The 230,686-nt window shown below is 34.2% G+C and carries 171 protein-coding genes (2 of these 171 running past the window's edge); 78 read left to right on the forward strand and 93 right to left on the reverse strand.

The window, feature by feature from the left end; translation table 11 throughout:
- The 32 genes from FGM02_RS03845 to FGM02_RS04000 all read right to left on the reverse strand — a co-directional run.
- A protein-coding gene (locus FGM02_RS03845) for a beta-galactosidase (RefSeq protein WP_166461129.1) crosses the window boundary here: on the reverse strand, positions 1-174 show its start. It extends 2,793 nt beyond the left edge of the window; 174 of the gene's 2,967 nt are visible here — the first part of the coding sequence; its start codon is at positions 172-174; its stop codon lies beyond the left edge, outside the window.
- A gap of 13 nt (positions 175-187) precedes the next feature.
- The gene (locus tag FGM02_RS03850) at positions 188-1,633 is read right to left on the reverse strand and encodes an arylsulfatase (RefSeq protein WP_139956995.1); all 1,446 of its coding nucleotides are present in this window, start codon (positions 1,631-1,633) and stop codon (positions 188-190) included.
- Positions 1,634-1,782: 149 nt separating this feature from the next.
- Positions 1,783-2,238, reverse strand: coding sequence for a hypothetical protein (locus tag FGM02_RS03855; protein ID WP_139956996.1), 456 nt, complete (start codon positions 2,236-2,238; stop codon positions 1,783-1,785).
- A 73-nt stretch (positions 2,239-2,311) separates the two neighbouring features.
- Positions 2,312-4,057, reverse strand: a complete 1,746-nt coding sequence (locus FGM02_RS03860) for a SwmB domain-containing protein (protein ID WP_139956997.1) — start codon at positions 4,055-4,057, stop codon at positions 2,312-2,314.
- A 7-nt stretch (positions 4,058-4,064) separates the two neighbouring features.
- A complete protein-coding gene (locus FGM02_RS03865; RefSeq protein ID WP_139956998.1) occupies positions 4,065-5,855 on the reverse strand; it encodes a RagB/SusD family nutrient uptake outer membrane protein in 1,791 nt (596 codons plus the stop codon).
- Between the two features lie 10 nt (positions 5,856-5,865).
- A complete protein-coding gene (locus FGM02_RS03870; protein WP_243739347.1) occupies positions 5,866-8,952 on the reverse strand; it encodes a SusC/RagA family TonB-linked outer membrane protein in 3,087 nt (1,028 codons plus the stop codon).
- Between the two features lie 144 nt (positions 8,953-9,096).
- Positions 9,097-10,995 (reverse strand): right-handed parallel beta-helix repeat-containing protein, encoded by a 1,899-nt coding sequence (locus tag FGM02_RS03875; RefSeq protein WP_243739348.1) that lies wholly within the window; start codon positions 10,993-10,995, stop codon positions 9,097-9,099.
- A 210-nt stretch (positions 10,996-11,205) separates the two neighbouring features.
- Complete coding sequence (locus tag FGM02_RS03880; protein ID WP_243739349.1) at positions 11,206-13,695, reverse strand: glycoside hydrolase family 2 TIM barrel-domain containing protein; 2,490 nt, start codon at positions 13,693-13,695, stop codon at positions 11,206-11,208.
- Between the two features lie 190 nt (positions 13,696-13,885).
- On the reverse strand, positions 13,886-15,121 hold the full coding sequence (locus FGM02_RS03885) for a hypothetical protein (RefSeq protein WP_166461130.1): 1,236 nt from the start codon (positions 15,119-15,121) through the stop codon (positions 13,886-13,888).
- A gap of 71 nt (positions 15,122-15,192) precedes the next feature.
- Positions 15,193-17,547 carry a glycoside hydrolase family 2 protein gene (locus FGM02_RS03890; protein WP_139957000.1) on the reverse strand — a complete coding sequence of 785 codons (2,355 nt, stop codon included), beginning with the start codon at positions 17,545-17,547 and terminating at the stop codon, positions 15,193-15,195.
- Positions 17,548-17,555: 8 nt separating this feature from the next.
- Positions 17,556-19,073 (reverse strand): sulfatase family protein, encoded by a 1,518-nt coding sequence (locus FGM02_RS03895; protein WP_139957001.1) that lies wholly within the window; start codon positions 19,071-19,073, stop codon positions 17,556-17,558.
- A 14-nt stretch (positions 19,074-19,087) separates the two neighbouring features.
- Positions 19,088-20,482 carry a sulfatase-like hydrolase/transferase gene (locus FGM02_RS03900; protein WP_139957002.1) on the reverse strand — a complete coding sequence of 465 codons (1,395 nt, stop codon included), beginning with the start codon at positions 20,480-20,482 and terminating at the stop codon, positions 19,088-19,090.
- A 23-nt stretch (positions 20,483-20,505) separates the two neighbouring features.
- A complete protein-coding gene (locus tag FGM02_RS03905) occupies positions 20,506-21,858 on the reverse strand; it encodes a sulfatase (protein WP_139957003.1) in 1,353 nt (450 codons plus the stop codon).
- Between the two features lie 195 nt (positions 21,859-22,053).
- Complete coding sequence (locus FGM02_RS03910; protein ID WP_139957004.1) at positions 22,054-23,967, reverse strand: outer membrane protein assembly factor BamB family protein; 1,914 nt, start codon at positions 23,965-23,967, stop codon at positions 22,054-22,056.
- Between the two features lie 7 nt (positions 23,968-23,974).
- Positions 23,975-24,985, reverse strand: coding sequence for a cytochrome-c peroxidase (locus FGM02_RS03915; RefSeq protein ID WP_139957005.1), 1,011 nt, complete (start codon positions 24,983-24,985; stop codon positions 23,975-23,977).
- Positions 24,986-24,993: 8 nt separating this feature from the next.
- Positions 24,994-26,319, reverse strand: coding sequence for an L-fucose:H+ symporter permease (fucP, locus tag FGM02_RS03920; RefSeq protein ID WP_139957006.1), 1,326 nt, complete (start codon positions 26,317-26,319; stop codon positions 24,994-24,996).
- An 82-nt stretch (positions 26,320-26,401) separates the two neighbouring features.
- The gene (locus FGM02_RS03925) at positions 26,402-27,754 is read right to left on the reverse strand and encodes a DUF1552 domain-containing protein (RefSeq protein ID WP_139957007.1); all 1,353 of its coding nucleotides are present in this window, start codon (positions 27,752-27,754) and stop codon (positions 26,402-26,404) included.
- A 23-nt stretch (positions 27,755-27,777) separates the two neighbouring features.
- On the reverse strand, positions 27,778-31,728 hold the full coding sequence (locus tag FGM02_RS03930) for a DUF1592 domain-containing protein (protein WP_139957008.1): 3,951 nt from the start codon (positions 31,726-31,728) through the stop codon (positions 27,778-27,780).
- Between the two features lie 163 nt (positions 31,729-31,891).
- On the reverse strand, positions 31,892-35,695 hold the full coding sequence (locus FGM02_RS03935) for a hybrid sensor histidine kinase/response regulator transcription factor (protein ID WP_139957009.1): 3,804 nt from the start codon (positions 35,693-35,695) through the stop codon (positions 31,892-31,894).
- A 300-nt stretch (positions 35,696-35,995) separates the two neighbouring features.
- Positions 35,996-36,394: a hypothetical protein gene (locus FGM02_RS03940; RefSeq protein ID WP_139957010.1), complete on the reverse strand. Its 399-nt coding sequence runs from the start codon at positions 36,392-36,394 to the stop codon at positions 35,996-35,998.
- Between the two features lie 14 nt (positions 36,395-36,408).
- Positions 36,409-36,837, reverse strand: a complete 429-nt coding sequence (locus tag FGM02_RS03945) for a hypothetical protein (RefSeq protein ID WP_139957011.1) — start codon at positions 36,835-36,837, stop codon at positions 36,409-36,411.
- A 211-nt stretch (positions 36,838-37,048) separates the two neighbouring features.
- A complete protein-coding gene (locus FGM02_RS03950; RefSeq protein ID WP_139957012.1) occupies positions 37,049-38,176 on the reverse strand; it encodes a glycoside hydrolase family protein in 1,128 nt (375 codons plus the stop codon).
- Position 38,177: 1 nt separating this feature from the next.
- Positions 38,178-39,725, reverse strand: coding sequence for a sulfatase-like hydrolase/transferase (locus FGM02_RS03955; protein ID WP_139957013.1), 1,548 nt, complete (start codon positions 39,723-39,725; stop codon positions 38,178-38,180).
- Positions 39,726-39,918: 193 nt separating this feature from the next.
- On the reverse strand, positions 39,919-42,258 hold the full coding sequence (locus FGM02_RS03960) for a glycoside hydrolase family 42 (RefSeq protein WP_139957014.1): 2,340 nt from the start codon (positions 42,256-42,258) through the stop codon (positions 39,919-39,921).
- Positions 42,259-42,400: 142 nt separating this feature from the next.
- Entirely contained in the window at positions 42,401-43,747 is a 1,347-nt protein-coding gene (locus tag FGM02_RS03965) for a glycoside hydrolase family protein (protein ID WP_139957015.1), read from the reverse strand.
- 12 nt (positions 43,748-43,759) lie between these two features.
- Positions 43,760-46,801, reverse strand: coding sequence for a glycoside hydrolase family 2 TIM barrel-domain containing protein (locus FGM02_RS03970; RefSeq protein ID WP_139957016.1), 3,042 nt, complete (start codon positions 46,799-46,801; stop codon positions 43,760-43,762).
- A gap of 15 nt (positions 46,802-46,816) precedes the next feature.
- Entirely contained in the window at positions 46,817-48,274 is a 1,458-nt protein-coding gene (locus FGM02_RS03975) for an arylsulfatase (RefSeq protein ID WP_139957017.1), read from the reverse strand.
- Between the two features lie 155 nt (positions 48,275-48,429).
- Complete coding sequence (locus FGM02_RS03980) at positions 48,430-49,851, reverse strand: sulfatase (protein ID WP_139957018.1); 1,422 nt, start codon at positions 49,849-49,851, stop codon at positions 48,430-48,432.
- Between the two features lie 12 nt (positions 49,852-49,863).
- Complete coding sequence (locus FGM02_RS03985) at positions 49,864-51,462, reverse strand: putative Ig domain-containing protein (RefSeq protein ID WP_139957019.1); 1,599 nt, start codon at positions 51,460-51,462, stop codon at positions 49,864-49,866.
- A gap of 168 nt (positions 51,463-51,630) precedes the next feature.
- Positions 51,631-51,975: a hypothetical protein gene (locus FGM02_RS03990; protein WP_139957020.1), complete on the reverse strand. Its 345-nt coding sequence runs from the start codon at positions 51,973-51,975 to the stop codon at positions 51,631-51,633.
- Positions 51,976-52,251: 276 nt separating this feature from the next.
- Positions 52,252-54,285: a DUF5689 domain-containing protein gene (locus tag FGM02_RS03995; RefSeq protein ID WP_139957021.1), complete on the reverse strand. Its 2,034-nt coding sequence runs from the start codon at positions 54,283-54,285 to the stop codon at positions 52,252-52,254.
- An 18-nt stretch (positions 54,286-54,303) separates the two neighbouring features.
- Positions 54,304-57,081, reverse strand: coding sequence for a carboxypeptidase-like regulatory domain-containing protein (locus FGM02_RS04000; protein ID WP_139957022.1), 2,778 nt, complete (start codon positions 57,079-57,081; stop codon positions 54,304-54,306).
- 86 nt (positions 57,082-57,167) lie between these two features.
- Here FGM02_RS04000 and FGM02_RS04005 point away from each other — a divergent pair, with 86 nt between their 5' ends.
- The 3 genes from FGM02_RS04005 (at position 57,168) to FGM02_RS04015 (ending at position 60,743) form a co-directional block, all read left to right on the forward strand.
- On the forward strand, positions 57,168-58,217 hold the full coding sequence (locus FGM02_RS04005) for an endonuclease/exonuclease/phosphatase family protein (RefSeq protein ID WP_139957023.1): 1,050 nt from the start codon (positions 57,168-57,170) through the stop codon (positions 58,215-58,217).
- Positions 58,218-58,354: 137 nt separating this feature from the next.
- Positions 58,355-59,428 carry a glutamate 5-kinase gene (gene proB / locus FGM02_RS04010; protein WP_139957024.1) on the forward strand — a complete coding sequence of 358 codons (1,074 nt, stop codon included), beginning with the start codon at positions 58,355-58,357 and terminating at the stop codon, positions 59,426-59,428.
- Positions 59,429-59,495: 67 nt separating this feature from the next.
- Positions 59,496-60,743, forward strand: a complete 1,248-nt coding sequence (locus tag FGM02_RS04015; protein ID WP_139957025.1) for a glutamate-5-semialdehyde dehydrogenase — start codon at positions 59,496-59,498, stop codon at positions 60,741-60,743.
- A 110-nt stretch (positions 60,744-60,853) separates the two neighbouring features.
- On the opposite strand, the gene ald is transcribed toward FGM02_RS04015, so the two are convergent.
- Positions 60,854-61,939, reverse strand: a complete 1,086-nt coding sequence (gene ald / locus FGM02_RS04020; RefSeq protein ID WP_139957026.1) for an alanine dehydrogenase — start codon at positions 61,937-61,939, stop codon at positions 60,854-60,856.
- Between the two features lie 316 nt (positions 61,940-62,255).
- Between ald and rocD the strand changes: the two genes are divergently transcribed.
- Together rocD and FGM02_RS04030 are read left to right on the forward strand one after the other, a co-directional pair.
- On the forward strand, positions 62,256-63,539 hold the full coding sequence (gene rocD, locus FGM02_RS04025) for an ornithine--oxo-acid transaminase (protein WP_139957027.1): 1,284 nt from the start codon (positions 62,256-62,258) through the stop codon (positions 63,537-63,539).
- Positions 63,536-64,483 carry an arginase gene (locus tag FGM02_RS04030; protein WP_139957028.1) on the forward strand — a complete coding sequence of 316 codons (948 nt, stop codon included), beginning with the start codon at positions 63,536-63,538 and terminating at the stop codon, positions 64,481-64,483. Before rocD ends, FGM02_RS04030 begins: the two co-directional genes overlap by 4 nt.
- Before the next feature lie 2 nt (positions 64,484-64,485).
- Here the strand turns inward: FGM02_RS04030 and recJ are convergent, their stop codons facing one another.
- The 10 genes from recJ to FGM02_RS04080 form a co-directional block, all read right to left on the reverse strand.
- A complete protein-coding gene (gene recJ / locus FGM02_RS04035; protein ID WP_139957029.1) occupies positions 64,486-66,183 on the reverse strand; it encodes a single-stranded-DNA-specific exonuclease RecJ in 1,698 nt (565 codons plus the stop codon).
- 102 nt (positions 66,184-66,285) lie between these two features.
- Positions 66,286-66,705, reverse strand: coding sequence for an OsmC family protein (locus FGM02_RS04040; protein WP_139957030.1), 420 nt, complete (start codon positions 66,703-66,705; stop codon positions 66,286-66,288).
- An 18-nt stretch (positions 66,706-66,723) separates the two neighbouring features.
- A complete protein-coding gene (locus FGM02_RS04045; protein ID WP_139957031.1) occupies positions 66,724-67,272 on the reverse strand; it encodes an MOSC domain-containing protein in 549 nt (182 codons plus the stop codon).
- 51 nt (positions 67,273-67,323) lie between these two features.
- Positions 67,324-68,817, reverse strand: coding sequence for a GH3 auxin-responsive promoter family protein (locus FGM02_RS04050; RefSeq protein ID WP_139957032.1), 1,494 nt, complete (start codon positions 68,815-68,817; stop codon positions 67,324-67,326).
- Positions 68,817-70,466, reverse strand: a complete 1,650-nt coding sequence (locus tag FGM02_RS18360) for a murein hydrolase activator EnvC family protein (RefSeq protein ID WP_317133619.1) — start codon at positions 70,464-70,466, stop codon at positions 68,817-68,819. Before FGM02_RS18360 ends, FGM02_RS04050 begins: the two co-directional genes overlap by 1 nt.
- Positions 70,467-70,500: 34 nt before the next feature.
- Positions 70,501-71,079 carry a nicotinate (nicotinamide) nucleotide adenylyltransferase gene (gene nadD / locus FGM02_RS04060; RefSeq protein WP_139957033.1) on the reverse strand — a complete coding sequence of 193 codons (579 nt, stop codon included), beginning with the start codon at positions 71,077-71,079 and terminating at the stop codon, positions 70,501-70,503.
- Positions 71,080-71,126: 47 nt separating this feature from the next.
- The gene (gmk, locus tag FGM02_RS04065) at positions 71,127-71,693 is read right to left on the reverse strand and encodes a guanylate kinase (RefSeq protein WP_139957034.1); all 567 of its coding nucleotides are present in this window, start codon (positions 71,691-71,693) and stop codon (positions 71,127-71,129) included.
- Positions 71,694-71,701: 8 nt separating this feature from the next.
- Positions 71,702-72,559 (reverse strand): YicC family protein, encoded by an 858-nt coding sequence (locus FGM02_RS04070; RefSeq protein ID WP_243739350.1) that lies wholly within the window; start codon positions 72,557-72,559, stop codon positions 71,702-71,704.
- A 74-nt stretch (positions 72,560-72,633) separates the two neighbouring features.
- The gene (locus FGM02_RS04075; RefSeq protein WP_139957035.1) at positions 72,634-73,521 is read right to left on the reverse strand and encodes a DMT family transporter; all 888 of its coding nucleotides are present in this window, start codon (positions 73,519-73,521) and stop codon (positions 72,634-72,636) included.
- 74 nt (positions 73,522-73,595) lie between these two features.
- Positions 73,596-74,513, reverse strand: a complete 918-nt coding sequence (locus FGM02_RS04080) for a DUF6427 family protein (protein WP_139957036.1) — start codon at positions 74,511-74,513, stop codon at positions 73,596-73,598.
- 42 nt (positions 74,514-74,555) lie between these two features.
- Between FGM02_RS04080 and FGM02_RS04085 the strand changes: the two genes are divergently transcribed.
- The 3 genes from FGM02_RS04085 to FGM02_RS04095 all read left to right on the forward strand — a co-directional run bounded on the left by FGM02_RS04085 (position 74,556) and on the right by FGM02_RS04095 (position 76,764).
- The gene (locus FGM02_RS04085; protein ID WP_139957037.1) at positions 74,556-74,765 is read left to right on the forward strand and encodes a DUF6341 family protein; all 210 of its coding nucleotides are present in this window, start codon (positions 74,556-74,558) and stop codon (positions 74,763-74,765) included.
- A 9-nt stretch (positions 74,766-74,774) separates the two neighbouring features.
- Positions 74,775-75,446: a tRNA (guanosine(46)-N7)-methyltransferase TrmB gene (gene trmB / locus FGM02_RS04090; protein WP_139957038.1), complete on the forward strand. Its 672-nt coding sequence runs from the start codon at positions 74,775-74,777 to the stop codon at positions 75,444-75,446.
- Between the two features lie 367 nt (positions 75,447-75,813).
- The gene (locus tag FGM02_RS04095; RefSeq protein WP_139957039.1) at positions 75,814-76,764 is read left to right on the forward strand and encodes a succinylglutamate desuccinylase/aspartoacylase family protein; all 951 of its coding nucleotides are present in this window, start codon (positions 75,814-75,816) and stop codon (positions 76,762-76,764) included.
- Here the strand turns inward: FGM02_RS04095 and FGM02_RS04100 are convergent.
- The 8 genes from FGM02_RS04100 to FGM02_RS04135 form a co-directional block, all read right to left on the reverse strand.
- On the reverse strand, positions 76,761-77,711 hold the full coding sequence (locus FGM02_RS04100; protein WP_139957040.1) for an ABC transporter ATP-binding protein: 951 nt from the start codon (positions 77,709-77,711) through the stop codon (positions 76,761-76,763). The two genes, FGM02_RS04095 and FGM02_RS04100, sit on opposite strands and share 4 nt — an antisense overlap.
- The gene (gene rimK, locus FGM02_RS04105) at positions 77,711-79,081 is read right to left on the reverse strand and encodes a 30S ribosomal protein S6--L-glutamate ligase (protein ID WP_139957760.1); all 1,371 of its coding nucleotides are present in this window, start codon (positions 79,079-79,081) and stop codon (positions 77,711-77,713) included. Before rimK ends, FGM02_RS04100 begins: the two co-directional genes overlap by 1 nt.
- Before the next feature lie 146 nt (positions 79,082-79,227).
- Positions 79,228-80,238 (reverse strand): recombinase RecA, encoded by a 1,011-nt coding sequence (gene recA / locus FGM02_RS04110; protein ID WP_139957041.1) that lies wholly within the window; start codon positions 80,236-80,238, stop codon positions 79,228-79,230.
- 119 nt (positions 80,239-80,357) lie between these two features.
- Positions 80,358-81,272: a T9SS type A sorting domain-containing protein gene (locus tag FGM02_RS04115; RefSeq protein ID WP_139957042.1), complete on the reverse strand. Its 915-nt coding sequence runs from the start codon at positions 81,270-81,272 to the stop codon at positions 80,358-80,360.
- 203 nt (positions 81,273-81,475) lie between these two features.
- Positions 81,476-82,732 carry an adenosylmethionine--8-amino-7-oxononanoate transaminase gene (gene bioA / locus FGM02_RS04120; protein ID WP_139957043.1) on the reverse strand — a complete coding sequence of 419 codons (1,257 nt, stop codon included), beginning with the start codon at positions 82,730-82,732 and terminating at the stop codon, positions 81,476-81,478.
- Complete coding sequence (locus tag FGM02_RS04125) at positions 82,729-83,865, reverse strand: hypothetical protein (protein ID WP_139957044.1); 1,137 nt, start codon at positions 83,863-83,865, stop codon at positions 82,729-82,731. Before FGM02_RS04125 ends, bioA begins: the two co-directional genes overlap by 4 nt.
- Before the next feature lie 3 nt (positions 83,866-83,868).
- Positions 83,869-84,486, reverse strand: a complete 618-nt coding sequence (bioD, locus tag FGM02_RS04130) for a dethiobiotin synthase (RefSeq protein ID WP_139957045.1) — start codon at positions 84,484-84,486, stop codon at positions 83,869-83,871.
- Positions 84,479-85,615 (reverse strand): aminotransferase class I/II-fold pyridoxal phosphate-dependent enzyme, encoded by a 1,137-nt coding sequence (locus FGM02_RS04135; protein WP_139957046.1) that lies wholly within the window; start codon positions 85,613-85,615, stop codon positions 84,479-84,481. Before FGM02_RS04135 ends, bioD begins: the two co-directional genes overlap by 8 nt.
- 241 nt (positions 85,616-85,856) lie before the next feature.
- Here FGM02_RS04135 and FGM02_RS04140 point away from each other — a divergent pair, with 241 nt between their 5' ends.
- Both FGM02_RS04140 and FGM02_RS04145 read left to right on the forward strand, forming a co-directional pair.
- Positions 85,857-87,536: a DUF1800 family protein gene (locus tag FGM02_RS04140; protein WP_139957047.1), complete on the forward strand. Its 1,680-nt coding sequence runs from the start codon at positions 85,857-85,859 to the stop codon at positions 87,534-87,536.
- Positions 87,537-87,540: 4 nt separating this feature from the next.
- A complete protein-coding gene (locus FGM02_RS04145) occupies positions 87,541-89,166 on the forward strand; it encodes a DUF1501 domain-containing protein (RefSeq protein ID WP_139957048.1) in 1,626 nt (541 codons plus the stop codon).
- Positions 89,167-89,224: 58 nt separating this feature from the next.
- Here the strand turns inward: FGM02_RS04145 and FGM02_RS04150 are convergent, their stop codons facing one another.
- The 4 genes from FGM02_RS04150 to FGM02_RS04165 all read right to left on the reverse strand — a co-directional run bounded on the left by FGM02_RS04150 (position 89,225) and on the right by FGM02_RS04165 (position 98,268).
- Positions 89,225-89,518: a F0F1 ATP synthase subunit epsilon gene (locus FGM02_RS04150; RefSeq protein ID WP_139957049.1), complete on the reverse strand. Its 294-nt coding sequence runs from the start codon at positions 89,516-89,518 to the stop codon at positions 89,225-89,227.
- Positions 89,519-89,607: 89 nt separating this feature from the next.
- Positions 89,608-91,116: a F0F1 ATP synthase subunit beta gene (gene atpD / locus FGM02_RS04155; RefSeq protein ID WP_139957050.1), complete on the reverse strand. Its 1,509-nt coding sequence runs from the start codon at positions 91,114-91,116 to the stop codon at positions 89,608-89,610.
- Between the two features lie 182 nt (positions 91,117-91,298).
- Positions 91,299-94,106: a TonB-dependent receptor gene (locus FGM02_RS04160; RefSeq protein WP_139957051.1), complete on the reverse strand. Its 2,808-nt coding sequence runs from the start codon at positions 94,104-94,106 to the stop codon at positions 91,299-91,301.
- Between the two features lie 112 nt (positions 94,107-94,218).
- Positions 94,219-98,268, reverse strand: coding sequence for a thrombospondin type 3 repeat-containing protein (locus FGM02_RS04165; protein WP_139957052.1), 4,050 nt, complete (start codon positions 98,266-98,268; stop codon positions 94,219-94,221).
- A gap of 180 nt (positions 98,269-98,448) precedes the next feature.
- Between FGM02_RS04165 and FGM02_RS04170 the strand changes: the two genes are divergently transcribed.
- Complete coding sequence (locus tag FGM02_RS04170) at positions 98,449-99,381, forward strand: bifunctional riboflavin kinase/FAD synthetase (protein ID WP_139957761.1); 933 nt, start codon at positions 98,449-98,451, stop codon at positions 99,379-99,381.
- 136 nt (positions 99,382-99,517) lie between these two features.
- On the forward strand, positions 99,518-100,792 hold the full coding sequence (gene serS / locus FGM02_RS04175) for a serine--tRNA ligase (RefSeq protein ID WP_139957053.1): 1,275 nt from the start codon (positions 99,518-99,520) through the stop codon (positions 100,790-100,792).
- A 76-nt stretch (positions 100,793-100,868) separates the two neighbouring features.
- On the opposite strand, the gene FGM02_RS04180 is transcribed toward serS, so the two are convergent.
- Positions 100,869-101,624, reverse strand: coding sequence for a hypothetical protein (locus FGM02_RS04180; RefSeq protein WP_139957054.1), 756 nt, complete (start codon positions 101,622-101,624; stop codon positions 100,869-100,871).
- A 134-nt stretch (positions 101,625-101,758) separates the two neighbouring features.
- On the opposite strand from FGM02_RS04180, the gene FGM02_RS04185 reads away from it, so the two are divergent.
- From FGM02_RS04185 to mgtE, 3 genes are all read left to right on the forward strand, one after another.
- Complete coding sequence (locus tag FGM02_RS04185; RefSeq protein ID WP_139957055.1) at positions 101,759-102,085, forward strand: DUF4286 family protein; 327 nt, start codon at positions 101,759-101,761, stop codon at positions 102,083-102,085.
- Positions 102,086-102,147: 62 nt separating this feature from the next.
- Positions 102,148-102,924: a 16S rRNA (adenine(1518)-N(6)/adenine(1519)-N(6))-dimethyltransferase RsmA gene (gene rsmA, locus FGM02_RS04190; protein ID WP_139957056.1), complete on the forward strand. Its 777-nt coding sequence runs from the start codon at positions 102,148-102,150 to the stop codon at positions 102,922-102,924.
- Entirely contained in the window at positions 102,914-104,269 is a 1,356-nt protein-coding gene (mgtE, locus tag FGM02_RS04195) for a magnesium transporter (protein ID WP_139957057.1), read from the forward strand. Before rsmA ends, mgtE begins: the two co-directional genes overlap by 11 nt.
- A 42-nt stretch (positions 104,270-104,311) precedes the next feature.
- Here the strand turns inward: mgtE and FGM02_RS04200 are convergent, their stop codons facing one another.
- Entirely contained in the window at positions 104,312-104,845 is a 534-nt protein-coding gene (locus FGM02_RS04200) for an RNA methyltransferase (protein WP_139957058.1), read from the reverse strand.
- A gap of 133 nt (positions 104,846-104,978) precedes the next feature.
- Between FGM02_RS04200 and FGM02_RS04205 the strand changes: the two genes are divergently transcribed.
- From FGM02_RS04205 to FGM02_RS04225, 5 genes are all read left to right on the forward strand, one after another.
- Positions 104,979-106,661, forward strand: coding sequence for an MBL fold metallo-hydrolase (locus tag FGM02_RS04205; protein ID WP_139957059.1), 1,683 nt, complete (start codon positions 104,979-104,981; stop codon positions 106,659-106,661).
- A gap of 144 nt (positions 106,662-106,805) precedes the next feature.
- Positions 106,806-110,213, forward strand: a complete 3,408-nt coding sequence (gene ileS, locus FGM02_RS04210) for an isoleucine--tRNA ligase (protein ID WP_139957060.1) — start codon at positions 106,806-106,808, stop codon at positions 110,211-110,213.
- Between the two features lie 4 nt (positions 110,214-110,217).
- Complete coding sequence (locus FGM02_RS04215; RefSeq protein ID WP_139957061.1) at positions 110,218-110,598, forward strand: TraR/DksA family transcriptional regulator; 381 nt, start codon at positions 110,218-110,220, stop codon at positions 110,596-110,598.
- Positions 110,599-110,670: 72 nt separating this feature from the next.
- Positions 110,671-111,258 (forward strand): lipoprotein signal peptidase, encoded by a 588-nt coding sequence (locus FGM02_RS04220; protein WP_139957062.1) that lies wholly within the window; start codon positions 110,671-110,673, stop codon positions 111,256-111,258.
- A 117-nt stretch (positions 111,259-111,375) separates the two neighbouring features.
- A complete protein-coding gene (locus FGM02_RS04225) occupies positions 111,376-113,997 on the forward strand; it encodes an amino acid adenylation domain-containing protein (protein ID WP_139957063.1) in 2,622 nt (873 codons plus the stop codon).
- Positions 113,998-114,043: 46 nt separating this feature from the next.
- Here the strand turns inward: FGM02_RS04225 and FGM02_RS04230 are convergent, their stop codons facing one another.
- The 5 genes from FGM02_RS04230 to FGM02_RS04250 all read right to left on the reverse strand — a co-directional run bounded on the left by FGM02_RS04230 (position 114,044) and on the right by FGM02_RS04250 (position 122,576).
- Complete coding sequence (locus FGM02_RS04230; protein WP_166461131.1) at positions 114,044-116,524, reverse strand: sulfatase-like hydrolase/transferase; 2,481 nt, start codon at positions 116,522-116,524, stop codon at positions 114,044-114,046.
- Between the two features lie 191 nt (positions 116,525-116,715).
- On the reverse strand, positions 116,716-119,217 hold the full coding sequence (locus tag FGM02_RS04235) for a sulfatase-like hydrolase/transferase (RefSeq protein WP_139957065.1): 2,502 nt from the start codon (positions 119,215-119,217) through the stop codon (positions 116,716-116,718).
- A 195-nt stretch (positions 119,218-119,412) separates the two neighbouring features.
- Positions 119,413-119,916 (reverse strand): hypothetical protein, encoded by a 504-nt coding sequence (locus tag FGM02_RS04240; RefSeq protein ID WP_139957066.1) that lies wholly within the window; start codon positions 119,914-119,916, stop codon positions 119,413-119,415.
- Between the two features lie 110 nt (positions 119,917-120,026).
- Positions 120,027-121,565: a glycine--tRNA ligase gene (locus FGM02_RS04245; protein WP_139957067.1), complete on the reverse strand. Its 1,539-nt coding sequence runs from the start codon at positions 121,563-121,565 to the stop codon at positions 120,027-120,029.
- Between the two features lie 114 nt (positions 121,566-121,679).
- Positions 121,680-122,576, reverse strand: a complete 897-nt coding sequence (locus FGM02_RS04250; RefSeq protein WP_139957068.1) for a hypothetical protein — start codon at positions 122,574-122,576, stop codon at positions 121,680-121,682.
- A gap of 205 nt (positions 122,577-122,781) precedes the next feature.
- Here FGM02_RS04250 and FGM02_RS04255 point away from each other — a divergent pair, with 205 nt between their 5' ends.
- Together FGM02_RS04255 and FGM02_RS04260 are read left to right on the forward strand one after the other, a co-directional pair.
- Complete coding sequence (locus FGM02_RS04255) at positions 122,782-123,402, forward strand: ComF family protein (RefSeq protein ID WP_243739351.1); 621 nt, start codon at positions 122,782-122,784, stop codon at positions 123,400-123,402.
- Positions 123,403-123,526: 124 nt separating this feature from the next.
- On the forward strand, positions 123,527-125,179 hold the full coding sequence (locus FGM02_RS04260; RefSeq protein WP_139957070.1) for an Ig-like domain-containing protein: 1,653 nt from the start codon (positions 123,527-123,529) through the stop codon (positions 125,177-125,179).
- On the opposite strand, the gene FGM02_RS04265 is transcribed toward FGM02_RS04260, so the two are convergent.
- Together FGM02_RS04265 and FGM02_RS04270 are read right to left on the reverse strand one after the other, a co-directional pair.
- Positions 125,130-125,561, reverse strand: coding sequence for a hypothetical protein (locus FGM02_RS04265; protein WP_139957071.1), 432 nt, complete (start codon positions 125,559-125,561; stop codon positions 125,130-125,132). The genes FGM02_RS04260 and FGM02_RS04265 overlap by 50 nt on opposite strands.
- A 10-nt stretch (positions 125,562-125,571) precedes the next feature.
- Positions 125,572-126,027 (reverse strand): DinB family protein, encoded by a 456-nt coding sequence (locus FGM02_RS04270; RefSeq protein ID WP_139957072.1) that lies wholly within the window; start codon positions 126,025-126,027, stop codon positions 125,572-125,574.
- Positions 126,028-126,123: 96 nt separating this feature from the next.
- Here FGM02_RS04270 and FGM02_RS04275 point away from each other — a divergent pair, with 96 nt between their 5' ends.
- Positions 126,124-126,480 (forward strand): arsenate reductase family protein, encoded by a 357-nt coding sequence (locus FGM02_RS04275; protein ID WP_139957073.1) that lies wholly within the window; start codon positions 126,124-126,126, stop codon positions 126,478-126,480.
- Here FGM02_RS04275 and FGM02_RS04280 read toward each other — a convergent pair.
- Positions 126,464-127,456 carry a glycosyltransferase family 4 protein gene (locus tag FGM02_RS04280; RefSeq protein ID WP_139957074.1) on the reverse strand — a complete coding sequence of 331 codons (993 nt, stop codon included), beginning with the start codon at positions 127,454-127,456 and terminating at the stop codon, positions 126,464-126,466. The genes FGM02_RS04275 and FGM02_RS04280 overlap by 17 nt on opposite strands.
- 3 nt (positions 127,457-127,459) lie before the next feature.
- Complete coding sequence (locus FGM02_RS04285) at positions 127,460-128,323, reverse strand: hypothetical protein (protein WP_139957075.1); 864 nt, start codon at positions 128,321-128,323, stop codon at positions 127,460-127,462.
- Positions 128,324-128,422: 99 nt separating this feature from the next.
- On the opposite strand from FGM02_RS04285, the gene FGM02_RS04290 reads away from it, so the two are divergent.
- The 4 genes from FGM02_RS04290 to mscL all read left to right on the forward strand — a co-directional run bounded on the left by FGM02_RS04290 (position 128,423) and on the right by mscL (position 130,975).
- Positions 128,423-129,007 carry a thymidine kinase gene (locus FGM02_RS04290; RefSeq protein ID WP_139957076.1) on the forward strand — a complete coding sequence of 195 codons (585 nt, stop codon included), beginning with the start codon at positions 128,423-128,425 and terminating at the stop codon, positions 129,005-129,007.
- Between the two features lie 29 nt (positions 129,008-129,036).
- On the forward strand, positions 129,037-130,140 hold the full coding sequence (gene alr, locus FGM02_RS04295) for an alanine racemase (protein ID WP_139957077.1): 1,104 nt from the start codon (positions 129,037-129,039) through the stop codon (positions 130,138-130,140).
- 118 nt (positions 130,141-130,258) lie between these two features.
- Positions 130,259-130,471 carry a hypothetical protein gene (locus FGM02_RS18175; RefSeq protein ID WP_139957078.1) on the forward strand — a complete coding sequence of 71 codons (213 nt, stop codon included), beginning with the start codon at positions 130,259-130,261 and terminating at the stop codon, positions 130,469-130,471.
- An 84-nt stretch (positions 130,472-130,555) separates the two neighbouring features.
- The gene (gene mscL, locus FGM02_RS04305; RefSeq protein WP_139957079.1) at positions 130,556-130,975 is read left to right on the forward strand and encodes a large-conductance mechanosensitive channel protein MscL; all 420 of its coding nucleotides are present in this window, start codon (positions 130,556-130,558) and stop codon (positions 130,973-130,975) included.
- Between the two features lie 44 nt (positions 130,976-131,019).
- Here mscL and rsmI read toward each other — a convergent pair whose 3' ends face one another.
- On the reverse strand, positions 131,020-131,691 hold the full coding sequence (gene rsmI / locus FGM02_RS04310) for a 16S rRNA (cytidine(1402)-2'-O)-methyltransferase (RefSeq protein WP_139957080.1): 672 nt from the start codon (positions 131,689-131,691) through the stop codon (positions 131,020-131,022).
- 93 nt (positions 131,692-131,784) lie between these two features.
- Here rsmI and FGM02_RS04315 point away from each other — a divergent pair, with 93 nt between their 5' ends.
- Positions 131,785-132,621, forward strand: coding sequence for a hypothetical protein (locus FGM02_RS04315; RefSeq protein WP_139957081.1), 837 nt, complete (start codon positions 131,785-131,787; stop codon positions 132,619-132,621).
- 151 nt (positions 132,622-132,772) lie between these two features.
- On the opposite strand, the gene FGM02_RS04320 is transcribed toward FGM02_RS04315, so the two are convergent.
- A complete protein-coding gene (locus FGM02_RS04320; RefSeq protein WP_139957082.1) occupies positions 132,773-133,783 on the reverse strand; it encodes a Gfo/Idh/MocA family oxidoreductase in 1,011 nt (336 codons plus the stop codon).
- Positions 133,784-133,933: 150 nt separating this feature from the next.
- Between FGM02_RS04320 and aspS the strand changes: the two genes are divergently transcribed.
- From aspS to FGM02_RS04335, 3 genes are read left to right on the forward strand one after another with little or no spacing between them, the layout of a single operon-like run.
- Positions 133,934-135,691 carry an aspartate--tRNA ligase gene (aspS, locus tag FGM02_RS04325; protein WP_139957083.1) on the forward strand — a complete coding sequence of 586 codons (1,758 nt, stop codon included), beginning with the start codon at positions 133,934-133,936 and terminating at the stop codon, positions 135,689-135,691.
- 45 nt (positions 135,692-135,736) lie between these two features.
- Complete coding sequence (locus tag FGM02_RS04330; RefSeq protein WP_139957084.1) at positions 135,737-137,524, forward strand: chloride channel protein; 1,788 nt, start codon at positions 135,737-135,739, stop codon at positions 137,522-137,524.
- A 30-nt stretch (positions 137,525-137,554) separates the two neighbouring features.
- A complete protein-coding gene (locus FGM02_RS04335; protein ID WP_139957085.1) occupies positions 137,555-137,812 on the forward strand; it encodes a hypothetical protein in 258 nt (85 codons plus the stop codon).
- 56 nt (positions 137,813-137,868) lie between these two features.
- Here FGM02_RS04335 and FGM02_RS04340 read toward each other — a convergent pair whose 3' ends face one another.
- Positions 137,869-138,318: a nucleoside deaminase gene (locus FGM02_RS04340; RefSeq protein WP_139957086.1), complete on the reverse strand. Its 450-nt coding sequence runs from the start codon at positions 138,316-138,318 to the stop codon at positions 137,869-137,871.
- 130 nt (positions 138,319-138,448) lie between these two features.
- Between FGM02_RS04340 and dxs the strand changes: the two genes are divergently transcribed.
- Both dxs and FGM02_RS04350 read left to right on the forward strand, forming a co-directional pair.
- Positions 138,449-140,233: a 1-deoxy-D-xylulose-5-phosphate synthase gene (gene dxs / locus FGM02_RS04345; RefSeq protein ID WP_139957087.1), complete on the forward strand. Its 1,785-nt coding sequence runs from the start codon at positions 138,449-138,451 to the stop codon at positions 140,231-140,233.
- A gap of 43 nt (positions 140,234-140,276) precedes the next feature.
- A complete protein-coding gene (locus tag FGM02_RS04350) occupies positions 140,277-141,218 on the forward strand; it encodes a DUF3078 domain-containing protein (RefSeq protein WP_139957088.1) in 942 nt (313 codons plus the stop codon).
- Here the strand turns inward: FGM02_RS04350 and FGM02_RS04355 are convergent.
- The 3 genes from FGM02_RS04355 to FGM02_RS04365 all read right to left on the reverse strand — a co-directional run bounded on the left by FGM02_RS04355 (position 141,215) and on the right by FGM02_RS04365 (position 146,571).
- On the reverse strand, positions 141,215-142,102 hold the full coding sequence (locus FGM02_RS04355; protein ID WP_139957089.1) for a PorP/SprF family type IX secretion system membrane protein: 888 nt from the start codon (positions 142,100-142,102) through the stop codon (positions 141,215-141,217). The two genes, FGM02_RS04350 and FGM02_RS04355, sit on opposite strands and share 4 nt — an antisense overlap.
- 9 nt (positions 142,103-142,111) lie before the next feature.
- Positions 142,112-145,141, reverse strand: a complete 3,030-nt coding sequence (locus tag FGM02_RS04360; protein ID WP_139957090.1) for a thrombospondin type 3 repeat-containing protein — start codon at positions 145,139-145,141, stop codon at positions 142,112-142,114.
- A gap of 89 nt (positions 145,142-145,230) precedes the next feature.
- On the reverse strand, positions 145,231-146,571 hold the full coding sequence (locus tag FGM02_RS04365) for a deoxyguanosinetriphosphate triphosphohydrolase (RefSeq protein ID WP_139957091.1): 1,341 nt from the start codon (positions 146,569-146,571) through the stop codon (positions 145,231-145,233).
- Positions 146,572-146,784: 213 nt separating this feature from the next.
- Between FGM02_RS04365 and FGM02_RS04370 the strand changes: the two genes are divergently transcribed.
- Positions 146,785-148,005: an OprO/OprP family phosphate-selective porin gene (locus tag FGM02_RS04370; RefSeq protein WP_139957092.1), complete on the forward strand. Its 1,221-nt coding sequence runs from the start codon at positions 146,785-146,787 to the stop codon at positions 148,003-148,005.
- A gap of 134 nt (positions 148,006-148,139) precedes the next feature.
- On the opposite strand, the gene FGM02_RS04375 is transcribed toward FGM02_RS04370, so the two are convergent.
- From FGM02_RS04375 to FGM02_RS04395, 5 genes are all read right to left on the reverse strand, one after another.
- The gene (locus tag FGM02_RS04375) at positions 148,140-148,397 is read right to left on the reverse strand and encodes a Txe/YoeB family addiction module toxin (RefSeq protein ID WP_139957093.1); all 258 of its coding nucleotides are present in this window, start codon (positions 148,395-148,397) and stop codon (positions 148,140-148,142) included.
- Positions 148,394-148,648, reverse strand: coding sequence for a type II toxin-antitoxin system Phd/YefM family antitoxin (locus FGM02_RS04380; RefSeq protein ID WP_139957094.1), 255 nt, complete (start codon positions 148,646-148,648; stop codon positions 148,394-148,396). Before FGM02_RS04380 ends, FGM02_RS04375 begins: the two co-directional genes overlap by 4 nt.
- Before the next feature lie 272 nt (positions 148,649-148,920).
- Positions 148,921-151,335 (reverse strand): ribonucleoside-diphosphate reductase subunit alpha, encoded by a 2,415-nt coding sequence (locus tag FGM02_RS04385; protein ID WP_139957095.1) that lies wholly within the window; start codon positions 151,333-151,335, stop codon positions 148,921-148,923.
- Positions 151,336-151,467: 132 nt separating this feature from the next.
- Entirely contained in the window at positions 151,468-152,439 is a 972-nt protein-coding gene (locus FGM02_RS04390; protein ID WP_139957096.1) for a ribonucleotide-diphosphate reductase subunit beta, read from the reverse strand.
- 375 nt (positions 152,440-152,814) lie between these two features.
- Positions 152,815-153,387: a DUF3109 family protein gene (locus FGM02_RS04395; RefSeq protein ID WP_139957097.1), complete on the reverse strand. Its 573-nt coding sequence runs from the start codon at positions 153,385-153,387 to the stop codon at positions 152,815-152,817.
- A 98-nt stretch (positions 153,388-153,485) separates the two neighbouring features.
- Here FGM02_RS04395 and FGM02_RS04400 point away from each other — a divergent pair, with 98 nt between their 5' ends.
- On the forward strand, positions 153,486-154,067 hold the full coding sequence (locus FGM02_RS04400) for a MarC family protein (protein ID WP_139957098.1): 582 nt from the start codon (positions 153,486-153,488) through the stop codon (positions 154,065-154,067).
- A 91-nt stretch (positions 154,068-154,158) separates the two neighbouring features.
- Here the strand turns inward: FGM02_RS04400 and glmS are convergent, their stop codons facing one another.
- The 3 genes from glmS to FGM02_RS04415 are packed head-to-tail and all read right to left on the reverse strand — an operon-like array spanning position 154,159 to position 158,496.
- A complete protein-coding gene (gene glmS / locus FGM02_RS04405; RefSeq protein WP_139957099.1) occupies positions 154,159-156,009 on the reverse strand; it encodes a glutamine--fructose-6-phosphate transaminase (isomerizing) in 1,851 nt (616 codons plus the stop codon).
- Positions 156,010-156,025: 16 nt separating this feature from the next.
- Positions 156,026-157,666, reverse strand: a complete 1,641-nt coding sequence (locus FGM02_RS04410; protein ID WP_139957100.1) for a DUF4270 family protein — start codon at positions 157,664-157,666, stop codon at positions 156,026-156,028.
- Positions 157,667-157,686: 20 nt separating this feature from the next.
- The gene (locus tag FGM02_RS04415; RefSeq protein ID WP_139957101.1) at positions 157,687-158,496 is read right to left on the reverse strand and encodes a glycogen/starch synthase; all 810 of its coding nucleotides are present in this window, start codon (positions 158,494-158,496) and stop codon (positions 157,687-157,689) included.
- A gap of 103 nt (positions 158,497-158,599) precedes the next feature.
- Between FGM02_RS04415 and panC the strand changes: the two genes are divergently transcribed.
- From panC to radA, 4 genes are all read left to right on the forward strand, one after another.
- Positions 158,600-159,442, forward strand: a complete 843-nt coding sequence (gene panC / locus FGM02_RS04420) for a pantoate--beta-alanine ligase (RefSeq protein WP_139957102.1) — start codon at positions 158,600-158,602, stop codon at positions 159,440-159,442.
- 61 nt (positions 159,443-159,503) lie between these two features.
- Complete coding sequence (panD, locus tag FGM02_RS04425) at positions 159,504-159,854, forward strand: aspartate 1-decarboxylase (protein ID WP_139957103.1); 351 nt, start codon at positions 159,504-159,506, stop codon at positions 159,852-159,854.
- Between the two features lie 26 nt (positions 159,855-159,880).
- Positions 159,881-160,834 carry a lysylphosphatidylglycerol synthase transmembrane domain-containing protein gene (locus FGM02_RS04430; protein ID WP_139957104.1) on the forward strand — a complete coding sequence of 318 codons (954 nt, stop codon included), beginning with the start codon at positions 159,881-159,883 and terminating at the stop codon, positions 160,832-160,834.
- Positions 160,835-160,911: 77 nt separating this feature from the next.
- Positions 160,912-162,267, forward strand: coding sequence for a DNA repair protein RadA (gene radA, locus FGM02_RS04435; RefSeq protein WP_139957105.1), 1,356 nt, complete (start codon positions 160,912-160,914; stop codon positions 162,265-162,267).
- Between the two features lie 79 nt (positions 162,268-162,346).
- On the opposite strand, the gene FGM02_RS04440 is transcribed toward radA, so the two are convergent.
- Both FGM02_RS04440 and FGM02_RS18405 read right to left on the reverse strand, forming a co-directional pair.
- The gene (locus FGM02_RS04440; RefSeq protein ID WP_139957106.1) at positions 162,347-163,090 is read right to left on the reverse strand and encodes a uroporphyrinogen-III synthase; all 744 of its coding nucleotides are present in this window, start codon (positions 163,088-163,090) and stop codon (positions 162,347-162,349) included.
- Between the two features lie 5 nt (positions 163,091-163,095).
- The gene (locus FGM02_RS18405; RefSeq protein ID WP_139957107.1) at positions 163,096-163,770 is read right to left on the reverse strand and encodes a DUF4271 domain-containing protein; all 675 of its coding nucleotides are present in this window, start codon (positions 163,768-163,770) and stop codon (positions 163,096-163,098) included.
- A 91-nt stretch (positions 163,771-163,861) separates the two neighbouring features.
- Here FGM02_RS18405 and FGM02_RS04450 point away from each other — a divergent pair, with 91 nt between their 5' ends.
- Genes FGM02_RS04450 through FGM02_RS04460 form a run of 3 tightly spaced genes read left to right on the forward strand, consistent with a single transcriptional unit; the run spans position 163,862 to position 166,556 of the window.
- Entirely contained in the window at positions 163,862-164,581 is a 720-nt protein-coding gene (locus FGM02_RS04450; RefSeq protein ID WP_139957108.1) for a polyprenol monophosphomannose synthase, read from the forward strand.
- 14 nt (positions 164,582-164,595) lie between these two features.
- The gene (locus tag FGM02_RS04455) at positions 164,596-165,933 is read left to right on the forward strand and encodes a dihydroorotase (protein WP_139957109.1); all 1,338 of its coding nucleotides are present in this window, start codon (positions 164,596-164,598) and stop codon (positions 165,931-165,933) included.
- A gap of 2 nt (positions 165,934-165,935) precedes the next feature.
- Positions 165,936-166,556, forward strand: a complete 621-nt coding sequence (locus tag FGM02_RS04460) for a DUF4296 domain-containing protein (RefSeq protein WP_139957110.1) — start codon at positions 165,936-165,938, stop codon at positions 166,554-166,556.
- Here the strand turns inward: FGM02_RS04460 and FGM02_RS04465 are convergent.
- Complete coding sequence (locus tag FGM02_RS04465; protein ID WP_139957111.1) at positions 166,553-167,563, reverse strand: NAD-dependent epimerase/dehydratase family protein; 1,011 nt, start codon at positions 167,561-167,563, stop codon at positions 166,553-166,555. The two genes, FGM02_RS04460 and FGM02_RS04465, sit on opposite strands and share 4 nt — an antisense overlap.
- A gap of 129 nt (positions 167,564-167,692) precedes the next feature.
- On the opposite strand from FGM02_RS04465, the gene tyrS reads away from it, so the two are divergent.
- A complete protein-coding gene (gene tyrS, locus FGM02_RS04470; protein WP_139957112.1) occupies positions 167,693-168,982 on the forward strand; it encodes a tyrosine--tRNA ligase in 1,290 nt (429 codons plus the stop codon).
- Positions 168,983-169,076: 94 nt separating this feature from the next.
- Here tyrS and FGM02_RS04475 read toward each other — a convergent pair whose 3' ends face one another.
- Complete coding sequence (locus FGM02_RS04475; protein ID WP_139957113.1) at positions 169,077-169,820, reverse strand: helix-turn-helix domain-containing protein; 744 nt, start codon at positions 169,818-169,820, stop codon at positions 169,077-169,079.
- A gap of 201 nt (positions 169,821-170,021) precedes the next feature.
- Here FGM02_RS04475 and FGM02_RS04480 point away from each other — a divergent pair, with 201 nt between their 5' ends.
- From FGM02_RS04480 to FGM02_RS04535, 12 genes are all read left to right on the forward strand, one after another.
- A complete protein-coding gene (locus FGM02_RS04480; protein ID WP_139957114.1) occupies positions 170,022-170,417 on the forward strand; it encodes a YbjN domain-containing protein in 396 nt (131 codons plus the stop codon).
- 72 nt (positions 170,418-170,489) lie between these two features.
- Positions 170,490-171,188 (forward strand): PspA/IM30 family protein, encoded by a 699-nt coding sequence (locus tag FGM02_RS04485; RefSeq protein ID WP_139957115.1) that lies wholly within the window; start codon positions 170,490-170,492, stop codon positions 171,186-171,188.
- A gap of 60 nt (positions 171,189-171,248) precedes the next feature.
- Entirely contained in the window at positions 171,249-171,959 is a 711-nt protein-coding gene (locus FGM02_RS04490) for an OB-fold-containig protein (protein WP_139957116.1), read from the forward strand.
- Positions 171,960-172,018: 59 nt separating this feature from the next.
- Positions 172,019-174,067: a flotillin family protein gene (locus FGM02_RS04495; protein WP_139957762.1), complete on the forward strand. Its 2,049-nt coding sequence runs from the start codon at positions 172,019-172,021 to the stop codon at positions 174,065-174,067.
- A gap of 256 nt (positions 174,068-174,323) precedes the next feature.
- Positions 174,324-179,138 carry a DNA repair ATPase gene (locus FGM02_RS04500; protein WP_139957117.1) on the forward strand — a complete coding sequence of 1,605 codons (4,815 nt, stop codon included), beginning with the start codon at positions 174,324-174,326 and terminating at the stop codon, positions 179,136-179,138.
- A 412-nt stretch (positions 179,139-179,550) separates the two neighbouring features.
- The gene (locus tag FGM02_RS04505) at positions 179,551-180,102 is read left to right on the forward strand and encodes a DUF4178 domain-containing protein (RefSeq protein ID WP_139957118.1); all 552 of its coding nucleotides are present in this window, start codon (positions 179,551-179,553) and stop codon (positions 180,100-180,102) included.
- Positions 180,103-180,139: 37 nt separating this feature from the next.
- Positions 180,140-180,937 (forward strand): hypothetical protein, encoded by a 798-nt coding sequence (locus FGM02_RS04510; RefSeq protein ID WP_139957119.1) that lies wholly within the window; start codon positions 180,140-180,142, stop codon positions 180,935-180,937.
- Positions 180,938-180,955: 18 nt separating this feature from the next.
- Positions 180,956-181,825 carry a DUF350 domain-containing protein gene (locus FGM02_RS04515; RefSeq protein ID WP_139957120.1) on the forward strand — a complete coding sequence of 290 codons (870 nt, stop codon included), beginning with the start codon at positions 180,956-180,958 and terminating at the stop codon, positions 181,823-181,825.
- The gene (locus tag FGM02_RS04520; RefSeq protein ID WP_139957121.1) at positions 181,813-183,369 is read left to right on the forward strand and encodes a polyamine aminopropyltransferase; all 1,557 of its coding nucleotides are present in this window, start codon (positions 181,813-181,815) and stop codon (positions 183,367-183,369) included. The genes FGM02_RS04515 and FGM02_RS04520 overlap by 13 nt, the downstream gene beginning before the upstream one ends.
- Positions 183,370-183,371: 2 nt before the next feature.
- Positions 183,372-183,680 carry an S-adenosylmethionine decarboxylase gene (locus FGM02_RS04525; protein WP_208021471.1) on the forward strand — a complete coding sequence of 103 codons (309 nt, stop codon included), beginning with the start codon at positions 183,372-183,374 and terminating at the stop codon, positions 183,678-183,680.
- Position 183,681: 1 nt separating this feature from the next.
- Positions 183,682-184,458 (forward strand): ion transporter, encoded by a 777-nt coding sequence (locus tag FGM02_RS04530; protein WP_139957123.1) that lies wholly within the window; start codon positions 183,682-183,684, stop codon positions 184,456-184,458.
- Positions 184,455-184,994, forward strand: coding sequence for a rhomboid family intramembrane serine protease (locus tag FGM02_RS04535; RefSeq protein ID WP_139957124.1), 540 nt, complete (start codon positions 184,455-184,457; stop codon positions 184,992-184,994). The genes FGM02_RS04530 and FGM02_RS04535 overlap by 4 nt, the downstream gene beginning before the upstream one ends.
- A gap of 75 nt (positions 184,995-185,069) precedes the next feature.
- Here FGM02_RS04535 and FGM02_RS04540 read toward each other — a convergent pair whose 3' ends face one another.
- The 3 genes from FGM02_RS04540 to FGM02_RS04550 all read right to left on the reverse strand — a co-directional run bounded on the left by FGM02_RS04540 (position 185,070) and on the right by FGM02_RS04550 (position 187,104).
- Positions 185,070-185,543: a hypothetical protein gene (locus FGM02_RS04540; protein ID WP_139957125.1), complete on the reverse strand. Its 474-nt coding sequence runs from the start codon at positions 185,541-185,543 to the stop codon at positions 185,070-185,072.
- A 56-nt stretch (positions 185,544-185,599) separates the two neighbouring features.
- Entirely contained in the window at positions 185,600-186,043 is a 444-nt protein-coding gene (locus tag FGM02_RS04545) for a YHS domain-containing (seleno)protein (protein ID WP_139957126.1), read from the reverse strand.
- A gap of 86 nt (positions 186,044-186,129) precedes the next feature.
- Entirely contained in the window at positions 186,130-187,104 is a 975-nt protein-coding gene (locus FGM02_RS04550) for a LuxE/PaaK family acyltransferase (RefSeq protein ID WP_139957127.1), read from the reverse strand.
- A 137-nt stretch (positions 187,105-187,241) separates the two neighbouring features.
- Here FGM02_RS04550 and FGM02_RS04555 point away from each other — a divergent pair, with 137 nt between their 5' ends.
- Genes FGM02_RS04555 through FGM02_RS04580 form a run of 6 tightly spaced genes read left to right on the forward strand, consistent with a single transcriptional unit; the run spans position 187,242 to position 191,618 of the window.
- On the forward strand, positions 187,242-187,667 hold the full coding sequence (locus tag FGM02_RS04555) for a hypothetical protein (RefSeq protein ID WP_139957128.1): 426 nt from the start codon (positions 187,242-187,244) through the stop codon (positions 187,665-187,667).
- A complete protein-coding gene (locus tag FGM02_RS04560; protein WP_139957129.1) occupies positions 187,667-188,071 on the forward strand; it encodes a hypothetical protein in 405 nt (134 codons plus the stop codon). Before FGM02_RS04555 ends, FGM02_RS04560 begins: the two co-directional genes overlap by 1 nt.
- Positions 188,068-188,472 (forward strand): hypothetical protein, encoded by a 405-nt coding sequence (locus FGM02_RS04565; RefSeq protein ID WP_139957130.1) that lies wholly within the window; start codon positions 188,068-188,070, stop codon positions 188,470-188,472. Before FGM02_RS04560 ends, FGM02_RS04565 begins: the two co-directional genes overlap by 4 nt.
- 2 nt (positions 188,473-188,474) lie before the next feature.
- Positions 188,475-189,689, forward strand: coding sequence for a serpin family protein (locus FGM02_RS04570; RefSeq protein ID WP_139957131.1), 1,215 nt, complete (start codon positions 188,475-188,477; stop codon positions 189,687-189,689).
- Positions 189,690-189,726: 37 nt separating this feature from the next.
- A complete protein-coding gene (locus tag FGM02_RS04575; protein WP_139957132.1) occupies positions 189,727-190,266 on the forward strand; it encodes an RNA polymerase sigma factor in 540 nt (179 codons plus the stop codon).
- A gap of 2 nt (positions 190,267-190,268) precedes the next feature.
- Positions 190,269-191,618: a porin family protein gene (locus FGM02_RS04580; protein WP_139957133.1), complete on the forward strand. Its 1,350-nt coding sequence runs from the start codon at positions 190,269-190,271 to the stop codon at positions 191,616-191,618.
- A gap of 73 nt (positions 191,619-191,691) precedes the next feature.
- Here FGM02_RS04580 and FGM02_RS04585 read toward each other — a convergent pair whose 3' ends face one another.
- The gene (locus tag FGM02_RS04585; protein WP_139957134.1) at positions 191,692-194,559 is read right to left on the reverse strand and encodes a DUF5060 domain-containing protein; all 2,868 of its coding nucleotides are present in this window, start codon (positions 194,557-194,559) and stop codon (positions 191,692-191,694) included.
- Positions 194,560-194,684: 125 nt separating this feature from the next.
- On the reverse strand, positions 194,685-195,044 hold the full coding sequence (gene trxA, locus FGM02_RS04590; RefSeq protein WP_139957135.1) for a thioredoxin: 360 nt from the start codon (positions 195,042-195,044) through the stop codon (positions 194,685-194,687).
- 127 nt (positions 195,045-195,171) lie between these two features.
- On the opposite strand from trxA, the gene mqo reads away from it, so the two are divergent.
- A complete protein-coding gene (gene mqo, locus FGM02_RS04595; RefSeq protein ID WP_139957136.1) occupies positions 195,172-196,527 on the forward strand; it encodes a malate dehydrogenase (quinone) in 1,356 nt (451 codons plus the stop codon).
- A gap of 61 nt (positions 196,528-196,588) precedes the next feature.
- Here mqo and FGM02_RS04600 read toward each other — a convergent pair whose 3' ends face one another.
- The 3 genes from FGM02_RS04600 to pckA form a co-directional block, all read right to left on the reverse strand.
- Positions 196,589-197,047 (reverse strand): 3-oxoacyl-ACP synthase, encoded by a 459-nt coding sequence (locus FGM02_RS04600; RefSeq protein ID WP_139957137.1) that lies wholly within the window; start codon positions 197,045-197,047, stop codon positions 196,589-196,591.
- Positions 197,048-197,082: 35 nt separating this feature from the next.
- Positions 197,083-198,183 carry a DNA polymerase IV gene (gene dinB / locus FGM02_RS04605; protein ID WP_139957138.1) on the reverse strand — a complete coding sequence of 367 codons (1,101 nt, stop codon included), beginning with the start codon at positions 198,181-198,183 and terminating at the stop codon, positions 197,083-197,085.
- Between the two features lie 80 nt (positions 198,184-198,263).
- The gene (gene pckA / locus FGM02_RS04610; protein ID WP_139957139.1) at positions 198,264-199,886 is read right to left on the reverse strand and encodes a phosphoenolpyruvate carboxykinase (ATP); all 1,623 of its coding nucleotides are present in this window, start codon (positions 199,884-199,886) and stop codon (positions 198,264-198,266) included.
- A 449-nt stretch (positions 199,887-200,335) separates the two neighbouring features.
- Between pckA and FGM02_RS04615 the strand changes: the two genes are divergently transcribed.
- The 9 genes from FGM02_RS04615 to FGM02_RS04655 all read left to right on the forward strand — a co-directional run bounded on the left by FGM02_RS04615 (position 200,336) and on the right by FGM02_RS04655 (position 218,595).
- Positions 200,336-203,134, forward strand: a complete 2,799-nt coding sequence (locus FGM02_RS04615; protein WP_243739352.1) for a helix-turn-helix and ligand-binding sensor domain-containing protein — start codon at positions 200,336-200,338, stop codon at positions 203,132-203,134.
- 345 nt (positions 203,135-203,479) lie between these two features.
- Positions 203,480-206,608 carry a glycoside hydrolase family 2 TIM barrel-domain containing protein gene (locus FGM02_RS04620; protein ID WP_139957140.1) on the forward strand — a complete coding sequence of 1,043 codons (3,129 nt, stop codon included), beginning with the start codon at positions 203,480-203,482 and terminating at the stop codon, positions 206,606-206,608.
- A 14-nt stretch (positions 206,609-206,622) separates the two neighbouring features.
- Positions 206,623-208,023 carry an Ig-like domain-containing protein gene (locus tag FGM02_RS04625; protein ID WP_139957141.1) on the forward strand — a complete coding sequence of 467 codons (1,401 nt, stop codon included), beginning with the start codon at positions 206,623-206,625 and terminating at the stop codon, positions 208,021-208,023.
- Between the two features lie 32 nt (positions 208,024-208,055).
- Positions 208,056-208,892 carry a glycoside hydrolase family 16 protein gene (locus FGM02_RS04630; RefSeq protein WP_139957142.1) on the forward strand — a complete coding sequence of 279 codons (837 nt, stop codon included), beginning with the start codon at positions 208,056-208,058 and terminating at the stop codon, positions 208,890-208,892.
- 15 nt (positions 208,893-208,907) lie between these two features.
- Positions 208,908-210,716 carry an immunoglobulin-like domain-containing protein gene (locus FGM02_RS04635; RefSeq protein ID WP_139957143.1) on the forward strand — a complete coding sequence of 603 codons (1,809 nt, stop codon included), beginning with the start codon at positions 208,908-208,910 and terminating at the stop codon, positions 210,714-210,716.
- A gap of 188 nt (positions 210,717-210,904) precedes the next feature.
- Positions 210,905-214,363 carry a hypothetical protein gene (locus FGM02_RS04640; protein WP_394344433.1) on the forward strand — a complete coding sequence of 1,153 codons (3,459 nt, stop codon included), beginning with the start codon at positions 210,905-210,907 and terminating at the stop codon, positions 214,361-214,363.
- 46 nt (positions 214,364-214,409) lie between these two features.
- Positions 214,410-215,627, forward strand: a complete 1,218-nt coding sequence (locus tag FGM02_RS04645) for a glycoside hydrolase family 17 protein (RefSeq protein WP_139957144.1) — start codon at positions 214,410-214,412, stop codon at positions 215,625-215,627.
- 26 nt (positions 215,628-215,653) lie between these two features.
- Positions 215,654-217,138 (forward strand): glycoside hydrolase family 30 protein, encoded by a 1,485-nt coding sequence (locus tag FGM02_RS04650; protein WP_139957145.1) that lies wholly within the window; start codon positions 215,654-215,656, stop codon positions 217,136-217,138.
- A 26-nt stretch (positions 217,139-217,164) separates the two neighbouring features.
- Positions 217,165-218,595, forward strand: a complete 1,431-nt coding sequence (locus tag FGM02_RS04655) for an MFS transporter (RefSeq protein ID WP_139957146.1) — start codon at positions 217,165-217,167, stop codon at positions 218,593-218,595.
- A gap of 175 nt (positions 218,596-218,770) precedes the next feature.
- Here FGM02_RS04655 and FGM02_RS04660 read toward each other — a convergent pair whose 3' ends face one another.
- Positions 218,771-219,655, reverse strand: coding sequence for a glycoside hydrolase family 17 protein (locus FGM02_RS04660; RefSeq protein WP_139957147.1), 885 nt, complete (start codon positions 219,653-219,655; stop codon positions 218,771-218,773).
- A gap of 869 nt (positions 219,656-220,524) precedes the next feature.
- Between FGM02_RS04660 and FGM02_RS04665 the strand changes: the two genes are divergently transcribed.
- The 7 genes from FGM02_RS04665 to bglX all read left to right on the forward strand — a co-directional run.
- Entirely contained in the window at positions 220,525-223,578 is a 3,054-nt protein-coding gene (locus FGM02_RS04665; protein WP_139957148.1) for a SusC/RagA family TonB-linked outer membrane protein, read from the forward strand.
- 12 nt (positions 223,579-223,590) lie between these two features.
- A complete protein-coding gene (locus FGM02_RS04670) occupies positions 223,591-225,066 on the forward strand; it encodes a RagB/SusD family nutrient uptake outer membrane protein (protein WP_139957149.1) in 1,476 nt (491 codons plus the stop codon).
- A gap of 27 nt (positions 225,067-225,093) precedes the next feature.
- Entirely contained in the window at positions 225,094-227,118 is a 2,025-nt protein-coding gene (locus FGM02_RS04675) for a hypothetical protein (protein WP_139957150.1), read from the forward strand.
- A 10-nt stretch (positions 227,119-227,128) separates the two neighbouring features.
- Positions 227,129-228,022, forward strand: a complete 894-nt coding sequence (locus FGM02_RS04680; protein WP_139957151.1) for a glucan endo-1,3-beta-D-glucosidase — start codon at positions 227,129-227,131, stop codon at positions 228,020-228,022.
- A gap of 51 nt (positions 228,023-228,073) precedes the next feature.
- Entirely contained in the window at positions 228,074-229,180 is a 1,107-nt protein-coding gene (locus tag FGM02_RS04685; RefSeq protein WP_139957152.1) for a glycoside hydrolase family 16 protein, read from the forward strand.
- Positions 229,181-229,338: 158 nt separating this feature from the next.
- A complete protein-coding gene (locus FGM02_RS18410; protein ID WP_139957153.1) occupies positions 229,339-230,478 on the forward strand; it encodes a glycoside hydrolase family 16 protein in 1,140 nt (379 codons plus the stop codon).
- A 5-nt stretch (positions 230,479-230,483) separates the two neighbouring features.
- A protein-coding gene (gene bglX / locus FGM02_RS04695; protein ID WP_139957154.1) for a beta-glucosidase BglX crosses the window boundary here: on the forward strand, positions 230,484-230,686 show its 5' portion. The gene runs 2,086 nt beyond the window's last position; the window shows 203 of its 2,289 coding nt (coding positions 1-203); the start codon lies at positions 230,484-230,486; its stop codon lies beyond the right edge, outside the window.

Genomic DNA, 230,686 nt, shown 5'->3' on the forward strand with positions numbered 1-230,686 from the left:
AACCCGAATGCTCATTTTTTCTTTGACAAGATCAAAACCTAAAGCTTCTGTTTCTTCAATCAGTTCCTCTAGCTCAGTAATTTTTGCCAAAGCTGTCGTTTCTAACTGAGCAGAAACAGGATATAACACTACAAGGAATAAAAAAAACGTAGTGCTGAAATGCTTTTTAAGCAAACTGAATGTTGTTTTATATTTCAAATGGGAAAATCTCAGATTCGACATGTGCTTCATTTATAATTTTTTTCATTTCTAAAACTACCTCCAGATTTTCTTTGGCAATATTTGTTGTTTCAAATGGGTCTTCATCTAAGTTGAACAATTCAAAACTTGCCTTTTTTTCATTTTCAATATTGTACGCCACAGCTTTCCATTTTCCTTTTCTTGCTGCTTGTCTGCCACCTCTACCATGAAATTCCCAATACAAATATTCATGTTGCACTTGCGTTTCTTTTCCTAACAAAGTTGGTAATAATGAAATTCCATCGCTTTCTTTAGAATTAGGAACACCTGCTAAATCGGCTAGAGTTGGCATGATATCCCAAAATGCAGAAATATGATTAGAAGTTGCTCCTGCTTTAATTTTACCCGGCCAAACAGCCACAAAGGGAGAACGAATTCCTCCTTCATACAAATCTCTTTTTATTCCTTTTAAGCCTCCTGTTGAATTAAAAAACTCAGGATCTGCACCACCTTCAGCATGAGGGCCGTTATCACTTGCGAACATAATAATCGTATTATCTGCGATTCCTAACTCATTTACTTTGGCTACAATTTGTCCTACATAAGTGTCTAATCGATCTACCATAGCAGCAAAAGCAGCATGTGGTGTTGGTTGCGGACAATAATGTTTAGGTACCAAATTTGGTCCGTAATCAGACGTATAATTATCTGAATCAACCGTATGTGGCGTTTCAGGAAACTTGCCTTTGTATTTTTCGAAAATAGGATCTTCGGGAGCTAACATTTCTGCATGTGGCAAAATAATAGGTACGTAGGCAAAAAATTGTTTGTCCTTATTCATTTCTAAAAATTCTAAGGTTTTTTTCTGAATCAAATCGGGAGCATAAACTACTTTATGTGCCCAATCATTTCCTTCTAATATGATTTTTTCTTTGTTATGCCAAACATGGGTAGGATAATATCTATGTGACATACGTTGGCAATTGTACCCAAAAAACTCATCAAAGCCTTGATTGGTAGGATCTCCTTCTGTATCAATAAAACCTAGTCCCCATTTTCCAAAAGCTCCGGTTACATAGCCTGCTTTTTTCAAAACTTTAGGAATTGTAATTGCAGACCCCTTTATTGGTTGTTGCCCTTCAACGTCTAATTCTTTATTTCCTCTAATTGGGGTATGACCTGTATGTTGCCCCGTCATTAAAGAAGAACGTGAAGGAGCGCAAACAGAAGTCCCACTATAATGCTGGGAAAACTTCATTCCATTGGCCACCATTTTATCAATATTTGGTGTCGAAAATTTTTGTTGTCCGTAGCTACTTAAATCGCCATAACCTAAATCATCTGCCAAGATGTAGATAATGTTTGGTTTTTTATTTTCTTCTTTGTGTTCCTTTTTAGGAGCACATGAACTGGCTATTAAGCCACACAATACTAATATTTGTAAACCTTTCATAATTCATTTATTTTTTGTCGAAATAACAACCCTACAAAAATTGGATTTTATTAGAAGAATACGGTTCCTATAAGTCCATAAATTGTACATCTGGGTAAAAAAAAAGCTGTTTAAATGAATAAACAGCTTTTATATTAAATAAGGTTGATTTAGTTATAGCGCTGCTCTTTGGCAATTGCTATGGTATAAACCTGAACGGTATTTGTACCATCACCATTGTCTTTAGTCGTTGTTAAGGTACCTGTACCTAAAACCACATCTGCAGCTATCTCATAACGAATCGTTTCTATTAGATCTGGACCCGATTCTTGCTCTACCACAATATTCTTATCAAATGACAGATCATAATTGGTAGCATCGCTAAGATCTGAAAAGTTTGTAGTTTCAAAACTCAAAAGACGTGGCAATGCATCAATATACTCTACCATCAACGCCTCATCTCTATAAACAGAAATTGAAATAGGCATATCGCCAGCTCCGTCAATATTTGTTAGTGCATAAATTGGTACTAATTCAAGTTCTGGAAATGATTTCTCATTACTCTCACAACTAGCCAATGAAATGATCACAGCTAAAATGCTTATATATTTTATAAATTTTTTCATTTTTAAAATTGTTTTAGACATATAAACACTTCTTTTATTGTCAAAAAAAAGTGTTTATATATACCTGTTATATTTACATTCTTTCATTCAACTTAACCCATTGTAGATCGTCAAAATAAATAGTTTGCTCTCCTGTTACACCTGGATTCGAGGCAGGATCAACTTTCAAATGAAATTTAGTACCACCAGCTATATTGGTAACAGTAACTATTCTCGACAGCTCAACCCATTCGCCTCGCTCAATCGTTGAAACATCCCATTCCATCACTGTAAAAGGACTCGTCAACACATTTGTAAAAGCTTTCATTGTATTTCCATTCTCTAAAAATACTTTATACGAAATCTTATATGTTCCTGCTTCAATTGGAGTAGATTTACCTCCTGGTTTGGCAAAATTAGAACCTTGTAATTGAATTGATTTCTTCAAATCATACGTGTATCTCATACTAGCCTCTCCAGAAAAAGCAAGCTCTGTTGTTCTACTAAAAATCGGTTCGATTGTAGAACCATTGTCGTCATTAGTATTACCTACCCAATGTCCTAATGCAAAAGCCGATTTCCAGTTTCCTGCATTCTCATCTTCAAAACTAGCCCAACCCTCTGCTAATATGCTAGCTCCTGCTGCTTGTTTTACAGGTTCTGGTCCAAAATCTCCCAAATTTCTAGCATCCACTGATTCAATGGTTCCTCCCGCATATGAAATAGTAATTTCATCTGTATTAAACACAGGTTCAGATAAAGTCAACTCAATAATTGTAGCATCTTCACTATTTATTTCAACCGTTGCCACAGCAATATCCTGATCAAAAGAAGCTGCTTCATTTTTCACATTTACCGTGAATTTATCTGTTTGACCTACAATTGCTTCCATTTCACCTGTAACTGCGAAAGAAATAACTTGATTTTCGTCCATTTTAACACCTCCGTTGATTACAAAAGGTTTGCTTGAAGCAATTACCTTTATTTTCAAAGGAATCAACTTCGATGTCTCCTTAGAAGGTCCTACATCATTCGTTCTTTTAGATTCAAACCAAGCCGTATAATTTCCTAATTTATTGTAAGTAATTTCAGCTTCAAGGTTTCCACTTGTTTCAGGTTTTCCTCCTTCTACATACCATCTTACCGCATCAACTCTTCCTATTGTTGATAAATCCTCGAATTTCAACTTTTCACCAGCTTCAATAATCACTTCATCCCAAGATCCCATTTCTTCTACTTTAGGATTATTTCCTTCAGCAATAAAAAGAATTTCAGAATATGGATTGCTTTCATCCCAAATTGTAGGTCCTGTAGGATCTGCTGGATTTGGAATATAATTTTGACGATATACCTTTCCAGTAGGAACTGGGTTTGCGAAAACATCAACCGTAAAAGTTCTATCTACAACCCACTCATCATCAACTTTTACTGACTGAGGTACCGAATCTTGAAAAGAATTCACCAGTTTCACCTCTTTAATCCCAGACTCTGTAAACAGCACATTGATCAATTCCTCATTTGAGACTTTTGCATTTGTTGGAAGGATAAATTTTGTATAAATACTATCATCTTCTGTAAAATTATTATTTAAAAATTTCGCTGATTCTGGAATTCTCCATTCATGACCAATTGCATTGAATGACAAATCATAAAACCCAATATAAGAGTCCACATTTATTTGTTTCGTCCCTATTGATGTATTATCTAGAGTAACATAGGATTTAAAACTAGAGAAATCATTATTCCCATCCGTCGAATATGCCTCTGGACCTTCTGTACAGCTTGTTATAAACGCAAAGTTTAATAACAATAGAGCTGCTATTACTATTTTGTTTTTCATAATAATATTATTTATTAATTTCTGAATTATACAATACTTCACTTAAAGGAAGCGGCAAATAGGCATGTAAAGTAACATCAAAGTTATCAGCCGCTGCATTGTACTCATTGTTCAAATATTCGCTATTATTTCCTATTCCTGGTTTTATCAAACTTGCATTACGACTTGCATTACCACCTTCAGCGGTTGTATATGCATAATTTTCCAATTGAAAGTCTAAAGATGCCAAATGCTCAAAACGAGATTTCGTAACTCCCCATCTTCTTAAATCGATAGCTCTTTCTGCGTAGCCCTCTAAAGATAATTCTAATGGTTTTTCTACATACATTAAATGATTCATTAATGTTTCTTTTGTATGAGCAACTTCGTCGTAATCGAAACCAGCAGGAGAACTCGCAGACTCACCTAACAATTGCAATCCCCATCTTTTACGAATCTCATTGATATATTCCATTCCTCCGGCTAGGTCTCCAGTTTGTATCAAACATTCTGCATACATTAAATAAGCATCTGCCAAACGATAAACAACAACATTTTTCCCCGATTTCCATGCAGTTTCTAACACATCGCTTTCACTAGCCGCTATATCATGATTCGTTAATTTTTTAAAGTTTGAAAACGTTGTATTACCAAAACTTATTCCTTTATTGGCAGTTTCATACTGATAATATTCAGATTCTTCATCATTTACCACCGCACACATTTGCGCACATCTTAAAGACACACTATTTAAAGTACTCCCTGTATCACCTTTGTAATTACGAGTATCATTCGCATCCATAACTTCACTTGAATAAGCATATGTAATCCAAGAAGATGGTACTACGTATGCATTACCTTGTACACTTCCTGTAGGACCAAAATATCTTGACCATCTATGGAAAAAGCTCTCTTCATCCCAAGCGGTTTCTTCTACTTGATGCAATGAAGAATAATTCAATTCATAGATAGATTCAGAATTATAATCTCCTGCAGATGTGAACAACTGTTTTACATCAGCACCTTGCAACAAACTATAGCCATAAGTACCTTGATTATTTACAACATCACCTAAATACAACATTGCTTTTGCATAATCATCTGCTCCTTTTGTATCGGGTGCCGGATTAACATCACTAGCCGTGTACAAATAACTCTTACCTAAAACCAATGCTGCCAAACCAGCACTTACCCTTGTCTTTTTTTCTTGAATCGCAGGAAGGTTTTCATACGCGTATTTCAAATCTTCTCTAAAAAAATCTAATACTTCTTTTGAAGTTGAAAAACCTTTTGAATACTCCTCTTTTCCGATAGGGACAGCATCTCTTAAAATAATTTTACCATTATTATAGTTAGAATGTAACCAAAAATGCATCAAACCTCTAAAGAATCGAGCTTCAGCCATTTGTGTTGTCCATCTTTCTTCAGATTTATGTTCCGCATCCAAAGCATTTAAACCTTCAATCAACTGATTGGCTCTCCAGATAACCTGATACATTCCTTCCCAGCTTCTTGAAAAGAAAGTTCCACTATTTGAAAATCTTTGTTCGTGCCAGGTTAAACCAGCTCCATAAGGAGTTCTCCTACTTTTCGGGTATCCAATATCACTTCTCCATGCTTCATAATCAATACCTAAAATGTATTGGTTTAATGTCGCTCCGTATACGGCTGTTAATGCCGTTTCCGTTTCCTCTAAATTCGACCAAAATATATCAGCAGATACATTGTTTGGGTTTACTTCATCTAAATAACTTTCACAAGATTGAAAAGATCCCATCAAAATAGTTAGTCCAAGTATGTATTTTATATAGTTTTTCATTTTATTCTTTTTAAAATTTAAGATTTAAACCTAAAGTATACAATGCCGTTACGGGATATCTTGAAACATCAAGTCCTCTTCTGGTTACATTTCCTCCAACTTCAGGATCATAACCTGAATAATTTGTAAACGTCAATGGATTTTGAGCCGTTAAAAATAATCTTAAACTAGTAGCTCCCATTTTTTCACATACATTCTTCGGAATTGAATACCCCATCGTTACTAATTTCAACCTAAGATAATCTCCATTTTCTAACCAATAATCTGTACTTCCTATATAATTAAAAGAACCTTCTTTTAGTCCTCCCCTATTTAATGGAATATTCGATGTAGGGTTGTCTACCGACCACTGATTTACTAAATCTTTATGTCTTCCATAAGTATAGGCAGCAGCTTTGTTTCCATTCATCAACTCAGCCCCAACGGTACCATACCAATTTGTTGAAACATCAAAGTTTTTATAACTCCATCGTAAATTGATACCGTATTCAAAATCTGGTAATGCGCTCCCTAGATAATGCCTATCCGCATCATCAATATCACCTGATTCGTCATGATCCACGAAGATCAAATCTCCTAGTTTTGCATTTACTCTCGAAGGAAATTTTTGATACTCCGCTAACTGCTCTTCCGTTTTAATAACTCCATTTGTCTCATACAAGAAAAACGACCCTATTTCATAGCCCTCTGCCAATACTGTTGTAATCGAACCTGGATCTCCAGAAATTAGAGTTGAATTTGCATTATTGATAACCGTAGAACCTGCTGTTTTTGTTATTTCATTTACATTCTTTGAAAAAGTACCTCTAAGATCTAACCTACTTTTTCCAATTTTCGCTCTATATCTTCCTGCTATCTCTAATCCTTTATTTGTCATATTTCCAATGTTTAAAACAACATTTGGACTGTAATATGCTCCTGCTGAACCTGGCAATCTATCTGGGAATAACATATCTTTATTACGTGCATCGTAGTAATCTACACTTACAGAAAATTTATTTTTCAAGAAAGCCAAATCAACCCCTATATTTGTTTCTGTTTTTGTTTCCCAAATTAAATCTGCTGTAGCGTAACTTTTGACTGCATTACCATAACTCACATTTGCATCATTTTCATCAAAAATATAATCCATAGAAGAATCTACTCCTGAAGAAAAACTATATGGCGTTATTCTGTTGTTTCCAACTGTACCTCTACTAATTCTAAATTTAAAGTTATTTACAACCGACTTGTGGTTGCTCCAAAAATCTTCATCTGAAATATTCCACGCAAAAGATACCGACGGGAAAGTCCCCCATTTATATCCTGTTCCAAATTTTGAAGAACCATCTCTACGAACCAATCCAGAGAATAGATATTTACCTTTATAATCGTAAGTAATTCTCCCCAAAACACCAATTAAAGTGTTATCAAAGTTTGCTCCATTAGAGACACTTGGATTGATGGTAGCCCCGTTAAGAACCGAAATATTATTATTAGCAACTCCTTCTTGGCGTGCTTGAATAGATTCTTGGCCTTCTTCTTTTATAGCAAATGTTGTTTGCGCACCTATGTTATGATCTCCAAATTTTTTTTTGTATCTCAAACTAAAATCAGAAGACAAAGTTGTTATTCTTCCGGTGTTTACTTGTACAAAACTTTTCGTTGGATCTACCTCACTTGTATTATCTGTCAAGTCAATTACCGTATATTTTGGTGTAAACTGATTTCTAACATCCGCTGTTATTGCTGTACCAACAGTAGCTACTGCAGTTAAATTCTCACCAAAATTTCTAGTCACACTTAAACTTGCATTAATTCGATCTCGAGTACTATTGTCTTTTTTCTTTAGTGCTCTGGCTAAAATATCCAAAGGTGTTGTAACACCTCCATTACCATTTGTATAAACTACGTCCGAATCAGGGTCTACAATTGGGTAATAAGGCGTATATCTTAACGCATTCACAATTAGCCCGTTACTTGATCTTTCTCTTTTCTCGGTAGTAAAGGCCAAACTTGTATTAATTTTCCAATTATCAGTAGTATAACTTGTTGTAGTTCTACCATTAATTCTTCTAAAACCAGAATTAATTAAAGTACCCTGTTGTTCGAAATAACCTACAACTGCATTGTATGAGAAGTTTTTTGTTCCACCAGTTACATTTAATGTGTGTTGTTTTGTATCGGCATTATTTATTAAAACATAGCCGTCAAAAGTATTGTTATTATTAATCCAATTTGCGTTTCTCACTGGCCCAGGAACAAATGGTGTTGCTCCATTTTCATACCTTGTTGTTGCATAAAACAATGATTCTTTGGTGTCCATTAATTGGATTCCATCCCTCAAAGTCTGTACTCCATAAGTAGTATTTAATGTTACACTCATTTTCCCTTCTTTACCTCTTTTGGTTGTAATTAATATTACACCTCCGGCTCCTTCTGATCCATATATTGCTGCCGATGCTGCATCTTTTAACACATCAATACTTTGAATTTCATTTGGACTCAATCCTGGATTTCCTTGTTGTGCAATACCATCAACTACAAACAATGGTTCGTTTGAACCTACTAAAGAAGTTACACCACGAATTTGAATACTCGCTTGTTCTCCTGGTTCTCCACTTGCTGCAGTAATATTTACTCCAGAAACTTGACCTTGTAAAGCTGATGCTAAATCTGGTGTTACAAAAGCTTCAATTTGCTCAGCCTTTACTTGTGCAACAGCACCTGTTAATTCTTTCTTTTTTACAGTTCCATATCCTACTACGACTACTTCTTCCAATTCATCTACAGATGATTTAAGCAAAATAGCCATGGTTGCACTTGTTACTTTTACCTCTTGTGGCTCCATACCTACATAGTTAAATGTAAGGGTAGCTCCCATTTCTGTTTTGATAGAAAATAGACCATCAAAATCTGAACTTGTTCCTTTTTGTGTACCTTTTATTAAAATAGTAACTCCTGGAATAGGTAAGGCATCACTATCACCAATTACCGTTCCGGTAACTGTAATTTGATTTTGTTGTGCATTTGCATTGAAACACAACAGACTTAAAATAGCTACAAGTAGAAACCTACTCATAGTTATTTTACATCTAAATAAATTTTGTTTTTTCATTTTAGTGGTTTTGGTTGTTTATTGGATTGTTCATGTAATTCTTCCATTGAATTACATCAAATACTATTATTCACTTTTTGTTAGTTTAAGTTTTTAATTCCATATCGCGTTCATTTTTAGTTTGCATTAGTTTAGTTATTTCGTTTATTTGAATTTTATTTTCTCCATATCAGAAGCTGTTTCTATGATGGTATTGGCTTTACCTTTGTACTTGTTTTTCTTAAAAACCACATTTTTAGAGGATTTTATTTTTATGGCAGGATTGTTAGAAAACAACATTGGAAAAGTACCTGAATTGGTAATTTTATTTCCTTTGATCACTAGGCCGTCTGTATTTGCTATTTCCAAAATTAAATTGTCAAACTGATGGAAGGTATTGTTGCTTATTTCCACGTTTTTGAACGCAATATTTTCATTATCATCATCGGTTACAAAACGAATAACACCTCTGTCAAATCCACTATGCTGACAATCTTGAAAGGTATTATTGCTAATCGTTAAGTTTGCTGCATTTCCAGATTCAAACCAATGCCCGCTTTCTACAGGAATAAGAATTGCTTCCATTTCTGTATGAAAATAATTATTTCTGATGATGGTACTTTTGGGGTTAGATATTAAAAGTCCGCGAGCACGATTATTACTAATCACACAATTTTCTACCAATAAATCAGGATAAGCATCTAAGTTTTCAATCAAATCGCCAGCTTTTACTTTACTTGGCAATTTTTCATTGAAAGTAATTATATGATAGCGTCCGTTTATTTTTTGAACACTTTTAATGGTTAATTTTCTATAAGAGAAAAAAGAATCACTCAATCGAACCAATCCTATAGTATCCTCTGTATCACCAATTTGAAAACCTTGTTGTTGCGAATGCCCCATTCGCACACCCAAAGTATATTCATCTAAAACATCAACTACTTCTTGGTACGTTCCGTGTACATTGGTTGCATCATCTAACTGGTTATTAAAAGTACAATTTTTCAATTCTACTTTCCCTCTACAGCCCACAAAATGTGTAGCATCTGCACTGGTAGAAACCATTCTTCCTTTTGAAGGTTTTACATGAAATCCATCCAAAATAAGGTCTGCTGAATTTTCGGCGATTAGCCCCATTCCACCTGCATGGTGTACGGTAACATTATTGGCATTAAAACCACTGGTATGTGTAACTCTGAAAGCAGGTGCCAATCTGTTTATACTTTGATCTCCTTTAGAGGTTAGCACCATTCCTAAAGGCGGCATTTTTTTTCTATGTCCATAAAAACGAACAAGACCCGGTTTTAGTTGCTCAACTTTTAAGGTATTTTGAACTCCTAATACTTTTTGAGATTTAGAACGATGGTCAATTTTATATTTATAGTATATCGATTTTATATTATTCTGAACAGCATTTTTCTTTCCGTTGGAAATATTTGTATACGATTCAGTATCAAAAGCTATAGCTTTTCTTATTGGATCATATAATATTGTTTGTCCTAAAGTATGCTCATAATATTCCTTTACAAAAACAATTTGTCCATTTCTAATTTCATAGGGATAGTCGTCAGAGATTTGCAAATCGAAAGTTTTCTTTTTTTCATCTCTTGCAACCACCAATCCTTCACTGTGAAAAGCCATGGCCCAATCTACAGTAACATTTTTTATAGAAATATTAGTAGAATGATCTATTAAAAAAGGAATCATTCTACCATGAAAAACAAAGGTTGACCCTTGCCCATCGATGGTTAAATTCTTAAAATTAAAAATCGGAAATGCCGTACGCACCATCACATCATCATGGTTAGAGATGTAACAGAACTTCTCTAATCCTTTGTCTGGATAAAAATGATAAATTCCTTTTTCAAAAGAAATTTTTGAAAGCGGTTCTTTATCTGCCAACAATATTCTTTTCAAAACAGCCGGAGTTGCATCATCTACAATACTCTTTGTAAATATAGCAGTGCTTGAAACATTAGATTGACCGAAAGAAATGGCAACACTACACAAAACAGCCAAAAAGGTAAGTCTTATTGCTTTGATAGACATTTGATTTTTAGACATAAAAATTATCATATTAAGTATTGATTGGAATACAAAATTGATTTTTTTTAAGTCTATTGCTATACAGAAGCGTACATCAAATGTGTTTAACAGTAAAAAAAACGTTGAATTATAACTAATTCTTAACATTTTTATCCCTTATTTTATCCTAACTAAAAATCCTTGTCACATTAATGTAACAAGGATTTTTTTATACCAATACGAAGCTTTCTAAAGTCTAAATTTTGTTTCTCTCAGTTCTTTAGAACGAATTTTTAATATCACTGAGTTGGCCATCTTTCTTAGCACCACCAAACATTTTCCTTTGTTGGTCTTTGAAGTTTTTAGGTTTTGAAAATTACCATGGTAATTTGTATCACCATTGTCAATCGCAATAATTTTGCCCTCTCCTTCCAATTCAAAATCAAGTAGCGAAGCGTCTTCATAAATTAAATTCCCTTTCTTATCTACAAGTCGAACTTCTAATTGCACTAGCTTACTTTCTTTATTTTCGTCGACTTTAGTAATTTCTAAATGATGTGGTTTTCCTGGGGAATTCAATTCAAATTCACAAACTTCTTTTCCATTGATAATCCCAACTGCTTTTAAATTTCCTTTTTGGTAAGTCAGGTTTTTCCATTTCACAATCCAGTTAGAGAAATCGGCTAATTTTTTGTTTCCAATTTTCTTCCCGTTCAAATACAAATCGACAGATTCACAATTGGTATAGGTCACTAAATCAACTTTTTCACCTTCTTTTCTATTCCACGTTTCTTTCACTGCTGGAAACCACCACTTCCCTGTTTTGGAAAAATCATCAGCATCTCCATCGTAGACTGCAATTCTTACCATGGGTTTTTCCGACCAAAAGGCTTCGTACAAATAGGAAATTTCTTTTCTAAAACCACCTCTATCTAACAAACCACAATTGGTTCCTAAATTTGGCCACGTTTTAGATTCACCCAAATAATCTACTCCCACCCATAAAAACAAGCCCATATTATGCTCATTGTCCAAAACATCCAACCAAGGAGAACGTTCTATATTGGCAAATCTTTTTTCTGGAGTGCTATTAAAATACACATAACTCTCGGTACTTACATAAGGCATTCCCGGATTTCGCTCGCCAATTTCTTTACACCATTGTTCGCCATAATTCAAGGCGATTAAATCCATTTCTTTGCAGGTTTCAATAATCGCGTCTACTTTTTCAGAAGGCACTCCATCTTTTCCTCTTTCCATTCCTGAAATTACAGGACGAGTAGGATCTAAAGAACGGACAAAACGGGTATATTTTTTCAAACCTTCAATTTGCTCAACCGTTCCTGGTGAGTGATTTTCATTCCCCACACTCCAAATAATTACACTTGGGTGATTTCTATCTCTTTGAATTGTAGCTTTGTAATTTTTCTCCCATTCGTATTCAAAATAAGGATCGAAAAAACTGGTAGGATTGAAAAAACTGTTCTGAAATTTTTTCATATCAATGGTACTTAAATCGATATTCCATTTGTCTACAAACTCATTCATGACCAAAAACCCCATTTCATCGCATAAATCTAAAAACTCGGGTGCCATCGGATTGTGAGCCGTACGAATGGCATTACAACCTATTTCTTTTAATTTCTGCAATCTTCTTTGCCATATTTCAATAGGAACGGCAGCGCCAAAAACACCGGCTTCATGATGCAAACACACACCTTTCAATTTTAAATTTTCTCCATTTAAAAAGAAACCTTTTTTTGCATGAAATTGCGTCGTTCTAATTCCGAATTTGGTTTCATAACTGTCAATTATTTCCCCTTTTATTGTAAGAATACTTTTAGCCGTGTATTGCGTTGGCTTTTGAACAGACCATAATTCTGGATCTTTTAGCTCAATTGTTTGCTGTACTTTGTTTGAAGTTCGGTTTCCTATTTTTCTTGAAGAATTTGCAACCGCTACTTTTTTATTATTGCAATCATAAATGGTGGTTTCCAAATGGAATTGAATTGCCTTGTCTGAATTTTTTATCGAAGTCTCAATTGATATTTTCGCTAGCTCTTTTGTTATTTTTGGTATCGTAACAAAGGTTCCCCATTGGTCGATTGCTATTTTATTTGTACTTGTCAGCCAAACATTTCGATACACCCCAGAACCCGAATACCAACGACAATTTGGAATGGTGGAATTATCTACCTTAAGAGCAAATGTATTTTCTTTTCCAAAATTCAGAAAAGGTGTCACATCAAAATAAAAGCTTGTATAACCGTCGTGTTGACTGCCTACATAATGGCCATTTACCCATAAAGAAGAATTTTTATATACACCATCGAATTCAATTTTAAATTCTTTTGCAGCTGCATTCTTGTCTATAAAAATTGATTTTCGATACCAAGCAATTCCTCCTGGCATCCAAGCATTTCTACCGGAATTTGTTTTTTCTATTTTCCCTTCAATACTCCAATCATGTGGTAAATTTAACACACGCCAATTGGCATCATCAAATTCAACTTTGCTATAATTTACATTGTCTGATAATTCAAACTTCCAATTGGTATTGAAGTTTTTTCTTTCTCTTGGAGCGTTTTGTTGTGCAACCAAAGTAAAGCTCCACATTAAAAAAAGGGATACTGCGTATAGCGTCGTTTTTAGCATGAATTCAATTTTTTGTTCCTTGCAAACATCTCGTAATTTAAACGAAAGCGTGTCTCTACCAGTTAATTTAAGGTACCAATGCATACAATTGAACCAATTTTATTCTAAAATGTTGCTTGTTCTTTTTAATTCAACAATAAGTGCTAACATTCATAAATTTAGACACAACTGACATTAAGACAACTAATCCATTTTTTTTGAATTAATTTTTTCTATCAAAATCATTCACCGCCCACTTACTATTTACTGTATAAATGAATTTCGTCAATAAAAATTACTCAGAGATCAAATCCTGAAACCATTTTCTTAATTTCAACGTAGATGGTCGATCGTCTAAAAACATATCACAAGCATGTGCTTGCAAACCAGAATTTACAAAGGTGGTTTTTACATTTGTATTTTTTAGCATCTTTTTAGGCTCTTCATTTTTTGTATTGTCGGTTTGAAAGAAGGATTTCCCTTGGAAGTTTTTCAATCTTTTTATGGCATCTTCCATTTTTGCTCCACCCCATCCATCACCATCGTAATGTTGACAAGCATGAATTCCTTTCCATAAGGAAGCTATTTCTTTAGTTCGCAATCCTATAAATCCGCAAGCAATAGCTCCTCTAGAAAAACCTGTGATGACCAAATTATTTGCATCAGCACCAAAATTCTGAATCACATCCTTTACCATTTTTACGGTGTAATCTGCAGTATCCTCCGGATTTCCCCAACCGCTTTCCGCAATTTTTTGTGTCTTATAATTTACAAAAGGCATGCTCAACCAAATAGCGTCTTCACCTTTGGTCATTCCATACCCTATAACACATTGCTCGGGTCTTCCTGTAGAATAACATTTTTCGGTATAAAAGATATTCCCTGGAAACTCTACTATAACCGGATATTTTTTATTGGGATTCCAATTTTTCGGTAAATACAAAACTGCATATAAATCGGAAGGTTCCGTGTTTTTTAATTTGTACAAAACTCGCTTGCCTGCTTTCGGAGTTTCCAAAGTCATGTCTGGTACTAAAAGACGCTCTTTTGGCACTTTCCATTTGGATGTTTTCCCTAAGCCTACAATACTTTCTAAAGTAAAAGAAACTTCTTTCTGAGCTTTTACGGTAAGTATTCGAAGTTCTTGAATATTCTCCGGATCTAATTTGTGGGTACCGTCAGGAAAGGTAGCTCTTAAATCACATACGCTTGTTTTTCTTTCTCCTGGTTTTAGTTGAATTGTTTTACCTACAGCATTCCAACCCTTAGTTCCCACCACCCAAAACATAATTTCTACCGGACTATTTCCTGTGTTTTTAAATGTCGCTTCAATTTCTTTGGTAGTCGATAAGTCCCAACCTTTGGAAGGTTTTAAAATAGAAATAGCCTTATATTTCGTTCCTTTATCTTCTGGTATAATTTTTAATTGATACCCTATTCCTTTCTTAAATTGCACCGCTAATTCTGTTGAATTAGAAAAAATGGGCTTTTTTAAAAAATCAATTTCTTGAGCATAGCTTAGAGTGCTCAAAAGAATAAAAAAAAGGAATAGACTTCGCATCATTGCCATTTAATTGAAAGAAACCAAAGCTATTTAATTATTTATTCTTGAACAATGAATGAATACCTTGTTGAAAAAGCTTTAGATTTTACTTGAATCGTAGCTTTTTTGGCTGAATCTCCAATTCGAACTAAGGCTGTCGCAATTCCTGCTTCTGCTTTCACTCCATCTACATTCATAAGTTCAAGGTCGCCATCAATTGCTAGTTCCAAAGCTTCTGAAAAATCAGGAACAACGGTTCCATTCTCATCAATAGCAGCAATGTATACGAATACGACATCATTGACACCCGCTTGAGGTTTTTTTCCACTTTCATCTACCCACACTTTAAGTCCGGTTACTTTTTTTGGTGTATGTACTGTAGATTCCGCAACCGCTTTTCCTTTTATATACCCCACCGCTTTTAAAGTCCCTGCTTGAAAACTCTTCATTTTAAATGTAAATGGTGGATGGACTAAATTTGTAGAATTTTTATCTCGATCTGGAATTTGAGTACTTACTAATTTATCGTTTAGAAATAATTTTACTTCCTCACAATTGCTAAAAACTTTGAGTTCTAATGGTGATTTTTCATTCCAATAACTCGCAATTGACAAAACAATTTCATCCTCCACATCTTTTTGACTTTTGTAAAAATAGTATCCAAACTTTGGCAGTCTAAAAATATCCATCAAGCCAGATTCTTCTAGCTCGTCATGGTAACCTCTGTTGTAATCATACATTACCCAATAGCTATCAGAATAGGCTTTTGTATTAAAGTTATCGTTGTGTGATTCTTGAACATTGTAGGCCTGTCTTAGCAACCTTTCCTCTCCATAAGCACGTGCTTGTCGACTACTATATTCATCACGTAAATTATTAGGAAGTTGGTCTTGGTTCAGTCCTGCATTTTTTGAATAATATTCCCAATCACCATATTCTGAAACCGAGTAAGGTTGGTTTTCTTTTAAAGCATGAGGGTGCATAATTCTATGCTGACGTGCTTGTAAATAAATATCATAAACATCGTCCATCCAACCACAGGAGTATACATTATCTCCCGGATATTCAGCATGCACAATTTTATCCAACTCTTCCATAAAGAAAACGGGCATTTGTGTTTCATTTAAAGAAACTTCCCAAGCCAAAACAGAAGGTCTATTCCTATCTCTACGAATTAATTCTGTAGCAGAAGTATAACAGTACTCTCTAAACAAATCATTGTCTAGATAATATTGCCAGCCCATAATGGCGTCAATAACGACAATTCCCAATTCATCACAAGCATCCATAAAAGCAGGAGATTGTGGGTAATGTGACAAACGGATATAATCAAATCCACCGTCTTTTATTTTTTTAGCATCTCTATATTGTGCATTATCAGAAAGTGCATAGCCTACAAAAGGATATTCTTGATGACGATTGACACCTCGTAAAAATGTTTTTTCTCCATTGATGAATAAATCGTTTCCTTGGAAGGTAAATTCTCGAATTCCAATTTTATTTACCAGCTTGTCTACTTCTTTTTCATCGACAAAAACAGTCGTCACCAATTCGTACAAATTCGGATTTTTTGGTGACCATAAATTTGTTTTATTTACAGAAATTTCAGCAATAAGTTCTAAATCCTTTCCTTCTTCTAAATTAACTTTTGCAGATTTTTCTTTGGCTACCAATTTTCCTTTAAAAAACAAGGCATTTTCTAACACAATATTTCCTTGTGTTTTCCCATCATTGGCAATTTGTGTTTTTATTTTGACAAGAGATTTTTCTTTTGAAACTTTTGGATAAGTAACAAAAACGCCCCCACCTGCAACTTTATTTGCTAAAATAGGATGCGTAATATGTACGGCATCTTTAATAGTTAAGGAAGCATTTCTATACAAACCTCCATACATGTTAAAGTCCAATCTCTTTAAAGGTTTTGGCCCCGTAATTGGATTATCTCTGTTATCCAAACGAATAGCAATTACGTTTTCTTTTCCCTTTCTTAGATACTTTGTCAAATCCACTACCACTGGCAAATACCCTCCTTGATGAACTTTGACCAAAGTTTCATTCACCCAAATTTTAGAATGATTCATCGCTGCCTCCAATTCAAAGATAATTTTTTTGGTTTCTTTGAATTCTGGAACGCTAAAGGTTTTTCGATACCAACAGATTCCTTGCCACTGATTGTTAACAACCAGAGGCTCTATATTGGCTGTATGAGGAAGACTCACATCTTTCCAAGAAGTATCTTGAAAATCATTTTTTATAAAAGATTCATCCACAACTTCGGAGTCAAGTAATTTTTTAAACTTCCATCCTGAATTGATTTTAATTTTCCCTGTTTCATTGTTGTTACATGCTTGTAAACCCAACAAAAAAACTAAAATTAAAAAGCTTCTAAACCCAATAAATATCTTCCTATACATCGTCATTTTTATTTTTTCTTTTTAGAATTCTTTGTTGCTTTTTTCCACAAACCTGTAATTCGTTTATAACCAATTTCTTCTCCTTCTTGCATTTTTTTATAGTCTTTAGGCATTGTTTCTTGCAACCATTTTACCACAGCTGGACCTGTCATAATAGTAGGCTCAAAAACATCGCTTACAGGAACTATTTCTTTATCAAACACAGCTATTTCTTTACGCATTTTTTCTAACACATCTGTATATTCTGGATTTGTTGCTAGATTATGTAATTGCTGTGGATCATTTTTCATATGGTACAATTCCTCCTTCGGTTTTGTCGGTTCAAAGAAAGGTTTTTGGTTTTCGTTTAATTTCCCTTCTTTGTACAATTGACGCATGACATGAACCGCTGGTCTGTAAAACTCCAAATAAGCTTGATGCGCATCGTACGCTAATTCTGGCTTGTCATTTCGGATATATGACCATTCTCCTGAAGTAATGGATCTAGAATCCTCCATAATTTCATCCCACAAATCACGAGCACCATACACATATTTACGATCAAAACCTTTATCAAAAATGGCTTTTCCTGTCATGTACGAAGGCACTTCTATTCCTGCCGCATCAATTATCGTAGCGGTAATATCTGTTGAAGCAACCACTTTATCACTTACTTGTCCGGCTTTTATTCCTTTTGGATAATGCATGATAAATGGAATTCTTAGTCCTGGATCTTGTAAATATCCTTTTCCTCTAATATTACAACGACCGTTATCTCCAATAAAAATGACAATGGTATTATCCGCCATTCCTTTTTCTTCCAATTCTTTGAAAATCATTCCTACTTCGTCATCCATATATTCAACCTGATCTAAATACTTCGCCCAATCCAAACGGATAGCGGGATGATCTGCCATATACTCAGGCAAGGTTAACGTTTTTGGGTTTACAGGGTGCTTTGATTTCTCTCTAATTTCTGTCCACCAAGGACCTCTATGCGTTACTTTTAACTGAATTTGTGCAAAGAAAGGTTCGTCGGCTTTGGTAAAGGTATTTGTCTTGTCAAAAAGCCCAAAATTCTCTTTCCCATCCCAAGGACCTAGAGGTGTATGTCTAAAATTGACATCAATTTTTTGACCATAGGTATATACTTTTTCATGTCCTAAAATTGTTGTGTACCCTGCGTCTCTTAACAATTTTGTAAAAGGTTTGAATTGCGCATCTAAAGGTACATTTCTATTACTTCTATGATGATGCGAATTGGTTTTTACTTGGTGCGTACCCACCATCATAGAAGATCGGCTTGGAGAACAAATAGGATTGGTCACAAATGCATTGTTAAATCTTATTCCTTCCGCTGCCATTTTATTTAAATGTGGTGTTTTCACATTTGGCATACCGTAGCACTCTAAATCGGTACTCATATCTTCTGCCATTAACCAAATAATATTCGGTTTTTTAGGAGCTTCTTTTTTACTTTCTTGCGACTTGCTTCCACAGCTAATCAGCGTTAAGACTACGGTAACTATACTTATATAATTTTTCATACTTACTTTTTATTTCATTTGAAAACACCTCCTGAAAATGGGAAATGAGGATTTTTCACACTTTCTCTTTTTAAAATTTCATTTGCTTTTTTCACCAACTCAGGATGCGTATCTGCAACATCATTTGTTTCAAACAAATCTTTTTCCAAATCGTACAGTTCAGTTCTGTATGTATCTCCATAACGCACCGCTTTCCATTTCCCCATTCTTGCTGCCTGTCGGAAACCTTTAACTGAGGGTCCTTCTTGAATTTCCCAATACAAAAAATCATGTTTCTTTTGAGGCTTTCCTAGCAGTTCTGGCAAAATTGAAATTCCATCTGTGCTATCAGGTGCTTTTGTTTCAGCTAGCTCTGCCAAAGTTGGCATGATATCGTAAAAAGCGGCTTGCAAATTTGTAGTTGTTCCTTCTTTTATTTTCCCTTGCCAGTAAGCAATCAATGGAACTCTAACACCACCTTCATACACATCACGCTTATATCCTTTTAAGCCTCCAGAACTTTTGAAAAACTGATAACTATGGTGATTCTCATTGGTAGGACCATTATCGCTAGAAATTAAAATTAAGGTATTTTCTAACTCCCCGTTTTCTTCTAATTTGGTAAACATTCTTTTAATCTGATCATCCAACATCGTAATTCGTGCGGCATGACGTCTTTCAATTTCGGGCCATTCTTCTAGCTTATCAGCATACAAATCATTTTTACTTAAAAAGAATTCATGTGCATGTGGAGTTCTATAAGACATGTATAAAAAGAAAGGTTTTTTATCATCCTTTTTATCAAGATAATCCAAGGCAAAATTGGTTCTAAATTCATCCAAACATTTATAATTATTGTAATTATAAAAAATAGAATCTTGATTGTTATTTACCCAGTGTACTCTTTCGTCAATTTCTTTTCCGTTTTTATCTTCTCCCCATTGTTCTTGCACTGCGTAATCAAATCCACGACCTTTGGCCCAAGTAGACACATCTTCTGGCACACCTAAATGCCATTTTCCAATCATGGCCGTTTGGTAACCCGCACCTTGTAGCACTTCCCCAATGGTTGTTTCTGATTTCTTAAGAGGAACTCGATCCCAAGAATTATGTATAGTCCCTTTATTTCCACGAATAGTTACATGTCCGGTATGCAAACCTGTCATTAATACAGCTCGTGACGGAGAACAAACCGAAGTTCCCGCATAAAAATCTGTAAATCGCAATCCTTTTGAAGCTATCTCATCCAAAAACGGCGTTTTAATAACTTTTTGTCCGTAAGAACCTAATTCACCATAGCCCAAATCATCTGCCAATAAGATGATAATATTGGGTCTGTCTAATGTTTTTTTTGAAGAAGGCTTAGCTGTTTCTTTATTTCCACAAGCCAATAAGCAAATAACGGCAAGTCCTAAAATAAGTTGTTTCATTTCAATTCTTTTATTATGTTGTTTTATAAGTTTAGTTGATGAGGACCGTAAGCAGGTACAGCTTCTTTTTCCCATTTTTCCAGATCTTTCTTTAATTTGTTTTCGACTTTCAATCCCGTTCCAATCAAATTATTCGTTTCGCTTCTATCTTTTACAACATTGTACAATTCATATTTTCCTGAATGGTATTTTATTATTTTAAAATCGCCAGAAACAATAGAACAATATTGATCTTCGTAACTTCTAAATCCGAATAAATTTCTTTCCTTGATTTCTTTTCCTTTTAAAAGAGGCAGCAAACTAACTCCTTGAATTTGTTTGTCTGTGCATTTTTTACCTGAAGCAATTTCAACAAGGGTTGGAAAAACATCTACCGATTGCACAGGTGTATGACAAACTGTGTTTGCTTTTGTTACACCAGGATAGTAAATCATAAAAGGCACTCTTGCGCCACCTTCAGCCAAAGTATCTCCTCCTTTTTTACCCCCTCTTAAGGGTGCATTGGTATAGGCTCCTCCTTGATCTGAAATTACAATAATTACGGTATTATCTGCAATTCCTTTTTCTTCTAAAGCTTTTCGAACACGGCCCACAGATTCGTCCATAGCTTCTACCATGGCGTGATGATCTGCATATTTGCCTTCAATTCCTTTGGCATGGTACTTTTTCAACAAATCTTTTCTTCCAACAGAAGGACCATGAACAGAATAGTACCAAAACGTTAACATAAAAGGATCTTTTTTATCGTAACCACTGATAAAATCAACAGCTCCATCCGTTAATACATCGGTTAGGTAATCTCCTTTTTTGTAATTTTTCAAGAAACCATTTGGATCTCCCCCTTTGAAAAACGGAAAGTAGTAACTCTTTGGGTGTCCGTGATCTGTAACACCAAACTCTTCATCAAAACCTTGATCTTTTGGATATCTTCCTTTATGACCTAAATGCCATTTTCCAATAAAATAATTGTAATAACCAAATTCTTTTAATTTTTCAGCATAGGTAACTTCTTCCAAAGGAAGGTAATTAAGTGAAGGCATTTGTACCGGATCTGAAGGCCAAAGTCCATATTTAGCATCTGGTTTTTTAGGATCTAAATGAATATGACGTACCATTTGTAAACGAACAGCCTCCTTACCCGTCAACAAAGACAATCTACTAGGACTGCAAGTTGGTGTAGGAATATACGCCCTTTCAAAATCCAAACTTTCCGTTTTTAACTGGTCTAAATTTGGTGTTTGAAAACTATCATTTCTATAACCTATGTCAGACCAACCATAGTCATCCACAAATAACAATACAATATTTGGCTTGTCTTGAGCGTAAGTTGTAAAGGCCGTAAAAGCTACAATCGCTACTACTAAAATTCTTTTCATTTCGTGCTAATTCATTTATGAGCTACGAAGTAAAAGAAAAACAAATACAAGTATGTCCTTATAAGTTTAATTAATGTACTTTTTAGTAAAATCGAAATAATTGCGAAGTACATAAAGGCATATTTTTAAACGAATTAGCCTTCCTTAAAACTAAACATTATATAAACGTCCCTTAGGTACTCCTTTTAAAACGAACTATTTTCCAATGCAAATAATTTCTTTCATGGTTCTATGATAAATATGTCCGTTGGCATAGGTCATAGAGTTCACCGTCCAAGTTTCTCCTTGTTTCCCTAAATCATTAACAGCGACTAAAGCATTTGCATCTAAAACATCTGCACTAGCATCAATAACATAAACAAGTCCGATAGCATTGGTAAAAAACACATAATTATTTACCATGGTTGGAGACCCTAAGAAACATTTTTGAAAACCGTCTCCTCTTGTTCTTGCGTCAAAAGCATGCAATTGTCCTTGTGCATTTAGTCCGTCATTTTTTTGTGCTTGAGCCCAAATATACTTCCCATCTGCATCAATTTCTTGAGGGACTTCAATATGTTCATTTTTTCCTGTTAAAGTACTATGCCTAGCAATATAGGGTTGGTAACGCACCATAAAAAACAAATCATCACCAGCAGAAATATTGCAATGTCTTTGATTTTGTAGATGTTTGATTTCAACATTTTCCTTTAGCACATGTTGTTGTTTTGTTTTATCGAAATTGTATTGATTTACCTTTGTTAAATTCAATTGAGAAATTAATTTTCCAGTCTGAGTATCAACTGTTAAATGGTCATCTCCACTGTAAAACCAAGAAGCTTTTTTTGAATCCCAATGTTGTGTACTTAAAGCACCCCAGCCAGAAATACTGTTTTTTTCTTCTGGTTCCCAACTCCACAGAGCAGTTCCTTGCTTATTTTTTTCTAAACTAATCAAACTCAAGCCAACGGGTCTTTCAGGAACACCATGCGGTCCACCTCTACCAATTAAAACTGCTGGCTTTCCTTCAGCGGTTTCCCCAATAATTGGCGTGTTATAATGTGTTAACGCCTCTTTTGTTACCCAAATTCTTTCCCCTGTAAGCTTGTTGAAAGCATGTAAGTAATTCCAATCAATATTTCTTGTCGAATCGCCTCTTACAGGAGGTTCAGTATTCAATATCAAATTTTCAAATAGCATAGAATCAAATTGCTTGTTAAAAGGTTTACCACCCGTGGTTGGTTTCCATGTTCGATCCCAAACTGGTGCTCCATCCATTGTAAAACAAGCCATTCCTCCACTTGCATTGATAGCCCAAACATAGGTTCCGTCTGTCATCGGACAAGGGGTCGTTGCGTCACTAAACCCGTAATTGTACTCACTTGAGATTGTTCCTTTAACCGTTCTTGTCCATGCTATTTGACCTGTATTTGCATTCAAACAAAGCAATTGTATATCTGTACTTGCTGCCCCACCCTTCACTGCTTTTTTAAGACTCTCCAAAACTTTATAAGCCGTTCTTAATTCTTCAGACTTATGATGAATGAAGGTTTTAAGTGCGTTGTTTACATCTGCATAGGCTTTTCCTCTTTTGTCTCTACGCATCATATTTGCTTCAATACTCGGCTTTTCTAGTTCTGAAGCAGCTTGGTAATGTGCATGTTTTTTCAAAACTTCTTTCCAAATTTTTTCAGGTGTAGCAATAGCTTTTTTTAGTGACTTGTATTTTCGATCTCCTTTTTTTTGCAATTTTGCCTCTTCTTTTGCGTAAAGAGCTTCATAGTCGGTTTTAGCCAACTCGAATTTTGCCACTACAGCTGCATGTTTCGGTGAATCTGTTGGAGGGTTGATGGTTAAAAATAATTGATCTCCCCAAACAGCAATTCCACTTTGCCCCCCTTCCGGTAAAGTTTGTTTCCATTTGATATTTTCCCCCGTTCTAACGGACCATTTTGTAGGAACCTCTAAATTGGTATTAACTTTCCAACTTCCATCAGGACCACCAGACATAGGCCATTGATTTTCACTATCAGCAACTTTGACACTGCTTTCTTTAGAAAAATTACAAGCCACAAAAAGGATACTTGAGAGCAAACAAATTAGTACGGAATTACTTTTTAATTTCATCATTATTGGTTTAATTGATAACTGGTTTAGGTTCTTTTATATATTCTTGCGGAATTTCGCCTGTTAAAGTCTTTAGAAAAAGTTGAATTTTTAAAGCCTCTTCCACGCTAATATCAATTCCTCTTTCATAGCGTCCCATTTTTTGAATGGCTTTCCATAATTTTTTTGAAGAACTATCGTGAAAATAGGGAGCCGTTTTTTCTACATTTCTTAAAGCAGACACTCGGAAAAACATTTTATACATCGGATTTCCATCAATATGGTAATAGCCTAAATCTTTTTGGTTGGGCCAATCGGATACTATGCCAACTTTTTGCAACATTTGACCGCCTATATTAGATCCTGTATGACAGGAATAACAACTTTTTGAATTGAACACATGACCACCTTCTATTGCTGCGGAAGACAAAGCGGATAAATCACCTTGAATAAATTTATCTATGGGCGCTGGTGTTTTTAATCCGGAAATAAACTGAACCAAAGCATCGATTAAATTTTCAAAACTAATGGCATTTTCACTCAAATTGTACGCTTTTGAAAATAATTCTTGATACCCTTTTAAGTTTCCAATACGTTCCATTAACAATTCCTTGTCCATTTGCATTTCATGACTACTAGAAATACTTTGTTTTAGCTTTTCTTTTAAGGAATGAATACTACCATCTGCATTGTAAATTGGCAAGGTGTGTACATTGTAAATAGAAGGCACATCTCTAAAAAAAGAAGTTCCTTTTTGTGCTAAATAATGAGATCCATTGGTGCCATATTTTTTCAAATCGTGACAGCTATTGCATGAAAACCCTTTCGATTTAGACAAACGTTTGTCGTAGAATAAAGTTTTACCCAAATTTATTGTATGCTTTTCTTTTTCTAAAAAAACAACATCCTTTACAACAGGCTTAAAATAAGGTTGCAATATTTCATGTAAATCTTCTGCCTCTTTTTTTAATTCAGATTGTCCAAATCCAAATGAAAAAGAGAGCCCAAATAAAAGACTGAAATAAATTTTATAAAAAGACATTTTATGAGTTACGCGACTTTCTTTTTTTGAATAGTTCTAAAGCCATAAGTACCTACTACAAGCATACAAATCATTGGTAAAATAAACGATAAGTTTACTTCTGGAATATAGCCTAAAAAAGCAATATCATTAAAACCATCACCTCCTAAATCTAAGATTGCCGCTTGAATTGGAGGCATAAAAGCACCACCAACAATGGCCATAACCAAACCTGCAGAACCAATTTTTGCTTCATCCCCCATATCTTTTAAGGCAATTCCATAAATTGTTGGAAACATAATAGACATAAATATAGATACAGATACTAATGACAGCAATCCTAACATTCCTGGTAATAAAATTGAACCCGCAGCACAAACAGCTCCTGTAAAGCCAAAAATTGCCAATACCTTAGAAGGATTCATTTTTCTCATCAATCCTGTTCCAATCCATCTTCCTGTTAAAAACAAAATCATGGCAGCAACGTTATAATTTGTAGCTGTAATATCTAATCCGTGGGTTGCATTTAAATTATCAACATATTGAAAAATAAATGTCCAACACATAATTTGAGACCCTACACAAGCTGCCTGAGCAACCACTCCGCCTAAATAATTTTTATTGGCAAATAATTTTGCAAATGAATCAGAAAGACTCATTTTTTCTTCTTGTGGTGTTTTTGGAATTTTAGTAAAAATAATAACGGCCATGATGATCAAAACCAAAACCCCCAATGCGATGTACGGAAAACTAATCACACTTAAGTCATTTTCTCTTACTGCTGCCAATTCTTCTGAACCCAAAGCACTATAAGCCTCTGCTGTATAATCATCCGATCGTAATGCACTCAAAACAAATACTTGAGCAATAATCATTCCTGTTAAAGACCCCACTGGATTAAACGCTTGAGCTAAATTTAAACGCTGTGTGGCTGTTCTTTTATCACCCAAAGCTAAAATTAATGGATTTGCGGTTGTTTCTAAAAACGACAATCCACAGGTAATGACCCATAAAGAAATTAAAAAGAAATTGAAATTTTCAAAGGCGGCAGCAGGATAAAACATAAATGCACCAATAGCATACAAAGACAATCCTAAAATAATACCCGATTTATAACTAAACTTTCTAATAAACAAAGCCGCGGGAAGCGCCATAAAAAAATACCCAAAATAAAACGCAGACTGCACCAAAGATGCTTGTAAGTTTGATAATTCTGGCATTACCTTTTTAAATGCCGAAACCATAGGATTGGTTAAATCGTTGGCAATACCCCATAATGCAAATAAGGATGTAATGATGATAAATGGGAATAATAATTTTTTACTTACAATAGGCGTACTTTCTTGTTGACTCATCTATATTTTATTAGTTGTTGCTACTCTATATTTTACTCACGACAATATATGTCATTTTTACATTTAATTACCTTCTATTTATTTAGGACAAAATAGCAGGTAATTTACCTGTACTATCTGAAAAACTATCGCGTTCTACCCCAACTTTATTTAACATGCTTAAAAACAAATTAGAAAGGTGTACTTTTTTCGGATCGAATTTTTCATAGGTTCCATGTTGTACGCCCATTTTAGCTCCACCTGCCAATACTAGCGGACAGTTATTTGCATTGTGAGTAGAACTACAAGCACTTCCGTATAAAACAAGTGTATTGTCTAATAAAGAACCATATTCATCGTGTGTATTTTTCATTCTATCTAAGAAATAGGCAAATTGTTTGACCAACCACTGATCGTATTTTCCTTGTCGTTCATAATGACCGGGTTTCTTATCATGTGTAATACTATGGTGTCCGCCTAGGTCTAAAGCAATCTTTGGAAAGGCATCTCCAAACCCCATTCCATCCTCACGCGCCATCATATAGGTCATAACCCTTGTTATATCCGTTTGAAAACCTAAAACCATCAAATCAATAGTAGACCTTAAATAAGCTTCAGGATCAATGGTTGCATCCACATTTAAATTTAAGGTAGAGGCATCAAAATCTTTTAAAGGAATGTCTAACCATTTTTCATTTCGAACCACTTGCTCTTCTACTCTATTCAAAGAAGTCATGTATTCATCTAATTTAGATTTGTCGTTATAGCCCAAACGTTTTTTCAATCGGTTGCTATCTTCTAAAACCAAATCCACAATTTTTTTACCTTGTTGCAAACTCTTGCGTCTATCAGCAGTACTTCCCCCTCCATTAGGAGAAAAATAACGTTCAAAAATTTCTCTTTGTCTATGTTCAGAAGGAATTGCTTTCCCTACAGAATCAAAAGATAAAGTAGACGCTCTTGATTTATATCCTACACCACCATCCGTAGACAATGTTAACGAAGGAATACGAGTATGTTTGCTTAAATGCTGCGCTGCTACTTGATCTACAGAAATACTATTGTTGTATTTATCCCCTCTTAAATCACCACCCGTTAGCCAAGTATCTCCAGCAATATGCCCCAACACACTTCTACTATTTGGGTGACTCAATCCTCCTAAGATTGAAATATCATTTCTATAAGCTTCAAGTGGAGCCAAAGAATTTGTTAATTTATAATTGGCCCCAGCTTGCTCAGGAAACCAATTCCAATCTTTTTCTTTTGTATTCTTAAACCCAGGCATACTAACACCATTCGGAAAGTACATAAAGCAAAGGCGTTTTGGTGCCGTTGCTACTCCGTTTAACGTGGTTAGTTTTCCCATTCCCATTGCTTCAAGGTAGGGCAACATACAAGCTGCACCAACCCCCTTGATAAAAGTTCTACGATCTAAATGCCATGATTTTCTACTCATAATCTTTCTATTTAGTTACTTTATTAATTCAATTGTCCTTGAAAGGATGGGCTCAAAACAATTTGTTCTAAGACCGTTTGAAATTTATAATTGTCTTTTTTTACATTTTCTACGATTTGCTTCAATTCTTTTTCATCAGAAAAACTGGTATCTCTACCCAAAGCATAGGCATACAAATGCTCTACCAAAGATTTTGTAAATTCTTCTTTTTTCTTGCTTAGAATATACGATTTAATTCCCTGAACTCCAATAACTTCAGTCCCGTCAGGAAGTTTTGATTTAGAATCTACAGGTTTTCCTTTCATTTCTTCTCTAAATCGACCTACCGCATCGTAATTTTCAAAGGCCACTCCGTACGGGTCAATTTTTAAATGACAATCTATACAAGAAGCTTTGTTTCTATGCAATTCTAACTGTTCCTTTAAAGTCATTTTTTCAAAACCAGGTGTTTCTGGATCCAATTCGGGTACATTGGGTGGTGGTGGTGGTGGCGGATCTCCTAATATTTTTTCCTTTAACCAAACCGCACGTTTTATAGGATGTGCTTGTACACCATCAGAATGTCCTGTTAAAAAGGCACCTTGCGACAGCAAACCTCCTCTATGTTCTTCAGGCTTTACAGCTACAGGTCTAAACTGATTTCCTTTGACTCCTGCCACTCCATAAAATTCTGCTAAATTTTGATTTAACATCGCAAAATCAGAATCAATAAAATTCAAAATACTTAAATTTTCTGCCAATACATGGTGCATAAAATTATAGGTTTCTTCTGCCATATCTTCTTTTACAAACCTTGTAAAATCTGGATATATTTTTTTATTCGTCGTCATACTTTTTAAACGATCCACACGCAACCACTCATACGTAAACGCTTTGATCATCTTCCAAATTTTCGGACTTTCAGACATTCTTTTTATTTGGTTTGGTAAATCTTTTTTCAAACTGGAATGACGTGCTAAATTTGTCAAGGTTTTATCTGGAGGAGAATTCCATAAGAAATAAGACATTTTGGAAGCCAACAAAAATTCGTCAGTCTCTTTTGCATCTTTCTTTTCTGACTCTAATAAATACAAGAAATTAGGAGAACACAATACCGCCACCAATACTTCCTTAACACTGTCTTCATAACGGTCAAAATCAGCTCTACCCGCTTTCCAAAAATTCAAATAACGTGTCAGTTCGCCATTTACTAACGGACGGCGATACGCCTTTTCCATAAATTTCTTCAAGACCTCAGCCGTATACAATTCTTCGTTGTCCTTGTTAGGCGAATCAAAGAAAATAGCCGTATGACTTTCTGGAGGCCAAACGGGGTGATAAGGTGTTATTAACTCCGCAGACTTCAATAAAATTGGAGGGCCATTTTCACCTTTTTGTTTTACCAAGTGGTCATTCCACAAACCAATAATCATGGTATTTGATAACTCATTGGTTTCATTTAAATCTTTTACTGGCAAAGGCAAGTTTTCTAGCTGCCCTGTAAATTCATAGGTTTTAAAAACACCCGGTGCAGACGTTACTTCTTTACTGGTATCAAAAGTTTTATAATCCATTCCATCATCTGTTCTAGAACCTACAAAAGCTCTAATAGAAGGCGTCAAGTTTTCGTATTTTTTCTGATTTTTTGCTGCTTCAGCCTTTAATTCAGCCGGCAAAGGATTGTCTTCAGAAAGTGGTGTCACTCTAATTTCACTAAACCCAACAAAAAACTTACCGCTAAGCGTAATTGTATACGAGCCTTTTTTTAGCAAACCTAAAGTTACTGGTGTCACAATTTCAGAAGAAGTCGCTAAAGAAGGATCCAATTTCAAACGCTCTTGCACCTTATTAAAAGATCCGATTTTCATCGCAAAAGAAGGCATGTTTTCTGCGGGCGCATAAGGGTGTACCAAATCTATTTGATAAAAACCTTCCTCTTTTATTTTTAATTTCAACTTTGCTGTAACAAAGGCATCTGTTTTAGATGCAACTAAAAATTTATCGTCTTTTTTCTGAATATTTTTCTTTTCATAAACATCATCAATAGTTAACACAATGGTTTTTTCATTAACGGTTGCTGGTTTGTCTTCACGCAAGCCAATCAAACCTTCTTTAGCAGCCAAGGCATAACCTTTAGAAGCTTGTACACGAAACACAAAACTACCAGATGTTGGAAAATTATTCTTTATCAGCATTTTCATATTTGGAGAGGGTCCTTGCCAAGATCTTGGTGGTACATCTTTATGCGGCAATGCAGAATACAACATCATTCCATTTTCTTCCACAGAATATCGATCACTTGCAGAACCACGCATTCCTATTCCAATTTTCTTTTTTATTGGATCTACATTTTGTTTTACATTTCCTTTGCTATCCAACAGTTCAATTAAAAAATCTTCTTTTTTAATGGCCACCGATTGGAAACCACCAAATTCTGCTGCTACTCCTCCTTCACCAATTCCTTTTCCAAAAGTTACTTTATAGCTTTTTGATTCAGGTTTCTCTCCAAATACAATTGCTTTGTCTAAAGCTTCTCTGGCTATTTTTTGATAATAATCAATATGCAAAGATGAAATTTGTAAAATGTTTCCATTGTTTGTAAAACCCATTTTAGACTTCCCATCATTTGGCAACGTGTATCCAAAATTGATGGGTAAATTCAACAATTCATTTAGCGAATTTGTGTATTGAGATTTTGTCAAACGACGCGTAACTTTAGTCGCCACACTTCTTTTTGCATCTGCAGCGGCACTTAATGAATTTGTGATCCAATCTACCACCAGTCTTCGCTCAGCATCAGACATTTGTGGTTTTTTCTTAGGAGGCATTTCACCTGCATTAATTTCATCCAAAGCAGAGTGCCATTTTTCAGCATCACCACCTGTTTTCATATTCCAATGCAGAATATCTAAACGCATTTCGCCTTTTTGTTTATCTACTCCATGACAACCAAAACAATATTTGGCTAAAATTGGTTTTACTTTATTTGTATAATGAATTCCTTCTTTTGAAAGTTTTACTTTTGGCTTCTTTTTTTCAGCTATTGCTAACTGTAAACGTTCTTTTTTCTTTTTTTCTTGTTTGGCAATTTTCGTTTCTAAAGCCAATAATTTTTGTTCTGGCGTTCTTTTCTCTAAAGAAGTGCTAATCCACTCCAATAAATTTTCACGGTCTTGTTCCGTCAACGGATCTTTTTCTTCAGGAGGCATATTTCCTTCCTTTACTTCCTCCCAAACAGCTTCCCATTTTTCAAGATCGGCAGGATTTGAAAAATCGTAACCAATTACATCCAAACGTAAATCTCCCTTTTGTTTATCTGCGTTATGACACTCAAAACAATTTTTATCTAGCAAAGGATGAATGGTATCTAAAAAAGCTAGAGTTCTTGGCGCGATAGAATCTTTGGGTTGTGCTTTCATTTTTTCTACCAAAGCTTCAGCTTCGCTTTTTTCAACACCAAAAAAAGCTTTCATTGGTGCCGGCATGTCTTTGGTTAAATAATCAGAACCATGTGTTAAAGAGCCTCCAAAATGCCCTGCTACAGAAAGCAGCAACACATTGACAAAAAGAATAAATTTATAACCGTAAACAAATTTATCTGATTTTGAAGAAGTCCAAGTACGTAAAACCAACAGCCATACACTTACCAATGCCGTTGCCCAACCTAACCATTTGTGCAAAAATAATTTTTCAGGATTGTATCCTCCTGATGCGGCAAGAAAAAAACCTAAAACAACCGTAGGCAAAACACTAATAACGGTAAACCATAACAATATAGTAGTAGCTCCTTCAACTTGAAGTTTCGGTTTGAGAGTGCCAATAATTTCCAAAACCAAAACACCCAATAAAGTACCTATAGGAATGTGTAATAATAGGGGATGGAAATTTCCGAAAAACAAAATGATGGAATCATTTTTTTCTGGTACAATGCTAACAAAGGCTAAGCCCAAAAGGGACAAGGTAAAAACAAGTGCTATAGATAGGACTAATTTCATAAATGGATTCTAGGTTCTAAGTTGTAGTCAACGTTTTTTGGTTTTAAAAACGCTGTACTATAAATATATTCATATTCACAGTTTCCAAAATTACATCAGAACCTAAAAAACTATAGGGGAAAATCGACTTATAATAAGGGGTATATCGTGCAAAGCCCTTATTTTAAAGGCTTTTTCGATATTCTGTAGGCGTAACCGAATATTTCTTTTTAAACAATTCTCTGAAATATTTTACATCATTGTACCCCAACATAAAGGTTATTTCGTTAAATGAATAGCTGCTTTTTGAAAGTAACTCTGCCGCCTTTGTCAGCTTTACAGAAGTAATTAATTCATTAACGGTCATTCCTGTTAACTGGGTTGTTTTTTTATACAAGGAACTTTTAGACATGTTCATTTTAGCAGTAAGTATAGAAATGTCTAATTTATTTTCAATAAAATTCTCCTCAATCACATGCATTAAATTTTTCAAAAACAAGGTTCCTGAAGATTCAATATCTGTGGTTTGTGGGGTTAAATTTATCTCTCTTTGAAACCATTCTTTTGTTTGATTGATGGTTGCCAATTGATTTTTTATTTTCAACAACAAACTCTCCGTTTTAAACGGCTTGGTAATATAATCATTGACACCGCTATCCAATACTTCAATTTCATTTTTACCCGAAGCGGTAATAATGATTGTCGGAATATGAGAAGTTCGAATATCTTCTTTAATTTTTTTACACAATTCCAAACCATTTAGTTCAGGCATCATTAAATCGGTCAACACAATATCAGGCATTTTATTTAACACTATTTCCAAAGCTCTTTTTCCATTATTGGCTACGAATAATTTGTACTTACTTGCCAATTCATAGGTCAAATATTTCCGTAATTCATCATCGTCTTCTGCTATTAAAATACTGTGTTGAAACTCTTTTTTCTCTTCAATTTTATCAAATGTACCCTCTACTTTTTCTTCCTCACTTGGCAATGATATCAAAACCTTCGTTCCTTTATTTTGTTCACTTTCTATCACAACAGACCCTTCATGGGCTTCTATATATTCTTTAACAATAGACAAACCAATTCCTTGTCCTTGTACTTCTGAGTCGGACTGAAAGAATCTTGAAAATATCTTTTTAAGTTTGTCTCTTCGAATGCCTTTTCCCGTATCTTCAATAATTAGTTTCACGGATTGGTTTTCCTTTTCATGAATAATTTTCACGATGATTTTACCTCCGTTGGGTGTATTTTTAAAGGAGTTGGATATAATATTAAAAAAGACTCTTTCAATTTTTTCTTTATCTATATACAAAGGCAAATTTTCACTGTCTACATCAAAAATCAAATCAATATTTTTTTGATCGGCTTGAAATTTAAAGTTATGAACCAATGTGCGAATAAAACGAACAAATTCTATTTTTTGAATGTTTAAAGTCAACTCTCCTGTATGAATGGTACTGAAATTCAATACTTGATTGACCAATTTCACCAGTCTATTGGCGTTGTTAGAAGCCGTTTCTAATAAAAACTGTTTCTCTTCAGTAGGAAGTGTATTCCGTAATATTTTTTCCAAGGGTTCTTTTACCATGGTCAATGGCGTTTTCAAATCGTGCGAAATATTGGTAAAGAATTTAATTTTCTCTTGGTCTGTTTCTCTTAATTTTTTCTCCAAATTCAACTGCAAATTCATTGCTTTTTTACGTGTTTGTCGAATAATTGTAAATCGGATACTTAAAAACAAAGAAGCAGCCACCAAAGTTCCACTTAGAAAAACAAACCACCAAGTTAGCCAAAACGGAGGATTGATAAAAAACACCAAGCGTTGAATTTCAGAATTCCATTTACCATCTTCATTGGTACATTGCAGCAGCAGTTGGTAATTCCCGACCGCTAAATTATTTAAAGTAAAGGTGGGTGAATTGACAAAATTTACTATCCAACCTTTTTCAGAATTTTCAAGTTTGTATCTGTATTTTACTGCGCTAGGAGAAATATAATTGGGCACAGAAATTTGGAAGGTTAAATTGTTTTGATAATGATTTAAATGCCTAAGATCCTTATTTGTTTTTCCACTAACTCCGTTCACCTCAATATCTTCAATAAAAACCTTGTATTTGTAGGTACTTGGGTTGAAGGTTTTAGGATTGAAGGAAACCAGACCGTTGTTTAGTCCAAAATACAATTCACCTTCTTTAGAATAATAAGCCGACCTACCCGTAATTCTATTCGACAAGAAGCCAAATCCTTTGTAGTAGGTAGAAAAATTCTCAGAATTTTGATCAAATCTATTGACACCGTTATGTGTACCAAACCACAAAACATCTTCATTTTCAGCTACAATACTAGTTACATAATTATTTGAAAGTCCTTGATGTGTGGTGTAATTTTTTTGAACGATGTATTCCTTTTTTTCTTTATTATAACTTAATTTACTAATTCCAGAAGCCGTTGCTGCCCAAACAAACTCACCAGACTTATACATCATTTGAACGGTGTTACTTCCCAAGTTTTTAGACCTATTGATGTTTTTAACCCCAATTGATTCATGATTTTCATCCAAAAGAATTTGAAACATTCCTTTATGAATGGCATTGGTTAAAATCACATTATTTTCGGCGTCGTAACAAATAAAATCAACAGTACTCCAACCTATAACATTATCAAATCGTGGCTCCTTTTCAGAAAAATCTACACGAAACAAACCGCCATAAGTACCAATCCAATAAATATTTTCTTTGGTTCTAACCACAGCATTCACTTGGTGTTTTTTTTCACCTATTGGTTGAATTTGTGTGATTGTGTTTTCTTTTGAAGCAGTAAAATCCAATTGAAACAAACCTTGTTTGGCACCTATATAAAATAAGGAATCAGAAATTTTATTGATAAATCTTATTTCCTTCTTAGGCAAAAAGACTTCACGTTCGCCTGTCTCAAAATTTTCTCTTAGCAAACCATCTTCAACTGTACCAATAAGCATAGCTCCTGAATAATCTTGAGAAATAACTTTTCTATTTTTTTGGGTGAATGTTTCATGAAAATTGGAATCGTAAAATTGATTTCCACGGAAATTTATTTTAATCAAATCTTTGCTAGTTACAAGCCATAAATTATCTTGTTGATCTATAAAAGATTCGTAATTCATAACAAACCCTCTATTCATATGCAATTTATGAAGTATTTTTTCAGACTCATTAAAATCGAAATAATACATATTATGGCCAGAAGTAATCCACAAACGGTTTCTTTTTTTATCGAATTCTAACCAACGAATTCCGGCTGGCAATTTATAGTACAACTCCCACTTTTTCGTTTTAAAATCAAAACGTTGCAAACTTTTTGAACCGTTTCCTATCCAAGTATTGTAATTATCATCAACGGTAATACTTGAAGCCCGAACAGGCATATCAACTTCTATTATTTTTTTTTCTTTTTTAGCATCAAAAATCACCATATATGTGCTCGTTACAAACCACGCCATATGATCTTTGCTATGCCCTAATCTTGTTCCGCCATTCACATCTGACAGTGGAATAGGAACAATATGTTGAAAATCTAATTTTTTTAAATGAAAATAATAAGGGGCATCTCCACGACCTACAAACAATTTATTTTCACAAATCGTCATACTATTAACATTTGAGGCTTCTTTGTCGTTTTTAAATTTTATATACTGCAAATTTTTTGATTCTACCAGATAGCAATACAGCAAATTATCTTTGGTAATCAACCAAATTCTTCCAAAATGATCAAACTCAATTTTTTTTATCCCTCGCAAAGGAAAATCAGGATTGTTATTGATAAAAGCATGTTGTATATAACGATACCCATCAAATCGGAAAAGCCCGTCTTCGGAAGTAAACCAAATAAATCCTTTTTGATCTTGTCGTACTCTGGAAACCGTAGTGGTGGGTAAATCGGTTGTTTCAAAAAGAGAGGTATAGTCGAATTGTGCAAAAAAACACGTAGGAATAAACAAAAGCAAGAGCGTGAAATTAAATAAATTCACGCCCTTTTTTATATTCTTTGTTTTAGTTTTAGTTCTCAACTGCTTCCAATATTTATCCTATTATTTTGGGATTGTAATATACAAATTATGTGATGAATACAGATCACAACTTGTTCTTCTATAAAATTGACTAACATTACTGAAAAAAGCGAAAAAATTAAGTATTTCTTTTTAACACCTAACTTTTTCTTGAGCCACCATTCGACTCCGCTCAGGGAGACATATTCATAATAATTAATTATATAGACGCACCTATTTACTTCAATATTTAGCAAATTATGCAATCATAAAAAACACTGATAACAGCAAACAAATTAAGACCGGCAATGATACAGACATTATTTCCGCTACTAAATGTTTTCGATCCAAATAAAACTTCCATAAAATTAATAAAAATGAAAAAGGTGCTCCAACCATTAAAAACAAGAGGTTAGCGGCATTATTTCCTTTATCTAATACTGCATCAAAAAACTCAAATCCCACGGCATGAGCTATCATATACGTAATAACACAAATAGAAAAATTTACTGCATCTATTTGTGGTTTTAACAAAAATAACAGGACGGTGAATACAATTTCCAAAGAAAAAATGACTCTAAAATTCGCATAATAAAGAGAAACTAGAACTGACAAGGGTATTAATAAAACAACAAGTATTCTTTGAGAATTTTTCATTTTTTTTCAAAGCTCTAATTGGAATATTTTTTTTTATCAACATGCTTTTCAAAGATGTCTTCTATATTTAAACCCGCATAAGCAAGAATCAACTCACAGGTTTTCAAAAAGGGAACAAGTTTTCTTTCCACTGTATCATATGTAGGACCAAATATACTATAGGTTATCGAATTAGAACTATCACCAAACGAAAGGGTTGTATTATATCCATCAATTCCAAGTAGTGACAAATTATTATATAAATCTTCCTGCTTTATAAATTTCACTGACGCAACTATTTTAGAATAATCAACTAACGATGCAGTAAATACAGTATCTAACTTCGTGTATTTCCATTGGTCTGAATCATAAAGTGGTACTGATTTAATTTCAACGTTTACCACTTTTTTATTTAGCCTATTTCTTTTTATTGAAATCTCCACAAAATTATTGGGAATTCTCATTGAATGCCTAACACTTAATTTAATATCTAACCATTCATGTTTGACTTATCCAAAGGAATAACCATGCATAAAAAACAATAACACAGGGAATACTAATTTTAATAGCTTCATTTTTTTCAAAAATATCATTAGTCATGAGTTTTGTAAAAATGCAATTTTATACCAAAAGAAGCGAAGATTTAGCGATTTGTTTTCGAAATATTAGTTGAACTTATTTTTCATTTTTAACAAGTTCCTCCATGTATTTATCAAAAGCAACACCATCAAAAGGCACAATAACTATTTTACTGGCATGCTTATCATTTCCTCTATCTTTTCCTTTTCCAACATCTATTACCGAAAACATAAAATGAGTTACATGTCCATTTTCAACAACAGCCCCCGGTCTTTCAATAAATTGCCAGTCGTTAATTGTCCCATCTGTATATGTAAATATTTTTGTCTCTTCTTTTTTAAAAGCGACACCTCTATATGTCCAATTATGAATACCATCTTTTGAAGAAAAATGATGTGACGTTTTGCTAGGCCAATGGTTGTACACTATATGATACATACCTCCACTACACCAAACTGTTGGATCCTCGTTTTTAGTTTGAGGCAATTCCGGATAGTTTTTATAAACTCTATCTGTCATAATTTTGTACGGCCCTAAAATTCCTTTTTCACTAATCATCACAGCCGTACTTCGTCCTACTAGCATGTATCTCCCATCAGGTCTTAATAAGATTCGAACATTAGACATATGTCCATAAGATGCTTGTTTTTTGTTTTGATATTTTGCCAATCCTATTTGAAATCCATTAGGATCTACTTCTATTTTTCCTAATAATTTAAAAGGTCCGTTAGGAGAATCTGACACAAAAATCTCTCCTTCTGTAATTTCACTAGTCACCACTGCATACCTTCCATCGTGCATCTTTAGCCCCATAACATTATGGCCCATGCTCTCTTTCCACTGAGGATACACAAATCCTTTGTCGATATAGGGTCCCATAATATGATTGCTTACGGCATGCATTGCTTTTGACCCAAGATGCCAGCCTTCACTATGCGAGTATTTTTGATCCCATTTACTGGCATACATATGATACTTGCCTTTTGTGTCCTTTACAATTCCACCATCCCAATAACACCAATTTTCATTTTTAGAATCTTCCAATCCGTTTGCGATATCTCTTGGCAATACATTTGCATCTCCCCAAATTCCTTGAGAAACTAAAGGCTTTTGTGGCTCCATAGGCAAAAAGAAATCTACCAGCGATTTTTTTTGCTGTCCCAACATAGAAAAGGCCACAAATAGGGAAGCAAAAAACACTTTTTTCTTAGTAGCTATTTTCATATTACAATTTTTCTAATTCTTCTTTAACTTTTGAATTTTGATCACCAGACAAGTCCATATACTTATAAATTTCTTTGGCTAATTTTTTTACAACCGCTTTGTATTTTGGATCGTCTATATAATTCACAATCTCATTCGGATCTTCTTTAATATCAAACAACCAGGTTTTTTGTTTTGGTAAAACATGTAATTTATATCTTTCAGTAATTGCCGCATAATGCCCCAATCTTGTAAAAGTCACATCATTCCAATTGGCAGGAAGTTCCTCTTGCAACAAAGGAGTAATATCTCTTCCTGCTACTTTAGGACATTTTACCTCCAACATACTTAAAAATGTGGGCATCCAATCGGTATTGTTTGCCGCAAGGTTTACTACTTTTTTACGGGGAATTAATGGGTTTTTATGATTTCTTCCATGTGCCATTACCATTGGAATTTTGGCAGACGCTTCATGAATAGTTCCTTTATTAGAACGGGCGTGCTCTCCTAACAAATCGCCATGATCTGAAGAAAACATAATAATGGTATTTTCTAGAATATGTTCATCTTTTAATTTTTGAATAATCCTTCCCACATTGTCGTCAATTAATTTCACCATGCCTAAATACTGACGAACATCTTCTTTCATTTTTTCAACATCGTCCGATTTTCCATCTGGCTGTTGCCATTTTTGCAAGCTTTTTTTATGACTTTGTGCATGGTGATATGTCGAAGGAAGTTCAAGCTCTACGCCTTTTAATAAAATATCATAAGGTGCTCTAACCTCATTAGGCGTATGTGGATCTGGGATACTTACCACATAGAAAAATGGTTTGTTTTTATTCTCTGCAATAAATTCAACAGTTCTATCTCCCAACCAATCTGTGGTATGTTTTACATTTTTCGATCGATTGTCGGCAAATAAAGGCTGACCGTATTTATCCTTTCCAATTAATTTTGGATTTTTTGAAGCTCTATAAGGATTCCCTTTTTCATCAATTCCTTTGTATTTATCATGACCTCCATTAAACATAAATCGTTTGTCTTGAAAACCATAGGTATCTGTTGGCACACCAATTGGATAGGGCGACCACCACTCTTCTTTGTCTTTATTTCCTGAGACACCTCTACTTTCTGCCAAATGCCATTTCCCTGCATAACCTGTCATATAGCCCGCATCCGACAAAACATCGGCAATGGTGGTAACTTCTGGTTTTAGGTATTTTCCATCTCCTTTTTTATTAGAATTGTTAGGAATTCCTAAGGTCATAGGATACATTCCTGTAAACATAGACGCTCTAGAGGATGTACAAACAGCCGCACTGCAATACATTCTGTTAAATATAGTTCCGTATTCGGCCAATGAATCAATATTGGGTGTTTCTACAAAAGCTTTTGGCCCCCAAACAAAAGCTTGTTCAGGACTTAATTGTTCTCTATAACAGCCTAAAGTTCTAAAGTTGTGTTCATCTGTAATAATCCAAATTACATTAGTCTTTGCTGTTTGCTGCGCTTGTGTATTCTTAAATGAAAACAAGGCAATTGCCACTATGATTAAACTATTTTTCATGTATAATTATTTATGCTTCAAATAAAGAACAAACAAAAGTTCCGTGTGTCTTTCAGAATATATATTTCGTCCGTTACTGTTTTTTTAATGTGTAGCTGTGTACAAAAAATAAAAAAACCTCCAAATAGATACTTGAAGATTTTATAAGTTTAGCTGCTAATTTCAAGCTATTTATCTTTTGTAAAAATACAATCTATAATTCTATTTCTAACAACAAAACTCCATGAACATCTAGCTCAAATGACGCTCTCATGGACTGTTTTGTCAACATATTTGTACATTTTACACGAGCACCATTTTTCATAGAAACATTCAATTTTGCTTTGTTTTTCCCTAGATTAATAATTGTCATTATATACCCTCCTTTACTATTTGGAACAACTCTCCAATTACAAGCTTTATTTTTTAGACCATTAGACTCTGACAAAACAACTTCTGGTAATTTTGTTTCAATTAAAGTTAAAGACAACTGTTTTAAATCTTGAAAACTAGACGTGTTTAACATGTGTAAATTTCCTTTATTACTTTTTAGGATTTTAGTACGTTTTTGCCCATATTCATTCATTGAAAGACTAGCTTTATTATCAACGACAACTGTTCCTCCGTTATTCAAATAATTTTGCAATGTTTCAAATTCTGCATCGGTCACATATTCTGTTTTGTAAACAAGAACAACATCCCAATTTCTAGAATCTTGTTTTTTAATAATTTTTTCAGTAGCATATCCCACAGGAAATCCTTCAAAGAACAACGATTCATAAAGATCATACTGTTCAGTCATATGATGTTTTTTATTAATTGCCGATGTTTCAGAATGAAATAAGCGAACCGGTTTTCGCTGACGACGCAAAGCCATTATTTCTTCTGAAAAACTATTTAAATCCATCATAACCTGCGCAAGTTCATTGGCTACTTGAGGCTGCATATTTACAGAAGCTGCGAAAGATTTATCTAGTGCTACATCTTTTGAATAAACACTCTTTTCAAACCTAGCTTCTGGAGAACCGTCTGGATCTCTAGCCCAAAACCATGACAAACCTGCATCCATACCATGTAAAGTTGCCAACCAGAAATTATTTCTAATATATTCTGGTGAAGTATCCAATTTTCGCCATGCAACACTCGACAAGAAGTGAGTTTCTGAATTCACATGAATTTTATCTGGCGCTACTGATTCCATAAAATCATACGATACACAAAGCTCTTGCCAGTGATACGAGTAATACGTTTCCCAATGTTCAAATTTATCAAAACGGAGATCTCTTTCTCGTGTTTTGGCATCATCACCTATCATAGTCGTTAATTCCGTTAGTGACTCAATATCGATACCGTGTGAGCGATCATCCTCAGAAAAAAAATGTGGCTGTAATTTAATATGCGTATCACCTCTTGAATTCGTTTTATGCAATTCTGTTTGTAAAAAAGCAAACCACTCAACGGCTCTATCCATATTAAATCGATCCCAATCGTACCTAAATGGTGTTCCTTTTGTTTCTTTTTTTAACGGAAAAACAAAGGTTATATCGTTAAAAGATTTAAAATTTGTAGTCCAATTTATATTAAGGTCAGTAATCTTATTTTTATATTTTTCACTTAACCAATTGTTAAACTTAGCTAAAGTATATGATGAAAGCTCATTCATTTCTCCTCGCTTAAATGCCCAATTTCCTTGCTCAGAAAACCAATGAGGTTCATTGGCTAATATATAGCCCATTTGTACTGCTTTTTTTCCTTTTGTAATTTCTCCTGCTTTCTGTAATATATCACTCCAAACTTCTCTTATTAAGGGATTATCAATATCATAACCAATAAAAGTACATTTACCTTTGGTAACCTCTGGATCTTGTTTTTCAATCCATTTTGGAATGCCTGTACTCCAAAGCAAGGCATAACCTACTTTTGTATCAGGATGATTGGTGATTTTATTCAATATCTTCTGAACAAATGTGCGATCTTCATTTAACAATTTAGGCGTAAGACCACTTATATGATCAATATTCCCTAAGTGATCATTGTATATACCGGAATCTGAAGTGGGGTTTCCCATAGATTTTGAAAAATAATCATATAGAAAAACAGGTTTTCCGTTGCTTGTAAATTGGTCTTTTTCAACTATTATATTTTCCCAATCTACTTTTGCTACTGGTCGTCTAATTATCGTTCCGTCCATAACCAAATTCAAATTATTGATTCCTGTATCTAAAATTTCAATTACTTTTTGCCTTTCAAAATTTGGCAGATTCTTTGCCATTTCTGCTTTATCTCCTTTTAGGGGCTTAAATTTTTCAAATGAGTTTTGAATAAAAGTGACATTTTTTTCATCCCATTTAGCAATTTTTAAAAATTCCTTTGAAAACCATACTATCGTTTCTTCTCGGGTTACATCAAAGCCTTTTTTTTCAGCTTTCGACATTAATTTTTCTAACTGAGTAATTTTTTTCTTGGCTGTTTTGCTTAATTCTTGTGCATTGACAGAAACATTTTGAATTAGTAGTATGAATACTAGTAATACTATATTCTTGTATTTTTTCATTTTAAAATATGTTTTAGGCAAAGTAAAGCAACTTTATTTCCCAATCTGTATGTCTACATATGTACAAAGTCTTTCAGCGTAAGAAAATTAATCAAAAAAAGACTCGCGTTTCTAGGCTAAAGTTTAGAAAAAAAAGAAACAATTAATTGCAATTTTCTATTATTTCAGAATCATCTACCACTTCAAAACCATCCTGAAAACCAATTGCATTTACATCTTCTCGAATTAAATTTACCGGAAAGTTTGAGGTATCTATTACTCCTGCAATTGATGGCCCCCAAAAACTTTTCGCATCTTCTTCCAAAGTATTTATCGGTGTTGTTTCTACCAAGTCTCTTAGGTTGCAAGGCATGTATTTATAGTGTTTCGATTTTAATTGCGCTTTATTTTGACCATAAGTTGCCTTTATATTTAGCAAAGTCACCTCTTCGTAATCTCCACTAGTCAAACCAATATCTTGATCGTATTTTTTTGCTACATATCCTCCACCAATTCTAATTCCAAATCCACAAGAAACTGAAGTTATTCCGTTTGCATAAACTTTTCCATTATGCATGGCATGAGGAGAAATCATAAGCGCTGCATTTCCGTTCGTACACGAAATATTTTCAGCATACATATCTCGAACACCTCCTTTTTGTAGATTATTCATGTTTTTTTCTCCTGTTTCAAAACGCAATGTAACTCCACCTGTACCCGATAAATCTTTAAAAAATACGTTTGTTGCTGCTTGCGCCTGAATTAATCCATAGCCGTAATCGGCATTGTTTGTTGTTGCATTTTTTACCACTCCATTTCTAGGCCAATAATAGGTGCCATTATATTCAGTGATGCCGAATGCTATTGAAGAAAAATCTGTGAGCACATCATCCACAACAAAACCAGAAAGTAAAAATCCATCTACATTTTTTAGACTAAAAACCGTAACATTTATATTATCTACCTGCGTTAGGTCTATTTTAAATTTATTAGCGCTACTCGTAATACTCACATTCTTTACAGCTGCTGTTTCTCTACCAAAAGAAAATAGATAATAATTTCTCTGGTCACTTCCCTTTAAAGGCGGTCTTATAACAGCATTTTCATCAATTTCAAGGTGTACATTCGACTTCATATTTATACCTGAAAAGGTATAATTTCCTTGAGGAATGGTCAATTTTCCACCTCCACTTAAAGAAATTGCATCAATGGCCGCTTGAAGATTTCCGCTATCATCTGTATCAAAAGTAAGGTCTGCATTGAAATCTGTTCTAAAATTTTTCTCATTTTGAAAACTTGTAGGTGAAGTATAAAAATCTGACTCTTTAATCTCTAAAACACTTATGACCTCTTTCTCTACCTCCTCTTTTTCTTTTGGTACTTCCGTTTCAATATCGGGCTTAGTATCATGCACATCTCCATCCTTAGTTGTAGAACATGCGCCTAAACTCAACAGCATCAGCATCACAAAAATAATTTCAGTAAATATTCTCTTCTTAGTCTGCACCATGTATTTAAATTTTTAGTTAATCAATATTTCATCAATACAAATTCCCATAGCTTCAACGGTTTCAATTTTTACCGTATTGGCACCTCGTTCTAAGCGAATAGGAAGTTTTACTTTATTCCAAAAGTTTCCCGTATTTCGAGTATTTCTAAGGAATAATTTACCGTTTACCACCTTTCCATTTACAATCACTTTTACATAGGTTCCAGGTGCATCATTTATTTTACCACTGTATCTAATAAACAAATCCGCTTCACCTGCACCTCCATCATTTTCTTGGTACCATTCTACAAAAGCACCCACTTCTTTATTTAATTTCACATAGCCTTTTCCTCTAACCCCACTTGCTTTTTTTACAAAATTTCCTTTTACAATAGTCGCATCTTCCGCCTGTTCACCTGCAATAATTTGTTTTCCTGAATTTTCATTCCAAGTAAATCCTTCATTTTTAGCAAAACGCTCTTCTAAATGTAAAATGGATTTTCCGTTTAATACGACTAAAGCTTTTACTGTTGTTCCTAAAGTTACTTCAAAACTACCTGTATATACTGTTGATTTTTTTGAAGGCTTACTTCCATCAATTGTATAAAAAACTTGAACATTTGGCCTTGCTTTTGCACCTCTTAAATTCAATATTTTTGTATCAATACTTACTTTATTTGAAGTCAATTGTTTCTTTTCTCCCAAAATACAACTAGCCAATAAATTGATAGAACCTTCAGCATCTGTTGCTTCAATATACGCTCTTGTCAGGCCATAAAAAGCTTTTCTATGATTCGGACCAACATGTTGTTCAACATCTACGGGACTTCCATTATCTAGTGCTTTTATTTTTCCTGAACCTATTACATGAAAATAAGTTCTGTTCTCTCCATAAGGATAAAATTCTCCTTTTTCATCGGTTGCACTAACACGAACCTGAACCAAATCATTCGCTTTTGAAGCTAATTTTTCACCATCAACTGTTAGTTTTATTTTAGAAGGAACACCTGCGGTTGCAATATTTTCTTCAGCAACTACTTTTCCATTTTTATAAGCAACTGCTTTAATTGTTCCTGGTTTCCATTTTACCATCCATTGGCATTGCATTTTTAACCATTCTTTTCCAGGCTTTTGTTTTCCTAAAGATTTCCCATCAAAAAATAATTCCACCTCATCGGCATTGGAATACACCCAAACAGGTATTTCTGTTCCCAAAGCCACTTTCGGATGTGTCCAGTGTGGTAAAATATGTACCATCGGTTTGCTTGTCCATTGACTTTGGTACAAGTAAAACAAGTCCTTTTCAAAATTAGCCAAATCAATAGCTCCTCCCATAAAAGCTTTAAACGGCCAACCTCCATGTACATAGCCGGCTTCTCCAATATAATCGTAACCCGTCCAACGGAATGAGCCCGCATATTGTGGAATATCTCTTAGTTGTGCAATATTTAATCGTGAGGAAACACGAACCATGGCATTGTCGTAACTAGAATTGAATATTTGTTTGTGATTGGTTCTATTTAAATCATCAATCCAATCGTGTGTAAATACTTCTTTTTCTGTTAAATCTGGTAAAGCATACGGTTTTTGCTTTTTACTTGGATAGCCATCTCTAAACCAAGTTTTTGTTCTGTAAAAACCTCTTACTTGCCAAGTATGTGTATTTTCTGTTCCTATAAATACTTTTCCTTCTTGCTCTTCTTCAATATGATCAAAATAGCCCTTTTTCTCACTATGACCATTTACCCCCAATACATCCATATATTCTGAACCAGAATGCCCAGAAGTTACCGGACGCGTAGGATCTAATAAATGCGATGTTTTTACCAATTCCGCACCAATTTCTCCTTTGGTTTCATTTCCTAAACTGTAAATAATTATAGAAGGATGATTTCTATCTCTCTTGATCCAATCTGTTAAATCTTTTTTCCACCATTCCTTAAAAAAACGAGCGCCATAATCTTCTGGAGCTTTTTCCATCCATCCGTCAAATATTTCATCCATCACCAACATTCCTAATTCATCACAAATGTCATAAAAAATTGGTGTTTGCGGATTGTGAGACGTTCGGATTGCATTGACACCCATATCTTTTAATTGCTGTACTCTAAATCTGATAATCTTGTCTGGAACTGCAGCTCCCAAAGCTCCTGCATCTTGATGATTACAGACGCCTTGTAGTTTTACATTTTTTCCATTGATCCAAATTCCAGATTCTGGAACCCACTTGACATCTCGTACTCCGAATTTGGTTTTGACCACATCCTGAATTTTTCCTTTGACTTCCAATTGAGAAACCAAAGTATATAGGTAAGGACTTTCAACCGACCATAAATTTGCAGCGTTTATACCTAACTTATTTTCAACTGTAGCCTCCGCTTCATTTCCTAATTTTACTTTGTCAGAAAGGCTAGCCACTTTATTTCCATTGGCATCAATAATGGTATGTTTTAAAGTTGTTGTTTTCTTTTTTCCTGAAGTATTTGAAAGCTCTGTCGAAATAGAAATCGTATTTCCTTCGGTTCTTACAAAAATTCCATCACGTTTTATATTGATTTTATTTTTTACATCTATCCAAGTATGCGAATAAATACCACTTCCAGTATACCACCTTGCTGCGGGTTGTTTGTCATTGTCAACACGAACGGCAAAAGTTATGCTTTCAGAAGCGTCTACAATTTCACTTATATCATAGGCAAAGGAAATCCAACCATAGGGTCTGTTTCCTAATTTCTGCCCATTGGCCCAAACCGTACTGTTCATAAAAACACCTTCAAAAGCTATTTCTACTTGTTTATTTTTCCATTCAGCAGGAACGCTTATTGTTTTACGATACCAACCAAACCCTGCTGGTAAATAGCCCGCTTTATCCCCCATCGGATTGCTTTCATCATAGGCACCTTCAATACTCCAATCGTGCGGTAGGTTTAATGATTTCCATGCAGCATCTTGAAAACTCACTTGTTCCGCACCAGAAATATCTTGTTGGATAAATTTCCAACTCTCATCAAAATTGATGTGCTGTGCAAAGGTTGAAAAAGAAAAAAGGAAGAGTACTAGTTTAATATTTGTCATCTTGTCTATTGTTATTTAATGTACTTTGTTTTTATTTTTCCCTGCTTTAAAAGGAAATAATTTAGAGTCTCTATGAGCGTCTTTCATCAACTGCTTAATTTTTTCAACAATTTCTGGATGAGCTGCTGCAATATTCGTAGACTCTGTTTCATCCAGCTCTAAATTATACAGTTCTACTTCAGAATTGTTCGTTGCATTGTACAAAACACCTTTCCATTTCCCCATTCTTACTGCCTTACGTCCGCCTTTTATACTGTATTCCCAATACAAATAGTCGTGTGTTTTTTGATTTTTCTCATTTAACAAAGAAGGTAAAAAAGAAAGTCCGTCACTTTGCGCAGGAGTATCTACTCCAATAATTTCAGCCAAAGTTGGCATGACATCCCAAAAGGCAGAAACATGCTTATTGACACTTCCTTCCTTAATTTTTCCTGGCCATTTTACAATAAAAGGTGCTCTAATTCCACCTTCATATAAATCTCTTTTGATGCCTTTAAAACCAGCTGCACTGTTAAAATATTCTGGATTTGCCCCTCCTGCATTGTGCGGTCCGTTATCACTTGTAAACATTATAATCGTATTGTCTGCAATGCCTAACTCTTCAACTTTCGCTATAATTTGCCCTACATAAATATCCATCCTATCTACCATAGAAGCAAAGGCTGCATAAGGAGTTGCTTGTGTACAGTACTTGTTTCTTATAATATCAGGTCCATAATCTGAAGCATAAGGATTTGTAAAGGGAACCTCATCAAATTTCCCTATATACTTTTGCAATAAAGAATCTTTGGGTGATATTAATTCAGCATGCGGCAAAACGATGGGTACATAAGCAAAAAATGGCTTGTCTTTATTATCTTCAATAAAGGCAAGTGTTGCTTCGTGTATTTTATCTGGTGCATATGTAACTGTATTTGTCCAGTCATTTCCTTCTAAAACTACCTTTTCATGATTGCTCCAAATATAATCTGGATAGTACCTATGCGCTCTACGTTGACAATTGTACCCATAAAAAGTATCAAAACCTTGATTTAAAGCATCGCCTTCAGACCCTACATATCCTAAGCCCCATTTACCAAATGCTCCGGTTGTATAGCCTTCTTTTTTCAACATTTCAGCAATTGTAAATGAACTAGCTGGCATTGGTGTTTGTCCGTCTTGACCTTTCAATTCTTTGTTTCCTCTAATTGAGGTGTGACCGGTATGTTGCCCTGTCATTAAAGTAGATCTTGAGGGAGCACAAACTGCTGCTCCACTATAATGTTGTGTAAACTTCATTCCCTGTGCAGCCATTGCATCAATATTTGGTGTTTGGAATTTCTTTTGTCCGTAAGTACTTAAATCTCCAATCCCTAAATCATCTGCCAAAATATAAATGATATTCGGTTTTGATGGTTTTTTCTTTTTTTGACTACTTCCAACACATGAACATAAAGTCAGTACTAGTAATCCTATAAATTTAAAATGAGACATTGTCTTTTATTTGAGTTATAAATTGAAATTTGAAGAACCTTAATTTTTATTCTTTGTAATTCCTTATTTGTGAATTTATCAACTAACGATATTGTCTAAGCAAAAAATAAATTCTCCCTTTTGGTTCCATATGCGCTTCATCAATTGAATCCTTTTTATTTTTTCACCAAGCTTTTTAATTCTTTTCTAAACCTTTCCAATATGGACTTGTTCTTTGAATTTGACGCAATATTCTTCCATTCCATTGGATCTACTTTATGATCGTACAATTCTTCAAAACCATCAGCATATAGGATATATCTATAATTTTCATCTCGTAGGGTATAGTTACCTTCCCCTTTGGTTGTTAATGCAGAATGTGACCATTTTCCTTTTGGATTAGCTATTAAGTTTTCAAAACTATTTCCATCCAAATCATTTTTCTTAGGCAAACCACATAAATCAATTAATGTTGGATAAATATCAATTAAAGAAACTGTTCTTAAACTCACTCCTTTTTCTCCTTTACTTGGGTCAAATATGATTAATGGTGTCTTTGCCGATTCTTCCCATAGCGTTTGTTTTGACCAATGTTCTTTTTCACCCAAATGCCAACCATGATCGCCCATTAAAACGATAATCGTATTTTCTTTGTACTTACTTTTTTCTAAATTATCTAAAAGATGTCCCACACAAGCATCTGCAAATGCCAAACTAGCCAAATAACCTCTAACTGCAGATTTCCATTTGTTATTTCTTAAAATTTCAGCATGCAATCCTTTGCCTGTCCATTTGGCACCAATTTTACCTACATCTTGCAAATCATTTTTTAACACCGTAGGCAACTCTATATTTTCTTCATCAAATAAGTCGAAATATTTTTTTGGAGCATATAAGGGCAAATGCGGTCTGAAAATACCACAGGCTAAAAAGAAAGGTTTCTCGTGTTTTTCTTGTAAAAATTTTGCGGCATAGTCGGCCGATTTCCAATCATTCGTTTCTTCATCCGTTGTTTCTACCGGTCCCCAATCAAAAGATCTGGTTTTACTTCCTTTTACACCTGCACGTTTAAAGTTTAGACCATGAACAAATCTTTCCTTTGGGTAAGGAACGCCCAACCCCACTTTGTTTTCTTGTTGAAAAGAGCCTGGATCACTTCCTTCTTTAGGTTCTTTTGCCGTACCTCTCGGATTATGAAATATTTTTCCACTAGCAGCAGTTTTATAGCCATTTTTCGCAAAATATTGTGGTAAGGTGATGGTATTTTCAAAACCTTTCATTTTTCTAAAAACCTCTATATTTCCATACACCCCAGTTGTAAAGGGCTGGTACCCCGTTAGCATACTTGTACGTGAAGGATTGCACAAAGCCGCTGAACAAGAAGCGTTTTTAAAAACAATACTTCTCGCCGCAAGTTGATCCATATTCGGTGTAATTGCCTGTGGATGTCCACCAAATGCACCAACCCAGTCGTTCATATCATCAACCATGATCAACAATACATTTGGCTTTGACGTTGAATTTTGACTATGCACTACAGACGACAAAAAACCCAATGCAATTGAGAAAATTAGTCTTACTGTTATTTTTGTATTCATATGTTTCTTTATTTATGCTTTAATTTTTATCAAAACAACTCCGTGAGAAGGCACTTGAGCCGTAAAAGAATTTTCATAATTCCCAATATCTTTTTGTCTCCAAACATCTCTAAGTGTTTTCACACCAGACACACCAATTTTATCCCAATCCAAACGAATTTCACTGACTTCACTTTTCAAATTAAAAAGCCCCACCGCCTTGCTACCATCTGCCAATTCTTTGACTACAATTTCCATGGTTTCATCATGAAAAATTGTTTTCCCAGGAATTGCTTTTACATCTTGATTGATATCCAAAACCTCAGCATTGGTTAACAAACTCAAGGTAAAATCGTCCATTGTTTCTATAGGACAACCAATTAACATTGGTGCAGCCCATAAGGACCAAAGCGCCACGTGAGAATACTGTTCATCGGCAGTTAAACGAGAAGGATGCAAACCACCTTTGGTATTGACATCACCTACTACCAACATATCTGGATCTGGAAAATGCCCTGGCGCTCCTGGAAATCCTTTTTCCATCCATTCTCTATGCTCCACCCATTCATCTCTAATACTTTTATGAATTCCTTTGCCGTCCCACCTATCTTTTAAATCGCCATAGGTTCTAAAACAATTCACTTCTTTTCCAAAAAGTGCTGCATTTTCTAAAGGAGCGGTATTCGACAAAGAATAAATAATATCTCTTCCACTAGCTCTCAAGGCTTTTGCCATTCTAAGGGTACTAGCTGGCTCATTCGGGTTCCAATCATATTTTAAATAATCAATGCCCCATTCTGCCCATTGATTGGCGTCATTGGTATCAAATGTAAACTTAGCAACTCTAGTAAACCTTCTTTTCCCTTTTTGTTTCTTGTTTCCTTTGTCGTTCATAGATTGATCCCATAAACCTTTTTCATTGTCGCTAGATCCACCAATATAACCTGCATAGGTTGTTACCCATGGTGAAGAATAAATTCCGACTTTTAATCCCATGTCATGTATTTGCGTACACATTTCTTCCATGTTTGGAAATTTAACAGCATCTGAAAGTATGGCGTGGTGTTTTCCACCACGATGCGATTGCCAAGCATCGTCAATATTTACATAGGTCCAACCGTAATTTATCAGGCCTTTTTCTACCATAGCCTCTGCCGATGCAATGACATTTTTTTGAGTAACTAATGCCCCCCAGCAATTCCAACTATTCCATCCCAAAGGAGGCGTTAAGCAGATCGTATTTCCAACGATTATATTAAATTCTTTTTTAGAAATTCCTTTTGCATTTTCAGCGACTAAAACCACCTTATGGTCGCCCAATTTACGATCCATTATTTGTCCCGAAATAACCCCTGTAGCTTCATTTATAGATAAACCTTTTGGAAGTTGTTCCACAGAAAATTTCATCGGTCGGTTTCCCGTAGCCGGAATTGTATACAAAAAAGGGGCATTCGGCGTAACGCCAAAAACTGCAGGTCCATTAATTTGGGGAGCTGCTTTTGCTTTAGGAGTTAAAATATATTTTCCTTTCTCTACTTTTGGACTATAAGTTTTTGTCTCTATTTTAGGTCCGCAGCTAAGCACAAAAATTAGCAAAACGAAACTTGCTAGTGCTGAAATATTTCTTTTCATATGTTGGTCTATTTTTTCTCAACTACGAAGAAAAGCAAAGAACGCTCTTATAGTGTTCCTGTACGTATAATTTATGTGCACCTAAGTCAAACTAGCTGTGTGTATGCGTAAAAAAACGAAAAACCCCAAGCTTTTACTTGGGGTTTACAAACTAACTCTGTGAAATTTTTAATTCTTTTTAATCACTTTTACAGGAATAGCGTACTTTTTAAAACTCAAGTTTTCTTTAGCAAATGCAACCACCAACTTATAATTCAGTTCTTTCTTAATAAAATCTTTTAATGCATTGTTACTAGATTCTACTCGAAGCACCACAATTTCTCCTTGGTCGTTTACTACAAATTCAACTCTTGCTGTTGCTATTTCTTCTTCAGTTGGAAAAGTAGCATGTTCCAAAATTTTTTCAATTTCGGTTCTCAACTTTTCATTAGGGCTCATTTTTTTAGGAGTTGTAGCAAACGCTGCTACGGTTCCTAAGAATACTGCTAAAAACACAATGGTAATTTTTTTCATTTTTTTATCATTTATTGATAGTCCAAATATATTTCTAAATTCTAAAAAAAATGAAATTACAAGAATACCAAAACCTATAGTTTCGGTTAAACTAGTATCAAATTACTTTTGAAAGAATGGAAAAAACACATTGCTTATTCAGCAAAAAAGTAGTGCTATTATTGTCATTCTATACGTTAAAAATAAAACAAGCATCAAAACAATAAAAAAAGGGATCCCTAAATTTAAACTCTACAAAAGCACTTCTTTTTTAATGTTAACCGAAAGTAAAAACACTTACCAAACTCCAGGATTAAAATCTTGTGGCGCTTGTTTTTTTTGATGGTTTGCTTTGGAAGAAATCTGCCATTCTGAGTCCGAAAAATTAGGACTCGGAGTTGTCATCGTTTTTAATCGAACTGCACGCCCGTCTTCAAATTCCCAATTTGTCCCAGTAGCATCTGTGCCAATTTCACCAAAAATATCATGTCGCTTTCCAGAAGCATCGAGTAACTCGTAAACATCATCGCCATTGGCAGAAATATAATTAGAAACCTTATCCGAAGAAAAACCGAAAAGCGTTTCAAAATCGACATTTGACACAATCCAAAACTCCTGCGGATTTAAAATTCCAGAAAGTAGTAATCCGTCACCAGAAACGGAAGTTGCGCCATTTATATATTTATTCAATTTCCAACCCGTCAAATCAATGACATTTGTACCTGCATTGTACAACTCAACAAACCTAGCTCCCGTTGCATTTTCGGGGTCGGCCACTTCTGTAATCAGAATTTTAGGAACAAGCACCGGACAAGCTTCATAGGGATTATCAAATTGAATAGCTGTACTCGAATTGATTTGCAATTTTAATTTTTCGGAAGTATTTGTAAAAACCCCCACAATACTTCCATTCCCTACGGGGAATTTTCTATTTGAAAACACGGCTTCTCCCTCTGTAAAAACCGTCAATTTTTGGGATACATGACAACTTTCTAAAATCCGATTGGCCGATTCACTTCCTGAAAAATAGGCAAAAGCCTTTTCTTTTTCTTGAGCGACAAGCTGTACCTGATTTACTTTTACCAAAACAGCATTTGCCGAATTAGCATTTAAATTTTCCAATTCACTTTCTAAAGGAGTGATTTTAAAAACAGAATCCGTTTGTTGTATAAATTGATTTATTTCAGTTTCTGCAATTTCTGCGACAGAATTCTTTTTGTAAAAACCAATTGTTAAAACCCCATCAATTTTATCCATATACAAATTCTGCAAAGAGATGCTTATTTTTTCACCAAATTGAAATTCTTCAAAATAATTTTCTTGTTCTAATAGAATTTGAACTCCCCCAGTCGGATTTTCTTTTTTGTCTTGAATAAAAAGTTTTTCTTTAAAATTTCCATTTTCATCAGAGGAAATAACAAAACCTTCCATTCTATAATTCTGCATCCCAAATTCCACTACTTCACCTTGGTATAAATTCTGAAGCGCTACCATACTTATAGGAGTACCAAATGTTGCAGCCCATGAGCAGCGCTCTTCATTTAAATGCACATCCTTACTTGTATTTAACAACAATTGAAATTCGGAATAATAGGTATCTAAAATACCAGAAATAGTTCCTTTTCCTCTTGGAATTTCTTCATTTTTAAATTTCGAAAAACCACTGGTATGCAGTATTATTTCAGAATTAATTTCACAAGTCGTATGCAACTGCTCTATAATTCTATCCACGGCTTTTGTATTGTCTACATTGGCATAGGTTTCTTTTGCGCCCACTTGTTGAAACTGTACATTTTCTAGTTCGACAAACAATCCTACATCTTCTGTCTCCAATTCAGAAATAGCGATTTTTTTTGGAACAATTTCTTTGGTTTCACAGGTTCTAAAAATATGCTGATCTAGTAATAAATTAGGAATATTTTCTAAAGTCGCCCCATTGGCTTTTCCAATTGCCAAGCTCCCATAAGCATAGCCCAAGGCCAAACCTTTTAATTTTACAAAGACTTTATTCCCTATGGGGAATTTTGCATTGCTATTGGTTTCATCCAAACTAATTTTAATTGCCGAAGTGGGATTTTCAAATGCATCTTGTAGGTAAAGGTTTTTGTAAATATTTCCAGAAGCATCAGAAGAAATTACATAGCCTGAAATAATTAGTTCTTCAGAAAAAACGACCAAACCGAAGCCTGACATTTCTTTAATTTGCGACAAGGTATGGGTTTCCACCAAATCTATTTCGTCGCAAAAAATTTCAGGGGTTGAGAATTTCGAATCATTTACACAAGCGCATAAGCTTAAAATTACACTTATTTTTAGTAGTATTTTTTTCATAACATTTCTTTTTCATAGTTAAAACCGATAAGACAAAATCACATAATAAGTGGTACCGTAACCGTACCAATATTTATTTCCAAAAAGAGGTGTTTCTAAAGTTGTATCCTTAATTAATTTTTGAACATTGGCATTTCTACTCTGCTCAAATCCGCCAGTTTTATAGACTTCACCCAAAATATTATTTACACTCACAAACAAACCCAAATAGGAACTATCAATTCGCCACGACTTCCCTCCAATGGCATTTACTAAAAACAAGTCTGGAAATTTTTCTTGCTTCAATAAATTCTCTAAAGAATTTTGTGAAATTTCCTTTCCTGTAACTTCATCTAAATAAGGAACACCATTGGCGTCTTTATAAAAATTTTCTGTTCGTAATAATGGTGCGATTTGTAAATAATTGTGACGCATAAAATTTCCATTGACAGCATACCACCAATAATTAGGATCTCGATATTCAAACCCTACAGAAAAAGCTTGTTGCGGTGTTCCGCCTTGCTTGTAATTTTTTAGATACGCTTTTCCCAAATCGCCTGATTCTTGTAAAAACTGATCGGAATAAATATGCAAGTTTGGATTGTTTGTATAACGATAATCCCCCAAAGCAGCAACTCCGGTTACTTTTATGGTTGATGAAAGGGTTGCTTCCATGCTAAATTCTATTCCCATATTTCTTTTAGAAATTCCGGTTACAGACTGTGCCACAAAATCGGCATTATCACCTCTTAATCCATCGGCATAGACAAAAGTATTTTCTGTTGCATTGTTAAAAAAAGTGCTGTACAAACTGATTTTAGATTTTAATTTGGAAGCTCTGTACTGAAAATTCACATCGCCAGACAACACTTGTTCACTCGCAGCATTTGAAACAAAATCGTGATTAACACGAATATTGGCGTAGGTATTTCTGACAAAGGGCGCCCTGGACAAATAGCCCAAATTGTAGCTGAGTAATTTTCTTCCTGAAATTTTATACAAGCCACTTGTTTTTATATTGGCATTCAAAAATTTCTTGTTTGAGCCTTTTCCCAAAGAATTTTCAGGGTATTGTCCGTTTTTATAAAAACCGGTTCTATTATAAGAAGTAGCACTGAACATTCCAGAAATCGTTCCATCAAATTTAAAAGACTGGTAACTGAATTGGCTGTTCAATTTTACCACATTTGCTTCCATTTGATATTTGTAAGAAAAGTCATCACCTACGGCAACCGTTCTATTGGGCTCAACTAAATTATTTTGTTGTGCCGTACCTTCCAAATACGGATCTATATCTTGAAAACCATTCGCACCAAACAAATCTAAAACCTTGGCATAATTTAAGGAAACACTATTTCTATATTCAAAAGCACCTTGCCATTGAATATGCTCATTAATTTGTTGTGTTGCATTTGTTTTAAAAACCAAAGTAGTTTCCTCATTTCGGTCTTCGTATAAATAATAATTTGCTATTCCTGTTGTATGATTTACGAAATACAAATTTTTCCAATCTACCTGTCCGTCATTTTTAAATTCGGTCAAAGTCAAATACGCATTGGTATAATCTGGATTCTCAGGATCTCTAAAATAATAACTAGGCAGCTTTTTGTAGTAGCTAGGATCTGGATTTGGTGCATTGGCATAACCAAATCTACTGTTGCTAATATGCCTAAATTGATAAGAAAAAGTAGTTTCTAGTTTTAATTTCCGAGAAGGTTTCCAGTAATGGGTCAGCATTAAAATTGGCTCTACAACTTCTTTGATTCTAGAATTTCTTTTGAGTCCGTTTTGCCAACCCCAATACGAATTATAGTTTGTTCCTTTAAGGTCAAAAACCTCTTGGGTGGCCGGTGCCGATTTCCCTCTTCTATTGGGCGTAAAAAAAGCTGAAAAATTTAGGCTATGCCTTTTATTGAATTGTTTTTCTACCGCTGTAAATAAAGAATTGGCATTGTAAGAAGTCCCTTCCATATAAGCTTCTTTAGCAAAACGGCGAGAAGCAGACAAAACAAAATACCAACCTTTTTTTTGCAAGCCTGAAAAATAACTAGCCATTACTCTGCCCTTATAACTACCATTAGATGCGGCATAAGAAACACTGCTTCCTTTTCTATAAGCAGAAGCCCGTGTCAAATAATTGGTACTACCTGCCAACCGACCAAAACTAGCTTCTGAAGCTTCCATACCAAAAGAAAATAATTGATTTCTCAATACATCATTCAAACCACCCCAATTACTCCATTGCGGCCTACCATCAACAATTTTGTTTAGACCGATCCCATTGATCAATACTTCCGTTTCATTACTATCATATCCTCTAATTTTAAACCTAGCTTGTCCGAAATTAAAAGCTGCTGTCCTAACAAAAAGATCTTTTGACGCTTGAAGAAACCCTGTAATATTATCTGCCCCACCATCTACATCTTCTTGTAAATCACCCAAGTCTAAATCGATAAAATTTGCACTTGGCAATTCTTTTGTTTCTGGCTGAAGAAATAAAGTTCCTAATTTTAAAATGGGCTTATTGCCGAGAAGAATTTCTATTTGTTGTGTTTTATAGCCTTCCTTTTCTACAATCAAAACACAAGCTGTTAAGCCTATATTTTTGACAATAAATTCCCCATGCACATCCGTAAATGAGCTACTTGTAAAATTTTCTATCTGTACAGAAACTTTAGGTATGGGCAAGTTTGTACTAGCATCTATAACCGTACCTTGTACCGAGGCCAACTTCTGCGAAAATCCGATAGAAATATTTAATAAAATGACACAACAGAAAATTGCCCCATTTATAACAAATGTGGATTTCTTTTTCATAACAAATTGATAACATAGCACTTACAATTTACAAAATATTAGAGATAGTTAAAAGTATAATTCTTTGTATTTTTAAAATAAAAAGCATGGAAAGAAAAATTCACTGCCTCTTAGCTGTATTGCTAGTACAGTTTTTGAGTGCGCAAACCCGTCAATATAAAATACACACCGTTGCATTTTATAATCTAGAAAATTTATTTGATACCATTGATCATCCCGACAAAATGGATGAAGAAAGCCCGATTTTAAAAATAAAGCACGGACGAACAAAAATCTACCGCCAAAAATTAAACAACATGGCCAAAGTCCTTTCAGAAATTGGTAGAGAAAAGACAAATACCTCCCCTAGTTTAATTGGTGTTGCGGAAATAGAAAACAGAATGGTTTTGGAAGAGCTTATTGCCACCGATTATTTAAAAGCCAAAAACTATGGAATTGTTCATTACGAATCGCCAGACCAACGCGGTATAGATGTAGGTTTGCTGTATAAAAAAGATGTTTTTATTCCTATTTCTCATAAAAATCACGAATTAAAAATTTGGTCAGACAAGGGCTATCGGATTTTTACGCGAGATCAATTAGTTGTTTCTGGTTATTTAGAAAATGAATTGATTTATGTAATTGTCAATCATTGGCCTTCTAGAAGAGGAGGAGAAAAACGAAGTAAGCATTTACGAGAAAAAGCAGCTTTCTTAAACAAAACCATTTGTGATAGTATATTTAATTCCGATAAAAGTGCTAAAATTATTTTGATGGGCGATTTAAATGATGACCCTACAAATTCCAGTCTAAAAACAATTTTACTCACTAAAAAACACAAAAAAAAAGTAGCTCCACTAGAATGGTACAATCCTTTTGAGTTGTTATTTGAACATGGCTATAGCACCTTAGGCTATCGAGACAACATCAATTTATTTGATCAAATTATAGTTAATGGGAATTTGCTTTCGAAAAACAATAATTTCGATGATTTAAAATTTTACCAAGCTCGAATTTTTAACCCTAATTATTTAACGGTTTCTAAAGGAAGGTATAAAGGCTATCCTTATAGAAGTTTTACAAACAACTCTTTTTCTAATGGCTATAGTGATCATTATCCGGTGTATTTGTATTTATTAAAAAAGAGAGGGGAATAAATTTGACAAAACTTCACTTGAATTGTTCTTAGAAAAGAAAGATCTAAAAAGCCTTTTTCATTTTCATTCGATACTAGACACTCGTTACACCTCAAATTTGTATTTTTGCATTTCGTTAAACAGAAATAAATCAACTCATGAGTTTGTCCAAAAGAATATTGGTGAAAATTGGCTCGAATGTACTTACGCTTTCGTCTGGCTTACCAGATGAAAACCGTATTGCGCATATTGTTGAACAAATTTCTGATTTAAAGAAAGAGGGATTTGAAGTGATTTTGGTTTCTTCAGGAGCCGTTGCTGCAGGTAGAAGTATTGTAAATTCTTCCGCCACTTTAGACAAGGTAAGTCAGCGACAAGTATTAGCTTCTATCGGACAAATTCAATTGATGAACATTTACAGCAATTTATTTTTAAAACACAATTTGCTCTGTTCTCAAGTATTGGTAACAAAAGAATCTTTTAGAACAAGAGCTCATTATTTAAATATTAAAAATTGTTTGCATGCTTTATTAAGCAGCAATGTGACGCCAATTATTAATGAAAATGATGTGGTTTCTATTACCGAATTAATGTTTACCGATAATGATGAATTATCCGGCTTAGTAGCTGCTATGATGGATGTAAGTAGTTTGCTATTACTTTCAAATGTTGATGGTATTTTTACAGCTCACCCAAATGAACCTGGCGCTGAACTGATTAAAGAATACCATGAAAACACGGTAAATTTAGAAGATGCTGTTTCTGACACAAAATCAGAATTTGGTAGAGGTGGCATGCTAACCAAAGCCAATACTGCTAAAAAAATTGCCGACTTAGGTTTGGATGTTTATATTGGAAATGGCACGAAAGACAATATCATTAAAGCCTTGTTAAACAAAGAAACAGGTACTTTTTTCAAAGCAGATTCGAAAGAAACATCTACCATTAAAAAATGGGTTGCACAATCTGGAGATTTTTCAGAAGCTTCTATTATTATTAATGATGGTGCTAAAGAAGCTTTATTATCAGAAAAAGCGACAAGCCTTCTGCCCGTTGGGGTAGTTGAAATAAAAGGCACTTTCAAAAAAGGGGATGTGATCAACATTCGAGATACGCATAACAATGCTATAGGCTTAGGAAAAGTTGCTTACGATTCTAACGAGGCGCAAGCTATTATTGGAGACAGAGGGCATACTCCTTTAGTTCACTACAATTACCTCGTATTAAATTAATAATTAATTCATACTTGACGCATAGTGCTATACTAGCAGGAAGCCAAGCATGTAAAAATTAACAAAAATGAACACACAAGAAACATTTATTGCAGTAAAAAAAGCAAGTAGAGAATTGATCTCTTTATCCGCCGATAAGATTCATAAGATTTTAGTCGAAATTTCAGAATTGGCACTAAAGAAAACAGATTTTATTCTTTCTGAAAATCAAAAAGATTTAGATAAAATGGACAAAAACGACCCTAAATATGATCGTTTGTTACTTTCTAAAGAAAGAATTGAAGGAATTGCACAAGACATGGTCAATGTCTCTAATTTAAAAAGTCCGGTAGGAGAAATTCTTTCAAACAAAGAATTAGAAAACGGCTTAAAAATTTCCAAAGTAAGAGTGCCAATGGGAGTCATTGGAATTATTTATGAAGCACGACCAAATGTTTCTTTTGATGTATTTTCACTCTGCTTTAAAACCAACAATGCTTGTATTTTAAAAGGAGGAAGTGATGCTGAATTTTCTAATTTAGCCATCGTTTCTTTGATCAAAGAAGTCTTAAAAAAACACAACATCAATACCGACATTGTTACCTTGTTGCCAACCGATAGACAAGCAACAGCAGACATGTTAAACGCTACGGAATATGTAGATATTATTATTCCTAGAGGAAGTCAAGGCTTGATTAATTTTGTAAGAGACAATGCCAAAGTACCTGTTATTGAAACCGGAGCAGGAATTGTACATACTTACTTTGATGAAAGTGGAGATATTAGCAAAGGTGCCGCCATTGTAAGCAATGCAAAAACTAGAAGAGTAAGTGTTTGTAATGCATTAGACTGTTTGTTACTTCATAAAAATAGATTATCTGATTTACAACAAATTACCGATGCTTTAATTTCTAAAGAAACTGAAATTTTTGCGGATGAAAGTGCCCATGCTGTTTTAAAAGGAAACTATCCAGAAGCTTTGTTGAATTTGGCAGACGAATCGCATTTCGGAATTGAATTTTTATCTAATAAAATGTCGATCAAAACTGTTGGTAATTTAGACGAAGCGTTGAATCATATTGCTAAATACAGTTCTAAACACAGTGAAGCAATTGTAGCGGAAGATGAAGCTACTATTGAACACTATTTAAACAATGTAGATGCTGCTGCAGTTTATGCTAATAGCTCTACTGCCTTTACCGATGGTGCACAATTTGGATTGGGTGCTGAAATTGGAATCAGTACTCAAAAATTACACGCTAGAGGTCCAATGGCCTTAGATGAAATTACCACGTATAAATGGATTGTAAGAGGTACAGGACAGATTCGTGCTTAATTATAAAAATACGCTTAAATATAAAAGCCCTTGAAATTTTTCAAGGGCTTTTATATTTCTACTAAGTAGTTTCTTAAGAATTAACTTTCAACTAAAAAAGTCAAAACCTATTACCATCCAAATGCATCATTTATTTCTTCATAAACTATTTTACCAGAAATAATATTCAATCCTTTTTTTAGACCTTTATCTTTTTCACAAGCAGCTTCCCACCCCATATTTGCTAATTTCAAAGCATACGGTAATGTAACATTCGTTAATGCCATTGTAGACGTACAAGGAACTGCTCCGGGCATATTTGCCACGCTATAATGGACAACGTCATCAATAATATATACAGGATCTTCGTGTGTGGTAGGTCTTGTCGTTTCCACACAACCACCTTGATCTACAGCAACATCAACTATTACTGTACCTGGTCGCATATCTTTTAGCATATCTCGTGTGATAAGATTCGGAGCTTTAGCTCCTTTTAACAAAACACCTCCAATAATTAAATCATGCGTCTTAATATGTTTTCTAATATTAAATTCATTCGAGAATTCTGTAACCACATGTGGTGGCATCACATCATTTACATAACGTAAGCGTTTCATATTTATATCCATAATAGTAACATGAGCCCCCAAACCTGCAGCCATTTTAGCAGCCTGTATACCAACAACTCCAGCACCCAATACCAAAACTTTACCCGGCGCTACACCTGGCACACCACCTAAAAGCACACCTCGCCCTTTTACGGGTTTTTCTAAGTATTTAGCACCTTGTTGAATAGACAACCTTCCAGCAACCTCCGACATAGGTGTTAATAATGGTAATGTTCCTTCAGCATCTTCAACAGTTTCATAGGCAATACAAATTGCCTTCGCCTTAAGCATCGCTTTTGTTAATGCCTCACTTGATGCAAAGTGGAAATAGGTAAATAATAGTTGACCTACTTGAATCAGATCGTATTCTTTAGCTATTGGCTCTTTCACTTTTACAATCATTGCACTCTTTAAATAGACCTCTTCAATCGTATCCAAAATTATTGCCCCAGCCTTTAAGTATTCGTCATTAAAAAAACCGCTCCCTTCTCCAGCATTTGATTGTACATAAACAATATGATTGTTTTTTACTAGTTCGAAAACCCCTGATGGTGTCATACCAACTCTGCTTTCATTATTCTTAATCTCTTTAGGAATACCAACTTTCATCTTGCACAAATTATAATTATTTGGCTAAGTTGTCACAATTAAAATAATAAAGAACACAAATATTCGAAAAATTAAGGGATTGTAGACAATAGCATATAATTTAATACTAAGACACATATTACTTTATGTCTTATGCTATTAGTCCTTCATTTTAGTTAAAAAAATAAAAACTTTTGGTAAGTCATGACGAATTTATTCATGGAATTTTTCATTTTCCATAGGCATATGTTTATATATACAACTGTCAATTAAACATTTACCACTATAGCTATTCTTTTCAGAAAAAAATATTTAGCTTTAAGAAAACTTTTCTTACATGACTAAAACTTCCGACGATTATATGGAACTAGAAAGTGCAAATGGCGCACATAATTACCATCCACTACCTGTAGTTTTAAAAAAAGGAAAAGGCGTTTATCTTTGGGATGTAGAAGGTAAAAAATATTACGATTTTTTAGCAGCCTACTCTGCCGTTAACCAAGGACATTGTCACCCAAAAATTATTGCGGCTATGACAGAGCAAGCAGAAAAATTAACCCTTACTTCAAGAGCGTTTTTTAACGACCAATTGGGTCCTTATGAAAAATTCACCACAGACTTTTTCGGATTTGACAAATTACTGCCTATGAACACTGGCGCAGAAGCTGTTGAAACCGCCATTAAAATTGCGAGAAAATGGGGGTATGAAAAAAAAGGAATTCCTGTTAATAATGCAAAAATTGTAGTGTGTGAAAATAATTTTCACGGAAGAACCACAACCATTATTTCCTTTTCAAACGATCCTGTTGCCAATGAAAATTTTGGTCCTTATACGCCCGGTTTTTTAAAAATACCTTATAACAATTCAACTGCTTTGGAAGAGCTATTGAAAACTGAGCCGAATATTGTTGGTTTTTTAGTCGAGCCAATTCAAGGAGAAGCGGGTATCTTTCCTCCATCTAATTCCTATTTAAAAGAAATAAAAAACCTCTGCACTAAATACAACATCTTATTTATGGCAGATGAAATACAAACAGGAATAGCCCGTACAGGAAGTCTACTAGCAGTTTGTGGAAACTGTACTTGTAAAAACTCCTGTGAGAAACAAGAAACTTACCAAAGACCAGACGTACTCCTATTAGGAAAAGCTTTGAGTGGCGGTACTTATCCTGTAAGCGCTGTTTTAGCCGACAATGAAATTATGGACGTGATTCAAGCAGGACAGCATGGAAGCACCTTTGGTGGGAATCCTATAGCCTCTGTAGTCGCTATTGCTGCTTTACAAGTTGTACAAGACGAAAACCTAATGCATAATGCACGTTTATTAGGAGACCACTTTAGAACTACCTTAAATGATTTTAGGAAAAACTCAAAAATAGTAAAAGAAGTTAGAGGAAGAGGTTTGCTAAATGCCATTGAACTTTTTGAAGCTCCCAACATTCCATCGGCATGGGATATTTGTATTCTATTGATGAAAAAAGGCCTTTTAGCCAAACCTACACATGGAAATATTATCCGATTTACACCACCGCTTGTTATGAACAAAATGGAATTAGATGCCTGCTTAAACATTATAATGGAAACCCTATCAAATTGTGAAACAAAAACTACCACCTTATGAAAGCAATAAAAATTATAAAAAACCGATCTGATATAGGCGCAGGTGCGAGAGGTTCAGATTTAGGGATTGATGCCTTAGAAATTGCTGCCATAAATAAAGAAAATGATTTTTTTAACAGACATGCGTTTATAGATGTTGAAACTAAGAATGAATCTATTTACAACAAAGAAAAAAACTCGTTTGCCAAAAGAATCCAGCATGTTGCAGAACAATGTGAACGTGTTGCTAATTGCACCAAACAAAGCTTGTTAGAAAATAAATTCCCAATCGTATTGTCGGGGGATCATTCCTCGTCACTAGGAACCATTAGTGGTATAAAAGCTGCTTTTCCAAAAAAAGAATTAGGCGTTATTTGGATCGATGCTCATGCCGATATTCACTCTCCCTATTCTTCACCTTCTGGAAACATTCATGGCATGCCTTTGGCTGCTGCTATTGGCGACGATAATATTTATTGTCAGATAAATATTCCTTCCGAAGAAACAGAACTTCACTGGAATAAAATAAAAAACATAGGAACCAAAGGACCAAAACTAAAGCCCGAAAATCTTATTTATTTTGGTGTTAGAGATACTGAAATCCCAGAAGAATATCAATTAACAAAATTCGAAATTAAAAACTACAAAGTCTCAGAAATAAGATACCGAGGTTTAAAAGAATGCTTAGAAGAAACCTTGGAAAAACTAAAAAATTGCGACCAAATCTACATTTCATTTGACGTAGATAGCATGGATTGTGATTTGGTTTCCTATGGAACGGGCACTCCGGTAGCCAAAGGTTTTGACCCAAAAGAAATTATTGAAATCATCAATGGAATTATCGCCTCTAAAAAAGTGGTTTGTGTTGAATTTGTAGAAATCAATCCTTTATTAGACACAAAAGGGAATAAAATGGCCGAAACTGCTTTTTATATTTTAGACCAGATTACCAAAAACCTGAATTAGTTTTATTCTTCTTGTATATCTTTTAACATCAATTGTAAAGACGTATTTCCTTGCCAATGATTTTCATCAATGGTAAAGGCTGCTTTGAATGCATTTCCTGACTGAACCAAAGGGAATTTATCTCCCATACTAAAACCGATGGCATTGTACGTTTTTGCGTCAGCTCCAGAAATTATTGACAATTTTAAATGTGTTTTATCCTCTCCCACTTGTTTTCCATAGCCATTATCTCGCAAACCTCTGGCCATAAAAACAGGGTGCATATTTGCAGGGCCAAATGGAGCCATCTGACTCAGTATTCGAAAATATTTTGGAGTTACTTCTGATAAAAATATTTCACTGTCAATTTTTATTTCTGGTGTTCTTAATTCTTCTGGCATGGTGGCCTTTACAACCTCTTCAAATTTTGCTTTAAATTTCTCGTAATTTTCAGGAGCTAAAGTCAAGCCCGCTGCATACATATGCCCTCCAAATTGCTCAATAAACTCACTGCATTCTTGTAACGCGTTGTATACATCAAATCCGTAAACAGAACGTGCTGATGCGGCCAATTTATCGCCGCTTTTTGTAAAAACAAGGGTGGGTCTGTAATAGGTTTCTATCAATCTAGAAGCCACAATACCAATAACACCTTTATGCCAAGTTTCATGAAAAACAACACTCGTATAGTTTTGTTCCTCATCAGCTTCTTTAATTTGTTGTAAAGCATCTTCTGTTATTTTTTTATCAAGTTCTTTTCTGTCAGAATTATAGGTTTCAATAGCACTGGCAAAAGTTACTGCTTTTTCAAAATTTTGTTCGGTCATTAATTCTACAGCATGCAGACCGTGTTTCATTCTTCCTGCAGCATTTATTCTAGGCGCAATAACGAATACCACATCCGTTATGGTTAGAATTTTCTTTTTTAATTGATGAATAATTGCTCGAATTCCAGGCCTAGGATTTGTATTAATTACCTTCAATCCATGAAAAGCCAATATTCTATTTTCACCATTCATAGGAACAATATCTGCCGCAATTGCAGTAGCAACCAAATCTAGATAAGGCAGCAACTCTTGAAATTCTTGTCCTTTACTTATGGCCAAAGCTTGAATCAATTTAAAGCCAACGCCACAACCACACAATTCATCAAAAGGATAGGTACAATCTTCTCTTTTAGGATCTAAAACTGCGGCTGCTTTTGGAATTTCTGCGCCAGGTCTATGGTGGTCACAAATAATAAAATCGATTCCTTTTTCTTTTGCATAGGCTACTTTTTCAATGGCTTTGATACCACAGTCTAACGCAATAATTAAGGATATATCATTGTCTGAGGCAAAATCTATTCCCATATAGGAAACGCCATAACCCTCTGCATATCGATCTGGAATATAAGTAGTGACTAAATCATAATCTTCTAACAAATAAGAAGACATCAACGCAACAGAAGTAGTTCCATCGACATCATAATCGCCATAGACCATGATATTTTGTCCTTCGGAAATTGCCAACTCAATACGTGCTACTGCTTTGTCCATATCTTTCATTAAATATGGATCGTGGAGCTTCTCAATATCTGGACGGAAGAAATCCTTGGCTTGTTCAAAATCACAAATGCCCCTTTGCACCAATAATTTGGCCAAGGAGTTTTCTATGCCTAATGCTTTCGCAAGCGTATTCACGCTTACAGCATCAGGTTCTGATTTTAATTTCCAACGCATAGCAATTTGTACTTGAAAAAAAATTCTTACTTAAAAAAGTATACCTTCTCTAAAGATACAGAAAAGAATTTAAGTTTTTAGTAAGAAACTGTTTTTCGAAATTTATTCTTCTATATATTCAATAGCAACGGTAACATTGGCAAACTGACGGAACATTTCCATCACACCACAATACCTGTTCACAGATAAATCTACAGCTTTTTCAATTTTTTTCTTGTTAAATTCTTTGTCGTAAAACTTAAACGTAACCTTTACGTTTTTGTAAAATTTAGGATCTTCATCTGTCAATTCTCCAGCAACATCAATAGCAAAATGTGCTACTTCGGCTCTCATTTTTTTCAACAAAGAAGAAATATCCATACCTGCGCAACCTGCCAAAGCAGAAAGCATCATGGCTTTTGGACGAACTCCTTTTCCTTCTCCTCCAAACTCTTCAGCACCATCAATTAAAACTTTTCCTCCTGGCCCTTCTGATTCGAAGTGCATTTTTCCTTTCCAGTTTAACGCTACATTGTGTGTCATACGAACTAATATTTCAAATTATAAACTTTCTTTTAAATCTTGATAAACCTGTGCAATGGTTTTATTTTCTACATGTTTTTCTAGCAATTGTAATTGATCACCTGGCTTCACTTCTCCAGGAGTTATTACGCTAAAATATGCTCCACATTTACTACTCTTCCAAAATTTCTTAACCATGCCACCATCGTTAAAACGCATGCCTAATTTTGAACAAGGTTCTCGATGTTCAGATACGGCAACCTTAGCTGTACCAATTTTAAAAACATCTCCAATATGAAGTTCCGTTTCTTGAAAATCTTCTACAGTTATATTTTCTCCAAACATTCCATACTGCCAATCCAATTCAGGATATTGTGCTTTCCAAAATTCATAATGATCAAGACTGTACATATATACCGCCTTAGAAGCTCCTCCGTGGCACTCTCTATCTATTACCTGATCTTCTTCTACATCTTCCTTCCCTAAAAAAATAGACGTCACAGGGCTTTTAAAAATACCTGTATCAAAAAGCACTCCTTTCCAAGTTATTTTTTTTCTTTCTCCTATGTTGGTCGAAATTACTTTCATGATCCAGTTTTTCGTAAAAATAGATTTGCTGTAAATAGGTTGAATGAGAAGTTACAAAACAAACTTCTCCAATACATCTGCAATCTTTCTGTTATCGGCCAATTGCGGAATTTTATTTTGTCCACCAAATTTACCAATAGACTTCATATATTCATGAAATCCACCTTTAGCTACTTTACTTATTTTTAAGGTTCTTAAAATTTTTCCTTCAATTAAATCTAAATAATAAATATTTTGTTTTTGCATGGCTGTATCTACTTTTTGAGCAAATGCCTCCAAATCTGTAGGTGCTTTATCAAACTCAATAAACCATTGGTGGTAAGGCAAACCTTCTGTTGGGTTGACTTGTGGTGCTACGGTAAATTCATTAATCACCACATCCGTACCTTCGGTAGCATCTTTTAAAGCCTGTTCTACTTCTTTTCCAATAACATGCTCTCCAAATGCAGAAATAAAATGTTTGATTCTACCTGTAACACGAATTCTATAAGGATCCAAAGATGTAAACTCAACTGTATCTCCAATATTATAGCCCCAAAGTCCGGCAGTAGTATTTAAAATAATGACATAGTTTACGCCTAACTCCACATCTTTTAAAGAAATTCTTGTTGGATTTTCATCATAAAATTCATTGGCAGGAATAAACTCATAGAAAATTCCACTGTCCAATTGCAAAAGCATTCCTTTTTCAGTAATTGTATCTTGAAAAGCTATAAAACCTTCCGATGCAGGATACAATTCTATATAATCAATTTTCTTTCCTATTAAGGTTTCAAACTTCTTTTTATACGGTTCAAAATTAACCCCTCCATAAATAAAGAAATTAAATTTTGGGAAAATTTCAGAAACTGTTTTCCCTGTTTTTTCATGTAATTTTTCAAAATACATTTGTACCCAAGAAGGTATTCCACTAATAACCGTCATGTCTTCATTTACGGTTTCTTCAACAATGGCATTTACCTTGGTATCCCAATCTTCAATAATATTTGTTTCCCAACTTGGCAGTCTATTTTTTAACAGATATTTTGGCACATAATGCGCAACAATTCCACTTAAACGACCTAGGTTTATGCCATTTTTATCTTCTAAAATTGGACTTCCCTGTAAAAAAATCATTTTTCCATCTACAAAAGAAGCATCTCCTGTTTGCGCAATGTACATTAAAAGTGCGTTTCGAGCCGACTTGATATGCGTGGGCATAGATTCTTTGGTAATAGGAATGTATTTTGCGCCAGAAGTGGTTCCTGAAGTTTTGGCAAAATACAAAGGTTTCCCTTTCCACAATACATTACTTTCCCCTTCAACAACACGGTCTACATAGGCCCGTAAACCTTCATAATCTACAACGGGAACATGCTTTTTAAAATCTTCATAATTATGAATATTTTTAAAATCATGATCTCTTCCGAAAGCCGTATACTTGGCTTCAGAAATTAGATTTTCAAAAACACAATGTTGTGTTGCAATGGGGTTTTTGGCCCATCTATATACTTTTTTTTGTACGTACTTGGCAAATGGAATTGCAAAAGCTGCTTTTATACTCATTATTCGAATTCAATAAAATTTGTTGGGTTCACTGGATAACCTTCATACCACATTTCAAAATGCAAATGCGGCCCTGTACTATATTCTCCACTTGAACCAGCCATAGATATTACTTCTCCTGTCTGAACAAGGTCTCCTTGTTTTCTATATATTATTTCGTTGTGCTTATACACCGATAAATATTTGTTGATATGCTCAATAATAACCACATATCCTGTTTCTGCGGTCCACTCAGCAAAAACAACTGTTCCGTCGGCAATTGCTTTTACAGCAGTACCTTTGGCTACCGCCACATCAACGGCATAATGTTTTTCTTTTACGCTGTATTCTTCAGTAATAATTCCTTTTACAGGCGCCATAAAAACAACATCGACTTTATTTGTTTCAAAATCGAACAAACTATAACGATCTTCTCTTTCTACGCTTTCTCTAAAAATAGAATCTCTTAAAGAACGTTGGATCAATAAGGAGTCTTTTACACTTAAAACTTCTGTTTTTAACTGATTAATTTCTCCTATAGTTTTTTGCTGATTGTCCGTGATTTTAAATAATAAACTATCAATAACCGCGTCTTTCTCAAAAAGGCTTTGGTTCAATATTTTTCTTTCTTTATCAAAAGAACTGGTCAATTTTAATTCTCTTTCGTTATAAATAGCCCGTTCTCTTTTTTCAATTTCTTGTTGTAGTTTTGCTGTTGTTTTTTTATTCTTTAACAAATCGTCTTTGTTCTCTTTTGAGAAAGAATTTATTAAATTTTGAACCTCCGTGTTTTTCATGGAAATTGAATTTTTTAAATCAGAAATTTCTTTCTTATTTTTTACTAAGTCCAACTTCATTTTCTCATTTATTGCCGTTAAGGCTAACAATTCTTGCTTTTGTTTTTCTGCTGTTTTTTTATTCTTTAACAAATCATCTTTGTTCTCTTTCGACAAAGAGTTTATCAAGTTTTGCACCTCTGTATTTTTCATAGAAATTGAATTTTCCAAATCAGAAATTACTTTCTTATTTTTTACTAAATCCAACTTCATTTTCTCATTTATTTCTGTTAGGGCTAACAATTCTTGTTTTTGCTTTTCTTCAGAAATTTTTAAAGTATCAACAACATATAATTTTAACGAATCGTATTTTTTTTGTTGAATGGCAACCGATTCTTTTGAAATGTGTTCATAATGCGCTTTCCAAGTACTGTCTAAACTCTGTCGAATATTTTCTACAACTTTACGAATGGAATCAGAATTTATTGCTTTTCCAACTAAAGCAATTTCTTTCTCCACCGGTTTCTTTTGATAAGGCAAGGCAATTTCCATGTCTTTCTCTTCACCAATTAAAATTGGCTTCATGGCATTTGTATATTTTTCAATGGTATTTAAATGCATTTGCAAAGAATCTACCTTATAAAACAAATCTGTAGCTTGCTTTTTTAATTTTGTAGAAGAAAAGCCTGGAATGTATTCTTTAATAGGCGTAAAAGCAATTAACAAAACTGTCAAAGCCACCAAAACGATGCTAAAAACACCTCCCAAAACAAAGACATTTAACCGTGTTAGTTTAAATGAAAACCGCTCTTCAAAAGAGTCTTCATTTAACACGACCAGTCGGAACTTTTTGGTGAGTTTTGTTTTTAATTTATTTTTTGCGTGTTTGACCATTCTTATGAAACAAATATAGCAAGTCTATAGCGACTTATTTTTTGTACAGGTTCATTTTATCAACATAATCCCAAACTAGCTTTGGCAGTAGTGGTTGAACATTTTTTCCTGCTTTGATCGCCTTTCTTATTTGTGTAGAAGAAATTTCTACAATAGGTGCCTCAATAAAATGCACTCTATCTTGTGAGATTTTTACTTCTTTTTTATTTTCAAAAACTCTTGGATACACATAAATATCATGATTTTTCACCAATAATTCGTGATTTTTCCATTTGTGTAAACCTTGTAAATTGTCTTCTCCCATAATCAAACTAAATTGATGCTGCGGATATTTTTCTTGAATATGCGCCAAGGTATTTACGGTATAAGAAGGTTGTGGCAGGCCAAATTCAATATCTGTAGGTTTTATGTTTAGATAATCTTCTGTGGCTTGAAAAACCATTTCATAGCGCTGGTAATTATCTAACAAGGTTGCTTTTTTCTTAAACGGATTGTGAGGTGTAACCGCCATCCAAACTTCATCCAAATCAGAATACTCAGCCATATGATTTGCAATAATCAAATGCCCAACATGAATTGGATTAAACGTTCCAAAATAAAGACCAATATTCATACTTCCGCTACTTATTTTATGAGTTGTTTAATAATGAAGACTGTGTTTTAAATAAAGTTTGCCACCAAATCAAAGGCTTCTTTTTTAGCCACTTTCAAATCATCGTTTACCAAAACAACATCAAAATCTTTGGCATAGCTCAATTCTTTTTCAGCTTTGGCAACACGTTCCAAAATTTTATCTTCACTATCGGTTTGTCTATTGCGCAAACGGCGTTCCATTTCTTCCAGCGATGGCGGTTTTACAAAAATCGCCAAAGTTTCTTCTGGAAACTGCGATTTGATATTTAGTCCACCCACGACATCAATATCAAAAACAACATGTTTACCCAAGGCCCAAATTCTTTCCAATTCCGACTTTAAAGTTCCGTAGAAATTATTCGCATACACCTCTTCCCATTCTAAGAATTTTTGGTCATTTATTTTATTTTTAAAGCTTTCTACATCTAAAAAATAGTAATCCTTTCCGTCTACTTCTGCACCTCTAGGTGCCCTTGAAGTTGCAGATATAGAAAAATCTAATTTCAATTCTTCTTGTGCTAATAAATAGCGAACAATGGTAGTTTTACCCGAACCAGACGGTGCTGAAAACACAAATAATTTCCCTTTCTCCATACTTTGGTTTATAAAATATTTAGGACTTGCTCTTTTATTTTTTCCAATTCATTTTTCATCTGAACCACCACTTGCTGCATAGTTGCATAGTTTGATTTAGATCCGGTGGTATTAATTTCTCTTCCAATTTCTTGAACAATAAAACCTAATTTTTTACCATCAGATTTTTCATTCGCCAATTCTTTTAAGAAATATTCTAAATGGTTTGCCAAACGAACCTTTTCTTCATTGATATCTAATTTCTCCAAATAGTAAATAAGTTCTTGTTCGAATCTATTTTCATCAATGGTTACTTTTAACTCATCAATTGCTTTTCTTAAACGAGCTTTTACATGATCCAATCGTTCTTCGTCTAACTTTTCTACCTCTTTTAAATAGGCTTGAATGTTTTCAATTCTTTCAATAAAATCTGCTTCTAATGAAAAAGCTTCATCTTTTCTATATTGAACAATTTCCGCAATAGCTTCATCAATTCCTTCCGAAATTATTTTCCACTCATCCGCATCAAACTCTTCTCTAACTGTTTTTAAAGCATCGGGTAATTGCATGGCGATTTTTAAAAAATCAACCGTTTCACCAGCAGTAATTTCCTTTAATTCTTCAATATATTTAGCAACAACAGGTTTGTTAATAGCTGTTTGCGTTTCTTCGGCAGTCATTTCTACATAAATAGAAAAATCTACTTTTCCACGCATCAAAGATTTTGCTAATCTTTTGCGAATTTCAATATCCTTTTCTTTGTAATACGAAGGAATCCTTGTATTTAAATCTAAGTTTTTACTGTTAAGCGACTTTATTTCGATGGTTACTTTTTTAGCAGGCAATTGTAATACCGACTTTCCGTAACCTGTCATTGATTGTATCATTATTCTAAATCTAAAAATTAGGCAAATTTACTGATTTTAAATGAGAGTAGCCTTTCAATTTCTATCGGTCTTTTTTAGTCTTCAACCACGGGTTTGGTTACCAAATATACCCCTGCAAAAATTAATAAAGTTGAAGCTACTTTTACCAACGAAAGCGTATCACTACCAACATACAAAGCATACATACTTGCAAAAACTGGATGTAAATACACAAACACACCTACTGTTGTAGGCTTCAGTTTGGACAAGGCAAATAAATTAAATAAGTAATTGACAAACGTTGAAAAAACGACAACAAATAACAATCGTAAATACATATCGTCAGGAAACACCGCCCAATTTACTTCTTGAATTTCTGTAAAAGAAAAAGGCAGCACTATAAAAACGCCTATTAAATACATCCATTTTACGACATGCACAGGATGGTATTTTTTTAATAATTTTTTAGTGATGACTAAATACAGACCATAGAATGCAGCATTTAAATACACCAATAAATTTCCTAGAATGGCATGTTCCGCCTGCTCTAAGTGATTTCCATAAGTAATCAACAACAACGCCCCTATAAAACCAATAACAATCCCAATTATTTTTTTCTTAAATAGTTTTTCCTTTAGCAGCCAAGCAGAAAAAATAAGCACCATAATTGGCGTCATTACCCCTATAGCCGAAGCGGTAATAGGTGTGGTATAGTTTAAGCCTTTATAAAAACAAAGCATATTTAAACTTGTTCCAAAAATGGCTCCCAAAACAATTCTCGGATAATCTTCTCTGTCAATTTTTTCTTTTTTCAGAAACAGTGAAGAAATCCAAAAAAGCACACAGGTTCCAAATACTCTAAAAAAGATCAAAGCAAAAGGCTGTACATAATTAGGCATTAAATCCTTGGCAATTGTATAGGAAGCTCCGTAAATTAAAGCTGTACAAAACGCAGCAAGAAGCGCAAAATTTCTACTGTTCATCTCAAAAAATTAAGCCACAAAGATGCTTATATTTTATTCAACAAAACAAAGAATCTAAAAAATATTGGAAAATCTTAAAGGAAAAAATTGACCAGTGCAAAAAGAGCCAAACACAAGAGTGTAACTTCTTTTAACCATTGTCTAGGCAATACTTCTATCAACTGCCCCACTAATAAAGAAACAGGAATAAACAGCAATAAAAGTTCGGACCCTTTTTTCTCAGGACTCATATAAATTAGCACAACTCCAACAAATAACATTCCTAAAGTTATTACATAGTGCAATCGATAGCTATTACTAACCGCAATAATTCTAACAAAATTAACCATTAATGAAAAAAATGCAAGCACACCTAACACGATAAACGACAACCAATTTTCATCAATTAAGACATTAGAGAACTGAATACTAAATGTATATTGCTTATAAAAAAAAGGCATTGCATCTGTTAAATAGCAATAGGTAAAGAAAAATAGACTTGGAACCAATATTCCTACCAGGGGGAGTATAAACTTACGAATCGTATAATTGGTAAAAATAATCACCGCAATAATGACTACCAAAAAATAAAGAATTGTCCAATTAAAAAAAGGAATGGCCAAACCTAATAAAAGTCCAATATCAAATAATTTTGACGTTATATTGTCCTTTTTAATCAAACTTGTAATTCTTCTATAAAAGAATACAATAGCAAGCGCAATGGCTATTGAAAAATCTATTTGAATCGCTTTTGGAAACATCCCATAAGCCAAAACCATCAACAATGCAGCGTAAAGATTGTTGTTTGAAACACTAAACTTGATGAAATTTTGTCCGGAAAGTAATAAAAACAGTAGGTGTAACAAAAGCAAACCAAATAGTTTACCCACAAAAAACACAGTAAATACGTGCTCTTCAGACACCAAAACTGCCATTAAATAAAAAACACAAAACAAGCCACCAAGAACTATACTATTAATCGGTTTAGTTTTTTCAAAAAAATTGGCTAGCATGCTTAGATTTTATATTTTTGCAAACGTAAAGATAATTAAGTTATGATAGCAAACAATATATTTAAAGCAATTGGAGATTTCTGTACAAACGTACTTTTTGCACCTTTCAACGGATTTCGTTTTTTAGACAACTGGTGGACATCAAACATCATCAATTTTGCTTTTATTGCAGTTTTCTTTGTTTTATTGGCCTACTGGATGCGTGAGTCTATAAAATTCAAAAAAGAAGGTACTGAAGACTTACCTAAATAATAGTATCTTTTGGGAAGTAAAAATAAATTGAAACGTTTCAACGAAAATGAAACGTTTTCAAATGTCATTCAACCCACTCGTGAAGAGGTTACGGGTAATTTCCCTTATAAAGGAAAATGGAATTCTTTTTTCAAAAATGACAATCCAATCGTTTTAGAATTAGGTTGTGGAAAAGGAGAATATACAATTGCCTTGGCTGAAAAAAATCCGAATGTTAATTATATCGGAATTGACATAAAAGGAGCTCGCTTTTGGAGAGGAGCAAAAACAGCATTGGAAGAAAACTTGCCAAATGTTGCTTTTATTAGAACACAAATTGAATTGGTTGATTTCTGTTTTGCAGAAAACGAAGTAAGTGAAATTTGGATTACTTTTCCAGATCCCCAAATCAAATACAAAAGAACCAAACACCGTTTAACAAACGAGGCGTTTTTAAAAAAATACCATCATATTTTAAATGATGAAGGTATTGTACATTTAAAAACCGACAGTGAATTTATGCACGGATACACTTTAGGTCTATTACATGGTCAAGGACAAGAAGTTTTGTATGCACACCATGATGTATATTCAAATCACTTAAGTCCTGAAGTTGTGATAAACACACAAACTTTTTACGAAAAACAATACTTAGAGGTAAAAAAAGCAATTACCTATATCAAGTTCCGTTTGAAATATTAGTTTCCAAAAATTTTGAAACTGTACTTTTATAAGTATAAACCACTACCTAGAATTGGGGAGATGAAAATTCAATCATTATGGGGTATTGCCGTAAATATGCATTCTTCGTATCTTGCACGTAGATTAATCCTACCCCTAAATTACTAGTTCTAGTATACTAAATAGCCTAAAAAGAAATTTTTAGGCTATTTAGTTTTAAACAACTAACAAGCTCATTTACAACCAAAATCAAGTAAAAAAGCAACAAGAAACACTTGCTATTGCTTTGAAAAACCGTTCCTTTTTACAGATCTCTAATAAAATTAATATTTGTTTTTACAAACCAATTTTAGTGTAAATTTGCGTTCTCAAAACAAACAACACTATTATGGACGAAACGCCATTTGTATTATTAGGTAAAGAAATTCCGAGAGGAGGGTCTGCAGTATTAGATTTAGAAGTTGCCAAATTACACACCCGAACTCCTGTTAAAGTTCCCGTAATTGTAGAACGATCTTTAAAAGACGGTCCTGTTTTATTGTTAATGGCAGGAATACATGGAGACGAAGTAAATGGCGTTGCTATTTTAAGAGAAATCATTCGAAAAAAATACAACAAACCACAAACAGGAACCATTATCTGTATTCCGGTATTCAATATTTTTGGTTACCTAATTCAAACCAGAGAATTTCCTGATGGAAAAGACTTAAACAGAGTTTTTCCTGGAGCAAACAATGGTTCTATGGCAGCACAATTTGCCTATGCTTTTACAGAAAACATAGCACCATATGTAGATTATGTTATCGATTTTCATACCGGTGGTGCTGAAAGAGATAATGCTCCACAAATTAGATGTGTTTTATCCGATGAGAAAACAACAGAATTGGCTAAAATATTCAATGCTCCTTATATCATCAATTCTAGTTATGTTTCTAAATCGGTAAGAGAAACGTTGAATAAAATGAAGAAAACAGTATTGCTTTACGAAGGAGGAAAATCTAAAAACTTAGATTTAAATGTAATCGAGTGTGGAGTCAATGGTGCTGTTAATGTCATGAATTATTTAGGAATTCAAAATGGGTCCGTTGAGGAAAATTGTAATTCTATAATTATTGATAAAACAAAATGGATTCGTTCTCCTTATTCAGGAATGTTTAAACTATTGGTAAAAAACGGCAGTAAAGTCGCTAAAAAAGAAGTCCTTGGAATTATTCAAGATCCTTTTGGAGATTTCGAAAAAAAGATAGTCGCACCGTTTGATTGCCATGTATTTTGTGTAAATACGTATCCGATCATCAATAAAGGAGATGCCTTATTTCATGTAAGTTTAGAACTTTAAGTTCTTTTTTGAATAGCTTCAGTAGAAAATTCTAAACAAATTTCTGCTGAAGTTTCCAAAGCTTTGCTATGATTGAAAAAAATTGTTTGCTTGTTGTACAGTGCTTCCACCAAAAACAAACCTTCTTTAAAAAAAGAATGCTTCACTACTGCTTTTATCGCTGATTTTTCAACACATTTAATTTCATCAGGATACAGTAAAATTTTATTTTCTAGCTTCGGGATTTTAATTTCATTTACATCTCCAAAAAAAGAAGCTACGTATTTAGATTTCGGATTTTGATATAAATTCTGTGGAGTATCTACAGAAACTAATCGTCCTTCTTTCATCACCAGTATTTTATCGGCAAAGGACAAGGCATCCGTGCTGTCATGTGTAGCGACCAAGCAACCAATATTTTTACTTTTCAAATACGAAAAAAGCTTTCGTCTTAAATTGTTTTTTCTAAAGTTATCAATATGACTAAAGGGCTCATCCAACAATAACAATTCTGGTTCTTTGGCCAAAACTCGAGCCAAAGCAACCCGCTGTTTTTGTCCGCCACTTAAGTTTTTAACCTTTGTTTTTGCAAAAGGAACCATGTCTACCACTTCCAGCAACTCCGCTGTTCGTTCTCTTTTTTTCTTCGGAAATCTGTTTGGTAAAAATTTACCAATATTTTCTTCTACTGTAGTAAAAGGCATCAAGTCAAAATCCTGCGACAGATACTTCATAAAAGGTTCTCCAGGAATTAAATAATGATTTGGACCTAGCAACTTTATTCCGTCCCATGAAACGACTCCTTGATCAATATGCAGGAGACCGTAAATTATTTCTAATAAAGTACTCTTCCCACAGCCACTTTCTCCAATTATGGCAATATATTCACCTTTATTCGCAAAAAAAGAGACGTCTTTTACGACCTCTCTTTTTGTATATGCAAATGTAACTTTTTGAACGTTTAACACTATTTTCTAATATACTTTAACTTTTTTTCAATAGTAGAAATCATCATTCCTGCAATATCTTTCTCTGTAGCTGTTTCAATTCCTTCCAAACCTGGAGAAGAATTTACTTCTAACAATAAGGGTCCTTTATTAGAACGGATCAAATCTACACCAGCAACTTCTAAGTTTAAAACTTTGGCGGCTTTTATTGCTAATTTTTTTTCTTCAGGTGTAATTCTAACAATATTTGCAGAACCTCCTTGATGAATATTTGCTCTAAACTCACCTTTCATAGCAACTCTTTCTATAGAGGCTACTACTTTTCCATCAATAACAAAACAACGCAAATCTTTACCATTGGCTTCTTTGATAAATTCTTGAACCAATATATTTGTCTTCAAACTTTTAAAAGCATTGATCACACTTTCAGCGGCTTTGTTCGTTTCTGCTAAAACAACTCCTTTTCCTTGCGTACTTTCTAATAGCTTAATAATTAAAGGAGCGCCGTTTACCATCTCTATCAATTCTTTGGTTTCTAAGGGAGAATTTGCAAATCCTGTTGTTGGAATTTGGATACCGTGTTTAGAAAACAATTGAGAAGAAAACAATTTATCTCTTGATTGAGAAATAGACGATGCATGATTTTGAATATAAGTCCCTATCGAATCAAATTGACGAATTAAAGCACAACCATAAAAAGTCATACTCGGCTTAATTCTTGGAATAATTGCATCTAAATCATTGATAATTTTACCACCTCTATAATGAATTTCAGGTGTATCTGCATCCATTTTCATGTAGCACTGCTGTGCATTTAAGAAAAACATTTGATGGCCACGTTGTCTTCCAGCTTCCATAATTCGTTTGTTACTATACAAATCTGGATTACTCGCCAAAACACCAATTTTCAACCCACCCTCTTGTGGCCCGTCAATTTTATAAAAATTTTCAATTTCTTCTTCTGTAAAATTAGACAAACATTGCTGTGCAGATGGATCAATAATCAATCTAGAATTCATGGCTTGTCTACCCAATAACATACGGAACCCCATAGAATCTCTGTCTGCCAAAGTAACTTCTATCTCCCATGTCATTCCTCCCAAAGTAATATCAGTAGCAATTACAAATCTTTTTTCACTGATACCAGAAGTACTTTTTATATAACGTGTACTTATAACTTTCGATTCGCAATGAATGCTAACACTTGGGTTAGATTGCATTGGAAAAACCTCATAACGCACCCATTTTTCAGCACCCTTTTTAAATGGTGTAATATTTAACGCATGTAATGCGGATGTTTTGGCTCCTGAATCAACCCTTACATTAATTGCAGGGATTTTTAGCCCGTAAAGAGAACACCATTCTTCTCTTCCAATAATCATTTTTTCCATTCTATCTATTTTCTTAGAAAAACAAATATATTCTATTCTTTCGCTTAATTCGTAAACTTTAAGGAAACTTTTCATGAAATTAAAACATAAAAAAAGGAAGCATAAATACATATGCCTCCTTTTTTTATAATTCTATTGGATCAGTTTTACTCCTGATTTTCAATAGCATCTTTAATTTTTGCTTCTAATTCTTCTGCCAATTCAGGATTGTCTTTGATTAAGTTTTTAACAGCATCACGACCTTGACCTAATTTAGTTTCCCCGTAGCTAAACCAAGAACCGCTTTTTTTGATAATTCCGTAATTCACACCGATATCTAAAATTTCACCAACTTTAGAAATTCCTTGTCCGTACATAATATCAAATTCTGCTTGTTGGAAAGGTGGTGCTACTTTATTTTTCACCACTTTTACTTTCGTACTATTTCCAATAACTTGATCACCATCTTTAATTTGCGTTCTTCTACGAATATCTAAACGAACAGACGCATAAAACTTCAAGGCATTACCTCCTGTTGTTGTTTCAGGGTTTCCGAACATGACACCAATTTTTTCACGCAATTGGTTGATAAATATTACTGTACAATTTGTTTTAGAAATTGTTCCTGTTAATTTACGCAATGCTTGAGACATTAAACGAGCATGTAAACCCATTTTAGAATCTCCCATTTCTCCTTCAATCTCACTTTTTGGAGTCAAAGCAGCAACAGAATCAATTACCACAATATCAATAGCACCAGAACGGATTAGGTTTTCAGCAATTTCTAAGGCTTGTTCACCGTGATCGGGTTGAGAAATAATTAAATTGTCAATATCTACACCTAAATTTTCAGCATAAAAACGATCAAAAGCGTGTTCCGCATCAATAAATGCAGCAATTCCACCCGCTTTTTGAGCCTCTGCAATAGCATGAATCGTTAAAGTTGTTTTACCAGAAGATTCTGGTCCGTAAATTTCAATAACTCTACCTCTAGGGTAACCACCAACTCCCAAGGCTAAATCTAGCCCTAAAGAACCAGAAGAAATAGCTTCAACATCAACATGAGCAACATCTCCCATTTTCATTACAGCCCCTTTTCCATAAGTCTTGTCCAACTTATCCAGCGTCATTTGCAACGCTTTTAACTTCGCTTCTTTTTCTTTACTATCGTTTGCCATATCTGTAGTCCTCTATATATATTATTTAAGTTAGTAAAAGTAGCAAAAATATCACGTTAATTCGATGTTGAATTCCTTCCTAAAAAGGAACTTTTCAACAAAATTAAAAAACCTGCATTTTATTTTTTCAATACCTTTAGTATGCTACTGCCTTCTTCAAATTCAACTTTTACAAAATACACACCTGGTTGTAAAGCAGCCATATCAATTTGGATTGTCTCAGAATCTGAGGTCCTTGAGAAAACCTCTACTCCTAACAAGGAAACTATTTTTACGACATACTTCTTACTAGCTGCAGAAACAGTCAATTCGTTGGTTATTACCGAAGGAAAAACCTGAAGTTTTTTATTTTCTAACAGATCAGTATTATTTAAAATACCGAAATTAATAGAAGAGATAACCGCACTCGGATAAGAATAGGAATTTGAAAGGGTCCAATTTGCTTTTGTATTTAACCTAGCGGAACAATCTGTAACAGAAATTGCTGAGCAATCTGTAGAACCTGAATAATAGCCCGAACCATAACTTGCTTGCTGATTGGCCGTTTCCCCATTTACCAAAGAAGTCCCTGTTAAACTTGAATCTGTGGTATCTCCAAAAAAAGTTAAAAAATTTCCAGGAACAGCTCTAGTACCAGTCACAGCAAGAATTCCATCTCCCGATTGTGCTAAACGAAAATTACTATTATCTTCAATCACTACTCCTACTGAAGCTGAAAAAGTTGTATCTCCTGTGCTCTGAATATTAACTACTGTTCCACGATCAATATTAAACCCCGAATTATTAGTCCATACTACATCTCCTTCACTATTTTCAGAGTCAAATGCAGTTCCATTCCACTCTTCATCTATAAAACGAATGGAGGTTCCGTTAGGGCAATTGTCTAAAAAGACAAATGAAAAGCCATCAGAAGCATTGCTATAGGCAACAATGGCAATATCTCCTGGATCATCAATGGTATCATCTATAATTTGGGCGAACCCATTGGTTCCGAAGAACAGCGCAAATAGTAAAATAATGTAAAAGTTTTTCATAGCTTATTATTTTAATAGATTAGTAAAAACACTATTAAAAAAGCCAATTAACCACCCCTCCAAACTTCAATATAAAATTGATGCATGGAGGAATAACTGATTTACAATAAATTTTTTAAGGAAGAAATCTAAATTTCTTTTTCAATAGCTTTCTAAAATTAATAAATAATATTGAAAAAGTCAAACTACAGATAATTAAATACTTACAACCAATTTTCAATTACCTCATAAATTTTCTGCAACTCTGCATCTGAAATAACAAAAGGAGGCAAAATATAAATGGTATTTCCTAAAGGTCGTAAACAGACCCCATTTTTCATAAAATAAGCAAACAATTCATCGCGAAGATTCCCGTAGCGATCCATTTCAACAGCCAGCTCCAAAGCAAATATTACTCCTATCTGACGTGTTGTTTTTACTTTTGGATGTGCTTTAATTTTTTCATTAAAACCTTGGTGACTCAATTCTATTCTTTTAATATTGGCTTGCATTTCCTCAGAAACTAACAAATCAATTCCGGCAGAAATAGCCGTACAACCTAAGGGATTTGCAGAATAGGTATGTCCATGAAAAAATCCCTTTCCAATTTCATCCGCATAAAAAGCATCGTATACTTTATGCGTACAAGTTGTTAAAGCCATGGGCACCACACCGCCTGTTAAGGATTTTGACAAACACAAAATGTCGGGTTTGTTTTCTAAATAATCAGAAGCAAAATATTTCCCTGTTTTTCCAAAACCTGTCATCACCTCATCTGCAATCGCCAAAACATTGTAGTCTTTAGCAATGGCAATTAATTCATCTAATAACTTAGCATCGTACATTTTCATTGCCGCGGCACCTTGTACCAAAGGCTCAAAAATAAAAGCCGCTACTTCACCTGTCTTCAAAAAAGAAATAAATTGTGCTTTTACTGTTTCAAAATTTTCTTTAGTCGGGACATCAATTCTATCAATTGTCAACAAAAAATCTTCAAAAGGACCGTTGTAAACAGATAAGCCAGAAACAGACATCGCCCCAAAAGTATCTCCATGAAAAGCATCTTCTAAAGCAATAATTTTGGCTCGCTTTTCTCCTTGGTTGAAATGATATTGCAACGACATTTTAATTGCCACATCTACTGAAGTTGACCCATTGTCTGAAAAAAATATTTTTTGTTGATTTTGAGGAAGAATTTTCATCAATTTCTCAGACATTTCCACAGCGGGTTCATGTGTAAAACCACTAAAAACAACCTGATCTAACTTTCCCAATTGTTCAGTTACTTTCTGAATAATATAAGGGTGACAATGTCCATACATACAAGTATACCACGACGCAATTCCGTCAATATAACTTTTTCCGTCTTCATCAAATAAGAGTGCTCCTTTGGCGCTTTTTATGGCTAAATGCTTGGGATGTAATTTATGTTGTGTTAAGGGATGCCACAAATGTTTTTGATCTCTTTCTTGTAAACTCATCTTTTTATTCTTTCAAAAATATAGGTCAAATGTACAATACAAATACACAAAACCACGCCTAAATAAGCAAGAAACAAAAGCCACAGTACCGAACTTGAAAAAACCACAGAAAATTCACCAGGAAACAACAAGAGCAATTCTGTAAAAACAACAAAAATTGCAAACAAAATCCATGTAAATGCTTTTATTTTTATAGGCAATTCTATCCAAATAAAAGGCAAATACAAACCTAAAAATAGCAAGTGCAACCAAGCAATTAAAACAAAGCGGTTAGAAGCTACCATTTCTGAAATATATGGAATACTACCAAAACAATTACCCAACAAAATAAGCAAAACTACAGTATACAATAATTGATAGGCTAATTTTTGTTGGAAGGCAGCGATGTGAATTCTTAAAAATACTCCTAACAACAAAACCGAACCGATACCTCCACTAAGTGTAACCAACCAATGATTAAAACTATAATCTAATGAATGAGCATACAAAAGTACACAAGCAATTAGCAGTATTGAAATCTGTTTTTTTGAGAAGGTCAATTTTATTTGTTTCAAATAAACAGCTATAAGCCATATAAAAAAAGAACCAAAATATTGAAAATGCAAATAGAAAAAAATGGCTTGTTGGTACCAAGGAGAATCTTGCATTCCCAAAACTTTTAAGGGCCCTAATGCATAGGGTCCAAAGGAAGCGATAAAATGCAAAACAATCCCTATTTTCACACAAAGAACTAGGAGTTGTTTCCCTTTTAACCTTTTCCACAACCGAAGTAACAAAACATAACTCAGCCATAAATGCAGTGTAGAAAAAACAATGGTAAAAGGTGCATAGCCCTGTATCAAAAAACCGACTAATAAGAAGGAAACACAGACCTGCAAAGCTATATAAATTGCAAAGGATATTTTATCAATGGTATCGGTAAAATGAATCCACAACAAACCTACCAATGCATTGAAGACAAAACCCAACAGCATCACATGCGAATGTGCATGGGTGATGTGTTTTATTTCAAATGGTGCCGCTACTCCAGTAAAAACATATCTTAAAAAAAGTCCTAATAAAGCTCCCAATACGCCAAAAACAATCGGAAAAATCCAAATTTTATTTTTTTGACTCTCAGGAAACAGCAGCATAACTTATAAGTTTTCTAATTCATGGCTAAATAAATCAGCGTATTTTTTTACAATAGCTGTATCAATAATCGGTTCTTCTTCTACCCTACCAATTACTTTTACTCCTGTCATTTTTTGAATAATGCTTTCTGTGGTAGGATGTTCATTACCACTAAAAATAACAGCCACCTCAAAACCTTTTTCTTGCAGTAATTTTATCGTCATTAAAGAATGATTGATACTTCCTAAATAATGTCTTGAAACTACAATTACCTTGTACTCTGGTTGAATAATATCTAAAATGGTGTTCGTATCATTTAAAGGCACTAGCAATCCGCCTGCTCCTTCAATAACCAAATTATTTTTTGTTTTTGGACAGCAAATTTTTTCCAAAGCTATTTCAATTCCATCAATTTCAGCAGCTGCATGTGGACTCATAGGAGTTTGCAAGGCATAGCTGTTTGTATGAAATTTAGAAATTTTGTTTGAAATTAATCGTTGGACTTTATGTGTGTCCGAATCATCCAATTCACCTGCTTGGATGGGTTTCCAATAATCGGCTTTTAGAGCCTCTGTAACAATGGCAGATACCAACGTTTTTCCAACTTCTGTTGAAATTCCTGTAATAAATATTTTACTCATGGTTGACAAAAGTAGCTAATAGACTTAATATTTCCGTAATTTCTTCTGGCTTATTATAACTGTGCAAACAAATTCTCAATCGCTCTTGCCCCGCAGTAACTGTGGGAGACAAAATTGCTTTTACACCAAAACCTTTATCCTGTATTGCAGCAGCTATTTCCTTTACTTTTTCGTTTCCAGAAATAACACAACATTGTATCGCACTAGCACTTGGCACAAATAAAGATGTCAATTGAAATTCCTCCAATTGCTCTTTAAAAAGTGAAATATTATTTTTCAATAAGGTTATTTCTTTGGTAGACTTCAATTCAGAATAGGAAGCTGCAATTGTAGCAACGGCATGCAAAGAAGCAGCAGTGGTATAAATAAAAGAACGGGAAAAATTAATCAAATAATTCCTCAAATCTTGTGCTCCTAAAACAACCGCACCGTGGCAACCCATCGCCTTTCCAAACGTATGAACCCTTGCAAAAACCCTGTCTTCTAAATTTAATTCTTGTACCAAACCACAACCATCTTCACCAAACACTCCAGTGGAATGCGCCTCATCAACAATTAAAAAACAATTATTTTCTTCGGAAATTTTTACCAAATCCTCTAAGGGTGCCGTGTCTCCATCCATAGAATAAATCGACTCCACCGCTATGTAAATAATGCCTTCTGCCTTCTTTATTTTTTTCGCTAAATCTTCAACAGAATTATGCTTGAATTTATACGACTTTGCATGAGACAACCGAATGCCATCTCTAATAGAAGCATGGATCAATTCATCGTAAATAATGGTATCCCCTTTTTGCAGTAAAGAAGAAAACAGGCCTAAATTGGCATCGTACCCAGAATTATACAACAAAGCGGCTTCAGCCTTATGAAAATGGGCAAGTTTATTTTCCACCTCATCATGCAATTCATGGCTGCCAGAAATTAATCTAGAACCCGTACTTCCATTTTTAAAATCTATCGTTTCAAGTATTTGTGCTGTTTTATTTTGAATACTGCTATTTTTAGCAAAACCTAAATAATCATTGGAAGAAAAATCAACTAGACATTTTCTAGTATCCAAAACCCTGTAGGCTTTATGCTCCTTACGAAGCTCTAATTTAGACAACAAATATTTTGGAAATAATTTCATTCTTTTGGTGCTTTGTTTGATAGAACAAAAATATACATATTAATAGGAAAACAGCGAGTCCGATTAAGAAACAAACAACGAACACAAGTTAAATTTAACAACATTAAAACCATATCACTCTTTTAATGAATCATTTGACTTGTTTTAACATCGTATATCTTCGTATATTTAGTGTTGATTCATAATTAAAATTTTTAACCAAAATTGTTATGATCACCCTAAACTTAAACGATAATAATAAATGGCATCATTAACCCCGTATTCAGGTAGCCTAGGAAAAAGACTCGCAAAACATTTATTGCGCAGGGCAACTTATAATATTTCAAAAAGTAGAATTGAAGAATTTAGCAATTACGATGTAAATCAGGCCATTGCTAAACTTGCCACAATCCCTGTCAAAAATTTAAACCAACCCATACATTATGTAAATGGCGGACTCACACAGCCTTCACCTTGGATAGATGATGACCCAATTTATGGTGCCGTTAATACAGACAACGATAGCGGAAATAGCAAGCTAAGAAATTTTGTTGTTGCTTGGTGGTTAGACGAGGCCAAAAGAGACACTTCCTATAGATCTAAAATGACCTACTTTCTTTTTACTGATTTTACGGCGGCAAGCTCTACTTTGAATGGCCAATATGGTGCCTTTTACGATTATCTTCGATTGTTAGAGTTTTTCAGTTTGGGAGATTGGAAAGAATTTATTTTTCAAGTAACTAAAAATAATATCATGTTGTCCTATTTAAACAACAACCAAAACACCAATACCAATCCAAATGAAAACTATGCACGAGAAGTTTTAGAATTATTTACCATAGGAAAAGGAACACAAGCAGCTGCGGGAGATTACACCAATTATACCGAAAAAGACGTAGAAGAAGCTGCAAAAGTTTTAACCGGTTGGACATACACATGGAACGATAGAAACAAAGCCAATAATGGAGTAGAATTTGGAAATATACCCTGTGGCTATCCAAATATTTGGAAACATGATTATGGCAAAAAAGAATTCAGCCATCGCTTTAATAACTATGTAATTGACGCTTGGGACACTTCTGGAAAAAGCAGTTCTCAAAAAGAAGCAAGAATTGAAGCCGAGCTTAAAGAATTTATTGCCATGGTGGTTGACATGGATGAAACCGCAAAATTTATTTGTAGAAAACTATACCGCTATTTTGTATCAAGAAATATAACTTCGGAAATAGAAAATGATATTATTGTTCCTTTAGCCAATACCTTTAGAACAAATTTCAATCTGCAAGAAACAATTGATCAACTGTTAAAAAGTCAACATTTTTATGACGCCGATGATTCTGACAATAGCGATGAAATTATTGGAGCACTTATAAAATCACCTTTAGATTTGGTTTTACAAACCCTATCTATCACCAATTACCCGGTTCCCGATCCAATTACTGACGGAAAATCGCACTACCAAAACTTTTATTATTGGCAAGTGGTATTGGGCATTTTAGGCCCTGCCAGTCAAGAGCCTTTTGTACCACCATCTGTAGCAGGTTTTCCACCTACCTATGAGGCGCCCGATTTCGATAAATTTTGGTTCAATTCATCAACCATCATTCCTCGATACAATATGGCGGATATTTTATTGAATGCTTCGAAAACAAAAACTAATTTTTACGTAAGCACTTTTATTGAAGAAAATGTATCCAATCCGAATAATCCTACGCTTTTAGTAACCGAACTAACCGATTTGCTTTTTCCGGAGGCTATAAGCTCAGACAGACTGAATTATCTTGTCCATGATATTTTATTAGAAGATGGTGCTACCACCCCACAAATGTGGTCTGATGAATGGAATATTTACAAAAACTCAGGAAACAACGCTGGTGTAGAAAGCGTACTCAAGCCTTTATTTAGAGCATTAACCTGGTCACAAGAATACCAAAACATTTAAAAACATGGAAAGAAGAAAATTCATACAGTTATCCGCATTAAGCTCGGCCAGTACTTTGTTTTTAAACGGAAACCAAGTACAAGCTTTTTCAAAAACAACACTCTTAAATACAATTCCTTCTTCTATTATTGAAGAAAGAGCCATCGTATTAATTCAATTATCTGGAGGAAATGATGGATTAAACACATTGATCCCTTTCAATCAGTACGATGAGTATGCCAATTTAAGACCAACCATAAAAATAAAAGAATCTGGTAGCAATGGAGGGATCCCATTAGACAACACCCTTGCTCTAGAAGACCAATTACTTTTACACCCAAGTTTAACCGCATTTAAATCATTATACGATGCAGGGAAGCTAAACATTATACACAATGTGGGCTATCCGGTAATTAACAAATCTCATTTTGCAGCAAGAGCATTGATGTTTAAAGGGGGAGATGGAACCCCAGAAAACGCCAACAAAGCTTCAGGATGGATGGCTCGGTTTTTACATTCAGGTTATGATTATGCAAATTATGAAGATCCTCTTGGTATTCAGCTAGGAAGTAAAAAACCATCTTTAGGTTTTCATTCAGAGCACGAGCACAAAGTAGATGTAAACTTAACAGGTCAAGATGTTTCTGGCTATTACAGTGTCATTTCTAATTTAGGAAATCCGACACCCACAAATATTCCTAGTTCCGATTATGGCAAAAACATCAAATTTATTGGCGATGTAGAATCGACAACCAATGCTTATTCAGAACGAATTAGTGAGGTCTTTAACGCAGGCTCTAACAGCTCCGTTTCCTATCCGCAGTACGATTTAGCGAATCAATTAAAAACAGTCGCTAAAATGATCAAAGGAGGCTCTAAAACCAAAATATTCTTAGTCCACATAGGCGGTTTTGACACACATGCCGATCAAGTAGCAAGTAGTGCGGATAGTCATTTGGGAAATCATGCGAACTTATTAAAAGAACTCGGTGATTCAATTGAGTCCTTTCAAAATGACCTAGAGGCAATGGGCTTAGCTGAAAAAATAGTAACAGCCACTTTCACTGAATTTGGTAGAAAACCTATTGAAAACGGAAATTTAGGAACCGATCACGGAAACCTAGGCCCTATGTTTGTTATAGGGAAACATATCAATGGAGGGATTAACGGAGCTAGTGCAGATTTATCTGGAGTGACCAAACACTACGATGAAACAAGTATGCAATTTGATTACCGACAAGTTTTCACCACTATGATCAGTGATTTTTTAGGAGCTTCTGAAAATGTGGTAACAGGAACAGAATTTGATGATTTTAACGGTTCCAATAAAATGAATTTAATTGAAGAAAGTCAAGTAGCAAACGTTGAGCATATAAATCCTACAGAAATAAAAACGAATCAATTAAACATCTATCCCAATCCTATAGAAGAGGAAGTAAGCATAAAATTTGTTTCCGAAGGAATAGAAAGAGTCCATATTGTACTTTATAATTTAAAGGGTGGTATATCCTTTAAAATTCCGCAAGACGTAGTTTCAGGAATTAATCTAATTCCCTTAAATATCGCACATTTAACAACTGGCAATTATGTTTTAGCCATAAAAGACAGTTACAACCGAACGCTAAACAAAGAGCTTGTTTTTAAAAGATAAAATAAAAAAGCTCCAAGTAAATTTACTTGGAGCTTTTTAAATATTCAAAATAAAATAATTAGTCGACTAAAACCGTTACTTTATTGTCTTTCATTTCAACAGTACCTGACTGAATTTTAAGTGTCAATATTTTGTCATCATCTATATGAGTTTCAAAATGTCCACTTAATTGGTCAAATTCTATATGTTCCATAGTATGCGTATGAATCATAACAGTACCTTCTTTTAAGACAGATACAATAGGAGCATGGTTTTCTAACATTTGAAAATTCCCATCAACACCTGGTACTGACACAGAATCTACCTTTTCATTAAATAACGTCTCTTCTGGTGATACAATTTCTAAAAACATAATTTTTTATCGTTTTTAGTCTTTAGTTTTTAGCCTTTAGTTTTTGTTGAATCCAACTCAAACATCGCACTAATAACTCAAAACTTAGTTTACGCTTCCGCTAACATCTTCTCTCCTGCGTCAATAGCATCTTGGATAGAACCTCTTAAGTTAAAAGCAGCTTCAGGATATTGATCTAATTCACCATTCATAATCATGTTGAATCCTTTGATCGTATCTTTAATATCTACCAATACTCCAGGAATACCTGTAAATTGCTCAGCTACGTGGAAAGGTTGAGATAAGAAACGTTGTGCTCTACGAGCTCTATGTACAACTAATTTATCTTCTTCACTCAATTCCTCCATACCTAAAATGGCGATAATATCTTGTAATTCTTTATAACGTTGTAATAATTCTTTTACATCTTGTGCACACTTATAGTGTTCTTTTCCTAAAATTTCTTCAGTTAAGATACGAGAAGTAGAATCCAAAGGATCTACCGCAGGATAAATACCTAACTCAGCAATTTTACGAGACAATACAGTAGTTGCATCTAAATGGGCAAATGTAGTTGCTGGTGCAGGATCCGTTAAATCATCTGCAGGTACGTAAACCGCTTGTACAGAAGTAATAGAACCTGTTTTTGTAGAAGTAATACGCTCTTGCATAGCTCCCATTTCAGTTGCCAATGTTGGTTGGTAACCTACCGCTGATGGCATACGTCCAAGAAGTGCAGATACCTCAGAACCCGCTTGTGTAAAACGGAAGATATTATCAACGAAGAACAATACATCCTTTCCTTGAGATTCTCCAGCTCCATCACGGAAATACTCAGCAATTGTTAAACCAGACAAGGCAACACGTGCACGCGCTCCAGGTGGCTCATTCATTTGTCCGAATACGAAAGTTACTTTAGAAGATTTCATTTTTTCGTGATCGATACTTTCAAGATCCCATCCACCTTCTTCCATTGACTTCTCGAATTTTTCTCCATATTGGATAATTCCAGCTTCAATCATTTCACGCATCAAATCATTTCCTTCACGTGTTCTTTCACCTACTCCTGCGAATACTGAAAGTCCACCATGACCTTTTGCAATATTGTTGATCAACTCTTGAATCAATACAGTTTTACCAACTCCGGCTCCACCAAATAATCCAATTTTACCTCCTTTTGAGTAAGGCTCAATTAAGTCAATTACTTTAATTCCTGTAAATAAAACCTCTGTAGATACAGACAAGTCTTCAAATTTAGGTGCGTCTCTGTGAATAGACATTCCATTTTTACCATCTTTTGGTAAAGACTTCAATCCATCAATTGGGTCACCATTTACGTTAAATAAACGACCATAGATATTATTACCTACTGGCACTTTAATAGGATTTCCTGTAGCGACAGCATCTGTTCCTCTACTTAAACCATCTGTTGAATCCATGGCAATACATCTTACTGTATTTTCACCAATGTGTTGTTCAACTTCTAGTACTAAAAGAGAACCATTCTCTCTAGTAATTTCCAATGAATCGAAAATTTGTGGAAGACCTTCACCTGTTGTAAACGCGACATCAATTACCGGTCCAATAATTTGGGCAACTTTACCTGTTAATTTAGACATTGTTGTAACTATTAATTGTTAGTTCTATTATATTCTGAGTTTTACCTCTTTTTTCAAGCCGCAAAGATAGAGGTTTTAATTTAAAAAAAAAGCTTGTTTATCTCTTTTTTACGTAGAAAAAAACATCCTTAATTATTTCTCAATAAATAAGGACGTTTCCTACTGTTCTTCTTTTTCAAATATTACAAATTAGCAGTCCATGAAACATAATACTGTGATCCTACTGCCCCTGCACCCGGCGCACTAAAATATTCATTTCCACCAATATTAGCTCCTCCTACCTTTATATCCGACTTTAAACTTCTTACTTTAAATGACACTTGTGCATCTACCGTAGTTCTTGCTGGTAACATCGCATCTACAAATGTAGATTCCCATAAATAACTGTCGCTCCATCTAACATCTACTCTAAATCCTATGTTATTGGCAACGTTTCTATTTCCTAAAGAAGCTTTTACTTTATGTTCTGGCGTATTAAAACCTGCTTCATAATCTGGATCAGAACTTTGATCAAAATCAAATTTCGCCAAGGTATAATTCAATCCTATTTCGTATCCTGCTCCAACTTTTGTCGTCAAACCAATAGCTGCACCATACGATGAAATATCTGCTTCTGAATTTGTATAGGTTTGGAATGCTTGATAATCTCCTTGAAACAAAGCTACCAATGCTTTTTGTGTTGGCCCAGCTCCTGGAACATCATACGTTCCATCTGAGTAATCCACTTTTCCATACAAAGGAGACACCACCGTTTTATTCCCTATAAAATCCTCATAATTATTATAATAGGCACTAAGATCAACTACAACAGCACCTAAAACACCACGATACCCAAACTCATAAGCACTCACTTTTTCTGGTTTTACATAATCGATTTGTGACTGTACAGGCGCCCCTTGTAAGACTGAAGAAAGCGTATACGAATTCTCATAAGCATCTCTACCCGACAATTGCACTGATGCTGGATTTCCAAAAAACTGACCCGTTGGACTTACACCAATAGGATTAGAAGTATATCTATCTAAATTATCTGGTGCAGAACCTACCAAAATAGCTCTACTTACGTCCAATCCAATATACTGATCTTGTGTTGTTGGATTTCTAAATCCTGTTTGATAAGACAATCTTAAATTATGTTTTTTTTCTTCATCTACACTATAAACCACTGACAGTCTCGGAGAAGCAAATCCATCAAAATTTTCTGCTTTATCATATCTTACAGAACCTGTAAGTTTCAATTTATCGTCCATTACTTTTTTCTGAGCTTGTACATATGCCCCAAATTCATGGTAATTAATTGCTCCATCACCATCTGTAAAAATAGTTCCGCTTGAATTTAAAGAATACCTTCTTGCAGATCCTCCAATTTGAATTTCAGCAAATTCTATTTTATCTTTAAAATTATAGTTCACATCTGAATGGAAAATTTTAGACTGATCAACAAATTTAGAACCCGTTAAAATATTATCGTCACTTCGAACACCTTTTAGTGCGTTTTTAAATTCAATGGTTCCGGGTTGCAAGGTCACATTTGTATCAGCAAACTCTCTAGCTGCAGCATGCGCAGCAGCATCTGGCGCATTACCAGCCTTTGCTTGTCCAAAAACAGTAGCATAAGTTCCAAACCACTGAGCTGCAGTTTGTTTATTTAAATTTACGCCTGTAAAAAACATATCATAAGAATCTCCAGCATCTTCAGAAGTCATATAAGCTCTAAAAAAGAAATTCTCGTCTTTTACTTCTATCTTATGTTGTTGCATTAGGAAGTTTTTCAAATAATACCTGTTCGCACCCTGATAGATAGTGTTTCCGGTACCTAATTTTGCATTATAACTAATTTCTAAGGCTCCTCCTGTTGGTCTGTAATGAAAAGCAATATCACTTTTAAAACTTCTTGCTCCATAGTCTGTTAAATCTTGTTCTCTATATCCTGTTCTAGACACATTTCCAATAGTTCCTGAAGGCAAACCAGCAATGGCATCCATATCCAAACCTAAACCTGCCAACGCATCTGAATTCACCTCATCTCCATAGACATTTATTTTATCAAAAGCATTTGAAGTTACATTTTCTGTAAAAATATCGCCACTCCCTGCAGGCCCTTCTTCATAGCTACGATAATCTGTAGCCGCCCAATCAGTTCCTTCTAAAAAGGACAATGAAAATTTGAACGCAAACTTGTCGTCAATTGCTTTTGCAAAACGAACTCCTACATCGTGAAATTCATTATTCCCATTCGCCTCCTGTGTTGTAATACCTACTTTTGCATAAGCGCTTAAACCTTGATGATCAAAAGGATTTTTACTTGTCATAAATAAAATTCCATTAAACGCATTGGCACCGTATAAAGCCGAAGAAGCTCCCGGTAACAATTCAACACCTTGAATATCTAACTCAGAAATACCTAATAAATTACCAATTGGAAAGTTTAGGGCTGGCGAAGAATTATCCATTCCATCAACCAACTGCATAAAACGTGTATTTGAAAAAGCCGCAAATCCTCTTGTATTTACAGATTTAAAAGTCAAACTACTTGTATTTACATCTACACCTTTTAAATTTTCTAAACCATCGTAATATGTAGCAGAAGACGTACTTTGAATTGCACGTAAGTCCATTCTTTCTACAGTTACTGGCGATTCAAAAATTCTTTCTGGAGTTCTAGAAGCAGAAACGACTACTTCATCCAAAATATTCCCTTCTTTTAAAGTAAATTTTATCGTTTGTCCGTTTTTGATTACTTTTTTGGTTTCCATTTGATAACCAACACTTGAAGCTTCCAAATCAAAAGGTGGCTGTTGATCAATAACTAAGCTGAATTCTCCATCAAAATCAGAAGCAACTCCAATCATGGTTCCTACAACTTTAACACTCGCTCCTGGAACAGGAAGTCCTGACTCGGAATCGACAACAGTTCCTTTAACTGTTGTTTGAGCTGACATAGCAACTCCTATAAACATCAATAAAATAAGCTTGAAATACTTTATCATAATTATGAGGTGGATTAGTTTAGTGTTGAAAATACAATATTTTTTTTATTCTCGTTCTAATTCAATAAAAAAAATAACACCCTTTACCCATTTCACTCCTAATTAAAGGTCACTAATACTTTATATAAACCCAACCTGACGCAGGTTTAAAGCTAGCGTCCGTTGATTCAACTTTATAAATATATGCTCCTACTTCAAGCTTTACACCGTTTAAATCTATTCCTTTCCAATCATTTTTATAATTATCCGATTGATAAACAAGCTTACCTAATTGGGTATAAACAGCAACCTTAACCACTGGATAAACACCTTCTTGAGCAGTACCATCTTGAATATTCTCAATGCGCCAAGCTTCATTTACTCCGTCGTTATTCGGAGAAAAACCTAAAACAGCTTTAGGTGGATAAGCCTCACAGTTTACATCTATATGACTACTATTTCCCTGTTCAGGATTAAACACAAAAACACAGGTATCGTCTTCATCTAAAACCCCGTCATTGTCGTCATCATCATCACAAACATCTCCAATACCATCGTGATCGTTATCTTCTTGGTTGGGATTTGCAACAAATACACAATTATCAATACTATCCAAAACACCGTCATTGTCATCATCAACATCACAAATATCTCCTCTTCCATCTAAATCATTATCCTCCTGATCTTCATTTTTTTCAAAATCACAATTATCATCAACATCTAGAATAAAATCATTATCATCATCGTCATCACAAACATCACCAATACCATCTTCATCATTATCTTCCTGACCCGGATTTGCTGTAAACACACAATTATCATTCACATCTAAAACACCGTCATTGTCATCATCATCATCACAAGCATCTCCAATACCATCGTGATCATTATCTTCTTGCTCCGGATTAACGGTTAGCGGACAGTTATCAGAATCGTCTTGAATTCCATCTTTATCATCATCCAAGTCACAAACATCACCCACACCATTATTATCTGCATCTTCTTGCAGAGGATTTGCGGTTAATGGACAATTATCATTCACATCCAAAACACCATCATTGTCATCATCCTCGTCACAAGCATCTCCCATACCGTCCTCATCTGTATCCAATTGTGTGGTGTTTGGAATTAGAGAACAATTATCTGACGAATTTTCACGTCCGTCATTATCCTCATCGTTTGGATTATCAATAACTCCTTTTAATTTCAATTCCCAATTGAGCAACTGCCCTTGATCATCTTCATAGGTATCAACAATTTTCAAGGTCCAATCGCCAAATGCATCTGTCCCATCATAAAGTGCTAAATTTTCATCAGGCTGAAAACTACCCGTATACGGAGCAGCTCCATGAAGTATGGTCAGCGGAGCAGCATCATCAAATACAGTTTGCTCATAGTTTTCACCTTCATCATCACTTGACCTAACTAGCGTGACTTCCGTTCCGTTAGGATTACTCAGGACAATCCTTAAATCACCAATATAAGAATGGTTGATGTTTACTTCCACATCAACATCTGTTAAAGAAATATGCTCATTAATTGTAATTACAGAAGTCAATCCCGTCGGGTTGTCATCAGGAATTGTTTGCCCACCCATAGCAGACGAATAATTTAACGCATCAATTTTACCCATATAAAAAGTATACACTTCTGAATAAACACTCTCTGTACAGGAATTGCTGCTTTTCACGCGCCAAAAATAAGTTTCGTCCTCAGCCAACTCATTATAAACATATCGAAATTCTTCAATTTCAGTACTAAAAACTACATCTTCAAAAGAAGAATCCTTGGCAATTTCAAAAAGATAATGAGCTGTATTTTCTGTTTGCTGCCATTCAAAAACCACAGGAGCCAACAACTTAATGGCATTTTTTACGGGTGAAACCAGCGTAGGTGCCGATATCGATGCATCATACACATCTAGATTTAATGTCACTTCTTTTCTCTGAGCTCCCGACATTCCTACAAATAAAAACTCATGAGCCCCTATTAGCTCTGTTTTAACTCCCGTAATAGTAACCTCAACTTTTGTTCCATCAGCAACAGCCTTATTCGGATGTATTTCTGCTGAAAAACCCTCTGGCAAATTCTCTATAGAAAATTGCGTTTCGCTTGAAAAACCTAAATAACGATTGTATTCAAAATAATAAACCGCCGTATTGGGCACACAAACTGACAAGGCTGCCTCATCAAATGTCATGACATAATCCGAAGATTGAATCGTGATATCTGCTGAATTTATTTGAAAGAAAACATTAGCATCAGCAGCTACTTTTATCCTTCCTTGTGCGGTTATCGCATCTGGAACTACAACCGTATGACTCCCATCATTATCTACGCCAGAGGCAAGAACAATTGGATAGGTATAGCCACCATCTATTGAAAGGAAAATGGACACTTTTGAAGCGAAAACAGGCGATGCATTTGTCCCAGCCACATCCCAAGTTATTTCTTTAGATTCTCCTACATTAAAAACTTCTGCAACCGTTTGCGAAGTAACCCGAAAAGGCCCAGCATCTGCCACTACTTCTAACTGCATATCATCTATTGCTACCTGCCCTCCTAAAGAATTATTATCTCTAACAATAAAATTAAAATTAAAAAGTCGAGACACCGACGACAAGCGTTCCCATTGAGAACCTAATGCACCAGTTAACAGTGTTTCAATTTTCGGAAAATACCTTTCTGAACTATTACTTGGTTCAAAAGAACGAAACATTGGTCCTCCTGAATTTGTTGCTAACGGAGGCATTGTTGCTACTTGTGCGTCCACTTGTTCCCAACTATACGACCTTGTACCTGCACTAACTGCCCCTTCACCTTGCAACAAAAATGGGGTTTGACTTGGAATTACATAATTAGCACCCGCACTTGCTGTTGGCGCCGCATTTCCGATTGCCGTTTCTTCTCCACAATCACTATTTCCATTGGTTATATTGGCATACATCTGCTCAATACTAATGCTATGAAAATAAGCATCGCTATTGCTTTGCACATTAGGTGCACATATTCCGGCATAAGCCATTAAAGTAGACCCGCTACCAGGCTCAATGGCTGTTGAATTTGTTCTGTTACTACTACAAGAATTATTAAACGTATGCGTCGCACCAAATTGATGTCCCATTTCATGTGCTACAAAATCGATATCAAAAGCATCACCTTTAGGCGCATCGGCACCAGTAATTCCTTGTGCTTTTTTTGTTGTACACGGTGAACTCAATTCAGCAACTCCCGTATCTCCAACACAAAAAACATGTCCTATATCATAATTCGTAAAACCAATTTCAGTATTGCAAATCGCCTGAGCTTCATCCAACATTTTTTCTGGATCATTATTTGTCAACCCGTCTGTATCTGCATTTAAAAACACCAACTTATCATTGGTACCAACCAACTCCATAGTCAATGCTAAATCGCGTTCAAACAAACCATTTACTCGAGTCATAGAAGCATTCATGGCAGACAAAACTGCTTCTTTTTTTACAGCATCCGTAGCACTAGTGCTAATTCCTTGATCGGTTAAATGAAACTGTGCATATTCACCGGTACATGCTAAGGCCAAACGAAAGGTTCTTAACTTCCCATCATTCAACAGCGATTTTCTAGCCGTAGTTTTCGCTGCACTCTTCAATATAAAGTCTTCCGTTTTACAATAAATAGCAGCCTTCTGTTTTGGCAAATCTCTTTTAGCATATACAGTATATGTCAAGCCATCTTTGGTATAGGGATCAATAAATTCTGAACCACCATTTTCGTTAAACATCATGCCATGAAAACCTATAGAAGAAACAGAAAAACGAATGCTTTCTTTTTTATCCAAACTTGTTCCCATAAAAGATTTTATTGTTGGATATTTCTCTTGCAACTCCTCACTAAAAACAGAGGTTTCAACAACGGTATAAGCTATAGACTCTCCTTCTTTATTCGGAAAAAACAGCGTTAAATCTTTCTTTTTTTGAAGGGATTTTTGATTTCTTTTGTTGGCGGTTTTTAATTGACTTTTTAACTGAGAAAGATCCAAACGGAAAATTTTCTCTTGAGAAGGAAATACATTCCGAGAATTCTTCTGAAACAAAACCAAATCCTCAGATTTTTCAAGACTCCACAAATTATTTTTTTGCGCAAAAGATGCCAAAGTTAAAAACACCAAGCATAAAAACAGTAATTGATTTTTTTTCATCATATAAATCTTGAACAAACTTCCGACACAAACTTATTTAAAATAATTTAGAGTCTCTCACTAATTTTCGACTAAAGCCCACATAAGTACGGTTGAAGATTAAGTTTCAAAGAAAAAATTATCTATTCCTAAAAATAGAATGTAAATTTGCAGCTTTTACAAGTAAAAAAATTAGAAGTCGATTTGGAAGTAATTGAGAATTACAAAAATTTTACCGCAACCAAAAAATCCGTAGTTACTATTGGGACTTTTGATGGTGTTCATATTGGGCATCAAAAAATAATTGAACAATTGGTACATACCGCCAAAAAAACAAATTCTAATTCGGTTTTACTTACGTTTTTTCCACATCCTAGAATGGTCCTACAAAAAGACAATTCTATAAAATTAATTAATACCATTGCCGAAAGAATTGAATTATTGAAACACACCGGTCTTGATTATTTAATTATTCATCCTTTCGACAAAGAATTTTCTCGATTGACAGCACTTGAATTTGTAAGAACTATTTTGGTCAATCATATCAATACCTCAGAATTAATTATTGGTTACGACCATCGTTTTGGGAAAAATAGAGAAGGAAATTTTGAACAACTGCTTGAGTTTGGACATATGTACGACTTTAAAGTGAATGAAATTCCGGCGCAAGACATCAACAATATTTCTGTAAGTTCTACCAAAATTAGAAAAGCTTTGGAGGTAGCCAACATCAAACAGGCAAATAAATATTTAGGCCAGCCGTATTCCCTAACAGGAAAAGTAGTGACTGGCAAAAGATTGGGAAATACCATTGGCTACCCAACTGCCAATATTGAAATAGAAGAGACTTACAAATTAATTCCAAAAAAAGGAGCATATTTGGTACGCACCAATATTAACAACACTGTTTTATTCGGCATGTTGAATATAGGCGTAAACCCCACTGTTAATGGAGATAGCCAAACTATAGAAGTCCATTTATTCAATTTTAATGAAGATTTATACCATCAAAAACTTACAATAGAATTCTTAGATTTTATTAGAGATGAGCAAAAATTTGATTCAATTGAACTTTTAAAAGAACAACTGGCCAAAGACAAAGCAAAATCTTTAGACTTAGCAGTAAGTTATTCTTAAGTACAGCCTAACTTCACATTAAATTTACACAGCCCAATATTAAGCCTTTTGCTAGCTTTGTATTTTAGCGTATTTATAAGGTTTTAGAAATTCTATTTTTATAAATTTGCCTTTTTAAATACTAATTCTACAAAGAATGCTACAGGTTCAATTCATTAAAGACAATAGAGAAAAAGTTTTGGTCGGCTTGGCTAAAAGAAATTTTAAAGATGCTGAAAACATCATTGATGAAGTAATTGCTACAGATGAAAATCGTAAATCCACACAAGCAAAACTAGATGCTGTATTGGCTGAAGCAAATAAACTTTCGAAAGAAATTGGACAATTATTTAAATCAGGAGAACCACAAAAAGCGGCTATTTTAAAAGAAAAAACAGCTACTTTAAAAGAAGAGTCAAAAACACTAGCCGAACAATTAGCAACCGCAAATGAGCAATTGCAAAGCCTATTGTATACAATTCCTAACATCCCTAATGAAATTGTTCCTGGCGGAAATTCTGAAGAAGACAATGAAATTGTTTTTGAAGCAGGAAGCATTCCTACACTTCATGAAGGAGCCATGCCTCACTGGGAATTGGTGAAAAAATACGATATCATCGATTTTGAATTAGGAAATAAAATTGCAGCAGCAGGATTTCCTGTTTACAAAGGAAAAGGAGCAAGATTGCAACGTGCCCTAATCAATTATTTTTTAGATAAAAATACAGCAGCAGGTTATTTAGAAATTCAACCTCCTTATTTGGTTAACGAAGCTTCTGGGATTGGAACGGGTCAGTTACCAGACAAAGAAGGTCAAATGTATCATGATGCAAAAGACGATCTTTATTTAATTCCAACCGGAGAAGTACCCGTGACCAATATTTACAGAGATGTAATTTTAAAAGCAGACGAGCTTCCTGTAGCCAACACCGCTTATACTCCTTGTTTTAGAAGAGAAGCAGGTTCTTATGGAGCACATGTTCGTGGTTTAAATCGTCTACACCAATTTGACAAAGTTGAAATTGTACGTGTGGAGCACCCTGAAAATTCTTATGCTGCCCTTGAAAAAATGGTAGATCATATTAAAGAAATTTTAGAAGAACTTAATTTGCCTTACAGAATTTTAAAATTATGCGGCGGAGATTTAGGTTTCACTTCTACATTGACGTACGATTTTGAGGCTTTTTCAACCTCTCAAGACAAATGGCTAGAAATTAGTTCTGTTTCTAATTTTGAAACTTTCCAAGCCAATCGTTTAAAACTACGTTTTAAAAACAGCGATGGAAAAAACCAACTAGCACATACATTAAATGGTAGTTCTTTAGCCCTGCCTAGAGTATTGGCTGCCTTATTAGAAAACTGTCAAACGCCGGAAGGAATTAAAATCCCTGAGGTACTGATTCCTTATACTGGATTTGATATTATCAATTAATAGCATTTCCTAGCAAAGCTAAAAAAAGGCTCTTTGAAATTAATTTCAAAGAGCCTTTTTTTAGATCAAGTTCAACCTACTCATTATAAACCTCAATGGCTTTTCTTACATAATCACGCTTTTTCCTAGAAGAAAGGTAGGTTGCTATTATGGTTCCAAAACCGGCCAAACCAATAGCCAAATTTACAGGCTTCAATTCAGTAACAGGCATATCTTCAATCCTATTTGTATCTTGATTATAACCTCTCGTTGTCTCTCCCGTCTTTTTTGATGCCGTTAAAATACCCGCCACCATGGCAATACCACCTAACACATAAGCCAAGGTTCTTTTTCCTTTTGCTTTATGGAATTTTTCTAAATACACCACACTTTCCGCATTGTCTTTTAAGTCGATAATTAAATTGTCATAATTGGCTAGTTTTAATGACTCAAAACCTTTATTATAATAATTAGTAATGGTTGTAGAAGTACGTCCCATAGACATTCCAAAACCACCTGCCATAGGCATTGGCGCAGCATAAGAAGTACTAATTTGCTCGAAAAAATTCACTTTCCCTTTTACAATTCTCTCTGCAAAACCGGCATTACCTTTACCAACACGTCCAAAAAAACCACTGTCCGATTTATAAAATTGCACCTCCGTATTTAAAATTTTCTGATCGTCAATCACAAGATAATCTTTTTTAAAAATAGGATTTTTACTGGTAATGTACCTACCATAAACAATTTCACCATTGGTTTTAAATACAAAATTTCTATTGGTATCAATTTCCTGAGAAGCCATTTCAAAAATGGAAATAAAAACCCCAAGCAACATAATAATTTTCTTCATAGCATGAATTTTTTAAATTAAGTGGCAAATGTAAAAAATTAATCGCCCCATATTGGCTTGCTCTAAATAAACACTTTATTTACCCAAGCATTCTACCTATCTTTGACCCCAATATTTACAACTAATTATAAATTATGTACATCTACAACATTACAACCAATATTGAAGGAAGTCACGAGCAAAAATGGCTAGATTGGATGCAGAACACACATATACCAGAAATGCTTGCTACAGGTAAATTTTCATCGGCAAAGCTGTGTAAAGTTTTGATTGAAGAAGAAATGGGTGGTGTAACCTATAGTGTTCAATACGGTGTTGAATCTTTAGAAATACTTAAAGAATTCCACGAAACGGAAGCACCAATATTAAAGAACAAAGCAAATTCTTTGTTTGCAGGACATTTTGTTTATTTTGAAACAGAATTGCAATTGATGGACAAACAATTTTCAGCGGTAAATTAGAAATTTTAATTTCATAACCACCCTCCGACAAACTAAGAGTTCAAAATAAAAAAGAAAAAAACATGAGTGTAAGAGCAAAAAAACATTTAGGGCAGCATTTTTTAAAAGATGAACAAATAGCCAAAGATATTGCGGATAGCTTGACTGAAAAAGGTTATGACACTGTTTTAGAAATTGGGCCTGGTATGGGGGTTTTGACTAAATATCTCTTAGAAAAAGACTATACAACTCATGTTATAGAAATTGATACAGAATCAGTAGAATACCTGCAAAACACTTACCTTAATCTTGCTCCAAGAATCATTTCAAAAGACTTTTTAAAAATAAATATTACAGACTATTTCAAAGAGAAACAATTTGCAATTATTGGAAACTTCCCCTATAATATCTCAACACAAATCGTTTTTAAAACTTTAGATTATAGAGATCAAATTCCTGAATTCTCGGGAATGTTTCAAAAAGAAGTAGCTGAGCGTATTGCTGAAAAAAAAGGAAGTAAAAAATATGGAATCTTATCGGTGATAGCTCAGGCTTTTTATGATATTGAATATTTATTCACGGTTCCACCAACGGTATTTGACCCTCCTCCAAAAGTTGAATCCGGAGTTATTCGAATGATTCGAAAAGCAGACTACAGCTTACCCGTAGATGAAAAATTATTTTACCGAGTTGTAAAAACCGCTTTTAACCAACGAAGAAAAATGTTGAGAAGTAGTTTAAAATCGATGAATTTATCTGATAAACTAAGAGAAGATGCTATCTTTGCCCTACGACCAGAACAGTTGTCTGTCGAAGAATTCATCAATTTAACGTCTTTAATTGAGCAAGATGCAATTTGAAATTACCAAAGATTTTTTTTCGGATCTAAAACAGCATATTGCTGATAAAAACAACCATGCTTTATCGCATACTTTCCTTGAAATACATCCTGCTGATATTGCTGAAATATTAGAAGATTTAAATTTCGAAGAAGCCATCTACATCATCAAACTATTGGATGCTGAAAAAACTTCAGACATCCTTACAGAACTAGATGAAGATACGCGTGAAAAAGTACTACAAGGACTTTCCTCTGAAGAAATTGCCAAAGAAATTGACGAATTAAATTCTGATGATGCCGCGGATATTATTGGAGAACTTTCCGAAGAGCAAAAGAAAGAAGTAATTTCTCAAATTGAAGATGTTGAACACGCCAAAGACATTGTAGACCTTTTACGTTATGACGAAGATTCTGCTGGTGGATTGATGGGAAAAGAGTTGATCAAAGTCAACGAAAATTGGACCAACCTACGCTGTGTAAAAGAAATGCGTAGACAAGCAGAAGATTATGACAAGGTACATACCATTTATGTGGTAGACGATAATGATGTATTAAAAGGAAGACTTTCTTTAAAAAGCTTGCTAACTACTTCTACAAGAACTGCTGTAAAAGAAGTTTACGACCCCAAAATAACCTATGTTAAAGTTGGCGAAAAAGATGAAGAAGTAGCCAAAACCATGCAAAAATACGATCTTTTTGTGGTGCCCGTCATTGATGAAATGGATCGATTGGTAGGTCAAATTACCATAGATGATATTGTAGACGTTATTAGAGATGAAGCCGACAAAGATTACCAAATGGCGGCTGGTATTACCGATGACGTTGAGGCAGATGACAGCATTTTTGAACTGACCAAAGCAAGGTTGCCATGGTTAGTTTTAGGTTTATTTGGTGGACTAGGAGCTGTATTTATTATGGAAGGCTATGAAGAATTTATGCACAAAGATGGCATCAAAGAACTGTTTTTCTTCACCCCTTTAATTGCCGCTATGGCAGGAAATGTTGGTGTACAATCTTCTGCAATTATTGTGCAAGGTTTGGCCAACGATATTGTAAAAGGAAGTCTGTGGAATAGATTGATCAAAGAAGTTGGCTTAAGTCTGATTAACGGATTTGCCTTAGCGTTCTTAATCATGATTTTTGGCTTTGTCATGGATTACAATATTGCTTTTAGCTTGACAATTGCTTCTGCATTAATTTGTGTAATTATTGTAGCCGCTTTAATTGGAACTTTTGTACCTATCGTTTTGCATAAAAGAGGAATTGACCCCGCCATTGCTACTGGTCCGTTTATTACCACTAGTAATGATATTTTTGGAATTTTTCTATTCTTTTATATTGCCAAGTTAATATTGCATTTTTAATAAGAAAGCCATTTAAAGGCTCTAGAAAAAATTTAAATGATTTTATTTCAATTTTAGTTTCTCCAAAAACGACCAAAGCACAATTCCTGTGGTAACCGATATATTTAAAGAGTGCTTGGTTCCAAATTGTGGAATTTCAATACAATGGTCTGAAGCAGACACAACTTCTTGTTGCACCCCCTTCACTTCATTCCCCATAACGATGGCATATTTTTCTTGCTTCGAAACTTGAAAATCTTGTAGCATTGTTGCATTATCTGCTTGTTCAATAGCCGCTACAATCACTCCTTCTTTTTGAAGTTTTTTCACCAAGCTCAAAGTATCTTCAACATATTCCCAAGCTACTGATTCAGTAGCTCCCAAGGCCGTTTTATGAATATCTTTATTTGGAGGTGTTGCCGTAATTCCACACAAATAAATTTTCTCCACTACAAAACCATCACTTGTTCTAAAAACAGACCCAATATTATTAAGACTTCGAATATTGTCGAGAATTACGATCAAAGGTATTTTTTTTACCGACTTAAATTCTTCAACTTCCAAGCGGTTCAATTCGCTGTTTTTTAATTTTCTCATAAAATAAATATCTAACGCAAAATTAGTTGGAAATCAATCAGCACACAAATTTATATTTTGTTCTTTTTCCTTCTGCTCAAGTAAAAAATATCAATAACTTAGCGACATAAAAATTGTAATTCCAGCATTCTCAATGATTCAATTAGGCAAATTAAAAACTGTTTCAAGTGAAACAACGATTGAAATACCGACCAAAGATTTTAAAATCGGTCTTAACAACACCGAAAATCATATTATCAAAGTCGATAGCAATTTAGAAATTGACTATGTCATTGATAAAATTTGCAATCATGCCGGTGGAAAATTAATTCTTAAAGGCGAACAAGCCGTTTGTCCGATGCACGATTGGAAGCTGAACCTTGAAAACCTTTGCTATAACGACAGCCATATTTCAAAAGAAAAAGTTGAATTTCAAAAATTAGAAAATGGAAATATCAGCCTAAAAGATGCCATAAAACGTTTAGAAAATCCTTTTTTCAACCCAAACAAAAAGAAATCGGTTGCTGTAAGATGGATCAACCATGCCACTGTTTATATTGAATGTAATGGAATTAGCCTTATTACAGATCCTTGGTTATTTGGCCCTGCTTTTATGACCGGATGGTGGCTAAAATCCCCTTCTCCAACTGACTCAATTGCATTATTAAAAAATGCGGATTATGTATATATTTCGCACAACCATCCTGATCACTTACATCCAGAAACTTTAGCGCTCTTAAAAAAAGACACGAAAATTATTGTCGGAAATTTCACGAGCCGCTCCTGTGAAAAATATTTAAAATCATTAGCTTTTACAAACGTTTCAGCACTCGATTTTAATCAAATTTATGAATTGACTCCAGACTTTCAAATCAGTATTTTAAAATCTGGCGATTTTAGAGATGATTCAGGAATTTATATCAACGCAAATAACAACCAACTGTTACTAACTGTAGATTGTAATTTTTTAAACTCGCATGTATTGCCTATGCATGTAGATCTTTTAATGACCTCATTTGCCAGCGGCGCCAGTGGATTTCCATTATGTTTTGACGACTATAGCCTTGCCGAAAAAAGAAAAATAAGCAAGAGAAAAAAAGTATCTATGCGAGCAGCTGTTGTCAATTATTTACAGCACACCCAACCCAAATATTACATTCCTTATGCAGGTATGTTTAAAGAATATTCTGAAAGAGATGCTTTTATCAGAACACATAATTTAAAAAACTCACCGGACGATTTTAAGGGAATTTCCGTAGCCCAAAATGTCAATTTCATTGAAGCCCAAAGTGATGTATTACTTACATTACAAAATGGACATATCCATCAAAATAAACTTCCAAAAGTCACTTATTTAGAAAAAGAGGACCCTAATTTTTACATCAATGCTTATAAAAAAGAATATTTGTTTTCCGCAGAAAAAACAATCCATTATTTAAAAAACTCAGGATTCAAAGACAAACAGATCGTTCAATTAATTCCGACGAATAGTACTTTCGACAAAACAGAATCAGAAATAATCTATGCCGATTTTCACCAACAAATTTTCAAAACAATTTCTGAAAGCGAACTAATTTCATTTAAAGAAGATTATAAAGTGATGAAATTATCTGTTCGCTCTGAAGTCATTGCCTGTGTCATTGAAAATAAACTGCCATGGGAAGACTTCTCTATCGGATTTCAAATGAGAGTCTTAAGAAACCCAAATCAGTACGAGTCAAAATTTTGGTATCATTTTACCAATATCTATACAAGCGAAGAAAACTTCAGGTATTCGCCTTATTGTGGATCTTGTACCATAATTGAACAAAACCCAATTTGGAACAAAATCAAGTAAAAAAGTATTTCCTAATTCTAACTACAAAAATAAGACTTACCCCTTAAAAATCAACCGCTAACAGTGAACACACTTTTCTTAGTAACATAGTTTTCAATCGACAGAAAATATGTATTTTCGCAACTCAATTGAATAGCGAGTAAAATGAGTGCGAAATTTAGAGAACATAAAGGACTAAGTTTAACAAATATAGCGGATGAGACGCTAAAATTCTGGAAAGAAAACGACATCTTTCAAAAGAGTATTAGTAGCCGAGAAGGAAAAGAACCCTATGTATTTTTTGAAGGACCTCCTTCGGCAAATGGGCTTCCTGGAATTCACCATGTAATTGGACGTACCATCAAAGATATTTTTCCTCGTTACAAAACCATGAAAGGATTCAAAGTTGAGCGTAAAGCTGGATGGGATACCCATGGTTTGCCTGTTGAACTAGGTGTTGAAAAAGAATTAGGAATTACCAAAGAAGATATTGGAACAAAAATTTCTGTAGAAGACTACAACCAAGCGTGTAGAAATGCAGTGATGAAATACACCGATGTTTGGAATAACTTAACAGAAAGAATTGGGTATTGGGTAGATATGGAAGATCCATACATTACCTACAAACCAAAATATATGGAGTCTGTTTGGTGGTTGTTATCGCAATTGTACAAAAAGAATTTAATGTACAAAGGTTACACTATTCAACCGTATTCTCCAAAAGCAGGGACTGGATTAAGTTCACATGAAATTAATCAGCCTGGTGCATACCAAGACGTTACTGACACGACAATTGTCGCTCAATTTAAAGCAGTTAAAAACACCTTACCAGAAGGATTGCAAAATTTAGACGGCGATGTGCATTTTATAGCTTGGACAACTACTCCTTGGACTTTGCCTTCCAATACAGCATTGACTGTTGGACCAAAAATTGATTATGTCGCTGTAAAATCGTTCAATCAATATACATTTGAACCTATTACCGTAATTTTAGCCAAAGCCTTGGTAGGAAAACAGTTTGGAAAGAAATTTTCAGTTGTTGAAAACGAAGCAGATTTAGCCAATTATAAGGCTGGCGACAAAAAAATTCCTTTCATTATTGTAGATGAATACAAAGGAAATGATTTAGTAGGCGCTAAATTTGAGCAATTATTACCCTATGCCTTGCCGTATGAAAATCCGGAAAATGCCTTTAGAGTAATTGCCGGTGATTTTGTAACTACGGAAGACGGAACAGGTATTGTACATACCGCTCCAACTTTTGGTGCAGACGATGCTTTGGTTGCCAAACAAGCAACTCCTGAAGTACCACCTATGTTGGTTTTGGATGAAAATGACAATCCAATTCCATTAGTAGATTTACAAGGAAAATTCACTTCACATGTAGGACCTTACGCAGGAAAATACGTGAAAAACGAATATTACAACGACGGAGAAGCTCCAGAAAGATCTATTGATGTAGAAATTGCCATTCAATTAAAAGAAGAAAATAAGGCTTTTAATGTTGAAAAATACAAGCATAGTTACCCACATTGTTGGAGAACTGACAAGCCTATTTTATATTACCCATTAGATTCTTGGTTTGTAAAAGTAACTGAGAAACGCGACAGAATGTTCGAATTGAATAATTCTATCAACTGGAAGCCTGAATCTACAGGAACTGGACGTTTTGGAAACTGGCTAAAAAATGCCAACGACTGGAATTTATCGCGCTCTAGATACTGGGGAATTCCTTTACCTATTTGGAGATCTGAAGATGGAACTGAAGAAATTTTAATTGGTTCTGTTGCTGAATTAAAAAGTGAAATTCAAAAATCTATTGATGCTGGTATCGCTTCAGAAGATATTTTTGCTGACTTTAAAGTTGGGGATATGTCGGAAGAAAACTATGACAAATTAGATTTGCATAAAAACATTGTCGATCAAATTACCTTGGTTTCACCTTCAGGAAAACCAATGAAACGTGAAGCCGATTTAATTGATGTTTGGTTTGATTCAGGATCAATGCCGTATGCACAATGGCATTACCCTTTTGAAAACAAAGAATTAATTGATGACAATAAGTTTTACCCTGCCAATTTTATTGCGGAAGGAGTAGATCAAACCAGAGGTTGGTTCTATACACTACATGCAATTAGTACTATGGTTTTTGACTCAGTTGCTTATAAAAATGTTGTTTCTAACGGATTGGTATTAGACAAGCATGGTAAAAAAATGTCGAAACGTTTAGGAAATGGAATTGACCCTTTTGAAACCATGGACAAATATGGACCAGATGCAACACGTTGGTACATGATTGCAAATGCAAATCCTTGGGACAATTTAAAATTTGATTTGGATGGAATAGACGAAGTAAGAAGAAAATTCTTCGGAACTTTATACAACACCTATTCTTTCTTCTCTTTATATGCGAATTTGGATAATTTCAGTTATGCTGAAGCAGATATTCCAAATGAAGAAAGACCAGAAATTGACCGTTGGGTATTGTCTGAATTAAATACCTTGATTAAAAACGTAGATAAATTCTATGAAGAATATGAACCCACAAAAGCAGCAAGAGCTATTCAGAATTTTGTTTCTGAAAACCTAAGTAACTGGTTTGTACGCTTAAGTAGAAGACGTTTTTGGAAAGGTGAATACGAGCATGATAAAATTTCTGCCTACCAAACCTTGTATACGTGTATGCTAAATGTAGCAAAGTTAGGAGCACCTATTGCCCCTTTCTTTATGGAAAACTTATTCAAAGACTTGACAAATGCTACTGAAGGAAACTTCCAAGAATCTATTCACTTAGAAGACTTCCCTATAGCAAATGAAGCAATTATAGACGAAGCTTTGGAAAGAAAAATGCAAAAAGCACAGCAAATTTCTTCTATGGTCTTATCGTTACGTAAAAAAGAAATGATCAAAGTAAGACAACCCTTACAACGTGTTATGATTCCTGTTTTGGACGAAAGAGACAGAGCAGATATTTTAGCCATCCAAGATTTGATTATTTCTGAAGTAAATGTGAAAGAAATTGAGTTGATTGATGACGCTTCTGGTATTTTAGTAAAAAACATCAAACCCAACTTTAAGGTCTTGGGACCTAAATATGGTAAGGAAATGCGTTTTGTAGGTGCTGCCGTACAAAAATTCACACAAGAAGACATTGCCAAACTTGAAAAAGATGGAAAAATTTCTTTAGAAATAAACGGAAAAATTGTAGATTTATCCACAGAAGAAGTTGAGATCTCTTCACAAGATATTGAAGGTTGGTTAGTTGCCAATCAAGGTAGCTTAACAGTAGCTCTTGATGTTCATATTTCTGACAAATTACGCAAGGAAGGAATTGCCAGAGAATTGATCAATAGAATTCAAAACATAAGAAAAGATTCAGGTTTTGAAGTAACAGACAAAATTCAATTAATCATTGAAGAACATGCTATTTTAAAAGAAGCTGTTTTGGAAAACGAAGACTATATCAAGAGCGAAACATTAACTGAAAAATTAGAATTCTCAACAAACCCGGTAGACGGAATTGAGGTTGAATTTGACGATATAAAAAGTAGATTGTTAATTAGTAAAAATTAAAAAAATGGACCATATAAAAGCACATTACGGAGAAGCGGATTTAGCCGAGTTTAAAGAAATAATCTTGAAAAAAATTGCCCGTGCCCAAGAAGATTTAGACATCTTGAATGATGCTTATAAGAACAACAGTTCTAACGGGACAGACGACACTTCTCATACCTTTAAAGCATTTGAAGAAGGAGCTGAAACAATGGCAAAAGAAGCGAACGTGCAGTTAGCTATTCGTCAAGAAAAATTTATTCGCGATTTAAAAAATGCTTTGCTACGTATTGAAAATAAAACCTACGGAGTTTGTAGAGTTACAGGAAAACTAATTCAAAAAGAACGTTTGAAATTAGTCCCACATGCAACACTAAGCATTGAAGCTAAAAAAGCGCAATCATAACACATTAATATTCCACAAAACAACTTCTTTGTTTCGTTACAGAGAAGTTGTTTTTATTTATCCCTATCTCCATTGAAAAAAGCAATCCTAATCATTATCGCCGTTCTTGCCATAGATCAAATTAGCAAAATATGGATCAAAACCAACTTAATGCTAGGTCAAGAAATTTTTGTTTTTGACTGGTTTAGAATTCATTTTATTGAAAATAACGGAGCTGCTTGGGGAGCAGAAATTGGAGGAAAAGCAGGGAAATTATTTTTGACTTTATTCCGATTAGGTGCCATTGTTGGTATTGGATATTGGCTTTATAAATCGATAAAAGAGAAGGCTCATAATTTATTGATTGTTTCTGTAGCCCTTATTTTTGCAGGTGCTTTAGGAAACATTATTGATTCTGTATTGTATGGAATTATCTTTGACCATTCAAACTACCAATTAGCCACACTATTCTCCAACAAGCCTTACGGTACAATTTTTCATGGAAAAGTAGTAGACATGCTTTATTTTCCGATGTGGCATGGAGTATTTCCTGAATGGGTACCCAAAGTAGGTGGAGAAAATTTCACCTTTTTTAACGCCATCTTTAATATTGCAGACTCTGCTATTACTATTGGAGTGAGTATTTTAATTGTTTTTGGAAACAAGATTTTCCCTAAATAACAACAGCAACAATTCCGAATAATTATAAGAATTTATTTTAATTTTTATATCTCTTTAAAAAAGATATATTTGTACATATACCCCACAAAAAATTTGAATCCCTAACTCAAATTATAAATGGAATATTTACTCCACGCCTTGTTCGAAAAACAAGCAAGACTTCATCCCAATAATTTGGCGGTGAAAATTAACAACACTACAATTTCATACCAAGAACTCAACCTTCAAGCTAATCAATTTGCAAATTATTTAATTCACCAAGGCATTAAGCAAGGCGATGTTGTAAAAATTTGTCTTGAGCGCTCCATTGAGATGTTTATTGGTATTCTCGGAATTTTAAAATGTGGAGCTGCTTATCTTCCCATTGATACAGATACTCCAAAACATCGTTTGGACTTACTCTTTAAAGATGCTCCCAACCCTTTTTTAGTTTCAAATACAGCTTGTTACAATAGCCTACACCGAATTACCGTACCACACAAAATTATTTCACTAGGCAACCTAAGCAATTCCTTTTCGAACTACCCAACAACGAAACCTGAACTAAACATAAATAAGAATACTACTGCGGTTATTTTATATACCTCAGGATCTACAGGAACACCCAAAGGAGTTGTTTTAAGTCATGCTGCACTAACAAATAATATTCTTTGGCACAAAGACACATATAAGCATTCAGAACAAGATATTGTACTTCAACATGCTTCTTTTACATTTGACTTTTCTATCCTAGAAATTTTTATGGCTTTAGCCTGCGGAGGACTTTTGGTACTTGCTCGACAAAAATTCCATTATGACGGGTTTTACTTAATAGAATTGATTAAAAAAGAGAAAATAACTATTATAGGTTCTGCTCCTTCATTAGTAAGAGCCTATATTAAGTTTCCCGAATTTAGAAACTGTATTTCTCTAAAAAAAGTTTTTTTAGGAGGAGAAGCCTTAGATAGAAATTTAGTGAATGATTTTTTCAAACAATCAACCGCCGAATTAATAAATATTTATGGACCAACTGAATGTTCCATTTCAGTATTACAATGGAGATGTGATCCGAAAAACACAAAAATGCCTGTCCCAATTGGGATCCCAATTGCCAATATGAAAATCATCCTACTAGATGAAAACCAACAAATTGTAAAGAATGGCGAAATTGGGGAAGTTCACATATCAGGACCTGGATTAGGCACCAAATATTTAAATAGACCCGATTTAACGAATGAAAAATTTATCACAAATTCGATTCATAGTAAATTACTTTATAAAACGGGAGATCTTGCAAAAAAATCAAAAGATGGCGTTTATTACTTCCATGGAAGAACGGATCATCAAGTAAAAATAAGTGGACAAAGAGTTGAATTAGGAGAAATTGAATTCGTATTATCTTCACATAAAAGTATTTCAAATTGCAAAATAACAAGTTATAAAATAAACGACAAAGATTTAAAAATTATAGCTTATGTCATTCCTAATAAAACGCTAGATCTAGACAGACTCAACACCTATTTAAGTAAGAGTATGCCAAAATACATGCTACCCAATGCTTATATTGAAGTTGAAAAATTCGAATTATCATCCAATGGTAAAATAGATCTTACAAAACTCCCTAAACCAGATAAAAACAGAATTTATACCGGCATTTCGTACAAATCACCTCAAAACGAAACACAAAAAAAACTCAGTCAAATATGGGAAGAAATCTTAAAAATGAAGCCAATTGGTATAAAAGACCCGTATCATTTTTTAGGAGGTGACTCTTTAGGTAATATTTTAATTCATCAATTAATAGAAACTAGAATAGGACATAAAATAGCGCTAGATACCTTCTTAAAAACAAATACAATAGAGGCGCAAGCTAAAATAATAGACAACTTAACTATTTCTAAAAAGAAGCTAAAAGTAATTTTTCTAAGAAAAAAAGGAACAAAATCACCTATTATAATAACGCAAACCATTCATAGCGAAGGCATTATTTTTCCTAATAAAATAATTAATGATTTACCTAAAGATCATCCAATTATTGCAACAATTCCGTTTGGACTTTGCCCTAAAAAATTGCCAAATTCAATTGCAGAAGCCGCGAAAATTTACACAAAAGATTTAGAATTAATTTCTGACTCTCAAGAATTTATTTTAATCGGTTATTCTATGGGTGGACTTTTAGCTTCTGAAATGGCACATTTACTAGAAAATAAAGGAAAAAGAATAAAATATATCTACTTATTAGATTCATTTCATCCAACCGCACTTATTAATCTAATCAATAAAAACAGTTATTTTAATCGCATTCTTTTTTATAAAAAAAGAATCATTCAGGGAAACCTTAAAGAAAACATACTACTTGTCAAATATTTTACGTACTTCACCTATACTAGAATAAAAAAACTTAGCACTAAAAGAGGACAACTTTCATTTATGCTGCGCCCATTAGTGTTATTAGGTTTGGTAACTAAAACAGAAAAACTTTGTAAAACATTCGGAAATAATAATTTTTTATTCGCTGTTAACCACCAACCCAAAAAAATTACTGGTCAAATTATATTAATAGTGGCTTCAGATCCTAACCATTCATACAATTTCAAAACACCAAACTCTTCACTAGAAGAAAATTTATTCTATTTATCAAAGGATATTTCCTCCGAAATTAAACACTATAAAGTTCCCTTTACACATAGTTCAATGCTTGAAAGTTCAAACCTAAAAACCGTTACAAACATTATAAATGAACATTTAGCAACTAGCTAGCATTTCTCTATTATTAATAGACTTTATACTACTTTGTCTACGACCCCTATTCCTTAACCAATTTCAACGATTGTCTACGTCCATTTTCATGGGTTACATAAAGCAAATAAACACCTGATTCTATATGTGAAATATCAATAGCTTCATGCCTATTTCTAAATTCATATACCTTTTCTCCTAACATGCTATATAAAACACCAGACTCTACAGCCGTAGCAAGACTAAAAATATTTTTTACAGGATTAGGAATTACTTTGAGTGCTCTTTCATCGGTTTCAACATCATCTATCGCTAAAAATTCATTTACATGAAATGTGATTTCATAGATTCTAAATCTAGGTGTATTGGCATCTGAATTAGAAAACGAGGTAATTATATAATTCATCTCTTGAGCCACATTGGTAAAGGTTATGGGAGTATCAAAATTAAAATCCATATCATAAGTAGAAGATGTACTTGCATAGTCAAAACTTTTAGTTTCCTCTCCTATAGTCATATCAAAAGATACGGCATCATTTATTTGTGAGCGTCCTCTAAAGGTAACTTTATCGCAAACAACAGAGGTATTACTTCCAGACTTTACCAAAAATTTAGCACCACTGTCCACTGCTTTAGATTGTATATAAAGTGTTTTTGGTGATGCATCACCTAGAAGTTCTAAAAAAGTATCAGAAGGATTGAAAGACTGCTCCAAATCTGTATCATTTAAACTTATTTGCGTTACAGGCACTGTTGAAATTTTATCAGACACGATTAAAAAATTATTTTCATCTACAAGTGTAAATACGACTTGGATAGCGGATTCTGGCACATTTGCCGTAATTACATTTCCATTTACAGTTGCCGAAGTTTCAAACCATTCTTCATCTTCATCTACTATGTATAGTACATTAGCTGTAGCAATTGCCGCTTGTCCTGAAGCAGCTGTAACTGTTGCTGTGGCCATATAATTATCTTGATCAAAAGTAATAGAAGAAACGGCTGGCACTTTATCTTGATTTAACAAAGGAGCATCACTACCCGAATAATTAGCGTTCCATTGCGGATATCTAGCATTGTTTGTTGTTAAAAAGCTTTCTAGCTTTGAAATTAATTCATTTTTAGTCGCTTCAGGAATAAAATTTATGACGTTTGTAGCTTCCTCTAAATCATTAGTACTTCCATCAGCATTGTATAATTGATACACCTCATAAGAACCATCCAAATGGTTTTTATACAATTTAAATTCATTACTTCTAATAGATGACTGCATTTGGCTGTCTTGATTGTGAGGAAAATGCCAAAAAAGATCTGTTCTTTCATTTCCATTCGTATCTTCTACTATTGCCGAAGTTCCCTTTAAAATTGCAGATAAATCAACCCCCGCCAAAGCCTCAGAAACATTCGTATTTACTGTGGTACCTGTTAAAGATAAAATTGTAGGGAAAAAATCTAAATGCGAAACAACATTGTCAAAATTATTTACAGGAATATCCGGACCGGTAACAACCATAGGAACACGAACACCACCTTCTTGTGCATATTTTTTCCCTTTATCTAAAGGGTAATTGTCTGTAATAATTTCTCCACTATGTGTTTCAGCACCTCCATTATCAGATGAAAAGATAATATAGGTTGTTTCGTATAATTTCTTTCCTGGGTTTCTAGGATCGTCTGTTGTTTTTAAATAATCCACAATTTTCCCCAAACTCCAATCTAATGAAGCCACCATAGCTCCGTAATAAGGATTTGTTTGACCTGGGGTTTTGATAGCTTCATCTACTGTTGGTACAGGAATTCCTAATTTATTACAGTAATATTCTAACAAAGCCAAATCTCTAGTTTGTATAGGTGTATGCACCAACCAAGTAGCCATATACAAAAAGAAAGGTTCCGATTTATTATCCTCTAAGAAAGTTAAAGCATTTGCCGTTACAGCATCATAAGGCCTTCCGTCTTCGTCTATTTGATAAGGATCACCCTCAGCATCTGTAGCATATCCAGTTGTTCTATCACCCATACCAGTAGCAATACCTCTACCTGTAAACTGAAAATCAAAACCTTGATCTACAGCCTCCGGAAATCGATTATGACTTGCAGCCATATGCCATTTCCCCACATGACCAGATTTATATCCTTGGGTAGCCAAAGCTTCTGCAATTGTTGTTTCTTCAACATTTAGTCTTCCTGGATAATAAGGATGAATCAATTTATTTCTACTATTATTGCTATCAACTTCAGGTATTTGTCCACCAGCTACATGTGTCATTTTTGTTTGTGTAGTATGGTGCCCACTCATCATAGCGGTTCTGGATGGAGCACAGGTAGGTGCCGGAGAATAAGCTTGTGAAAAATTAGCTCCTTCTGCTGCTAAACTTAGCATATTAGGCGTTTCCCAAGGAACCATTGCCCCTTCATCATTTAACTGCGTATCCTGCCAACCTAAATCATCGGCATAAAAAATAATGATGTTTGGCTTTGCAACAACCTGACCTTTAACCGACAAAACTGAAAGTGCTACAACAAAAAAGAATACAAGAGATTTCATTACGAACATGGTTTGTTTTTATGTAAAGACAAAAATAAACACCACAACAAAACTATTCATGCTGTAAACAACCAATAGGTTCCTCTTTTCATGCTTTTCAATTTACACACAACGAACCTTGTTTTCACAAACAAAGCCGCTAACTTTGTAAAAAGTTAGCGGCTTTGTTAAATTTAAATTCTATTCAATTATTATTCTTTTAATAATTTTAAATATTTCTCATTTCTAGTTTTATTTACAACTTTTAACATGTATAAACCTGAACGTAAATTAGATATATCAATATCTCTATAAGTGTTATTAAACTCATATACTTTTACGCCAGACAAGTTGTAAATGGCACCTGAAACCACCTCTTTGCTAAGGCTAAAAACAGTTTTCACTGGATTCGGATATAGGTTTAGCGCTTCTTGAGTTGTGATTACATCATCAACCCCTAAGAATTCGGCTACATGAAATGTGATTCCATAAATTCTAAACCTCGGTGTAAGTCCGCCAGAATTGGTAAGTGCTGTAGTAATAACCTCTACGGCTTGACTAGTACTTGTAAATGTTACAGGCGTATCAAAATCAAATTGAAGTTCATCAGCTGTTCTTGTGCTTGTATAGTTAAATGTTTGCGTTTCGCCTCCAATAGTAACATTAAAAGTAACCGTATCATCTTCTTGTGACCTAACCGTAAACGTTACTTTATCACAAACTACAGAGGTATTATTGCTAGGCGACTGAACAAAATATTTTGCACCATCGCCTCCTCCTTCTGTTCTCATTTGCAAATAACTACCATTACCATTTATGGTTGTAGCTCCAATTAACTCCGAAGAATTTTCTGTAGGATTAAAAGCTTGTTCTAGGTCTGAATTATTAAGTGTAATACGAGTCACAGAAACTACTGCAACCTCATCTGATAGAACTAAAAAATTATTTTCATCAATCATATTAAAAACAACCGCAGTAGCCGTTTCTGGAACATTTGCCGTGATAACATTACCGTTAATTGTTGCTCCTAATGTAGACTCCAACCATTCTTCTTTGGCTCCGTTTTCTTTATACAACAAGGTTGCAGTGCCAATAGCGGCTTTACCTGAAGTATTTTCAATAATTGCAGTCGCCACGTTTGTATCTTGATTGTAAGATGCAGAAGTCACTGCAGGAACAAGATCTTGATTTGCTAATGGCCCATCAGCCTCAGCATAATCAGGATTCCATGTTGGATATTTCGCATTGTTTTCTGTTAAATATGCCTCTAGACTAGCTATCATTTCGTTTTTTATAGAAACCGGCATGACATCTATAACGTTTGTAGCCTCATTTATATCAACAAAAGTATCTCCACCATCATACAATTGGTAAGCTTCATAAGAATTATCAACATATTTTTTATACAATTTATAATTACCTCTTCTTATGGCACTTTTTGCCTTTTCATCATCTGCATTTGGGTAATGCCAAAAAAGATCCGTTCTTTCAGTTCCGTTACTATCTTCTACGATACTCGACGCTCCTTTCAACAACGGACTTAAATCAGCTCCGTCTAAATCGTCTAAAATATTGTCGGCAACCGTTGTACCTGTCAAGGATAAAATTGTAGGATAAAAATCCAATCCATTCACAACATTGTCAAATTCATTCACTGGAATTCCAGGACCTGTTATAACTAAAGGCACACGAATTCCACCTTCTTTTGAACTTGTTTTCCCTAAATCCAAAGGATAGTTATCAGCAACTATTTCATCACCATCCATTTCAGAAGCTCCATTATCTGATGAAAATATAATATAAGTTGTTTCAAACAATTTTTTTCCAGGGTTTCTTGGATCATCCGTTGCTTCTAAATAATCGATAACTTTACCTAAACTCCAATCTAAGGTACCAATCATGGCTCCATAATATGGGTTTGTTTGTCCGCCTGTTGTAATATCTGTATCTTCAGTAGGGACAGGAATTCCTAATTTTTCACAATAATAACTTAGCAATGCTAAATCTCTAGTTTGAATAGGTGTATGCACTAACCAAGTAGCCATGTATAAGAAAAATGGTTCCGATTTATTCGCTTCCATAAACGCCAACGCATCTTCTGTAAGAGAATCCATAGGTCTTCCATCTGCATCTATTCTATAAGGATCATCTTCCGCATCTGTTGCATAACCCGTCCATCTGTCTCCCATATTTTGATGCATACCTCTACTTGTAAACTGAAAACCAAAACCTTGATGGATAGCTTCAGGAAAACCATTAGCCCCAGCCACATGCCATTTACCAACATGCGAAGACACATAACCCGCAGGACTCAATGCTTCAGCAATTGTTACCTCATCCACGTCCAATCTTTCTGGATAATAAGGACCTATCAATTTATTGGCAGCTTTGGCTTTTTTCAAACCAGGTAATACTCCGCCAGAAACTTGAGTAACTTTTGTTTTAATAGGATGCCTACCACTTAACATTGCAGCTCTTGATGGAGCGCAAGTAGGTGCTGGAGAATAAGCTTGTGAAAATTTAGCACCAGCCGCGGCTAATTTCTCCATATTCGGAGTTTCCCAAAGAACAGGTTCTCCAACATTATTCAAATTGGTATCTTGCCAACCTAAATCATCAGCATAAAAAATGATAATATTTGGCTTAACAAGCTCTTGCCCTCTAACAGTTACTACAACTGTTAATAAAAAAAGATAGCGTACAATGTGTTTCATTACTTACAAGTTTAATAATTACCTACAAAAATAAGAGCAAACCCAATATTTAGGAATGCTCTAAACAACCAATTCATGTCTCTTTTCTTGTAATTACAGCTGTATCTAACTAAAACAAAGCTAATTGTCTACAAACATACATCCATTTATAAGTCTTAAGAAAAATAAGCAACCTCTTTCTGAAATGAATTTCTATTAAAAATAAACTCGAACAAAAGGCGCAAAAGGCGAAGCATAAAGTCCTTCCTCTTTTTTATACAAAACATCATATCGCATACCCAAGGTAACATTTCTAGTTCTATAACCCGCTCCTAAATAAAAAGCCAAAAAATTATAATTTATCTTAGCATCTGAAATAGTAGACCTTTGGTTGACAAAACTTTGCTCTAATTCTGCCGACAGCTCTACCTGCCCAATAGGATTGTAGTATGTTAAGACTGAAATTCCGTAATTATATAATTTCGCCTCAGGGTCTTTAAACTTAGCATAACCCAAACTAACACTTGCTCCTAAAGAAAGTTTCTTATTTAAGGGATATATAGCCACTGGTGCAACAATAATACTTGTTGTCTCATTTGAAAACTCAAAACTAAAGCGACCCCCATAGCGAACTTTTTCCCAAGAAAAAGAGTTTTGTGCAAAACCAGCTGTGCAAAAGGCCAGGATAAATACGAACAACAAACTATTTTTTAATTTCATAGATTTCATTTTTCCTTAAAGATAAAAAAAGACCTTAAGAATGAACTTAAGGTCTTTAGTTATTTTATAAAAAAATATTGCTATTCACTAGCTAGCTTTTAAGCTTTCTTTTATTTCTGCAACCAAGCTGACATACTAACTTCTTTACTGATGATATTTTTCAGTTCAGAAATAGCCACTCTTTTTTGTTCCATTGTATCTCTATGGCGAATTGTTACAGAATTATCTGTTAACGTATCATGATCTACCGTAATACAGAAAGGAGTTCCTGCAGCATCTTGTCGTCTGTAACGTTTTCCTACAGCATCTTTTTCGTCATAAATTACATTGAAATCAAATTTCAAATCGTTGACAATTTTCTTTGCTACTTCTGGCAATCCATCTTTTTTAACCAATGGAAAAATGGCTGCTTTTGTAGGTGCTAAAACTGAAGGCAATTTTAAAACCGTTCTGCTCGTTCCATTTTCTAATTCTTCCTCCATTAAAGAGTTTGAAAATACAGCTAAGAACATTCTATCCAAACCTATAGAGGTTTCTACTACATAAGGCACATAACTTTCTCCTAATTCTGGATCAAAATATTGTAATTTTTTTCCTGAATGCTTTTCATGTGCTTTTAAGTCAAAATCTGTTCTTGAGTGAATTCCTTCTAATTCTTTAAAACCAAACGGAAATCTAAACTCAATATCGGCAGCTGCATCTGCATAGTGCGCTAATTTATCATGATCATGGAAACGGTAGTTGTCTTCGCCTAAACCTAAAGATTTATGCCACTCTAAACGTGTTTCTTTCCACTTTTCATACCATTCTTTTTGCGTACCAGGACGTACAAAAAATTGCATTTCCATTTGTTCAAATTCACGCATTCTAAAAATAAACTGACGCGCTACTATTTCATTACGAAATGCTTTTCCTGTTTGTGCAATTCCGAAAGGAATTTTCATTCTTCCTGTTTTTTGCACGTTTAAGAAATTCACAAAAATACCTTGCGCTGTTTCTGGACGTAAATACAAATCCATAGCAGAATCAGCAGAAGCACCTAACTTTGTTCCAAACATCAAGTTGAACTGCTTTACCTCTGTCCAATTTCTTGAACCAGATAAAGGACAAGCAATTTCTAATTCTTCAATCAAGGCTTTTACATCTGCCAAATCTTCTTTTTCCAAAGACTGCCCCATTCTTTTTAAAATAGCAGCACCTTTTTCTTTATTCGCAAGAACTCTTGGATTGGTATTTAAAAACTCTTCTTTATTAAAAGACTCTCCAAAACGTTTAGCTGCTTTGGCTACTTCTTTTTCTATTTTCGCATCTAATTTACCAACATAATCTTCAATTAAAACATCTGCTCTATAGCGTTTTTTAGAATCTTTATTATCTATTAGTGGATCGTTAAAAGCATCTACATGCCCCGATGCTTTCCAAGTAGTTGGATGCATAAAAATAGCAGAATCTAAACCAACAATATTGTCGTTCATTTGCACCATTGCTTTCCACCAGTACTCTCTAATATTTTTCTTTAATTCAACACCGTTTTGTGCGTAATCGTATACTGCACTTAAACCGTCATAAATTTCACTTGATTGGAACACGTAACCGTATTCCTTTGCATGTGAAACTACTTTTTTAAATTGATCTTCTTGCTTTGCCATAGTGCAAAAATAAGTATTTTAGTTACAAAAAATTAAGCTCTTAAATAATATTTATTCTGAACAAAAAAGAGCAAAGTTTCCCTTGCTCTCCTTGTTTGTATAAGGTTTCGGTTCTTAGAAAATTCCTAAGAAACCATCTTTCAATTCTAATGTTGTATTTCCTACTGCTTTTCCATCTAAAATAGCAGCAACGGTATAAACTCCTTTTGTAGTTGCTTCACGATCGATATCTGTAATAATAATTACCTCAGTCTCAATATTTTGATAATTGATTGCTGTTGTATCTGAATACACAACTTCGGTTCCATTGATTACTACTTTTCCTTTAGGAGAAACTACATTTCCTTCTGCATCTTTAATAACAAAATAAGCCGGTTTTTCGCCTCTTTCCGTCAATTCGTTTTTATCAATGTTGAATGTAATTCTAAAAGCGTCTGTTTTTTTGTAACGGTTAGTTTCTTTTAAAGCACCCGTACTCGATTTTTTCATGGCAACAACTCCTAAATTATCAATACTTAAAACAGCCCCTTTTGCAACCTTTTCAGATAAGTTGTTGTTGATCATGCTTAATTTAGAGTTCTCATTTGCTTGCGCTTCTATTGTAGATTTTGCTTCTACAACTTCACCAGATAATTTTTCATTTTCTTTTGTCAATAAATCAACTTGAGCAAATAATTCTTTATTTTTAGCTTGCAAAGAATACATTCTATTTTTATATCGTTTGATCAAACCATAGCTAGTAGATTTTTCTCCTTGCAAAGAATCTTTGTAAGTTATAATATCTTCTCTTGCTGCTTTTAGCTTAACTTTCAAAGAAGATCCTTCTGCAATTTTAGCATCGTAATCAGAAAGTAATTTATCTAATTGAGTTTTTATTTCTACTTTTTCTGCTTCTAATTCCGTCTTTAATGCACTGTGTTCTGCATTAGAATAAAACGAATACGCTACGGCTACAACTAATAATACTCCTAATAATATTGTTATTAATTTTCCTGACTGTTTATTTTCCATAGTTGGATTTAATTATTTTTATTTTCAGCACAAAAATAGTATTTATTAATGATATAAGCCATAAAAACGGTGGGTCAATCCTTGAAACAAAGCAAATTAGTCTAGTTTTTTTGTAACTTTAAATAAAAACGCTGTGCTTGTCAAATTTTTTAAAGATATTTTCAATTTATTTTACCCGGTACGATGTATTTGTTGCACGACACATTTGACTGAAAACGAGGTTCATATTTGTACCTATTGTAGACACGACCTACCTTTTAGCAACTTTACTAAAAACTCTCAAAACCCCATTGAAAAATCTTTTTATGGACTTGTTCCCATAAAAGCTGCTACTTCATTATTTTTGTTTCATAAGAAAGGAAAGGTTCAAAAACTCATTCATGAACTGAAATATAAAAACAACAAACGTATTGGCATTTTTGCTGCTGATATTTTAGGAAATGAAATCGACAACTCCAACAGGTTTGGAGCTATAGACTTAATTATTCCCGTCCCACTTCACAAAGACAAACTGAAAAGAAGAGGCTACAACCAAAACACATCATTTGGTTTGCAATTGGCTAAAATTTTAAAGGCGACTTATACGCCTAATCAGTTAATCAAAATTGAAGACACTCAAAGTCAAACAAAAAAAAGCAGATACAATCGATGGGAAAATCTAAAGAACAATTTCTTACTAAAAAATCCGACATTATTTGAGAACAAAACGATCCTTTTAATAGATGATGTATCCACAACCGGCGCCACTATTGAAGCTTGTTGTTTGGAATTATTGAAAGCAAAAAATAGCACCATTTATTTAGCTACCATAGCCTATGTTGAATAAGCATGCCTTGTAAAAAGCAAATAAACTGTTAAACTCAACCCTAAGAAAGCATTCCCCACTTTTTCACTATCTTATTCAACAAATAAATTGTTAATTTGTAGCTTCAAACACAAATATATTTTCTGTGAAGAATCTGATTGCTTTTCTATTAATTGCTAGTGTAATTGTTGGTAGTACTACAAGGTGTGCACGTAGAGGCTCTCCAAATGGCGGTCCAAAAGACAGTCTTTCACCTGTAATGGTTACTGCGGAACCTGAATACAAAGCTACTTATTTTAACGCAAAAAGAATCAAATTGTCTTTTGACGAATATGTAAAATTCAAAGATCTTTTTAAGCAGCTCATCATTTCACCTCCTTTAAAATATGCGCCTATTATTAAACCCTTAGGAAGCCCTAGTAAATTAATTACCATTGATTTATTAGATACCTTAAAAGAAAACACCACCTATTCCATTAATTTTGGAAATAGCATTGTCGACAACAACGAAGGAAACAAGTTAGGTAGTTTTAAATATGTGTTTTCAACCGGTAGCTATGTCGATTCTTTAGAAGTTTCTGGAGCGATAAAAAATGCCTTTGAAATGAAGCCCGTAGAAAACATTGCGGTATTACTGTACGAAGTAAATGAAGATTATACCGACTCAATTGTCTACAAAGAAAAACCTATTTACGTTAGTAACACCCTAGATACTACGAGCTTTAACATCACCAATATAAAGCCAGGAATTTATCAATTAATTGCGTTAAAAGACTTTAACAACAATTTTATTTACAACCCAAAACAAGACAAAATTGGTTTTTTAAATCATCCTATTCAATTACCTACCGACTCTACTTATCAATTGAATTTATTTAAAGAAAAGTTAGATTTTAAGCTTTTAAAACCTTTGGAAAACAAGGTCGGGAAAATAATTTTTGGATACGAGGGAAGCCCTAAATCATTAGATATTCAGTTACTATCAGAAACACCAGATGATTTTAGAAGCCTGCTAAACAAAGACATTGAAACAGATACTTTGAATTATTGGTACACCCCTTTTGATGCCGACTCTTTACAGTTCCAAGTAAAAACAGATCTTTTAGACACCATATATACGGTACAATTAAGAACTTCCAAAATAGATTCTCTACTTTTAAGTACAACTCTAAAAGGTACACTTCACCCAAAAGATACGTTTGCCATTACAACAAATATCCCTATTGACAGTCTGAACAACAGCCAAATAACAATTATTGACAAGGATACTTTGGCAGTACCTTTTGAAACTTTTATCGACAAAAACAAAACAAAGCTTTCTATTTATTTTGACAGAAGTAGAAACGAAAATTTTCAAATAGACATTTTACCTCATTTATTTGTCAGTTTTCAAGGCGAAACAAATGACACACTTCAATACCAATTAAAAACACTGGATATTGAAGATTATGCAACCTTAGAAATTGGTCTTAAAAACATCAAAAAATTTCCGGTACTTGTCGATTTAATTACAACAAAAGGAGAATTGGTAGAACGACAATATTCTAATGAAAAAACGAATTTTGTTTTTAACGACATCACTCCAAACAGTTATCTAATCCGAGTAATATTTGACTCGAACAACAACAAAAAATGGGATTCAGGAAACTTTCTAGAAAAAATCCAACCAGAAAATGTTGTCTACTTTAGAAAGGAATTAAAATTAAGAGCCAACTGGACCGTTAATGAGGTACTTGACATAAATAAACCTACCTTACCGAAGCAGGATCTAGATATTCCAAAGGCCCCACGGAGATAGAAACCATTAATTCCTTTTGGGAGTCAAAATAGTCGAACTGAACAGTATCTAAATTTTTACGAAATATTTCCATGCCTGAATTACGCATCACATCGCTAATTCTTGCTTGTTTTAAATGACGAGTAAGGGCATTTTTATCTGCTTCATTTTTGGCTTGCTGTATCAAAGAGCAGTAATAAACTATTCGGCCTTGCCCGCCAGACACAACACTATCTAAACGAGTAAATGCATCATACCGCTTAGGGCACAATACATTTAACTCATCTGCTATTTTCTCTATTCTGCCTTTAGAAGAAAATTGTTGAAAGATCCATTTAAAACCAAAAAAGCCAACAGCAAAAGCCAGAACAACCCAAATTATTTTTAAAACTCCACCTTTCATTTCTTCAACTTTACACCAATTTTCTTAAAGCTAAAATAACTCCTAAATGAATTCCTTCATGAAAAGTATTAAAACCTGTTGCTGAGACAATATCCGACAAAGTAACATCTACACTTGTTGTATATTCATTGTAATCCTTAAAGATTCCAGCCTCATAATCTTTTTCAAACTGTACAGGCAAACTTACAAACAACGCTTTTATTTCGTCAAATTCTTCTGCCGTTATAACTTTTTCAGGTGCAGCTCCTTTTCGGTAAGCATTGATCATCTCCTCTGAAATTGCACATGGCAAACCCGATAATTTATAACATAACAATTGCTGCGTTACCACCAAATGCCCAATATTCCAGGCAATGTTATTTTTGAAGCCTTTTGGAATATTATTTAGCTGTTCAATCGTCAAGCCATCGATCAACTTTAACATTAATGCTCTTCCTTTGTTCAAATAGGTAAATTGATGTTTCATTTTATATGTTTTTTGTTCAAAATTTTGATAAAAGTATTGAATTTTAAACAGAAAACAAGTTATTTTTGGATTCTTAAATTCAATACCTACCAACTTATGAAAAAATTATATTATCTAAAAACTTGTGATACCTGTCGCAGAATTTTAAAAGAAATAAACTTAGAAGGAATTGAACTTCAAGAAATAAAAGAGAACGCAATTACGGTTCAGCAAATTGAAGAAATGCATGCCTTATCAAATAGCTATGAAGCCCTTTTTAGTAAAAGAGCACAAAAATACAAGGCTATGGGTTTAAAAGACCAAAAACTGACCGAACAAGATTACAAACAATTAATTTTAGAAACCTACACTTTTTTAAAACGTCCGGTAGCCCTTCTTAATGGTGAAATTTTTATTGGAAATAGTAAAAAAAATATTGAAGCTTTAAAAGCAGCAATTAACGCTTGTAAATAGCCATTAGATTGTTGGCTTCTATTTGTGCACTCCAATGTTTAGCAATGCTTTGCTCTGCTGCTAACCCCAAGTGTGGCAAAGTACCTTCGCATAAATTTTCTAACAATCCCGACAACTCATTGGTATCGTTTATATCAAACAAATAACCATTCTTTTTTTCTTGAATGATATCTGAATGCACCCCCACATTTCTTGTCGCAATTACATTACATCCACAGGCCATTGCTTCTGCACAAACCAATGAAAAGCCTTCTGTAAACGACGGAACAATTACAGAATGAGTAGATTGGTAATAGGAAATAATATCAGGTGTTTCTTTGACAAAGTACACTTGATTTTCAATTTGGTTTTGAGCAACAATTGCTTTCAATTCCGTTAAAAATTCTGGCTTATCCACTTTACCAACAATGACCAAAGCCCAATCTGAATGTTTTTTTAGTATCGGTGAAATTGTTTCCAACAACACTTTCTGTCCTTTAGATTTGCGGACTCTACCCGCACATGTCAAGCTATATTTTTGTTTTATTTCTTTTCTATGTTCTTCTTTATTTGGTTTAAACGTATCAATTACGACACCGTGTCCTACAACCTCAGATGGATACGCTAACTTTTCTTGCATCGCATTGGTCAAGGCAATAACAACATCCGATTTTTTCAATAAAAAATTTGTCAATCCTGAAGGTTTGGATTCGGCATGACGCGTGGCAATTAATTTAAATTCCCCTCCTAGAAGTCGAAATAACAAAGCTCGCATCAATTCATTATTTCTGTGGCAATGCATCACAAAATACGTTCTAGACAAAACCAACTTCAACACCTGTGAAAATGAAATTTTTCTACCTTCTACCCCATATCCGTAGATATAGGCATCAAATTCATCTAAAAAAAAAGGAAATACATTCTCAACACTTCGGGTAAGTCCCGTTCTTCTTCTATGAAAATGTGTGTGAACTAAAATAGGTTTTTTAGGCTTCATTTATTAAGCAAATTTTCTCTGAATTAAAGCTACAAAACGCTCTTCGTATTCTTCCTTTTCAGCCCAATCATAGTCTGGCTTGACCATTTTTTGAATAAATTTCAAGGCTTCTTTTTCTTCTTTAAAAGAATTGAGCTGCGAAACCACACGGTTAAAATCTTCCTGACTTCCTTCAAATAAATTTTTCACAAAAGCAATTCTATCATTCAGTCCTATTTGAATATTAGCACGTACCAAGGTGTCATTCAAAGATTTTTTTGGCTGCAATCGAACTGCATTTTCAAATATATGTGTGGCTACATCTACCGGAATTGTATCTTTTAATTCTTCTTCTAAAGTTTTTTTAGCTTTTTTAACCTGTAGATCTTCTTTTTGCGAAAACAAATTAGGCACTGGTATTTCTTTTTTTTCTGGAACGGGAACCTCCGTTGTTAAATCACTTATCGTTTCTTCAACCAAAATAGGAGCGTTTTTTTTATCTGAATCCAAATCATCCGTTTTTTCAACTTTTGGTGTTCTATCCGTTGTTAAATCCTTAATCGATTCTTCAACTAAAATAGGCGCTACATTTTTCTCAACTTCTAAAATCTCTTTGTTGTCAACTTTTGGCGGTACTTCTGTTGTTAAATCGGCAATCGTTTCTTCTACAATAATAGGGTCTAAATTGCCCATTTTACTCAAAATAGCTTCTTTCGTTTCTGTATTTGAAGGAGATTCCGCAACATATCTATCTACAAATTCTAGCAATGCCAAACGCTCATAAACATCTTTCGCTTTGTTTTTTAAAGCAATTACATCCTTCTTATTTTTCATTTGTAAGATAGCATGTGCAATACTTATCAATTCCGATTCTAACTTTTTGTGCATAACTTGATAATTTTAAGCGATTACCTGTATTATTTTAATAAATTTGTGAAACCTTAGTTGGAAAGTTACCGACTTTAATTCAAGTTTTAAAATTACAAAATGTTTCTTGAAAATACAGTAAATCATACAGAACAATTTGGTTGGATAGAAGTGATAAGTGGTTCCATGTTTTCAGGAAAAACAGAAGAGCTGATTAGACGTTTAAAACGTGCTCAAATTGCCAAACAAAAAGTCGAAATTTTTAAGCCTGAGGTAGACAATCGCTACGATCCAGATTTGGTGGTCTCTCATGATGCGAATGAAATTCGATCAACCCCTGTGCCTTCTGCTTCAAACATACGCTTATTAGCCAACGATGTAGATGTTGTTGGAATTGATGAAGCGCAATTTTTTGACGATGAGATTGTCACAGTTTGTAACGATTTAGCCAACCGTGGTATACGAGTCATTGTTGCCGGTTTGGACATGGATTTTAAAGGAAATCCTTTTGGTCCGATGCCTGCACTAATGGCTACTGCAGAATATGTTACAAAAGTACATGCCATTTGTACAAAAACCGGAAACTTAGCGCATTACAGTCACCGAAAAAATGCCAATGAAAAACTGGTTATGTTGGGCGAAACTGAAAATTACGAGCCTTTAAGTAGAGCTGCTTACTACAAAGAGACACATAACAATAAATAAAAAGCCGAGTACTTTCAAAACAATAGCTGATGAGTAATACCCATGTTAGTGTATTAGAGCTAGATCTAAATGCACTAAAACACAATATTTCTTATTTTAAAAAAAAACTTAATCACAACACCAAATTACTAGGAGTTGTAAAAGCGTACTCTTATGGACATGATGCTGTTTATATTGCTAAATCTTTAGAAAGCCAGGGAGTTGATTATTTGGCTGTGGCCTATACAGATGAAGGAATTATTTTAAGAAAAAACGGGATTAAAATCCCAATTTTGGTCTTGCATCCACAAATCCCAAATTTTCAAAAACTTATTAGCTATAATTTAGAACCGAATTTGTATTCTAAAAAAACACTCACGGCTTTTATTGGTATTTGCAAAGAAAAAAAACTACTTGGCTATCCTGTTCATTTAAAATTTAATACTGGATTAAACAGATTGGGGTTTTCTTTAGAAGAAGTAAATGAAATACTTCCTCTTATAAAAAACACGAGCATTCAAATAACTTCTTTGTTTTCGCATTTAGCGGCAAGTGAAGATGCTAATGAAAATGAATTTAGCCGTCAACAAATAGAAAAATTCAAACAAGTTTCATCACAAATTACCAAAACCCTTCCTTATACCCCCATGCTGCATATGGCAAACACATCTGGCGTTATCAATTTTCCGGAAGCACATTTTGACATGGTTCGAATTGGAATTGGAATGTACGGTTTTGGAAATGATGAGAAGGAAACCGCTAATTTAAAAAATGTAGGAAGCCTAAAAACAACAATCTCACAAATACACACCATCAAAAAAGGAGATAGCTTAGGTTACAACAGAGCTTATACAGCAAAAAAGGACACAAAAACGGCAACACTTCCCATTGGTCATGCCGACGGTATTTGTAGAAACCTTGGAAACGGAGTTGGATCTGTTAAAATAAATAACAAGATCTGCCCAATACTTGGAAATGTTTGCATGGATATGATAATGGTTGACATTACAACTGTTGATTGTAAAGAGGGAGACCAAGCTATTGTATTTGACAACCAACAGATGTTAAACGAATTAGCCCTGAAATCAGACACAATTTCTTATGAATTATTGACAAGTATCTCGCAAAGAATTCGACGAATAATCGTCGAATAACATTTATCTGAACAAAACTACCATTCAACGACATTCAACTGCAGTTCATCGAAAAACAACACAGGTAAGCAGGGACAAACTGTAATTTAGCGGCATCAACAACTCTAAAAATTTTGATATGCCACAATTACTACATAATTCTGAACAAAAAAAATTAACTTTTTCGAACTACATTTTGAGCTTACGTTCTGATGTATCAAATTTCATCAATGATAAATTTGAAGGCTTAAATACTGTTCAAAAAATATTTGTTATGTGTTATACTGCATTTGCAGTTACTGCTTTTTTACACCTAATACATTTTATTGTTAGTACGGGTACAAGAATTTAATACACAACTACCAAAACAAATAGCTTTGCTAATCACTTATTTTTCATTAGCTTAGAGCATACTTAACTTAAATTTAAAAATGAAATGGGATTATTAAAAGATTTTAAAGCCTTCTTAATGAAAGGCGACATTGTAAGTTTAGCAACCGCTGTAATTATTGGTGGTGCATTCAAAACAATTGTAAGCTCACTGGTAAAAGACATTATTATGCCAGTAGTAGGAGTTTTTATGGGAGGAAAAAACGTAAACGATTTATTCTTCACCTTAGATGGTAGTGCCCATGACACCTTAAAGTCTGCACAAGAAGCCGGAGTTGCCGTAATGACTTATGGTAATTTTGTACAAGCAATTATCGATTTTGTGATTATCGGTTTTGTGATTTTCGTTTTCTTAAAAGCGTATGAAAAAACGAAGAAAAAAGAAGCACCTGCTCCAGCAGCACCAAAAGGTCCTTCTCAAGAAGATTTATTAGCAGAAATAAGAGATTTATTGGCAAAAAAATAAACTATAAACACCCTAGTGACAAGGCCACCTTCAAAAAGGTGGCCTTATTTTTTTCCCTCAACAACAACTACAATCTCACCTTTTAAAGTGTTTTCTGTAAAATATTTTAAAACTTCTTCAACGGTACCTCTTTTTGTTTCTTCAAACATTTTTGTCAACTCACGTGAAACAGAAACCTGTCTATCAGCTCCAAAATATTCTGAAAAATGCGCTAAGGTTTTTAACAACTTATGTGGCGATTCATAAAAAATCATCGTTCTAGTTTCTTCAGCCAAAAGCAACAAACGAGTTTGTCTTCCTTTTTTAACAGGTAAAAAACCTTCAAATACAAATTTATCATTTGGTAAACCGCTATTCACCAACGCAGGCACAAAAGCCGTAGCTCCGGGCAAACATTCTATTTCAACCCCAGCTTGCACACATGCTCTAGACAATAAAAACCCTGGATCTGAAATTGCGGGTGTTCCTGCATCAGATATCAAGGCAACCGTTTCTCCTGATTGGATTCTAGCAACAATACGTTCGGTCATTTTATGCTCATTGTGCATATGGTGACTCATCATTTGAGTTTCAATTTCAAAATGTTTCAATAATTTCCCAGAAGTTCTTGTGTCTTCTGCTAAAATCAAATCTGCTTCTTTTAAAATTCGGATGGCACGAAAAGTCATGTCTTCCAAGTTTCCAATAGGTGTGGGTACTAAATATAGTTTTGCCATAAAATGTTTTAAAAAAGTAAAAATACCTATTTGTGAGTATTGTCTTAATAATTTTTTAAAATTAATTTTGATTTAAATCATAATATATACATAATGAAAAAAAATATTAGTGCTTTTATTTTAATACTCTCCTCCATTTTTATGATTAATTGTAGTAAAGATGATGGTAATAAATTTTTTCTAACAGTTGTAGCAAAGCATAGTAGTTACAAAAGTATAGAAAGTACATTTGCAACCTTATCTGTAATTATAGATGAATCAGATTTTAGTGATGATTCCAACATTAGTCATAGTCAGACCACTTCTGGAAGCTATTATTCTTTAATCCCTATTGAAGGAGCTTTTGCTGGAAGCAATATTAAAACTGGAGAATCTAGAACTCTTTCTTATGTTTTTAATTCTAATTCTGATATTATAGATTTAAAACTTAAAGTTAATGAGAGAAAAACAATAGATATAAAGGATATCTCTAGTAACAGTAAAATTAATTGGGATTTTGCAAATGATTACGCAACGGTATCAAAAGAACAAGATGATGAAGCAGGTGAAAATGATAACGATGAAAAGTGTAAAGATTGGGTTTATTATAACACAGAATGTTTAAGTTCTGTTTCTGATGGTACAGGATCTTCTAAAGCAGGAATTAGATCAAGAGTATGTAGATTATCAGAAACAAATACAGACATTACAATAAGAACTGAAATTGAAGCTATTAATGGAGGAATTGATAACATCAATTTCTATAAAGGAATAAAAATATACTATGGAGATGGTTCTGTAGCATCAATTAGTAAAGAAGAATTTAATAAAAAAGGAAAAATAATTAAAGAATATACTGCAAAAAAATCATCAATAAACACACAAGACAATAAAGATTATGATGAACTATCAAGTGGTTATTATATGATTGTAACATGTGAAAACAACTAAACTACGACCAAAAAAGTGTATGTTTAAAAATTACAGGATTCGTTTAAAAAAATTAATCCTGTTTTAAAAATCGTCAAAAACTAGTTAAATATACTTCTCGGCAATAACCTCTAACTCAATTTTAGAAACTTTTACTTTAAGATAATCTAAGCTAATTATCTTCTAAAATCTCTAATTGTCTTACTACTTGTTCTTCCGTTACCGCGTAAGCTTTTTTATTTCTAATACACTGAAATACATCTTCAAAAACATGTAGGTAATTTGAAGGTTCTGAAATTATTTTTTCTTTTTTTACTACTCCTTTCTCAACAGTTGTTAAGACTCCTTCCATACCTAGCGTCTCTTTTCCAAACCTTTCCTCATTTGGCGACATACCCAACTTTAATTGTCTTTCCTGAACATCACAACGTTTTTTTACATAAGATCCTTTTGTTCCATGTAAAATAAATCCCGGCTGCTCATCTGCTACTAACAAACTAACGGTAGTAAAAACCTGAAGTCCGTTAGCAAATTCCATATGAACGTAAGCATAGTCAGCAATTTTAGAATTTGGCCGATTGCACTTTTTCACCTTTCTCCATTTTACAGGAATTCCGAACAAAGCGATGGCAGCATCAACCACATGCGCCCCTAAATTATACAACAGGTCATTTCCTGGTACATTTGCTTCTTTTGTTTTATGATCTGAAATTTCAAAGTTGTAACGGTCGTATCTAAAATGTGCTTCTATTAAAGTTCCTAATTTACCAGACTCCACCACTTTTTTCACGGATAAAAAGTCGCTATCATATCTTCTATTTTGAAAAGGCATGACCAAACAATTCTGTTTTTTAGCTTCTAAAAAAATAATTTTAGCTTGTTCAGAAGTCACACAAAATGGTTTTTCTACTAAAACATGTTTGCCTGCTTGAACTGCTTTTAACGCAAACTCAAAATGTGTAGGACTTGGCGTATTGACTACGACCAATTCAATTTCTGAATCTCCTAAAATTTCATCAACGGAGGCATAACTTTTTAATGTTGGATAAACTGCTTGCGCTTTTTTAGAAGAACGCTCAACAATGGCAGTCAACTCAAATTCTGGATGTAAATTTAAAAACGGACAGTGAAACAAACTTCCCGACATACCATAAGACAATACTCCTGTTTTTATCAAATTCATCTTCCTATTTTATTTTCTCTAGCTATTAAAAATCCCAATCCCAACAAACTTATAAAAACAATTAATAATCTAGAACTTATTTATAGTAAATCCTTAAATTTGCACACACAATTTTAAAGAAGCAAAACGCTTCTAACAAATACAATTACAATGCATAGAAGTCATACGAACGGAGAGTTAAGAATCGAAAATAATGGTCAAGAAGTTACTTTAGCCGGTTGGGTACAAAAAACCAGAGATAAAGGATTCATGATTTGGGTAGATTTACGTGATCGTTACGGAATTACGCAATTAATTTTTGATGAAGATCGTACAGACAAAGCTGTCATTGAAAAAGCAAAAACCTTAGGACGTGAATTTGTAATTCAGGTAAAAGGAACAGTGATCGAACGTCAATCAAAAAACAATAAAATTCCAACAGGAGAAATAGAAATTTTAGTAACATCACTTGAAATTTTAAACGCTGCTTTGGTACCTCCATTTACGATTGAAGACGAAACGGATGGTGGTGAAGAATTAAGAATGAAATATCGTTATTTAGATATTCGAAGAAATCCGGTAAAAGAAAGTTTAATTTTCAGACATAAAGTAAGTCAAGAGGTTCGTAATTTCTTATCAAATGAAGATTTTATAGAAGTAGAAACTCCTTATTTAATTAAATCTACACCAGAAGGAGCACGTGATTTTGTTGTACCTTCTCGTATGAATGAAGGACAGTTTTACGCGTTGCCACAATCTCCTCAAACTTTCAAACAACTCTTGATGGTTGGTGGAATGGATAAATATTTTCAGATTGTAAAATGTTTTAGAGATGAAGATTTACGTGCCGACAGACAACCTGAATTCACACAAATTGACTGTGAAATGGCCTTTGTTGAGCAAGAAGATATTTTAACTATTTTTGAAGGGCTGACCCGTCATTTATTAAAGAAAGTAAACAATGTAGAAATTGGAGATTTTCCAAGAATGACTTTCGACCATGCCATGAAAACTTATGGTAACGACAAACCAGATATTCGTTTTGGAATGGAGTTTGGCGAATTGAACGACGTAGTAAAACATAGAAACTTCAAGATTTTTGATGAAGCAGAATTGGTCGTTGGTATTGCCGTACCAGGAGGAGCTTCTTATACAAGAAAAGAAATTGACAAATTAGTAGATTGGGTACGTCGTCCTCAAGTGGGTGCTTTAGGAATGGTGTATGTAAAATGCAATGAAGATGGAACTTATAAATCTTCTGTAGATAAATTTTACGACCAAGAAGATTTAGCAAAATGGGCAGAAAAAACAGGGGCTAAACCTGGAGATTTAATTTGCGTACTTTCAGGTATTACTAACAAAGTACGTGCGCAATTAAGTGCTTTACGTATGGAATTGGCAGAACGTTTGAATTTACGTAAACCCAACGAATTTGCACCATTATGGGTGATCGACTTCCCTTTATTAGAATTGGATGAAGAAACAGGTCATTACCATGCTATGCACCATCCATTTACCTCGCCAAAACCAGGACAAATGGAATTACTAGATACCGATCCAGGAGCGGTAAAAGCAAATGCCTATGACTTAGTCTTAAATGGAAACGAAATAGGCGGAGGATCTATTCGTATCCACGACAAAGCTACACAAGCAGTAATGTTGAAACATTTAGGTTTTTCAGAAGAAGATGCAAAAGCACAATTTGGTTTCCTAATGGATGCTTTTGAATACGGAGCACCTCCTCATGGTGGTTTGGCTTTCGGACTAGATAGATTGGTTGCTATTTTAGCAGGTAAAGAAACCATTAGAGATTTCATTGCCTTTCCTAAAAATAATTCAGGAAGAGATGTCATGATTGACGCGCCTGCAAATTTAGATGATGCACAGCTATCGGAATTAAATTTACAATTGAATATAACGAAAGCATAATTTTTCAATCCCGCTTATCAGCGGGATTTTTTTATCTTTATAAAAATGCCACAAAAGAAAAACTTAATTACAAAATTTCTAATTTGGAAATACAAACACATTTCCAATCAGCAATTTATTTATTTAGTTAGTATTCTAATTGGATTACTTTCAGGATTAGCAGCGGTTACTTTAAAAAACTTAACACATCTAATTCAAGAAGGATTGAGGCATGGTTTTATAAAAAAATACCACGAAGCTTTCTATTTTATATTTCCAATTATTGGACTTTTCCTAACCTTAATTATAATTAAGTACATTGTTAAAAGAAAAGTTTCTCACGGAATCCCCTCTACGCTACATGCCATTTCTAAAAGAAAAGGAATCATGGCTCGTTATAAAATGTACAGCTCTGTTTTAACTGCTCCTGTTACGGTTGGTTTTGGAGGATCTGTTGGATTGGAAGGACCTACTGTTGCAACCAGTGCTGCTATTGGATCTAATATTTCTAGACTTTTTCATCTAAATCAAACCTCTAGAACTTTGTTAATTGGAGCGGCGGCTGCAGCAGCCATGTCTTCCATCTTTAAAGCACCCATTGCTGCAATTGTTTTTGCTGTTGAAATATTTAGTTTAGATCTTACATTAGTCTCGCTAGTTCCTTTATTATTGGCATCGATTTCGGCTATTTTAACGTCTTATTTTTTCTTGGGTGATGATTCACTTTTACACTTTCAATTGAAAGATAAATTTGAATTAATTGATACTGGTTTTTATGCAGTACTAGGTGTAAGTTGTGGATTGATTTCTGTATATTTTAGCAAAGTTTATTTCGCCATCAGCGATTTCTTTTCAAAATTTGCAAACCCTTATAAAAGACTGCTTATTGGCGGACTTGGATTAGGAGTTATCGTTTATTTTATTCCCCCTCTTTTTGGCGAAGGTTTTAAAACGATCAATAATTTACTGAATGAAAATGTAAGTCAAGTTTTCAATCAGAATATATTTCATGTTATTACCGACAACAATTGGATTATTATTATGTTTTTAATAGGTTTGGTTTTGTTTAAAGTGATTGCCACTTCTATTACTTTTGGTGCCGGAGGTGTTGGGGGCGTATTTGCACCCTCTCTTTTTACAGGAAGTATTACCGGTTATGTGTTTGCTTTGTTTTGCAATACCTTAGGACTTTCGGCTAGCCCACTATCCCAAAGTAATTTTGCTCTTGTAGGTATGGCAGGTCTAATGGCAGGTGTTCTTCATGCGCCATTAACAGCTATTTTCTTAATTGCAGAAATTACCAGTGGTCATGAGTTGTTTATTCCTTTAATGATTACTGCAGCCATCTCTTATTTAATTGCGAAAAAATACATTCCTTTTAATATTTATGCTGCTGAATTGGCTAAAAAAGGAGAATTGATGACACATGATAAAGATAAAAATGTGCTCATGCTAATGGACATTGATAAGGTCATTGAAACCAATTTTATATCATTAACTCCTGAAATGAAGCTTGGTTATATTGCCAAAGAAGCCGTTGCTAAATCGTCTAGAAACAATTTCCCTGTGGTAAATGAAAACAATGAATACTTAGGCGTATTGTTATTAGATGATATTCGTGGAATTATGTTCGACCAAACATTGTACGATACCATTTCTGTTGGAGACTTAATGCACAATTCTCCAGAAGTTATTGACTACGAAAAAGACACCATGAAAAAAATAATGAAAAAATTTCAAGACAGTAGTGCTTGGAACTTGCCTGTTGTTAAGAATGGAAAGTATGCTGGTTTTATTTCTAAGTCACGTTTATTATCGGCTTACCGTAGAAAATTAATTGAAGTTACGAACTAAATTCTAGATGTTAGATAAATTGAAAAAATAATGAAAACACTTATAAAAATAATCTTGTTTATTGTTCTTGGCTTTTTAGGAACTGGAATTTATTTACAACAAATCAATGATCATACATCAGAAAAATATATGGGTATTGGCGTATTGACATTGGCTTTTATTCTACTTCCTTTATTTGTGTACCATAGATATAAAGGAAAAGATTTGACCAAATATTCTTTTAAGAATATGCAAGGACCTGAATCTTCAAGCAATTTAGCCGACAATGAAAACGAAGGTGAGAAGTGAGAAGTGAGAAGTGAGAATAAGCTACTAAAAATTTGACTGGTCAATATTCAAAAAAATTAATTTAAATTTCTTTTTTCTATAAAAAACCGCTTCATTAAACTACCACATTCTTCTGCAAGAATCCCTTTTGTTACTTTTGTTTTAGGATGTAAGGTTGTTTTGTAATGTTCAAATCCACGTTGTATATCTGAAGCTCCAAAAACAATTCTTCCAATTTGCGTCCAATAACTAGCCCCAGCACACATTTGACATGGTTCTAGAGTTACATAAAGGGTACAATCTTTCAAATATTTTCCACCTAAAAAGTCAGAAGCTGCCGTAAAAGCCTGCATTTCTGCATGGGCAGTTACATCATTTAAAGTCTCCGTTAAATTATAACCTCTCGCAATAATTTTTTCATTCATTACCACAACGGCTCCTACAGGAACTTCTCCTTTTTCAAAAGCTATTTGAGCTTCTTGTAAGGCACGTTGCATAAAATAAGTATCGTCAAATGGATTTATCATACTGCAAATATAGAATAATTGTTTTTTGGTAAATTATCAAAAACTAAAAACATAAAGAGCTAATTTTTCCTCAAAAAAAATCTAGCACAAGCATACTAAATACTTGCTAGTAAAATTGTAATTTTGCCCCGTGAAACACCCCTTGTTAAAACATATTAATAGTCCTGAAGATTTAAAAAAAATCAAGGAAGAGCAGCTTCCTGAATTGGCAGCTGAACTTCGAGATTTTATCATTTCTATTTTAGCCACCAAAGCAGGACATTTGGGTGCTAGTTTAGGCGTTATTGAATTAACTATTGCCTTACATTATGTTTTTAACACTCCAGAAGATTCATTGATTTGGGATGTTGGTCACCAAGCCTATGCCCATAAAATTTTAACAGGAAGAAGAAAGGCATTTCACACCAACCGACAATTCCGAGGTATTAGTGGTTTTCCAAAAATGAAAGAAAGCCTATATGATGCTTTTGGAACAGGACATTCATCAACTTCTATTTCTGCCGCTTTAGGAATGGCTATGGCTTCACAAATAAAAGGAGAAACAGAAAAACAACATATTGCCGTAATTGGAGATGCTTCCATTGCGTCAGGAATGGCCTTTGAAGGCTTAAATCACGCAGGGGTAACCAATGCCAATTTATTAGTTATTTTAAACGACAATGCCATAGGAATTGACCCTAGTGTTGGCGCTTTAAAAGAATATTTAATGAAAGCCAAGGTCGGTTACAAACCGAAACAGAGCAATATGATTGAAGCCCTAAACTTTAATTATACAGGCCCAATAGATGGGCATGATTTACCGAGTATTCTAAAAGAACTGAAACGGCTGCAAAAAATAAAAGGGCCTAAGTTTCTGCATATCATTACAACCAAAGGCAAGGGGCTAAAAAAAGCAGAACAGGAACAGGTTACCTATCATGCACCCGGTACTTTTGATAAAAAAACCGGAGAAATTAAAGCCAAAGATACGTCCAATGAACCCCCAAAATACCAGGATGTATTTGGTCATACCTTGGTAGAATTAGCCAAAAATAATAAAAACATTATCGGAATTACTCCGGCCATGCCAACCGGTAGTTCTTTAAAATACATGATTGAGGCATTTCCTGAAAGGGCTTTTGATGTAGGAATTGCAGAACAGCATGCCGTAACATTAGCAGCAGGAATGGCAAGCCAAGGCATGATTCCTTATTGTACGATTTACTCAACGTTTATACAAAGAGCCTATGATCAAATTATACATGATGTCGCCATTCAAAATTTACCAGTTATATTTTGTTTAGACAGAGCCGGCTTGGTAGGCGAAGATGGTGCAACACACCATGGAGTTTTTGACATTAGCTTTTTACGCTGCATACCCAACCTGACTATTTTTGCACCGATGAACGAGGCAGATTTAAGAAATATGTTATATACCGTTCAATTAGGCACTTTAAAAAACCCAATCGTAATTCGCTATCCTAGAGGCAAGGCAACTTCAGCAGATTGGAAAAAAAAGATGCAAAAAATTTCCTTTGGAAAAGGACGTATTTTGAAAGAAGGCTCTTCTTTGGCGATACTTTCTATTGGAGCTGTCGGAAATACTATTGAAGAAATCCTACAAGAATTTACGACTTCAGAAAAAGAAAAAATAGCGCATTACAATTTATTATTTGTAAAACCATTAGACGAAAAATTGTTACTAGAAATAGGCGGAAAATTTGAACAAATAATTACCGTAGAAGAAAATGCAATCAAGGGTGGATTTGGAAGTGCTATTCTAGAATTTTTTCAAGAGAAAAAGTTCAGCAAAACAAGTATAGAATTGATTGGTATTCCCGATCAATTTGTTGAACATGGTACTGTTGAAGAATTAAATAAAAGCCTCTATTTAGACAAAGCTTCCCTAAAAAAAAGGATTCAAGAAAAATTATAATTTTTTTGGCATTTTTTTTGATAAATAAAACTTTTAAAATCTTATGAAACATATCTTTTTTACTTTCCTTATCATTAGTTTCCCCGTATTTATGTTCGCTTCTGTTGAAGTAGATTCAATTTCACAAAAATCTCAAGACGTAATTTCTGTAAGTCAGTGGGCTTTAAAGAAAAACATAGGATTGATATTAACACAAACTGCATTTGTTAACTGGAATTCTGGGGGTGATAATTCAGTAGCAGGTATTGCCAATGCAGAAGTTGAATACAACTACAAAAGCAAAGGAGTTTTTTGGGACAATCGAATTAGAGGTCGTTATGGACTGAATAAAAAAGAAGGAAATGGTGTTAGAAAAACGGATGACCTTCTTGAAATTACATCCAATTTTGGACATAGAAGAAGTGAAAAATCTTCTTGGTACAATTCGGCCCGTTTTAATTTCAGAACCCAATTTGCCAATGGTTACAAATACAAAGGAACCGAAAAAGGAGATGCCATTTCAAAATTCTTTTCACCAGCCTATATATTTTTGGGTGTAGGTTCTCAATACACCAATAAAAAGAAAAAGTACAAAGTTTATATCTCACCCATTACCAATAAAACCACTTTAGTTTTCAACCAACGACTAGCAAACTCTGGAGCATTTGGTGTTGAAAAAGCTGTGTATGAAGATGACGTTTTGGTCAAAGAAGGAAGAAACTCTAAAATTGAATTTGGAACTTTATTGACTGGTGAATGGACCAAAGACATTATGGACAATGTACTGATGAACAACAAACTTGTTTTGTATTCTGATTACCTAAACAAATATGGTAATGTTGATTTTGATTGGGAACTTCGCTTCGATTTAAAAGTAAACAAATATGTAAAAGCCAATGTGGGTACCCATATTCTTTATGATGATGATGTAAAAGACGAAGAAACTTCTTCCCCAAAAATTCAGTTAAAACAATTATTAGGGGTCGGACTTACCTATTCTTTTTAGTTGAATTTGAATCGCAATACAAATTCATGTGTGCCGTTTGACACATTGCTAAAGTCTGAAGTTGCATATTCATAGGCGTAACCAAAATGCGTATTATCTAGCAGCTTAAAAAACACAGAACCTATTATTGAAGTATCTACTCTATAGGTAATTCCTGCTTCCATCTTATTCATAAAAGCCACCGTTGCTGCCATATCAATCATTGGATCTATACCTTCCACAATTCTTGCAAAAACAGAAGGAATAAAATCAACATTTCTATTAATCGCAAATCGATAATCTCCTCCGAGATACACATGTAATTTTTCTTTCACGGTAGATGAAGAATTTCCGGCTTCATCCAACAAAGGCTTCTGCACACCGCTTAACAATAAGTTTGGCGTAGATAGATGGATAGAATAGCGTTCTCCTTTTAAATAAGCTCCAAAACCTACCAATGGATTGAATTCACTTACGTTTTCACCGAATACATTGTCATTTTCAATACCCAAAGAATTAAAATCAATAGCATGCATTGCCCCCCCAACTTTCATCCCAAAAAACAAATTATCTGTTCTATTCAATTGCAATTTATAACTGATATCAATGGCAACATCCGTTTGTTTTACAACATGAATTTTATCATTTACCACAGACAATCCAATTCCTAAATTATTTTTTAAAGCTTTAGAATACGACAGCATTTGTGTTACCGGATCATCCTGTAAACCCAAAGAGGCTTTTCTAAATCCGATATTTAATTCAGCAGTCTCACCTGCTCCTGCATAGGCCGGATTTAAAATATTCATATTGTATTTATACGACAAAAAACTAGGTGCCGTTTCTTGCGCTATTGCGCCCAAAGAACACATGAATACTGCGAGAAGTAATTTATATTTTTTCATTATAACTTTTTAGTACTTAATATACAACCATCCTTTTTCTTGAAACACTTCAGGATAATAAGTGGCTACAGGATTTTTTGAATGAATTACATAAACATAGGAACCTACTGTTAATTTTTTAGCCGTCCCAACATTGGCAAATCCATCCCAACCAGTGCCATCCGTAAAAGGGTCTCCTTTATAAAGTAAATTGCCCGATTTATCTAAAATTTGTAACATATTCTCTCCAAACATTTGAGCAATTTTCGTGTTTTGCCAAGTATCATTCACCCCATCGCCATTAGGAGAAAAACCTTTGGCCATCTCAATTACTGTATCTATAACATCATCACAAACATCACCAATTCCATCCTCATCAACATCAATTTGTTTGGGGTTACTTGTCATTGGACAATTATCAACACTGTCTAAAACCCCATCATTATCATCGTCATCATCGCAAACATCTCCAGCGCCATCATTGTCGTTATCCTCTTGATTTTCATTTGCAATAAACACACAATTATCAACCGTATTTAAAATCCCATCATTATCGGTATCACCCGCATTTGAAGCAAATAAGCCTGTATACAAGCCTCTTCCAAAAGTAGCCGCTAAAACGGTATTGTCTTCTTTTCGAAGTTGTAAATCGTTCACTTTTACGTCACTCATACCATTGTATGTTTGCACCCAATTAGGTGTATCACTATCCCAGTTTCCTGTTTTCCAAACTCCTAATTCTGTTGCTATAATAACTTCTTGAGCAACTTCTGGATTGCTAAGTATCGCTTTGACTGGAATGTCTGGGAAATCTCCTTCTTTATTTTGCCATGAACTACCCGCATCATTAGAATACCAGATACTAACGACACCGTAATTATGAAAACTTACAAAAATTTCATTTTCATCAGCTCCAAATTCCACATCAGAAATACTTCCTAAAAACTCGGATCCTGTAATTTTTGTCCAACTGGCATTATTCCCATTTGCGTTTGTTATGATAAACAAATCTCCTGCCTCAGTTCCTACCAACATTTTTGTACTGGTGGTGGTATAGGGCGAAACTTTGATGGCCGTAGGCGCTGCTTTTAACAACGCATCTGTTAGCGTTGCTTTGGTAGCCGAACCGTTTGCTGAAATTGTTTTTAAATTAGAATAACGATACAAACGATAAATTTCGTTTTCAAAATCAGAACCATTGGTGTATAACAAATCTAAATTTGAATCTAGGTCGGCCTGATTGATAAAATCACCATCCGATTCCTCATCTTCATTAATCGTTCGCCAATCTTCTTTTGCGAAATCATAAAGACGTATGGCATCATTATAAACATAAGACACAATCAAAAAATCTTCTCCTACTTGATCTACAAAACAGGCAGCTCCATCTCCTCCACTAATATCTACTGAACTAGCACTAGTAGAGTTTGCAAAATACGGCGTCCCATTGTCCTGCGTACCTCCCATAAAATATTCTTCAGCAACACTTGGAGCAATAGCAGCCGTATAAAACTGGGTTACATTATAGTCGGATACCATATGCGTAAACACCGTTGCACTTGTTGCGGCATTGTTTAAGGAAGACGCATAGTAGACACCTCCATCATTTCCGAAAATGGCTTGATTGCTATTGACAGGTCTAAAAACCATAGCATGCTGATCGGCATGTACTTCTGAAAAATTTCCAGAAACATTGCTGTTTCTTTTCGAAATTTGTGACCAACTAGTTCCATTATTCGAAGAACGAAACAAATTGATTCCGCCAACATAGACAATCGCATCATTTGTTGGGTCACATTCTATCATTAAATTATAAAACGACTGATTTCTTGTAAAATCATCTGCTTCAATTCCATCATCAGAATCATTTGGCAGACTTAATTCAGTAGGATCTGTTTGAAAGCCATTGCTAGTGCTATAAATGATCGGTTTGTTTTCTGTAGTTTGTGCCAATACATACAACTTATTGCTATCCGTTTCAGAAACTTCAATTTCAGTTCTTATAGCATCTGCAATTCTTGTAACTTCTGTAAAATTACTTCCATTTGTAGAGCTTAGAATCCCACCTCCAAGTTCTCCAAAATAATTACTTGTAGTACTTAGCCATATTTTATTGTCTGCTCCAATCTCAAAATCATTTGGCTGTTGCGGACGATCATTAAACAAAGGTATAGTAGGTTTTGACCAACTAGTTCCTCCGTTGGTTGTTTTATAAACACCATAATCCGTAGGCTCTCCTAAAAATGTTGTTATAGCACCACCATACTGCCAAAAAGAAGCACCTACAGCTATAAAAACTTCCGTTTTATTACTGTTATTCCAGGCAATAATATCTTGAATAAAATATTCGCCTTCTACTATTTTCTGAGTTGCACCTCCTGAAACCGTTCCATAATCTGCTCCAAAAACACGTGACCAATTAACACCTCCATCTACAGATTTGTATACGCCGTTTCCGGTTACAGCCCCTTGTGTATAAAGTTCGCCCGTTCCTAAATAAAATATTTTAGAATCATTTGGATCAACCGTCATGCAATTAACCGACATATTACTCGGCACATTGATGATGCGTGTCCATTTAGATGTTGTATTTGTAATGTCTTCATTGACCCATAAACCTCCACTAACACCACCAGCAAAAACACGTTTTCCAGTTGGATCATTCGGATCAAATAATAAACTACGTGTTCTACCTCCAACATTATTCGGACCTCTTTCTACCCAAGAATTTGCTTTAGAGTCGCCAGGAGTTTTCTCTTGCAAGCCTTTTCTTTTTTTACGAAGTTCTTTTTGTAATTGCAAGGTCTTTTCAGGCTCGGGCTTTCCGGTTTCAGGATTTAAGGTCAATTCCCACTGACGCTCGTAATATTTATTTGGTGGTAGGCCTTTACTTCTACGCTCTTTTTTGCTAAGCTTTAAAACCTCTTTTACAGGACTATTTTTTAAGAAAGTCATGTGTTTATTTCTAAGTTCAAGTATTGTAGTTTTAGAAGAAGTGGTATATATTTTAACAACTAAAAGCACTAGCAAGGCAAGAACAACAACTACTATTTTTTTCATAAACTTTAAATGACTTTACCTCACAATATACAATCCTTTTTCCCTACGACACTATTTCCCTTTAATTTTCTAAAAAAGAGACGGAAACACTACATCATAAACCCATTAATTTTTTTATGAGTAAGAATGGCATAGCTATCCGACATACTTGCCACATGCCCGCAAACCATCATAATTCTTTGATACAAACTGGCCCTATCATTGATACAATTGTCTGGCAATAATTTAAAAATCAACTTGTCGTAATTAGAAGCGTTGTTTGTGTATTTATTATTTACAGCATTGATAAAAACATCTAGCAAGTCGGCAATAATTTTATAACCCGCTACTTCTTTTTCAACAACGGTTTGGCTGTTGTATATTTTAGCGATACTAATTTGAATAATATCATTTATCTGTGCTTCATATGCACATTTATCTAGCAAAGCAATTCCATAGTCACCCGACAAAATAGCTGCTTCATTTTTTAAGAAAACATCAGCCGCCTCATTAATTAATGTACCAATAGCCAAGGCTCTTAAATAGCTAACACGGTCAGTTTTTGTTTTAAGCGTATGGTATTTTTTAGTGTCGATTGTATTTTTAACCAATTTGATCAGGTATTCCAAAGCAAATTCTTCTTCAATCAAACCTAAATTAATTCCATCTTCAAAATCGATAATTGTATAACAAATATCATCAGCAGCTTCCACTAAAAACGACAAAGGATGACGGTTAAAAGCAATATCTTCTCCTGTTCTCATCGGTTTTAAACCTAGATCAGAAGCAACTTCTTTAAAAAAATCTTTTTCACCTTGAAAAAAACCAAATTTCTTATCGACAATATGAGGAGTTGGTTTTTTAGGAAGCGATTCTTTTGGGTATTTCATAAATGCGCCCAAAGTAGCATAAGACAATCTTAAACCACTTGTTGTACCATGATTTCCTTCTGTTAAAATTTTAAAACCGTTGGCATTTCCTTCAAAATCAATAAAATCTTGCCATTCTTTAGCCGTTAAATTCTCTTTAAACTGCAATCCCTTTCCTGATTTAAAATACTCGCCAATTGCTTTTTCTCCACTATGACCAAAAGGAGGATTTCCGATATCATGCGACAAAGCAGCTGCCGCCACAATAGCACCAAAATCGTTAAACGTATAGCCTAAGTTTTTTAAATTTGGATACTTTTCAATAATTTTTTGACCTACAATTCTTCCCAGAGACCTACCTACCACAGAGACTTCCATACTATGCGTTAAACGAGTATGCACAAAATCGGTTTGAGAAAGCGGAATTACCTGTGTTTTATCTTGTAGACTTCTAAAAGAAGAAGAAAAAACAATCCGATCAAAATCTACTTCAAAACCTAAACGTGTTTCATTTTGATCTTTTCTTAACCGTTGCTCTTTATCTCCTGCTCTTCTTAATGAAAGTAATTGTTCCCAATTCATTCTTGGTCAAATTTTTATTTTGTTAATGCATGGCAATATACAATTTTACGCGCTTTCTATATTTTTTTACCCGTGCAATTACTCCAATAAATAAATCTTATTTTTGCCGCTAAATGTTTTATGAAATCGTTTTCTTAGATAATAATAATTCATGACAAGTATCAAGTTCCTGAAGTATCTAATTAAATATCTTTGCCCCAAAAAGAACAACTTATGCGCTTATCAAAATTAATTTTATTTACCGCTTCAATTATTTTATTTGGAAATAGTTACGCACAACAAAAACAAGAACCCACAAAAATAAATTGGAAAAGTGGCCTAACTTTACAGTCGGCTGACAACAATTTTAAAGTGAAAATTGGCGGTAGAATTCAGTACGACCATGCTTTTTTCTCTCAAAATAACGAACTAGAACAAGCGACCGCACCTTTAATGACCAAAAATGGAACTCAATTTAGACGTGTATGGCTTTCAAACACAGGAACCATTTATGGCAATGTAGATTTTGGTTTGTATGTAGCCTTTGAAAATGGTAGAGTTGGCCTTAGAGGTGCGTATGTTGGTGTAAAAGACATTCCTGTTTTAGGAAGTATACGAGTGGGACAACTAAAAGAACCTTTGCGTTTGGAGGTTTCTACCAGTAGCAAACATACCTTATTTATGGAACGTTCTTTTTCTGTAGATTTTGCTCCTATATTTAACAGTGGTATTTTGATTAACAACGACTTTTTAAACAAAAAACTATCCGCACAATTTGGATTGTTTAGAAATGCCGATTTAAACAAGGCCAATGATATTGCTGCCAATGAGGGGTATAATATTACTCAAAGAATTACAGGACTACCTATAAAAACAGAAAATTCATTTTTACACATTGGTGGAAGTTACAGTTATAGAAAGCCAAATTCAGGAACCTATCAACTTCGGTCTAGACCAGAATCGAATTTAACAGAAGTACGCTATGTAGATACAGAGTTAATAGAAAACGTTGACCATAGTAATTTGGTAAATATAGAAGCCTTATATGGTATTGGTGCCTTTAATATTCAAAGTGAATATTTAGTTTCTAATGTTAAAAGAACAACTGGTATTGCAGCAGAAGATTTAAATTTCTCTACTTTTTATGCACAAATGAGTTATTGCTTAACAGGAGAAAAAAGAAGCTATAAAAGTTCCTTAGCGGGAATAGGCTCTGTAAAACCGAATCGTAATTTTGGAAAAAACAGTCCGGGAGCTTGGGAAGTCGCTGCAAAATATTCTACCGTAAACTTAAATGACGGAGCCATTGCTGGAGGAAAAGAAAACAATTTACAATTGGGTTTGAATTGGTATTTAAATCCGTTGACAAAAGTGATGATGAACCACGTATGGGCGGAGATGGAAAACCAAGGAAAATTAAACGTATTCCAAGTTCGTTTTCAAATAGGCTTTTAACAAAACAGCTTTACTTTAAGACCTAAAAAAAAAAGGAACTCAAAAATGAGTTCCTTTTTTTATGCTTTCTTTTAAGTTGTCTTCAAAATACTAATTTTCTTCAGAGTGTTATTCCGTGCTCGTACTCATGAACTTTAATCATAATGAAATCTACATTTTAAAATTCTGATTTCATCCTCTGATACCTGATAAATTAATCGATGTTCTCCATCTATTCTTCTTGACCAAAACCCTCTGTAATTATGTTTTAACGCTTCTGGTTTTCCGACTCCTTCGTAAGGTTGTCTAGAAATATTTTTGAGCAATAAATTAATCCTTTTCAGCATTTTTTTATCAATTTTCTGCCAATAGAGATAATCTTCCCATGATTCATCTACAAATACGTATTTCATTCTTCAAGAAGCTTTTTTTCAAATGAATTATGCTCCTTAAATTTTTTAACAGCGGCATCAAGTCTCGTTCTATTTTTCTCCGATGACAATTCATGTTGCGTTGTATTTAGTGCGTTGTATTCTTCCAATGAAATGACAACCACACCAGAGTTTTTCCCTCTGTTAATAATCAATGTTTCAAAATTATCAGTGACTCTGCTTAGATACGATTTAATGTCTTTTCTAAAATCTGTTATTGTCGTAGTTATCATAACTTTGTGTTTTATTCTGTACAAAATTACGTACAAAAAACAATAATACAAAATTATCTGACTTTTATTAAATGAACTAGAATGATCCTAAGCTGATACTAATCAAGGATTCACATATAAAAAATTACCCATAAAAGTGATTACTGATTACTTTTCCATAGCCTGTAATTAGCGTTAACAACTAAAAAAAGGAACTCAAAAATGAGTTCCTTTTTTTTATGCTTTCTTTTAAGTAGTCTTCAACAAACTAGGCTATCAAATGAAATTTATAGTTACGATCCACACATTTCACAATCATCAGGATTGTTTTGAGATTGTAGAATCATTTCCTTTAATTCTGCAGCAGACATGGGTGCATCTTGAACAGCTTCAGCAGCGGCCCCTTCTTTCAATACTGCTTTTTTATCGTTAGATAAAGAGAACTTAATGGCATTTACTGCCGATTTAGTTCTTAGGTAATACATTCCTGTTTTTAAACCAGACTTCCAAGCATAGAAATGCATCGATGTCAATTTAGAATAATCAGGATCTTCCATAAACAAGTTCAATGATTGAGACTGATCGATAAAGTATCCTCTTTGACGAGACATATCAATAATATCTTTCATACTCAATTCCCAAACTGTTTTGTACAAATCTTTTAAGTCTTGAGGAATAATATCAATATGCTGAATAGAACCATTGGCTCTCATGATATCTTCTTTCATGTTATTGTCCCATAGGTTCAAGGCCAATAAATCTTCCAACAAGTGTTTGTTTACAACGATAAACTCACCAGACAATACTCTACGTGTATAAATATTAGATGTATATGGTTCAAAAGCTTCATTGTTTCCAAGAATTTGAGATGTAGATGCTGTTGGCATTGGTGCCATTAATAAAGAGTTACGCACTCCATTTTTAGCCACATCTTTACGTAATTTTTTCCAATCCCAAGTTCCACTTAAATCGTCTTCAGAAACACCCCACATATTAAACTGGAATTCTCCTTGAGACATTGGTGAACCTTCATAGGTAGAATACGTTCCTTTTGCTTTGGCAACTTCCATAGAAGAAGTCACAGAAGCAAAATACAAAGTTTCAAAAATATCTTGATTCAATTTTTTAGCTTCATCAGAAGTAAAAGGCATACGTAACAAAATAAAAGCATCTGCCAAACCTTGTACACCTAATCCAACAGGTCTATGACGCATGTTAGAATTTTCAGCTTCTTTAACTGGGTAGTAATTACGATCAATTACTGTATCTAAATTACGAATCACTTTTTTAGTAACATCGTATAATTTTTTATGGTTGAAATACTTCACGCCATCAGCTCCTTCAGAAACAAACATAGGAAGTGAAATAGAAGCTAGGTTACATACAGCAACTTCATCTTTCGCAGTATATTCCATAATTTCCGTACATAAATTTGAAGAACGAATGGTTCCTAAATTCTTTTGATTCGACTTTCTATTAGCCGCATCTTTGTACAACATATACGGATTTCCTGTTTCAATTTGTGCTTCTAAGATTTTCTCCCAAAGATCACGAGCCTTAATGGTTTTACGTCCTTTATTTCTTGCTTCATAGCTTTCGTAAAGCTCTTCAAACTCGTCTCCATAAACGTCAAATAAACCAGGACATTCGTTAGGACACATCAAAGTCCAAATTCCATCTTGCTCAACACGTTTCATAAATAAATCTGGCATCCACAACGCCAAGAACAAATCACGAGCACGTTTTTCTTCAGCTCCTGTATTTTTTCTTAAGTCTAAAAAGTCGAATACATCAGCATGCCAAGGTTCTAAATAAATAGCGAAAGAACCCTTACGTTTTCCTCCACCTTGATCTACGTAACGAGCGGTGTCATTGTATACTTTTAACATTGGAATAATTCCATTAGAAGTACCATTTGTTCCTCTAATATAAGAACCTGTAGCTCTAACATTATGAGCAGACAAACCAATTCCACCTGCAGATTGAGAAATTTTAGCTGTTTGTTTTAAAGTATCATAAATACCATCAATACTATCGTCTTGCATTTGCAATAAGAAACAAGAAGACATTTGAGGTTTTGGCGTTCCAGAGTTGAACAAGGTAGGTGTAGCATGTGTAAAATATTTTTTACTCATCAACTCATAGGTTTCAACAGCCGCATCCAAATCGTCCATATGAATTCCAATAGCCACACGCATTAACATGTGCTGTGGACGTTCTGCTATTTCTCCGTTCAATTTTAACAAATAAGAACGCTCTAAAGTTTTAAACCCGAAATAATCGTAGTTAAAATCTCTATTGTATATAAGTGTAGAATCTAAGAAATCTGCATTTTTCTTGATGATATTGTACACTTCATCCGATAACAAAGGCGCTTTTTGACCTGTACGAGGATTTATATAAGTATACAAATCGTCCATTACTTCAGAAAAAACCTTTTTCGTGTTTTTGTGTAAATTTGATACAGAAATACGAGCCGCTAACCTAGCATAGTCAGGATGCGTAGTTGTCATAGTCGCTGCAATTTCTGAAGCTAAATTATCTAATTCAGAAGTTGTCACACCATCGTACAATCCTTCAATTACGCGCATGGCAACTTTTACAGGATCTACTAAAGGATTCAATCCATAACAAATTTTTCTAATCCTCGCGGTAATTTTATCAAACATCACTGGCTCTTTCTTGCCATCTCTTTTTACTACAAACATAAGTTCTCTGGTTTTGCGGTTAATCGTATTATTTGGGGGTAAAAGTCCCCATTTCAGTCAATTTAAAACTGACGTGAGTGCTTTTACTTAGTAGATCTTAATCATTTAAGACCTTAAAAATTATTTAATCGTTTAAAAATCAGCATCAAAGCTAATAGATCCTGTACCGCCAGATTTTACTCCCGCTTTTTGGTACTCAGAAACTCTTTTTTCGAAGAAATTTGTTTTTCCTTCTAAAGAAATCATTTCCATAAAGTCAAATGGGTTAGAAACATTATACACTTTATCACAACCAAATTCAGTTAAAAGTCTATCTGTTACATACTCTAAATACTGTATCATTAATTTTGAATTCATACCAATTAAACTAACAGGTAAAGATTCTGTAATAAATACACGTTCTATATCTAAGGCGTCCACAATAATTTCAGTGATACGTTCTTTAGGCACTTTGTTAACAATATGATTGTTATGAAGATGAACTGCGAAGTCACAGTGCAAACCTTCATCTCTTGAAATTAATTCATTTGAAAATGTCAATCCTGGCAATAAACCTCTCTTTTTCAACCAGAAGATAGAACAAAAACTACCTGAGAAGAAAATCCCTTCAACAGCAGCAAAGGCAATTAGTCTTTCAGCAAAAGAATCAGACTCGATCCATTTTAAAGCCCAATCTGCTTTTAATTTAATTGCAGGAAAAACTTCAATAGCTCTAAAAAGCTCATCTTTTTCAGCTTCATTCTTTACATAAGTATCAATCAATAAAGAATATACTTCTGAATGAATATTCTCCATCATAATTTGGAATCCGTAGAAAAATTTTGCTTCAGAATATTGTACTTCACTTACAAAATTTTCCGCTAAATTTTCATTTACAATTCCATCTGAAGCTGCGAAAAATGCTAAAATATGTTTGATAAAGTATCTTTCATCATTACTCAACTTATTCTCCCAGTCTGTTACATCTTGATGTAAATCAATTTCTTCAGCTGTCCAAATACTCGCTTCTTGTTTTTTATACCATTCCCATATATCTTGGTGTTGAATTGGAAAAATAACAAATCTATTGTCATTTGGCTGTAAAATTGGTTCTATTTGGGACATTTTTGGATGTATTTTTAGGGTGTGAAATATTTGTTGTTTTCTGCTTCACAAAGATTGTAAAAATTGCTGCTAAATGAAAGTCTTACTTATCCACAAAAAAGCAAAGTTCTTAACAATACGCTCTTTTCGGGCTAAAAACCACAAAAAACACACTTTATAACATGCTTTATTACAGTGATTTATATTTTAAAAATCGCTAAAACCCTGATTACACATAGCATAAGGCTATGCGCTTAGGACTGTTGATTCACTTAATTTTTTCGCAAAAATGCACCCCACAAAAACAATTACTAAAACAAAAAAGTTAGCACATTTTCTAGCAACTTATGTTTATAAAATGGAGAATTTTGCAACAATTTTCAAAAAGGAATAATTTTATTTTTTCAGATGATCTTCGGCTACTTTTTCCAACTCAGTATACCAATCTTCGCCAAATTTTCGAATCAAAGCTTGCTTTACAAATTTATAAACGGGCACTTGCAATTCTTTACCCAAGCTACAAGCATCATCACAAATTTCCCATTTATCATAGTTCACTCCAGAAAATTCTGTATACTCTCGAACTCTGACAGGATACAAATGACAAGACACTGGTTTTTTCCAAGTAATTAAACCACTATTATACGCTTCTTCAATAGCGCAAAGTGCGGTATTTTTTTCATCAAAAATCACATAAGCACAATCGGCATTATTAATCAAAGGCGTTTCATGCTCACCAAAATCATTGGTTGTGTAAACACCTTGTTTTTCAATAGCATCAATCCCTTCCTTTCTTAAAAAAGGTTTTACCTCTGGATAAATGTCTTTCATTATTTGAAGTTCATTCTCCTCTAACGGCGCACCTGCGTCACCAGCAATACAGCAAGCTCCTTTACAAGCTGATAGATTGCAAACAAAATCTTTTTCGATAATATCTTCCGATACAATGGTTTTTCCTAGTTGAAACATCCAGCAAAAATAATGGAAATATTTGACTACTCGCAAAAATTTCAACAAACACTCGTAGAAATTTCACTAACTTCGATGTCAGAATAAACAACAAACGCATGCAATTAAATTTAAAAGAAATACTTACCGCTTTTATGGTCTTATTTGCCGTAATTGATGTGATTGGAAACATTCCCATTGTAATTGACTTACGCAAAAAAGCAGGTCATATTCAATCTGAAAAAGCGGCAATCATATCAGGAGTTATTATGGTTATTTTTCTTTTTTTAGGAAAAAGCCTTCTAACATTTATAGGCATTGATGTAAATTCATTTGCCGTTGCAGGTTCCTTTATCTTATTTTTTATTGCTTTAGAAATGATTTTGGGCATTACTCTTTATAAAGAGGATGAAGACACCTCCTCTTCCACTGCTTCTATATTCCCACTAGCTTTTCCTCTAATAGCCGGGCCAGGAAGCTTAACCACACTTTTATCTTTACGAGCAGAATTCCGTATAGAAAATATTATTGTGGCCGTTATTTTTAATGTCATTGTTATTTACATTGTACTAAAGACTTCAACCAAGATTGAAAAAATTTTAGGACCAAACGGCATTAAGATAATTCGTAAAATATTTGGTGTCATCTTACTAGCCATTGCTGTAAAATTATTTACTGCCAATATAAAGGAACTATTTTAACAAAAGTAAACTCTTAACTAAATCTTTAAAACAAAAAACACCTTTTAATTCCAAAGAATCAAAAGGTGCTTACAATATTATTAATTACTGACTATTCTACAGTAACAGATTTCGCTAAATTTCTAGGTTGATCTACATTACACCCTCTTAACACAGCAACATGGTAAGACAACAACTGCAATGGAATTGTAGTTAACAAAGGACTCAAAGCCTCATCTACTTCAGGAATTTCAATGACATGATCTGCCATTTCTTTCACAATTACATCTCCTTCAGTAACAATCGCAATTATTTTCCCTTTACGAGATTTTATTTCTTGTATATTACTAACAACCTTATCATAGTGCCCTTTATTGATAGCTATAACAATAACAGGATATCCGTCTTCAATTAATGCAATAGGACCATGTTTCATTTCTGCAGCAGGATACCCTTCAGCATGGATGTAAGAAATTTCTTTCAATTTCAAAGCACCTTCTAAAGCTACTGGAAAATTATAACCTCTCCCTAAAAACAAACAACTTGGCGTTTCTAAAAAGCCGGCAGCAATTTCTTTTATTTTAGCATCCTGTTCAAGTAACTTCTCTACTTTTGAAGGAATCAACTCCATGTTTTGCAAATAAGCATGGAAATCTGAATTTGAAATTTTCCCTTTTTCCTTTCCTAATTTTAATGCAATTAGTGTTAACAAAGTAATTTGTGTAGTAAATGCCTTTGTTGAAGCCACTCCAATTTCTGGTCCAGCATGCGTATAAGCTCCAGAATGAGACTCACGAGCAATAGAAGACCCAACAACATTACAAACACCAAACACATAAGCTCCGTTTGCCTTAGCCATTTTAATAGCTGCCAACGAATCTGCAGTTTCACCAGATTGAGAAATAGCAATCACCACATCTCTTTCCGTTATGATTGGATTTCTATATCTAAATTCAGAAGCATACTCAACTTCCACTGGAATTCTTGCAATATCTTCAAACAAATATTCAGCAACTAAACCAGCATGCCAAGACGTACCACAAGCGATGATAATAATTCTATCGGCAGATTTAAATCTTTCGATATATTCTTCAACACCGGCCATGCGAATAATTCCTTCGTTAGGCAACAACCTACCTCTATAAGTATCTTTTATAGCTTTTGGTTGCTCATAAATTTCTTTCAACATAAAGTGATCGAAACCTTCTTTTTCTATCTGAGAAAGATCTAAATCTAAAGCATGCACCTCAGGATTTACCGCTGAATCATCATGCACTTTTCGAACTTCTACCTCTTTTCCTATTTTTATAACAGCCAATTCTTCGTCTTCCAAATAAATTGCGTTCTTGGTATATTCAATAAATGGAGAAGCATCAGAAGCGATAAAAAACTCTTCATTATTCTCCCCAATACCAATAGCTAAAGGACTCCCTAATTTTGCTGCAATTATTTTTTTAGGGTCATTTATATCAAAAACAGCAATGGCATACGCTCCAACAACATCATTCAATGCTAATTGAACTGCTTTCGCTAGCTTACACTTTTCTTGCTTTTGAACTTCTTCAATAAGATTTACCAAAACCTCAGAATCCGTATCACTATGAAAAATATATCCTCTAGTTACTAATTCTTTCTTTATCTTATCATAATTCTCAATGATACCATTGTGAACAATTGTCAAATTTCCAGAATTAGACACATGAGGATGCGAATTCACATCGTTTGGAACTCCATGAGTTGCCCAACGTGTATGCCCAATACTAATAGTACCTTTTTTATTAGCTTCTGTTACGATAGCTTCTAAATCAGCAACTTTTCCTTTAGTCTTAAATACATTTGCTTTTTCGCCATCATATACCATGATTCCGGCACTATCGTAGCCACGATATTCTAATCTTTGTAAACCTTTTATTACTATTGGATACGCATCTCTACTTCCAATATAACCTGTAATTCCACACATAACAATTAGTGATTATTTATTTTGAATAATTAATTCGTAAATCTGTTTTATCAGCAGCCAACACAACACCTTTATGTTGCCAATTTCTCGTATCAACATTAACATCACTAGTCGTAGTTGGCGTGTCTCCGGGTACATAAACCTTCAACATCAATTGATCCATATTTTCTGTGCTGTCAAAATCTATTAACTCTTTTATATAATCTGTAAGATAAAACTTGTAAGAATACGTGTATGTTTCCAATCCTACTCCACTTTCATCAAGATCCTCTACTCTACTCAATAATCCTTGTACTGAAGAAAAAGAAGCGTTAAAATAGTCTTCTATCTGTAATAAAGAACCTTCCTTATTTCTATACAAAAACAAACGTGCTGGAAAAGCAATCTCTGTATCTTTATAGACATAAACATTAGTATCATTCAACTCAGGAGTATTCGATTCATCTACAAACACTTCCAAAACAGCTTCATTCACCAACCACTGTAAATTACCATTGTCATTATTTGCTTCATCACGCATTTTTTCAATTGTAGTTGAAGCACCTGCATCTCCAAATAAATCGATTGAGACTTCGTAACCACCCGCACCTTGCAGGTACAACTTATTAGTCTGATCATCTTCCAAGTCATGATTATGTGTATAATTACTTACAGCAATACCTCCCGACATAGACAAGCTTTCTTGTTTATAAATTGTATCCAATGCGATACCATCTACACCTCCAACACGTCCTGTAACGTACTCTGTATAATTAAAACTAATGAAGCCACTAGCAATAGGCAACGACAATAAAGTTTTTGTAGCTCCCGTTGGCTCTATATAAATTCCTTTAAAGAAACGTGTAAAATCGGCATTTGCTTTAAATGTATCCGACAAAGACTGCAAACTGTCTTTTGGAAACTCCTCTAAAAAAGCATCCTCAAAATATGCAATATCTTCTGACAGTGGTATGGTTATAAACGGAGAAGCATTTGTTAAAATAATTGAATCTTTCATGACCACTCCTGCTGTATTTCGATTGAAATAATACACCGTATCAATTGCATTTGGAGTTACAGATGCCGTTCCCAAAGTTCTTTCAAATGGAATATCCTGAAAATCATGGTCTGAATAATAACTATTACTTTTTGCAGGAGCATCAGGATTTAACGCAGTTAAAAACTCACCTAACTGACTTACTTTAAAATCTAAAGTTCCTGCCTTGTCTCCAAAAACAGAATCCAACTGATAAGCTCTTGTTTCAGAATCACTATCTATAGTAGAATAATAAGGCAACACTAAAAAAGCACCATCTAATTTTCGTTCCACTTTTATATGCGTTGTATCTGCCACGTCAAAAGAAGGAAAAGTAGCAGAAAAGCCATTACCATCTAATAAAACCTGTGTAGCAATTGCCGCTTTTAGCTCTCCAAAAGTATCTTCTAGTTTTACTCCTAGTAAATACTCTGACAAATTATCTGAAGCCACTTTATCTACAGGTACCGTAGCAAGCACAGGATCGTTATCAAAGCTGTAGTCTTCTGTTACAAAATTTTTATTATCTGTAATAAAACCAGGCTGAACACTTTCTAAATCATTTTCACATGAAGTGCAAAAAAACAATAACGTTGAAAAAAGCAAGGCTCCTTTCAACGTATTTAAACTATATTTTGTCATCAATTTTTTTAAGGGTATATTTAATTTAATACTTCGTTCGTGTAGAAGTCCAAATAAGCATCTGCAAAAGTATCTTCAGATAAAAACTCTAAAGAAGGCATGTTTTGAGCTGTAATAAACTCTGACAATTCATTTGACAAATCTTCACTTGCTTTGATAACTCCATCTGAATTTGCAATAGCGCTTTTCATGATGTTTAAATGGTTTGGCACTTTTAATATTTCTGCCTTATCGTCAGAGATATTATCAAACTTTACCTTATCTATCAAACTAGAATTCAAAGCTCCTTCAAAATCTGAACTATACAATGAAGTAACAATTTTACTATCAGCAAACAAAGGATCGTCTTTGTAATATTCTTTTAAATACAAGGGTAATAAAGAAGCCATCCATCCATGCACGTGAATGATATCTGGTGCCCAATTTAGTTTTTTAACCGTTTCTATAACACCTTTTGCAAAAAAGATCGCTCTTTCGTCATTGTCTGTAAACAACTCAGAATTCTCATCCTTAAATGTTGCTTTTCTCTTAAAATACTCTTCGTTATCTATAAAGTACACCTGCATTCTTTCCTTCGGAATAGATGCTACTTTTATAATCAATGGCATATCCATATCATTGACAATCAAATTCATTCCAGACAAACGAATCACTTCATGCAACTGGTATCTTCTTTCGTTAATAACTCCATATCTTGGCATAAAGATTCTAGTCTGTACTCCTTTATGATGGGCTTTTCTTGCTGCTTCAAACGACATTGACGACATTTCTGTTTCTGGCAAGTATGGTAATACCTCAGAAGAAACGTACAAAACTCTCTTATCTTTCATTTGCTAACTATTTGGGTTTTTAAAGAATCTTGCAAAAGTACGAATTTTTATGCTAATTTCATGTTAAAATACTAAGTTTGCAGTCATTTATCACGAACAAACCATGAAAGTAATCTCAGAAATTAGGGAAATAAGCAACACTCTAAGTCGCTTAAAATCATCAAACAATACCATTGGATTAATTCCTACCATGGGTGCTTTACATAAAGGTCATATTTCCTTAGTAGAAAAGTCTATTGCCGAAAATGACATTACTGTGGTAAGTATTTTTGTAAATCCTACTCAATTTGACAAGCAAGAAGACTTAACAAATTACCCTATTACTATTGAAAAAGATTTAGAATTACTAGAAAAATCGGGGTGCGATTTTGTTTTCACACCTAAGGCTAACGAAATTTACGACAACAACATTAGCTCTCAAAAATTCTTATTTGACGGATTGGAACAACAAATGGAAGGCAAGCATAGAGCAGGTCATTTTGATGGTGTTGGCACCATTGTTAAAAAATTCTTTCTTATTACGATGCCGAATATTGCCTATTTTGGAGAAAAAGATTTCCAACAATTACAAATCATAAAAAAATTGGTAGAACTCGAAAAATTAGACATCAAAATTATTGGCTGCCCAATTCATAGAGAAGAGGACGGACTTGCTATGAGCTCTAGAAACACTAGACTTACCGATCAACAAAGAAAGGACGCCCCGTTTATTTACAAAACACTAAAAGAGGCACAAAATAAAATTGCCAAGCACAGTTTTACAGAAATTAACAGCTGGGTAAGCGAACAATTTAAAAAACATAAAACACTTAACCTAGAGTACTTTGAAATTGCAGAAGAAGACACTTTAAAAACAGCTATCAAGAGAGAAAACAATAAAAAATACAGAGCTTTTATTGCCGTTTTTGCTGACAAAATCCGTCTCATAGATAATATTAGCCTTTAATTCTGAATGAAATTTATTCACTAAGAATACTCAATTCACACAAATTCACTAATTTTGCGCCATGCAAATAGAAGTAGTAAAATCGAAGATACATAGAGTCAAAGTTACCGGTGCTGATTTACAGTACATTGGAAGCATTACTATTGACAAAGATTTAATGGATGCATCCAACTTAATTGAAGGTGAAAAAGTCCAAATCGTAAATATAAACAACGGAGAACGCTTGGAAACTTATGTAATTCCTGGCGAAAGAAAAAGTGGTGAAATTACTTTAAACGGACCTGCTGCAAGAAAAGTAGCCAAAGGAGATATTGTCATTATTATTTCTTACGCAACCATGGATTTTGAAGAAGCTAAAAACTTCACTCCCTCTTTAGTTTTCCCTAACGAATCAGACAATTCACTTACGTAATTTTGGCAGTAAACATTAAAAAATTAATGAAAATCACCTTACCACTTGGTATTGGTGTATTTCTAATATGGATCTCTTTGTCTAAAATGACAAATACAGAGATTGAAGAAACAAAAACTGCATTTAAAACAGCAAACTATTGGTGGGTTGCTCTTTCGCTTTTTCTTGGTGTATTAAGTCATTTTTCAAGAGCCTATCGTTGGAAGTTTATGCTAGAGCCATTAGGTTACAAACCTAAATTTTTAAATAGTGCATTCGCGGTTATTATTGCTTACTTAGTAAATCTAGGAATTCCTAGGGCGGGAGAACTCTCTAGAGCGGCCGTTCTTGCAGAATACGAAGACGTTCCTTTTGAAAAAGGGTTTGGAACCATTGTAGCAGAAAGAGTTGCCGATTTGGTGATGTATATGTTATTTATTTTACTCGCTTTTTTAGCTCAGTACGAATTGATTAAAAATATCATTGTTTCAAAACTTCCTAAAAACCCTTTGTACTCAGCTATCATTGCTCTACTTGTAATCAGCTGTATTTACCTATTTTTAAAATGGGTTAAAAAATCTAAAAAACCTGTTTTTATAAAATTACGAACCTTTATTTCTGGTCTTGTTGACGGCGTTAAAAGTTTATTGACCATGAAAAAAAAGTGGGCTTTTATTTTCCACACCTTCTTTATTTGGATCATGTATATTTTAATGCTGTACGCAGCAAAATTTGCCATTCCAGAAACAGCCTCTATTTCCATCAACGCAGTACTTATTAGTTTTGTTGTAGGTACATTTAGCTATGCTGCTACCAACGGTGGAATTGGAGCTTACCCAATCGCCATCCAACAAGCCTTATTGCTTTATGGAGTTTCTTATTCAGGCGGTGCAAGTTTTGGATGGATTATGTGGAGCTCTCAAACTTTAATGGTTTTAGTGTTTGGTGGACTTTCATTTCTATTATTGCCACTTTACAACAAAAAACGTTTACAATCTTAGCTATAAAAATGCAATGCTATTTCTAAGCTAAGCTCTTTAAGCATATATTTACAACTCAATTTTTCATACACCTTGAAATGAGTAAAGTCAAAACAACTTTTTTTTGTCAAAATTGTGGCACCCAACACCCAAAATGGATGGGACAGTGTGGTACTTGTAGCCAATGGAACACCATTACCGAAGAAATTATTCAAAAAGAAGAAAAACGAACTTGGAAACAAAGCAGCGCTACCAAAACAATAAATAAAGCACTGCCAATTGCAGCCATTGAAATTCGAAAAGAACAAAGAATACACACGCACAACAACGAACTAAACACCGTATTAGGTGGCGGATTAGTACCAGGCTCCGTTATTTTACTTGGTGGAGAACCAGGCATCGGAAAATCTACTTTACTACTACAAATTGCGTTGCAAATGCAGCAAAGAATATTGTATGTTTCTGGAGAAGAAAGCCAGTCGCAAATAAAAATGAGAGCTGAACGTTTGCACTCAAAAAATTCAAATTGTCTTATTCTTACAGAAACAAACACGCAAGCCATTTTCAAAAGCATTGAAGAAAATGAACCTGAAGTTTTAGTCATTGACTCCATACAAACTCTTTACACCAATCAAATAGACGCTTCTCCTGGAACGGTTTCTCAAATAAAGGAAACTACGGCAGAGCTGATAAAATTCGCCAAAGAAACAGCCACTCCTGTTCTTGTTATTGGACACATCAACAAAGAAGGAAGCATTGCCGGCCCTAAAATTTTAGAACACATGGTAGATGTTGTTTTACAATTTGAAGGAGATCGAAATCACACCTACCGTATCTTACGTTCACAAAAAAACAGATTTGGCTCAACTGCTGAATTAGGTATTTACGAAATGTTAAGCAATGGTTTAAGAGAAGTAACCAATCCTTCGGAAATACTAATCAGCGAAAAAGACGACGACCTAAGCGGAACAGCTATTGCAGCCACCCAAGAAGGCATGCGTCCGTTAATGATTGAAGTCCAAGCCTTGGTAAGCACAGCGGTTTACGGAACACCACAGAGATCGGCTACGGGCTACAACTTAAAACGCCTGAACATGATTTTAGCTGTTTTAGAAAAACGAGCAGGATTTAGATTGGGCGCCAAAGATGTATTTTTAAATATTACTGGTGGAATCCATGTAGACGACCCAGCCATCGACTTAGCTGTGGTCATTTCAATTTTATCATCCAACAATGACGAAGCCATTCCGCAAAATTATTGTTTTGCAGCAGAAATTGGTTTGTCTGGTGAAATACGCCCTGTAAACAGAATTGAGCAACGAATCTCAGAAGCTGAAAAACTAGGTTTCGATAAAATTTTTATTTCAAAATTCAATAAATTCTCTCAAAAAGAACACAATATTGAAATCATGTCCATTTCAAAAATTGAAGAAATTTACCATTTGTTATTTTAAAATTCAAAACAAAATTAAGCACAAAAAAATGCCGTTTTAGGACTACTAAAACGGCATTTATTATTTTGTAAGAAAAATCTTATTTTTTATTTTCCCCTTTGATGTACTTATCCAAAGCCATTGTCATTGACGGAGTTTCTGGAGTCGGTGCTTGAATATCAATTTTTAAACCAGCATCTGTAGCCGCTTTTACTGTTGAATTACCAAACACGGCAATTCTCGTATCGTTTTGTTTGAAATTTGGAAAGTTTTGAAACAAAGAATCTATTCCTGATGGGCTAAAGAAAACCAACACATCGTAAAATACATCTTCCAAATCAGACAAATCACTTACGACAGTTTTATACAAATCAGCTCTTTTCCATTTTACACCTAAACTATCTAGTGTCTCAGGAATCAAGTCTTTTAGTTTATCTGAAGAAGGCAACAAGAAATTTTCTGTCTTATGCTTTTTAATTAATTTTCCTAATTCAGGAAATGTTCTTAGTCCAACATAAATTTTACGTTTTCTATACACCACATATTTCTGTAAATAGTAGGCAACCGCTTCAGATTGACAAAAATACTTCAAGTCATCCGGCACTTTAAAACGCATTTCTTCTGCTATTCTAAAAAAGTGATCTACTGCATTTCTACTGGTTAGAATAATTGCTGTAAATTCTTTTAAGTCTATTTTTTGAGCTCTTACTTCTTTGACAGAAATTCCTTCTACATGAATAAACGATCTAAAATCTATTTTTACTTTTTGTTTTTCCGACAAATCAAAATAAGGAGAATGTTCCTTAGGTTCTGGCTGAGAAACCAAAATAGTTTTCACTTTCATATCACTTAATTTATTTGTATCATTAGCTTTATAACTAAAACTAAGGGTACTATTTCAAGGGTGCAAATGTACAAAATAAAATAAAACGAATTCATCTTAAACAATGTTATCTTATTGATAACGATTAAAAACCACCTAGCAATCAACAATATCGACACAAAACCCACAGCAACAAAACTCATAAAACTACTCCCGGGAAAAGAATAAATCCAAAGCAATAGCACAGGTAAACTATAAATTGTAATTACTTTTAAGTAACTAAATTTCAACAAGAAAAACCCTTCATACAAATCATCTATTCGAAAAAGAAAAGCCACAAGTCTACCCAATACCATCTGACAAAAAAGATACAATGTGAGCCCTGCTAAAATTTTAAGATAGCCTCCGAACTCGAATGCGACTGCATTGCTATCCAATTTTATCACAAAAACATAAAGAAACAAAGCCCCGATTAAATTCTGTACAAATAATAAGAAAAAATGAAATAGACTGTATTTCTCTTGCAGTTCTGTGGCATAATCCAAAAAATAATTTTTAGAAAAAAAGCAGCCTAAAAAAGCATTGAGTCTTTTAGGATAAAGCAGTTTTAAAACAGCCAATAATCCAAAAATTAAAAAAAACACCAAAACTATCCAATCACTACTCTGAAAGACTCTATCAACCGCAATATTCATAAACATCAAGCCTTAGGCTAAAATTAAATTAGGCAAACCTTTAACGCAAAATTAGGAATAAAATATCATACATTTGTAGCCAAATTTAATTAATGAGATGTCAGATACACTTGTCATAATCCCTACTTTAAATGAAATTGAAAACATCAACGCCATTATTAAGGCTGTTTTTAGTTTGGAAAAAAAATTTCATATTTTAATTGTAGATGACAATTCTAAGGACGGAACTTCAGAAGCCGTACAAGCCCTTCAAAAAGAATATCCAGACCGTTTGTTTTTAGAAAAAAGAATCGGAAAAAAAGGATTGGGCAGCGCTTATATTCATGGATTTAAATGGGCTTTACAAAGAACGTATACCTATATTATTGAGATGGATGCTGATTTCTCTCACAACCCAAAAGACCTAATTAAATTATACGAAGCTTGTACTTTACGAAATGCCAAATTATCTATTGGATCCAGATATATCAACAACAATGTAAATGTTGTTAACTGGAATATCAAACGCTTGTTACTTTCTTATTTTGCTTCAAAATACGTTCAAATAATTACAGGAATCCCCTTGTATGACACAACAGCAGGGTTTGTTTGCTACCACAGAGAAGTATTAGAAACGATCATTCTCGACAAAATAAAATTTGTGGGGTATGCTTTTCAAATAGAAATGAAATTTAAAACCTGGAAACATAAATTTCCAATTATAGAAGTGCCAATTGTTTTTACAGACAGAACGGCCGGAACTTCAAAAATGAACAGCTCTATTATTTCTGAAGCTATTTTTGGCGTTATAAAATTAAGATTAAGAGGATTAAAATAATAAAACTTACAGCAATGAGTAGTATTCTTATAAAAAACACAAACATCGTTAATGAAGGCAAAACCGTAGCTACGGATGTATTAATTGAAGGTGATTTTATAAAAAAAATTGGCACTAATATTACCGCTCCTGAAGGAAGTACAGTAATAGACGCTAAGGGAAAACACTTATTACCTGGAGCCATAGACGATCAAGTTCACTTTCGTGAACCTGGCCTAACGCACAAAGCAAATATTGGTACGGAAAGTAGAGCTGCTGCAGCTGGAGGGATTACCACCTTTATTGAAATGCCCAACACAGTGCCTCAAGCAACAACACAAGAAGAACTAGAAAAGAAATTTGTTCGCGCAAGCGAGACTTCTTACGTTAACTATTCTTTTATGTTTGGTGGTACCAATGACAATTTAGAAGAATTACTTAAAACAGATCCTAGCAAGGTTGCCGGAATCAAATTATTCTTAGGCTCCTCTACAGGAAACATGTTGGTAGATGATCAAGATGTTTTAAGAAAAATATTTTCTTCCACAAAAATGCTTATTTCTGTTCACTGTGAAGATGAAGGAACTATTAAAAGAAATTTTAAAGAATACCACGACAAGTTCGGAGATGACATTCCTATAAAGTACCATCCAATTATTAGAAGTGAAGAAGCTTGTTATTTATCTTCTTCGAAAGCCATTCAATTAGCAAAAGAAACTGGAGCAAGATTGCATATTTTTCATCTATCTACAGCCAAAGAAACTGAGTTGTTCAGCAATGATATTCCTTTAAAGGATAAAAAAATCACTTCGGAAGTTTGCATACATCACTTAACTTTTGAAGACAAGGACTACGACGAAAAAGGAACTTTTATCAAGTGGAATCCAGCTGTAAAAACGGCAGCCGACAAAAAAGGTTTATGGGAAGCTTTGTTAGACGATAGAATTGATGTAATTGCGACAGACCATGCACCTCATACTTTAGAAGAAAAACTAAACAATTATACAAAAGCTCCAAGTGGAGGACCTTTGGTTCAACATGCACTTCCTGCAATGATCAATTATGTTAAAGAAGGTAAAATTTCTTTGGAAAAAGTGGTTGAAAAAATGTGTCACAATCCTGCTATTTTGTTTGAAATTGACAGAAGAGGATATATTAAAGAAGGTTTTTATGCCGATTTAGTTTTGGTTGACTTAGACAAATCGTGGACGGCTACTAAGGAAAATACATTGTACAAATGTGGTTGGTCTCCTTTTGAAGGAACAGAATTCAAATCGACAATTACACATACTTTTGTCAATGGAAAATTGATTTACAATGAAGGCAACTTCAACGATGAAATCAAAGGGAAAAGAATTGAATTTAACAGATAAACATGCGTAGCATTCTCTATTTATTTCTTTTTGTTTGTATTGCTTCCTGCACAAGTAACACTATTTTTAAAAAACCTGACGACTTAATCGGTGAAGATAAAATGGTGGACTTATTGACGGATCTATACTTAACAACCGCAGCTAAAACAAGTAAAAACACTAACGGAAAAAGAAATATAGATTACACTTTTTTAGTTTATGAAAAACATGGCATAGACAGCGCACAGTTTAGAAGAAGTAATTATTACTACACCACTAAAATAGACGATTACGAAATTATTTACGAACGTGTAAAAGATCGTATTGAAAAACTAAACAAAGACTTCTCTTCTTTGAAAAAAGAAAGAGATTCGATTACTAAAGACAGTATCAAACAGGTGAAATTTATAAAAGACTCCTTGATAAAAGTCACTTATACCTTGGATTCTATTTTCCTTGACAGCATTAATAAAACCATTATTGACACAACGGCTAGATACAATTTAGAAAAGATAAAAGTATTTCAAAAATCTGGAAAACTAGACAGCCTAAGAATGGTTGTTAAAGAAAATGACTCTATAAAAAATGCCGAAATATTACAAGAAATTGACAGTTTAGCCATAAAGAAAACAGCACTAAATTAAGATTTATCGGATTGGTATTTTTCACAAATACCCGCCACCACTGTTTCCATGTTTTCAAACTCAAAACTGAAAGTCCGCTTCACTTTGCTATTGCTATAAAAAGACTTATTATTGGCTGATTTGGCCGTGTGTTTTGAAAACGTATTTACCGTACCTGTTAGTTTCGATTTTAACCAAGACAAACGCCAACCAATTCCAGCAATTAAAGAAGTCACTTTTACTTTAGGTTTTGAAACACCTAAGGATTCTGCCACATAAAACAAGATTTCTTTAAAGCTTTTATTTTCCGAAACTAGCACAAAACGTTCGTTTTTCACTTTCGAATTCATTCCTTGAATTAAAACACGAACCACATCATCAACACCAACAAAACCGGTAACACCTTCTGTATAAAAAGGAGAACCTTTTGCTACCATCGTAAATAACGTTCCTGAATTTTCATTCCAAAAACCAGGACCTAAAATCACCCCTGGATTGACCACAAAAACATCCAATCCTTCCTGAGCTCCTCTCCAAACTTCCATTTCTGCTCCAAATTTTGTAATGGCATAGCTGTAATTATTTGTCTCAATATTGAACTCATCCGTCTCATCAATAAAATTTTTGGAAACAGATTTTGCCAAAGCAGCAATGGAACTTACAAACGCTATTTTTTCAACCCCAAAAGCCACACACAAATTGACCACATTTGCTGTTCCTTCAATATTTATAGCTCGCATATGTAAATAATCAGCTTCATCAAAAGAAACCAAAGCCGCAATATGATATACTTTTTTCACGCCAACAAAGGCTGTTTCTAAAGTTGGAACATCCGTTATATCTGCTTGAATCCAATCAATTTTAGAAAACACCGAAGCTACCTCGGAGGTATAATATCCAAAGACTTTTTTTGCCTTTGCTAATGATTTTTCAGAACGATAAATAGCTCGAACTTTTTCACCTGCTGCCACTAATTGAAACAACAAATGTGCCCCAAGCATTCCCGTACCTCCTGTAACTAATATCATGCAACGAAAATAAATTAAAATTACGAATTACAACCAAGGAATTATTTTATTTGTTTGCCCTTAAGCTTTGATTAGACTGTTCTTTGAAGCTTATAAACGAATCACTATATTTGCCAAAAATTAAATAAAATGACAACAAATTTCGTTGAAGAATTAAAATGGAGAGGCATGTTGCACGACATGATGCCCGGAACTGATGAGTTATTAGCTAAAGAAGTTACGACAGGTTATATTGGTTTTGATCCAACAGCAGACTCCTTGCATATTGGAAGTCTTATTCCAATCATCATTTTAATGCATTTTCAAAGATCTGGTCACAAACCTATTGCTTTGGTAGGTGGTGCTACAGGAATGATTGGAGATCCTTCTGGGAAATCAGCAGAAAGAAATTTGCTCGACGAAGAGGCTTTAAATAAAAATATAGCAGGTGTAAAAGGTCAATTAGAACGTTTTTTAGACTTTAACAGCGACGCAGCAAATGCCGCAGAATTGGTTAACAACTACGATTGGATGAAAGAATTTTCTTTGATCGATTTTGTTAGAGATATCGGAAAACATTTGACCGTTAATTATATGATGGCCAAAGAATCCGTAAAAAAACGTGTAAGTGGTGATGGAGACGGAATGTCTTTTACAGAATTTACCTACCAACTGTTTCAAGGATATGATTTCTTACATTTATATGAAAACAAAAACTGCAAGCTACAAATGGGTGGTTCTGACCAGTGGGGAAATATTACCACAGGAACAGAATTAGTTCGTAGAAAAGCACAAGGAAAAGCATACGCCATGACTTGCCCATTGATTACAAAAGCAGATGGAACGAAATTCGGAAAATCGGAAGGTGGAAATATTTGGCTAGACAAGGCAAGAACTTCTGTTTATAAATTTTACCAATACTGGTTAAATTCTTCTGACGAAGACTCTAAAGATTTTATTAAAAAATTCACTTTTTTAGACAAAGAAACCGTTGAGCAATTAATAGCAGAACATGCTGAAGCTCCTCATACACGTTTGTTGCAAAAAACAATTGCAAAAGAAGTTACCGTTTTAGTTCATTCTGAAGAAGATTACGAAAACGCCTTAAAAGCTTCTAATATTTTATTTGGAAAATCTACGGCAGACGATTTGAAATCGTTAGATGAACAAACATTTTTAGATGTCTTTTCTGGAGTACCACAAACAGAAATTTCAAAATCTCAAATTGAAGAAGGATTTGATATTGTAGCTGCTTTTGCAGATACAGGTTTCTTAAAATCTAATGGGGAAGTAAGAAGAGCTTTAAAAGAAAATTCTATTTCTGTAAACAAAGAAAAAGTAAAAGATGATTTTTCTATCACAAGCAACGATTTGATTGCTAACAAATATGTGCTTTTACAAAGAGGTAAAAAAAGTTATTTCCTATTGAAAGTAAACTAAGCTTTTGGCTATTAGCCTTTAGCATTTTAAAAACATTAACCAACCATTTAAACTTTAGACCTAACAGGTTTTGAAAACCTGTTAGGTTTTTATATTATTTAGACGACAAACGTCTTAATTTTGCATCTATCTGATCCATTCTATCTTCTAGCTTCGAAACAAATTTTGGATACCTTTTCAACAACACACAAGAGACTTTCCAAAAATAAATTTCAGAATCTAAAGCCACGGTTATTGGCGCAATACGAATATGGTCCGCCAATAATTCGTAATTCTCCGTCGACTTGCGATATCTTCTAATAAATAAATTAGCATTTGCCAAAACAACAACAACATCGTCTTCCTCCAACTCACTAGGCAAACTTTTTTCACCAATCACAACATCACCAGGAAACAATCCTTCTTCATTAGAAACCATATTTAAATCTTGTACCGCAAAGGCCAACAATTCAGAACCACCTTCTAAAGGAATCGTAATTTTAGGCAAAGAACCGTAACTCTTCGACCCGATAAAATCGTCTATAAACATTTTACCATTCAAGTCATTTACAAAAGGGACTTCTGCAAAACCCGCTTTTACTACATGATTTACATCCGTTGTAATCCCACCATTAAAACTCAGCAATTGATTGACGGTAATCTCTTTTGTTAAAATATCGTCTATAGATATGCTAAAATAATTAGCAACCTTTATAATCGTATCTATCTTCGGCTCACTTCTACCCTCTTCATACGCACCTAAAGTCGCTCTCTTTAAAGAGAATAAGTCGGCAAAAGCCTGCTGACTCAATTTTTTTACACCTCTAATTTTTTTAACATTTTTTCCGAAAAAAGACATATTTTGCTAATTTTATTTGCAATTTAATTAATATTGTCTATATTTGACACATCAATAAGATCAAAAGTAACAAAAATAGAGAAGTAAATCCACTGAAAACACTGATAGTTCTAAAAAAATTAGCAATAACCAAAAAAAACTAAAAAACAGCACTCTCCTAGGTTCAAAAGATTTCGTAATATTAAAATCAAAATAAAATATATGAAAGACCAATTTAACACCATTAAAAATTACTTGCTAGAGTTGAACTACAACATCACTCATGAAGACGAACAAGAAGGAATCCTGATGATTCAAAATCGCAATGAAGGGATTGACAATTTAATTATAGGTATTGCCAGTCCAATTTTAATTATTGAACAATATATTTTCAAAATCAACAAGCCTAGCGAAAATATCTTCCAGCAATTACTTCAAAAAAACAGAGACATAGTCCACGGAGCATTTGTACTTGACGAAACAGGAGAGAAAGTCATTTTTAGAGACACTTTACAAATTGAAAACATCGACTTGAACGAATTAGAAGGATCTATAAATTCATTGAGTTTATTACTAAGTGAATATTCCGAAAACATCATCCAGTTTTCCAAAGCCTAAATAAAATCCCTCAAAGCAATTCTTAGAGCCATTAAACCCACTAGCGGAAACAACCCTTATAAAACACATATCATGAACATATTTAGAAGATTATTTAACGTAAGTAAAGCCGAAGCCCATTCTGCAATTGACAAAATGGAAGACCCAATCAAAATGACTGAACAAGGGATTCGCGACATGAAAAACGACTTAACACAAGCCCTTGAAGGACTTGCCCAAGTAAAAGCCATGTTGATCCGTTCTCAAAACGACAAAACGCAGTTTGAAACCAAAGCAAAAGATTATCAAAACAAAGCCATGCTTATTTTACAAAAAGCACAAAAAGGAGATCTTTCTGCTGAAAATGGAGATCGCTTAGCAAAAGAAGCTTTGATCAAGAAAGAAGAAAACACAGAACATGTAAATCGTTGCTCCATTGAAATAGACAAATTTTCAAAATCTGTTTCTCAATTAGAAACCAACGTAAACAGCCTGAAAAATAATATTAGCAAATGGGAAAATGAATTAAAAACCCTTAAAGCTCGTGTAAAAGTATCTACCGCTACCAAGAATTTAAACAAACAAATGGCAGCCATTGATAGTTCTAGTACGGTAAACATGCTAGAAAAAATGAAAGAAAAAGTAACACAAGAAGAAGCTTTAGCAGAAGCCTATGGTGATATTGCCAATGACTCGAAAAGTATTGACGAAGAACTTGACAAAGCCTTAGACGGTAAAAGTACCAACGCCGATAACGATCTAGAAGCCCTAAAAAAACAAATGGGATTGTAAAATTATTTCCCTAAGTTTAACCCTCGTTAGACTTAGGGTTTAACAAAAAATTGCTACGAAATGACCTTATACGAATTAGTGTTTTCACCCATAAACACACCACTGACATTATTATTAATTGCACTAACCGTATACAGAGTTGTTACCATGCTTTTTGGCCTTGACTTCGATTTTGACATTGATGTAGATCTTGATATCGATGTGGATGTTGACATAGACAACGACTTATCTATAGACAGCAGCGGTATGGATTTAGAAGATATTGCGAACCTTGAATTGAAAAACGAAACCATCGTAAAAGACAAAACTAAATCTTTAAAATGGTGGCAAGTCGTTTTAATTTACTTCAACTTCGCCGAGCTTCCCTTTATGTTTACCCTAACTTCTTGGGTGTTTTTTTGGTGGTTTATTACCGTTCTCGGAACCTACATCACCTTAAGTCATCATAATGCTTTCGGACTTATAATTTTCTTAGCAGCTATATTGCCTTCATTAATTGTAAACAAAATATTTACCACACCTTTTAAAAGTATTTTTAAAAAACTAGAACGAAAAGGTGTCACTTCTATAGACTTACTTGGAAGAGAAGCAATTCTAGATTCAAATTTAACAGGTGATAAACTAGGACGCGTAAAAGTAAAAGTAGGATCCGATCCAATGATTATTTACGCAAAATCTATAGACGGAAAAACACTAAAAGTGGGTGAAAAAGTCTTAATCATTGACCAATCAAAGGACAAAAAATATTACTATATCAAAAATAACTATTAAAAAAAATTACTATGAATTTAACTATGATTTCCCTTTCACTAACAGACATTGCCTCTTCCATGATTGGAATTGCCATTGGCGGACTAGCAGGACTGGTATTACTATTCGTGCTTTTTGTAGCCATGTTCTACAAAAAAATTCCTCAAGGGGAAGCTATTATCAAAACAGGTTTCGGAGGAACGCATGTAGCATTTGACAAAGGAATGTATGTTATTCCTGTTCTTCATAAAGTGGAAATCATGGACATTTCCGTAAAAAAGATTGAAGTCGAGCGTATGTTAGAAGATGGTCTTATTTGTAAAGACAATATGCGAGCAGACATAAAAGTAGCTTTCTTTGTAAGAGTAAACAAATCGAAAGATGCTATTATAGAAGTAGCTCAAACCATTGGTTGCGAAAGAGCTTCTGCAGAAGAAACTTTGTACGAATTGTTCGAAGCAAAATTTTCTGAAGCCTTAAAAACCGTTGGTAAAAAATTCATGTTTACAGAATTGTACGAAGCTCGTAGAGAATTTAGAGATGAAATTATCAACATTATTGGTACCGATTTAAACGGCTACACACTGGAAGACTGTGCGATTGATTACCTGGAACAAACTCCGATTAAATACTTAAAAGCAGATAATATTTTAGATGCGGAGGGGATTAAAAAAATCACAGAGCTTACAGCAATTCAAAACATGAAGTCTAACTTGATCAAACGTGATGAAGAAAAAGTCATTCGCAAACAAGATGTAGAAGCACGTGAAGCAATTTTAGAATTAGACAAACAATTGGCTGAAAAAGAAGAGCAACAAAAAAGAGAAATTGCCAATATAAAAGCCAGAGAAGGAGCTGAAATTGCTAAAGTTGGTGAAGAAGAACGTTTAAAATCTGAAACAGCCAGAATTGCTACAGAAGAAAAAGTAAAAATTGCAGAAGAAAACAAAGACCGTCAAATTATTGTTGCTGCTAAAAACAAAGAACGTACGGAAGTTGTTGAAACGGAAAGAGTATTAAAAGACCAACAACTAGAGGCTACTGAAAGAGTAAAAGTTGTGGCACTTGCCGATATTGAAAAAGAGAAAGCCGTTGAAGTGGAGAAAAAGAACATTCAAGATGTTATTCGCGAACGTGTTGCCTTAGAAAAAGGTGTGGTAGAAGAACAAGAATTAACAAAAGATATTGAAGCATTTAAAACAGCAGATCGTGACAAACAAGTAGCGATTACCATTGCCGAACAAGATGCCGAAGCTCAATTGATTAGAATTACCAAAGCTGCCGAAGCGCAAAAAGAAGCTGCCAAACAAAAAGCAGAAGAAATCAACATTGACGCACAGGCCAAAAAAGAAGCTTCGACTAAAGAAGCGGAAGCTAGAAAAATATTAGCCGATGCTCAAGCCAAAGAAGAAGCAACCATCGGTCTTTCTGAAGCACAAGTACTGCATGCCAAAGCAGATGCTCACGAACGTGAAGGAATTGTAGAAGCAAGCATTATTGAAAAAACCGCACTTGCCGAAGCTGTAGGAATTGAAGCAAAAGCAGAAGCTGTTAAAAAACAAGGTTTAGCTGAAGCTGAAGTTATTAGAGAAAAAGCCATTGCAGATGCTGCCGGTATTGAAGAAAAAGCAGAAGCAATGAAAAAACTTGATGGTGTTGGAAAAGACCACGAAGAGTTTAAACTAAGACTGGATAAAGAATTACAAGTAGACTTAGCTGAAATAAACATCCAAAAAGAAATTGCAGATGCACAAGCTGACGTAATTGGAGAAGCATTGAAAGCTGCAAATATTGATATTGTTGGTGGTGAAACAATGTTCTTCGATCAAATTATTGGGCAAATTACACGCTCTAAAGGTATCGACAGATTGGTCAATCATTCTGAAAACATCACCGAAGTAAAAGATGCTATCTTAGGTTCTAACGACGTAAAAGGAAATCTATTAGAAAAAGTAAAAGGTTTTGCTCAAGACTACGGAATTGGCTCTGAGGATATCAAAAACTTAACAATCTCTAGCTTATTATTGAAACTTCAAGGTGAAGCAGACTCTAACGATCAAAGAAATTTATTTTCTAATCTATCCAACCTTTCCAAAGCACTTGGCTTAAGTGATAAGAAATTAAGTTAAAAATACAAACTGCTCTATGCTTCCTTAAAACATAGAGCAGTTATTCTATAAAATCATTATTCGTCAATTGGCTACCGACCAAAAACAACACTTTTATCAAAGTCATTAACTATAGACTTCAAAACACATAGTTCTGGGGCGTCCATTAGAAATTCTCGAAGAAACAAAAACTGTCCATTTGAATAATTTCAAAACATAAAGACCTCACAAAGAGCATAAAAAAACTGCTACAAGGAATAAAGAAGACCGCAACAAAATGAAAAAAAACGCTATAACACTTGAAGGAGGAACTTATGAAATCATCCAAAACAGACTGCAAAATCATAAAAGTGACTTGGTGGAACGTTTGCAAGTTTTAAACACCGACAGAAAAGACATTTTTGGAGCCGTTGAAACCAAATTAATTGCGAATGACAGAATAAACACCGAGAATTCTTGTATTGCCAGAGATATAGTTTCTTTTGGGAATATTTGTTTATTTGGATACAATGTCCATTTTGGTTTGCGTTCAGAAATAAAATTAGCCGATGTATTCAGTGTTTATAAATTTCATGAAAACAGATTTCAGCTACAAGACTTAACTTTTATCAACCAAGAAGCATTTGTCACTGATTTTAAAAATTTATACAAATACTATAGAAATACTTTTTTCACAAAATTCATGCTTACCGAGCAATACCTATACATGGTATTTCAAATTGGTGAAGAAATCAGCGATATCAAAGCTTTTAAATGGCTGGTAAAAAACAACCAAATAAGCTACATCGACAATAGAAGTGATCATGAATACAAATTCCCTAACCAACACGAATTTAATTGGCAGGAAGTTAATTATGACAATTTCAGAAAAGGCGCACATCCTCATGTTTCTATTTTAGACAAGGTTTTTGTTGAAACTATTGGCGGTGATTTAACCATTAAAATAGAAGACAATTCTCAATCGGGCTTAGGAATTTATGCCGAACCTGTTGATAACAAAGACCAGACTTTAGATGACGGACAGTACAGATATGCCGACTTAGGTAACTTGACGGTTTTAGAAATTACACCTTACCTAGAGGAAGCACGTTATTTTGTGTACAACCATAAAGTACAAGAGGTAGCCCGAATTCAAAGCATAAAAGATACCGCAGTATTGTTGCCAGACGACCAAGGATTAATTTTTCCGGAAGGTTATTATTTACAGACAGGTACATTAAAAAAATTCGACAGAACTGTCAACAACGTAAAATTTCAGAAAAAAGTAGCCTCTCCTAATGGAGAAGATTTCTTATATGTTTTTTATGAAGAAACAGCTGGAGATTATGTGCTAATGCACTACAATATTATTGAGCAAAATATTCACCCACCCATAATTTGCAACGGTTTTACACTTTTAGAAAACGGAGAACTCTCCTATTTTAAATCGGAAAATGAAGCGAATAAACATCATGTTATTCAAATTTGGCAAACGCCATTTTCCAAAAAAATTAAATCCAATCCTGCCCATAGCGATTCACTTTTATACAAAATTGGAAACAAAGACATTGTAAAGGCCATGGCGGAATGCCAGGAACTAATTACACTTCTAAACAAAGAAGATAATTATGATGGTTTGTACAACGACATCGCCAAACAAAGCATTGATATAGTCGATTCTTATTATTGGATTTCAGAAAAAGAAACATCCAACTTAAGCGAACCCCTTACAGAAATAAACAGCACGGCAAATTCTGCCATTGATGAATTTGAGAAAGTAGTTCAGTTAAAGAAAATCGCCGCAGAGGTCACTGAAAATTTAGAAGCCGAAATTCAGAAACTTTTTGACAACATTAAACACAGCACCTTTAATTCTATTGATGATTTTGTTCAACTTTTAACCCGATTAAGAGGCTCTCAAGGAAATTCAATTTCGCTAAAAGAAACACGCTATATAAACATAGAGCGCTTAGACGAAATCAATGAAACTATAAAGGAAGAAACGGAACGAATTTCAAGAAGATGTATTACTTTTTTACTGAATAAAAAGGCTTTAGACCCCTATCAAAAAAGAATTCAAGAGAAAAATAAAGTCTTAACCGAGTTAACAAAAGTAATTGAAGGAAAAGACTTAGAAGCAAGCATCAATCAGATAAGTGCCGACCTTGAATTACTAATAGATATTGTCAATAATTTAGATATTGAAGACACCTCACATTCCACCACTATAATTGATAATATTTCTTTATTATTTGCAGAAATAAATCAATTAAAAGCAGGTGTAAAAAGAAAAGTTCAAAGCTTAAATGCCAAAGAAAGCAAAGCTGATTTTATTGCCCAATTAAAATTATTTGACCAAAGTATCATCAATTTTATTGATATAGCCAACACTCCTGAAAAATGTGAAGAATACCTTACCAAACTTTCGGTACAACTGGAAGAATTGGAAGGGAAATTTGCCGATTTCGATGAATACATTACAGAAATCATCAACAAAAGAGAGGAAGTTTATAGCGCTTTTGAAAACAGAAAAAACACCTTAGTTGAAGCCAGAAACAAAAAAGGAATCGCCCTTCAAAATGCTTCTGAAAGAATTTTAAAAAGCATTCATAAAAAAGCGGCAACTTTTAAAACAGAAGAAGAAATCCACGGTTATTTTGCTTCCGATATTATGGTGAATAAATTGCACAATATTATTGAGCAATTACAAGAGCTAGAGGAAACAGGAAAAGCAGAAACCCTGCAAACCAATTTAAAATCGGCAAAAGAAGAGGTTCTTAGAAAATTAAAAGACAGCTTAGATTTATACGAAGATGGCGATTCTGTCATCAAACTAGGAAAGCACAAATTTGGTGTTAACAAACAAGCCCTAGACTTAAATATTGTCAATAAAAACGGAGACTTATTTTTCCATTTGTCAGGAACCGATTTTCATGAAAAAATTGAAAATGAAGTTTTAAACTTATCCAAAGATATATGGAATCAAGATTTGATTTCTGAAAATGAACATGTTTATCGATCTGAATTTTTAGCTTATAAAATATATCAAAAATACCCCCTTGCTTTCTTACTAGAAAAAACGACTGAAAACCTTGTGGAGCTAGTCAAACAAGAAAGCAGTGAAAACTATTCTGAAGGCTATGTAAAAGGTGTACACGATTTAGATGCGGCAGTCATTTTAAAACTTCTTATTCAAACAGAAAACGATTTACAATTATTGCGATTTACTCCAGTTACAAGGGCCAATGCGCAATTGTTTTGGAATCAATTAGAAAACGAAACAAAACAAGCTTTAAACCATAAAATAAAAGCAACAGGTGCAATTTTAAACATCTTTCCAGCATCCAAAGAATACCAAAGTTGTTTAGAAGCTATTTTAGATTTATTGCCAAGAAAAGAAAATTCTATTGCCAATTACCTATTTCAAGAAATAAAACAAAACGATCATTTTATTGTAAGTCAACAAGCCTTTGACTTAAAAACTGAATTTGTCAACTTTTTAAAAACAAAAGAAGTCTGGTCTAATTTTGAAAAATCATTGAATAATTTTACATCAGTCACCGACAGACTAGAATTGTGTACCCAATGGTTAAAATCGTATTGCAATACAACAGCTAGCAACTATGAATTTTACATTGCAGAAAGCGTTGTGCTGTTATTATTTAACAACCTACAACTACCTTATACTGCAAATGAAACCCTGGAATCAAAAGAATTAAGAGGAGCACATTCACAAATTGTAGACGGCCTATACAGCTTTAACTATTTCGACTTTATTACTCGATTGTCAGAATTTAACAACACTGTTGTAAAGCGATTTACAGACTACAAAGAGACTAAAAAAGAAATCATAGCAAACAAAAAAAGAAAATTAAAACTGAATGAGTTCAAACCAAAAGTGCTTTCTTCTTTTGTTAGAAATAAATTGATCAATCAGGTTTACTTACCTCTTTTTGGAGATAACTTATCAAAACAATTGGGAACTGTTGGTCACAACAAACGTACCGACCGTATGGGAATGCTATTGCTGATATCTCCACCAGGATATGGAAAAACAACCTTAATGGAATATATTTCAGAAAGATTGGGCTTGGTGTTTATGAAAATAAACGGTCCTGCTATCGGACATGAAATTACATCTGTAGACCCAATGGCAGCGAATAATTCTGCCACCAAACAGGAATTGGAAAAACTAAATCTTGCTTTTGAAATGGGAAACAATGTGATGTTGTACCTAGATGATATTCAACATTGCAACCCAGAGTTTTTACAAAAATTTATATCGCTTGCAGATGGACAGCGAAAAATAGAAGGCGTTTACAAAGGGGAAACAAAAACCTACGATTTTAAGGATAAAAAATTCTGTGTAATCATGGCCGGAAACCCTTATACAGAAAGCGGTGATAAATTCCGAATTCCAGATATGTTAACCAACCGTGCAGATATTTACAATTTAGGAGATGAAATTGGAGAAACGGAAAACTTATTCAAATTAAGTTTGATAGAAAATGCACTGACATCCAACGATACTTTACGTCAATTAAGCAGTAAAAATTTCGATGATCTTTATACTTTAATAAACCATATTGAACAAAAAAGTACAGAAAGTATTGATTTAAAAGGAAACCATTCGCCACAAGAAATTAACGATTATATTTCTGTTTTAGAAAAAGTAATTAGCCTAAGAAACACGGTAGTAAAAGTAAATGAACAGTATATAAAATCTGCGGCAACAGAAGACGCCTACCGAACTGAACCAGCATTTAAACTACAAGGATCGTATAGAGACATGGGAAAATTGACGTCTAAAATTGTTCCTATTATGAATGCCAATGAGCTAGACAGTTTGTTATTGAGTCACTATGAAAGTGAATCACAAACACTAACCTCAGCAGCAGAAGCCAATTTATTAAAATACAAGGAAATGACTTCTTCTTTAACAAATGAAGAAGCCCTAAGATGGGAAAATATTAAAGAAACCTTTGTAAAAAACAACAAGTTAAAAGGTTTTGGAAATCAAAATGAAATGGCACAGGTTTTACAACAACTGATGGATTTTTCTGAAAATTTAGAAGGCATCAAAGATGTTCTAAAAAACGGATTTGAAAAGTAATCGTATGCAAATTAAATCGCCAGCCAGCTTCTTTAATTACTATAAAGATTGTTACAAGTTAGACTATAAATACATTGAAAAACTAGAAAACAAACTATTTTATCGACCTTATTGGGTATCCTGGCCAATTTAATAACGCTTTTACTACAGAACGTTACAAAACCTTTGCTCGAGTTGGAATAAGCACCATACCTTTACATTACCGATTTTGGAATGAAAACAAAACACAAGCAAAACAAAAACTAATACATCTCATAAATAAATAAATAAAGTACAAGTATTAATTATACACCCCATCAATTTCAATTGAAGGTTAAGTACAACAAAAGAATAAAATAAAGTCTCGACTCCGCTCGACCTGACATAGAAACAAATTTGATAATTATTATCAACTACTAAAAAGAAAACACACATGGGAATATTTGATTTTTTCAAGAAAAAAGAAAAAGAAAGACATTTTGATCCGACCAACATTACTGTAAGAGACTTAGGCAAAGGATACATTTTTGAATACATAATAGAAACTTGGACCGTTACCGCTTTGTTTGAATACGACTGGGGCGACAATTATTTTACCCGAGAGTTTATCATTAAAAACGGTACTATTGAAAAGTATTTAGAACTTGAGGATGATGGTGGCTTGGTTGTTACCATTTCCGAAAAAGTAAAACTGAGAAAATTAGGTGACGAGGTGTGTGATTATATAGACAAACACGAAAAACCGCCTAAAAAAATAAACTTCGAAGGCGTTCAATATTTCCTTGATGAAAAATCTCCTGGCTTCTCTAAAGAAATTGATGCTGCCAACTGGGAAGAACTTATTTCCTACGACTACCTAGACAAAGAAGAAGAAAAAACACTTTGCATAGTTCAGTATGGCGACGAAGAATTTGAAGTAAGCAAAGGAACGATTATTAGTGAACTGGCTATTTCTAATATATTACCTGTGGCAGACAATTATTAGTCTTCAAAACTCTAACTTTGATTTTAAATTAATTCGAATGAAAACACTCAAAACACTACTCTTCACAAGCGTACTACTTCTCGTAATTTCTTGCGGAAAAGAAGTCCGTAAAAAGTATCTTAAATCGCCTTTAGACAACATCATCACTACATATATTGATGTACAAAACTACAGCGTTATCCTAGCGGATATGGATTATAAAGAGGCTACCGACAAGTATTTTCACAAGTACAAAATCATACTAGAAAAAAACAATGCTACAAAATCTACCGAAGATGATTTTGACATAACTACAACAGATTGGAAGGAAGTTTCTGCCATTACTTTTGAAGAGCACCAGCAAGATTTAGGAATGACCGTACTTTCTAAAAAAGACGGTGTGTTAGACAAAAAAGCAACACCCGCTGGCTACAACAACTATGTAGGTAACAACAAATACGGAAACTGGCAAAGACAAAGCAACGGTACTTCTTTTTGGGTATTTTATGGGCAATACCATTTTATGAGATCTATGTTCTATGGTTCTAGCCATAGGTACTACAGAAATGATTATGATTATTACAGAACCAACCATTACGGAAGAAGTAATTACTATGGTAGAACTAATAATTTTGGAACCTCTACGTATAAAAACACAAGTTCTAGCTGGACTGCCAAACCCAAAACATTTAAAGACAAGGTAAGAAGCAATGTAAAAAGAAGTTCTTCCGCTCTAAAATCAAAAGGGTACAGCTCTAGTAAAAGTTACAAAAGCTCAAACCAAACAACAAGAAACACAAACAGATACAGCAGCTCAAGTTCTTCACGCTCTCGTAGTGGCGGATTTGGTAAATAATATAAAAGCTAGAAAAACATGGACAAATACATCAATATTATCGAGTTATCACATTCCCTTGGATACATCGTCAGCGGCTTTATCATTTTTATCATTGGAAAAATTGCCTACAAATTACTTCACCCAAATATCAACATTCAACACGAACTAGTTGAAAAAGATAATTTTGCTTTTATCCTTTCGTATGTCGGTTATTTTGCCGCTTTAATAACAGCCATTGGTGGCGCTATTGTTGGCGAAAGTTATGATTTTGTAACTGACATCCTGCATATTTTTATGTACGGAGGTATCGCTATTGTATTGTTATTATTGGCCGCATGGATTAGCAATAAAGTTATTCTAAATAAATTCGATCTTAAAAAAGAAATTATTACAGATAAAAACGAAGGTTCAGGAGTTATTGAAGCGGCTATTTATATGGCAAACGGACTTATTTTATACGGTGCTTTGGTGGGCGAATCTGAAACTTTAGTAGAAGGAATTACCACTTTTATTATTTATTGGCTGATTGGAAATACAGTTCTTATTCTAGCTTCCAAACTATTTATTACTTGGATGAGCTACGACATTCATGCTGAAGTAGAAAAAGACAATGTAGCGGCTGGAATTAGTTTTTCTGGGGCTATACTCGCTATAGGAATTATTACCATGAATGCTATTTTAGATCCTTTTATTGATTGGACTACAACAATTATAGACATCAGTTTGCAAACAATACTAGGTTGTTTACTACTGCCTATTATGCGTGTTTTTGCAGATAAAATTTTATTACCTGGAAGAAAACTTACCGATGAAATTATCAACCAAGAAAAACCAAATATTGGTGCCGGTTTGATTGAAGCCTTCGCCTATATCGCTTCTGCAATATTAATTACATGGAGTATCTAAAACAAAATTCTTTTGTATTAAAAGCCGCTATTTTTGCAACAGGTTTTGCAGGAATAGTAGCTGAATATACTCTTTCTACACTGGCCACCTATTTTATTGGAAATTCAATTTTTCAATGGACCATGATTGTCTCCTTGATGCTATTTTGCATGGGACTGGGAAGTAGATTGAGTAAATTAATTACAAAAAATTTAATTCAGAATTTTTTAATTCTAGAAACCACACTTTCGCTAATTGTTGCTTTTTCTTCGGTTTTGGTGTACACCCTTGCTTCGGTTAGTGAATACTACGGAATTGTAATTTATTCCTTGAGTATGATTATCGGATTGCTGATTGGTTTAGAAATTCCATTGGTGGTTAGAATTAATAAAGAATACGAAGACTTAAAAAGCAACATCTCTTCCATTTTAGAAAAAGACTATTATGGAAGTTTAATTGGCGGTGTATTTTTTGCCTTTATCGGCTTACCAATATTGGGCTTATCGTATACGCCTTTTGTCCTTGGAATTATTAATTTCTTAGTCGCACTCATTGTATTTTATCGTTTTAAAGACAAAATCAACAAGCAGCATACCTTTCGATTAAAAGCTGTTTTAACGGTGGTTTTTGCTATTTTAATTACAGGGATTGCCTTTACTGAACCTATTATTCAGTGGGGAGAACAGAAAAAATTCAAAGACAAAGTCATTTATTCTGCACAAACCAAATACCAAAATATTGTTTTAACCGAATGGAAAAAGGAACACTGGTTGTACTTAAATGGAAATTTACAATTCTGCTCCATTGATGAAAAAATGTATCACGAACCTTTGGTACACCCCATCATGCAATTGCACCCAAATCCGCAACGAATTTTAATTTTAGGTGGTGGCGATGGTTGTGCGGTTCGTGAGATACTAAAATACCCAAGTGTTGAAAAAATTGACATGGTTGATTTAGATCCAAAAATGACAGATTTAGGAACACAGCACCCTGTTCTTATAAACATCAACCAAGGCAGCATGAACAGTGAAAAATTGAGTGTAATTAACAAGGATGCCTACATTCATTTGGAACAAAACACAAGTGACTTTTACGACATTATTATTGCCGATTTACCTGACCCAAGAAACATTGAGCTTGGAAGGTTGTATTCTCATGAATTTTATTCGCTTTGCAATAGAAAACTAAGACCCAACGGCTTTATCATTACCCAAGCCGGAAGTCCGTATTTTGCTACAAAAGCTTATCACTGTATTGGAAAAACAATGCAATCAGCTGGTTTTACAACCGTAAACTTACACAATCAAGTATTGTCTATGGGCGAGTGGGGTTGGATATTAGGAACAAAGAACACAGCGACAAACGCAAAGCAACTCAAGGAAAAATTACAAAGTATTGATTTCAAAAATGTAGAAACAAATTGGATCAACAACGAAGCTATGCAACTAATTACTTCTTTTGGAAAAGATTTTTTTAAACTAAATGATACTAGTGAAATTAATAAAGTCCACAACCCTGTACTTTATCAATATTATTTAGATGGAAACTGGGATTTATATTAAGTATGAAGACAACCTACAAACATATTGAAGCAAATATTTACAGTCATAAAATTTGGTCTGCTTGCACCGAGCCTTCAGCACTTAAAGAAACTTATGGCGGTTTATTAAAGGAAGTCGATTTTACGATTATTCTCTTTAATGAACATCATTTTCCAGAACAAGGCTACACCTGTTTTTGGTTATTAGGTGAAAGTCATTTGGCCATACATACCTTTCCAGAAAGTGGCAAAAGTTATATTGAATTGAGCAGTTGCAATAAAGAAAAATTAGACTTATTCGTTGACAAGGAAAAAAGTATAAACCTGAAATAAAATGAAAAAAAAAGTTAGAGATTTTATCAACCACAACAAAACCTTTATCAAATTCATTTATGCGCTAATTGTCTTAAATATCATTGCCTTAATTCTAGAGTCTTATGAGGAATTAAATGCCCAATACAGCCATATTTTTTATTATTTCGAACTGTTTTCAGTTGCTATTTTTACCGTGGAATACTTTATCCGAATTTGGGTTTCTGACAAAACAAAAGAAGACAAAAAAGAACGACTCAACTTTGCTTTCTCTACCTTAGGAATCATCGATTTGATTGCCATACTTCCCTTTTACCTTCCCTTTATTTTTCCTATCGATTTAAGAATTGTTCGTATACTTCGCTTGTTTCGTTTGTTAAGAATTTTTAAACTAAGTCGCTATTCAAAATCACTAAAAACCATCCAGTATATTTTTAAAGAAGTAAAAGGAGAACTTTCCATCACCGTATTTGTCACTTTTGTTTTGATGATTTTATCTTCAACACTTATGTACTATATAGAACATGACGACCAACCAGAGCAATTTGCAAGTATTGGCGATGCTTTTTGGTGGTCTGTAGCAACACTAACAACCGTTGGCTATGGAGATGTTTACCCTGTAACCGGCCTAGGAAAATTATTAAGTGGAATTATTGCCTTGATCGGAATTGGTTTTGTAGCACTACCTACAGGAATTATCAGTTCTGCCTTTATTGCAAAAATACAAGCAGAAAAAAAACAGAAAAAGAAGAAAACCATGTGTAACTGTCCACATTGTGGGAAAAATTTCGACTTATGATTCCTAACAAATACATCATACAGTTTGTCATCTTATTATATGTTATCTATATAGTGAGCCTTGTTTTTCCCATAACAAAATTTGGAATTGTTCCAAGAACAACACAAGGACTTGCAGGAATTTTTACGGCTCCATTTTTACATGGCGGAATTTGGCACCTTGTTTCCAATACCATTCCTTTGCTTGTGTTACTTACTGTATTAAATCATTTTTATCCTAAAAAAACCATAGCGGTTGTGCTATTTATTATTGTTGCTAGCGGAATACTGGTATGGATTTTTGCAAGAAAAGCAAACCACATAGGGGCTAGCGGACTTATATACGGACTTGCCACATTTTTAATTTTAAATGGATTTTTGGAACAGAAATTTGTTTCCATACTTGTTTCATTAGCCGTAGCCTTACTCTATGGTGGATTGATCTGGGGAATTTTTCCTTCAGTCAGATCCTATATATCTTGGGAAGGACATTTATTTGGAGCCGCATCAGGTGTGTTTATTGCCTTTTTATTAAAAAACAAAGCTTTGTACACCTAACTTTTAAGGAGTTGGCGAAGCATAAAAAAAGGCTGTAAAATAATTTTACAGCCTTTTTTACTTTTAATCTTGCTATTAAAAACTCATAGACAATCCAAAACCTTTTTCGTTCGCAACCAAATTAAATTTGGGTTGAAAATTAATTGAGGAAGTGGCCTCCAATGAATTGTTGTACATAGAAATAGCTTCATTCGTTTTTTTCACGACTTTAGAATTGATTGGCAAAGCAATAGCTATTAATCCCGCACCAATACCCGCCATGGTCCAATTGGCATCGCCACCAGCAATGGCACCTCCAATAGGATACCCCACTAAAAAGCCTCCAGCTCCACCTAAAATATTAGACCAAATACTTTTCGATTTCGCCTTCTTTACCAACTCAAAAGCCTGAGCATTCGATTCCATTGCCGTAACCAAATTTTTCATACTAAGATTGCTTCCATTTTGGCTGTATTTATAACCACCAAATACTTTTGTCATTTCAATTTTTTGGGCATTGCAAAAACTAAATGACAATACAAATACAAAGACTGCTACTATATTTTTCATAAACTATTTTTTAGCTGTGCAAAATAATAATTTTCCACTAAAAAAGAATTCTTTCTTTATAATTTACGCCAGTTTTCATCTGCCTTCTTTTTCAAAACCTCTGCCCCTTCCTCATTCCATAGCTTTAAGGTATTTATTCCCCATGAATTGTAAAACAAATACAATTTACCATCTCTAATTTCAAAAGTTTTAGGATTTATATCTACTTTTTCATTTTTCGCCCCTATTGCATAGCCACACCAACCACCATACTGAGGTTGGTATTTTTTAGGATTGGCTTTAAATTTCTTTAAATTTTCAGCCGAAGAAAACTTGTATTTTACACCTTCAATTTCCGTTACAAAAGCTTTTTCACCTTCGGTAGCCTTGTCCTCAAAATAAGCCACCACATCATAGCCATCTGCAGCAAAACCTTTTTTATTTGTGTTCGTAGTTTGTTGTGCAAAAAGGGATGACGCCCCCAATACAACTAACAAAATAAATATTCTTTTTTTCCACATATCAATATACCATTTAGGCTTGCATAGTCGAAAAAAAAGAGTTCAAATTACAAAAGTAAGAGAACAACACTAAAAAATTAATTACTTTAAGATATCAAAAGATTGCATCCTCTAATATCAGAATTGTCAAAACGTCCTAAAATTTCAAAGCTTTTATCTGCATGAATTTTCCCTAAATCTTGGGTCGCAATAAAAGCACACGAATTTTGATTTGCCAAATCGATAACATTGATTCCTCCTGTTTTTCCAGTTGGTAAAAGACTTAAAGGATCTTCAGTGTCTCTAATTAAGATTTTCATCCAAGGGGGTGTTTCAAAAATTCCGTGCCCTTTGGAATAGGCCTGACTCAACAATTCTGTCATTCCATATTCTGAATGAATTTCAGTCAAACCAAAACCTGCTTTTAATTCCGCATGCAATTCCTCACGAATCATTTCTTTACGCTTTCCTTTCATACCACCTGTTTCCATAACAAGCGTATTTTTTAATGAAAACTGGTGTTTTTCAATTAAGTCTAACAAAGCAAAAGAAACGCCTATCAATAAAACTTTCTCTCCACGCGCATCCAATTCCTCCAAAGTTGCAATCAGTTCGTCTAAATTATGCAGGTAAAAACCACTTTCCTTTTTCTTCGATTTTTGAATCAAATCATCCACCATATAAATTAGTGAAGATCCTTCACGTTCTAAATACGAAGGCAAGAGTGCCAAAACCACATATTCTTCAATATTTCCGTAAAAATGCGAAAAGCCTAGTCGGTAACTTTCTTCGTACAAAGACAAATCTGTGACATGATGTTTGCTTTGCTGCATGCCTGTAGTACCACTACTTAAAAACGTTTGCACAATCTTATTTTTATCAGAAAGTATGGTATGACTTTTAAAAAACTGTATTGGCAAAAAAGGAATATCAGCCAAACAACGCACCTCAGCAATAGAAATATTTAGGTGTGCTAAATATTCGCTATAAACAGGATTGTTTACTGCTTGAAATTGAAAAGTAGCCAAAGCCAAATCTTCAAATTCTTGTTCCGTTTTTAATGCAAATAGTTGTGCGTTCATTTTTAAAAGTAAGCAACACAAAAATACTTCAAATTTATAGAACGCTCGAAAAGAAATACCGCAAAAAAAATAAACTTACCACGCAACCAATTCTACTTTTCTGTGTCTTACTAGTAAGAATCAAAAAATTTATACTCATGAAACGAATTTTATACTTTGCCTTATTCACCCTGTTATTCACTTCTTGTCAAAACGACAATGACGATTATCCGGATTTTCATTTTGCAGTTTTACCCATTGAAGAGGCCACAATTCCTAGCTCTTTTGAATTGGGGGAAACTTATGAAATTACCTTAAAATATTCTTTACCAAACAGCTGTCATAGTTTTTATAGCTTGTATTACAAATACGATGAAGCCAATAGAATTGTGGCCATAAATTCATTTGTCGACGATGAATCGGAATGTACAGAAGCCTTAATTTCTAAAGAATACAGTTTTGACGTAAAAGTAACTCAAGAAGAAGATTATGTATTTAAACTTTGGAAAGGCGTAGATGACGATGATGAAGATATTTTTGAAGAAATAACTGTTCCGGTAACAGACCCAAATGACCCTCAATAATGAAAAAAGCTGCTGTTTTTATTTTTTCCTTACTGCTTTTTATTAGTTGTACTGAAAATGAAATTTTCCAATTGGACAAAGAATTTTCGCTTCAACTAAAAGAAAGTGCCCTAATTTCTACAAACACAAACAATAGTGAAAATTTAAAAATAGAGTTTCACGAATTGCTAGAGTATTCTGTTTGCCCAGAAAACGTGAATTGTATTTGGGCAGGTAGAGCCATAGTAAACTTAAAAATAAACGACAGCGAAATCCTTCAATTGGCATTACTTGATAACGATATTCCTTCTAAAAAAATGCAAGACGGCTATGAAATCACTTTGGTAGATGTAACTTTCATCAAAACAAATTCTACTGAAAACAGCTATTCCGTTCACCTCATCATAAAAAAAACGACTCCATGAAAAAATTACTCATTCTTTTCAGCTTTCTAAGTGTTTTAACCAGTGCTTGCAACGAACAAGAAACTTTGGAGATAGACTCGGATAATTTACTGATAGGTTCTTGGTCGCATCCTCAGTATACCGACAATCAAGTTCGCTATACGCGAGTTGCGAACACCGTGCAAAATGAATACACCTGTACTTTTAAAAATGATGGTACCTTAGTTGAAAATAAAAATGCAGGTTGGTGCGGCACCCCTCCCATTACTTACGATGAATTTACAGGAAAATGGAATTTAGAAAACGAAGAGACTGTCAATTTAGAATCGACCTACTGGGGAGGTTCTCATACAGTCAAATGGGAAATTATTTCTCTTACAGATGACAGCTTGATTGTTGAAATAAACTATCCAAACTTATAAGCATGAAAAAAATACTTTTACACACTATAGCCCTTGTGCTTCTAATAGCAATAACAGCCTGTACTAGTTCAAACGGACTGACCTCCAACCCCGTTATTTTTAAAAAGACGGCTAAAAAAACACAGCTCATCGAATCAAATAATGAGTTTGCTTTTTCTTTCTTTAAAGAAGTGGCTATTGCCGATGAAGAAAACTATATGGTGTCACCCGTTAGTTTATCTCTAGCTTTAGGAATGCTGTACAACGGCGCCGAAACAAGTACAAAAAGCATTATGGGAAATGTTTTAGGCTACCAGGACTTTACTTCAGATGAATTGAGTTTGGTCAATCAAGAAATTATGCAAACCTTAGAAGGTGATGTTTTGCAAATTGCCAATTCTAACTGGATCAAAGAAGGTTTTCCTATAAAAGAAACCTTTACAAATTTGAATCAAACCTATTACGATGCGGAAATTAGAACTGAGAATTTTAGCGACCCAAATACGGTAGCCCTCATCAATAATTGGGTAGCCAACAAAACCAATAACAAAATAACGGAAATTATAAAAACCATTTCGCCGGAAGCCGTACTGTATTTAATCAACGCTATTTATTTCAATGCCAATTGGGAATACGAATTCAAAACAGAAAACACAATACAAGCTCCTTTTTATACTGATGCGAACAACAGTAGCCAAGTGGCTATGATGCAACTGCAATCAGATAAGTTGGCTTTTTATAAAAACGAATTGTTTTCATCACTGATACTTCCTTATAAAAATAACAAATACAGCATGACCTTGCTCCTTCCTAACGAAGGAAAAAACATAGCCGATCTTGTTGAAAATATAGATGGAACTATATGGAATACCTGGCAAAGCAAGTACCAAATCCAAAAAACAAGTCTGAGTTTACCCAAATTTAAATTTGAATATCAAAACACCTTAAATGACGAGTTGGCAAAATTAGGTTTGGAAACACTTTTTGGCAATCCTGATCTTTCTGGAATTGCCGAGGCTCGATTGAAAGTTTCTAAAGTTCTTCAAAAAACATTTATTGACGTAAACGAAAAAGGTACAGAAGCAGCCGCCGTAACTGTTATTGGAATAGAAACAACCTCTGCCAGTCCACGACCACATGTAAACTGTAACAAACCTTTTTTATTTGCTATTACAGAAAGGGAAACCGGCGCTATTTGTTTTATTGGAAAAGTAGGGAAACCTGAATATTCGAAATAGGTTTAGTAAGTTTGTTATAAGCCGTTCTACCAGATAAATGAATACACAAAAGCTCATAGAAGACTGTCAGAAAAACAAACCCAAAGCGCAAGCTATGGTGTATGAGTTGTTTGCTAGTAAATTGTTTGCTGTTTCTTTTAAATACTCTAGAAACCGACAAGAAGCTGAGGACAATTTACATGACGGATTTATGACCATCTTCAATAAAATTGATCAGTTTAAAGGAACTGGATCTTTTGAAGGTTGGATGAAACGAATCATTATAAACACCGCTTTGCTTACTTATAGAAAGGACAAAGTTTTTCATTTGGTAAATGACGAAATACCAGAAGAAGTAAGCGTAGAAATAGAAGAAGAAAATATAAGTATTGATGATTTATTAAACTTGATACAAGAATTACCTAACCGCTATAGACTGGTATTTAATCTATATGTATTGGATGGTTATTCTCATAAAGAAATCGCAGAAATGTTAGCCATCTCTGAAGGAACCTCAAAATCGAACTTGTCAAGAGCAAGACAAATTTTGAAACAAAAATTAGAAGAATCAGAACAAAAAATCCAAAATAATTTTTAGAGATGGATACTAAAAATATAGATCGATTATTTCAAGAAAAACTAAAGGATTTAGAAATGAGTCCAAGCCCTGCTGTGTGGTCCTCAATTGAAAGTTCCTTGGCTGCCAAAAAGAAAAAAAGAGTTGTTTTTTGGTGGTGGAGAACAGGAGCCGCTATTGCTGCGGTACTATTAATTGGTGTTTTATGGACCAAAATTCCCTACAATGACTCAAAAATAACTGCACCCAATTTTGAAAATACGATCACAGATTCTGAAGAAACAAAAATTGAATTAAAAACAATCTCTTCTCCTGCTTCTATAAAATCAACAATCGATACAGAACGAAAAACTGAAGAATTTAAAAGACCGAAAGCTGTTTCAGAAACGCTTGTTGCAACTGAAGAAATTCCTGAAATTAAAAAATCAGAAAACCCAAGTTTCACAAAATCAAAAACGAATTCTATCGCGGAAACACCTCAAAAGGAAACCAACACAATCCTCTTAAAAAACAAGCAAGAAAAAAACATTTTTGAAACACTTGAAGCACAAAATCAAATAGAAGAAAAAACGGCTGTTGCAAATACGACAAAATTGCCTAACACGAAAAAGCTTACAAACATTGCTAAAATTGACTTAGAAGAAGCATTGAAAAAAAACGAACTACTTCCAAAGAAAAAAAACAACTGGATCATTGCGCCGAGTATTTCACAGCTTCGTCCAAGTAGTTTTTCTAACAATTCCTCTATTGATGAAAGTTTAGATGCCGCCACCAAAAAAGGAAATAACGGTTCTTCTTTTGGTGTCAAAATTGCTTTTCAAGCTTCCAACAAATGGCAATTACAATCAGGAATTCATCGTTTACAACTAGGGCAAACAACACAAAACATTGCCCTAAACAACAATTCACAAATTTCTTCCTTAGCCAACCTAAGTTTTAATGCTCCAAAATTTAGCGAAATAGCAAGTGATGTAGGAAAAACGGAGGAAAACTCGAAAGAGTTTGCTTCAAATAGTAATTCTGACTTAAAACAAACTTACGGATATATCGAGGTTCCTTTAGAAGTCAAATACGCACTTCTTCAGTCTAAAAAATTAGAATTTCATTTGGTCAGCGGAATTAGTACTTTATTTTTAACCTCCAATAATTTACAAGTACAAAATGAAAACCTATCGTACTCTATTGGAGAAGCTTCCAATTTAAACTCTGTAGATTTTAGCGTGAATTTTGGTACCGATTTAGAGTATCATTTTTCAAACAGATGGTTTTTTAACATGGCGCCTATGCTAAAATTACAAACCAACACTTTTAACAGTTCATCCAACAAACCCTATTTCTTTGGGGTTTATACTGGCTTAAATTATAAGTTTTAAATCAAAAAAAAATGCATTGCGTTTCTCTTAACAGAAATTCACAATGCATTTTTTGAAACTTTTGGTTTACAAACTATTTTGGCTGATAATTTTTATCCTTCGTCAAAATAAATTTATCAAACTCAAAACCATCTTCTCTCATAGAAAACGATACAATATACGTTCCTCTATTTTTAAACTCTAAATAAATTGAATTTGGTGTTCCACAGTGATTTTCAGGCACTCGTTGCGCAGAAGTCCAAGTCCATTTATTTTTACCAGCACATAACTGAATTCTAGCGCCACTTTCAGGCCAAGTTCCATTTACACCAACATGCAAACCATTGTCTTCCGGACCGCTTGAGTAGGCTTTTGTCCAAACATAATATTTTCCTGGTGACGTAATTTTTACTTTGTAAGAAACCACACCTCCAAAACCTGGTAATGGAAAGAAATTACCCCCTTTAATTAGCGGGTCTGCATGTGTTACACGGGTATCAGGCAAAGCCTCAATATAACTGTTTCCACTAGCCGTATCATAATGTTTTTCCAAATTTTCAAACGCCAATTTTTCGTTTTTAGAGCGCACAAACCATTCTCTTTCGGTACCATTTTTAGAACTAAATTGAAAATTTTCTGCTTCTACTTCAATCACCCCATTTTTAGCGGTAAATGCTTTGGCGTTTTCTAATTTGCTACGCAATTGCAAACCTTCACCAGGCATTAAAATTAGACTACCCCATCTACCTCTAGACCATGCTGTTTCGTCATTTTCAGGAATTTTTCCATTGGTAACTGCTTTCGACAAAACTTCTATAATATCATTTTTCGCCAAATAAAAAGCATCTACCTTAAGGTCCACTCTTTCAAAATCTTTTGACGTTTCAGGATTGGTAAATGTACCTACCTTATTTCCATTTACTCTAATTTCGTAAACCGATTCTCCGTCGTTTTCCGTCATTGACTGAAACATGCCTTTGTACACCCCACTTTCTCCTTTAAAAACAGTGTAGGCCGCTGCAAACTTTGCTCGTTGATCTTTAGCACCTGCATTTATCGCCAAAGCCTTATTTCTATTGTCGACATAATACAAAGCCTCTGCATCTTTAGCAATGGTAAAATCTTCTAGAGCCGACAAAACCACTCGTTTTGCAGGTCCACTCGTACTTTTTTGCGTCTTGGTATTTGTAATCAAGGCTACCCAATCTTTTTCTTTAGAAGGAGGAAATCCGATAGAAACTTTAGCACCTCCTCTGATGTATTTTACAGAACCTTTTTGAAGTTTACCACCAGTTCTAGGGTTGTACCACTTTACAGCAAATTTCGCTTTTGTCCCTATTAAATTTAATTTTGTTTCTTTCACTTCTGGCAAATACACCAAATAGGTCGCACCATTTTCAGCAAGCACATAATCCTTCGGATTGTCAGTCAATCCATCGGCAGATTTCATTTGTGCAAACGGTACATTATTTTGAAAGAATTCCAAAGCATAACGTGTCTGATCCCATAAAATATCTCTCGATCTCCAATCTTCACATTTCAAATCGTTGTGTGCATATTTATAACCAAAATACCATTCTACTCCAGCACCACCTGCCATTAAATTCCCCCACAACACTTCATGTCTAATTTCATTATGCTCTGGATCATCCGCGTCTGGTTTTGCTCCAGTTCCTGCAGGTCCTATTTCATCTTGACAAACCACCCAAGGTCTACCTGCAACTTGCGAATCATTGATCCATTTTACAATTAAGCGGTGTACATCTTCTGGATGATGTGTTTGCATAGAAGGTCCATCTAAATAAGCATAGCCCAATAACGGATCTAAAAATAAATCTTGTGCTTTTGGATCGGCATGTGTATGTAAAACAACCAAATTCTTATAAGGATCGTGCGTTTTTATATATTTAGCCATGTCTTCTCTGTCTTTATCTGACTGTCCTTTAGGCGTCCAACTTAACGGTCCATTTTCTTCTCCTAAATTCCAAGTAACACCTAAATGATGTGCATAACGAGCTATCAATTCACGATAATATAATTTTCGTTGCACCCCAAGCTCACCAATGTCCAACAGCAATTCATTTTCTGTTTCCTGAGTAACAATATGCATCATTAACCCCAATGTTTCCATATGATCAAAAACAACTTCCCATTGATCTAATTTACTACAGTCAAAACGATAGCGCTCATTCATATCTGTCCAAGGCCAAACATCTTTTCCATCACCTTGCACATTCATTGTTAAGAAATAAACGGCATTCATTCCTTTAGAACTTAAATAATTTAAAGCCCCAATCATATTTTTTCCTTTGCCATTTTTCCAAGTCGGATCACCATTTTTCCAATCTTGAGCATGTGCAGCGTATTTATGTGAAGGTTTTGTTTGGTCAAATTCGTAGTATCCCAAAAAACTTTCCGGGCTATCGGCTCCACCTTTTAAGAAATATTCTTTGGTTTCTTCAAACTGAAGATATCTTTTGTTTACATAATTCAAACGCCCTTTGGCTCTAAAGTCCTTTCCTTTTTTATCAGATTTTCCAATAGAAATTTTTCCAGAAGCACCATCAAACATAGCAGGTTCACCGGCATTTTTATCATCACTAATAGCTATTTGTTTTCCTTTTCTAAAAGAAGTCGTATAGGTCCATTCTCCAATTTTATCAGGTGTAAAGCGTACTTGCCATACTTTTCCTGAGTTGGCACTTGACTCTGCGGCATTCCCATCTGCAGCATAAAAACCAGGAATTACATAGGTCTTTTCTCCATTTGTAAAGGTTACATTCAAACGATAATTTAAAAAAGGATTTTCTTCCGAATACTCAGCAATTTCATCACCAGAAAAACTAAGTGTTACCTTATGCCATTTTTTTAATTCACCGTTTATTTGAACTGTACTATTTTGTGCAAAAAGATTCAAGGAGGAAAAGAAGACCAAGCCTAAAATCAAACCAATTTTTTTCATACTTTCTACTATATTTAAGGTTTAAGAGCTGCAAAATACTAAAAAGTTAGAGCTCATTCCCCCTATCTTAAAAAGAAAAAGAGCGCAATAAATTGCACTCTTTTTACTATTCGGTTGGTTAAAAATTATTTTTCAGCTCCCAAAACGTCTTTAATCAATCTTTCTAATTCTTGTTTTGGCAATGCACCTTGCGCCATTTGAGGTTCTGTACCTACAGGGCAAAACAACATAGAAGGAATGCTTCTAATACCAAAAGCAGCAGACAATTCTTGCTCTGCTTCTGTATCTACTTTATAAATATTTATTTTTCCTGCATATTCTTCACTTAAAACTTCTAAAACTGGAGCAATTGACTTGCATGGGCCACACCAATCTGCATAAAAATCTATGATACAAGGTATTTCTCCTTTGAAATTCCAATCTTTACTTTCTTCGAAATTAAAAACCTTTTCAAAAAAAGATTCTTTTGTCAATAATTCTGTCATTTTTCTTTGATTTAATTTAGCATTTGGTCGTAAAATTACCGCAATCTTACAGCGCACAAATATGATATTTATCAGTATAATAAACTATCTTTGTTGCCTAAAAATTAGAATCTTTTAGTTCGCAATTATGAATAGAGCAAAAACTATAAAACATTCAGAATTTGTATTGATTGGTGGAGGTATCATGAGTGCTACTTTGGCCATTTTATTGTATGAAAAATTCCCTGGAAAAAAAATTACTGTTATTGAAAAATTGCCTAAAATGGCAGAAGAGAGCTCTGAAGCTTGGAACAATGCAGGTACAGGACACGCAGGAAACTGTGAGTTGAATTATACTCCGGAAAAAAAGGGGGTTATAGATACTAGTAAAGCTGTTAAAACAGCGGAACAATTTAATGAAACTTTGCAATTTTGGAAAGATTGTGCCGAAAAAGGATACATCCATAGCTTGTCTAAATGTATTTCAAAAGTACCGCATATTAGTTTTGTTGAAGGAAAAAAAGATGTGGCTTTCTTAGAAAAAAGACACAAACTTTTGAAAGAGATTTCTCATTACAAAGAAATGATCTTTAGCAAGGACATTGATGAAATTAAAAAATGGATTCCTTTGATGATGGAAGGCAGGGATAAAAAAGATCCTATTGCTGCTACCTATATGGAAGAAGGCTACGATGTGAATTTTGGTGAAATTGCAGAACAAATATTTCGCTTTTTAGGAAGACAAGAACATGTTGAGTTGGTTAACCATAGCAATGTATACAATCTTCAAAAAACAAAAAATAAACGTTGGTTACTTACTATTAAAGGACAAAATGTTGGAAAACATTGGAATTTAGTAGCCAATTATTTATTTATTGGTGCTGGTGGTGGCGCTTTATCTTTATTAGAGAAATCTAAAATTAAAGAAGCTAGAGGTTATGGAGGTTTTCCTATTAGTGGCTTATGGTTGCGTTGTACAAATCCTGAAATTATTGACCAACACCATGCAAAAGTTTATGGTAAAGCAAAAAAAGGAGCACCCCCAATGTCTGTTCCACACATGGATACCAGAATGATCAACGGTCGTAAAGAATTGCTTTTTGGACCGTATGCTGGATTTACAACTAAATTCTTAAAACATGGTTCTATGTTCGACTTACCTAAGTCGGTAGAATTTGACAATATTATGAGTTTATTAGGAGCTGGATACCACAATTTACCTTTGGTAGGTTATTTGGTAAAACAAGTCAGCTTAAAATTTAAAGATCGTATGGACATGCTTCGTGAATTTTATCCAGATGCACAAGACGATGATTGGAAATTAGTGGTTGCCGGACAGAGAGTTCAGATTATTAAAAAAGATAAAAAAGGTTTTGGTAAATTGGAATTTGGTACAGAAATAATTGTTTCAAAAGACAAAACCATTGCTGCTTTATTAGGAGCCTCACCTGGCGCTTCAACATCTTATTCCGTAATGCAAAAAGTGATCAAAAAATGCTTTTAAACGAGTACTAAATAGACAACAAAAAGACCTAACAGATTTTATACTGTTAGGTCTTTTTTATTTAGAGCAAAGATTCAATAACAAAATTTCTTCCTTGAAACAAAAAGCTTTCTTTATTCTTTTTACCCAATAACAACCTACCAATTGGTGAACTTGGAGATATGGCATAATAGGCTTCCCCTTCTACAGAAATTTTTCCTGAACTGATGGCCATAAAATAATTGGCTACATTTGTTTTTACTACAGAACCCAAGCGGACTAACGCTGTATTTTCTTCCAAATTTACGCGTTCCAATAACAGCTTCATTTGCTGAACCTCTTTAAGCTGTTGCCCTGCTTTTTCCATTTCTAATTGCAACATGGCTCTTCCTGTTTCATGCTTATCACCAGCAGAGCTTTTTGTTTCAGAATTCAGGTCTTCTTGATTTGATTTAATCGTACTTTCTATAGTGTACAACTTCTGTGTTACAAAATCTTTACAACTCCTGTAAAGGACTTCTTTTAAGGTTTTACTACTCATCTTTTTTTTATTGTAAATTCAGAATTAGAACTAGATTACGAATTAAAATCAAATTTTAATTGAACATCCATTATTTTTTCTTTTTCCTGTGAATTGATATTCAAATTGGTGACTGAAATTCCTAACAAACGTACAGAATTATTCATTTCATCTTGAAATAGCAATTCTTTTACGGTTTCTAAAAGCATGGATTTATCTTTGACAAAATACGGCAAAGTTCTACTTCTGGTTTGCTGGGTAAAATCGCTGTATTTAATTTTTAAGGTAATGGTTTTGGCAGCAACATTGGTTTTCAGCAATCTTCTTTCTAATTCTTCTGCAATTTTTTCTAGCTTTTCTAGCATATAAATTTCCGAAGTTAGGTTTTCTGTAAAAGTATGCTCCGCTGCTACCGACTTTCGAATTCGATGCGACTTTACCTCACTGTTATGAATTCCTCGAACAATCTGATAATAATAGCTTCCTGAATTTTTAAAATGCTTTGTCAAAAACTCTTCCGATTTACTTTTTAAATCCTTTCCCGTAAAAACACCCAAACTGTACATTTTCTTTTGGGTAACTTTTCCTATTCCATAAAATTTTTCAATGGCCAGATCTTCTAAAAACTCAAGAATTTCTTCTTGGGGAATTGTTTTTTGACCGTTAGGCTTATTAATATCTGAAGCTATTTTGGCTACAAATTTATTTACTGAAATACCCGCAGAAGCCGTTAAACCGACTTCTTTAAAAATTCGTTGTCGAATTTCTTCTGCAATTAAAGTCGCCGATGGATTGTTTTTTTTATTATTTGTAACATCCAAATACGCCTCATCTAAGGAAAGTGGCTCTACCAGATCGGTATACTCAAAAAATATTTTTTTTATTTGGGAAGAAATTTCTTTGTAGCGCGCAAAATTAGCAGGCACAAAAATTAATTCTGGACATAATTTTTTTGCTAGCGCACCAGCCATTGCTGAGCGTACTCCAAATTTACGAGCCTCATAACTAGCCGCCGAAACGACACCACGAATTTCACCTCCACTTACAGCAATAGGCTTTCCTCTTAAATCAGGATTGTCTAACTGCTCAACAGAAGCGAAAAAAGCATCCATATCTACATGGATAATTTTTCTTGAATTTATATCAGTCGTTTGCAAAAAAATATTTTTCACAAAGCTAAAACAAAAAAGGCTGTCTTTGCAGACAGCCTTCTTCCTAATTCAGATAATTTAAACAATTATACATGATCTAAATGATGGTGCTCATCAATTAGGGGACCTCCTTCAATAATTACATCTGAAGCTTGCTCAGAGAATTTTTCGAAGTTTAAGTGGAATGAATGCGCTAATTGAATTGATTTACTAATGTAGGCTCCTTTTTGCAACCAAGTATTCATTGGATCCAAAATTTCTGTAGGTACATTAGGACAATATTTAGGCATATTCAATCCGAATATAGGGTGTTGATCGTAATCTACTTTGTCTAATTCTCCTTGAAGAATTGCAGTAATCATTGCTCTTGTGTATTTCAATTTAATACGAGAACCTACGCCGTGAGGACCTCCACTCCATCCAGTATTGATCAACCAAACATTCACACCTGCTTCCTGCATTTTTTTACTCAACATTTCAGCATAAACAGTTGGGTGTAATGGCATAAATGGCGATCCAAAACAAGCTGAGAAGGATGGTACTGGCTCTGTAATTCCTGCTTCTGTACCCGCAACTTTAGCCGTATAACCAGATATAAAGTGATATGCTGCTTGACCTGGAGTTAATTTTGACACTGGAGGTAAAACACCAAAAGCATCACACGTTAAAAAGAAAATATTTTTAGGATTGTTTGCATAAGAAGGAACTGCAATATTGTCAATATGATCAATTGGGTAACTTACACGAGTATTTTGCGTGATAGATCCATCCATATAGTCAACAGTACCGTCTTCTTTAAAAACAACATTTTCTAACAAAGCACCTGGCTTAATTGCTCTAAAAATATCTGGTTCTTTTTCTTCACTTAAATCAATAACCTTGGCATAGCAACCTCCCTCAAAATTAAAAATATTATTTTCTGAAGTCCAACCATGCTCATCATCACCAATTAATTTACGACTTGGATCGGCAGATAAAGTTGTTTTACCAGTTCCTGAAAGTCCGAAGAAAATAGCGGTATCTCCATCTTCACCAACATTTGCTGAACAGTGCATTGGCAACACATCTTTCTCTGTAGGTAAAATCATATTCAAGGCAGAGAAAATACCTTTTTTCATTTCACCTGTATAAGCTGAACCACCAATTAAGGCAATCTTTTTTGTAAAGTTTAAAATAGAAAAATTTGCCTGACGTGTTCCATGAACCGCTGGATCAGCTTCAAATCCTGGTGCGCATAAAATCAACCACTCTTCTTTAAAATTTTGTTTTTCAGATTCTTCTAATCTAAGAAACATGCTATTTACAAAGAAATTAGACCAAGGATATTCTGTAACGGAACGTACATTCATTTTGTATTTAGGATCTGCACAAACATATCCGTCTCTTGCATATATTTCTTTACCTGATAAATAGTCTACAATCGCTTCTTGTAATACATCAAATTTTTCTGGCGCGAAAGGTTTGTTTACTTTTCCCCACCAAACTCTATCAGCTGTATATTCATCTTTTACTAAGTATCGATCTTGAGGAGATCTTCCTGTAAATTTACCTGTATTAACCGCTAAAGTGCCGTTCAATGTTTCTTTACCCATTCCCTTTTCAACAGTAATTTTCTGAAGTTCTGCAGGAGAAAGATTCCATTGTACAGTTGCATTTTTAATACCGTACTGTTCTAAACTTGCGCTTTGTTTTTCTAATAAATCTTGCATAATATTTAAATTAATATTCTATAATTAGGAAGATCTGAGACTTCAAGCTTATAGAATTGGTTATAAAACTTATGTAAATTTACAACCACATTGCCCCCATAAACATGACAATTATCAGTCTAAAAAAAAAACTACGAAACGGTTTTAGTAACTAATTATCAATAACTTACAAAAATCACATTAGGTTTTGTATTTTTAATTCTTGTTCTATTTTTTTTAGAAAAAAACTAATGGATTTACACTTACTTAACCACAAGACTAGATGCTCTATTTACTTATCGAATTATATTCCTGTAGCAACTTCGCATAGAATAAAGCGAACAAAAAATTCCTAAGAAAAACTATACACTACCTCTACATTAATGTTTTTATCAAACATTCTGATTTAAAATCATTATATTTAGTTTATCAACAAAACCAGTAGATAACTAAACTTTAAAGATTTTATTTTGAAAAAACATCTTAGCATATTCACCCTACTTTTTATCTACACTTGTATTAATTTAGTTGCACAAGAGATACCTCCTATTCAAAATTTTACATCTAACCTCTACAAAGCCGAAAATCAAAATTGGGCGATTACACAAACAGAAGACAAACATATCATTGTTGCAAACAACAAAGGACTCTTAGAGTATGACGGAGCACGTTGGAATTTATCTCCATCTCCCAACAACAGTATCATAAGATCTGTTTATTCAATAGACTCTTTAATTTATTCAGGAAGCAATAAAGAATTTGGCGTTTGGCAAAAAAACAAATTTGGCCTTTTAAAATACACAAGCTTAAGTCATAAAATTGAATCTAAACTACTAGAAGATGAGGAGTTTTGGAACATCCTAAAGTTTGAACATTGGATCTTATTTCAATCACTTAATAGAATCTATATTTATGACACCTTAAAAGATGAGTTTAACATAATCGATTCTAAAACCATTTTACAAAAAGCTTTTAACGTAAATGGAAATATCTATTTTCAAAAAGTAAACGACGGCTTATACAAAATAGAAAATGGGAAACCCATGTTATTGTCAGATGACCAAATAATCAAACAAAATGTTTTGGTTGACATTTATGGTATCGGAAAAAAAACACTACTATTAACCCAAGAAAATGGCTTTTTCGAATTAAGCTCTGAAGGGAAATTAAACAAATGGACAACGCCAAATGAGTCTTTATTTTCATCCATTAGTATCTATAGCAGTCACTTAAAAAAAGACGGAACCTTTCTATTAGGTACCATAGCCAAAGGAATATATCATATTGACAAAAACGGAGCACTTCTATCTAATTTAAACCAAGAAAACGGATTAAACAACAACACCGTATTGACCATATTTGAAGATACAGAAAACAATATTTGGTTAGGCCTAGATAACGGAATTAGTGTTGTAAACTTAAACTCTCCTATCAAGGTTTACAACGATCCTTTTGGAAAATTAGGTACCGTTTATGCATCTGCTATTAAACACGATATTCTTTACCTAGGCACAAATCAGGGACTATTTTACAAACCCGTAAACGCCAACTCCTCATTTAAATTAATTGCAGGAACAAAGGGACAAGTTTGGTGTTTAAAAGAAATAGATACCACTTTGTTTTGCGGCCATAATCAAGGAACGTTTATTATAAACGACACAATCGCTAACAAAATATCTGACACACCTGGAACATGGGATTTAAAAAAAGTTCCTTCCTCAAACTCTTTAATAATTCAAGGGAATTATACGGGATTAACCGTCCTAGAAAAAACAGGAGGTTACTGGAAGTTTAAAAACAAAATTGAAGGATTTACAAACTCAGCTAGATATTTTGAATTTTTAGATAAAAATAAAATCATCATAAACCATGAACTAAAAGGAATATTTGAAGTAACAACAGACAACCATTACAACAAAATAAAAAGCACCAAACTAAATGACAAATTCAAAGGTCACAAATCCGGGCTTATAAGCTACAACAACGAATTACTTTACTTTTACCCAGATGGAATTTACAAATATGACCCAACAGAAAACGCTTTCAAAAAACATGAGCAATATTCAAAAAACGTTTTAGATAATGAAAATTACATTTCTGGAAAACTTATAAAAACAGACAACAAATTATGGGTGTTTACTGACAAAAGTATCGGGTACTTTTCTCCAGGAAACCTAAATAACATTCCACAGTTCACGAAAATTTCTTTCCCTGCATCTGCCAGAAGAGACTTCGCGGGTTTTGAAAGCGTAACACACATAAAAAACCAACGCTATTTATTCGGAAACTCTACAGGTTATTTAGTCATTGATCTTGATAAATACGGATCACACGAATTCTATATCCAATTAAATAGTTTTCATAAAATTGGAAAACAAGTAGAGCACCTTGAATTAAAAAACAACCAACTATTAAAATCTACTGAAAACCATATCGATTTTAGCTACAGTATTCCAACCTATAACAAGTACACAGAAATAACCTACCAATACAAGTTAAAAGGAATTTATGAGAATTGGAGCAACTGGACAACCAGCCCAAAAACTAAATTTGAAAACCTTCCTTTTGGAGAATATGAATTTATTGTTAGAGCCAAAGTAGGCAACAAACTGACAAAAAATATGGTCAGCCTAAGCTTTACTATTGACCGACCTTGGTACCTGTCAAACAGAATGCTTGGCCTTTACTTATTTGCAATCACTATCTTATTTATAGGAATTCATAATATTTACAAGCAATATTTTAAACGACAAAAAAAGAGTTTGCTTGATAAAAAACAAAGAGAACTTGAAAGGGTTCAGCTAGAGAATGAACGAGAAATAATGAAGCTTCGAAACGATAAGTTAAGAGGTGACATTGATAGTAAAAACAGAGAACTAGCAGCCTCTACGATGAGCATCATTAAGAAAAATGAATTTCTAAACACGATTAAGAAAGAACTTTCAGACGTCAAAAACAATGAATTGGTAAAACCGGTAATCAAAATTATTGACAAAAACCTAAATCATACTAGTGACTGGGAGTACTTCCAAGAAGCTTTCAACAATGCCGACAAAGATTTCTTAAAGAAAGTAAAAACGAAACATGACAACCTAACACCAAACGATTTACGATTGTGTGCCTACTTAAGACTTAATTTATCTTCAAAAGAAATTGCTCCGCTTCTAAATATTTCACATAAAAGCGTTGAAATAAAACGTTACCGACTAAGAAAAAAGATGGGACTGACTACAAAAGACAATTTAATTCATCATATACTAGAAATATAGGTCTATAAATTATCCTACAAGACCTTAACATAAGAGCTAATACTCATAAGTGTATTATTTACACTAAAAACATTAACATACGTTAATAACAACACGGACCCACTGTAAACAAAGAACCTATCAGCCAAAAAGAACTGCTAAAAAAATAATTTTATTCTTTTGTAGTGCTTATGTATAGGTGATTTAATAGAAAAAAACACACTACAGTTGTAACTTGGTTTAACAGAAGTGGCCGTGATAGAGTTACAACCAAACTTAACACATTTGATCACACTATGAAACAGTAATGTTTTCTAAAAACGACCTCCTCTTATTATTAAAAACTAACTTAAATAAATTTGAATTATGAAAAAAAATTTTCTAACATTCGTCTTATTTCTGCTTACAACAATTGTATTTGCCCAATCAAATGTATCTGTAGTAAATACAGAGCAAGGAACAAAATTAGTTGTGGACGGAAAAGACTTTATGGTAAATGGAGTGAATTGGGATTATTTCCCAATTGGAACAAATTACACCTATAGCCTGTGGAAGCAATCAGATGACATCATTAAAGCAGCTTTGGATGCAGAAATGGGATTACTGAAAAACATGGGCGTAAATACAATTAGATTGTATACGGGTATTCAACCTAAATGGGTTCAATATATCTATGAAAAGTACGGTATTTACACAATGTTAAACCATTCTTTTGGGCGCTATGGACTTACCATAAACGGCGCATGGGTAGCCGTTACAGATTACTCGAATCCCGAAACTCAAAAACTTCTGATTTCTGAAGTAACTAAAATGGCGAATGAATATAAAAACACGCCTGGAATACTGCTTTACTTATTAGGTAACGAAAATAATTACGGACTTTTTTGGGCAGGAGCTGACACAGAAGACTTTCCTGATGATGAAGATGAAAAAAAATTCATTGGAGAAACACGTGGTAGAGCCATGTACAAACTAATGAATGACGCTACTCTTAAAATGAAATCAATTAGCAAATCAAAGCCAATTGCTATCTGTAACGGTGACGTATTGTTTATTGACGTTATTGCAGAGGAATGTAAAGATGTAGACATTTATGGCGTTAATATGTATAGAGGTATTTCTTTTGGAGATGCTTTTAAAACCATAAAAGAAAAATTAAACAAACCTGTTTTATTTACAGAATTTGGTGCAGATGCCTTCAACGCAATCACCAATATGGAAGATCAAAAATCACAAGCGCAATATATGGTTGGTAACTGGAAAGAGATCTATCAAAATGCAGAAGGACTTGGAAAATCAGGAAATTCAATTGGAGGTTTTACTTTTCAATTTAGTGATGGCTGGTGGAAATACGGTCAGACAAAAAACTTAGAGGTTCATGACAATAATGCTTCTTGGTCTAACGGAGGGTATTATATAGATTTTAAGAATGGGCAAAACAACATGAATGAGGAATGGTTTGGTATTTGTGCAAAAGGGCCTACAAACGAAAGAGGACTCTATGACCTTTATCCAAGAGCTGCTTATTACGCGCTAAAAGAAGTACATAACTTAAACCCGTACCAAGAAAACCTTACTCAAAAGTCTGTTGATGATCATTTCAACAAGATTCAATTAATGGAAGCTGTTTTAAAAGCGAGAGGAGACAAAGCTGCTTTAGGTGGAAATGAAAAAATTAAATTAAGCAATTTAAGAGCAGAATTCACAACATTTAATACAGGCGGATCTTTACTTACAACTCCTAAAGACGCTGACCCAGATAACCCTACATATCCTGACCAACTTGGTTTTGACTATATGGAATCTTACTACATAGGTGTTGAAGCAAATCCTTCTCCAAATATGAGTGCAAATGTAAACTTCAATATTTTAGGTAATGTTGCAAAAAATCCTATTGATGAAATTTTTTACGAGAACAGAGGACGAACTGTAGATGTTCAAACCGAAGATGGAACCGTAAGTCTTACCGACATAAATCGAGTTCAAATTTACAACGCAGAATACACTTGGAACGCAGAGGATTTTGACTTAAGAGGATTTTACAGAACAGGACATTACCATTGGGGATATGAAGGTGATTTCTTCGGACTATACCCTGAAGCTAATTACGGACCAAACTTAGACACCTATAACGGCGTAATTTCTGGTCTTGAATTGGACGGAAAAAAATCGTTAAAAGGTTTCAAAGCTGCTTTTGGATCTCAATTATGGTGGGGAGCCAATCCAGCCATCTTATTAAAATATAGCAAGAAAATAGGAAAATACGATGTAACCGCCGTTTACCATGAAGATATCGACGAATCATCAGGCGCTATTACTTCAATTGCTGTACCACTTCCTAAAACAAGAAGAGTGTCTCTTCATGCCAAAAGAAAATTCGGAAACCTAGGCTTCGAAATTGGAGGTCTTTGGGCAGGACAACCCTTAAACGGACGTGAATTTCAATTAACGACAGGAGAATCAGGAAATTATGTAGTGTACACCGATAAAATTAATACCAAAGACAATTGGGGAGCAAAAGCAAAAATAACCTACCAAAAAGGTGCCTTCAACTGGTATGCTCAAGGAGCGGCTATGGGATTAGTTGCCAATGGTGGCGCAGACAATACGCAAACTTTTACAGGTTGGAAATTGAAAGATTCAGGTAGCGGAAACCAAACAAATTTTCTTACCGGATTTAACTACATCCTTGGAGATTTTCAAGTGGCTCCTAACTTTTTATGGCAAAAACCTATCGTAGCAGCAATGCCAAACGACGTTAATGCGCCAGGAAGACTTAGAAATGTTCAAGACGACCCTTTTGCTGTAAGAGGAAATAGAGAAACGACGGCAGGAGAACTTTTATTAACCTATGACCCTACTCCTGGAACATGGATGTATGAATGGGATAATGATAGGTCAGAAGATGCCAAATTTGCCATGAATCTTGGTTTTGTTTATCGTCACCACCCAACGGCTCAAGATGCCGCTATTGGATTCTTAGGAAATCGTACTTCATTTGCATTTCCAAACGCAGCACCTGCTGAAGATTTATGGGAAGTAAATTCTCGTATTGTTTCTAAAGTACATCCAGATTTAGGCCTTATTGCCAATGTATATTTTGGAACCGCCCAATCTAATGGAAGTGATGAAAGACTAATTCATCGTGGAGGTGCAGATATTAGAGTTATCTACAACAAATTAAAAATCACACACTCTTTAAAACTGAATGATTGGGGACCATTTGATTACCATCGTGATTTTAACTTAACCTATCCGGTACAGACAATGCTAGACATTTCAACAACTTTAGGAAAACCTAAATGGTTTGTATTACCGAACACAAAAATTGGAATTAGAGGAACTTGGCGTTCATTAAACGAATACTCTCCAAGGTATAGTCCTAATGCAACTTCATCAGAATTTGCAACACAACCAACCATAAGTCCAGTAGGTTTTGGAACCGGTAGCGAATGGGAAATTAGAACCTATGTACATATCAATATTGGAAAATAATTAATACGATAAAGATGAAAAATAGACAATATATAAATTTAAAAACCACACTTCTTTCAATCTTAGCTGTATTAGCCATTGTTAGTTGTGAGAGAGAATATTCAGAAGATCTCGCTTTTGCAAAACACAGCGAAACACCTGGTATATTTATAGATGGATTTGTTGGAGGATTAGACTACTTCCCGTTTGGAGGTTCTTATGCAGAAGCTTTTTCTGTAGACACCAATGAAAGTTACAGTGGTAGCGCATCCATGCGTTTTGACATTCCTTCTTTTGGAATTGGATACGGTGGAGCTACATTTCCAAGTACTGCACCTAGAGACCTATCCAATTATGATGCCTTAACTTTTTGGGCAAAAGCCTCACAAGCAGGAGACATTAATGAAATTGGTTTTGGAATTAACGAAGACACCGCCGATAAATTCAAGGTTTCTATGCAAAATCTAGCAATTTCTACTCAATGGAAAAAATACATTATCCCAATACCTGATGCTTCTAAACTTACGGAAGAAAAAGGAATGTTTTGGTATGCAGAAGGAGCCGAAAATGAAACTGATGAAGGTGGGTATACATTTTGGATTGATGAATTAAAATTTGAAAAACTAGGTACACTTGCACAAGCGAAACCTGCTATTCTAGGAGGTGAAACTATAAATGAACAAGTTTTTACTGGTGGTGAAATTAATTTAGCCGATCGTGGATTGACACAAACGTTAAACCTAGCGTCTGGAAAAAACCAAACAGTAAATACCGCTCCTTCCTACTTTACATTTGAGTCTTCAGATATTGAAGTAGCAAGAGTAAGTGAATTAGGAATCGTTTCAATTGTTGGCGACGGAACTGCGACAATTACGGCTTCAATAGCTGGTGTAAAAGCACAGGGGTCCTTAAATATTGAAACAATTGGTGATTTTAAATTTGCACCAACACCAACTTTAGACCCTAGCAATGTAACTTCTGTATTTAGTGATGCTTATACAAACGTTACAGTAGACTTTTTAAATGGCTACTGGGAACCATGGCAAACAACTTTATCCGCTGACATAGAGCTAAATGGTGATAGATTGATTCAATATACCGAATTCAACTTTGTTGGAAACCAATTTGCACCTATAGATGCGACAAATAAATCTACGCTGCATGTAAACATCTTCCTTATTGGAAGCATTCCTTCAAACTTAGATTTCTTAATAACCGTAAAAGATTTTGGAGCAGATGCTGCCGATGGCGGAGGTGATGACACTTCACAACAATTCTTTTTCAACGGAACTAATTTTACAGAAGGAGAATGGAGTTCGTTAGAATTACCTATTACAATGCAAAATAAAAACAACGTGGGGCAAATTATTTATGAAAATATCAATGGCTCATCACTATCAAGTTTTTACTTAGATAATGTCTATTTCCATAATTAAGAAAGCGTCTTTAAAAATTTAAAAAAAATACAATGGATTTAAAAAACAAATATAAAATGCAGTTAAAAGCGGCACTTCTTGGGTCACTTTACCTAGCATTAACACTATTAGTTGTTACCAGTTGTGATACAGATGAAACACAAACAGTTGCTAGATTAAACACACTAGTAATGCAAGACGAATTTAGTACAGATGGTGTTCTTGACAATACTATTTGGAACCATGAAATTGGTACAGGAGATAATGGTTGGGGTAATGGTGAATTACAATACTATACAGACAGAAATGAAAATATTTCTGTCCAAAACGGAAAACTATTAATCACTGCCAATAAAGAAGACTACCAAGGATCTAGCTATACCTCTGCTAGAATTTTAACCAAGGGTAATTTTGAGCAAAAATACGGAAGATTCGAAGCCAGAATTAGAGTTCCTTACGGACAAGGTATCTGGCCAGCTTTCTGGTTGTTAGGCGCTAACATTGATGAAGTCTCTTGGCCACAATGTGGAGAAATTGACATCATGGAATATAGAGGGCAAGAGCCGACAATGCTGCATGGTAGTGTTCATGGACCAGGTTATTCTGGTGGAAATCCAATAACAAAAACCTACGAACTTATGAACGACAGATTCGATACAGGCTTCCACATTTTCGGAATTGAATGGACGCCTGAGTATATCAATTATTATGTTGATGATGTCTTATACAATCAAATTACACCTGCTGATGCAGACGGAGAATGGGTTTTCGATCATCCATTTTTCATCATCATCAACTTAGCTGTTGGAGGATCTTTTGCGGGATCTCCTAATTCAGAAACCGTCTTTCCGCAAACAATGTTAATCGACTATGTTAAAGTATATAAATAAACTAAATCACCAATTATGAAAAAATTAAATGCAACTTTCAAATACTTTTTACTCCTATTCCTTATGGTATCCTTTATAGGATGCGAAAAAGAAGACGATGAAGAACTTCCTGCAGTAACTGCAGAATTTACGTATAGCCTGAATGCCGAAACTGGAACTGCTCGTTTTATCAATACTTCTGAAAATGCAAATAGCTACACTTGGAGCTTTGGAAACGGAAGCACATCTACTGAAGCAAACCCAATTGTCACATTTTCTGTAGGATCGTACACCGTTACTTTAACCGCAAAAAATGTTGCCGGAGATTCTGACACTTTTGAAGACGACATCCTATATGCTATTGCGGATAATGAAGCTCCCGTAATTACACTAATTGGCGACGCTACAATGAATGTGACATTAGGAGAAACTTTTACAGATCCAGGAGCAACAGCTTCGGATAATATAGAAGGAAACCTTAGCTCTAGTATTGTCGTTGCAGGAGATGTAGTAGATGCAAATACGGCAGGAACCTATACAATTACTTATAATGTAAGCGACTTTGCAGGGAATGCTGCAACAGAAATTACTAGAACCGTTAAAGTAGCAGCAGATGCTACAGCGCCTGTAATCACATTAGTAGGTAATGCCACTATAAACCTTACTGTTGGAGATGCTTTTACAGATCCAGGAGCAGAAGCAACGGATAACAAAGACGGAGATATTACCGCTAATATTATAATTGCAGGAGATGTTGTAGATGTAAATACAGCAGGAACTTACACAATTACTTATAACGTAAGTGATGCCGCAGGAAATGCAGCAACAGAACTTACTAGAACCGTTAACGTAAATAACGCTGCAAACGGAGATGGAGATTATTTATTTGCTACCTCAGCAACGGTAACCATTCCTAATACAATTGAAGATTGGGGTTCTGGAACAACAATTGTTACCGACCATAGTGGTGATGCGACGTACAATCCTAGTATCAAACTTACTTCAGGTACAGCTTGGGGAGACGTATCGGCTTTAGCTTTTACAGGAATTGAAACAGGAAAACTTGCCGAGTATGGTATGCTTGAATTCAAAATAAAAACAACGGATTATACAACTATTAAAGTGAAAATTCCTGAAAATGAGTTGACTTTTAATATTTCAGAAGGAACAAGTTTAGCAGACGGATGGGTTCAAATGAGTCTTCCATTATCTAGTTGGAAAAATGAAGTGGCAGCAGCAGATCAATTCGCAATATTAGAATTTGGTGCTGGAACTATATTGGTTACCGATGTAAAACTATCAGGAGAACCTGACAACTCTGGCGGTGGCGGAGGAGGAACTAGTGACTGCCCTGCAGCTCCAGCTGGAGAGTTATTATCAAACGGTAACTTTGAAGCGGGTGATGTTGGATGCTGGCAATTCTTCCAAGGTTCATCAATTTCTACTACGGTAAACAACGGAGGTAGTAAATCTGCTGAAATCCAAGGGACAACGGGTGCTGCTGTCGGTTTAAAACAAGAAAGATTTGGAGCAGGTACTGTACTACCAAACACATCTTACACCGTAACCTTTGACATTATGGCCGATGGTCCATTTGGAGAAGGAGGGCTTTTAAAAGCTTTTGCTTTTTCAGAAGGTGCCGATGGTGGTAGTGTAGGTGCAACACTTCATACACTTACTGACAACACAACTGCTATTTCAACTTCATGGGAAACGAAAACGTATACGTTTACTACGCCAGGCAATGCAAATCAAGTAGAAGGAGGTATTTCATTTTTAATTGAAATAGTGAACAGTTCCGTAAAACTGAATGTAGACAACGTAGTCATCAAAAAAACTCCGTAAAAATCATTTATTAAAATTAGAACTTACTAAAAAGGACTGAACAACTAATGTTCGTTCAGTCCTTTTTTTTACCAGAACTTCGGCATAAAACACCGATTGTTCAAGGCTATTAATGCCCATATTTAAAAGATACTCTTCAAAAAACACGAAGAAAATCTAGTCTAAACTCAACTTTAAAAATAGCATTGATGAATACTATTGACACAACTTCTGCAAAAGAAAAGCGATCTCCTAATACAACGAATATGAAAAAAGGAAAACTAATTCAGTTTGAAAACGAAAGCTATTATAAAATAGCTAATAGCGATACCATGCGTCCATTTTTTATGAGCATTGTTAGCGACTCAAATCATTGGATGTTTATTTCTAGTAACGGTGGATTGTCTGCCGGTAGAAAAGACAGCGACTCTTCATTATTCCCTTATTACACCGATGATAAAATTACGGAAGCTGCTGATATTACAGGTAGTAAAACAATACTACAAATTCATCAAAATGGAAAAATATTTTTATGGGAACCTTTTTCAGAAAGACAATTGGGTATTTACAATACCACAAGAAACTTGTATAAAAATATTTATGGAAATAAAGTAATTTTTGAAGAAACGAACGAAGACTTAGGGCTAACTTTTAGATACCAATGGAATACAAGTGACAAATTCGGTTTTGTGAAAAAATCAACCTTGTTAAACAATACAGACACCTCAATTAAAGTCACTATTTTAGACGGTTTACAAAATATATTACCTGCAAGTATTACTGCAGATTTACAAAACTCACGTAGTAATTTAGTAGATGCTTATAAAAAAAGTGAATTAACGGCAAAAACTGGTGTTGCTACTTTTGGCTTAAGTGCCGTAATTGTAGACAAGGCAGAACCAAGCGAAGCTTTAAAAGCAAATATTGTATGGTCAACAGGAATTGAAAATCCAACCTATTTAATATCTTCTTTACAACTAAATAATTTCCGAAGAAAACAAGCCATTTTTCAAGAAGAAGACGTCAAAGCAGAAAAAGGAGCTTATTTTATTTCTACCGAAATAGAACTAGCAAAAAACACTAGAAAAGATTGGATGTTTGTTGCGAATGTGAATTATTCAATCGCAAATGTTATTGAAATAAATGAAGGTCTAAAAAACAATATGGAAGATCTTGTTCAAAGAGATATTGAACTAGGTACCGAGCGATTAATAGAACTAACAGGAGCTTCAGATGGATTGCAATTAACGGCAGACACTTTAACAAATACCCGTCACTTTTCGAATACGCTTTTTAACATTATGCGTGGTGGTATTTTTGACGATGCCTACCGCATTGAAAAGCAGGATTTTTTAAAATACCTTTCTTTTGCTAACAAACAAGTTTTCAAAAACAAAGAAGCACTTGTAAACACACTTCCTGAAGTTTTTTCATTACATCATATAAAAAATATTGCTAAACAAGACAAAGACAGTGACTTCAAAAGACTTTGTTTTGAATACCTGCCTTTAAAATTTAGTAGAAGACATGGAGACCCTAGTAGACCTTGGAATCGTTTTTCTATCAATACGAAAAACGAAAATGATGGATCTAAAATTTTAGACTACGAAGGAAACTGGCGCGATATTTTCCAAAATTGGGAAGCATTGGCACATTCGTATCCTGAATTTATGGAGAGCATGATTCATAAATTCTTAAACGCAACAACTTTTGAAGGTTACAACCCATACCGTGTTACCAAAGGTGGTTTTGACTGGGAAACCATTGAAGAAAATGATCCTTGGTCATACATCGGTTATTGGGGAGATCATCAGATAATCTATTTATTAAAATTCTTAGAATTTATAGAAAATCATTATCCTGGCGAACTTGAAAAGAATTTTCAACAGGATGTATTTGTATATGCCAATGTTCCTTACAGAATAAAAAGCTATGCGGACACCTTAAAAAATCCAAAAGACACCATTGATTTTGATCACAAAGGAGACCTTAAAATAAATGAAGCAAAAGATATTTTAGGAGCCGATGGTGCTTTAATTAAAGACAACAATACAGCTATATACAAAGTCAATTTAATTGAAAAATTATTGGCAACCGTATTGGCAAAAGTTTCCAACTTCATACCTGAAGCAGGAATTTGGCTAAACACCCAACGACCAGAATGGAACGACGCAAACAATGCATTGGTAGGAAATGGTGTGTCAATGGTAACCTTATATTATTTAAGAAGATTCTTAGGTTTCTTTGAAAACATTGTTGCCAAATCCACTACTGAACAAGTAGAAATTTCAGATGAATTACTGTTATTTTTCACGAGAGTACATGAAACCTTAAAAACCAATAAAACACTCCTTTCTGGCAAATTTTCTGACAAAGACAGAAAAACAGTTTTGGACGGATTAGGTTCTGCGGGAAGTGACTATAGAACAAACATTTATGACAATGGTTTTTCAAGTAACAAATCAGCGCTTACCAAAGCAGAATTAGTAGCCTTTATAAAAATCACAAAACAATATTTAGAGCATAGTATCGATGCGAATAAACGTACAGATAACTTATTCCATGCTTACAATTTAATGACCGTTGAAAATGAGCAAGAAATTTCAGTTTCCTACCTACCAGAAATGCTAGAAGGTCAGGTTTCAGTTTTGAGTGCAGGCTATTTATCTGCCAATGAAGCCTTAGACTTACTTGATGGATTAAAAGCAAGTGCCTTGTTTAGGGAAGATCAATACAGTTATATTTTATACCCAAATAAAGAATTGCCTCGTTTCGATAAAAAAAACAATATCGATGCTAAAAAAGTAGCGCAATCTGAACTGTTAAAACAATTAGACAACGACAAAAACTTTTCCATAATTGAAAAAGACGTTACTGGTAATTTTCACTTTAATGGAAATTTTAACAATGCGGAAAGTTTAAAAGCAGCTTTGGCTAATTTACCTCAAGAAAAATACAAATCACTTATAGAAAAAGATTCAAAATTAATCTTGGAAATTTTTGAAGCAATTTTTGATCACAAATCTTTTACAGGAAGATCTGGAACATTTTTCGGATACGAAGGACTTGGATCTATTTACTGGCATATGGTTTCTAAATTATTATTAGCCGTACAAGAAAATTGCTTAGCGGCTATTCATAATAATGAAAATGAAACAACAATTGGACGTTTGTTAGAACATTACTATGAAATTAATGAAGGAATTGGTGTGCATAAATCGCCTGAACTATACGGAGCCTTCCCTACAGACCCCTATTCCCATACTCCAGAAGGAAAAGGTGCACAACAACCGGGAATGACAGGACAAGTAAAAGAAGATATACTTTGTAGAATAGGAGAATTAGGTGTTTTTGTAAAGAATGGCAACATACACTTCAACCCTAGATTGTTAAGAACTGCTGAATTCTTAAAAGCTCCGAAAGTTTTTACCTACACCAATGTTAAAAAACAAGTAGAAAATATAGAACTCGCAAAAAATACGCTTTGCTTTACTTATTGTCAAATTCCTGTAATCTACTCTCTTTCCGATAAAGACACCATAAATGTAATTTACAATGACGGAACGTTACTAGAAACTTCAGCACGAAATTTAGATACGAAAACATCAGAAAAAGTATTTCAAAGAACTGGTGAAATAAATCAAATCATAGTTTCTATTAAGAAATAATATGACTGCTTTAAAAAACATACTAATATTTACAATACTGATCTCTATGCTTGGATGCAACAACAAATCGAATCAAGAAAAGAAAATCACTGCTGAAACCATTTTAGGAAATCCAGAATATTTAGCAATTTCTTATGGAGGATATCGTCAAAAATCACGTGATATACAGCCTACAATTGCAGAACTTAAAGAAGACATGAAGCTTTTGGCTGCAATGAACATAAAAGTTCTACGCACCTATAATGTTCAGTTAAAACAAGCCTCCAATTTACTCGCAGCCATTCGAGAATTAAAAAAAGAAAATTCAAAATTTGAAATGTATGTCATGTTAGGGGCTTGGATAGATTGCCAAAATGCTTGGACAGATCAAGAACCGAATCATGAAATTGAAAGCTCTCAAAATGCCGCCGAAATTGACAGAGCCGTTGCTCTAGCAAAAGCATATCCAGAAATTGTGAAGATTATTGCTGTTGGAAATGAGGCAATGGTAAACTGGGCGACAAGCTATTTTGTGCGACCAAATGTTATTTTAAAATGGGTAAATCATTTACAAGAATTAAAAAAATCTGGAGCACTTTCAAAAGATCTATGGATTACAAGTTCTGATGATTTTTCTTCTTGGGGAGGTGGCGACCCAAGCTATCATACAGAAGATTTAGAAAAACTCATCAAAGCAGTAGACTACATTTCAATGCACACCTATGCCATGCATAACTCACATTACAACCCTGGTTTTTGGTTGGTGCCTGAAAATGAAACAGAATTTTCAAAAATTGAAAAAATTGAAGCAGCTATGTTGAGAGCGCTACAATTTGCGAAAGACCAATACCAGGACATTCATACGTATATGAAAAGTTTAGGTGTAAACAAACCCATTCATATTGGAGAAACTGGTTGGGCTTCTGTTTCAAATGAACATTATGGACCCAACGGCTCCAAAGCTGCAGACGAATACAAACAAGGTCGTTACTATCAACTGATAAGGGAATGGACCAATGAAGCAAAAATTTCTTGCTTTTATTTTGAAGCTTTTGATGAACAATGGAAAGACGCTCAAAATAAATTTGGTTCAGAAAATCATTTTGGACTGATAACCTTGAAAGGTGAAGCAAAATTTCCGCTTTGGGACTTGGTAGATCAGGGAGTTTTTAAAGGCTTGACTAGAGACGGACAAGCCATCAAAAAAACATATGGCGGCAACAAAACCAAGTTAATCAATGAAGTTTTAACACCACCAAGAACGTATAATGTAAATGCACATTAATAAAGCCCCACTTAAAACCATAGAACATGAAAACAATCAAATATTATTTATCCACTTTTTTAATAATTGGTATGCTAGGTTGTAATGAAAAAGAATTATCGGTCGAAGTTTATGAAACCTCAGCCAATGGAAACAACTTAAAAAGAATCACAGAATTTACTTCTGAGGAATCTAATTCCACAATCAAAATAGTACCTAACCAAAAATTTCAAACCATTACCGGTTTCGGTGGCGCCTTTACAGAATCATCTGCATACTTATTGAACCAATTAAGTAAAAAAAACCGCGACACTATTTTAGAAGCCTATTTTTCTAAAAAAGGTGCCAATTATTCTTTAACAAGAACCCATATGAATTCTTGTGATTTCTCCTTATCTCAATATTCTTATTCTCCCGTTGAAGGAGATACAGCACTAAAACACTTTACAATTAAAGAAGATTTAGATGATTTAATTCCCATGATCAAGGACGCTCTAAAAATATCTGAAGATGGTTTTAAAATATTTGCTTCACCATGGACAGCTGCTCCTTGGATGAAAGACAACAAGGCATGGGTTGGAGGAAAATTACTTCCAGAATATTATGATACTTGGGCTTTGTTTTTTTCTAAATATATAGATGCATATAAGACGGAAGGAATTGACATTTGGGGATTTACTGTTGAAAATGAACCTCATGGCAATGGAAACAACTGGGAAAGCATGCATTTTTCGCCTAAAGAAATGACTGATTTTGTAGAATTTCATTTAGGTCCAAAATTAGAAGCCGATGGACACGGAGACAAAATTATTTTAGGCTACGACCAGAATAGAGCTGGTTTAAAAGAATGGGTAGATGAAATGTATAGAGATGAAGCTTCTTCGAAATACTTCCATGGAACCGCCATTCATTGGTATGAAAGTACCTATGATTTTTTTCCTAAAGCTTTGCAATATGCGCACCATAAGGCACCTAATAAATTTTTAATAGAAACCGAAGGCTGCGTAGATTCTCAAATTCCTGTTTGGAAAGACGATGCTTGGTATTGGAAAAAAGAAGCCACTGACTGGGGCTGGGATTGGGCCTCTGAAAAAGACAAACATTTACACCCAAAATACGCTCCTGTAAATCGATACGCCAGAGATATTATTGGCTGTTTAAACAACTGGGTTGATGGCTGGGTAGATTGGAATATGGTACTAGACACTCAAGGTGGTCCGAACTGGTTTAAAAACTGGTGTGTTGCACCTGTAATTGTAGATCCAAAAAAAGATGAGGTATACTTTACTCCTCTCTATTACACGATGGCGCATTTCAGCAAATACATCCGTCCTGGAGCAACCGTAATCGGAGTTCAAAACTCAGACAAAGAACTAATGGTAACAGCAGCTCAAAATCCTGACAACACCATAAGCATTGTCATTTTTAACGAAGGAAAAAAACCTAAAAGCTTTTCCCTTTCTCTTAATAAAACCACAACAAAAATAAATATAAGCGGACAAGCTATTCAAACCGTAGTGATTCCAAATTAATACTAACCAATCTAATTTATAATAGTATGTCAGATATAAACACACCTGCAAGAGGGAAAGTTCCATTTGGTCAAAAAGCCGCATTCGGTGCCGGTCATCTAGTACTAAATTTACTACCAGGAGCCCTAGGAATATTTATGTTCTTTTTACTAACCGCCTTTGGAATGGATCCTGTTTTAGCAGGTTTATTAGGAGGACTTCCAAGAATATTCGATGCCATTACCGACCCAATAATGGGGTTTATTTCAGACAATACGAAATCTAGATGGGGACGGAGACGACCTTATATTTTTGTAGGTGCAATATTAAGTGGTATCCTATTTGCCGTTCTATGGCAGCTAGATCCAGAAAATACACAAGCATTTAATTTCTGGTACTTTTTAATCTTCTCCATGATTTTCTTAATTGGAAATACGATGTTCGCTACTCCATTGGTTGGTTTAGGTTATGAAATGACTTCTGACTATAATGAACGTACACGCTTAATGGCCTTTTCACAAACAATTGGACAAATAGCTTGGATGATTGTGCCTTGGTTTTGGGTACTAATTGCAGATCCTGATTTATTCGAATCGCAAGCTATTGGTGTTAGAAACCTTTCCGTTATTGTAGGAATAGTCTGTTTGGTTCTTGGAGTTTTACCCGCCATTTTCTGTAGAGGAATTGACTCTGCAAACATGGAAAACAGAAAAGAAATTAATTTAAAATCTTTAGGCTCTAACATGACCGATCTTTTCAAAAGTATCGTCGAAGTTTCAAAAAGCCGACCTTTTATGAGACTTTGTGGAGCTACCTTTTTGGTATTTAACGGATTTCAACTAGTTGCATCCTTTAGCTTTTTTATTATTGTATATTATATGTTTGATGGTAGTTTTGCGGCCGCTGGAAATTGGCCTGCTTGGTTCTCTACCATAACAGCAGTAATTACGGCTTTTGCGGTGATTCCAATTATTACTAAAATTGCAAATAAATATGGCAAAAGAAATGCCTTTATCATTTCAACTCTAATTTCTATCGTTGGATACATCTTAAAATGGTGGGGATTTGAACCAGGAAACCCATGGTTAATGTTTATGCCAATTCCTTTTATGGCTTTCGGACTAGGTGGATTGTTTACCTTAATGATGAGTATGACGGCTGATGTTTGTGATTTGGATGAACTAGAAAACGGAATGCCTCGTAAAGAAGGTACTTTTGGCGCTATCTACTGGTGGATGGTAAAAATGGGACAAGCACTTGCCTTAGTATTACAAGGTTTTGTATTAAAATTTGTAGGTTTTGTTTCCGATGCCCCAACGCAATCTATAGAAACTATGACCAACTTAAGAATTGCAGATATTGTGATTCCTGCATTAACAGCCGGATTGGCTATTTGGATTATGTGGAATTATAGTTTAAGTGAAACGAAAGCTAAAAATATCAAAGCACAACTTGTTGAACGAAGAGGAGAACTTTAAGATTAAACTTTAGAAATAATCAGATAACTTTTTTATGTGCTTGAATAGAATCGAAAGGTTTTCGATATAAATCATGGTTTTTAGCTCAAAAAAAATACTCATTTTACAAATTACTATATGTAAAAAATCCGCTAAATTAAATTTTAGCGGATTTTTTGTGTGGAAATAATTTTAATTAAAACTTAAGATTCTCGTCTTTATCCCAAAGTCCCCAACAAGCACCTACATCACCTTCTGCTCCCGTTTTCCAAGACTCATCAAAAGAAGAAAAATAAAACATTTCTATGTCCTCTTCAACAGACCATTTTTGTGCATTTAAAAAGTACTTGATCGCATTTTCATAGGAAGGAATTGCACCGCCAAGCGTCTCCCCTTTATTGGTCCATCCCGTTTCCGATACAATTACTTTTTTTCCATTGGCTGCCTTTACGGCTTTGGCATACATTTCTTTCATATAAATCAAAGAATACTCTAGGCTACAACCTTCCCAATAAGGATAACAATTAGCAAAAACAACATCACAAGCATTCGTTATACGAGGATAATCAACAAATTCATAATAAGCATCCACATAACCAACAGGAACTTCTGGAATAGCGCTTTTAACTTCATTAATAAAACCTAATAGCTCTTCTTCTTCTAAATCTCCCCTATACAATACTTCATTACCAACAGCTGCTAAATCAACATAACCTTCTTTTGCAACTTTTATAAGATTGGCAATTTCTTTCTTATTTACTTCTGCATCATCACCTAACCAAGCACCCACCATCGTTTTTATGCCAAACTCATGAGCGACCCTAGGAATCATCTCATTCCCATCGGTACAAGAAAAAGAACGAATCCACTTGGTATAAGGCTGGATAATTTCCATTCTCCTTCTAATTTGTGCTTCTGAAATTAAATCCCCTGGCTCTTGACCTTCTTCATAAGGACTAAAACACAAACCGTGCATACCTGCTTTAAGCACAGTTGCAAATTTCTCTTGTAATTCTTCCGTTGATTTGTCGTTGTAATGCGCTCCTGTTAAAGACAACATGTTTTCTTTTCGTAAAGACATATGGTAAAGTTTTTTATAATAATTAAACATTGGTTATGTGTTTTGTCCCTATCAAGCATACCACACTAGCCTAGCAACAAGACCGAAATTTAACGCTATCTAACTGTATATAAACATCTTGACACTATACAACTGCTTAACAGACGAACTACATACACACAACACCCTAAAACAAAAGAGTCAGGTTCTAAGTCAAATAATACAAAATCAACAACTTGAAGTTCTAAACAAAACATTCAAGTTTCAATAAACCAAAGTAAAATAAATCCATCGTCGCGTTTTACAGATACTTATAAAGCACGCTTATCTTATGACTTTACTTTTAGATAGCTACTTCGAAAGTTTTTCAAGATCAAAACACCCTTTATTATTTCAATCAGTACCTCAAAAAAGCAAAAAAAGACGGTACAGAAAAGTAACATCTGCAGATTTCGACGAAAAAAGCGGAATTAAAAAGAAGAATTCACCTCATAAAACAAATTTAAAAATCATACAAGCCCTTAACAAATATGCTAAAAAAAATAAATGTAATGTTTACACTAAAAAAACAAACTAATGTTTACAAAACCTCACAAGGCTTTATAAGCATTGAGAAAATAATATTTTAAAAGAATCTTTTTTTTTGACGAGTACAATATGTTAAGCTTATGTATAGCTCATAAATTTTCCGAAAAGACTATACAGCGTTAACTTTAAATATTGAATTCAACCAAGAGTTGAGATTTTGAAAAAAACAATGTATTAACTACTTATATAGGTTTCAAAAACTCACTCAATCTAATTAAATACTAAAGACTCGAGACTTTAGTAAAACCAAATTAACGATTGGAAATAGCAAAATTCCTAATCAAAACTTAAACCAAAAACTAATGAAAACTAAACTTGTACTCTTTTTGTTTTTATGCTCATTTACAGCCATGTATTCGCAGCAATTACAAATTTCAGGAACAGTAATTTCTTCAGAGGATAATCTGCCAATTGTCGGAGCAAACGTTCTTATTGTTGGAAAAAACGCAGGAACAACAACTGATTTTGATGGAAACTATCAACTATCAGTAAACAAAGGTGATCAAATAGCTATCAGCTATATTGGTTTTACCTCTAAAACAGTAAACATCACCAATCAAAAAATCATCAACGTTACGCTATCTGAAAACACAGCAACCCTAGACGAGGTAGTTGTTGTAGGTTATGGTACTCAAAGAAAAAAGGAAGTTACTGGTGCTGTTGCCGTAATTAGCTCAGAAGCAATTACAAAATTAAACCCAACACGAATTGAACAAGCTCTTCAAGGTCAAGTATCTGGTGTAAATGTAACTTCAGACTCTGGTTCTCCTGGTAGTTCTTCTAGTATTAGAATTCGTGGAGTTTCTACGAATGGAGATAACAGTCCTTTGATATTAGTAGACGGAAACGTTATTGAGGATCTTTCGGTAATAAATCCGAATGATATCAAAACTATGAATGTATTGAAAGATGCAACTGCAGGTATTTATGGAGTAAGAGCCGCCAATGGTGTTATTTTAATTACCACCAAATCAGGTCGTAAAAACTCAGAATTAAAATTCTCTTTAGACTCTTATACAGGTTTTCAACAAACTAGTAAAAAAATCAATGTTCTTAATGCTACTGAATATGCTTTAATTACAAATGAAGCTGCCCTTGCAGGAGGAAACAGCCCTTTGTTTAGTAACTATGGCAATTTAGGGTATGGAACTAATTGGCAAAATGAAGTATTTTCAACGGCACCAATTTCAAGCACAAATTTAAGCGCTAGTGGTGGTACAGAAAAAGCCACATACTCATTCGGAGTTTCTTACTTAGATCAGGACGGAATTGTAGGCGGAGGAAAATCGAACTACAACAGATTGACAGCACGAGCAAATATTCAGTACGACCTTCTTGAAAATTTGAAATTGAATGCAACAGCAATTTATACGCATTCAAATAAGAACAAACTAAATGAAAATGCCTTAGGATCCGTTTTATTTAATGCCTTAAACATGAGCCCAACACTTCCCGTAAGAGAAGCAAATGGTGAATTTAGTTTAGCAGAAGGATTAGGCGGTGAAGTAATCAATCCTATTGCTCAAATGGCCAATTCCTACGACACGGATGTTATCAATAAAATAAGTGCAACTTTCGGGGCTACCTATACTTTTCTAAAAGACTTTACAGTGTCTTCAAAATTTCAATACAACAATTCAACAGTCGACATTGAAACATTTAAACCTGAAGTCAATTATGGTAGTTCAAAAGTTTTCAACGTTTCAACCAATGAATTTATCGACAATAAAGACAGCTACGAAGATTACACTTGGGACAACTACATTACCTATGAAAAATCTTTTGATGATGTTCATAATGTAAAAGTATTATTAGGTACTTCTGTATTCAAAACTACAGGAAAATATGTTGGTTTGACTGGAAGAAATTTAGTTTCTAATAATTTTTCAGATGCCAGTATCGACAATGCAGGGACTGTTACAAACAGATACAATTCTGAAGAATTAGCAAGAAATTCAAATACTTTCGACACAAGATTATTATCTTATTTCACAAGAGTTCAATACAACTACAAACAGAAATATTTATTTTCAGGAGTACTTCGTAGAGATGGATCTACAAGATTTGGACCTAACAACAGATTTGGATTCTTCCCATCAGCCTCATTAGGTTGGAATATTACCGAAGAAGATTTCTTACAAGAAAACTCTTGGTTAAATTCTTTAAAACTTAGAGCAAGTTATGGTGTTATTGGTAATGATAGAATTGCAGATTATGGCTATGTATCTACTTTAGGCGGACAAGCTATTTATGTAAGAAATGACGAGGTAACGGATGAAGATCTTTTAATAGGACTGGCAGAAGGAACTTTGGCTAATCCAGATATCAAATGGGAAGAGCAAAAAACAGCGAATTTAGGTTTTGATGCTCGATTATTAGACAATAAGATGAATATTACTTTTGATGCCTTTTCTAGAAAAACAGAAAATCTCTTATTAAGTCCACAAGTTTCAGGAATCCTTGGAGCTTCGGCACCTGGTTCAGGTACGCCTGTTGTAAATGCAGGAACCGTAGAAAACAAAGGTCTTGAATTCTTAATTGGATACAACGACCAGTTATCTGACGACTTCAGTTTTAATGTAAGTTATAATGTTACCGCTTTAAAAAACGAAGTGTTGTTTGTAGCTAGTGAAAATGGTTTTGAGCAAGGAGGTTCCTTTGGTGTAAGTCAAGAACCGCCTTCAAGAATGGAAGCTGGTGAGTCAATTGGATTCTTTTACGGATATCAAACGGACGGTGTTTTTCAAAATCAAGCAGAAATTGATGCTTCTCCAGTGACTTCAACTGCAACTTCACCTGGCGATATAAAATTTGTAGATCAAAACAAAGATGGCACCATTGATTTAGAAGATCGTGTCAACTTAGGAGATCCTATTCCCGAATTTACAATGGGATTCAACATCGGATTCAATTATAAAAATTTCGACTTTAGTAGTTCTGCTTTCGCCTCAATTGGAAACGATATCGTTAGAAATTACGAAAGAGTACAACCACAAGTAAATAGAATCAATTCTTCTTTAGGAAGATGGACCGGCGAGGGTACCTCAAACAGTATTCCAAGAGTAACGGCTGGTACTTCACCTAATAGTTTATTTTCAGATTATTTTGTAGAAGATGGATCATACTTAAGAATTCAAAACATTCAATTAGGATATTCTCTTAACGAAAACATCTTAGAAAAAGCTGGCTTAAATAAATTGAGATTTTACGTTTCGGTAAACAACCTCTACACATTTACAAATTACAAAGGTTACGATCCTTCGGCTTCCTCTGGAGATCCAATCGGAGCAGGAATTGATCAAGGTTTCTACCCTGTTCCAAGGACTTTTTTACTAGGAATGAATTTAAAATTTTAAAAACCGCGAATCATGAAAATATATAAAATTAAAACAATTGCTTTCTTTATTGCATTCGCAGCTGTTACAGCATGTAGCGATAGCTTTATTGATGTTCCCTCAAACGACCCAAACTCAGCAGAATTTTTCAATTCAGAAGAAGATTATGAAAAAGCTTTGATTGGAGCATACGACTTATTACAATCTACTTACTTAAATGTAATGCTGGGTGAAATTGCCTCTGACAATACCCTAGCAGGTGGAGAAAGTGCAAACGACACTCCAGGAATTCAGCAAATAGACGACATGATTCATACGTCATCTAACGAACAACTTAGAGATATCTGGGGTTGGATGTATGCTGGAGCCAACAGAGCCAACTATATTTTAGAATTTCAAGATAAAACAGATTTTACAGGAAAAGAAAACATCTTAGGGCAAACAAAATTCTTAAGAGCTTATTACTACTTTGAATTGGTAAAATGGTTTGGAGATGTTCCATTATCTGTAGACAAACGCATCCAATTCGGAGATCAATTTACAATAGACAGAACGCCAAAAGCTGATGTTTATGCGCAAATTGAATTGGATTTAATTTACGCAGCTGAAAATTTACCTTCAGTACAAGACTTAGCTTACAAAGTAACCAAAGGTGCCGCACAATCCTTGCTTGGAAAAGTGTATTTATACCAAAATAAATTTGATGAAGCGGCAACAGTTTTAGAAGCTGCCATTGCAGGCCCTTATGATTTGGTTGCAGATTACAATACTATTTTTGAACACGATGGCGAAAACGGAATTGAATCTGTTTTTGAAGTACAATATTCTGATGTGGCGGGTGCAGACTTTGACTGCAAACAATGTAGTTCTGGAAATATCGCGGTAGGATTTAGCGGTATACGTGCTTATGATGGACCTATATTTGATTCTGGATTTAGTTTTAATGTTCCTACACAAGAAGCCGTAGACGCTTTTGAAGCAGGAGATTTGAGAAAAGATGTTGCTATTTTAGATATCGAAGCTTGGAATACAGCCAACAACTCTACTTCTGGCGAGGGATATGAGCACACTGGGTATTTCAACAGAAAATACATTACAAGAAAAGGTGACAAAAACATTGGAGATCAAAACTTAACAAACCCTAATAATTATAGAGCTATTCGCTTTGCGGATGTTTTATTAATGGCTGCTGAAGCCAATAATAGAAAATCATCTCCAGATGATGCCAAAGCAAAAACCTACTTGAATAGAGTTAGAAGAAGAGCTTTTGGGGTTTCTGATGCTAGTTTTGACATCACAACGAATGGATCTGCTTTAACGGATGCTATTTACGCGGAAAGAAGAGTAGAATTGGTTGGTGAAGGACACCGCTTTTTTGACTTAGTACGAACAGGAAAAGCTGCACAAGAAATTGATGGTTTTGTAGCTGGTAAACATGAAGTTTTCCCTATTCCATTAATTGAAATTCAATTAGCAGGAGACAGATGGGACCAAAACCCTAATTATTAATCAATCAACCTCAACAAGATGAAAAAAATGAATTATATATACGGACTTTTATTAGTGCTGCTTTCAACGATTGCTTGTACTGACGATCTTGCTGATCTTTCTTTTGCTTCGGCAGAAAATATTCCAGCACCTTCAGAAATTAGTGCCTTGTTAACAGTTACTCAAGACAATTCTGGAATGGTCACAATTACACCAACAGGAAACAATGCCAATTCTTTTGAAATTGGTTTTGGAGATGAGAAAACAGAAACTGCAACAGTAGCATCGGGCGAAAGCACGACACATACTTACGCAGAAGGTTCTTTTGAGATTACAGTTACAGCAATGGGTTTAAACGACTTAACAGCTACGGCAAATATTCCTTTGAATCTTTCTTTTAGAGCACCTGAAAACTTAGAAATCAAAGCAGAGATTGATGCTTCAAACCCATTTAAATTAAACGTTTCTGCAACTGCAGATTACGCAGCGGCTTTCCATGTTTATTTTGACACCTCTAATACCGAAGAGGCTCCTACAGCTTTAGGAATAGATGCAATTATTGGCTATGAATATCCTACTGTTGGCGACTATACAATTAAAGTTGTAGCTCTTAGTGGTGGTTCAGAAACTATTGAAACGACGCAAAAAATTACTGTTTCTGCACCAACAAACTTACCAATAGATTTCGAAATTTTCGATGCTTCAGTATTGGCCGGATTTGACGGAGGAGTTATGACTGTAATTGACAATCCAAGTAAAAATGAAGACAATAATTCTGATAAAGTTGGACAAATAGTTAAAAATGCAGGACAACCATGGGGAGGTAATATAATTACCTTATCCGAACCTATTGATTTCTCTACTAAGAAATTCATAAAAATGAATGTTTGGTCTCCAAGAGCTGGTGGCAAAATGCTTTTTAAAGTTGAAAACATTGCGAAAGCAGAAATTGCGTATGAGCAAGAAGTTGTTTTAACAGGAAACAGTGCCTGGGAAGAAGTAACTATTGACTATAGCGATATTGACGTATCCAAAGAATACCAAAAAGTCATCTTAATTTTTGATAACGGTACTATGGGTGATGGAAGTTTAGACTTTACTTTTTATGTAGATAATATCAAATTAGCAAGTCAAAGCACATCGGGAGGAAGTATCAACTTCCCAATGAGTTTTGAAATTCCTTTCGAAACAAGTTCTTTTGATGGTGGAAATATCTCAATCATTGACAATACTAAAACCGATGGTAATAGCTCTACAAAAGTTGCTAAACTAGTAAAAGATGCTGGTCAAGTTTGGGCAGGTTCTAAAATTACAGTTCCAAACGTTTATCAATTAGAAACAGATTTCACGGTTACGTTAAATGTTTGGTCACCAAGAGCGGACCTTAGCTTATTAATGAAATTTGAAGATGCCGTTGGATGGCCTAACACTACTGCCACTCCAGAAATTACAGCAACAACAACAAAAGCTAATGAATGGGAAACCTTGACATTTAATTTTTCTGGAATCGATACTTCTATTGACTTTAACAACTTAGTTTTAATTATGGACAATGGAGCAGCTGGTGATGGGTCTGATAATTATACCATTTACTTAGATGACATATCAATTGCCTCTTTCCTTGATTTTGAACCTCAACAAGCACTAAGTAGTTTTGATGGTGGTGAAATTTCCATTATTGATAACACAAAAACTACAGGAAACGATTCTTCAAAAATAATCAAACTAGTAAAAGACGCTGGACAGGTTTGGGCAGGTTCTAAAATTACCGTTTCAGAACCTTACATTTTAACTGAAAGTACAACCATTAAATTAAAAGTTTGGTCACCTAGAAGTGGACTTAACCTATTAATGAAGTTTGAAGATGCAATTGGATGGCCAAACACAACAGCTACCGCTGAAATTACAGCTACAACAACAAAAGCTGATGAATGGGAAGAATTAACTTTTACATTCCCAACTATCGACACTAGCATTGACTTTACCAATTTAGTATTGATTATGGACAATGGTGCGGCAGGTGATGGATCAGACAATTACACGATTTACATTGACGACATAACGAAACTTTAAGACTTACATCATGAAAAACATTAAATTCATATTTCAAACAATGCTTTTAGTTAGTATATTCGTACTAACTAGTTGCGAAGAGGAAACTTACGAATTTGGCGCGATTATCGCTCCATCAAATATTCAAATAGATTCTGAAATCAAAGGTGCAACCACAAGTTTACCCTATGGAGACGGAACCGGTGAAGTTAGCTACACTGCAAATGCTGATAACGCAATAAGTTATAAATTTATATTCAATGGTAGCGAAACAATTGCTCCTTCCGGAACGCATACGTATACGTTTAGCAATACAGGAACACATATCTACAATGTAATCGTTCAAGTTATTGGAACAGGTGGAGTTATTTCGAGTTCAGCTATACAAAGTGAGGTATTGGTTTTATACGAGCCACCTGCTGAATTATTAGAAACTTTATATGGTACTGGAACAAAAACATGGAGAGTTAAAGCTGAAGGCAACAAACACTTTGGACTAGGCCCTGTTGGAGGAAATGCCGGACCTGAATGGTATGGTGCCGGACCTAACGATAAAGTTGATACAGGTATGTACGATGATCGCTATGTATTTAATAGCGATGGAACTTTTACACATTTAGTGGGTGCCGACGGAACTGTTTTTGGCAGACATACTCCAATGGTTGCAGATTTAGGACCAACTTCTGAAGCTCCAAATGGAGATGATATTGAAAACTATCCTTATGCTGATTACTCTGAAAAAATGAGCTTATCTGCACCAGGAGGAACTGAAACAATTAGCTTAACTGGTTTGGCTTTTATCGGTTATTATACAGGTGGATCTCACCAATACAAGATTGAAAGTAGAACAAGTAATGAAATTGTTTTAAGAACAACAGATGCGGCTAGTCAATTCGACTGGTGGTTTACACTAGTAGCTGAATAAATAAATTCACATAAAGAGGCGGTTCTAAAATCGCCTCTTAAAAAAAATCGTATGAAATATTTTCGAACACACACACTAGCACTCCTATTCATTATAACTACCGCTATAGCCTGTTCTTCCAATGAAGAAATTGAGGTAACAGCTCCTGACATAATTCCTTCAAACCTAATAATCGCGATTGACATTGTAGGACAACATACTGGGCAACCCAATGGCAATGGCACAGGTCAAATTAAAGTTACCGCATCTGCAACAAATGCAAGCGCTTATAAAATTCAATTTGAAAATAATATAAGTATTGAAAACACAACAGGAATTGCTGAACACGAGTATTTAAACGAAGGTATTAACAGTTATATCGTAACCGTTTTTGCATATTCTGAAACTGGAAATGCTATTAGTCAATTCAGAAAAATTACTGTTTTAAAAGAAGATGAAGCAGGGCCAGAAGAAACAGGTTTAGTTTGGTCCGATGAATTTGATACCGATGGTACTCCGGACAGTAGCAAATGGGTTTTCGAAATAGGCAATGGAGCTAATGGCTGGGGAAATAATGAAAAACAATATTACACCAATAGAAATGACAACGCGATTGTAGACAATGGGATTTTAAAAATAATCGCTAAAAGGGAAAATTACCAAGGTTACAATTTCACCTCTACAAGAATGAAAACACAAGGAAAATATAGTTTTACCTATGGAGAAGTAAAAGTTCGTGCAAAACTTCCTAAAGGAAGTGGAACTTGGCCTGCTATATGGATGTTAGGAGACAACATCACCTCAGCTGGATGGCCTTTGTGTGGCGAAATAGACATTATGGAACATGTTGGCAATAGAGAAGGACATATTTCTAGTGCCATCCACAATCAATCTGGATTTGCAGGTGGATATTATGGTGATGAGCAATATAAAGAGGATGTAACTTCTGAATTCCATGTATATGGAATTGAATGGACCCCTGAAAAAATTATTTTCAAAGTGGACGAAGTAGCACATTTTACATACCACCCAGATACCTATAATGATCATACTTGGCCTTTTTATCGTAATCAATTTTTACTTTTAAATATCGCTATGGGCGGAAACTTAGGAGGAACAATTAATAGTAGCTTTTCAGAGAGTGTTATGGAAATTGATTATGTTAGAGTTTACAAATAAACAAACATATTCACATTTTTATTTGTTAGTAATTTAGTATTAATCGTTGGGTGTAAAACCATTTCTATTTCTCCAAACAACATAACCTTTATGGGAAATAATAAAATTACCTAAGGGGCGGTTATAAAAAACGCCTATTTTATTTAAAAAATTCAAACATGAGATCCGTCAATAAATACACCTTTTTATTATTCTTCATTTTCGTAGCTTCAATAGCCTGTTCTTCCAATGAAGAAATTGAGGTAACAGCTCCGGACATAATTCCTTCAAACCTAATAATCGCGATTGACATTGTAGGACAACATACGGGGCAACCCAATGGCAATGGCTCAGGTCAAATTAAAGTTATAGCAACTGCAACAAATGCAAGCGCTTATAAAATTCAATTTGAAAATAATACAAGTATTGAAAACACAACAGGAATTGCTGAACATGAATACACAACTGAAGGCAGCAACAGTTATATCGTAACCGTTTTTGCATACTCTGAAACTGGAAATGCAATTAGTCAATTCAGAAAAATTACTGTTTTAAAAGAAGGTGAAGCAGGGCCAGAAGAAACAGGTTTAGTTTGGTCCGATGAATTTGACACTGATGGAGCTGTAGATGCTACAAAATGGTTTCACCAAACAAAAATTCCCGCAGGAGGAAGCTGGTATAACGGAGAAATACAGCATTATACAAATCGTATAGAGAACACAAATGTTACCAATGGCATCTTAAACATCGTAGCAAAAAAAGAAACATTTACCGATCAAGGACATACCAAACAATATACATCAGCAAGATTAAACTCTAAATTCGCATTCAAATACGGAAAAGTCAAAATTCGAGCAAAATTACCAACAGGTAACGGTACTTGGCCAGCAATATGGACTTTAGGAAAGAACATTACAGAATCTGGAGGATATTGGGCAAACGACTTTGGGACTACAGGTTGGCCTGCCTGCGGAGAAATAGACATCATGGAGCACTGGGGAAGTAATCAAAATTTTGTACAAAGTGCCATGCATACGCCTTCTAGCTCTGGAGCAACAATTAATCATGGAGGACAAACAATTGCTACAGCCTCAAGTGAATTTCATATTTATGAATTAGACTGGAACTCGGAAAGAATGATTTTTAGTGTTGATGGCAACGTTCATTATACCTACAACCCAGAACTAAAAAACGCAAATACATGGCCCTATGATGCAGAACAATATTTATTATTAAATATAGCTATTCAACCTAGTATAACAGCATCTTTTACAGAAGATGCCATGGAAATTGACTATGTTAGAGTATATAAACAATAGACCTTATGAAATTAAAAAATATCATGAAATTTTGTTTAGTTAGTAGTTTAGTACTGGTCGTAGGGTGTAAAAACCCTTCGATTACTACTAAAACAAACGCTGATTTAGACAAGAAAGTAGACTCTTTATTGGCCTTAATGACTTTAGACGAAAAAATAGGTCAAATGAACCAATACAATGGTTTTTGGGATGCCACAGGACCTTCTCC

This window comes from Flavicella sediminum (genome assembly GCF_006381105.1).
In the GTDB taxonomy this organism is placed as follows: domain Bacteria; phylum Bacteroidota; class Bacteroidia; order Flavobacteriales; family Flavobacteriaceae; genus Flavicella; species Flavicella sediminum.

Bases quoted from the DNA above. Each gene is read 5' to 3' on its own strand.
- FGM02_RS03850 (WP_139956995.1), bottom strand. From the start codon at position 1,633: ATGAAAGGTTTACAAATATTAGTATTGTGTGGCTTAATAGCCAGTTCA.
- FGM02_RS03855 (WP_139956996.1), bottom strand. From the start codon at position 2,238: ATGAAAAAATTTATAAAATATATAAGCATTTTAGCTGTGATCATTTCA.
- FGM02_RS03860 (WP_139956997.1), bottom strand. From the start codon at position 4,057: ATGAAAAACAAAATAGTAATAGCAGCTCTATTGTTATTAAACTTTGCG.
- FGM02_RS03865 (WP_139956998.1), bottom strand. From the start codon at position 5,855: ATGAAAAACTATATAAAATACATACTTGGACTAACTATTTTGATGGGA.
- FGM02_RS03870 (WP_243739347.1), bottom strand. From the start codon at position 8,952: ATGAAAAAACAAAATTTATTTAGATGTAAAATAACTATGAGTAGGTTT.
- FGM02_RS03875 (WP_243739348.1), bottom strand. From the start codon at position 10,995: ATGTCTAAAAATCAAATGTCTATCAAAGCAATAAGACTTACCTTTTTG.
- FGM02_RS03880 (WP_243739349.1), bottom strand. From the start codon at position 13,695: ATGCATTGGTACCTTAAATTAACTGGTAGAGACACGCTTTCGTTTAAA.
- FGM02_RS03890 (WP_139957000.1), bottom strand. From the start codon at position 17,547: ATGTATAGGAAGATATTTATTGGGTTTAGAAGCTTTTTAATTTTAGTT.
- FGM02_RS03895 (WP_139957001.1), bottom strand. From the start codon at position 19,073: ATGAAAAATTATATAAGTATAGTTACCGTAGTCTTAACGCTGATTAGC.
- FGM02_RS03900 (WP_139957002.1), bottom strand. From the start codon at position 20,482: ATGAAACAACTTATTTTAGGACTTGCCGTTATTTGCTTATTGGCTTGT.
- FGM02_RS03905 (WP_139957003.1), bottom strand. From the start codon at position 21,858: ATGAAAAGAATTTTAGTAGTAGCGATTGTAGCTTTTACGGCCTTTACA.
- FGM02_RS03910 (WP_139957004.1), bottom strand. From the start codon at position 23,967: ATGATGAAATTAAAAAGTAATTCCGTACTAATTTGTTTGCTCTCAAGT.
- FGM02_RS03915 (WP_139957005.1), bottom strand. From the start codon at position 24,985: ATGTCTTTTTATAAAATTTATTTCAGTCTTTTATTTGGGCTCTCTTTT.
- fucP (WP_139957006.1), bottom strand. From the start codon at position 26,319: ATGAGTCAACAAGAAAGTACGCCTATTGTAAGTAAAAAATTATTATTC.
- FGM02_RS03925 (WP_139957007.1), bottom strand. From the start codon at position 27,754: ATGAGTAGAAAATCATGGCATTTAGATCGTAGAACTTTTATCAAGGGG.
- FGM02_RS03930 (WP_139957008.1), bottom strand. From the start codon at position 31,728: ATGAAATTAGTCCTATCTATAGCACTTGTTTTTACCTTGTCCCTTTTG.
- FGM02_RS03940 (WP_139957010.1), bottom strand. From the start codon at position 36,394: ATGAAAAATTCTCAAAGAATACTTGTTGTTTTATTAATACCCTTGTCA.
- FGM02_RS03945 (WP_139957011.1), bottom strand. From the start codon at position 36,837: ATGAGAATTCCCAATAATTTTGTGGAGATTTCAATAAAAAGAAATAGG.
- FGM02_RS03950 (WP_139957012.1), bottom strand. From the start codon at position 38,176: ATGAAAATAGCTACTAAGAAAAAAGTGTTTTTTGCTTCCCTATTTGTG.
- FGM02_RS03955 (WP_139957013.1), bottom strand. From the start codon at position 39,725: ATGAAAAATAGTTTAATCATAGTGGCAATTGCCTTGTTTTCATTTAAG.
- FGM02_RS03960 (WP_139957014.1), bottom strand. From the start codon at position 42,258: ATGAAAAAATACAAGAATATAGTATTACTAGTATTCATACTACTAATT.
- FGM02_RS03965 (WP_139957015.1), bottom strand. From the start codon at position 43,747: ATGGTGCAGACTAAGAAGAGAATATTTACTGAAATTATTTTTGTGATG.
- FGM02_RS03970 (WP_139957016.1), bottom strand. From the start codon at position 46,801: ATGACAAATATTAAACTAGTACTCTTCCTTTTTTCTTTTTCAACCTTT.
- FGM02_RS03975 (WP_139957017.1), bottom strand. From the start codon at position 48,274: ATGTCTCATTTTAAATTTATAGGATTACTAGTACTGACTTTATGTTCA.
- FGM02_RS03980 (WP_139957018.1), bottom strand. From the start codon at position 49,851: ATGAATACAAAAATAACAGTAAGACTAATTTTCTCAATTGCATTGGGT.
- FGM02_RS03985 (WP_139957019.1), bottom strand. From the start codon at position 51,462: ATGAAAAGAAATATTTCAGCACTAGCAAGTTTCGTTTTGCTAATTTTT.
- FGM02_RS03990 (WP_139957020.1), bottom strand. From the start codon at position 51,975: ATGAAAAAAATTACCATTGTGTTTTTAGCAGTATTCTTAGGAACCGTA.
- FGM02_RS03995 (WP_139957021.1), bottom strand. From the start codon at position 54,285: ATGAAAAAAATACTACTAAAAATAAGTGTAATTTTAAGCTTATGCGCT.
- FGM02_RS04000 (WP_139957022.1), bottom strand. From the start codon at position 57,081: ATGAAAAAGAAATCCACATTTGTTATAAATGGGGCAATTTTCTGTTGT.
- FGM02_RS04005 (WP_139957023.1), top strand. From the start codon at position 57,168: ATGGAAAGAAAAATTCACTGCCTCTTAGCTGTATTGCTAGTACAGTTT.
- proB (WP_139957024.1), top strand. From the start codon at position 58,355: ATGAGTTTGTCCAAAAGAATATTGGTGAAAATTGGCTCGAATGTACTT.
- FGM02_RS04015 (WP_139957025.1), top strand. From the start codon at position 59,496: ATGAACACACAAGAAACATTTATTGCAGTAAAAAAAGCAAGTAGAGAA.
- ald (WP_139957026.1), bottom strand. From the start codon at position 61,939: ATGAAAGTTGGTATTCCTAAAGAGATTAAGAATAATGAAAGCAGAGTT.
- rocD (WP_139957027.1), top strand. From the start codon at position 62,256: ATGACTAAAACTTCCGACGATTATATGGAACTAGAAAGTGCAAATGGC.
- FGM02_RS04030 (WP_139957028.1), top strand. From the start codon at position 63,536: ATGAAAGCAATAAAAATTATAAAAAACCGATCTGATATAGGCGCAGGT.
- recJ (WP_139957029.1), bottom strand. From the start codon at position 66,183: ATGCGTTGGAAATTAAAATCAGAACCTGATGCTGTAAGCGTGAATACG.
- FGM02_RS04040 (WP_139957030.1), bottom strand. From the start codon at position 66,705: ATGACACACAATGTAGCGTTAAACTGGAAAGGAAAAATGCACTTCGAA.
- FGM02_RS04045 (WP_139957031.1), bottom strand. From the start codon at position 67,272: ATGAAAGTAATTTCGACCAACATAGGAGAAAGAAAAAAAATAACTTGG.
- FGM02_RS04050 (WP_139957032.1), bottom strand. From the start codon at position 68,817: ATGAGTATAAAAGCAGCTTTTGCAATTCCATTTGCCAAGTACGTACAA.
- FGM02_RS18360 (WP_317133619.1), bottom strand. From the start codon at position 70,466: ATGGTCAAACACGCAAAAAATAAATTAAAAACAAAACTCACCAAAAAG.
- nadD (WP_139957033.1), bottom strand. From the start codon at position 71,079: ATGAATATTGGTCTTTATTTTGGAACGTTTAATCCAATTCATGTTGGG.
- gmk (WP_139957034.1), bottom strand. From the start codon at position 71,693: ATGGAGAAAGGGAAATTATTTGTGTTTTCAGCACCGTCTGGTTCGGGT.
- FGM02_RS04070 (WP_243739350.1), bottom strand. From the start codon at position 72,559: ATGATACAATCAATGACAGGTTACGGAAAGTCGGTATTACAATTGCCT.
- FGM02_RS04075 (WP_139957035.1), bottom strand. From the start codon at position 73,521: ATGAACAGTAGAAATTTTGCGCTTCTTGCTGCGTTTTGTACAGCTTTA.
- FGM02_RS04080 (WP_139957036.1), bottom strand. From the start codon at position 74,513: ATGCTAGCCAATTTTTTTGAAAAAACTAAACCGATTAATAGTATAGTT.
- FGM02_RS04085 (WP_139957037.1), top strand. From the start codon at position 74,556: ATGATAGCAAACAATATATTTAAAGCAATTGGAGATTTCTGTACAAAC.
- FGM02_RS04095 (WP_139957039.1), top strand. From the start codon at position 75,814: ATGGACGAAACGCCATTTGTATTATTAGGTAAAGAAATTCCGAGAGGA.
- rimK (WP_139957760.1), bottom strand. From the start codon at position 79,081: ATGGAAAAAATGATTATTGGAAGAGAAGAATGGTGTTCTCTTTACGGG.
- recA (WP_139957041.1), bottom strand. From the start codon at position 80,238: ATGGCAAACGATAGTAAAGAAAAAGAAGCGAAGTTAAAAGCGTTGCAA.
- FGM02_RS04115 (WP_139957042.1), bottom strand. From the start codon at position 81,272: ATGAAAAACTTTTACATTATTTTACTATTTGCGCTGTTCTTCGGAACC.
- bioA (WP_139957043.1), bottom strand. From the start codon at position 82,732: ATGAGTTTACAAGAAAGAGATCAAAAACATTTGTGGCATCCCTTAACA.
- FGM02_RS04125 (WP_139957044.1), bottom strand. From the start codon at position 83,865: ATGCTGCTGTTTCCTGAGAGTCAAAAAAATAAAATTTGGATTTTTCCG.
- bioD (WP_139957045.1), bottom strand. From the start codon at position 84,486: ATGAGTAAAATATTTATTACAGGAATTTCAACAGAAGTTGGAAAAACG.
- FGM02_RS04135 (WP_139957046.1), bottom strand. From the start codon at position 85,615: ATGAAATTATTTCCAAAATATTTGTTGTCTAAATTAGAGCTTCGTAAG.
- FGM02_RS04140 (WP_139957047.1), top strand. From the start codon at position 85,857: ATGGCATCATTAACCCCGTATTCAGGTAGCCTAGGAAAAAGACTCGCA.
- FGM02_RS04145 (WP_139957048.1), top strand. From the start codon at position 87,541: ATGGAAAGAAGAAAATTCATACAGTTATCCGCATTAAGCTCGGCCAGT.
- FGM02_RS04150 (WP_139957049.1), bottom strand. From the start codon at position 89,518: ATGTTTTTAGAAATTGTATCACCAGAAGAGACGTTATTTAATGAAAAG.
- atpD (WP_139957050.1), bottom strand. From the start codon at position 91,116: ATGTCTAAATTAACAGGTAAAGTTGCCCAAATTATTGGACCGGTAATT.
- FGM02_RS04160 (WP_139957051.1), bottom strand. From the start codon at position 94,106: ATGATAAAGTATTTCAAGCTTATTTTATTGATGTTTATAGGAGTTGCT.
- FGM02_RS04165 (WP_139957052.1), bottom strand. From the start codon at position 98,268: ATGATGAAAAAAAATCAATTACTGTTTTTATGCTTGGTGTTTTTAACT.
- serS (WP_139957053.1), top strand. From the start codon at position 99,518: ATGCTACAGGTTCAATTCATTAAAGACAATAGAGAAAAAGTTTTGGTC.
- FGM02_RS04180 (WP_139957054.1), bottom strand. From the start codon at position 101,624: ATGAAGAAAATTATTATGTTGCTTGGGGTTTTTATTTCCATTTTTGAA.
- FGM02_RS04185 (WP_139957055.1), top strand. From the start codon at position 101,759: ATGTACATCTACAACATTACAACCAATATTGAAGGAAGTCACGAGCAA.
- rsmA (WP_139957056.1), top strand. From the start codon at position 102,148: ATGAGTGTAAGAGCAAAAAAACATTTAGGGCAGCATTTTTTAAAAGAT.
- mgtE (WP_139957057.1), top strand. From the start codon at position 102,914: ATGCAATTTGAAATTACCAAAGATTTTTTTTCGGATCTAAAACAGCAT.
- FGM02_RS04200 (WP_139957058.1), bottom strand. From the start codon at position 104,845: ATGAGAAAATTAAAAAACAGCGAATTGAACCGCTTGGAAGTTGAAGAA.
- FGM02_RS04205 (WP_139957059.1), top strand. From the start codon at position 104,979: ATGATTCAATTAGGCAAATTAAAAACTGTTTCAAGTGAAACAACGATT.
- ileS (WP_139957060.1), top strand. From the start codon at position 106,806: ATGAGTGCGAAATTTAGAGAACATAAAGGACTAAGTTTAACAAATATA.
- FGM02_RS04215 (WP_139957061.1), top strand. From the start codon at position 110,218: ATGGACCATATAAAAGCACATTACGGAGAAGCGGATTTAGCCGAGTTT.
- FGM02_RS04225 (WP_139957063.1), top strand. From the start codon at position 111,376: ATGGAATATTTACTCCACGCCTTGTTCGAAAAACAAGCAAGACTTCAT.
- FGM02_RS04230 (WP_166461131.1), bottom strand. From the start codon at position 116,524: ATGAAATCTCTTGTATTCTTTTTTGTTGTAGCACTTTCAGTTTTGTCG.
- FGM02_RS04235 (WP_139957065.1), bottom strand. From the start codon at position 119,217: ATGAAACACATTGTACGCTATCTTTTTTTATTAACAGTTGTAGTAACT.
- FGM02_RS04240 (WP_139957066.1), bottom strand. From the start codon at position 119,916: ATGAAATTAAAAAATAGTTTGTTGTTCGTATTTATCCTGGCCTTTTGC.
- FGM02_RS04245 (WP_139957067.1), bottom strand. From the start codon at position 121,565: ATGGCAAAGCAAGAAGATCAATTTAAAAAAGTAGTTTCACATGCAAAG.
- FGM02_RS04250 (WP_139957068.1), bottom strand. From the start codon at position 122,576: ATGGAAAATAAACAGTCAGGAAAATTAATAACAATATTATTAGGAGTA.
- FGM02_RS04265 (WP_139957071.1), bottom strand. From the start codon at position 125,561: ATGAAAGGTGGAGTTTTAAAAATAATTTGGGTTGTTCTGGCTTTTGCT.
- FGM02_RS04270 (WP_139957072.1), bottom strand. From the start codon at position 126,027: ATGAAACATCAATTTACCTATTTGAACAAAGGAAGAGCATTAATGTTA.
- FGM02_RS04275 (WP_139957073.1), top strand. From the start codon at position 126,124: ATGAAAAAATTATATTATCTAAAAACTTGTGATACCTGTCGCAGAATT.
- FGM02_RS04280 (WP_139957074.1), bottom strand. From the start codon at position 127,456: ATGAAGCCTAAAAAACCTATTTTAGTTCACACACATTTTCATAGAAGA.
- FGM02_RS04285 (WP_139957075.1), bottom strand. From the start codon at position 128,323: ATGCACAAAAAGTTAGAATCGGAATTGATAAGTATTGCACATGCTATC.
- FGM02_RS04290 (WP_139957076.1), top strand. From the start codon at position 128,423: ATGTTTCTTGAAAATACAGTAAATCATACAGAACAATTTGGTTGGATA.
- alr (WP_139957077.1), top strand. From the start codon at position 129,037: ATGAGTAATACCCATGTTAGTGTATTAGAGCTAGATCTAAATGCACTA.
- FGM02_RS18175 (WP_139957078.1), top strand. From the start codon at position 130,259: ATGCCACAATTACTACATAATTCTGAACAAAAAAAATTAACTTTTTCG.
- mscL (WP_139957079.1), top strand. From the start codon at position 130,556: ATGGGATTATTAAAAGATTTTAAAGCCTTCTTAATGAAAGGCGACATT.
- rsmI (WP_139957080.1), bottom strand. From the start codon at position 131,691: ATGGCAAAACTATATTTAGTACCCACACCTATTGGAAACTTGGAAGAC.
- FGM02_RS04315 (WP_139957081.1), top strand. From the start codon at position 131,785: ATGAAAAAAAATATTAGTGCTTTTATTTTAATACTCTCCTCCATTTTT.
- FGM02_RS04320 (WP_139957082.1), bottom strand. From the start codon at position 133,783: ATGAATTTGATAAAAACAGGAGTATTGTCTTATGGTATGTCGGGAAGT.
- aspS (WP_139957083.1), top strand. From the start codon at position 133,934: ATGCATAGAAGTCATACGAACGGAGAGTTAAGAATCGAAAATAATGGT.
- FGM02_RS04330 (WP_139957084.1), top strand. From the start codon at position 135,737: ATGCCACAAAAGAAAAACTTAATTACAAAATTTCTAATTTGGAAATAC.
- FGM02_RS04335 (WP_139957085.1), top strand. From the start codon at position 137,555: ATGAAAACACTTATAAAAATAATCTTGTTTATTGTTCTTGGCTTTTTA.
- FGM02_RS04340 (WP_139957086.1), bottom strand. From the start codon at position 138,318: ATGATAAATCCATTTGACGATACTTATTTTATGCAACGTGCCTTACAA.
- FGM02_RS04350 (WP_139957088.1), top strand. From the start codon at position 140,277: ATGAAACATATCTTTTTTACTTTCCTTATCATTAGTTTCCCCGTATTT.
- FGM02_RS04355 (WP_139957089.1), bottom strand. From the start codon at position 142,102: ATGAAAAAATATAAATTACTTCTCGCAGTATTCATGTGTTCTTTGGGC.
- FGM02_RS04360 (WP_139957090.1), bottom strand. From the start codon at position 145,141: ATGAAAAAAATAGTAGTTGTTGTTCTTGCCTTGCTAGTGCTTTTAGTT.
- FGM02_RS04365 (WP_139957091.1), bottom strand. From the start codon at position 146,571: ATGAATTGGGAACAATTACTTTCATTAAGAAGAGCAGGAGATAAAGAG.
- FGM02_RS04370 (WP_139957092.1), top strand. From the start codon at position 146,785: ATGCGCTTATCAAAATTAATTTTATTTACCGCTTCAATTATTTTATTT.
- FGM02_RS04375 (WP_139957093.1), bottom strand. From the start codon at position 148,397: ATGAAATACGTATTTGTAGATGAATCATGGGAAGATTATCTCTATTGG.
- FGM02_RS04380 (WP_139957094.1), bottom strand. From the start codon at position 148,648: ATGATAACTACGACAATAACAGATTTTAGAAAAGACATTAAATCGTAT.
- FGM02_RS04385 (WP_139957095.1), bottom strand. From the start codon at position 151,335: ATGTTTGTAGTAAAAAGAGATGGCAAGAAAGAGCCAGTGATGTTTGAT.
- FGM02_RS04390 (WP_139957096.1), bottom strand. From the start codon at position 152,439: ATGTCCCAAATAGAACCAATTTTACAGCCAAATGACAATAGATTTGTT.
- FGM02_RS04395 (WP_139957097.1), bottom strand. From the start codon at position 153,387: ATGTTTCAACTAGGAAAAACCATTGTATCGGAAGATATTATCGAAAAA.
- FGM02_RS04400 (WP_139957098.1), top strand. From the start codon at position 153,486: ATGCAATTAAATTTAAAAGAAATACTTACCGCTTTTATGGTCTTATTT.
- glmS (WP_139957099.1), bottom strand. From the start codon at position 156,009: ATGTGTGGAATTACAGGTTATATTGGAAGTAGAGATGCGTATCCAATA.
- FGM02_RS04410 (WP_139957100.1), bottom strand. From the start codon at position 157,666: ATGACAAAATATAGTTTAAATACGTTGAAAGGAGCCTTGCTTTTTTCA.
- FGM02_RS04415 (WP_139957101.1), bottom strand. From the start codon at position 158,496: ATGAAAGATAAGAGAGTTTTGTACGTTTCTTCTGAGGTATTACCATAC.
- panC (WP_139957102.1), top strand. From the start codon at position 158,600: ATGAAAGTAATCTCAGAAATTAGGGAAATAAGCAACACTCTAAGTCGC.
- panD (WP_139957103.1), top strand. From the start codon at position 159,504: ATGCAAATAGAAGTAGTAAAATCGAAGATACATAGAGTCAAAGTTACC.
- FGM02_RS04430 (WP_139957104.1), top strand. From the start codon at position 159,881: ATGAAAATCACCTTACCACTTGGTATTGGTGTATTTCTAATATGGATC.
- radA (WP_139957105.1), top strand. From the start codon at position 160,912: ATGAGTAAAGTCAAAACAACTTTTTTTTGTCAAAATTGTGGCACCCAA.
- FGM02_RS04440 (WP_139957106.1), bottom strand. From the start codon at position 163,090: ATGAAAGTGAAAACTATTTTGGTTTCTCAGCCAGAACCTAAGGAACAT.
- FGM02_RS18405 (WP_139957107.1), bottom strand. From the start codon at position 163,770: ATGTTTATGAATATTGCGGTTGATAGAGTCTTTCAGAGTAGTGATTGG.
- FGM02_RS04450 (WP_139957108.1), top strand. From the start codon at position 163,862: ATGTCAGATACACTTGTCATAATCCCTACTTTAAATGAAATTGAAAAC.
- FGM02_RS04455 (WP_139957109.1), top strand. From the start codon at position 164,596: ATGAGTAGTATTCTTATAAAAAACACAAACATCGTTAATGAAGGCAAA.
- FGM02_RS04460 (WP_139957110.1), top strand. From the start codon at position 165,936: ATGCGTAGCATTCTCTATTTATTTCTTTTTGTTTGTATTGCTTCCTGC.
- FGM02_RS04465 (WP_139957111.1), bottom strand. From the start codon at position 167,563: ATGATATTAGTTACAGGAGGTACGGGAATGCTTGGGGCACATTTGTTG.
- tyrS (WP_139957112.1), top strand. From the start codon at position 167,693: ATGACAACAAATTTCGTTGAAGAATTAAAATGGAGAGGCATGTTGCAC.
- FGM02_RS04475 (WP_139957113.1), bottom strand. From the start codon at position 169,820: ATGTCTTTTTTCGGAAAAAATGTTAAAAAAATTAGAGGTGTAAAAAAA.
- FGM02_RS04480 (WP_139957114.1), top strand. From the start codon at position 170,022: ATGAAAGACCAATTTAACACCATTAAAAATTACTTGCTAGAGTTGAAC.
- FGM02_RS04485 (WP_139957115.1), top strand. From the start codon at position 170,490: ATGAACATATTTAGAAGATTATTTAACGTAAGTAAAGCCGAAGCCCAT.
- FGM02_RS04490 (WP_139957116.1), top strand. From the start codon at position 171,249: ATGACCTTATACGAATTAGTGTTTTCACCCATAAACACACCACTGACA.
- FGM02_RS04495 (WP_139957762.1), top strand. From the start codon at position 172,019: ATGATTGGAATTGCCATTGGCGGACTAGCAGGACTGGTATTACTATTC.
- FGM02_RS04500 (WP_139957117.1), top strand. From the start codon at position 174,324: ATGAAAAAAAACGCTATAACACTTGAAGGAGGAACTTATGAAATCATC.
- FGM02_RS04505 (WP_139957118.1), top strand. From the start codon at position 179,551: ATGGGAATATTTGATTTTTTCAAGAAAAAAGAAAAAGAAAGACATTTT.
- FGM02_RS04510 (WP_139957119.1), top strand. From the start codon at position 180,140: ATGAAAACACTCAAAACACTACTCTTCACAAGCGTACTACTTCTCGTA.
- FGM02_RS04515 (WP_139957120.1), top strand. From the start codon at position 180,956: ATGGACAAATACATCAATATTATCGAGTTATCACATTCCCTTGGATAC.
- FGM02_RS04520 (WP_139957121.1), top strand. From the start codon at position 181,813: ATGGAGTATCTAAAACAAAATTCTTTTGTATTAAAAGCCGCTATTTTT.
- FGM02_RS04525 (WP_208021471.1), top strand. From the start codon at position 183,372: ATGAAGACAACCTACAAACATATTGAAGCAAATATTTACAGTCATAAA.
- FGM02_RS04530 (WP_139957123.1), top strand. From the start codon at position 183,682: ATGAAAAAAAAAGTTAGAGATTTTATCAACCACAACAAAACCTTTATC.
- FGM02_RS04535 (WP_139957124.1), top strand. From the start codon at position 184,455: ATGATTCCTAACAAATACATCATACAGTTTGTCATCTTATTATATGTT.
- FGM02_RS04540 (WP_139957125.1), bottom strand. From the start codon at position 185,543: ATGAAAAATATAGTAGCAGTCTTTGTATTTGTATTGTCATTTAGTTTT.
- FGM02_RS04545 (WP_139957126.1), bottom strand. From the start codon at position 186,043: ATGTGGAAAAAAAGAATATTTATTTTGTTAGTTGTATTGGGGGCGTCA.
- FGM02_RS04550 (WP_139957127.1), bottom strand. From the start codon at position 187,104: ATGAACGCACAACTATTTGCATTAAAAACGGAACAAGAATTTGAAGAT.
- FGM02_RS04555 (WP_139957128.1), top strand. From the start codon at position 187,242: ATGAAACGAATTTTATACTTTGCCTTATTCACCCTGTTATTCACTTCT.
- FGM02_RS04560 (WP_139957129.1), top strand. From the start codon at position 187,667: ATGAAAAAAGCTGCTGTTTTTATTTTTTCCTTACTGCTTTTTATTAGT.
- FGM02_RS04565 (WP_139957130.1), top strand. From the start codon at position 188,068: ATGAAAAAATTACTCATTCTTTTCAGCTTTCTAAGTGTTTTAACCAGT.
- FGM02_RS04570 (WP_139957131.1), top strand. From the start codon at position 188,475: ATGAAAAAAATACTTTTACACACTATAGCCCTTGTGCTTCTAATAGCA.
- FGM02_RS04575 (WP_139957132.1), top strand. From the start codon at position 189,727: ATGAATACACAAAAGCTCATAGAAGACTGTCAGAAAAACAAACCCAAA.
- FGM02_RS04580 (WP_139957133.1), top strand. From the start codon at position 190,269: ATGGATACTAAAAATATAGATCGATTATTTCAAGAAAAACTAAAGGAT.
- FGM02_RS04585 (WP_139957134.1), bottom strand. From the start codon at position 194,559: ATGAAAAAAATTGGTTTGATTTTAGGCTTGGTCTTCTTTTCCTCCTTG.
- trxA (WP_139957135.1), bottom strand. From the start codon at position 195,044: ATGACAGAATTATTGACAAAAGAATCTTTTTTTGAAAAGGTTTTTAAT.
- mqo (WP_139957136.1), top strand. From the start codon at position 195,172: ATGAATAGAGCAAAAACTATAAAACATTCAGAATTTGTATTGATTGGT.
- FGM02_RS04600 (WP_139957137.1), bottom strand. From the start codon at position 197,047: ATGAGTAGTAAAACCTTAAAAGAAGTCCTTTACAGGAGTTGTAAAGAT.
- pckA (WP_139957139.1), bottom strand. From the start codon at position 199,886: ATGCAAGATTTATTAGAAAAACAAAGCGCAAGTTTAGAACAGTACGGT.
- FGM02_RS04620 (WP_139957140.1), top strand. From the start codon at position 203,480: ATGAAAAAAAATTTTCTAACATTCGTCTTATTTCTGCTTACAACAATT.
- FGM02_RS04625 (WP_139957141.1), top strand. From the start codon at position 206,623: ATGAAAAATAGACAATATATAAATTTAAAAACCACACTTCTTTCAATC.
- FGM02_RS04630 (WP_139957142.1), top strand. From the start codon at position 208,056: ATGGATTTAAAAAACAAATATAAAATGCAGTTAAAAGCGGCACTTCTT.
- FGM02_RS04635 (WP_139957143.1), top strand. From the start codon at position 208,908: ATGAAAAAATTAAATGCAACTTTCAAATACTTTTTACTCCTATTCCTT.
- FGM02_RS04640 (WP_394344433.1), top strand. From the start codon at position 210,905: ATGAATACTATTGACACAACTTCTGCAAAAGAAAAGCGATCTCCTAAT.
- FGM02_RS04645 (WP_139957144.1), top strand. From the start codon at position 214,410: ATGCTTGGATGCAACAACAAATCGAATCAAGAAAAGAAAATCACTGCT.
- FGM02_RS04650 (WP_139957145.1), top strand. From the start codon at position 215,654: ATGAAAACAATCAAATATTATTTATCCACTTTTTTAATAATTGGTATG.
- FGM02_RS04655 (WP_139957146.1), top strand. From the start codon at position 217,165: ATGTCAGATATAAACACACCTGCAAGAGGGAAAGTTCCATTTGGTCAA.
- FGM02_RS04660 (WP_139957147.1), bottom strand. From the start codon at position 219,655: ATGTCTTTACGAAAAGAAAACATGTTGTCTTTAACAGGAGCGCATTAC.
- FGM02_RS04665 (WP_139957148.1), top strand. From the start codon at position 220,525: ATGAAAACTAAACTTGTACTCTTTTTGTTTTTATGCTCATTTACAGCC.
- FGM02_RS04670 (WP_139957149.1), top strand. From the start codon at position 223,591: ATGAAAATATATAAAATTAAAACAATTGCTTTCTTTATTGCATTCGCA.
- FGM02_RS04675 (WP_139957150.1), top strand. From the start codon at position 225,094: ATGAATTATATATACGGACTTTTATTAGTGCTGCTTTCAACGATTGCT.
- FGM02_RS04680 (WP_139957151.1), top strand. From the start codon at position 227,129: ATGAAAAACATTAAATTCATATTTCAAACAATGCTTTTAGTTAGTATA.
- FGM02_RS04685 (WP_139957152.1), top strand. From the start codon at position 228,074: ATGAAATATTTTCGAACACACACACTAGCACTCCTATTCATTATAACT.
- FGM02_RS18410 (WP_139957153.1), top strand. From the start codon at position 229,339: ATGAGATCCGTCAATAAATACACCTTTTTATTATTCTTCATTTTCGTA.